The 230,686-nt window shown below is 35.1% G+C and carries 218 protein-coding genes, 2 tRNA genes, 1 other RNA gene, 1 pseudogene and 2 riboswitches (1 of these 224 only partly in view); of the genes and pseudogenes, 48 read left to right on the top strand and 174 right to left on the bottom strand.

The genetic code is table 11. From position 1 onward, the window contains the following. Nucleotides 1-143 precede the first annotated feature (143 nt). From ACRYLU_RS07800 to ACRYLU_RS07835, 8 genes are all read right to left on the bottom strand, one after another. Nucleotides 144-290, bottom strand: coding sequence for a hypothetical protein (locus ACRYLU_RS07800; protein WP_445080836.1), 147 nt, complete (start codon nt 288-290; stop codon nt 144-146). A gap of 44 nt (nt 291-334) precedes the next feature. Beyond that, the gene (locus ACRYLU_RS07805; RefSeq protein ID WP_445080837.1) at nt 335-967 is read right to left on the bottom strand and encodes a metallophosphoesterase; all 633 of its coding nucleotides are present in this window, start codon (nt 965-967) and stop codon (nt 335-337) included. A 246-nt stretch (nt 968-1,213) separates the two neighbouring features. Further along, nucleotides 1,214-1,807 (bottom strand): TMEM175 family protein, encoded by a 594-nt coding sequence (locus ACRYLU_RS07810; RefSeq protein ID WP_260311102.1) that lies wholly within the window; start codon nt 1,805-1,807, stop codon nt 1,214-1,216. Nucleotides 1,808-2,154: 347 nt separating this feature from the next. Beyond that, nucleotides 2,155-3,228, bottom strand: a complete 1,074-nt coding sequence (locus ACRYLU_RS07815; RefSeq protein WP_311865609.1) for a carbamoyl phosphate synthase small subunit — start codon at nt 3,226-3,228, stop codon at nt 2,155-2,157. A 63-nt stretch (nt 3,229-3,291) separates the two neighbouring features. Continuing rightward, nucleotides 3,292-4,224, bottom strand: coding sequence for an aspartate carbamoyltransferase catalytic subunit (locus tag ACRYLU_RS07820; RefSeq protein ID WP_012898214.1), 933 nt, complete (start codon nt 4,222-4,224; stop codon nt 3,292-3,294). Nucleotides 4,225-4,406: 182 nt separating this feature from the next. Further along, complete coding sequence (locus ACRYLU_RS07825) at nt 4,407-5,699, bottom strand: uracil-xanthine permease family protein (protein WP_010906053.1); 1,293 nt, start codon at nt 5,697-5,699, stop codon at nt 4,407-4,409. A 94-nt stretch (nt 5,700-5,793) separates the two neighbouring features. Then, entirely contained in the window at nt 5,794-6,315 is a 522-nt protein-coding gene (pyrR, locus tag ACRYLU_RS07830; protein WP_010906054.1) for a bifunctional pyr operon transcriptional regulator/uracil phosphoribosyltransferase PyrR, read from the bottom strand. Nucleotides 6,316-6,575: 260 nt separating this feature from the next. Further along, on the bottom strand, nt 6,576-7,274 hold the full coding sequence (locus ACRYLU_RS07835; protein WP_260310943.1) for a M50 family metallopeptidase: 699 nt from the start codon (nt 7,272-7,274) through the stop codon (nt 6,576-6,578). A gap of 95 nt (nt 7,275-7,369) precedes the next feature. On the opposite strand from ACRYLU_RS07835, the gene ACRYLU_RS07840 reads away from it, so the two are divergent. Together ACRYLU_RS07840 and ACRYLU_RS07845 are read left to right on the top strand one after the other, a co-directional pair. Next, nucleotides 7,370-7,669, top strand: a complete 300-nt coding sequence (locus tag ACRYLU_RS07840) for an ArsR/SmtB family transcription factor (RefSeq protein WP_003129394.1) — start codon at nt 7,370-7,372, stop codon at nt 7,667-7,669. Beyond that, nucleotides 7,659-8,573, top strand: a complete 915-nt coding sequence (locus tag ACRYLU_RS07845) for a cation diffusion facilitator family transporter (protein ID WP_038601528.1) — start codon at nt 7,659-7,661, stop codon at nt 8,571-8,573. Before ACRYLU_RS07840 ends, ACRYLU_RS07845 begins: the two co-directional genes overlap by 11 nt. Before the next feature lie 82 nt (nt 8,574-8,655). On the opposite strand, the gene ACRYLU_RS07850 is transcribed toward ACRYLU_RS07845, so the two are convergent. Continuing rightward, a complete protein-coding gene (locus tag ACRYLU_RS07850; RefSeq protein WP_098393359.1) occupies nt 8,656-9,897 on the bottom strand; it encodes a glutamate-5-semialdehyde dehydrogenase in 1,242 nt (413 codons plus the stop codon). A gap of 17 nt (nt 9,898-9,914) precedes the next feature. Next, complete coding sequence (gene proB, locus ACRYLU_RS07855) at nt 9,915-10,721, bottom strand: glutamate 5-kinase (RefSeq protein ID WP_260310944.1); 807 nt, start codon at nt 10,719-10,721, stop codon at nt 9,915-9,917. A 228-nt stretch (nt 10,722-10,949) separates the two neighbouring features. Between proB and ACRYLU_RS07860 the strand changes: the two genes are divergently transcribed. Beyond that, nucleotides 10,950-15,299, top strand: coding sequence for a beta strand repeat-containing protein (locus ACRYLU_RS07860; protein WP_445080838.1), 4,350 nt, complete (start codon nt 10,950-10,952; stop codon nt 15,297-15,299). Nucleotides 15,300-15,318: 19 nt separating this feature from the next. Beyond that, complete coding sequence (locus ACRYLU_RS07865; protein ID WP_445080839.1) at nt 15,319-16,353, top strand: Ig-like domain-containing protein; 1,035 nt, start codon at nt 15,319-15,321, stop codon at nt 16,351-16,353. A 56-nt stretch (nt 16,354-16,409) separates the two neighbouring features. On the opposite strand, the gene ACRYLU_RS07870 is transcribed toward ACRYLU_RS07865, so the two are convergent. Both ACRYLU_RS07870 and ACRYLU_RS07875 read right to left on the bottom strand, forming a co-directional pair. Then, nucleotides 16,410-16,736: an AzlD domain-containing protein gene (locus ACRYLU_RS07870; protein WP_038601533.1), complete on the bottom strand. Its 327-nt coding sequence runs from the start codon at nt 16,734-16,736 to the stop codon at nt 16,410-16,412. Continuing rightward, nucleotides 16,723-17,430: an AzlC family ABC transporter permease gene (locus ACRYLU_RS07875; protein ID WP_010906060.1), complete on the bottom strand. Its 708-nt coding sequence runs from the start codon at nt 17,428-17,430 to the stop codon at nt 16,723-16,725. The genes ACRYLU_RS07870 and ACRYLU_RS07875 overlap by 14 nt, the downstream gene beginning before the upstream one ends. Nucleotides 17,431-17,601: 171 nt before the next feature. Between ACRYLU_RS07875 and ACRYLU_RS07880 the strand changes: the two genes are divergently transcribed. Together ACRYLU_RS07880 and ACRYLU_RS07885 are read left to right on the top strand one after the other, a co-directional pair. Further along, nucleotides 17,602-18,177: an NADPH-dependent F420 reductase gene (locus ACRYLU_RS07880; protein ID WP_260310949.1), complete on the top strand. Its 576-nt coding sequence runs from the start codon at nt 17,602-17,604 to the stop codon at nt 18,175-18,177. A gap of 81 nt (nt 18,178-18,258) precedes the next feature. Then, entirely contained in the window at nt 18,259-18,801 is a 543-nt protein-coding gene (locus ACRYLU_RS07885; protein WP_003129407.1) for a GNAT family N-acetyltransferase, read from the top strand. A 26-nt stretch (nt 18,802-18,827) separates the two neighbouring features. Here ACRYLU_RS07885 and ffh read toward each other — a convergent pair whose 3' ends face one another. The 3 genes from ffh to ACRYLU_RS07900 all read right to left on the bottom strand — a co-directional run bounded on the left by ffh (nt 18,828) and on the right by ACRYLU_RS07900 (nt 25,423). Continuing rightward, entirely contained in the window at nt 18,828-20,384 is a 1,557-nt protein-coding gene (ffh, locus tag ACRYLU_RS07890; protein WP_003129408.1) for a signal recognition particle protein, read from the bottom strand. A 78-nt stretch (nt 20,385-20,462) separates the two neighbouring features. Then, nucleotides 20,463-23,663, bottom strand: a complete 3,201-nt coding sequence (locus tag ACRYLU_RS07895) for a leucine-rich repeat domain-containing protein (RefSeq protein ID WP_445080840.1) — start codon at nt 23,661-23,663, stop codon at nt 20,463-20,465. 47 nt (nt 23,664-23,710) lie between these two features. Next, complete coding sequence (locus tag ACRYLU_RS07900; RefSeq protein ID WP_445080841.1) at nt 23,711-25,423, bottom strand: ribonuclease J; 1,713 nt, start codon at nt 25,421-25,423, stop codon at nt 23,711-23,713. Between the two features lie 349 nt (nt 25,424-25,772). Here ACRYLU_RS07900 and ACRYLU_RS07905 point away from each other — a divergent pair, with 349 nt between their 5' ends. Then, nucleotides 25,773-26,444 (top strand): MgtC/SapB family protein, encoded by a 672-nt coding sequence (locus ACRYLU_RS07905; protein ID WP_038601541.1) that lies wholly within the window; start codon nt 25,773-25,775, stop codon nt 26,442-26,444. 39 nt (nt 26,445-26,483) lie between these two features. On the opposite strand, the gene dapA is transcribed toward ACRYLU_RS07905, so the two are convergent. From dapA to ACRYLU_RS07990, 17 genes are all read right to left on the bottom strand, one after another. After that, nucleotides 26,484-27,377: a 4-hydroxy-tetrahydrodipicolinate synthase gene (dapA, locus tag ACRYLU_RS07910; RefSeq protein WP_038601543.1), complete on the bottom strand. Its 894-nt coding sequence runs from the start codon at nt 27,375-27,377 to the stop codon at nt 26,484-26,486. 100 nt (nt 27,378-27,477) lie between these two features. Further along, a riboswitch (Lysine riboswitch) is annotated at nt 27,478-27,653 on the bottom strand. A 67-nt stretch (nt 27,654-27,720) separates the two neighbouring features. After that, on the bottom strand, nt 27,721-28,176 hold the full coding sequence (locus ACRYLU_RS07915) for an NUDIX hydrolase (protein WP_445080842.1): 456 nt from the start codon (nt 28,174-28,176) through the stop codon (nt 27,721-27,723). Nucleotides 28,177-28,186: 10 nt separating this feature from the next. Then, the gene (locus ACRYLU_RS07920; RefSeq protein ID WP_445080843.1) at nt 28,187-29,263 is read right to left on the bottom strand and encodes an aspartate-semialdehyde dehydrogenase; all 1,077 of its coding nucleotides are present in this window, start codon (nt 29,261-29,263) and stop codon (nt 28,187-28,189) included. A 94-nt stretch (nt 29,264-29,357) separates the two neighbouring features. Next, the gene (locus ACRYLU_RS07925; RefSeq protein ID WP_003129417.1) at nt 29,358-30,221 is read right to left on the bottom strand and encodes an MIP/aquaporin family protein; all 864 of its coding nucleotides are present in this window, start codon (nt 30,219-30,221) and stop codon (nt 29,358-29,360) included. A gap of 374 nt (nt 30,222-30,595) precedes the next feature. Then, on the bottom strand, nt 30,596-30,850 hold the full coding sequence (locus ACRYLU_RS07930) for a hypothetical protein (protein WP_038601548.1): 255 nt from the start codon (nt 30,848-30,850) through the stop codon (nt 30,596-30,598). 94 nt (nt 30,851-30,944) lie between these two features. Beyond that, the gene (gene tkt / locus ACRYLU_RS07935) at nt 30,945-32,921 is read right to left on the bottom strand and encodes a transketolase (protein ID WP_260310955.1); all 1,977 of its coding nucleotides are present in this window, start codon (nt 32,919-32,921) and stop codon (nt 30,945-30,947) included. A gap of 181 nt (nt 32,922-33,102) precedes the next feature. Further along, a complete protein-coding gene (locus ACRYLU_RS07940; RefSeq protein WP_038601552.1) occupies nt 33,103-34,488 on the bottom strand; it encodes a PTS ascorbate transporter subunit IIC in 1,386 nt (461 codons plus the stop codon). A 59-nt stretch (nt 34,489-34,547) separates the two neighbouring features. Then, complete coding sequence (locus ACRYLU_RS07945) at nt 34,548-34,847, bottom strand: PTS sugar transporter subunit IIB (RefSeq protein ID WP_012898229.1); 300 nt, start codon at nt 34,845-34,847, stop codon at nt 34,548-34,550. Between the two features lies 1 nt (nt 34,848). After that, a complete protein-coding gene (locus ACRYLU_RS07950; RefSeq protein ID WP_311317485.1) occupies nt 34,849-36,789 on the bottom strand; it encodes a BglG family transcription antiterminator in 1,941 nt (646 codons plus the stop codon). A gap of 173 nt (nt 36,790-36,962) precedes the next feature. After that, the gene (locus tag ACRYLU_RS07955) at nt 36,963-37,604 is read right to left on the bottom strand and encodes a bifunctional 4-hydroxy-2-oxoglutarate aldolase/2-dehydro-3-deoxy-phosphogluconate aldolase (RefSeq protein WP_017864827.1); all 642 of its coding nucleotides are present in this window, start codon (nt 37,602-37,604) and stop codon (nt 36,963-36,965) included. A 2-nt stretch (nt 37,605-37,606) separates the two neighbouring features. Beyond that, entirely contained in the window at nt 37,607-38,557 is a 951-nt protein-coding gene (locus tag ACRYLU_RS07960; RefSeq protein WP_260310957.1) for a sugar kinase, read from the bottom strand. Further along, complete coding sequence (gene uxaC, locus ACRYLU_RS07965; RefSeq protein ID WP_098393349.1) at nt 38,554-39,972, bottom strand: glucuronate isomerase; 1,419 nt, start codon at nt 39,970-39,972, stop codon at nt 38,554-38,556. The genes ACRYLU_RS07960 and uxaC overlap by 4 nt, the downstream gene beginning before the upstream one ends. Continuing rightward, entirely contained in the window at nt 39,969-40,862 is an 894-nt protein-coding gene (locus tag ACRYLU_RS07970; RefSeq protein WP_445080844.1) for an aldose 1-epimerase family protein, read from the bottom strand. The genes uxaC and ACRYLU_RS07970 overlap by 4 nt, the downstream gene beginning before the upstream one ends. 59 nt (nt 40,863-40,921) lie before the next feature. Next, nucleotides 40,922-42,448 carry an MFS transporter gene (locus ACRYLU_RS07975; RefSeq protein ID WP_311865619.1) on the bottom strand — a complete coding sequence of 509 codons (1,527 nt, stop codon included), beginning with the start codon at nt 42,446-42,448 and terminating at the stop codon, nt 40,922-40,924. A gap of 185 nt (nt 42,449-42,633) precedes the next feature. Beyond that, nucleotides 42,634-43,710, bottom strand: coding sequence for a mannonate dehydratase (gene uxuA / locus ACRYLU_RS07980; RefSeq protein WP_260310962.1), 1,077 nt, complete (start codon nt 43,708-43,710; stop codon nt 42,634-42,636). Nucleotides 43,711-43,727: 17 nt separating this feature from the next. Further along, entirely contained in the window at nt 43,728-43,886 is a 159-nt protein-coding gene (locus tag ACRYLU_RS07985) for a hypothetical protein (RefSeq protein WP_260310963.1), read from the bottom strand. Between the two features lie 113 nt (nt 43,887-43,999). Beyond that, nucleotides 44,000-45,634 (bottom strand): mannitol dehydrogenase family protein, encoded by a 1,635-nt coding sequence (locus ACRYLU_RS07990; RefSeq protein ID WP_445080845.1) that lies wholly within the window; start codon nt 45,632-45,634, stop codon nt 44,000-44,002. 166 nt (nt 45,635-45,800) lie between these two features. On the opposite strand from ACRYLU_RS07990, the gene ACRYLU_RS07995 reads away from it, so the two are divergent. Then, nucleotides 45,801-46,484, top strand: a complete 684-nt coding sequence (locus ACRYLU_RS07995) for a GntR family transcriptional regulator (protein ID WP_038601572.1) — start codon at nt 45,801-45,803, stop codon at nt 46,482-46,484. Nucleotides 46,485-46,530: 46 nt separating this feature from the next. Here the strand turns inward: ACRYLU_RS07995 and uriT are convergent, their stop codons facing one another. The 16 genes from uriT to ccpA all read right to left on the bottom strand — a co-directional run bounded on the left by uriT (nt 46,531) and on the right by ccpA (nt 62,531). After that, nucleotides 46,531-47,961, bottom strand: coding sequence for a uridine transporter UriT (gene uriT / locus ACRYLU_RS08000; protein ID WP_260310965.1), 1,431 nt, complete (start codon nt 47,959-47,961; stop codon nt 46,531-46,533). Between the two features lie 200 nt (nt 47,962-48,161). Beyond that, the gene (locus ACRYLU_RS08005; RefSeq protein ID WP_260310966.1) at nt 48,162-49,136 is read right to left on the bottom strand and encodes a substrate-binding domain-containing protein; all 975 of its coding nucleotides are present in this window, start codon (nt 49,134-49,136) and stop codon (nt 48,162-48,164) included. A gap of 11 nt (nt 49,137-49,147) precedes the next feature. Then, on the bottom strand, nt 49,148-50,089 hold the full coding sequence (locus tag ACRYLU_RS08010) for an ABC transporter permease (RefSeq protein ID WP_311317486.1): 942 nt from the start codon (nt 50,087-50,089) through the stop codon (nt 49,148-49,150). Nucleotides 50,090-50,091: 2 nt separating this feature from the next. Beyond that, the gene (locus ACRYLU_RS08015) at nt 50,092-51,570 is read right to left on the bottom strand and encodes a sugar ABC transporter ATP-binding protein (RefSeq protein WP_260310967.1); all 1,479 of its coding nucleotides are present in this window, start codon (nt 51,568-51,570) and stop codon (nt 50,092-50,094) included. 18 nt (nt 51,571-51,588) lie between these two features. Next, nucleotides 51,589-51,987 (bottom strand): D-ribose pyranase, encoded by a 399-nt coding sequence (gene rbsD, locus ACRYLU_RS08020; protein WP_015426834.1) that lies wholly within the window; start codon nt 51,985-51,987, stop codon nt 51,589-51,591. A gap of 21 nt (nt 51,988-52,008) precedes the next feature. Continuing rightward, complete coding sequence (gene rbsK, locus ACRYLU_RS08025) at nt 52,009-52,911, bottom strand: ribokinase (RefSeq protein ID WP_038601583.1); 903 nt, start codon at nt 52,909-52,911, stop codon at nt 52,009-52,011. 10 nt (nt 52,912-52,921) lie between these two features. After that, on the bottom strand, nt 52,922-53,905 hold the full coding sequence (locus tag ACRYLU_RS08030) for a LacI family DNA-binding transcriptional regulator (protein WP_038601585.1): 984 nt from the start codon (nt 53,903-53,905) through the stop codon (nt 52,922-52,924). Nucleotides 53,906-54,038: 133 nt separating this feature from the next. Beyond that, the gene (purB, locus tag ACRYLU_RS08035) at nt 54,039-55,334 is read right to left on the bottom strand and encodes an adenylosuccinate lyase (protein WP_098393343.1); all 1,296 of its coding nucleotides are present in this window, start codon (nt 55,332-55,334) and stop codon (nt 54,039-54,041) included. A gap of 198 nt (nt 55,335-55,532) precedes the next feature. Then, nucleotides 55,533-56,213, bottom strand: coding sequence for a type I 3-dehydroquinate dehydratase (gene aroD, locus ACRYLU_RS08040; RefSeq protein ID WP_311865624.1), 681 nt, complete (start codon nt 56,211-56,213; stop codon nt 55,533-55,535). A 97-nt stretch (nt 56,214-56,310) separates the two neighbouring features. Beyond that, a tRNA-Gln gene (locus ACRYLU_RS08045) sits at nt 56,311-56,382 on the bottom strand. A gap of 94 nt (nt 56,383-56,476) precedes the next feature. Next, a complete protein-coding gene (locus ACRYLU_RS08050; protein ID WP_010906074.1) occupies nt 56,477-56,680 on the bottom strand; it encodes a DUF2969 domain-containing protein in 204 nt (67 codons plus the stop codon). 243 nt (nt 56,681-56,923) lie between these two features. Continuing rightward, on the bottom strand, nt 56,924-57,238 hold the full coding sequence (gene trxA, locus ACRYLU_RS08055; RefSeq protein WP_003129442.1) for a thioredoxin: 315 nt from the start codon (nt 57,236-57,238) through the stop codon (nt 56,924-56,926). A gap of 96 nt (nt 57,239-57,334) precedes the next feature. Continuing rightward, nucleotides 57,335-59,665 (bottom strand): endonuclease MutS2, encoded by a 2,331-nt coding sequence (locus ACRYLU_RS08060; RefSeq protein WP_260310975.1) that lies wholly within the window; start codon nt 59,663-59,665, stop codon nt 57,335-57,337. Nucleotides 59,666-59,709: 44 nt separating this feature from the next. After that, on the bottom strand, nt 59,710-60,270 hold the full coding sequence (locus ACRYLU_RS08065; protein ID WP_003129445.1) for a CvpA family protein: 561 nt from the start codon (nt 60,268-60,270) through the stop codon (nt 59,710-59,712). 159 nt (nt 60,271-60,429) lie between these two features. Then, entirely contained in the window at nt 60,430-61,395 is a 966-nt protein-coding gene (locus tag ACRYLU_RS08070; protein ID WP_445080846.1) for an NAD(P)/FAD-dependent oxidoreductase, read from the bottom strand. 137 nt (nt 61,396-61,532) lie between these two features. Continuing rightward, the gene (gene ccpA, locus ACRYLU_RS08075; protein ID WP_003129447.1) at nt 61,533-62,531 is read right to left on the bottom strand and encodes a catabolite control protein A; all 999 of its coding nucleotides are present in this window, start codon (nt 62,529-62,531) and stop codon (nt 61,533-61,535) included. 214 nt (nt 62,532-62,745) lie between these two features. On the opposite strand from ccpA, the gene ACRYLU_RS08080 reads away from it, so the two are divergent. Then, complete coding sequence (locus ACRYLU_RS08080) at nt 62,746-63,834, top strand: M24 family metallopeptidase (RefSeq protein WP_445080847.1); 1,089 nt, start codon at nt 62,746-62,748, stop codon at nt 63,832-63,834. 269 nt (nt 63,835-64,103) lie between these two features. Here ACRYLU_RS08080 and ACRYLU_RS08085 read toward each other — a convergent pair whose 3' ends face one another. The 7 genes from ACRYLU_RS08085 to ACRYLU_RS08115 form a co-directional block, all read right to left on the bottom strand. After that, nucleotides 64,104-66,107 (bottom strand): cell division site-positioning protein MapZ family protein, encoded by a 2,004-nt coding sequence (locus ACRYLU_RS08085; protein ID WP_445080848.1) that lies wholly within the window; start codon nt 66,105-66,107, stop codon nt 64,104-64,106. 147 nt (nt 66,108-66,254) lie between these two features. Then, a complete protein-coding gene (locus tag ACRYLU_RS08090) occupies nt 66,255-67,409 on the bottom strand; it encodes a THUMP domain-containing class I SAM-dependent RNA methyltransferase (RefSeq protein WP_260311473.1) in 1,155 nt (384 codons plus the stop codon). A 115-nt stretch (nt 67,410-67,524) separates the two neighbouring features. Further along, nucleotides 67,525-67,908, bottom strand: an RNA gene (rnpB, locus tag ACRYLU_RS08095) — RNase P RNA component class B. Nucleotides 67,909-68,042: 134 nt separating this feature from the next. Next, nucleotides 68,043-68,429 (bottom strand): cell division regulator GpsB, encoded by a 387-nt coding sequence (gene gpsB, locus ACRYLU_RS08100; RefSeq protein ID WP_003129453.1) that lies wholly within the window; start codon nt 68,427-68,429, stop codon nt 68,043-68,045. A 53-nt stretch (nt 68,430-68,482) separates the two neighbouring features. Then, nucleotides 68,483-69,487: a DNA polymerase III subunit delta gene (gene holA, locus ACRYLU_RS08105; RefSeq protein WP_445080849.1), complete on the bottom strand. Its 1,005-nt coding sequence runs from the start codon at nt 69,485-69,487 to the stop codon at nt 68,483-68,485. A 6-nt stretch (nt 69,488-69,493) separates the two neighbouring features. Next, entirely contained in the window at nt 69,494-70,069 is a 576-nt protein-coding gene (locus tag ACRYLU_RS08110) for a hypothetical protein (RefSeq protein WP_017864841.1), read from the bottom strand. Next, nucleotides 70,066-72,363: a DNA translocase FtsK gene (locus ACRYLU_RS08115; protein WP_445080850.1), complete on the bottom strand. Its 2,298-nt coding sequence runs from the start codon at nt 72,361-72,363 to the stop codon at nt 70,066-70,068. The genes ACRYLU_RS08110 and ACRYLU_RS08115 overlap by 4 nt, the downstream gene beginning before the upstream one ends. A 159-nt stretch (nt 72,364-72,522) precedes the next feature. Here ACRYLU_RS08115 and ACRYLU_RS08120 point away from each other — a divergent pair, with 159 nt between their 5' ends. Continuing rightward, on the top strand, nt 72,523-73,308 hold the full coding sequence (locus ACRYLU_RS08120; RefSeq protein WP_260311478.1) for a Cof-type HAD-IIB family hydrolase: 786 nt from the start codon (nt 72,523-72,525) through the stop codon (nt 73,306-73,308). A gap of 45 nt (nt 73,309-73,353) precedes the next feature. On the opposite strand, the gene ACRYLU_RS08125 is transcribed toward ACRYLU_RS08120, so the two are convergent. The 3 genes from ACRYLU_RS08125 to udk all read right to left on the bottom strand — a co-directional run bounded on the left by ACRYLU_RS08125 (nt 73,354) and on the right by udk (nt 75,698). Beyond that, entirely contained in the window at nt 73,354-73,746 is a 393-nt protein-coding gene (locus tag ACRYLU_RS08125) for a hypothetical protein (protein WP_003130340.1), read from the bottom strand. A 134-nt stretch (nt 73,747-73,880) separates the two neighbouring features. Then, entirely contained in the window at nt 73,881-74,861 is a 981-nt protein-coding gene (gene pta / locus ACRYLU_RS08130) for a phosphate acetyltransferase (protein WP_021467910.1), read from the bottom strand. A 216-nt stretch (nt 74,862-75,077) separates the two neighbouring features. Continuing rightward, complete coding sequence (gene udk / locus ACRYLU_RS08135; protein ID WP_010906081.1) at nt 75,078-75,698, bottom strand: uridine kinase; 621 nt, start codon at nt 75,696-75,698, stop codon at nt 75,078-75,080. Between the two features lie 297 nt (nt 75,699-75,995). Between udk and ACRYLU_RS08140 the strand changes: the two genes are divergently transcribed. Both ACRYLU_RS08140 and ACRYLU_RS08145 read left to right on the top strand, forming a co-directional pair. After that, the gene (locus ACRYLU_RS08140; protein WP_260311479.1) at nt 75,996-76,976 is read left to right on the top strand and encodes a Gfo/Idh/MocA family protein; all 981 of its coding nucleotides are present in this window, start codon (nt 75,996-75,998) and stop codon (nt 76,974-76,976) included. A 57-nt stretch (nt 76,977-77,033) separates the two neighbouring features. Beyond that, nucleotides 77,034-77,106 (top strand) — tRNA-Arg (locus ACRYLU_RS08145). 136 nt (nt 77,107-77,242) lie between these two features. On the opposite strand, the gene ACRYLU_RS08150 is transcribed toward ACRYLU_RS08145, so the two are convergent. Next, nucleotides 77,243-77,842 carry a transglycosylase gene (locus ACRYLU_RS08150; protein WP_058205406.1) on the bottom strand — a complete coding sequence of 200 codons (600 nt, stop codon included), beginning with the start codon at nt 77,840-77,842 and terminating at the stop codon, nt 77,243-77,245. 656 nt (nt 77,843-78,498) lie between these two features. Here ACRYLU_RS08150 and menA point away from each other — a divergent pair. After that, nucleotides 78,499-79,458 (top strand): 1,4-dihydroxy-2-naphthoate polyprenyltransferase, encoded by a 960-nt coding sequence (gene menA / locus ACRYLU_RS08155; RefSeq protein WP_118263463.1) that lies wholly within the window; start codon nt 78,499-78,501, stop codon nt 79,456-79,458. Between the two features lie 23 nt (nt 79,459-79,481). Here the strand turns inward: menA and ACRYLU_RS08160 are convergent, their stop codons facing one another. The 18 genes and pseudogenes from ACRYLU_RS08160 to ACRYLU_RS08245 form a co-directional block, all read right to left on the bottom strand. Continuing rightward, nucleotides 79,482-81,020 carry a ClC family H(+)/Cl(-) exchange transporter gene (locus ACRYLU_RS08160; protein ID WP_058205407.1) on the bottom strand — a complete coding sequence of 513 codons (1,539 nt, stop codon included), beginning with the start codon at nt 81,018-81,020 and terminating at the stop codon, nt 79,482-79,484. 167 nt (nt 81,021-81,187) lie between these two features. Then, nucleotides 81,188-81,421, bottom strand: coding sequence for a hypothetical protein (locus ACRYLU_RS08165; RefSeq protein ID WP_445080851.1), 234 nt, complete (start codon nt 81,419-81,421; stop codon nt 81,188-81,190). Nucleotides 81,422-81,534: 113 nt separating this feature from the next. Continuing rightward, entirely contained in the window at nt 81,535-81,726 is a 192-nt protein-coding gene (locus ACRYLU_RS08170; RefSeq protein ID WP_445080852.1) for a hypothetical protein, read from the bottom strand. A gap of 518 nt (nt 81,727-82,244) precedes the next feature. Further along, nucleotides 82,245-83,053, bottom strand: a pseudogene (locus ACRYLU_RS08175) (Rgg family transcriptional regulator). 60 nt (nt 83,054-83,113) lie between these two features. Then, on the bottom strand, nt 83,114-83,854 hold the full coding sequence (locus ACRYLU_RS08180) for a demethylmenaquinone methyltransferase (RefSeq protein WP_118263480.1): 741 nt from the start codon (nt 83,852-83,854) through the stop codon (nt 83,114-83,116). A 97-nt stretch (nt 83,855-83,951) separates the two neighbouring features. Continuing rightward, complete coding sequence (locus ACRYLU_RS08185) at nt 83,952-86,657, bottom strand: YhgE/Pip family protein (protein WP_445080853.1); 2,706 nt, start codon at nt 86,655-86,657, stop codon at nt 83,952-83,954. 260 nt (nt 86,658-86,917) lie between these two features. Next, nucleotides 86,918-88,351, bottom strand: coding sequence for a 6-phospho-beta-glucosidase (locus ACRYLU_RS08190; protein WP_010906086.1), 1,434 nt, complete (start codon nt 88,349-88,351; stop codon nt 86,918-86,920). A gap of 120 nt (nt 88,352-88,471) precedes the next feature. Continuing rightward, nucleotides 88,472-88,738, bottom strand: coding sequence for a membrane protein insertion efficiency factor YidD (gene yidD / locus ACRYLU_RS08195; protein ID WP_038601637.1), 267 nt, complete (start codon nt 88,736-88,738; stop codon nt 88,472-88,474). A 116-nt stretch (nt 88,739-88,854) separates the two neighbouring features. Beyond that, the gene (locus tag ACRYLU_RS08200; protein WP_038601639.1) at nt 88,855-90,597 is read right to left on the bottom strand and encodes a 1-deoxy-D-xylulose-5-phosphate synthase; all 1,743 of its coding nucleotides are present in this window, start codon (nt 90,595-90,597) and stop codon (nt 88,855-88,857) included. A gap of 147 nt (nt 90,598-90,744) precedes the next feature. Next, nucleotides 90,745-92,115, bottom strand: a complete 1,371-nt coding sequence (locus tag ACRYLU_RS08205) for a sensor histidine kinase (protein ID WP_098393333.1) — start codon at nt 92,113-92,115, stop codon at nt 90,745-90,747. 93 nt (nt 92,116-92,208) lie between these two features. Then, complete coding sequence (locus ACRYLU_RS08210) at nt 92,209-92,877, bottom strand: response regulator transcription factor (protein WP_021722129.1); 669 nt, start codon at nt 92,875-92,877, stop codon at nt 92,209-92,211. 177 nt (nt 92,878-93,054) lie between these two features. Then, nucleotides 93,055-94,029, bottom strand: coding sequence for a LacI family DNA-binding transcriptional regulator (locus ACRYLU_RS08215; protein ID WP_058205412.1), 975 nt, complete (start codon nt 94,027-94,029; stop codon nt 93,055-93,057). 152 nt (nt 94,030-94,181) lie between these two features. Then, nucleotides 94,182-96,437, bottom strand: a complete 2,256-nt coding sequence (locus ACRYLU_RS08220; RefSeq protein ID WP_445080854.1) for a glycoside hydrolase family 65 protein — start codon at nt 96,435-96,437, stop codon at nt 94,182-94,184. 22 nt (nt 96,438-96,459) lie between these two features. Further along, entirely contained in the window at nt 96,460-98,241 is a 1,782-nt protein-coding gene (locus ACRYLU_RS08225; RefSeq protein ID WP_445080855.1) for an alpha-glucosidase, read from the bottom strand. Between the two features lie 42 nt (nt 98,242-98,283). Then, entirely contained in the window at nt 98,284-99,858 is a 1,575-nt protein-coding gene (locus tag ACRYLU_RS08230; protein WP_445080856.1) for an alpha-amylase family glycosyl hydrolase, read from the bottom strand. Beyond that, nucleotides 99,848-100,453 (bottom strand): sugar O-acetyltransferase, encoded by a 606-nt coding sequence (locus ACRYLU_RS08235; protein WP_058205416.1) that lies wholly within the window; start codon nt 100,451-100,453, stop codon nt 99,848-99,850. Before ACRYLU_RS08235 ends, ACRYLU_RS08230 begins: the two co-directional genes overlap by 11 nt. A gap of 26 nt (nt 100,454-100,479) precedes the next feature. Beyond that, entirely contained in the window at nt 100,480-102,075 is a 1,596-nt protein-coding gene (locus ACRYLU_RS08240; RefSeq protein ID WP_445081383.1) for a glycoside hydrolase family 13 protein, read from the bottom strand. Nucleotides 102,076-102,311: 236 nt separating this feature from the next. Next, nucleotides 102,312-104,066, bottom strand: coding sequence for a glycoside hydrolase family 13 protein (locus tag ACRYLU_RS08245; protein WP_278227724.1), 1,755 nt, complete (start codon nt 104,064-104,066; stop codon nt 102,312-102,314). A gap of 367 nt (nt 104,067-104,433) precedes the next feature. Here ACRYLU_RS08245 and ACRYLU_RS08250 point away from each other — a divergent pair, with 367 nt between their 5' ends. From ACRYLU_RS08250 to ACRYLU_RS08260, 3 genes are all read left to right on the top strand, one after another. Continuing rightward, a complete protein-coding gene (locus tag ACRYLU_RS08250) occupies nt 104,434-105,660 on the top strand; it encodes an extracellular solute-binding protein (protein ID WP_015426869.1) in 1,227 nt (408 codons plus the stop codon). A 77-nt stretch (nt 105,661-105,737) separates the two neighbouring features. Next, nucleotides 105,738-107,120 carry a carbohydrate ABC transporter permease gene (locus ACRYLU_RS08255; protein ID WP_023189703.1) on the top strand — a complete coding sequence of 461 codons (1,383 nt, stop codon included), beginning with the start codon at nt 105,738-105,740 and terminating at the stop codon, nt 107,118-107,120. 5 nt (nt 107,121-107,125) lie between these two features. After that, on the top strand, nt 107,126-107,992 hold the full coding sequence (locus ACRYLU_RS08260; RefSeq protein WP_015426871.1) for a sugar ABC transporter permease: 867 nt from the start codon (nt 107,126-107,128) through the stop codon (nt 107,990-107,992). Between the two features lie 128 nt (nt 107,993-108,120). On the opposite strand, the gene ACRYLU_RS08265 is transcribed toward ACRYLU_RS08260, so the two are convergent. The 5 genes from ACRYLU_RS08265 to ACRYLU_RS08285 all read right to left on the bottom strand — a co-directional run bounded on the left by ACRYLU_RS08265 (nt 108,121) and on the right by ACRYLU_RS08285 (nt 111,844). Further along, nucleotides 108,121-108,774, bottom strand: a complete 654-nt coding sequence (locus ACRYLU_RS08265) for a CPBP family intramembrane glutamic endopeptidase (protein ID WP_235589879.1) — start codon at nt 108,772-108,774, stop codon at nt 108,121-108,123. 147 nt (nt 108,775-108,921) lie between these two features. Continuing rightward, nucleotides 108,922-110,151 carry a hypothetical protein gene (locus ACRYLU_RS08270; protein WP_445080857.1) on the bottom strand — a complete coding sequence of 410 codons (1,230 nt, stop codon included), beginning with the start codon at nt 110,149-110,151 and terminating at the stop codon, nt 108,922-108,924. A 335-nt stretch (nt 110,152-110,486) separates the two neighbouring features. Beyond that, a complete protein-coding gene (locus ACRYLU_RS08275) occupies nt 110,487-110,798 on the bottom strand; it encodes a hypothetical protein (RefSeq protein ID WP_394530059.1) in 312 nt (103 codons plus the stop codon). Between the two features lie 349 nt (nt 110,799-111,147). Next, nucleotides 111,148-111,354 (bottom strand): helix-turn-helix domain-containing protein, encoded by a 207-nt coding sequence (locus ACRYLU_RS08280; RefSeq protein ID WP_038601657.1) that lies wholly within the window; start codon nt 111,352-111,354, stop codon nt 111,148-111,150. Between the two features lie 16 nt (nt 111,355-111,370). Further along, nucleotides 111,371-111,844, bottom strand: coding sequence for a DUF2975 domain-containing protein (locus ACRYLU_RS08285; protein ID WP_038601659.1), 474 nt, complete (start codon nt 111,842-111,844; stop codon nt 111,371-111,373). 444 nt (nt 111,845-112,288) lie between these two features. Here ACRYLU_RS08285 and ACRYLU_RS08290 point away from each other — a divergent pair, with 444 nt between their 5' ends. Genes ACRYLU_RS08290 through ACRYLU_RS08300 form a run of 3 tightly spaced genes read left to right on the top strand, consistent with a single transcriptional unit; the run spans nt 112,289 to nt 113,197 of the window. Beyond that, nucleotides 112,289-112,426: a hypothetical protein gene (locus tag ACRYLU_RS08290; protein WP_230315063.1), complete on the top strand. Its 138-nt coding sequence runs from the start codon at nt 112,289-112,291 to the stop codon at nt 112,424-112,426. 17 nt (nt 112,427-112,443) lie between these two features. Beyond that, entirely contained in the window at nt 112,444-112,638 is a 195-nt protein-coding gene (locus tag ACRYLU_RS08295) for a hypothetical protein (protein ID WP_235589869.1), read from the top strand. Between the two features lies 1 nt (nt 112,639). Continuing rightward, nucleotides 112,640-113,197 (top strand): hypothetical protein, encoded by a 558-nt coding sequence (locus ACRYLU_RS08300; protein WP_058205126.1) that lies wholly within the window; start codon nt 112,640-112,642, stop codon nt 113,195-113,197. Nucleotides 113,198-113,229: 32 nt separating this feature from the next. On the opposite strand, the gene ACRYLU_RS08305 is transcribed toward ACRYLU_RS08300, so the two are convergent. Continuing rightward, nucleotides 113,230-113,766, bottom strand: coding sequence for a YagU family protein (locus tag ACRYLU_RS08305; protein WP_445080858.1), 537 nt, complete (start codon nt 113,764-113,766; stop codon nt 113,230-113,232). 110 nt (nt 113,767-113,876) lie between these two features. Further along, nucleotides 113,877-114,152: a bacteriocin immunity protein gene (locus ACRYLU_RS08310; RefSeq protein ID WP_038601661.1), complete on the bottom strand. Its 276-nt coding sequence runs from the start codon at nt 114,150-114,152 to the stop codon at nt 113,877-113,879. 224 nt (nt 114,153-114,376) lie between these two features. Here ACRYLU_RS08310 and ACRYLU_RS08315 point away from each other — a divergent pair, with 224 nt between their 5' ends. The 6 genes from ACRYLU_RS08315 to ACRYLU_RS08340 all read left to right on the top strand — a co-directional run bounded on the left by ACRYLU_RS08315 (nt 114,377) and on the right by ACRYLU_RS08340 (nt 118,830). Then, the gene (locus ACRYLU_RS08315) at nt 114,377-115,186 is read left to right on the top strand and encodes an LssY C-terminal domain-containing protein (RefSeq protein ID WP_038601664.1); all 810 of its coding nucleotides are present in this window, start codon (nt 114,377-114,379) and stop codon (nt 115,184-115,186) included. A 65-nt stretch (nt 115,187-115,251) separates the two neighbouring features. Then, complete coding sequence (locus tag ACRYLU_RS08320) at nt 115,252-115,554, top strand: ArsR/SmtB family transcription factor (protein ID WP_003130388.1); 303 nt, start codon at nt 115,252-115,254, stop codon at nt 115,552-115,554. Between the two features lie 91 nt (nt 115,555-115,645). Then, nucleotides 115,646-116,821 (top strand): NADH-dependent flavin oxidoreductase, encoded by a 1,176-nt coding sequence (locus ACRYLU_RS08325; protein WP_305774749.1) that lies wholly within the window; start codon nt 115,646-115,648, stop codon nt 116,819-116,821. A 180-nt stretch (nt 116,822-117,001) separates the two neighbouring features. Continuing rightward, nucleotides 117,002-117,541: a YagU family protein gene (locus ACRYLU_RS08330; protein WP_058205130.1), complete on the top strand. Its 540-nt coding sequence runs from the start codon at nt 117,002-117,004 to the stop codon at nt 117,539-117,541. Between the two features lie 270 nt (nt 117,542-117,811). Beyond that, nucleotides 117,812-117,970, top strand: coding sequence for a hypothetical protein (locus ACRYLU_RS08335; protein ID WP_012898283.1), 159 nt, complete (start codon nt 117,812-117,814; stop codon nt 117,968-117,970). A 218-nt stretch (nt 117,971-118,188) separates the two neighbouring features. After that, nucleotides 118,189-118,830, top strand: a complete 642-nt coding sequence (locus ACRYLU_RS08340) for a CPBP family glutamic-type intramembrane protease (RefSeq protein ID WP_235589870.1) — start codon at nt 118,189-118,191, stop codon at nt 118,828-118,830. 89 nt (nt 118,831-118,919) lie between these two features. Here ACRYLU_RS08340 and ACRYLU_RS08345 read toward each other — a convergent pair whose 3' ends face one another. From ACRYLU_RS08345 to ACRYLU_RS08395, 11 genes are all read right to left on the bottom strand, one after another. Beyond that, nucleotides 118,920-120,068 carry an LCP family protein gene (locus ACRYLU_RS08345; RefSeq protein ID WP_058205132.1) on the bottom strand — a complete coding sequence of 383 codons (1,149 nt, stop codon included), beginning with the start codon at nt 120,066-120,068 and terminating at the stop codon, nt 118,920-118,922. 28 nt (nt 120,069-120,096) lie between these two features. Further along, nucleotides 120,097-120,894, bottom strand: coding sequence for an ABC transporter ATP-binding protein (locus tag ACRYLU_RS08350; protein ID WP_445080859.1), 798 nt, complete (start codon nt 120,892-120,894; stop codon nt 120,097-120,099). Nucleotides 120,895-120,911: 17 nt separating this feature from the next. Beyond that, nucleotides 120,912-122,669 carry an ABC transporter permease subunit gene (locus ACRYLU_RS08355; protein WP_445080860.1) on the bottom strand — a complete coding sequence of 586 codons (1,758 nt, stop codon included), beginning with the start codon at nt 122,667-122,669 and terminating at the stop codon, nt 120,912-120,914. Between the two features lie 56 nt (nt 122,670-122,725). Then, nucleotides 122,726-122,895, bottom strand: a riboswitch (M-box (ykoK) riboswitch). A 118-nt stretch (nt 122,896-123,013) separates the two neighbouring features. Further along, nucleotides 123,014-123,967, bottom strand: a complete 954-nt coding sequence (gene arcC / locus ACRYLU_RS08360; RefSeq protein ID WP_445080861.1) for a carbamate kinase — start codon at nt 123,965-123,967, stop codon at nt 123,014-123,016. 24 nt (nt 123,968-123,991) lie between these two features. Further along, nucleotides 123,992-125,092 carry an agmatine deiminase gene (aguA, locus tag ACRYLU_RS08365; protein ID WP_058205135.1) on the bottom strand — a complete coding sequence of 367 codons (1,101 nt, stop codon included), beginning with the start codon at nt 125,090-125,092 and terminating at the stop codon, nt 123,992-123,994. Nucleotides 125,093-125,102: 10 nt separating this feature from the next. Continuing rightward, nucleotides 125,103-126,464: an APC family permease gene (locus ACRYLU_RS08370; protein ID WP_017864872.1), complete on the bottom strand. Its 1,362-nt coding sequence runs from the start codon at nt 126,462-126,464 to the stop codon at nt 125,103-125,105. Between the two features lie 15 nt (nt 126,465-126,479). Beyond that, complete coding sequence (gene ptcA, locus ACRYLU_RS08375; protein WP_017864873.1) at nt 126,480-127,502, bottom strand: putrescine carbamoyltransferase; 1,023 nt, start codon at nt 127,500-127,502, stop codon at nt 126,480-126,482. A gap of 233 nt (nt 127,503-127,735) precedes the next feature. Then, a complete protein-coding gene (locus tag ACRYLU_RS08380; protein WP_445080862.1) occupies nt 127,736-128,566 on the bottom strand; it encodes a LuxR C-terminal-related transcriptional regulator in 831 nt (276 codons plus the stop codon). A gap of 328 nt (nt 128,567-128,894) precedes the next feature. After that, entirely contained in the window at nt 128,895-130,298 is a 1,404-nt protein-coding gene (locus tag ACRYLU_RS08385; RefSeq protein ID WP_098393317.1) for an LCP family protein, read from the bottom strand. A gap of 77 nt (nt 130,299-130,375) precedes the next feature. Continuing rightward, complete coding sequence (gene cmk / locus ACRYLU_RS08390; RefSeq protein WP_445080863.1) at nt 130,376-131,038, bottom strand: (d)CMP kinase; 663 nt, start codon at nt 131,036-131,038, stop codon at nt 130,376-130,378. A gap of 82 nt (nt 131,039-131,120) precedes the next feature. Further along, nucleotides 131,121-131,639, bottom strand: coding sequence for an SAG1386/EF1546 family surface-associated protein (locus ACRYLU_RS08395; RefSeq protein ID WP_445080864.1), 519 nt, complete (start codon nt 131,637-131,639; stop codon nt 131,121-131,123). 46 nt (nt 131,640-131,685) lie between these two features. Between ACRYLU_RS08395 and ACRYLU_RS08400 the strand changes: the two genes are divergently transcribed. From ACRYLU_RS08400 to ACRYLU_RS08420, 5 genes are all read left to right on the top strand, one after another. Continuing rightward, a complete protein-coding gene (locus tag ACRYLU_RS08400) occupies nt 131,686-131,889 on the top strand; it encodes a ferredoxin (RefSeq protein WP_010906103.1) in 204 nt (67 codons plus the stop codon). A 268-nt stretch (nt 131,890-132,157) separates the two neighbouring features. Then, complete coding sequence (locus ACRYLU_RS08405) at nt 132,158-133,147, top strand: PTS sugar transporter subunit IIB (protein WP_003130898.1); 990 nt, start codon at nt 132,158-132,160, stop codon at nt 133,145-133,147. 78 nt (nt 133,148-133,225) lie between these two features. After that, nucleotides 133,226-134,038 carry a PTS mannose/fructose/sorbose transporter subunit IIC gene (locus tag ACRYLU_RS08410; RefSeq protein ID WP_038601699.1) on the top strand — a complete coding sequence of 271 codons (813 nt, stop codon included), beginning with the start codon at nt 133,226-133,228 and terminating at the stop codon, nt 134,036-134,038. Between the two features lie 18 nt (nt 134,039-134,056). Next, complete coding sequence (locus ACRYLU_RS08415) at nt 134,057-134,980, top strand: PTS system mannose/fructose/sorbose family transporter subunit IID (RefSeq protein ID WP_015426887.1); 924 nt, start codon at nt 134,057-134,059, stop codon at nt 134,978-134,980. A gap of 142 nt (nt 134,981-135,122) precedes the next feature. After that, complete coding sequence (locus tag ACRYLU_RS08420; protein WP_003130895.1) at nt 135,123-135,506, top strand: DUF956 family protein; 384 nt, start codon at nt 135,123-135,125, stop codon at nt 135,504-135,506. A gap of 24 nt (nt 135,507-135,530) precedes the next feature. Here ACRYLU_RS08420 and ACRYLU_RS08425 read toward each other — a convergent pair whose 3' ends face one another. Continuing rightward, entirely contained in the window at nt 135,531-136,226 is a 696-nt protein-coding gene (locus tag ACRYLU_RS08425) for a YitT family protein (RefSeq protein WP_104141526.1), read from the bottom strand. Between the two features lie 161 nt (nt 136,227-136,387). Between ACRYLU_RS08425 and ACRYLU_RS08430 the strand changes: the two genes are divergently transcribed. Both ACRYLU_RS08430 and serS read left to right on the top strand, forming a co-directional pair. Continuing rightward, nucleotides 136,388-136,747 (top strand): DUF956 family protein, encoded by a 360-nt coding sequence (locus ACRYLU_RS08430; protein WP_229049554.1) that lies wholly within the window; start codon nt 136,388-136,390, stop codon nt 136,745-136,747. 369 nt (nt 136,748-137,116) lie between these two features. Further along, nucleotides 137,117-138,388 (top strand): serine--tRNA ligase, encoded by a 1,272-nt coding sequence (gene serS / locus ACRYLU_RS08435; protein WP_003130891.1) that lies wholly within the window; start codon nt 137,117-137,119, stop codon nt 138,386-138,388. Nucleotides 138,389-138,472: 84 nt separating this feature from the next. On the opposite strand, the gene ACRYLU_RS08440 is transcribed toward serS, so the two are convergent. The 5 genes from ACRYLU_RS08440 to ACRYLU_RS08460 form a co-directional block, all read right to left on the bottom strand. Next, a complete protein-coding gene (locus ACRYLU_RS08440) occupies nt 138,473-138,739 on the bottom strand; it encodes a GNAT family N-acetyltransferase (RefSeq protein WP_445080865.1) in 267 nt (88 codons plus the stop codon). Further along, a complete protein-coding gene (locus ACRYLU_RS08445; protein ID WP_260311504.1) occupies nt 138,721-139,149 on the bottom strand; it encodes a hypothetical protein in 429 nt (142 codons plus the stop codon). The genes ACRYLU_RS08440 and ACRYLU_RS08445 overlap by 19 nt, the downstream gene beginning before the upstream one ends. Then, entirely contained in the window at nt 139,136-140,320 is a 1,185-nt protein-coding gene (locus ACRYLU_RS08450) for an MFS transporter (RefSeq protein WP_260311505.1), read from the bottom strand. Before ACRYLU_RS08450 ends, ACRYLU_RS08445 begins: the two co-directional genes overlap by 14 nt. Beyond that, nucleotides 140,313-141,473 (bottom strand): radical SAM protein, encoded by a 1,161-nt coding sequence (locus ACRYLU_RS08455; protein WP_445080866.1) that lies wholly within the window; start codon nt 141,471-141,473, stop codon nt 140,313-140,315. The genes ACRYLU_RS08450 and ACRYLU_RS08455 overlap by 8 nt, the downstream gene beginning before the upstream one ends. 140 nt (nt 141,474-141,613) lie before the next feature. After that, a complete protein-coding gene (locus ACRYLU_RS08460) occupies nt 141,614-141,763 on the bottom strand; it encodes a hypothetical protein (RefSeq protein WP_260311507.1) in 150 nt (49 codons plus the stop codon). 417 nt (nt 141,764-142,180) lie between these two features. Between ACRYLU_RS08460 and ACRYLU_RS08465 the strand changes: the two genes are divergently transcribed. Both ACRYLU_RS08465 and ACRYLU_RS08470 read left to right on the top strand, forming a co-directional pair. Then, nucleotides 142,181-143,155, top strand: coding sequence for a S66 family peptidase (locus tag ACRYLU_RS08465; RefSeq protein ID WP_445080867.1), 975 nt, complete (start codon nt 142,181-142,183; stop codon nt 143,153-143,155). Between the two features lie 21 nt (nt 143,156-143,176). Continuing rightward, nucleotides 143,177-143,746 (top strand): histidine phosphatase family protein, encoded by a 570-nt coding sequence (locus ACRYLU_RS08470; RefSeq protein ID WP_038601711.1) that lies wholly within the window; start codon nt 143,177-143,179, stop codon nt 143,744-143,746. A 94-nt stretch (nt 143,747-143,840) separates the two neighbouring features. Here ACRYLU_RS08470 and phoU read toward each other — a convergent pair whose 3' ends face one another. From phoU to ACRYLU_RS08555, 17 genes are all read right to left on the bottom strand, one after another. Then, nucleotides 143,841-144,494: a phosphate signaling complex protein PhoU gene (gene phoU / locus ACRYLU_RS08475; protein WP_003130887.1), complete on the bottom strand. Its 654-nt coding sequence runs from the start codon at nt 144,492-144,494 to the stop codon at nt 143,841-143,843. 156 nt (nt 144,495-144,650) lie between these two features. After that, the gene (pstB, locus tag ACRYLU_RS08480; RefSeq protein ID WP_003130886.1) at nt 144,651-145,412 is read right to left on the bottom strand and encodes a phosphate ABC transporter ATP-binding protein PstB; all 762 of its coding nucleotides are present in this window, start codon (nt 145,410-145,412) and stop codon (nt 144,651-144,653) included. Nucleotides 145,413-145,577: 165 nt separating this feature from the next. Next, nucleotides 145,578-146,387, bottom strand: a complete 810-nt coding sequence (pstB, locus tag ACRYLU_RS08485; RefSeq protein ID WP_445080868.1) for a phosphate ABC transporter ATP-binding protein PstB — start codon at nt 146,385-146,387, stop codon at nt 145,578-145,580. A gap of 33 nt (nt 146,388-146,420) precedes the next feature. Beyond that, the gene (pstA, locus tag ACRYLU_RS08490; protein WP_003130884.1) at nt 146,421-147,314 is read right to left on the bottom strand and encodes a phosphate ABC transporter permease PstA; all 894 of its coding nucleotides are present in this window, start codon (nt 147,312-147,314) and stop codon (nt 146,421-146,423) included. Then, nucleotides 147,314-148,237 (bottom strand): phosphate ABC transporter permease subunit PstC, encoded by a 924-nt coding sequence (gene pstC, locus ACRYLU_RS08495; RefSeq protein ID WP_003130883.1) that lies wholly within the window; start codon nt 148,235-148,237, stop codon nt 147,314-147,316. Before pstC ends, pstA begins: the two co-directional genes overlap by 1 nt. 120 nt (nt 148,238-148,357) lie before the next feature. Continuing rightward, a complete protein-coding gene (locus ACRYLU_RS08500) occupies nt 148,358-149,209 on the bottom strand; it encodes a phosphate ABC transporter substrate-binding protein (RefSeq protein WP_029344245.1) in 852 nt (283 codons plus the stop codon). 346 nt (nt 149,210-149,555) lie between these two features. After that, nucleotides 149,556-150,452, bottom strand: a complete 897-nt coding sequence (locus ACRYLU_RS08505) for a phosphate ABC transporter substrate-binding protein (protein WP_003130880.1) — start codon at nt 150,450-150,452, stop codon at nt 149,556-149,558. 277 nt (nt 150,453-150,729) lie between these two features. Further along, nucleotides 150,730-151,197 carry an SsrA-binding protein SmpB gene (gene smpB / locus ACRYLU_RS08510; RefSeq protein WP_003130878.1) on the bottom strand — a complete coding sequence of 156 codons (468 nt, stop codon included), beginning with the start codon at nt 151,195-151,197 and terminating at the stop codon, nt 150,730-150,732. Nucleotides 151,198-151,228: 31 nt separating this feature from the next. Continuing rightward, on the bottom strand, nt 151,229-151,786 hold the full coding sequence (locus ACRYLU_RS08515) for an SGNH/GDSL hydrolase family protein (RefSeq protein WP_195362528.1): 558 nt from the start codon (nt 151,784-151,786) through the stop codon (nt 151,229-151,231). 105 nt (nt 151,787-151,891) lie between these two features. Continuing rightward, complete coding sequence (gene alaS, locus ACRYLU_RS08520; protein ID WP_445080869.1) at nt 151,892-154,510, bottom strand: alanine--tRNA ligase; 2,619 nt, start codon at nt 154,508-154,510, stop codon at nt 151,892-151,894. A 265-nt stretch (nt 154,511-154,775) separates the two neighbouring features. Next, nucleotides 154,776-155,702 carry a peptidyl-prolyl cis-trans isomerase gene (locus tag ACRYLU_RS08525; RefSeq protein ID WP_058205148.1) on the bottom strand — a complete coding sequence of 309 codons (927 nt, stop codon included), beginning with the start codon at nt 155,700-155,702 and terminating at the stop codon, nt 154,776-154,778. Between the two features lie 153 nt (nt 155,703-155,855). Beyond that, nucleotides 155,856-156,539: an O-methyltransferase gene (locus ACRYLU_RS08530; protein WP_445080870.1), complete on the bottom strand. Its 684-nt coding sequence runs from the start codon at nt 156,537-156,539 to the stop codon at nt 155,856-155,858. Between the two features lie 2 nt (nt 156,540-156,541). Beyond that, nucleotides 156,542-158,347: an oligoendopeptidase F gene (pepF, locus tag ACRYLU_RS08535; RefSeq protein WP_445080871.1), complete on the bottom strand. Its 1,806-nt coding sequence runs from the start codon at nt 158,345-158,347 to the stop codon at nt 156,542-156,544. Between the two features lie 62 nt (nt 158,348-158,409). Beyond that, nucleotides 158,410-159,399: a competence protein CoiA gene (locus ACRYLU_RS08540; protein WP_445080872.1), complete on the bottom strand. Its 990-nt coding sequence runs from the start codon at nt 159,397-159,399 to the stop codon at nt 158,410-158,412. A 73-nt stretch (nt 159,400-159,472) separates the two neighbouring features. After that, entirely contained in the window at nt 159,473-160,558 is a 1,086-nt protein-coding gene (locus tag ACRYLU_RS08545) for a YdcF family protein (RefSeq protein WP_080739875.1), read from the bottom strand. A 149-nt stretch (nt 160,559-160,707) separates the two neighbouring features. After that, the gene (locus ACRYLU_RS08550; RefSeq protein WP_058205152.1) at nt 160,708-161,556 is read right to left on the bottom strand and encodes an alpha/beta hydrolase; all 849 of its coding nucleotides are present in this window, start codon (nt 161,554-161,556) and stop codon (nt 160,708-160,710) included. Between the two features lie 192 nt (nt 161,557-161,748). Beyond that, nucleotides 161,749-163,170 (bottom strand): NCS2 family permease, encoded by a 1,422-nt coding sequence (locus tag ACRYLU_RS08555; RefSeq protein ID WP_012898314.1) that lies wholly within the window; start codon nt 163,168-163,170, stop codon nt 161,749-161,751. A 306-nt stretch (nt 163,171-163,476) separates the two neighbouring features. Between ACRYLU_RS08555 and ACRYLU_RS08560 the strand changes: the two genes are divergently transcribed. The 4 genes from ACRYLU_RS08560 (at nt 163,477) to ACRYLU_RS08575 (ending at nt 167,432) form a co-directional block, all read left to right on the top strand. Further along, on the top strand, nt 163,477-164,313 hold the full coding sequence (locus ACRYLU_RS08560; protein ID WP_038601740.1) for a Cof-type HAD-IIB family hydrolase: 837 nt from the start codon (nt 163,477-163,479) through the stop codon (nt 164,311-164,313). Nucleotides 164,314-164,493: 180 nt separating this feature from the next. Further along, nucleotides 164,494-165,264: a (Fe-S)-binding protein gene (locus ACRYLU_RS08565; protein WP_098393310.1), complete on the top strand. Its 771-nt coding sequence runs from the start codon at nt 164,494-164,496 to the stop codon at nt 165,262-165,264. Nucleotides 165,265-165,273: 9 nt separating this feature from the next. Next, on the top strand, nt 165,274-166,746 hold the full coding sequence (locus ACRYLU_RS08570; protein WP_003130400.1) for a LutB/LldF family L-lactate oxidation iron-sulfur protein: 1,473 nt from the start codon (nt 165,274-165,276) through the stop codon (nt 166,744-166,746). 2 nt (nt 166,747-166,748) lie between these two features. Further along, complete coding sequence (locus ACRYLU_RS08575; protein ID WP_003130398.1) at nt 166,749-167,432, top strand: LutC/YkgG family protein; 684 nt, start codon at nt 166,749-166,751, stop codon at nt 167,430-167,432. Between the two features lie 74 nt (nt 167,433-167,506). On the opposite strand, the gene ACRYLU_RS08580 is transcribed toward ACRYLU_RS08575, so the two are convergent. The 3 genes from ACRYLU_RS08580 to ACRYLU_RS08590 form a co-directional block, all read right to left on the bottom strand. Continuing rightward, nucleotides 167,507-168,220 (bottom strand): Bax inhibitor-1/YccA family protein, encoded by a 714-nt coding sequence (locus ACRYLU_RS08580; RefSeq protein WP_081043194.1) that lies wholly within the window; start codon nt 168,218-168,220, stop codon nt 167,507-167,509. A 116-nt stretch (nt 168,221-168,336) separates the two neighbouring features. Next, the gene (locus tag ACRYLU_RS08585) at nt 168,337-169,248 is read right to left on the bottom strand and encodes a diacylglycerol/lipid kinase family protein (protein WP_104141504.1); all 912 of its coding nucleotides are present in this window, start codon (nt 169,246-169,248) and stop codon (nt 168,337-168,339) included. Nucleotides 169,249-169,404: 156 nt separating this feature from the next. Further along, on the bottom strand, nt 169,405-169,917 hold the full coding sequence (locus ACRYLU_RS08590) for an HD domain-containing protein (protein WP_003132795.1): 513 nt from the start codon (nt 169,915-169,917) through the stop codon (nt 169,405-169,407). Nucleotides 169,918-170,249: 332 nt separating this feature from the next. Here ACRYLU_RS08590 and rpsT point away from each other — a divergent pair, with 332 nt between their 5' ends. Beyond that, nucleotides 170,250-170,483 carry a 30S ribosomal protein S20 gene (gene rpsT, locus ACRYLU_RS08595; protein WP_038601748.1) on the top strand — a complete coding sequence of 78 codons (234 nt, stop codon included), beginning with the start codon at nt 170,250-170,252 and terminating at the stop codon, nt 170,481-170,483. 92 nt (nt 170,484-170,575) lie between these two features. Here the strand turns inward: rpsT and recD2 are convergent, their stop codons facing one another. The 20 genes from recD2 to ACRYLU_RS08695 form a co-directional block, all read right to left on the bottom strand. Beyond that, nucleotides 170,576-173,080 (bottom strand): SF1B family DNA helicase RecD2, encoded by a 2,505-nt coding sequence (gene recD2, locus ACRYLU_RS08600; protein WP_445080873.1) that lies wholly within the window; start codon nt 173,078-173,080, stop codon nt 170,576-170,578. Next, nucleotides 173,077-173,670: a histidine phosphatase family protein gene (locus ACRYLU_RS08605; RefSeq protein ID WP_029344268.1), complete on the bottom strand. Its 594-nt coding sequence runs from the start codon at nt 173,668-173,670 to the stop codon at nt 173,077-173,079. The genes recD2 and ACRYLU_RS08605 overlap by 4 nt, the downstream gene beginning before the upstream one ends. 2 nt (nt 173,671-173,672) lie before the next feature. Further along, nucleotides 173,673-174,512: a prephenate dehydratase gene (gene pheA / locus ACRYLU_RS08610; protein ID WP_260311525.1), complete on the bottom strand. Its 840-nt coding sequence runs from the start codon at nt 174,510-174,512 to the stop codon at nt 173,673-173,675. A 1-nt stretch (nt 174,513) separates the two neighbouring features. Next, nucleotides 174,514-175,002 (bottom strand): shikimate kinase, encoded by a 489-nt coding sequence (locus ACRYLU_RS08615; protein ID WP_038601758.1) that lies wholly within the window; start codon nt 175,000-175,002, stop codon nt 174,514-174,516. A gap of 23 nt (nt 175,003-175,025) precedes the next feature. Continuing rightward, nucleotides 175,026-176,318 (bottom strand): 3-phosphoshikimate 1-carboxyvinyltransferase, encoded by a 1,293-nt coding sequence (gene aroA / locus ACRYLU_RS08620; protein ID WP_260311527.1) that lies wholly within the window; start codon nt 176,316-176,318, stop codon nt 175,026-175,028. A gap of 120 nt (nt 176,319-176,438) precedes the next feature. After that, nucleotides 176,439-177,503 carry a prephenate dehydrogenase gene (locus tag ACRYLU_RS08625; RefSeq protein ID WP_058205175.1) on the bottom strand — a complete coding sequence of 355 codons (1,065 nt, stop codon included), beginning with the start codon at nt 177,501-177,503 and terminating at the stop codon, nt 176,439-176,441. 2 nt (nt 177,504-177,505) lie between these two features. Continuing rightward, a complete protein-coding gene (locus tag ACRYLU_RS08630; protein WP_260311529.1) occupies nt 177,506-178,381 on the bottom strand; it encodes a sensor histidine kinase in 876 nt (291 codons plus the stop codon). Beyond that, a complete protein-coding gene (locus ACRYLU_RS08635) occupies nt 178,368-179,039 on the bottom strand; it encodes a response regulator transcription factor (protein WP_038601769.1) in 672 nt (223 codons plus the stop codon). The genes ACRYLU_RS08630 and ACRYLU_RS08635 overlap by 14 nt, the downstream gene beginning before the upstream one ends. A gap of 2 nt (nt 179,040-179,041) precedes the next feature. Beyond that, nucleotides 179,042-180,106 (bottom strand): VanZ family protein, encoded by a 1,065-nt coding sequence (locus tag ACRYLU_RS08640; RefSeq protein ID WP_038601771.1) that lies wholly within the window; start codon nt 180,104-180,106, stop codon nt 179,042-179,044. A 179-nt stretch (nt 180,107-180,285) separates the two neighbouring features. Next, a complete protein-coding gene (locus tag ACRYLU_RS08645; RefSeq protein WP_038601774.1) occupies nt 180,286-182,289 on the bottom strand; it encodes an FtsX-like permease family protein in 2,004 nt (667 codons plus the stop codon). Beyond that, a complete protein-coding gene (locus ACRYLU_RS08650) occupies nt 182,282-183,061 on the bottom strand; it encodes an ABC transporter ATP-binding protein (RefSeq protein WP_038601776.1) in 780 nt (259 codons plus the stop codon). Before ACRYLU_RS08650 ends, ACRYLU_RS08645 begins: the two co-directional genes overlap by 8 nt. A gap of 188 nt (nt 183,062-183,249) precedes the next feature. Next, complete coding sequence (locus ACRYLU_RS08655) at nt 183,250-183,606, bottom strand: YxeA family protein (RefSeq protein WP_038601778.1); 357 nt, start codon at nt 183,604-183,606, stop codon at nt 183,250-183,252. Between the two features lie 119 nt (nt 183,607-183,725). Next, nucleotides 183,726-184,892 (bottom strand): chorismate synthase, encoded by a 1,167-nt coding sequence (aroC, locus tag ACRYLU_RS08660; protein WP_038601780.1) that lies wholly within the window; start codon nt 184,890-184,892, stop codon nt 183,726-183,728. A gap of 1 nt (nt 184,893) precedes the next feature. After that, a complete protein-coding gene (locus tag ACRYLU_RS08665; RefSeq protein WP_038601782.1) occupies nt 184,894-185,355 on the bottom strand; it encodes an NUDIX domain-containing protein in 462 nt (153 codons plus the stop codon). Beyond that, nucleotides 185,355-185,951, bottom strand: a complete 597-nt coding sequence (locus ACRYLU_RS08670) for an HAD family hydrolase (protein WP_445080874.1) — start codon at nt 185,949-185,951, stop codon at nt 185,355-185,357. The genes ACRYLU_RS08665 and ACRYLU_RS08670 overlap by 1 nt, the downstream gene beginning before the upstream one ends. A 4-nt stretch (nt 185,952-185,955) precedes the next feature. Then, complete coding sequence (locus ACRYLU_RS08675; RefSeq protein ID WP_260311535.1) at nt 185,956-186,555, bottom strand: DUF1054 domain-containing protein; 600 nt, start codon at nt 186,553-186,555, stop codon at nt 185,956-185,958. Nucleotides 186,556-186,666: 111 nt separating this feature from the next. Next, entirely contained in the window at nt 186,667-187,590 is a 924-nt protein-coding gene (locus tag ACRYLU_RS08680; protein WP_003132772.1) for a DMT family transporter, read from the bottom strand. A gap of 110 nt (nt 187,591-187,700) precedes the next feature. After that, on the bottom strand, nt 187,701-188,771 hold the full coding sequence (gene aroB / locus ACRYLU_RS08685) for a 3-dehydroquinate synthase (protein WP_038601790.1): 1,071 nt from the start codon (nt 188,769-188,771) through the stop codon (nt 187,701-187,703). Next, nucleotides 188,768-189,628, bottom strand: a complete 861-nt coding sequence (locus ACRYLU_RS08690; RefSeq protein ID WP_270225751.1) for a shikimate dehydrogenase — start codon at nt 189,626-189,628, stop codon at nt 188,768-188,770. The genes aroB and ACRYLU_RS08690 overlap by 4 nt, the downstream gene beginning before the upstream one ends. Nucleotides 189,629-189,764: 136 nt before the next feature. Further along, nucleotides 189,765-190,421 (bottom strand): VTT domain-containing protein, encoded by a 657-nt coding sequence (locus tag ACRYLU_RS08695; protein ID WP_153241524.1) that lies wholly within the window; start codon nt 190,419-190,421, stop codon nt 189,765-189,767. Between the two features lie 368 nt (nt 190,422-190,789). Here ACRYLU_RS08695 and ACRYLU_RS08700 point away from each other — a divergent pair, with 368 nt between their 5' ends. Then, nucleotides 190,790-192,934, top strand: a complete 2,145-nt coding sequence (locus ACRYLU_RS08700; RefSeq protein WP_017864907.1) for an amino acid ABC transporter substrate-binding protein/permease — start codon at nt 190,790-190,792, stop codon at nt 192,932-192,934. A gap of 15 nt (nt 192,935-192,949) precedes the next feature. Then, nucleotides 192,950-193,693: an amino acid ABC transporter ATP-binding protein gene (locus ACRYLU_RS08705; protein WP_445080875.1), complete on the top strand. Its 744-nt coding sequence runs from the start codon at nt 192,950-192,952 to the stop codon at nt 193,691-193,693. 70 nt (nt 193,694-193,763) lie between these two features. Here ACRYLU_RS08705 and ACRYLU_RS08710 read toward each other — a convergent pair whose 3' ends face one another. The 22 genes from ACRYLU_RS08710 to ACRYLU_RS08815 form a co-directional block, all read right to left on the bottom strand. Then, the gene (locus tag ACRYLU_RS08710) at nt 193,764-195,710 is read right to left on the bottom strand and encodes a hypothetical protein (RefSeq protein WP_445080876.1); all 1,947 of its coding nucleotides are present in this window, start codon (nt 195,708-195,710) and stop codon (nt 193,764-193,766) included. Continuing rightward, nucleotides 195,711-196,358: a hypothetical protein gene (locus ACRYLU_RS08715; RefSeq protein WP_038601802.1), complete on the bottom strand. Its 648-nt coding sequence runs from the start codon at nt 196,356-196,358 to the stop codon at nt 195,711-195,713. A gap of 115 nt (nt 196,359-196,473) precedes the next feature. Further along, nucleotides 196,474-196,899 carry a F0F1 ATP synthase subunit epsilon gene (locus ACRYLU_RS08720; protein WP_004255278.1) on the bottom strand — a complete coding sequence of 142 codons (426 nt, stop codon included), beginning with the start codon at nt 196,897-196,899 and terminating at the stop codon, nt 196,474-196,476. Between the two features lie 183 nt (nt 196,900-197,082). Continuing rightward, nucleotides 197,083-198,492, bottom strand: a complete 1,410-nt coding sequence (atpD, locus tag ACRYLU_RS08725; protein WP_021469102.1) for a F0F1 ATP synthase subunit beta — start codon at nt 198,490-198,492, stop codon at nt 197,083-197,085. Nucleotides 198,493-198,624: 132 nt separating this feature from the next. Continuing rightward, a complete protein-coding gene (locus ACRYLU_RS08730) occupies nt 198,625-199,494 on the bottom strand; it encodes a F0F1 ATP synthase subunit gamma (RefSeq protein WP_004255268.1) in 870 nt (289 codons plus the stop codon). Nucleotides 199,495-199,509: 15 nt separating this feature from the next. Next, nucleotides 199,510-201,012 carry a F0F1 ATP synthase subunit alpha gene (gene atpA / locus ACRYLU_RS08735; RefSeq protein ID WP_004255265.1) on the bottom strand — a complete coding sequence of 501 codons (1,503 nt, stop codon included), beginning with the start codon at nt 201,010-201,012 and terminating at the stop codon, nt 199,510-199,512. A 186-nt stretch (nt 201,013-201,198) separates the two neighbouring features. Continuing rightward, nucleotides 201,199-201,726 carry a F0F1 ATP synthase subunit delta gene (locus tag ACRYLU_RS08740; protein ID WP_029344288.1) on the bottom strand — a complete coding sequence of 176 codons (528 nt, stop codon included), beginning with the start codon at nt 201,724-201,726 and terminating at the stop codon, nt 201,199-201,201. Between the two features lies 1 nt (nt 201,727). Next, nucleotides 201,728-202,234, bottom strand: a complete 507-nt coding sequence (atpF, locus tag ACRYLU_RS08745; protein ID WP_010906128.1) for a F0F1 ATP synthase subunit B — start codon at nt 202,232-202,234, stop codon at nt 201,728-201,730. Nucleotides 202,235-202,248: 14 nt separating this feature from the next. Beyond that, nucleotides 202,249-202,962: a F0F1 ATP synthase subunit A gene (gene atpB / locus ACRYLU_RS08750; RefSeq protein ID WP_260311540.1), complete on the bottom strand. Its 714-nt coding sequence runs from the start codon at nt 202,960-202,962 to the stop codon at nt 202,249-202,251. 44 nt (nt 202,963-203,006) lie between these two features. Next, nucleotides 203,007-203,222 carry a F0F1 ATP synthase subunit C gene (locus ACRYLU_RS08755; RefSeq protein ID WP_004255250.1) on the bottom strand — a complete coding sequence of 72 codons (216 nt, stop codon included), beginning with the start codon at nt 203,220-203,222 and terminating at the stop codon, nt 203,007-203,009. Nucleotides 203,223-203,405: 183 nt separating this feature from the next. Continuing rightward, the gene (locus ACRYLU_RS08760; RefSeq protein ID WP_029344289.1) at nt 203,406-204,182 is read right to left on the bottom strand and encodes an alpha/beta hydrolase; all 777 of its coding nucleotides are present in this window, start codon (nt 204,180-204,182) and stop codon (nt 203,406-203,408) included. Nucleotides 204,183-204,466: 284 nt separating this feature from the next. Then, nucleotides 204,467-206,677 carry a DNA internalization-related competence protein ComEC/Rec2 gene (locus tag ACRYLU_RS08765; protein WP_445080877.1) on the bottom strand — a complete coding sequence of 737 codons (2,211 nt, stop codon included), beginning with the start codon at nt 206,675-206,677 and terminating at the stop codon, nt 204,467-204,469. Further along, nucleotides 206,658-207,305, bottom strand: a complete 648-nt coding sequence (locus tag ACRYLU_RS08770) for a ComEA family DNA-binding protein (protein WP_260311542.1) — start codon at nt 207,303-207,305, stop codon at nt 206,658-206,660. Before ACRYLU_RS08770 ends, ACRYLU_RS08765 begins: the two co-directional genes overlap by 20 nt. A gap of 59 nt (nt 207,306-207,364) precedes the next feature. Next, a complete protein-coding gene (locus tag ACRYLU_RS08775; RefSeq protein WP_311865731.1) occupies nt 207,365-208,726 on the bottom strand; it encodes an ABC transporter permease in 1,362 nt (453 codons plus the stop codon). Beyond that, on the bottom strand, nt 208,723-209,655 hold the full coding sequence (locus tag ACRYLU_RS08780) for an ABC transporter ATP-binding protein (RefSeq protein ID WP_260311544.1): 933 nt from the start codon (nt 209,653-209,655) through the stop codon (nt 208,723-208,725). The genes ACRYLU_RS08775 and ACRYLU_RS08780 overlap by 4 nt, the downstream gene beginning before the upstream one ends. Before the next feature lie 104 nt (nt 209,656-209,759). Next, nucleotides 209,760-210,158, bottom strand: a complete 399-nt coding sequence (locus ACRYLU_RS08785; RefSeq protein WP_260311545.1) for a hypothetical protein — start codon at nt 210,156-210,158, stop codon at nt 209,760-209,762. Nucleotides 210,159-210,261: 103 nt separating this feature from the next. Continuing rightward, nucleotides 210,262-210,825 (bottom strand): GNAT family N-acetyltransferase, encoded by a 564-nt coding sequence (locus ACRYLU_RS08790; RefSeq protein ID WP_104141492.1) that lies wholly within the window; start codon nt 210,823-210,825, stop codon nt 210,262-210,264. A gap of 173 nt (nt 210,826-210,998) precedes the next feature. Beyond that, entirely contained in the window at nt 210,999-212,177 is a 1,179-nt protein-coding gene (locus ACRYLU_RS08795) for an SLC13 family permease (RefSeq protein WP_445080878.1), read from the bottom strand. Between the two features lie 378 nt (nt 212,178-212,555). Beyond that, nucleotides 212,556-213,212, bottom strand: a complete 657-nt coding sequence (gene tenA / locus ACRYLU_RS08800; RefSeq protein WP_445080879.1) for a thiaminase II — start codon at nt 213,210-213,212, stop codon at nt 212,556-212,558. A 35-nt stretch (nt 213,213-213,247) separates the two neighbouring features. Beyond that, nucleotides 213,248-213,553 (bottom strand): CHY zinc finger protein, encoded by a 306-nt coding sequence (locus tag ACRYLU_RS08805; protein WP_445080880.1) that lies wholly within the window; start codon nt 213,551-213,553, stop codon nt 213,248-213,250. 16 nt (nt 213,554-213,569) lie between these two features. Then, a complete protein-coding gene (locus ACRYLU_RS08810; RefSeq protein WP_017864915.1) occupies nt 213,570-214,541 on the bottom strand; it encodes a biotin--[acetyl-CoA-carboxylase] ligase in 972 nt (323 codons plus the stop codon). 5 nt (nt 214,542-214,546) lie between these two features. Further along, nucleotides 214,547-215,116, bottom strand: a complete 570-nt coding sequence (locus tag ACRYLU_RS08815; protein ID WP_098393295.1) for a biotin transporter BioY — start codon at nt 215,114-215,116, stop codon at nt 214,547-214,549. A gap of 144 nt (nt 215,117-215,260) precedes the next feature. Here ACRYLU_RS08815 and ACRYLU_RS08820 point away from each other — a divergent pair, with 144 nt between their 5' ends. Genes ACRYLU_RS08820 through ACRYLU_RS08845 form a run of 6 tightly spaced genes read left to right on the top strand, consistent with a single transcriptional unit; the run spans nt 215,261 to nt 219,866 of the window. Then, the gene (locus ACRYLU_RS08820; protein ID WP_260311548.1) at nt 215,261-216,502 is read left to right on the top strand and encodes an AMP-binding protein; all 1,242 of its coding nucleotides are present in this window, start codon (nt 215,261-215,263) and stop codon (nt 216,500-216,502) included. Continuing rightward, on the top strand, nt 216,492-217,640 hold the full coding sequence (locus ACRYLU_RS08825) for an acetyl-CoA C-acyltransferase (protein ID WP_098393293.1): 1,149 nt from the start codon (nt 216,492-216,494) through the stop codon (nt 217,638-217,640). Before ACRYLU_RS08820 ends, ACRYLU_RS08825 begins: the two co-directional genes overlap by 11 nt. Further along, complete coding sequence (locus ACRYLU_RS08830; RefSeq protein ID WP_179884595.1) at nt 217,637-217,987, top strand: hypothetical protein; 351 nt, start codon at nt 217,637-217,639, stop codon at nt 217,985-217,987. The genes ACRYLU_RS08825 and ACRYLU_RS08830 overlap by 4 nt, the downstream gene beginning before the upstream one ends. Beyond that, nucleotides 217,962-218,255, top strand: a complete 294-nt coding sequence (locus tag ACRYLU_RS08835) for a hypothetical protein (RefSeq protein WP_038601836.1) — start codon at nt 217,962-217,964, stop codon at nt 218,253-218,255. The genes ACRYLU_RS08830 and ACRYLU_RS08835 overlap by 26 nt, the downstream gene beginning before the upstream one ends. Further along, a complete protein-coding gene (locus ACRYLU_RS08840) occupies nt 218,252-218,998 on the top strand; it encodes an SDR family NAD(P)-dependent oxidoreductase (protein ID WP_445080881.1) in 747 nt (248 codons plus the stop codon). Before ACRYLU_RS08835 ends, ACRYLU_RS08840 begins: the two co-directional genes overlap by 4 nt. Nucleotides 218,999-219,020: 22 nt before the next feature. Beyond that, on the top strand, nt 219,021-219,866 hold the full coding sequence (locus ACRYLU_RS08845; protein ID WP_098393289.1) for an NAD(P)H-dependent flavin oxidoreductase: 846 nt from the start codon (nt 219,021-219,023) through the stop codon (nt 219,864-219,866). 139 nt (nt 219,867-220,005) lie between these two features. Here the strand turns inward: ACRYLU_RS08845 and sufB are convergent, their stop codons facing one another. Beyond that, a complete protein-coding gene (gene sufB, locus ACRYLU_RS08850; RefSeq protein WP_004255207.1) occupies nt 220,006-221,418 on the bottom strand; it encodes a Fe-S cluster assembly protein SufB in 1,413 nt (470 codons plus the stop codon). A 12-nt stretch (nt 221,419-221,430) separates the two neighbouring features. On the opposite strand from sufB, the gene ACRYLU_RS08855 reads away from it, so the two are divergent. After that, complete coding sequence (locus ACRYLU_RS08855; protein ID WP_162472715.1) at nt 221,431-221,580, top strand: hypothetical protein; 150 nt, start codon at nt 221,431-221,433, stop codon at nt 221,578-221,580. Here the strand turns inward: ACRYLU_RS08855 and sufU are convergent, their stop codons facing one another. From sufU to ACRYLU_RS08905, 10 genes are all read right to left on the bottom strand, one after another. Continuing rightward, nucleotides 221,581-222,039: a Fe-S cluster assembly sulfur transfer protein SufU gene (sufU, locus tag ACRYLU_RS08860; protein WP_038601844.1), complete on the bottom strand. Its 459-nt coding sequence runs from the start codon at nt 222,037-222,039 to the stop codon at nt 221,581-221,583. Nucleotides 222,040-222,154: 115 nt separating this feature from the next. Then, on the bottom strand, nt 222,155-222,637 hold the full coding sequence (locus tag ACRYLU_RS08865) for a hypothetical protein (protein ID WP_010906139.1): 483 nt from the start codon (nt 222,635-222,637) through the stop codon (nt 222,155-222,157). Nucleotide 222,638: 1 nt separating this feature from the next. After that, nucleotides 222,639-223,856 carry a cysteine desulfurase gene (locus ACRYLU_RS08870; protein ID WP_058205197.1) on the bottom strand — a complete coding sequence of 406 codons (1,218 nt, stop codon included), beginning with the start codon at nt 223,854-223,856 and terminating at the stop codon, nt 222,639-222,641. Then, on the bottom strand, nt 223,856-225,112 hold the full coding sequence (gene sufD, locus ACRYLU_RS08875) for a Fe-S cluster assembly protein SufD (RefSeq protein ID WP_445080882.1): 1,257 nt from the start codon (nt 225,110-225,112) through the stop codon (nt 223,856-223,858). The genes ACRYLU_RS08870 and sufD overlap by 1 nt, the downstream gene beginning before the upstream one ends. Nucleotides 225,113-225,249: 137 nt before the next feature. Further along, nucleotides 225,250-226,020: a Fe-S cluster assembly ATPase SufC gene (gene sufC, locus ACRYLU_RS08880; protein ID WP_445080883.1), complete on the bottom strand. Its 771-nt coding sequence runs from the start codon at nt 226,018-226,020 to the stop codon at nt 225,250-225,252. A 175-nt stretch (nt 226,021-226,195) separates the two neighbouring features. Then, the gene (locus ACRYLU_RS08885) at nt 226,196-227,527 is read right to left on the bottom strand and encodes a glycosyltransferase family 4 protein (protein ID WP_058205200.1); all 1,332 of its coding nucleotides are present in this window, start codon (nt 227,525-227,527) and stop codon (nt 226,196-226,198) included. A gap of 2 nt (nt 227,528-227,529) precedes the next feature. Next, a complete protein-coding gene (locus ACRYLU_RS08890; RefSeq protein ID WP_004255173.1) occupies nt 227,530-228,231 on the bottom strand; it encodes an adaptor protein MecA in 702 nt (233 codons plus the stop codon). Nucleotides 228,232-228,360: 129 nt separating this feature from the next. Then, nucleotides 228,361-229,095, bottom strand: a complete 735-nt coding sequence (locus tag ACRYLU_RS08895) for an amino acid ABC transporter ATP-binding protein (RefSeq protein ID WP_058205201.1) — start codon at nt 229,093-229,095, stop codon at nt 228,361-228,363. Then, nucleotides 229,095-229,781: an amino acid ABC transporter permease gene (locus ACRYLU_RS08900; RefSeq protein ID WP_004255158.1), complete on the bottom strand. Its 687-nt coding sequence runs from the start codon at nt 229,779-229,781 to the stop codon at nt 229,095-229,097. The genes ACRYLU_RS08895 and ACRYLU_RS08900 overlap by 1 nt, the downstream gene beginning before the upstream one ends. Nucleotides 229,782-229,928: 147 nt before the next feature. Next, nucleotides 229,929-230,686: the 3' portion of a diacylglycerol/lipid kinase family protein gene (locus ACRYLU_RS08905; RefSeq protein WP_445080884.1), read on the bottom strand. 151 nt of this gene lie beyond the right edge of the window; 758 of the gene's 909 nt are visible here — the last part of the coding sequence; its start codon lies beyond the right edge, outside the window — the gene reads right to left on this strand; the stop codon is at nt 229,929-229,931.

Genomic DNA, 230,686 nt, shown 5'->3' on the forward strand with positions numbered 1-230,686 from the left:
CCTATTTGAATCAGATATTAATTGTTGATTTCCGATTGTTCAACCGATGAGTTCTAGAAGTAACAATTAATATCTGAAATAAAGATATACCAATTATACCTTGATAACATGTTCTTCTCAAATATTTGATTCTCATTTATGGCCTAAATTCCAATATTGAAAACAGCGATTTCTAGAGCCACTCCAAATCTAGCAGAAACGTGCGTAGTTCCTACACCAGTATTAACATACAGTTTTTCATTTCCACCCAAATTATAAAGTCCACCAGTGTAGTTATCAGAATGGCTCATGAGTGATGTGACTTTTTTCTGAACTTGGGGAATGAACGGAATATTTATTGACCACCATGACTATGACCAGAGAGAATCAGCTCATAGCCTTTATTTCGATAATGCCTAACTTCATCAGGCTCATGAGTTAATAGTATATCATAACTTGTTTCTAACATCTGTGATGATGAGGCAAATTGAGGATTGCCCAAAAGTGCATCATCTAAGCCTGTAAACAAAATCTTCCTTTCGTTAGCCAAAGTAAAAACTTGATTTTCGTTTCTTAAAAGAGAAAAACCGGATTCAATCATGATATTTTCATACTCTCTGACAGCACCTCCACCGTAATCCCTATTTCCCCAAATTGCAATTTTTCCATATTTCGCTTTTAAAGTTTTTAGCTTGGAAATGACTGCCTCATTTTCATTATATTGAGAATAATTATCATATAAGTCTCCTGAAAAAATAATAAAATCAGGATTTTGTTCGTTCGTTTTCTTAATCACTTTATATAAATGGTTAGCATTGAAGTCCTTTTTTATATGTAAATCAGAAAGCTGGACTATCTTTAAATTCGCTTTAGTCTTTGAAACATTTAACTGATGCTCATTAACAACTACACGGTAAGGTTCAACTTTGAAAGCATAAAAGAAAGCACCCAAAAGCGTAAGTATTATTAGAATAATTAACGAAAACACTATTTTTTTATTTTCATATCCTTAAATTATAACATATTATGTAATTTAAGAAATTCAGTTAAAAATAATTATCAAGATTCCTGTAACTCCTTACCTCTGAACCTAATTTTTCTCTCCTCACTTTAGGAGGCAAGCTAATAAAAAACGCCTAGATTAGTAGACGTTTTAGGAGTATTTATGAAAAAGTTTATTTTTGGAATAAAGTTATTATAGAACTTATTTCTTAAATGAATAATAAAAAAATTCCTAATCAACTTCTATTTTATCTGAATCTGCAGGAGAAGAAACTACCCACGTTATGATTTGTAGCGATGCAACAACCAATCCCATAATAGGAACAAAATAAATTCCTATTATACCAACAGCCAATAATAGAATATCGATAAATTGATGAATCTTTCTATGAACTGTATTAAATGATAGTTCTTTAGCTCCATCAAATTGACGATTATCAAGATATAATATCCAATTTAATAAATAATAAGCTGCTGCCCACAATACATAAACCATAAAATAAAAATACTCTGGTGCACGTGCCATCGGAAATTCACTAACCCAAGCTGTAGAAAGCGGAATGAGCGCCATTGTTAAAAGCCATAGGTTATTGGCCCAAAAAGCTCTACGTGAAAACCACTTTGTCTGAGCTAACAAATAATGGTGATGATACCAAGCAGCACAAATAAATATAAAACTTATTATAAATGCTATAAAGTAGGGTGCTTTTTCTATTAAAGCTGAAAATTCACTTGTCCCTTCCGGTACTTTAATTTCCAAAACCATGATTGTTAAAATTATTGCAACAATTGCATCTGTAAAGGCTTCAACTCTGTTTTTTTTCATCTTTCCTCCAGTAAGTTCATTATAGTAATTTTATCCTAAACACAAAACAATTACAATACAAGATGTAATTAAAAAACACCTAATAAATATTGGGCGTTTTGCTACACACTAGAATACTATAAAGAATAGAAAGCTTATAGAATAGTTACTGGTGCATAAATAGTTTAATTTTATGAGGTTTCAAGATACTTTTCAAGCGAAAGGATCATTGTAAGTAAAAAAATAGGCAAGTTATTTATTCACTTTTTCTTAACAAAATTGGGACAAAACCTTGCTACTATTTTGATAACTCTTTCAAAATTTATGTCATTGAATTTTTTTCAAATGTATGCACCTACTCCCATGATTTATTTCTTAAAATTATCCATGAGATCCATGAAATCATCAAAAAGATAGCTGGCATCGTGAGGTCCAGGAGCTGCGTCTGGGTGAAATTGGACTGAAAAAGCTGGGAAGTGTTTGTGACGTACTCCTTCAACTGAGTCGTCATTGATTTCAACATGGGTAATCATTAGGTCTTCAGGTAAATTTTCTGATGAAACGGCATATCCATGATTTTGAGAGGTGAAGTCAATTCGTCCTGTTGCAATTTCACGAACAGCATGGTTAAATCCACGGTGTCCAAATTTCATTTTGTAGGTTTTTGCTCCATTTGCAAGACTGAATAATTGATGACCTAAGCAAATACCGAAAATCGGAATTTTACCTTGAATCTCTTTAATCATTTCAATTGCTTCTGGTACATCTGTTGGGTCCCCAGGACCATTAGTCAACATAACACCATCAGGTTCCATTTCCAAAATTTCTTTAGCACTGGTGTTGTATGGGACAACGGTGAGATTACATTCCCGTTTTGAAAGTTCACGTAGGATACTATGTTTCAAGCCAAAGTCAACAACGACAACTTTTCTGCCTGTATTTGGTGATGGATAAGCGGTCGTTGTACTACTTGTTTCAACTTGATTTGTTGGTAATACTGTCGCTTGAAGTTGGCTCATTTGATGCTCTACTTCATCCCTTGCTTGTACAAGTGAAGCCTTCATAGTGCCGTGTTCTCGAACAATTTTAGTGATCGCTCGAGTATCCACACCTGTAATTCCAGGAATATTTTTTCCTTTTAAAAATTCATCAAAAGACATTTGCATCCGCCAGTTTGAAGGACGGCGCGCCGCTTCATGAACAACTACGGCTTTACAGGTTGGATGAATTGATTCATAATCATCTCGGTTGACGCCATAATTTCCAACAATTGGATAAGTGAAAGTCAAAATTTGTCCGTTATATGATTGGTCAGTGATCGATTCTTGATAGCCTGTCATTCCTGTATTAAAGACGAGTTCACCTGTAACATCCAAGTTTGCACCAAGAGATTCTCCCTCAAAAATGGTTCCGTCTTCTAAAATTAAAAGTCTTTTGCTCATAATAAATATTTCCTTTGAATTTTGCTTTAACAATTATTTTTTTCTTGTTTTCAGCGCTTTGAATTATTTAGCTTTTTTTCCAGCAAGAATTGCTTCAAGAATTGCCATTCGCGTATAAACACCATTGCTCATTTGTTGGACAATCCGACTTTGTGGGCTTTCAACAAGGCTGTCAGCAATTTCAACATCCCGATTGACTGGAGCTGGATGCATGATAATAGCTGTTGGTTTCAACATTTTTGCTCGTTCTTCTGTCAGTCCAAAATGATGATGGTAGCCTTCTTTAGAAAAGCTTTCACCACTATCATGACGTTCGTGTTGAACACGTAAGAGCATATGAACGTCAAGTTCTGGCAAAATTCGGTCTAGGTTGGCATAATGACCGTAATCATCGAATTCTTCACTATACCATGCTGCTGGACCTGTAAAGTAAAGTCTTGCTCCTAGTTTTTGGAGCATCATCATATTAGATTTGGCGACACGTGAATGGGTTAAATCTCCGGAAATTGCGATTTTTAAACCTTCAAATTTTCCAAATTCTTCATAAATGGTCATCAAGTCAAGTAAACATTGACTTGGATGTTGCCCTGAACCGTCTCCACCGTTAACAATCGCACAATGAATATTGTCTGAATTCACTAATTCTTCATAGTAATGTTCTACTCCTGAACGTATAACACAGATATCAACGCCAAGTGCATCAAGTGTTAAGACGGTATCGTAAAGAGTTTCTCCTTTACTAATTGAGCTTGCTTGTGCATCAAATTCAAGAACATCCAAGCCTAATTTACGCTCAGCAATATGGAAACTATGGTGCGTTCTTGTAGAATTTTCAAAGAAAAGATTTGAAGCAAAAGTTTGTTTTTCTAAATCAAATTCTGCTGTTCCTGCTTTGAAAGCTGAGGCTCTTTTGATAAGTCCCATGACTTCATCAACGCTCAATTTTTCCATACTTGTGAGGTTTTCGAGTTGAACTAATCCATTTTTTACTGACATGAGGTCTCCTTTACCCTGACTGTGTGCTCTCTGTCACAACAGTTTTATTGACAATATATCTGATTGTTTTGTCAGTAAACTGACAAAATTTTTATCTACTGATGGAAATCTTGATAGAATTTCTTTCAGTTATAAGTTCACTTTTTTTATTGCTGACGGTTCTGTCAGTAATTTTGAGTCTTTTAAATTTCGCTAGGATCTTTTGGCAAGACAAGGTTTAAAACAATTCCGAGAATTGTTGCAATGGCTACTGATGAAATTTGTAAATTTTGAGTGATATTAATGATCATTCCACCAATCCCGATAACAAGAACAACTGAGCTGATTAGTAAGTTTCGTTTGATATCAAAATTAACTTTATTTTCAACTAAAATTTTCAAACCAGAAGCTGCAATTACTCCAAAAAGGGCAATGGATGCTCCCCCGATGACGGGTGCTGGAATTGATTGCAAGAGTGCTGTAATTTTCCCAATGAATGAGACAACGATAGCGAGAACGGCAGCACCAGCAATAACATAAATCGAATGAATTTTTGTAATAGCCATAACTCCAATATTTTCACCGTAAGAGGTCACCGGCGGTGCACCGATAAATCCGGCGATGATTTGAGCTAGACCGTCACCAGTTAATGTTTTTTCTAATCCTGGTTCTTTAAAGTAATCTTTTTTAGTTAATGAATTCAAAACCATAATGTGGCCAAAATGCTCAGTCATTGTGACAAAAGCAATCGGTGCCATTGTCAAAATTGCTGACGGATAGAAGGCCCACTTGTAATTGGCAAATGGAATTTCCATTGGCGGAATGGTTAGCCATTTAGCATGTGAGATTCCAGTGAATGAAACAATGTTCATCCCTGTAATCTTACCAATAATCATTGCTGCAACATAACCTGTGATGATTCCAAGTAAAATTGGAACAACTGACAGAAATCCTTTGCCGTAGATACTGTAAATGACAATAGATAGCACAGTGATGAGGGCAATAATGATATAAGCTAAACTGTATCCTTTTAGATTTGCAACGTCCGTGTACATGGCATCATTAATTGCTGTTGGAGCAAGTGATAATCCAATGACCATAACGATTGGCCCAACGACGATTGGCGGTAAAACTTTGTCAATCCAGCCTTTACCTGCAAATTTTACAATTAAAGCGACAATCAGATAAACCAATCCACCGGTCATTGCCCCTTGAGCAATGGCTGGCATTCCACCATTTTTCATCAGTAAAGTCATCGCACCAATATAGGCAAAGCTTGAACCCATGTATGCTGGCACTTTAAATTTTGTAACACTCATGTGTGCAAGTGTACCAAGTCCAGAACTCAAGAGGGCAATGGCTGGGTTAATCCCAACTAAAATTGGCACCAAAACCGTTGAGCCAAACATGGCAAACAAATGTTGAAATGAGAGACCAAACCACTGACTTGCAGCTGGTTTCTCATCAACTTTTAAGATAATATCATTATCGTGCACTTTTTTCTCCTAAAACTCTAAGTTGAATATTTTTTAATTCTTTCGTCAGTAACTGACAGCATATTTTTTACTTTAAATTATTGACAGAAATTTTTTAATCTTCACGTTTAATTAAAATACTATCATTGCCATCGTGTTCAGACATTTGAACAATGATTTCTTCATCACGACCTGTTGGAATATTTTTCCCAACGTAGTCTGCACGAATTGGCAATTCACGATGTCCACGGTCAACTAATACAGCCAATTGAACACGAGCTGGACGACCGAGTTTTACAATTCCATCAATTGCCGCACGGATTGTCCGACCTGTGTAGAGCACATCATCGACAAGAATGACATCTTTTCCTGTAATATCGATGTCAATTTCTGTCGTATCTTCTTGAGCTTGTTTGTCATCACGGAATGGACGCGTATCCAACTCACCAAAAGGAATTTCCAAACCTTCTAATTGTTGCAAACGTTCTTGGATTCTTTTTGCTAAATAAACACCGCGTGTTTTAATCCCAATCAAAACCAATTTATCCAGCTCTTTATTACGTTCAATAATCTCGTAAGTGATACGTGTAATTGCACGTTTCATTGTGATTTCGTCAATAATTTCTTTTCTAGCCATTGTGGCTCCTTTCATTCTTGATGATCAATTGGTCAGTAAACTAACCAATCTTTCATTTAGCGATTTAACTTCCATTTCTAAGTTGTCCATTAACATACAAAAAACCTGCACTCAAAAGAGAATGCAGGTAGGTATCAGAAAATGGACAGTATCCATCATATTATTACATTATTAATTTCTGACCTTGCCTGCCTCTCTGGACAATCTTAAAGGTTAGATAGATTATAGCAAAGTTCTCGCCACTTGTCAAAAATTATTTTTTATTTAGAGAATAAAGTCTTGAAAGTGATTATAATCAAAAATAGACAAGATGACATCATTAAAAGAAAAATTAATTTCCAAACAAAAGCAGGGATTATTTGAAATTTCTCATGGAGTAAATCTGCATCAGAAAGCTCCTCATTTTTATGAAAAATTACTTTAAGGTCAATGAATGCCCCTAAAGTCAGAAAACCAATTAAAGCTCCACCAATAAAATTAAAAATCTGAATTTGACCAAAATAAAGCAAAGCCCCTGTCATTAAAATTCCTAGCAAACAAATCAAAAAGCCATACCAATTTTTAACGACAATTAGAACAGAAAGGCTGACTATCAACAGACTTATAAGAATGAATTCTGGATGATTAATAATCAAAAACCAGCTAAAGAGACAGCCAAATAGCAAGGGCGTTGGATAGCCCATCAATAAAACAAAGAAGCTTCTCCCACCACCACTTGTTTGGGTGAGGCCGGAACTATCATGATTAAGATGAATTCTATAAACTTTACCAAAAGTAATTTTTGCCGCCAGAGCATGACCAAATTCATGTAAAAGCGTTACTAAAATTCTTAATAAGGGATAAAGAAAGATAGCTATTAAAAGCCCACAAATCAAGCCTAATAAAATTATTTTTTGCTGGTCACTAAAGTCTGCGATTCTTTCAAAAGCAGAATAAATATATTGGATAAAATCTTGCAAAACTTCTCCTTTCAGTTTATCATAACAAAAATAACTTAAAATAAAATATTTAAAGAAAGCTTGACAAATATATTATAAAATTATAATATAATAATATGATTAACGAAAAAGATATTGCTGAATTTTTTAAACTTTTCTCTAACGACGGACGTTTAAAAATTATTTCCAGCCTAGCCACTGATAACCTAACCGTAAATGAGATTGTTGAAAAAACACAACTTTCTCAATCTCTTGTCAGTCAACAACTAAAACTTTTAAAAAATGCACGAATTTTAACGAATGAAAAAATTGGAAAAACGGTCACTTACAGTATCTATGACCGCCATATTTTACATCTTTTGAAAGATGTTGCAGAACATTTGGATGAACAAGAGGGAGGAAATCATGAGCCTTAAAAATAATCAAATAAAAAGCGAACATGACCATAATCATCTGGATAAACTTGTCTCACAAAACGTCACAATTGTTTTTGCTTTAAACCTCTTCTTTGCGATTTTAGAATTTATTTTTGGGGTGCTCTTTAATTCTACGGCTATTTTATCTGATGCCGTCCATGACACAGGAGATGCCGTTGCTATCGGTTTAGCCTGGTTTTTCCAAAAATTCTCTAAAAAACGAGAAGACAAACACTTCTCTTTTGGTTATCAACGTTTTAGTTTACTCGGCGCCTCACTCACAAGTGTCATTTTAATTACGGGGAGTTTCATTGTGCTTTTCGAAGCCGTTCCTAGATTTTTCAACCCTCAACCTGTAGAAGCAACAGGTATGCTTGGTTTGGCTATTTTTGCAATTGTCGCCAATGGTTTTGGTGCATGGCTTTTGGCTCGGGGTTCCTCACGAAATGAAAGTATTTTAAATCTTCACGCGCTCGAAGACGTTTTAGGTTGGCTGGGAGTTCTCATTGTTTCAATCGTCCTTCATTTTGTAAAATGGTACTGGCTCGACCCACTTCTTTCTATTCTAATTGCTTTGTTCATCTTATCTAAAGCCATTCCAAAATTCTGGGGAACTTTACGTATTCTTCTTGAATCAGTCCCCGAAGATATTGATTACAAAAATCTTCTAAGAGCCCTTGAACAACTTCCTGAAGTACTTGCTGTTACACAACTTATCATTTGGTCAATTGACGGTGAGCAAAATGCAGCAATGATTCACATTGTGATTCCCGAAAATCAAGATTTCTCAGATGCAAAAATCGCTGTTCGTAAGCTTTTAGAAAGTGAGAAAGTTTGTCGCTCAGCCATTGAACTTGATGAAACTACTGACGAACATAAAAAACATGTTCAATATGAAATTTAATTACTGACAGAACTTGTCAATTTATAAAATTACTGATGAATTAAAAGACTCGACTTTTTATAAGCCGAGTCTTTTATTATTTTTAACGAATTTGTCCTGTGCCATCAATCAGATATTTTGTTGAGGTTAGAGCCTCTAAGCCCATTGGTCCTCTGGCATGAAGTTTTTGAGTTGAAATGCCAATTTCAGCACCTAAGCCAAATACAAAACCGTCAGTAAATCTTGTAGACGCATTAACATAAACGGCTGCCGCATCAATTTCATCTTGAAATTTTTGCGCATTGAAATAATCATGAGTGATAATGCTTTCTGAATGACGACTTGAATAAGTATTAATGTGCTCAATTGCTTCATCCAAATTATCAACCGTTTTTACTGACAGAATATAATCTAAAAATTCTGTCCCAAAATCATCGTCAGTTGCAGGAATTCCAGCTGACAGAACATTCAGCGCACGCTCATCAGCACGAAATTCAATTTCATGAACTTTATTGATTTCATTTTCCAACTTTGGTAAAAATTCGTCAGCAATTTTTGCGTGAACCACTAAACTTTCGGCTGCATTGCAAACACTAGGACGCTGTGTTTTAGCATTTATCACAATTTTGGTCGCCATTTCTAAATCAGCAGATTCATCAACAAAAATTGTACAATTACCCACCCCAGTTTCAATGACAGGAACCGTTGCTTTTTCTTTGACACGGTTAATCAATCGCGCTGACCCTCGCGGAATCAGAACATCTAAAAATTTATCTGCCTGCATCATTTTTTCTGCTTCAGCATGACTTGTATCAGACAACAATTCAACTGCTCCGTCAGTAATTTTTGCTGACAACAAATTTTCCTTAATAATTTCAACTAAAACCATATTAGAATAAATCGCATCAGACCCACCGCGTAACAAAACAGAATTTCCTGTTTTAAAACAAAGAGAAAAAGCATCGATAGTCACATTTGGACGACTTTCAAAAATCATTCCAACAGTGCCAAGGGGCACTCTTTTTTGCAAAATCTTAAGTCCATCAAGATTAGTGAAACCTTGCAATACTTGCCCGATTGGGTCAGGAAGTTCCGCAACTTGTCTCAACCCTGTTGCCATATCAGAAATTCTTTGCGCATCTAGACGCAAACGGTCAACCATAATCTCAGAAATTCCATGTTCCAGAGCATTAGCCAAATCTTTTTCATTCTCAGAAATAATTCTGTCAGTATTTTCGATAAGGCTGTCAGCTAATTTTTGCAAAAAAACATTTTTGTCAGCAGTTGATAGCTTTGCTACTTCTTTGCTCGCCTTTTTAACCTTTAATCCAAGTTCTTCAATCATCATTTTATCCTTCTTTCTCAAGATTTTTGATGAAAATAAGTCCCAATCTCACGTCCTTCGATAATTTCTTTAATCTCTCGAATCCGTTCGCCATTGGTCAGAACCATTTCTTGACCATTTTCAAATAAAATCTGTGCAGCCGCCAATTTTGAAGTCATTCCGCCAGTTCCAAAACGTGAACCAGCACCACCAGCCATTTGACGTAATTCATCAGTTATTTCATGAATTTCATTAAAAATTTTCGCATCATCATAAATCGTTGGATTTTTATCAAAAAGTCCATCAATATCTGACAGCATAATCAATAAATCAGCATTCACCAATTTAGAAACAATCGCTCCCAGTTTATCATTATCACCAAATTTTGTTTGATGATCCATTTCATCAACCGCAATAGCATCATTTTCATTAATAATTGGAATAATTCCAAGCCCAAGTAATGCATTTAGTGCATTTTCAGCATTCTCACGACTCGTTGGAAAATCAGTCACATCACGTGTCAAAAGTAACTGAGAAACTTTTTGCGAATAACGACGAAACATTTGCGTATAAAGACTCATCAATTCAACCTGACCGATTGAAGCCAAAGCCTGCTGGTCAGCAATTCCTTTGGGACGTTTATCCAAACCAAGCACATTCAAACCGACACCAATCGCTCCAGAAGTCACCAAAATCACTTCATAACCGTTGTTATTCAAATCAGATAAAACAAAAGCCAACTCGTCAATATTTGATAAATTTATTTTTCCATTTGGCAAAATCAACGAACTCGTTCCAATCTTCACCACGATTCGTTTAACACTCAAAATATTTTTTCTTGTCATAATCACTTATTATAGCAAGATATGTCGACAAATACGAGAGAGAATTACAAATAATTGATAAATTTTTATTAATAAAATCAAATTACTAAAAATATAAATAATTAATTCTTATCTTCTATTTCGTTTTGTGATATAATGAATTCTAAAAGAAACTTAAAAGACATAATTTTAATAATACACCATTTCCTATGTTTATTAAAAAGCATTCACACAAATAAATTTAATTCTATGCCTAAAAAAATTATAAAATCAAAATTAATTCTCAATTTTCTTCTTTTAATATTTTTAATTCTAACTCCAGCAAATTTTTTATTGGAGCTTTTTTCGCCTCTTGAAAAAATCACCAATAATTTTCTTCCTAATCAATTCAAACCTGCAATTTCCAATTTATCAAATTTAAACAAAGTCTATGCTGCCACAGACATTCCCGGACTTATTTTAGCCAATAATAGTTTTGGTTACAGTAAATCAATTTCAGGACAAGTTTCTGGAACGAGCATTTCCATTGTCAGCAATAACGGCACCAAAACTAATTATTCAAGCCTTGCTTCTGCTCTCGATGATACTATTCTTAATCAAGCCAACCCAATTGACTATGTTATTTATTTTGGAGCTGCATATAGCTTAACCAGTACTGACCAAGAAGAATTATCAAAAGTGACCACTGTAAATGCGAAAGGCCTCACTTTTATTTCGGATTCAACCGATAACCTTAATACTTCTACTACCAATCTTGATCCAAATGCTAATCAAATTACCCTTCCATCAATTCTAAATCTTTCCGTTCCAACCGTTTTTCGTAATATTACTCTCGCTGGTTCAAGTAGCATTTATGCCAATGGAAATAATCTTGCCATTCGTTCAGGCGCGTTTTTCACTGGTGCAATCAATCTTTATGGCGGGGCAAAACAAGCAAGCGTAGCAAATACAAGTATTTGGATAGGAGCGACTGGCTCGAGTACTTTTAATATCTATGGCGGTTCTGATGGAGGAACTGTCACTGGAAATACATCCCTGACAGTCACAAACACATCTGGAAACAATCTCAATATCTACGGTGGTGGAAATAATACAAGCACAGTCAACGGAAATACAAACGTTGCCTTCAATACAAACAGCACAAACGGTACTTTTCAAGTTTATGGTGGTGGACAAACAAACACAGATAAAATTACAGGAACTGTCAATGTTGATGTTACCGGAACAAATGGCGGCATTTTAACACTTATGGGAAATTCAGCAACAGGTGGAGCAATTACAGGAGATATCAATGTTGGAATCTCAGGAATTTCAGGAAATACAAGCGTGAACACCATTTATGGAGACGGTCAAGCAAGTCCACCTTCTCTCTCAACAACCCGCATCATCAAAGTGACCGTTAATAGCCCAGATTATACTTTCAGTAATGATATTAACGCAACAGCATATAACTTGGCAACGACCAACGGCTTATTAGCCACAACAATCATGAATATCAATGCCACAGGAGTGAAACAAATTTCAGCTGGTGCAGACGGCAACGATAATTTCACAAATGCAACAACCAGCCAAAATACAGCAACGATAAACCTTGGCTCCAGCTCTGCTTCAAGTTCCAATCAAGTGACACTAGCAACCAATCTTGTTCACAACTTTACCAGCCTAAATATTTTACCTTACAACGAACTTGATTTAAGTGCCACAGGCTACATTTATAATGGTGGCGGAATTCAAACGAATGCAAGCAATTATCAAAATAACTATGCTAATTTTGGAAGTTTAAACATGTATGAAGGTTCAGGGATTGTTGATAAAAGTCAGGGAGGTATTTCAACTACTCCAACTGCTGGCTTACAACCCACAAATATCTTAATTCAAGTCGGTGCATGGAACGTCGCTCCAAATACCTATCTTAAAGACTATTATTTCAGTAACAATTGGTCTTGGGTAAATAATTACGCTCCAATCATTTCATCGAATTTTTCTCAATTAACAAAAGCTACCTATTCCCAAGAAACACAAAACACTAGTGGAAATTACACTAGCCAATCCATTCTAACGTGGCAACCACTTATTAGTCGAGGGCTAAATATCAATGAGAACAATCTTAAATCAACAACGGCCATTTGGGGTTCAACTGGTTCAAATTTTCAACATATGATGCTGATTATTCCAGTTTCAGGTCAAACAGCAACAAAGATTAACCCCGTTGAAATCAATGGTTATGACCAACAAACAGGTCTCTCCTATATCGGAGATTATTCTCCAACCACAATAAACGGTATTTGCGCCAATCAAGTTGTTTGTATTCTTGGTAATATCCGTCAATTCCAAATCAATGGAACAAATACCTCAACAGGTGCTGGACAATGGAATATTAATCCTAGTTTGTCATCAAGCAGTGGCACAAATGGATTTATTGGTTCTAGCTTAGACAAAAATTATGCCTATGCCTCTTATTTTAGTAATAGCGTCAACGGCGCAACTTATAATAATCTTGCAGAGTTAATTTATCCTGCAAGTTCAACATTTGGTTGGACAGTAAATGCTCAAATTTCTCCCGCTTCTTTTCTTACCATTGGCACAGGAAATTATATTCGCCATGCAGAAGTCCGCACACCAACCGTTGGAGCTACATCTTCTTATATTGATTGGGAATGGCCAAATCATACAGCAACAAGTCCAAGCACCAATGCTGTTCTAGCAAGTAATGATTCTCCCATTTATAACAGCAATACGCTCTATACGTCCTATGTTCCTGGCGGAAGTGATGGACCAGCAAGCCAAATTTCAGACTCTAGTCTTTCTTTAAATTATCCGGTTACTTCGTCCATTTCAAGTTGGATGTTTACAAATCAAGCTGGACATAACTGGGGATTTTTCCCAGGAAGTTGGTTTGATGGCTCAGATGGAACAAGTCAATCTGGAAATTTCCTTAATCCAACAAATTGGAACAATCTGATTAGTAATAGTGGACAAACAGGAACTAATTTTCTAATTTATAATGTTAAACCTAATGATTCTGTAACCGATAGTGGTAATACTACACCACCACCACTTGAAACTTCCACAACAAACATTTCAAATCCAAACCTATCAGTCAGCCAACTTACTGCAATTGCTAGTACAAGCGACGTCTACTCGGCTTTAGCTGCTTATCTAAAACCTTCTGCCCAGTATTATGATGGTTCAAATAATATTGTAAAAGCAACTGAAGTAGATATAACAAATGGTACAAACTCAATCACACCAATCGTTTACAACTCACAAAGTCAGTTTGCTGCCGATCTTTCAAACGCCCTTTCCACCACAAGCAATACAATCAATAATGGCATTAACTATCAAAAACTTGGTACTAAAATCACTATCAAATATATTACCGCCGACGGTATTCTTTTCTCAGGCACAATAACAGTCGTTGCTGGAAGTCTTTCTGCCAATAATGTAACCACAGTTACTCAAGTCGTTAATAGTATTGCTAAGGACATGAATACTATCAAAGGACAAAATGCTGCTGACAGTAATTTCGATAATGAAATCGCTAAAGATTTGCTTCAGTTAACAGGAGCTACTGCAACCGATGCAACTAATACTGATCTTTCAAGTAATATAAAAATCAGTGGGTGGGCTGATGCAGGAGCAAGCTACATGCTCTCTGATAACTACACTAACACTCAACTCTACAATCAAATCATTTCAGATTTGTCCGCGACAGTCATCTCTTCAGGAACTACCTTTAATCTTACTTTTTCGGCTCCCGATGGTATGGGAGGAACAAATAGTCAAACAGTACAAATATTAATTATCCCAGGAACAATTTCAGCACAAAATGTCACTTTAACTATGTCTCAAGTTAAAACGATACTAACTAATAATTCTTCAGCAACGGCTCTAGGTACTGACCTAATGAATCCTATCACCTCAACAGGAGCAGCTGGTGCTAATGTTTCAGCATCAATCGCTTCTTCTTCCGCAACAACCTCTCTCTCAAATGCAACCAATGTTTTTAATTGGCTGAAAACCTTGGATGGTTCAGCAACAACAACTCAAACAACCGATCTGACATTCACAACACTTCAATATGGTATTTCAACAACGGTCTCACTCTCCGTTTTACCAGCAGGACTTTTGACAATAAAGTCAGTGCCCGACCTTAACTTTGGAATTTACAGCACAGCAAATCAGCCAGCTGACTGGACAAATATTCCAATGCTAAATTCAAATGGGACACCAGTTACAAGAGAAGACCCCAATATCTACGCACAGATATACGATACCCGCTCAACTCCTGCAACTTGGTCTTTATCACTATCAGATAGTGGAAATTTATTTGGTGGAAACATTACTTTGATAAAAAGTTCTGCAACTTCATCAGCAGGTATTTCAAGTGGGCAGGAAAATACCAATCAAGAACAATTATCAACTACTCCGTCAATTATATTTACCAATACTAATCCGCAAGGTGGAAATACAAATACAGGTTATGAGACCGTTAATATCATGCCCGTCTTCAAACTCTCGTTTGCAAGCCCTCTTTTGACAACTACTAATGGCTGGGCAATAGATAAATTAACTTGGACATTAACATCAGCCCCATAAGAAAGGAAAGATCTACTTCGTGAAAAAAATATTTTTCCTAACTCTTGCTGTGAGTGTTCTGATTACTGGATATTTGAAAATAGAAACTGTAATCGCTGATACAACTTCAAAAGCCAGTTTTATGTATACCCTACAATCTCCAGCTCCACTTTTCAATACCGTCAAAGCTACTGATACTATCGTCTCTGGAACAGGTGTAGCTAGTGCAAGCGTTTCGGTAACTTTTCCGAATGGCAGTATCCAAACAATTACCGTAGAAAATGACGGTACTTGGTCAATAACCCTCCCAATTAATCTTATATTAACGGTTGGCGATCAACTATCTGCAACACAAATTGTTGGAATAGGAGCAAGTGCCGAATCAGTCAGTACAATTTCAACAATAACTGTTATTCCAAATAATTCTGGTACTGCTCAAAGTCCAACTTTCGATACGATTTCACCTAATGCAACAACTATTAATGGAACAGTCCCCTCTTATGTTTCTGGAAGCAGTGTGATTGTCACATTTCCAAATGGAAATAATGTAGGAGGAACAGTTAATTCTGATTCAACTTGGTCAGTAACGGTACCTGGAAATATAAACTTGGTCGCAGGTAACCAGCTCACAGCTATTCAAATTTCTCCTAATTTGGAAAATAGTGCACAAGTAACAACCCCTGTAAATAGCTCACAACTTCAATCTGCCCCACCAACACTCGATACTGTACGTGTTGGTGACTCAACTATTTCTGGAACAGGTATTACTGGAAGTACAATTATCATCACTTTTCCAAATGGAATAAGTTCTCAAACAAGCGTTGATACTAATGGTAAATTTAGTCTATCAATTCCATCAGAAATAAGTCTAAATCCCAAGGATATTATCAGTGCAACTCAAATTGAACCCGATAAAACGATTAGTCAAGCAGTAACTACAAGCGTTCTTTCAAATACAAATTGGACTCTTCCATTTACGGGAAGTGACGGTTATAAACCTCTCCTTCTAATCATCATAGGATTACTTTTGACGATTATATTGCTCAAATTTTCAGATCCAAAAAAACAAAAATGACCAAAGTTCAAAAAGCTCTGGTTATTTTTAGAAGTTATTATTTAAAGATTGATTTTTTACATTAATAATTGAATAAATGCTAGGGAGAGAACTCCTACAATAACAATGACTAATAGGTTTTTTGTCAAAATAGCTGCTAAAACCGTTGGAATTGAAGCAAGTAAATTATTCCAGTTAACCGATGGTAAATGACCTAAATGTTGAATAAAAAGATTTGAAATCCATAAGGCTGACATAATAACAACCGGTACAAAACTTAAATATTCCACAACTATTTGAGGCAAACTCATTTTTTTTAATAAAATAAAAGGTAGAACTCTTGAAATCCAAGTTACAATAGCGCATCCAATAATTGTTAATGATATAAATTCAAAAGAAGACACGTTTTACCCCCACACCTAAAGCACAAGCAATCAAAGTAACAAATAAAACTAACAAGTTACTTGGCAAAAATATCAAACCAAAATAAAATAGAACCAAGGTAATTCCAACCATGACTAACTGTAGCATTAAACCCAAAGTTTTATCACTAATAAGTTGCAAATAAAGTAAGCCAATAAACATTGCGATAACTGCGAATCCCAAACCTAATTTTTCTGGATTTGCTAGTAAATTCCCTAATAGAGCTCCAATAGCACTGGCTAATGCCCAAACTAAATAGGCTAGTAAATTTGATGCGTTAAACCAAGAAAAATTCAATTTACCCTCAGTATAGTTTTGTTTATTCATTCCTAAAGCAAAACTTTCATCGGTCAATAATGTCCCAAGTAAAATATTTTTCAGTAAACTTTCATTTTTAAAATATGAAGCCGTCGTCATGCTCATTAAGATAATTCGTGAATTAACTAAAAATACACTCAATACTATTGACATAATAGGACTATGAGTTGCTAGCATACTAACCATGATAAATTGTGCTGAACCAGCGTAAACAATCAATGAGAGTAATAAGATTACCCAAACGCTAAACCCCTCGCTGTGCCCTATCATCCCAAACGCAATTCCTATCCCAATATATCCAAAAACTGTCGGCATTGTATCTTTCAAGCCTTGTTTAAAAGTTAATTCCGAATTCATATTCCCTCACTCCCTAAAAGATTATATCTAACCATTATCACATAAATATTAACTAACTGTCAATAAAAATTTATTAATCACTTAAGTATTGTAAGGTATATTGTTATAGGTTTCATTTTTTCAATGATATAATCAAATTAATAACAATATCAATCTTAGAGGAGGAAGACTATGGAAACAATTAGTATTTTTGGTAAAGGAAAAATGGGGAAAGCAATCGGTGATAATTTTAGTTCATCTGGTAATAAAGTCAACTATATCTTATCAAACTCAGCTAAAACAGAATTGGGTGAAATTGTTGTTTTGGCTGTTCCTTATGTCGCAATTGCTGGAATCATCCAAGAATATTCGACTGATTTACAAGGAAAAATAATTATCGATATTACAAATCCCGTTGATTTCACAACATTTGATAGTCTATTAGTGCCTTCGGATACTTCTGCCGCGGCTCTCATTGCTAAACAACTCCCAAATTCAATGATTGTTAAGGCTTTTAATACGACTTTTTCCGATGCATTGGCAACAAAAAAAGTAGCAAATGAACATCAAACAACCGTTTTACTCGCTAGTGATAGTCAAAAAGCAAAAGAAACCATTATTAAATCTCTTGAAAATAGTGGTTTGAATCTATTAGACGCTGGTTCACTAAAAAGGGCTCGCGAACTAGAAGCTATTGGTTTTCTGCAAATTACTTTAGCTGCTTCTGAAAAAATTTCTTGGGACGGCGGTTTTGGAATTTTCAAATAGTCGCTTAAAAATTTAAGTCTTGTTATAATTAAATAACAAGGCTTTTTATTTTATAAAGAAATATCATCAAGGAGTAGAATAATGACTACATTAACAAATGAACCAACAATGAAAATCAGAGCATTGGAACGAACAGATTTAAAAAATATTCATATCATCAATAATAAAGCTGAAACAATGCGGCTATGGTTTGAAGAACCTTATGAATCACTAGATGAGTTAACCAGTCTTTATGATAAACATATCCATGATAATACTGAACGTCGCTTTGTAATTGAAGCCAATGATACTTTTATTGGAATTGTGGAACTTATGTCTATTGATTACATTCATCGTACCTGCGAAATTCAAATCATTATCATCTCTGGTTTTTCTGGAAAAGGCTACGCTCAAAAAGCATTGAAGACAGGTGTTGACTATGCTTTCAATACTCTAAATATGCATAAAGTTTATTTATGGGTCGATATTGATAATGCTCCTGCTGTTCATATCTATAAAAAACTAGGTTTCAAAATTGAAGGAACAATTAAGGAACAATTCTTTGCTGGCGGCAGATATCATGATAGCTACTTTATGGGGATTCTTAAATCTGAATACACTCAAAGAGAAAAAGCGGTTAAATAAAAAAACAGGAGTTTTCCTGTTTTTTTTTAGCGTTTTTTCTTACCTTTTTTCATTTTCTTTTGAGCACGTTTCATGGCTTGTTTCATAGCAAACTCAGTTGCTTTACCTTTTAAACCACCACCAAACATAGAACTCATATCGGGCATCCCATTTGCTGAACCATTGCCCATCATCCCTTGTAAATCACCCAAAGATGACATATCGGGCATTCCAGAACCTGCAGGCATATTCGGCATTTGTCCACCGGCTCCACCCATCATTTTTTGCATCATCGCATTCATATCACCATTCATGATTCCTTGCATCATTTCTTTGGACTGATTAAATTGCTTAATGAATTTATTTACTTCAATAAATGAATTTCCAGAACCTGCGGCAATCCGACGACGACGGGCTGGTGACAGTTCAGCCTCTAAATGACGTTCTGCCGGTGTCATTGACAAGACCATTGCTCGTTTTCTGGCAACATCCTTAGGATCAACTTTAACCTTATCTAAACCAGGCATTTGTGACATTCCTGGAATCATTTTCATAATATCTTCCATTGGTCCCATATTTGTCACTTGATCAAGTTGTTCAACAAAGTCCTCATAATCAAAACGATTTTCAGCCATTTTTTCAGCTAGTTTTGCTGATTGTTCTTCGTCATAATTTGCTTGAGCCTTCTCAATTAAGGTGAGCATATCACCCATTCCAAGAATTCGTGAACTCATTCGATCAGGGTAGAAAACTTCAAGGTCTGTTAATTTTTCACCAGTCCCTGTAAATTTAATTGGTTTTCCTGTAATTTCACGAATTGATAATGCCGCACCACCACGTGTATCACCATCAAGTTTAGTGATAATCACACCTGTAATGTCCAATTTTTCATCAAAAGTTTTGGCAACTTGTGCTGCAACTTGACCAGTCATTGCATCAACAACAAGCAAAATTTCAGTTGGTTCAGCAAGTGCTTTAATCTCTTGCAATTCGTTCATTAGAGTGTCGTCAATTTCAAGACGACCTGCAGTATCAATCAAAACATAGTCTTTACGTTCTTCTTGAGCTTTTAAAAGACCATTACGAACAATATTAACTGGTTTTTCAGCAGTTCCTTCATCATAGACAGGAATTTCAAGCTGTTCACCTAAGGTTTTTAATTGGTCAATCGCCGCTGGACGATAAACGTCGGCTGCAATCATCAAAGGGCGAGCATTTTGCTCTTCTTTGAGTTTTTTGGCGAGTTTACCAGCAAAGGTTGTTTTACCTGCCCCTTGCAACCCGACCATCATGATAATTGTTGGAATTTTAGGAGATTTAAGTAATTCAGCTTCGCCGCCACCCAAAATAGCTGTTAATTCTTCATCAACAATTTTAATTACTTGTTGAGCTGGGTTTAATGCTTCTGATACTTCAACACCGACAGCTCGTTCACGGATTGCCTTAATAAACTTCTTGACAACCGGGAGAGCAACGTCGGCTTCAAGGAGAGCAACTCGGATTTCTTTTGTAATTTCTGTGACGTCTGTCTCAGTAATTTTTTTCTTTCCACGTAGATTTTTAAAAACGTTTTGTAAGCGTTCAGTTAAGTTTTCAAATGCCATATTTTATAATCCAATTCTATTTTTTACAATTACTTCATTATAACATTTCTTTAGCTAAAATTGAATACATCAAAAGTTCTAGTCAATATCTTTTTTCACTCTTTTTTTCTTTTTAAATAATATAAATATGAAAATAAAACAAGCTCCTAAAATTGTTATTAGGCCAATGAAAAAATTGTCACTTATCTGGCCATGTTTTTTTATAAGATCAGCTTTCTTTAAAATATTATTATCACTATCAAGTATTTTAGAATTAAATTCAGACCGTTTAAAAAAACCTTTATCTTTATCAATAGTATTCGTTTTATTATTTTGACTCTGGTCACCATTTTCTTTATCAAGAACTTTATCTGCAGCTGATTTAGAATCTTCCATAGTCTCTACTTCTTTGTTAAAAGATAAGTCAAGAGCAGTTATTTGACCAAAATTTTGACTTTCAGCATTTTTTTGAGGGGTTCTGATCAGTTTTTCTTCGCTTATTGTATTTGAATTTTTATTTTTTTCATTCGTCACTTTTAATTTGCTTGGTAAGGTGTAAATTACTGATAGTTTTTGGCTAGTCAAAGAATTCACATGAGTTTTGTTACTTATGGAATTTAATTGATCTAAACTTGACTCTATGTTATTATTTGATTTTACTTCATCAGAAGAATTTGACTGATTATCTTCATTTTGTGGGTGAGAAATTGAGTTTATAATTGATAATGATGAACTTCTCTTATTTGTTGAGCTTTTAGAACTTTCTAAAATTCCTTGTGATTGTAATGAAGACACGTTGTTTTCATTTAAATTTGAAGATGGCAAACTATAAGAAATTTCTGAATGACTGTTTCTTTGTGCCTCATTAGATATATTTAAATATCTTGATTCTGATGATTCTGGATTATTATTTGAATAACTAGTTAGATTAGAGGCAGCGGAATTTTCTGATGAAGAATTATTAAAAGTTATTGGATTGTTGATTCCTACTGTTGTATTCAGTAGATTTGACTGACTCACTTTTGGTTGTGAGCCAGAAATTGTGTTGATAGGTGAACTTATGCTACTTTTTGGGTTCGTAGACATCTCATGGTCTGTTGAGTTTTCTTGAACTGAATTTGAAGAAGAAACTTTCTTAGGGTTTTCTGATATATTATTTACTTCACTTGGTCTGGACGAAATAGTTTGATTCGTTTGCAAATTAGGGCTACTACTAAGGTTTGAAGAATCTGAACCTAAACTATCATTTGAATCACTATTTAAAATATCTGAGGAGTGGGTTGATGAATTATTAGCTACTTCTGTTACTTCAGAAGAATTAGACTGATTAGTTGCTGATTCTGAGTTAGAAGTTAAACTCATACTTGATGATGGTGAATTAATACTGCTCATTGAATTGTTTGAAGCTTCAGAAATTGTTTGATTTGAAGTAGAAACGACTCCTAAAGTAGATATTTCCATGCTATCCTTTGTAAGATTATCAGAACTAGATTGATTGATTTCTAGATTATCAGCTGTGCTTGTACTGGATAAAACTGAACTTAAACTATTGTTTACGGAAGCTAAGGAATTATTAGCTACTTCTGCTCCATTAGAGAAATCAGGCGAATTAGTTGCTGATTCTGAATCAGAAGTCGAACTCATGTTTGAAGGGGATAAACTGATACTACTATTTGAATTGGCCGTAGCTTCAGAGCTTGTTTGATCTGAAGACAAAACAGCTCCTGAAGTACATGTTCCCGAGCTATCTTTGGGGGATGTAAGATTATCAGAACCAGATTGATTTCTTTCTAAATTATCAGCTATGCTCGTACTGGATAAAACTGAACTTGAACTATTGTTTGTAGAAGCTAAGGAAATATTAGCTGTTTCTGATCCATTAGAGAGATCAGGTGAATTAGTTGCTGACTCTGAATCAGAAGTCAAACTCATGTTTGATGAGGATAAGCTGATACTACTATTTGAATTGACCGTAGCTTCAGAACTTGCATGATCTGATACTGAATCACTTTCTGACGGATTTGATGATGATAAAATATTGGTTAATTCTGAACTATCATTTGTTTCGTTGATATTGGAAGAATTAGAATGCTTACTTTCTCCGTTAGAGGACATACTTGAACCTAACGAGGATTGGTTCGAATCATTTTCACTACTTGAATTGGAATTGGTTTGGTTTGAAGAAGACAAAATATTTCGGTTTACTGAATCATAACTGATTTCTGCTGTACTGGAAGCTCCTGACTGACCCTTCTCTGTTTGTGAGCTAGAAATAGAACTGTTTAAAGAAGAGGTTGAATTTAAAGTATTATCTGTAACACTACTCGCTTCAGATATTGGATAAAGTGAAGCCAAATGTGCCTCTTGTGTTGATTCTGAACTGGAAACATCAACTTGCTCTACTGAATTGGAAGAAGGGGAAGTGGCTGTATCCGCTTCTTCTGTCCTCGCAGAAGTCGACTGTGAACTGTCAGACTTTATCCAACTTTTATCCAAAAGCCCACTAGAATTGACAGAAATTATCCGAATTCCATCTGTCGGTAAATCTGATAACTGACCAAATAAAGGACTTATTTTATTGAATACATCATCAGCCAATGTTACTCCAATTCCCAAAGTCAAGCTCTGAACGGGGCTCCCAGAAAAGGCTGCTGAATCTACTATTGTCAATGATTCATCAGCAAATTCTATTGTAGAGATTTGGTTACTTTGAAAGGCTTTGGCCATAATTTCTGTGATATTTGGCCCCAATGAAAGTTCAGTTAAATTATTATTTGCAAACGCTCTTGTCGCAATCTTTAGGACAGAATTTGGAAATTCTATACTACTTATGGCGTTCCCAGCAAAAGCATCTGTTTTTATATTTTGGACTTTTGCTCCTAAAACTACTTCTGTCAGTGATTTCTTATAATAGTCAGGAAAAGCTGCTGTTGTTTGAAAGGCACTCGTATTAATGTCTACAACATTATTTCCGATAATAACCGAATGAATTCCACTATTTGAAAATGCATAAGTTCCAATTGAAGTTATTGCATAGGTTTGACCGTTACTTTCAATGATGTCCGGAATTACAATATCAGCTCCCGCCAAGCCAGCATAGGAGGCAACTTCAGCTGTCAATGAAACTTTATCAAGATTGTAAGTAATTTTTTGCTCATCAGTATATGTAATTTTACTTGTCGTGGCCTCCACCGGCAATTCTGTCAGCAACTGATGATTCAAGAATGTGGGATTAAGAATAGCTGTCAGTAACCCCACTCCAACAGTCATCGTTATTTTTTTTATTGATTTTTGAGACATAAAAACCTCCTAACTTTCTATACGAAAAAATGGAGGTTTTGTAACTTTTATTTTTTATTATGATTTTTTTTAGTATAACGTTTGTTTAAATCTTGAGGTTGACGCGCTTCCATAACTACTGGAAGAATCACTGGTTTACGCTTTGTTTGCTCATATAAAAATTTTCCAAGAGCATCACGGATAGAACCTTTGATTTCTGCCCAATCAAATTCTTTTCCAGAAAGATATTTATCAACAGTTTCGTTGACCAACTCACCAGCTTCACGCATCAAATCACGTGAAGTTTTAACATAAACAAAACCACGAGTGTGAACACGAGATTTGCTGACGATTTTACGTTCAGTCTTAGAAATTGTGATAACGGCAATGAAAATACCATCTTCTGATAGCACTTTACGGTCACGTAAAACAACTGAACCGATATCTCCAACTCCTGAACCGTCAATCATAACATTTTCAGCTTGAATAACACCAGATGGGATCATGTCTCCATTTTCCAAACTGACTGTTTCCCCACGTTTAGCGATAAAGATATGTTCCGGCAAAATATCCATTTCCATTGCTAAATCAGCATGGGCACTAAGTTCACGATACTCACCTTGGATTGGAATCAAATTTTTTGGACGGAAGATATCAAGTAAGAATTGCAAATCACGAGCATTCGCGTGACCAGATATTTTCAAATCTGAAGCCAACATTTTCATGACTCCGCCAGCTTTATAGATTTCATTTTCAATACGAGCAATTGTTGTTTCGTAAGAGACAGATGGACTTGTAACAGCAAGTACTAAATCTCCATCTTTAATTTTAACGTATTTATGACGACGATGAGCCATGTCTCCAAGAGATTTGAGTGGTTCACCCATTCGTCCTGTTTCTAAAATAACTAATTCATTGTCAGCATATTTTTTAATTTCTGCTGGTTTAATAATTGATTTTTTATCAACAATTTGTAATTTGTTAAGACGAGTTGCTGTTTCGATGATTTGGTCCATATCTTCGCCTGTAAAAGCAACACGACGTCCAAGTTTAATGGCAGCATCAATCGTTTGTTGAATTCGACCTAAATTACCCGCGTTACAAGCAATAATGACCCGTCCTTCATTGTCATCAATATAGTCATAAATTTTTTCATAAATTTCATGCTCGCTAGCAGATTGCATTGTTGACAAAGCGTTTGGTGATGACGAAAGTAAAGCAAGGACTACACTATTTCCAATTTCAGCCAATCGACGCATGTTGGTACGATAGCCTTTTGCAACAGCTGGATCAAAACGGAAATCGCCTGTATAAACAATGTTTCCGTCATTTGTAGAAATAACAATTCCTAAGCTTTCTGGAATTGTATGTGTTGTTGAGAAGAATGAAATGACGGCTTTACCAAAATCAATTTCTGTATCTTCAGTTACAACATGAAAATCGTTGAATTTGCGACTGTCAGCATAATTTTTGACATTAATTTTTGCAAGTTCGATTGTTAATTCTGAACCAAAAACAGGAACTTTTAATTCAGAAACGATATAAGGCAAAGCCCCAATTGAATCAGCATGTCCGTGAGTCAAGAAAATTCCTGCGACACGATCCGCATTTTCTAAAAGATATGTAATATCAGGAATAACAAAGTCAACACCAAGTTGATCCATTTCAGCATATTTAAGTCCTGCATCAAGCACAAAAATTTGCTCTTCAACCTCAACTAAATACATGTTCTTACCAAATTCACGCACACCACCTAATGGAGTGATTTTAATATTAGACATAAAAACCTTTCTTGTCAGTGTAATTTATAATTTTTTCGATATAAAAAGAATCTGTAAGTTATTGACAAATTCTGTCAGTAAATTTACAGTCCTGTTTTTAGCAATTTCCTTGCCATATTCACTCTCGAAATCGGTCGAGTGGGACAAGCGATATTGAAAAGATAATTCTACTTAGAATTAAAATAAAAGAGATTGGCATTCCAATCTCTACCGAGAATACACTAATATAAGTTTAACCCAAAGCAAGTAAAAAAGCAAGTCAGTTTCATTTTTTATGGGTCTTACTTTTTTTCTAATCAAAATAGCGATATAATGGAAGGTAAGTTTTAAATGACAAGGAGGAAATTTTATGCAGATTACTTTCTTAACACAACTTGATTGGTTAATTCGATTAATATTAGCTGGGGTATGTGGATATGCCATTGGTTATGAAAGAAATAGCCGTTCCAAAAATGCTGGTACACGTACTCATTTAATTGTTGCTTTGAGTGCTGCTTTAATGATTATTGTCTCAAAATATGGTTTTATGGACATCATCAGTACTCATGGAGTCAATCTTGATCCTTCCAGAATTGCGGCTCAAATTGTAAGTGGTATTGGCTTTTTAGGAGCTGGAATGATTTTTGTTCACAATCAATCCGTTAATGGATTGACTACTGCGGCTGGAATTTGGGCAACTTCTGGTATTGGGATGGCTATCGGTTCTGGATTATATTTTATAGGTATTGTAGCTACTTTACTTATTTTACTTTTTCAAATTATTTTACACCAAAATTATCGATGGATAAAATCAGCGACAAGCGATCATCTTATTCTTCAATTAGAAGATTTTGAAGGGCTTCAACTGTTGCAACAACAGCTGAAAGAGGAAGATGTCAAAATTCTTAGTATAAAAGTTGAAAAAAAATCAAATAATTCTTTAAAAACAGATCTATATTTGAACTTACCAAAAGCTTATGAAGTCGCTTCGTTAATGAGTCTTTTGGAATCGAATGATAAGATTAAATCAATTGAATATTGACCTACTTTTATAAAGAAAAATACCCTAAAAGGGTATTTTTTAATTTCCAATTTTTTCAAGAATTATTTTACTTTCCTCAGTAGTACAAGCTACAAGTGGTAAACGTAAGCCACCAACTTCATATCCTTTTGCATTCAAAACCGTTTTGATTGGAGCCGGACTTGTGAAACTAAAAAGTGCATTTATTTTGGGTAATATTTTTCTTTGAATAGCCGCTGCTTTTTGAATAGAGCCCTGGTCTATTTCTGCAAACATTTCAAAAAATTCTTGACCTAGGATATGACTGGCAACCGAGATTACCCCCTGACCTCCCAAAGCTTTAGCGTGAAAAGCTAGCCCATCTTCTCCAGTATAAACTAAAAAATCTTTGGGTAGCTTTTCAATAAGATAAGCCAGATTATCAGTATTTGTACATTCTTTGATGGCAATTACATTTTCCAGTTCTGCTAAACGTAAGATGGTCTCTACCTGAATTTCAGTGACCACCCTTCCTGGAATATTATACAAAATAATTGGCAAATCACTCGCAGTAGCAATGGCTTTAAAATGTTGATAAATTCCTTCTTGGGAAGGTTTGTTGTAATAAGGAGTCACTGCAAGTCCCGCATCGATATACCCAAGTTCAGCAACTTCTTTGACAAATTCAACCGAATCACGTGTGTCATTAGTTCCAACACCCGCAATCAATGGAATACGGCCAGCCACTATTTTATTAACCGCAGCAAAAATTGCCAATTCTTCATCATGAGTAAGAGTAGGCGATTCGGCCGTTGTTCCAGCTAAGATAAGGCCTTCCGTATGATTAGCAAGTAAATCCTCAATGAGCTTAGGAAATGCTTCAAAATTAATTTGGCCATTTTCTTTAAAAGGGGTCACTAGGGCCGTGATGATACGTGCATTTTGTAATTTTTCAATTGTTTCTTTTGCTGACATAATTTCTCCTTATGTGTGAGCTTACTGACAAGCTCTTGTCAAGAGGTCAAAAAGAACCTCTTTTTATGCAAAAGAGGTTCTCAAAAGTTCGTCAAAAATGATTTTGATTAGCTCCCCTTTCTGTCAGTACTGACAGAAAGACAGTCTGTAGGATTTAACCACACAGCCCAAGAAAAATTTTGTGACAATTTTTCTTTCGGCAAAGAACGCCGCCATCAGCTTCAGTGCGTTCACCGCTCCACTAACTTCTTCGTCTTCGCAACCTCTAATTTTGTTTGACCCATTATAGCATATTTTAGTAAATGAGGTCAAAAATTTTATTTTTATACAATCTAATTTATTATTATCCTTTCGCCATTAATTGGATGAAATCTTCGATAACACGGCGATTTGGCTCATGAATATTTTTTGGAATTTCTTTAAATTTAAACCATTTCAGCTCTTCAACTTCACTCATTTGTGGTCTTAAACTCCCTATGAAATCTTGACAAATATAATAAAGGCCTGGCATATAAACTTGGTCCATATTGGGATAAGTCATAAATCGGTCCTGACCAGAATAAATTCCTAAAAGTTCAAGTTTACCTGCTTTTAGTCCCGTTTCCTCAAATAATTCTCGGCGAGCAGTTTCCTCAAGTTCTTCACCAACTTCTATGCCACCCGCATGTAAAGCCCAAGGCCCATTATCTTTACGTTTTTGTAAGAGAATTTTTTCATCAGAATAGACAATAACGCCTGCTCCCAGATAAATCAAAAGCTCATGACCAATTTTTTCACGAATTTTACTGATATAACTCATTTAACAGACCTTATTTCAGTTCAAACTTTAACTCATGAGTTGGTCTAACTAAGCGACGTTCATGTAGCGTTTCAGCAATTTGAACAGAATTCCAAGCTGCTCCTTTGAGTAAATTGTCAGAAACTACCCAAAGATGAATCCCATTTGCGGCATCCAAATCACGGCGAATACGACCCACAAAAGTTTCACGACGACCAACTGAATTAATGGCTTGTGGATAAATTTGATGAGCAACATCATCTTCTAAAACAGCTCCTGGGAATTCAGAAATCAAACGTTTAACCTCAGCGATGTCTGCTACTTTCTTTGTTTCAACATAAACTGACTCAGAATGACCGTAAAGAACTGGAATTCTGACACAAGTTGCCGAAACCGCAATTGAATCATCTTCCATGATTTTCTTGGTTTCATTTGTCATTTTCATTTCTTCATAAGTATAATCGTTGTCAGTAAATACATCAATTTGTGCAAGTGCATTGTAAGCAATTGGATAATGTTTTTTATCTCCAGCAGACGGTAAAATTTCTGCTGACAATTCTGTCAGTGCTTTTCCATCAAGTGCTTCTTGGAGTTCACGATTTGTTTCATTAATTGCTGACTGACCCGCACCAGAGACCGCTTGATAAGTGCTGACAATCACGCGTTCAAGTCCATAAGTACGACGTATTGGCTCTAAAGCAACCATCATTTGAATCGTTGAGCAATTAGGACAGGCAATTATTCCATTGTGTTTTTCCAAAGCATGTGCATTAACTTCTGGAACAACCAAGGGGACATTAGGGTTTTGACGGAAAAATGAGGTGTTATCTACGACAACAGCTCCAGCTTTTACAGCATAAGGGGCGTATTTTTCTGATACTGAACCTCCAGCTGAAAAAAGAGCAATATCAATGCCTTCAAAACTCTCCTCAGTCAATTCTTCTACAACAAGCTCTTGACCCTTAAATTCAACAATTTTTCCCGCCGAACGTTTACTTGCAAGCGCACGTACGGTTTCTATAGGAAGTGTAGATTCTTCTAATTGTTCAAGCATACATGTACCCACGGCACCAGTAACACCAACGACGGCGATATTATATTGTGTCATAATTGTCTGTCCTTTTCAGTAAATTATAATTATTATAGCGCTTTTAAGTTATAAGGGCAAGAAAAAATCTGCCTTTCGACAGAAATTTTTGTTTTTATTTAAACATAAGTTTAAAGACTGTAGCTGCAATTACTGCACCAACGATTGTGGCAACAACTGGAACCCAAGCGTACCACCATTTAGCGTCTTTATTTTCACCAACAACTGATTGTGGCAAGAAGCTATAAACGATACGAGGACCAAGGTCACGTGCTGGATTCAATGCTGCACCAGTTGGTCCACCAAATGCTGTAACCAAACCAACAAACATCAAACCAATAGCAAGCGCACCAATCATTTTAGATGATGAAGCACCTGAAACAGAAGCCCAAATTTGGCTTACTGTTGCATTTGCTGTAACATCAGCTCCTTGTTGTTGAGCATAGCTTGTCATCCATTTGATTGATTCTGCACCAAAGAAGTTCGTTGTAAAACTGAGAATTCCGAAAACAAATACAAACATTCCGATTACTTCATTGATAAATCCGTTGAAAATTGCTTTTCCACGATTTGAACCATTATCCAAAGCGTTAGTTGTTGAAAAAGCGCCTAAAGAAATTGCTCCGTCATTAGTTTTAGCGAAGTATTCTTTATAAATCGCTACAACAAGTAATTGACCAATAATTGCACCAATAAGTTGTGCCAAAATATATTGTGCAACATGTGCCCAAGGGAAATAGCCAGCTGAAGCGAGTCCAATTGTAATTGCTGGATTAATATGTGCACCTGAAACATTTGCAAAAGCAAGTACAGGAACTAAAATCGCAATTCCATATCCCCATGCAATTGCAAGACCACCCATGCCCTCATTTTTAGAGCCTTTGAGGGTTACCCCAGCAATTGTACCATTACCAAGCAAGACGAGAAGCATAGTTCCCAATCCCTCAGCAATATATTTTGTCATCCATGAAACATCCATGATAATTTCCTTTCTATTTTAAAAAATATTTAAAGATGTTGACACTTCAATTTTATCATATTTTTCTTAACTCTTGCTAATAATAACATTGAAAATATGATTAACTCCTACAATAGATTGTTTATAAGTTTTTGTCAGCATTGTATTCCTCTGATTATAGCAAGATTTTTTTATTAATTATTTTAATCGTTACGTAAAAAAAAAGCCCTCTTTCGAGGGCTTTTAAAGGCACTAAAAGTGTGTCAAAAAGGTTCACACAATTTGACAAATACTCACGCTTCCTGCGCGGAAAACCCAATTTCCCAGTATTCCTTAGCTTCGAAATTCTACAAAGTAGAATTATTCGACTCATCGCATACTTAAATTTTAACATATTATGCTAAATGAAACAAGAATCCAATCAAAATCCCTACCGTTCCCACGAAACTAAGGATACAAATAGTAAATCCTATCGTAAAATAATTCTGACCATAGCCATTATAATGAACCCTTTTAGTTCTTTTCCCACGATAAATAATTAAAGATATTACTGACAGAACCGTCAGTAAATATTGGATTGGTTGATTTTGTCCATACATTAAGTTCAAAATTGAAGCTACTCCCACAACAATTGCAAGTAAAATCCCCATCTTCTTTCCTTTCTATTTTTTAATTAAAATTTACTGACAGACCTGTTTATAATCAAAAGAGCTCTGACAAAAAATCAGAACTCCTTTTTCAATATTAGTCAAGCTCTTTGTATGCTTTAACTACATTTTCAGCAGTAAATCCGTAAGCCGGAAGAACGATATTTGCTGGTGCCGAAGCGCCCCAAGTATCTACTGTAACTGTTGCACCATCAAGTCCAACATATTTACCCCATCCATAACTTGTACCAGCTTCAATCGCTAAACGACGTCTTACAGCTTTTGGTAAAATTTCTTCGCGATAAGCTGCTTCTTGTTCATCAAAAATATTCATTGAAGGCATTGAAACGACACGAATGCCAGAACCCAAAGTCTTCTTGGCTTCAAGAGCTAATGCTACTTCTGAACCAGTGGCAATGATGATTCCTTCAAGTTTTCCTTCCTCTTTTGAAAGAATATAAGCCCCACGATTCAGACCTTCTTCAGCCAATTCATAAGTATCAGGTAAAACTGGAAGATTTTGACGAGTCAAAATAAGTGCGGTTGGACGGCTTTTACTTGATGCAGCACGACGCCATGCAGCCACTACTTCATTTCCATCAGCTGGACGAATTACATCCAAATTAGGAATTGAGCGAACAGAAGCTAATTGTTCAACAGGTTCGTGAGTTGGTCCATCTTCACCAACCGCGATTGAATCATGTGTCCAAACGTAAGTGACTGGCAAGCTTTGTAGAGCAGCCATCCGAACAGAAGGAAGCATGTAGTTTGAGAAGACGAAGAATGTCCCGCCATAGACACGAGTCCCACCATGCAAAGCAATCCCATTCATAATGGCTCCCATTGCAAATTCACGTACACCAAACCAAATATTACGTCCAGCATAGTTATCTGGCATGAAGTCCTCTTCAACTTTAACCATTGTATTATTTGAAGCCGAAAGGTCAGCAGACCCACCCCAAAGATTTGGCATTTGAGCTGATAATTCTTGAATAGCTTCTTGTGAAGTTACACGGCTGGCCTTGCTTGTTTCCATTTCATGCTTGGTCAAAGTAAGATCTGGCGTTTCATTTTCAAAAGCTTTTACGTATTGCTCAGCAAGCTCAGGGTATTTTTCAGAATAATCATCAAAAGTACTGCGCCATACTTGCTCCATTGCTTCACCACGCGCAACTGTCGTTTCTAAAAAGCGTTTTGATACTTCTTCAGGAACTGTAAATTCAGGGTAATTCCAACCATATGCTTTCTTGGCAAATGCAACACCTTCAGCTCCAAGAGGAGCTCCGTGAACTGCTGAAGTTCCTTGTTTTTCGGCACCAAAACCAATGACTGTTTTAACTTCAATGATTGTTGGTTTAGATTTTTCAGCTTTAGCCACTTCAACAGCTGCTGCGATTTCTTCTAAATCATTTCCATCTTTTACCAATAAATGTTGCCAGCCATATGATTCAAAACGTTTTTGAATATCATCAATAAATGACATTGATAAGTCACCATCTAGAGAAATATTATTTGAATCATAGAAAAGAATTAATTTACCAAGTTTCAATTTACCTGCAAGTGAAGCTGCTTCTTGTGAGACACCTTCCATCAAATCACCATCACCATTTAAGGCATAAGTGTAATGATCAACAATATCAAAACCAGGTTTATTGTATTGTGCAGCTAAATGTGCTTCAGCCATTGCCATTCCGACAGCATTGGCAATTCCTTGTCCTAAAGGACCTGTTGTTGCTTCAACACCATCTGTATGATTAACTTCTGGATGTCCTGGTGTTTTTGATTGCCATTGACGGAAACCTTTTAAATCATCAGTCGTTACATTATAACCTGCCAAATGTAACAAACTATATAACATTGCAGAACCATGACCAGCAGACAAGACAAAACGGTCACGATTTGACCATTTACGACTTGTCTTAGGGTTCACATTAAGAAATTTGCTCCAAAGTACATAAGCCATTGGTGCAGAGCCCATTGGAAGTCCAGGATGTCCTGAATTTGCTTTTTGAATCGCATCTAATGATAGAGTACGAATCGTATTTACAGCCAATTGATCAGTAGTATCAAACATAAGATTTCTCCATATTTTTTATTTATACTCACATTATAACACAAGTTAGAAACGGTTTTCATTCTCTGAAATTAAAATCTTTTTCTTTTTTTATGTCTTTATATGAAAATCTTTTTAATTTTGGTAGGAAAGGTTGCGGTTGACCTGTTTTATAAATCTTCAAATAATTTATTTTTTTCAATTATAACTCTTTACTTTTTGAATTAATTTTATCTCTTCTATTCAAAATTAAACTCGTCATTAGTACAATCAATAGAAAAATTAATATAAAGGAAATTAATGCTATTGACCCTGCCTTGCCAATTACCCCAAGCAATCCTCCTGAAACAATATAATCTGAATCTGCAAAGGTCGAAGCAGAATTCGCTCCAAACGAACCTAAGGCAGGCAGAATTAAAAGTGGCCCCCAAGCTAACAGTATTCCATTCGCTGTTGAGCCGATAATCGCCCCACGCAAACCGCCAAAAGCATTGCCATAAACTCCTGCTGCTCCTCCACAAAAGAAGATACCAACAACACCAGGAATAATTACAGTTGTTCCTAAGCCAAGCATGATTAGCATAGAAATAACTCCAACAATAAATGAGACAAAAAATCCAATTAAAACAGCATTGGGCGCATAAGGAAATACTATCGGAACATCTAATGCTGGTTTGGAGTTAGGAACAAGCTTTTTAGCAATCCCTTGAAAGGCTGGAATAATTTCTGACAAAATCATACGAACACCTTGAAGAACAACCACAAACCCTGCTGCAAAAGTCCCTGCTTGAATGACCGCATAGACAATATAATTAGTTCCAGCAGACAAAGCTGGACTTTCAACAAAATGAGGACCTGCAATTAAAGCTAAAATAACATAGACAACCATCATTACTAGAGAAATAGAAACAGTAGAATCTCTCAAAAACCCAAGGTTTTTAGGGATATTTAATTTTTCAGTTGATTTTTCTGGATCCTTATTTCCAAATTTTTCTCCAAGCCAGCCGGCTAGAGCATAGCCCATATTGCCAGTATGGCCCATTGCAACTCCATCGTTACTAGTGATCTTCCGCATATAGCGTTGAGTTAGAGCGGGTGTGATTGTCAGCAATGTTCCTTCAAATATTCCTCCTAACAAGATTGTCAACCAACCATTTCCTAGTCCAGCAGAAATAAGTACAACAGCTGACATTGTTGATACATAGAGCATTGCTTGCCCAGTCAAGAAAATATATTTAAATCTTGTAAAACGTGCAAGTATTACATTGACAATAAAGCCCACAATCATAATTAAGGCTGCGGGTGTTCCATACTTCACTAATGCTAAAGCAACCACCGCTTCATTGGAGGGCACAACTCCCTTAGCATTAAAGACATGTTGAAACATCGTTGCAAAGGGATTCAATGAGGTAACTAATATCCCCGCACCCCCGGTCAAAACCAAAAAACCTGCAAATGTTTTAATTGAACCTTGGATAACTGTACTTGCTGTTTTTTTCTGCAAAATCAATCCCAACATTGCAATTAATCCAACTAAAAGCGCTGGAGTGGTTGCGACTGATACAATAAAGTTTAAAATACCATTCATTTTATTTTTCTCCTCTAGTCTAGAAAAATTTTGTACTTTATAGATTCGATTTATTTTTCTTATTGATGACTTATGTTATTTTCATCAAGCACTTTATAAAGTGCTTCACGCGCAACTTCTTTATCAATAATTGACTGAAGTGGCATAATTTTTTCTGTGGGAATATTAGGAAGAGCAGATACTAATGTTGCCTCAACAAAAAAATAATCCGCTGCATCTGGTGTTGCTGACCCAACATCCATATGCTCCAATTCGAAATTATCAATATTTACTCCTGATTCTTCTAATAATGACTGAATGTTCATTTGAACCATAAAACTCGTTCCTAACCCAGATTGACATACACATGCAAATTTCATATTATTTTTCTCCTTCTTCTTCTAAAAGTATTTGTTCAACTTCTGTTGCATTTGTTGCTGCAAGTAACTGACCCAAGCGTTCTTTATTTGATAATATCTTAGTAAGTGTTGATAAAGCTCTAAGATGGGTCTCATTATCAATAGCTGCTAAAACAATAAAAAGTTTAATTTCATGCTTATCATCGTTCATTAACTTTACTGGATGTTCACATCTTAAAAATGACATTCCTAATTTTTTGACCCCTTCCTCTGGGCGAGCATGAGGAAGGGCAATTCCCAATCCTAAGTCAATATAAGGGCCGAAAGCCTCTACTTTATCAATAATAGCTTTGATATAACGCTCTTCAATTTCATGCTTATCAAGAAGGGGTTGTGCAGCTAATTCAATTGCTTCTTGCCAGGTCAATTTTCTATTGGTAAAATTTATTTTTTCTTTTGTAAGTAAATCTGTTAGCATAACTCCTGATAATTTCCCTTCTTTTCTAGTACGATTTAATTTTTTTTCAATAATTTTTATTAAATCCAGTTTACTTGCTGGTTTTTTTATAATAATATAAGGCTCTATTGAATCTAAAATAGTTTGAGCAGATGGTTTTATAAAACCTGGAAGCTGAAAATCTTGCAAAACTTGATTATAGAGCTTATTTTCTTCACGCTGCTCTGGAAAAGCTGACATAAGATAAACTTTTTTGTCTGACTTTACAGGAACCGTTGAAAAAATAATATCATATGAATTTATAGGTAATTTTTCAAAGTGAGAGACTCGAGCACTCAGAATAAATTCCATTGTCGGGAATAAACTCTCTAGTCTTTTTTGCATAATTAAACTCGAACTAATTCCATTTACACAGAGTACAATTGCTTTTAATGATTTACCTGAGTACTTATTTTTATAAATCTCTCCACCAAATAAAATGACAAAATAAGCTTTCTCAGATTCTGAAATTTCACCGACCTCTTCTTTTAATGGTTGAAGGACGTTATCCATCAGTAAAAACAAGGGGTGGTACTCTTTTTTTATCCGTTCAAGCAGGACATTTTTTAATTCAAAATGATTTTTCAATCGATAGTATGCAGGAGTTAGGTGAGCTAATAGTGCCATAAAGGTCTTTGTGAAATCATCGAATTCAATTGCTGCTAGTTTCATAACATTTTCCATAATGTTAAAGGCCATTCGGTATAAACCATTGTCTTGCTCAATTGTATTTTTTCCATCCGACATCCCAATAATTAATGATTTGAGTAGCTCATTAATATTTTCACTCCCCTTTTCAAAACCTCTACACTTGAGCAGACTTGCAAACATTAATGTCGAAAGATATCGACTATAAACAACCTCAATCTGTAGTTCTTGCATTATCTTTTTCAATAGCTGATTATTCTTAAAAATAGTTAATGGATCCTTATCATTTAAAACTTTTGATAAGATATAAAATCCTGCGTCCTCAGATAAATTTTGCAAATAATACCAAGCCTTCTCCTGTAAAATTTTCTCCTCAAAATTAAGGTAAAATCCTTTTTTTCTTGAATATTCAATCTGAATATTTTTGCGCATAAGCTCCTCTCTAAGTTTTTTTAAATCACTTAAAACCGTATTTTTACTTACTTGAAGATATTTTTGAAAAAGAGCTATTGAGAGGGAAGATTCATTTGTAAAAATAAGTAGATATATCAGGGAACGTCTTTCAACTTCTGATAAAATAAATGTCTTTTGATTGATAGAATAACGAGTTTCTTCAAAATTTTCTATTTTATCACAAATTGCTAAGCATTCATTTTTATATTCCAATTTTTTTAAACCTTGATTTTCTAATTTTTGATTAAATTCCTCCAATATTCGATAAAATTTTTCTTTATCTAGATTAGTGACCTCCAATATTCGCTCTAATTTCCATAATTTATGTTTTGAAAAAAAGAGAATGTCTAAATCATAATTAATCATAAAAACGCTCCCTTGTATTTTTTATTATAACTCAATTATTTTACCAAAATATAGCGCTTACAGTCCAAATTACTTTTACTAAATAAAAATAATTGGACTGAACTTTAGAAAATAAAAAAACTCCAAAAAATGAAGTTTTTTATTATTCAAAAGGGAAAATTAATAGCTAATTTTTATTTCTTAGCTGCCTTAAATGCTGCCATAAATTTCTTGGCATTTTCAGTAACTCCACTATAATTGTTGTTGGCTGCTGGAGCTGTAACCCCACCTCCAGCACTTACAGCTACTGCTCCTGCTGCAAACCATTCAGCAACATTATCAACATTTACTCCTCCCGATGGAAGGATATTAATATAAGGAAATGGACCTTTTAAGTCTTTTATCATTTTGGGACCTGTAATATCACCTGGGAAAAGTTTGATTAACTCTGACCCATACTCTAAAGCTTTTTGAGCTTCAAGTGGAGTTAAAATTCCCGGAACATAGGGAATCTGATAAAGATTACATATCTTTGCGACTTCTTTGTTAAAACTTGGACTGACAATAAATTGAGCCCCTGCAACAATGGCCAAACGAGCAGAGGTCGGATCTAAAACTGTCCCTGCTCCGATCACTACATCTGTTCCTAGATACTTGGCTACCAAATCAGAAATAACTTCGTTAGCTCGCGGGACTGAATAGGTCAATTCGATAGAAGTGATTCCTCCTGAGACGACAGCTTCTACGATTTTTAATGCTTTTTCGCCACTCTCAGCTCGGACGACCGAGACGACTCCTGATTGAATCACTTTATTTAATAATTCTGCTCTTTGCATGACTACATCTCCTTGTAAAATGCTTTTAATTCTTCTTTTGTGGGATAACCTTCACTATCTCCAGAGCTTTGAACTGCTAATGCTCCAACTGCACAGGCGCGCTTGACGGCTTCTTTTATGGTTTTTCCTTCAAGTAAGGCAGACTCAAGACCAACGGCGAATCCGTCTCCTGCTCCAACCGTATCAACAACTTTTGCTACTTTAAATCCAGAAACAAAATATTGTTCACCCTTTTTTAATTTTACAAAAGCACCTTCAGCGCCTAATTTGACAACTACAATCTTTGTGAGAGGGCTTTGCTCAAGGTAAAAATCAGCGATTTTTTCTGGTTCAGATGAACCGGTCAAGATTTCACCTTCATTTATTCCTGGCAGAATGATTTGACTTTGCTTTGCTAAATCATTGATAATTCTTATCATTTTTTCTTGATTATCCCAAAGTACAGGTCTTAAATTTGGATCGAAAATGGTTAAAATATCTGCTTCATTTAATTTTTGATTGAACCCTTGAAAAGTTTTTAAACTAGTTTCTGAAAGGGCTGGAAAAATTCCTGAGAGATGCGCAATTTTTATCCCTGATAAATCTATAGCTTTTAGTTCAGCAATGGATAAATTGGCCGCTGCAGTATTTTTGCGATAATAATCAACTTTTGGGTCGCCCTCACTTACTTTTTGTTTTAAATAAAAGCCTGTTGAATAGTTTTTATCTTTGGTGAGATAGGTCGTTTCAATCTCCGCTTTTTTGACTGATTCAATAATAAAATTCCCAAATGAATCCTCTCCGACTTTAGAAATATAAATTCCTTTATGTCCTAGACGACTCAAACCAATCGCAACATTTAGCTCCGCACCAGCTAAATATTTGCTGAAATGCTCAGCTGCATCTAAACTTATATCTTGATTTTCTGAGGCAAGAACGACTAAAGGTTCGCCAAGTGTTATAAATTCAGTCATTGATTAGAGTCCTCATCTTTGAAAAATCCAAAATAATCATGCACATTATTATAACTAATATCTTCAATCATTTTTCCAACAAGTGCTTCATTATCAGGGATTCTACCATTTTCAATCAACTGTCCAACAAAATTACAGAGGACGCGACGGAAATATTCATGACGTGGATAACTTAAAAAGCTCCGTGAATCTGTCAACATTCCGACAAAATTGGACAATAAACTTTGTGAAGCAAAAATCTCTAATTGGTTTTCCATTCCTTTTTTGGTGTCATTGAACCACCAACCAGCTCCAAGTTGTAATTGTTGCACTCCTTCACCTTGAAAACAGCCAATCAATGTGGCTAATTCAAGCCAATCATTTTGATTAAGGGAGTAGAGAATGGTTTTTGGTATGATTTCAAGTTCTGCTGCTTTGCTAAAGAGTTTGGTTAATTCCTCAGAAATATTAGCTTGAGTTCCCATGCTATCAAATCCAGTATTTTCACCAATTTTACTTAAGGCTGGGCCATTGATAGAACGGTTGACGTTAACATGGAGTTGCATTGTCCATTCAAATTTTTTATTTAATTTCATAATTTCAAGGATTAATGCTGTAATGTATTGATTATATTCTAGGTCTGTTAAAGTTTGACTTTTTTTGGCTTTCTGAAGGATAGAATCTAAATCCACATTTTTAGTTTCTGCAAAAGTATAGGTAGATAAGGAGTGGTCAGACAAACGTCCACCAAGGCTTGTGAAAAATTCAAATCTTTGTTCAAGTGCCTTAATCATCGTCTTAAAGCCTTTTATTTCAATTCCAGAAACTGCTGACAGCTCTGTCAAATAGTCTGCAAAATGTCCGTCAGTAATTGAAATTAAATGGTCTGGTCTTAATGCTGGCAAAACTTTGAAATCTTTCTCCTCTTTGGCTAATAATTCATGATAAGAAAGCATTGAAACAGGGTCATCTGTTGTACAAACAACTTTTACCTGTGAATTTTTAATCAATGCGCGTGGTCTAAAATCATCTGTGGCAAGCATTTGGTTCGCTTCATCCCAAATTTCTTTGGCTGTCTCGCTTGAAATCAACTTATCAATATGGAAAAATCGTTTTAATTCCAGATGAGTCCATTCATAAATTGGATTACCAAATGATTTTTCGAGTGTTTTAGCAAATGCTAAAAACTTTTCATAATCCTCTCCATCTCCAGTAATCAATTTTTCAGGAATGCCGTTCGCACGGAGCAAACGCCATTTATAATGATCCCCACCTAGCCAAATTTGTGTTAAATTTTCATATTTTTTATTTTCATAAATTTCTGCGGGTTCAAGATGGCAATGATAATCAATAATTGGCATTTTTTCTGCATGTTTGTGAAAGAGCATCTTGGCACTTTCATTCGTTAGTAAAAAATCTTCTGATAAAAATTTCATGATTCTCCTTTATTACTATTAAAAGTTAATTCAACTTCATAAGTTTTTGATTCATTTGATTTTAAGCTGATATTTCCTTCTTTTTGCAAGAGTTCTTGTTTTTGATTGAGAATATCAGGCAGTCCTTGGAAGGGTTCAATACAGAGGTAAGAAAGATTTTCGTCTTCTTTTGTCCACAAGCAAAGATAAGGAAAATCCGCCATTTTCATGGTCATTTGATAATCTGTCTCTTGTGAAAAAAGTTTTACCTTCTCGATTTTATTGCCAAAAATGACGAGCCCTTTTTTAAAGAATTCTCTTTCAAGTGGAAAATTACTGACAGCTTTATTAATTTCTATGATTTTTCCCGAACGATAATGAAATGGATTTTTGACAATTTCAAATTGTTTTAAAGTCCTATCTTTAGTTTCAAAGGAAATCTGGTAATCTTCAAAATTTGCTGACAGGTTAAAAGCTGGATGAAATCCTAAGGCAAAAGTCAATTTTTTTACTGACAGATTTTTTATTTCAAATTGAACCTTCAATTTTTTACTGACCAGTTGATAAGTGACTTTTAATTCAAATTGAAAAGGGTAGGATTGATAAGTTTCCTTGTTATCTTTTAATGACAAACTTACCTGGTCTTCTTTCTGGTCAATAATTTCAAAGAAATAATCTGAAGCAAAACCATGTTGTTGCATCGGATAAATCTTCTGGTCCAACAAATATTCATCATCAGTTGAACGTCCAATAGCCGGAAATAAAATTGGGGCATGTTTTGGCCACTCAGAACCATTCCAAATAAAATCAAATTTATTTTTATTCTCAATTACATGAGTTAATTCGGCCCCTTTTGGATTAATTTGAACAGTAAGCTCATTATTTTTTAGTGTTAACAATTGATTTTCCATCGTTTTTCTCCGATAAATTTACTGACAGCGCCTGTCACTAAACTTTTAAGCTTTTGTCATTAAATGTCTGCTTGGTCAGGCCAACATTTTTCATAAGAGTGACCTGTCAGTAATTCAACGACCTGACGTGTTTCAAGACTTACATCAGCTTTTGAACCTCCTGCTTCAAGGCGTTGCAATTCTGCTTTTAAAATATCATGATTGGCTCGATTAAGTTTAAAGGTGCGAGCTGCAATCAATGCGGCTGCTAACAAACCAATTGGAACAAAGATGAAAATCAACATAATTCCGTGTTGAATACCTAATGGTGTATTTGCATGAGTCGTCATTGTTGTGGAATTAAATCCAATTTCTTCAAGAGCCCAACCAGCAATATATGTTGCAAGTGCCCCTGTTGATTTACGAAAGAATGTCATGACAGAAGCATATACGCCCGCTTTATCACCATGTGTAAAAATTCGGTCAACATCGGGTATAAAAGGGAAAACATTCCAAGGAGTAAATTCTAAAATTCCTCGTCCAAGTTGGTAAATAATGGAAACAATCACAAGCATCCACATTGGATTATTAATCCCTGTCAAATAGATAACAAAATAACCTAACATGGCCACAATAATCGCCAAATAACTCAAAGTAAATAAATATTTCGGACCACGAGTGACCATTAATTTTACTGCGGCAATGGTCGATAGAATACCAAATGCTGAGAGTGCTTGGAGAACCCACGGAGCATTGGCAGATGTTCCGGACAATCCAATCACGATAAAAGTTGGGAGCAGTGTAGAATAGAAATCTTTTCCTGTAAATGAGAGGAGATAAACCAATAAATGTTTTCTGAATGATTTATTTTTGAAAGTACCAAAGTAATCTGTCACTGTTTTTTTCATAAATCCACTAAATCCCAGTCGTGGTTGAGCATCTAATTCTGCTAGAAATTCTGGAGTTAAAGGACGTTCCCAGCTTGCTCGCCATGAAGTGAAAATGGCAATGACAAAAATGACTGTCCAAGTAATTCCCGTATAAAGATAAGCATTAGGATTATTAAATGACTTAAGTACAGCTAAGGTAAAGAAGACAATAGCCGTTCCAGTTGCTGAAATAAACATTCGACTCCCTGAAAGAGTGGTCCGTTTTTTATAATCTGGCGTCATTTCCGTAGGCAAGGTTTCCCAAGGAATTAAAATCATGGAAATCGCTACCTCAATCGCAACATAAACCCAAAGATAATATTGCCAACTGCTAGTTGAAATCCAAAACATTGGAAATAAAATCGCAAATAATATTCCGCCAAGTGCAATAAAGAAATGACGTCGTCCATATTTTTGTCCTAATTTTGTTCGATAAAAACGGTCAGTAATTGCCCCAAAAAAGAGGGACCAGATGGCATCAATAATCCGACCAATTCCCAAAACTGCTCCTGTAAAAAGAGGACTAATTCCTTGTGAAAGAACAAAGACAAAGATGACTCCTGAAACAATGTTATTCCAGCCTCCGCCCATTAAATCAGTCAAACCGTAAAGAAGACCACGCCTTGTATTGATTGCTTTTGGGGTATAAACCCATGAAGTTTTTTGTTTTTCTGCCATTTTAAACAGATTCTCCTATTTTTATATTTTTGTCAGTGAAAATTGACAAATTTTTCCATAAACTTTGTTAATTTGTGAACTTTGTGAAACGCTTACTCCAACGTTTTAATTTTAGCGGAGAGTATTCTCCGCACATTTTTTTCACAAAAAGTTCTTTAAAATAGATTTCTTCATATCATTTTTATTTACTGATTCGTTTTCTCAAGCGCCTCCCAAAGCCCATTAAGATAACTTGCTCCAAGTGCTCGGTCATATAAACCGTAGCCTGGGCGTCCTGTTTCTCCCCAAATCATTCGACCATGGTCTGGACGAATATAGCCATCAAAACCATTATCATACATGGCTTTCACTATTTTATACATATCAAGCGAACCATACTCCGACAGATGAGGAGCTTCGTAAAAATCTTTTTCACCACTTGGCAAAAATTTAATATTCCGCACATGTGCAAAAGGAATTCGGTCTCTTTTGACAAATTCAGCCATGATTTCATAGACATTGTTAGCTGGATCTTCAGCAATCGACCCCGTACAAAGCGTAATCGCATTTGACGGACTATCTACAACATTACATATCCAATCTAAATCTTCCCGATTTTTCACCACCCGAGGAAGCCCAAACATAGGATAAGGAGGGTCATCAGGGTGAACCGCCATTTTAATCCCAACTTCTTCACATGTAGGAATGATTGCTTTTAGAAAATAAGCAAAATTTTCACGCAATTTATGCTCATCGACATTTTTGTATGCCTCAAAGAGTCCTCTGACTTCTGATAATCTTTCAGGTTCCCAACCCGGGAGTGAAAAGCCACCATCCGCTGCTTGAACGCGGTCAATTATCTCCTGAGGGTTTGCTGGAATATCTCTAGCAACAAAAGCCATAGTTTGTGAATTATCAGCTAAACGATAATCCAAATCTGATTTTAGCCAGTCAAATACAGGCATAAAATTATAGCAAATCACTTCAATCCCAAACTCAGCAAGATTTCGAATCGTTTCTTTATAATTCTCAATATATTTATCACGAGTTGGCAAACCAATTTTGATATCATCATGAATATTGACAGATTCAATCACTTTTAAACTTAAACCTGCGGCTTCAATTTCTTCTTTAAGTGCTTTGATTCTCTCCTTTGGCCAAATTTCTCCTGCTGGAATATCCATAATCATTCCAACGACTCCTTTAACACCTGGAACTTGGGCAATTTCAGAAAGTTTTATCTTATCTGCATTTGAACCAAACCAACGCATTGTCATTTCCATTTTTTTATTCCTTTATCTTATTTATATAAAATCAAATAGCGTGCTGTAGCTTCCCACCAAGCGGTAAGACCAGCTGAAAGTTGTACGTCAATGATTTCGTAATTTTGATTTTGCAAATCTGCCAAAACTTTATTTAAACCGTGATTAAAAAGTTGGTCAGTTTTTTCTTTTCCCAATTTGGCAGAAATGGAAAACTGATAGCAGTATTTTTACTGACAGCTCAAAATTAAACATTCTGTCAGTAAATTTTCAGATATTTTTTTACTGTCAATTCTAAATAAGTAGTCTGTCAGTAATTTTTTCCGTGTTCCTTTAGGACATTTTGTAGCGTCTTAAGCACTGCTCCTTTGCCTTGAAGCATTTGCTCAAAGTAAATTTCAATCTTTTGAGCTAGCCCTGTTTGGTACATCTCATTTGGAAAAATTTGGTGATTAGATAAGATAGGTTTTAGAATTTCATGAATTTCTTGCTGACTACCATCTAATTTTACCTCAGCAACAAAAGCTTGCAACTCTTCAAGAAGAGGGTCAGGACTTGGAGAAAAACTTTCTAACTCATCATTAATTCCGATTAAATAACGGCACCAAGCAGCAATGACTAATGGAATAAATTCCAATTCTCTAACAGAAAATCTTGGATTGACAATATAGTGTCCAATTGTTACGCCATAGCGAACAGGAATTTTTTGTGACGTATCTGCCGCAATTCGCTGTGGTGTATCTGGAATATTTTTATTTGGTAAACGTTTAGTCAATAACTGGTCAATAAAATCTTTCGGATTGATAATTTTCGGATTCTTAACCACAGGCAAAGCCTCGCCATACCCCAAATTCTTAATAAGTGCTAACAAGTCTGGATTGGCAACTTCTTCCCAAATTGAATGATAATCTAATAAACTTCCAAAAATGGCTAAAGCAGTATGCAAGGGGTTCAAACAAGCTGTAACTTTCATCTGATCAGCATCATTGACTGTTTCACGATCAGTCAAGATTACTCCAGCTTTTTCTAATGCTGGCCTGCCATTTGGAAAAGCATCTTCAATCACTAAATAATGAACTTCTTCCGTATTACCAAAAGGAGCAATATTTGTATGTTTTTGACTATGTAAAATTTCTGTATCCTCAAAACCATCAGCTGTCAGTAATTTTGCAACTTTTTCAGACGGATTGGGTGTAATTCGGTCAATCATTGACCAGGGAAAACTAACTTTTTTAGGATTGATAAGGTAATCATAAAAATCTTGTTCTACGATTTCATTTTCCACCCAAGCTTTAGCAATGGTCAAAATCGCTTCTTGTAACTTCAAACCATTCTCTGAAAAATTATCTGTGCTGACCATGGCAATCGGAAATTTACCAGCTTTAAATCTGGCATAAAGGAGATAAGTAATTGCCCCCATATTGGTTTTAGGCTTGCTTCTTCCTTGAATATCTTCAAGGGCCAAAGGCGTCAATTGGTCTTTTGAATCCCGTAGTGAATAACCTTTTTCTGTAATCGAAAAAGTTGTCAATTGCAAAGACGGATTTTCAAAGACTTTTGTTAAATGAGCCCAACCCTCGGTATTTTCTGCATTAAAATAAAAACTTTCAGCAACACTCGCAATCAATTCTTTGTCAAAAGTTCCATCTGATTTCATTGTCACTGACAGAAAACGATTATTACAGGCCCGATAGATTTTATCAATTACCTCATTATCATAAGTTTCGGCCACAATAAGACCTGAGTTAAGTTCTCCTTGATTGAGTAAGTCTTGGGCGACCACCGCATGGAAACATCTAAAAAGATTTCCTCCACCAAAGTGGACCCAGACTGGATTATCAGCTGTTGACTCTATAACTTTGTCTTGATTAAAGTTAGGAATTTTAATTTTTGCTTTTTTAAATTCCTCACCCTTTATCAAATAATCATCAAGCAATTTCACCATGATTTCTCCTTTAAATCTTAAAAGTGATATATCAGTTTCTCTTCTACGAAAACTAGTATATCACTTTTAAGAAACCGTTGTCAAGAATATATTAAAAAAAAGACATTATTTTAAAAGAATACCTTTATTATTTGACTTTACCGCCCCTCTGCTCTATAATTACAGAATGAATGAATTGAATTTTAATCTACAGAATCAGGCCTATAATCAAATTACAGGCAAAATTCTCAGGAATGAATATCGTCCTGGACAAAAAATTTCACAAAAAAATATCGAAATTGATTTGCAATTAGGCCGAACTCCTGTCAGAGAGGCACTTCTTCGTTTACGTCGTGATGGACTCATTTACAGTATCCCTCAGTCAGGAACCTTCGTCACAAAAATTGATTTAGATGCTGCCATCAATGCTCGATTCATTCGAGAAAATTTAGAAGCCAAAATTGTTTCCGAAGCTGCGGCTTTAAAGAATAATAATCTTTTACTCAACCAAGCGCGTGATGCAATTGAACTTCAAGAACAATATGCTGCTAAAGCAGAATATCACAATTTTTTTAATGCCGATGAAGAATTTCATAAAACTTTTTATTTAATGACTAACCATGCCCAAGTCTGGGACTGGCTTCAAACCATTAATATTCAGTTCAATCGTTTCCGTTGGTTACGTCTTGCGATTTCTGATTTACCATGGAATACCTTGATTGAGCAACACAAGGAAATACTCTGCGCTGTTGAAAATCATGATGGAGAAAAAGCTGTCACTGCAGCTGCCAAACATTTGCACTTGATGTTTGACGAAGAAATGGCAGTTTTACAAGCTTTTCCTGAATACTTTGATAATTTACCCGAATAAAAAACTCTGCCGGAATTCCGACAGAGTTTTTTTATAAGTAACTCATTTATTTTACATTTTTAGAATCTGGAATTAAAAATGAAGTAAAGAAAGCAATAATAACAAGAATCAATCCTGTGACAATTCCAGAAATATAGCCAGAACTACTTCCACCAACACTGGTATGTAAAAGCGTTGGCACTGCGTACAAGATAATGAAACTGATACCAGCTCCTAGATTAAACATTCCTGCATTTAAGCCCGGAAGATAACCTGGATTATCCTCTGGTGAAAGCACGATTCCCAGACCATTTAACATAATATTTGTTATTCCAGCATAGGTAATCCCAATGAAGGTAGACACCAATAAAAAAAGCCAGATTGAAGGTTGTAGCACTCCAACAACGGCTAAACCAATACCGATAATCGTCGTTAAAAGTCCAACCCGAAGGACTTTTGTAAAGCCAAAGCGAGCAGCCAAGAATCCTGAAACAGGTCCAAAGAATAGGCCAGCAAGCGCATAAGGAGTAAGGGTAACAAGAGAAACCATATCTGCCCCAAGTCCCAAACCAAACTTACCATCTTGACCCAAAGCTGGAATAATACCATTCATAATTGCAAAGACACCAGTCATCGTTAGGAGTGTTGTAATTAATAACCCCCAAGTTCTTCTTTGTTTCAAATAATGAATAGGAACCATTGGATGATTCACTCGTTTTTCAACTTGCCAAAATCCAACAAAACAAATCAAACCTAAAAGAGCCAAGAATGAAGCTAAAAGCCAATTAGGAAGTCCAAGATTTCCAAAACTTCCTTGCAAGGCATTCACCGCACTCAAGAGCGCACCCATTGCCACTACTAAAAGAATGACTCCGCTCCAATCCATTTTTGGTGTATCTTTTGCCGTTGACTCTTGCGTTCCAAAACTTACTAAAAGAATAGCAAGTGCCGCAGTAATTCCCATAACAAAAAATACAGAACGAAATCCACCATGACTTACTAGCCAACCACCTGCTAATGCATCAACCCCAGCAATTCCACCATTAATTGAAGTGAGTATGGCCATTAATTTTGCATATCTCTTCTCATCACGCACTTTCACATGCAGAATAATTAAACAAAGCGGAACCACAGGGCCAGCAGCACCTTGTAAAATACGACCAATCATCAAAATCCCCACATTTGTAGCAAATCCTGAGATAAGACAACCAATCATTGTCAAAGTAAGCATTCCAATTAGAACTTTTTTTCGTCCAATCAAATCCGCCAAACGAGGCAAAAATAGAGCAAATAAGGCCGCAGCTGTAAAAAAGATGGTTTGTGTTAGTGCTATAGACGAAGCTGTCGTGTGTAATTGGGTCTGCATGGTAACCAAAGCAGGCGAGAGCATTGAAGCATTGAGCTGAAAAGCAAAGATTGCTACCAATAGGGCTACCATTAAAGCCACTATTGAACCCGCATTATCACTAGATTTTTGAGGAACAGTATTTTCTCCCATTTTTTCTCCTTTTTTTAGAGGATAAACTCTTTTTGGTTTTAAAAACCTAAAAGAGCCCCAGCTATCTATTATATTATAAATTTTACTTTTTGCGAAGTTTAAAAATGTTACTTGGACAAATTTATATTTTTATTCATTATTCATCTTTATTTTTGAAAATAAAAAAACTCTGTCCTATCGACAGAGTTTTTGTTTTTATACTACCATTGGTGCTCATCAACATTATCTTTATCCACAAGATAGATTGGCGAATTTATCATATGTGCTATTTTTTTACCTTGATAATAATCATAGGTAGCTTGCAAAGCCATTTCACCAATTTTAGCTGGTTGTTGAGCAATCGTTGCGGTCATCGTTCCTGCTTTTATGGCATCGTGTGTTTCAGACTCACCGTCAATTCCAAAAATAGCTATTTTTTGTCCGGTGGCTTGTACAGCTTTAGCTGCTCCCAGTGCCATTTCATCATTTTGCGCAAAGATTGCTTGGACGTCTTTATGAGATTGAAGCATATTTTGAGTGGTATTTAAACCAGTTGTTCTGTCAAAATTAGCTGATTGACTGGATAATATATTTAAACCTAAGGTCTTAGCTTCACTATTAAACCCTTTACCACGGTCTATTGTTGCCGAAGCCCCTGGCGTTCCAGAAAGTTCCAGAACTTTTACGTTTTTCCCAACCAATTTATCAACGGCTTGAGCCGCCATTTTCCCAGCGGCCACATTATCAGAGGCAACGGTTGTTAAAACTGTTCCACCATTTGATCCTCTATCCATTGCAATCACTGGAATATGGGCATTATTGGCTGCTTTAATGGCTGGAACAATGGCATCAGAATCTACAGGATTAATTAAAATCGCATCCACATTTTGGCTGATGAAATTTTGAACATTATTTAATTGTGTTGCAGAATCATTTTGGGCATCAGAAACCGTTAATTTTGTATTTTTTTCTTTAGCCATTGATTTAATCGCATTGTTCATTGAAACAAAATAAGGATTGTTTGTTGTCGAAATAGAAACACCAATATTTAATTCATTTGGTTTCTTATGTGTTACCTCTTCTACTTTTTCTTTTCCATCACGGCCTGGAATGCCGGTATAAAGACTACATGCGGTCAAAGTTGAGACTGCTAAAGTAGCTACAAAAACAAAAGTTAATTTTTTTACTAATTTCATGTTCAACTCTCCTATTTCCGTTTGCTACGAATGACATCGATAAGAACTGCAACGAGAATAACTAATCCTTGGATGACTTGTTGCCAAAAGGCTGACACACCAATTATATTTAAACCATTATTTAGAACACCAATGATTAATACCCCAATCATTGTTCCAAACATACGCCCTTTCCCTCCCATTAGAGAGGTTCCCCCAAGGACAACGGCAGCGATTGCATACATTTCATAGCCAGAACCTGCTTGTGGTGTTGCTGATGACAAACGAGAACTGATGATTAAACCAGAAATTGCGGACATTGCTCCAGATAAAGTGTAAATGGCAATTTTTACTTTATTTAGTTTAATTCCTGAAATATAAGCAGCTTTTTCATTACCGCCCAAAGCATAAACTGATTTACCAAAGGCTGTTTTATGAAGCAAAATCCATAGAATAATGAAAACAAAAATCATTAAAATAACAGGGAAAGGAATACCCAGTAAATAACCTTGTCCAATATAGGCTAAGAAATAGCCATCCATGTGTTTAGTAATTGGATTACCATCAGTAAAAACAAGGGTTGCTCCGCGGTAAACCATTTGAGTAGCTAAAGTTACAATGAAAGGGGCCAATTTCCCATAGGCAATAAGTGCACCATTAATCGCTCCAAGAAAAGCACCAATGATTAAAGCACAGACTACTGCTAGCGGTAAAGGCATTCCTTGGGCTATAAAACCTGCGGACACTGCACTTGAAAGAGCTAAAATTGCGCCAACTGACAGGTCAATTCCTGAAGTTAGAATTACGAAGGTCATCCCAAAGGCAATAAATCCATTAGCCGTGACTTGTAAGAGTAAATTTAGCAAATTGTTTGCCGTCATAAAGTTGGGATTGATACATGTAATGATAATCATCAAAACAATCAGAGCAATCATTGTCGTTAAAGAACTGAATTTTTGAGATAGAGCTTTCACACTTATTGTCCTCCTGTTGCGAGCTGCATCACATTTTCTTGTGTTGCTTCATTTTTGGCTAAAATTCCTGCTATTTCTCCTTCATGCATCACAGCAATTCGGTCAGCAACACCAAGAATTTCGGGTAAATCACTTGAAATCATAATAATTGGAACACCACGTTCAGCAAGTTCATTCATTAATTGATAAATTTCACGCTTGGCTCCCACATCGACTCCTCGTGTTGGTTCATCTAAGATTAATACTTTTGGCGCAATGCCAATCCATTTGGCAAGGACAACTTTTTGTTGATTTCCTCCAGATAGAGAGCCAACTATTTGTTCTTCATCTGTTGCTTTAACATTAAGACGCTCGGAGAGTTGCTTAACAAAAGTTGTTGCTGTTTTATCGTCAAAGAGGCCATGATGAATAAAATCCTTTGTACTCGGAAGAGTAATATTGTCTTTTATTGAGAAATCAAGCACAAGTCCTTCATCTTTTCGGTCTTCTGTTAAAAAGCCAATTCCTTCTTTGATTGCTTGTGCCGGGTTATTGATCGTTAGACTCTTTCCATTAATTTTTATCGTGCCTGATTTTAGCTTATCAATTCCAAAAATTGCTCGCATGACCTCAGTTCTACCAGCTCCCATGAGCCCTGCAAATCCGAGAATTTCACCTGAACGAACTGAAAATGAAATCTCTTTAAAAGATTCTGCGGATAAATGGTCGGCTTCAAATACAATTTCTCGTATTTCAGCATTTTTTTGGGGATAGTAATCTGTAATTGACCGACCAACCATTTTTCTAACTAATTCATCAACGTTGGTTTCTTTCGTCTTTTGCGTATCAATGACTAGACCATCACGCATGACAGTTACACAATCTGTGATTTTAAAAATTTCTTCCATTCGATGAGAAATATAAATAATTCCAACCCCTTGATTTTTAAGACCAGCAATAACTGAAAACAATCTTTCTGTTTCTCTTTCGGTCAATGCTGCTGTTGGTTCATCCATAATCAAAATTTTTAAATCAGATAAAAAACTTTTAGCTATTTCAACCATTTGTTGCTGACCAACTGATAAATTACCAATTTCTTTGTCTAAATCAATTTTTACTCCCAGCTGTTCAAAAGCAAAATTTGCTTTTTTTCGCATGGCCTTCGTATCTAAAATACCAAATTTATTTTTTATCTCTCGTCCTAAAAAAAGATTCTCTAAGACTGTTAAATCAGGCCAAGTATTCATTTCCTGATGAATAAAGCTAATTCCAAATCCTTCTGCTTCCTGAGGATTTTTAAAAATTTTCTTTTCACTGTCAATCTCAATTTCCCCACCAGAAGCTGGAAATAGACCCGTTAGAATATTCATCAAAGTAGATTTTCCAGCCCCATTTTCTCCCATTAAGGCATGAACTTCTCCTGAATTAATCGTTAAATCAATTGCTTCAAGAACTTTATTCGTTCCAAATGATTTAGAAATGTTCTTCATTTCTATTTTCAAAATTGACCTCCTCCTTTTTCACAAAGCGACACCTGATTGTAAAATAATATTTGAATAAGGTGTATTTTCTCCTGTTCTCACCACTGCTTTGACCTCATGATTCATTAATTTTAAGGTCTCATGACTGACAAAAACTATTTCAACATCTGCTGATAATTTTGTCAGTAAAATCGCTAACTGTTCAGGATTATTTTCTTTTATTTCCTCAGCAAGATAGACTTTTTCAACTAAAATATTTTCCAAATAGATGTCCAGCACTTCTTGAAAACTGGGTTTTCCTCTTGTCAGGGCTAAATCAATTTTGGGGGTACCTATTGGTACTGGTAGTCCTAAATCTCCTATACAAACTTGGTCAGTATGGCCCAAATCGTCAGCAATTTTTGCTAATTCACTATTAAGTATTCCCTCTTTTTTCATAAATTTAACTCTCTTTCTTTTTTAGTAGAGATTAATTTCAAGTTCTTTTAATTTTGCTTTAACTTCTGATAGCTTTGGCATCCCGCCTTGTGCGCCAAATTTTTGAATAGATAAATGAGAAGCAACGACAGCTAATCTGATGGAATCACTAATTGATAAGTTCTCAGTCAAACCAAAAGCAAAGGCTCCGTTGAATGTATCTCCTGCACCAGTTGTATCTACAACCTTAGCTTTTATGGCAGGAATTTTTTGAAGAGTCTCTCCATCGTGGAAAATGACTCCTTCACTTCCTAAGGTGACAATCAGACGATTTGAATATTTTTTGAGAATTTCTTCAAGTGCTAAATTCGGAAAAAGTTCCTGACATTCGTGTTCATTCGGTGTGATATAATCAACAAAATCAATCATTTCCAAATCTGTTTTTCTTGCTGGAGCTGGATTATAAAGAACTTTTATCACATTTTCTTTACAGAATTTAGCAATCGCTAGATTTGTTTCATGTGGAATTTCATTTTGTAGAATAACAAGTTGGCTTTCTTTAATTTTCTCCCAAAGGTCTGCTAGATAACTTGGTAGAACTTCATTATTAGCACCTGGAATAATAATAATACGATTATCATCATCATAGAGAGTAATTTGAGCAATTCCTGTTGTTTGTGGTACCGTTCCCACATTTTCGAAAAGAACTGCATTTTCTTTGAAGTTTTGCAAAATACTCTCACCAAAAGCATCCTTACCTACTGCTCCAATCATGCTTACTTCATTAGGAGAAAGTCTGGCAAAAGCAACGGCTTGGTTCGCTCCTTTTCCACCGGGAACCATAGCGAAATCTTCACCAAATACGGTTTCTCCAGCATTCGGCACTCGGTTAGTCCTTGTGACTAAATCCATTGAAATACTTCCTATAACACTTACTTTTGTCATTAATTTTTCCTCATTCTTTTCTCTTTTGTCGAATTGTTTCACGCGCTACATAATGAACAGGGAGTTCAATTTTAGACTTATCAATTGCTTGGTCAGTCGCGATTTTATATATAAGTTGAGCAGCTTCAAGCCCCATCTGATAAGCAGATTGATGAATGGTTGAGAGTGCTGGATAAATGAATTGGCTCATTTGAATATCGTCATAACCAATAATTTGAATATCCTCAGGAATTTTCTTATTTAAACGATGAATTTCGTGGATATAAGCCATGGCATGAATATCCGATGGTGCAATGATACTATCAAAGTTTTCTTCATTGGCAAGCACTTCTCTCGCCTCTTTCTGAATTTCTTCAAAATCATAACTTTGACTGTAAAAAGCTTTAAAATCAACTTGTTTTTCTTTTAAATAAGCAATACTTGCTTTAAAACGATTATTGATATTTGTGGCATTCAAAGGACCGCTGACTACAGCGACTTTTTTTGTTCCTGCTGTTACAATCACTTTTGCTGCTATTCGTCCGCCTGACTCATTGTCCGAAAAAACACCATAGTTACTTTTATGGCCTACTCGGTCCACGATTACAGTTGGAATATCCAAATCAGGAAAGTCTTCTTTAAAATCATGGGTTGAAATGATGCCAGCAGCATTACTTTGAATTAAAACTTTCAAATAATCTTGCTCAGATTGATTCTTTTCACCAATATTTCCGAGCATCACACGATAACCTTTTTCTTTTAAAAATTCCTCTGCTCCTTTGGCGAGCATCGGGAAAAAAGGATTGGAAATATCTGGCAATAATAGTCCAACAAGCTGATTCTTTTTAGTTTTTAAAGATTGGGCAGAAAGATTGGGTCTGTAATTTAATTTTTTAATTGCTCGTTCAATTTTTTCTCTGGCTTCATCACTTACATAGCCATTCTGAGCAATAAAACGAGAAACAGTGGACTTTGAAACTCCTGCTTCAAGCGCAACTTGTTTGATGGTTGTCATTACTTCCTCCTTTCACTTGTGGGAACGTTCTCATATTTACATTTATAATTGTATCCGTTTTCATTAAATTTGTCAATCCTTTTTATATTTCGTTTTAATAACAAAAAAACCTACTTTTTAGTAGGCTTTCTTATTAATCAAAGACACGGTCAAAAATTTCATCGACTCTTGTTAAATGATAATTGTAATCAAAAGCTTTATCAATATCTTCATCATTCAAATACCGACGAATTTGTTCATTTTCTTCAAGCAATGGTCTAAACATCACTTGTTCATCCCAAGATTTTGCAGTCAAAGGTTGAACTAAATCGTAAGCTGCTTCACGCGTCATTCCTTTTTCAATCAACATTAACATGACATGTTGGCTGTAAATCAAGCCAAAAGTCGCATCCATATTTCGTTTCATATTTTCTGGGAAAACAGTCAGATTTTTAACGATATTCCCAAAACGGTTGAGCATATAATCCAGTAATTCTGTTGTATCTGGTGCAATGATACGTTCAGCTGAACTGTGTGAAATGTCACGTTCATGCCAAAGACTAACGTCTTCAAGAGCTGTAATTGCATGTCCACGAATGACGCGGGCTAAACCTGTCATATTTTCAGAACCAATTGGGTTACGTTTGTGTGGCATTGCTGATGAGCCTTTTTGACCTTTAGCAAAGAATTCTTCAACTTCACGTTGTTCAGATTTTTGTAATCCACGGATTTCTGTTGCCATGCGTTCAATTGATGTCGCAATGAGCGCCAACGTTTGGAAGTATTCTGCATGTAAATCACGTGGTAAGACTTGTGTTGAAATCTCTTGCGGACGAGTCCCTAATTTTTCACAAACATAGGCTTCAACAAATGGAGGAATATTGGCAAATGTTCCAACAGCACCAGAAATTTTCCCAGCTTCAACAGCTTTCGCAGCATGTTCAAAACGTTCAATGTTTCGTTTCATTTCGCTGTACCAAGTGGCTAATTTCAAGCCAAAAGTTGTGGGTTCAGCGTGAACGCCGTGAGTTCGACCCATCATTACTGTGTATTTATGCTCTAAAGCTTTATTTTTAACAATTTCTGCAAAGTTTTTTAGGTCATTGCGCAAAATATCATTAGCTTGTTTATAAAGATAACCATAAGCTGTATCAACGACATCTGTTGATGTCAGGCCATAATGCACCCATTTGCGTTCTTCACCTAATGATTCACTGACAGAGCGTGTGAAAGCTACCACGTCATGACGTGTTTCTTTTTCAATTTCAAGAATGCGTTCAACATTAAAAGTTGCATTTTCGCGAATTTTTTTCACATCTGCTGCTGGGATTTCCCCAAGCTCTGCCCAAGCTTCATCTGCAAGAATTTCGACTTCAAGCCATGCTTTATACTTGTTTTCTTCTGACCAAATCTCTGCCATTTCTGGACGTGAATAACGGCTAATAACCACTTTTTTCTCCTTTTTTACTGACAGAATAGCTGTCAGTAAATTAATCCTATTTTTTAATTTCTAATGAACAAAGCGTCCTTTTTCATTACCTATTATAACATTTTCACTTATAAAGCTTTTGGTCCATTCTACTTATCCTAATAAAAGTAAAAAAATTGTCTGTCATAACCGAACGATATCTCTGACCAGATCATTTTTCTATTTTTCTAAGATATCCAAAATATACTCTGTTTCTTTGAGAGAAATTTGCCCAGGCGCACTCGAATTTTCTAAACTTGCAAAAGTCCAGCAAGAACCAGTCAAATAGCCAGAAATTCTTGAAAGTCGTCCTAAGTCACCCATTGCCATGCTGATAAAATGATCACCGTATTCTAAAGTCATATCACGAGTGATTTGTAATAAATCAAGAACATCACATTCACGTTCTGGCATCACAGCAACTTTAACAAAAGCAGTTCCTTCTTCGTGCATTTTAATCAAACGATTAGTTAAATCGGTTGGAACTTCATCAAAATTATGATAAGAGAGTACCATTTTATCCCGAAAATCTTTCAAAGCGGCAAATGAAGGACCATGCGTAAAGAATTCGACATCGATATATGCGGGATTGTAAGTCAAAATTTCTTTTAAAATCTGTAAATATTTTTTTTCAGAAACTTGAATATTTCCGCCTTCTCTGACTGTTCTTAAAGTAAATAAAATCTTACTTTCTTTAAATTTTTCAAAGAATTTAGGAGCCATCTCTAAAATTTCATCTGCTGACAAAAAATCGGCACGCCATTCAACAATATCTGCTGTTCGATAATCACTGACAGAAACTTTCTCAAGCTCTGCTAACTCTGTCAGCATGATTGGAACAACAATTTTTGTTTTTCTCATAAACTTCTCCTTACATTTTCATAAATGTTTTACCTTATTCTAGCATATTTTCGCAAAAAGAAAAAAGGAAACAGCGTTTCCTTTTACGTTTTTTTTACTGGGGTAGCTGGATTCGAACCAACGCATGAGGGAGTCAAAGTCCCTTGCCTTACCGCTTGGCTATACCCCAAGATTGCTTTATAACGACAAGAAATATTTTAACAAATTATCTTATTAATTTCAAGTTATAAATTAGAAATTTCAAATCAATCACAAATAAATCTTTAAATCGAAAGATTATAAGCCATAATTGCTTCCTCAAGAGCTGCTTCAAAAGAAGTCACTGTAGCAATTTCTTTACCTGAAAAAACAATGACAAAATTTCCTGATTTTTCTTTAATTTCGGCGATTGTTTTTTTTCCACTTTTAATGACAGCTCCGTCAGCTGTATCAATAATTTCAAGTTCAGTATCTTTTTTCTTTGACATATTAAACTCCTCAAAATTTGAAAAGTCTTTTTGACCTTCCAAATCCCTATTTTCTTTGAAATTTTTCTTTCTCAATCATATCATTTTAAAAGCCTTTTGTCACGCTCATTTTACTGACAGACTTGTCAGTATGTGCCATACTTTCACTCTCTTTTACTGACAGAACTTTTCACTAGAATTGAATATAAAAAAATACTGACAAACTTTATTTCAAGAAGAAAAAAATTCTGTCAGTAATTTTTATTATGATAATTCAGCAATAACAGCTTTAAGTTGTGCTTTTGTTTGAACACCAACAATGCGTTTTACTTCTTCACCATCTTTTTTGAACATCAATGTTGGGATAGACATAATGCCAAACCCTTGAGCTGTTGCTGGGTTTTCATCAACATCCATTTTGCAAATCTTAAGTTCTGATTCGTCAAGTTCTTCTGAAAGTTGTTCCAAAATTGGCGCTTGCATGCGACATGGACCACACCAAGTTGCCCAAAAGTCAATTAAAACAAGCCCTTCTTTTGTTTCTTCATCAAACGTTGCATCAGTAATATTATATTCCATTTTATCTCCTTCATTGAAATAATTTTCTTCAGTAAGACTATTCTAGTGTAATTCCCTTAAAATTTCAAGAAAATAGATTTTGAGAAATTTATTATTTTACTTCAAAATAGCAATCGTTGCTCCAGAGCCACCAGCATTAATTGGTGCATATTCATAAGATTTAATATGACGGTGTTTTTGAAGTTTTTTCTGTACCATTTCTCGAATAACACCCGTTCCAATCCCATGAACAATCGTAATTTGAATCAAATTTGCAAGCAGAGCTTGATCAATATAATTATCCAATTCCAGTTCTGCTTCTTCATAACGCATCCCGCGTAAATCAAGTTGAGCTTTGACTTTAGAAGTCACCTTTTTACTGACATTTTTAGTTTTGGCTTGAATTTGTTCTGGACTTTCAATCACATCAAATTCATCTTCATTTAAACGAGTCGTGATTGAACCCATTTGAACCGTCCAACGTCCATCTTTTTCTAAACGAATCAATTTGCCACGCTGACCATAAGAAGTGACATTAACTTCAGCCCCTTGCTTAAGTCCTCTTTGTGCTTTTGCTTTTTTCAAAACCTTATTTTTAGAAAAATCAATGGTTGGAGCCAAACCTTCAAGTTCTTTTCTAGCAGCAATAACTTCATGTGGTTTCAATGCTGCTTTATCATTGAGATTCTTCAAAATTTCTTGCGCTTCAAGACTCGCTTTTTTAACTACTTCTTGAGCTTCTTTTTGTGCTTTTTCTAATTCAAAATCGCGCTCACGATTAATTTGATGATAGACTTTCGTCAAATCTTTATGTAAACTTTGATTTTCTCGTTCAATTTTTTTAATATTTCTTGAACTTTCAATCACTTCACGCGTTTTTTCTTCCAACTTTTCAATCATCTGATTGACATCATGCTCACTGTCAGAAATTTGTTGACTGGCTACTGAAATAATGGTTTCTGGCAAACCTAATCTTCTAGAAATCTCCAAGGCATTTGAACGTCCAGGTACTCCCAGTTGCAAATGATAAGTGGGTTGCATCTTATCAATGTTAAATTCCATACTTGCATTGATTACTTGTTGCGTTTCGACCCCATAAGCTTTTAACTCAGGATAATGAGTACTTGCCATGGTTTTCACATTTCGTTCACGTAAATTTTCCAGTATGGCAATAGCAAGAGCCGCTCCTTCTTTCGGATCAGTTCCTGCCCCAAGTTCATCAAATAAGACCAAACTATTTTCATCTGCTTGAGCTAAAATGTGAACAATATTAGTCATATGACTTGAGAAAGTTGATAAACTTTGCTCAATGGATTGCTCATCACCGATATCGGCAAAAATATCATCAAAAAGATGAATTCGACTGCCATCAGCTGCTAAAATTGGCAGACCTGATTGAGCCAATATTGTCAACAAACCAACTGTTTTCAAAGTAATGGTCTTCCCACCCGTATTAGGACCGGTAATAACAATCGTATTGAGCCCTGCATCAAATTTAATATCATTTGCCACAACAGTTTTTGCCTCAATCAAAGGATGGCGAGCTGCAAAAAGGGTAATATCTTTATCGGTTGTTAATTCTGGAAGTGTCGCTTTATTCGCTGCTAAATAAAGATACTTGGCACGAACAAAATCAATATGACCAATCAGCCAAGCATTTTGTCTTATATCAAAGCTATAAGGTTTTAATTGACTAGCAAGGTCACGATAAATTCTTGTGATTTCTTGACGTTCTTCAATCCTCTTTTGATTAAGTTTATTATTTAATGAAACAACCGCATTTGGTTCAATATAAAGCGTTTGACCTGAAGCAGACATATCATGAACTACACCTGCAATTTTATTTTTGTTTTCTGCTTTTACAGGAAGCACTTGTCGGTCATTTCGGATAGTGATGACATTTTCACTCAAAGATGAGAGATTTTTGGTCAACATTTCCTGCATGATTTTCCGAATTTCTGATTGATGACTCTTGATAGAAGCACGGATATGCATCAATTCGAGACTGGCATTATCATAAAGACTTCCCGCATTATCAAAAATTTCTAATTTTTTGACTAATGCTGATAAATCAACCAATTTTTCCAAAGTAATAGCTAGTGAAGGTGTTTCAACATTTTCAGCTTCATCAAAAAAGCGTTGAATATTAATCCCTAATTGAATCACTTTTTTTATTTCAACGAATTCCTTGCCTGAAAGACTGGCTTCAAGCTCTAGACGTCTGAGTATTTCTGTTAAATCATTTGTTTTTCCTAAATTTAATAGGCCATTTTCTTGGGTCAATAAGCGAAAATCAGCAACTTCATCAAAAAGGAGCTGAATTTTTTCCTTATCTGTCAAAGGTTTTAAATCTTTTAATTCTTGTTGACCCTGCGCTGTCGTCAAAGCATTCATGAACTGTTCTTTGACTTTATCATATTCCAATATTTGGAGAATTTTTTTATTCATTCTATTTAAATTTCAAGTTGTATCTGTAGATTTCTCCCCTAGCACTATCCTAGAGGATTAATGTGGACAATGTTTTCAATAAAAAGGTTTTGCAAGATTCCTGATGAAATCGGTGTATGTAAAACCATAAAACGAGCTAAAAAACTAGCATCAAGTTGACTTTGAACCGCTGCGATAGGAACCAAACTCAAGACCATCAAGACCATTTGTAAACCAAAATAAGTCGCCGCAAACCCTAAAATTCCAGCAATGATTTTTCCATTTCTTCCCAGAGGACTAAGTGCAAAATGTAAAAATAAACCTATAAGACGGATAATAGCATAAACGACAATAAAAATTGCTAAAAATGAAATGCTCGCATAAAAAGCATCATCGAGTTGAAAAAGAAGCTTATCACTAAAAAGTAAGAGATGTGAGTTTTCTGTGGCATTTGAAAAAGGAACCCAAATACTCAATTTTTGTGCTAACTCTTTGTAATTACTGGCTGCAATGAAGGCCGCAATAATCGTACCAAAACTGTAGATAACTTGTAAAATCAAGCCTCGTGAGTAACCAACCATGAAAGCCCAAACCAAGGCTACTAAAATAATCAAATTTAATATCATCAAACATTCCCAATTTATTTTTATTTTGCTTTTTAAACAAAGCACTCATAAAACTTGGCTCATTTTTATCAATGAAGCTAAGTTCAAGTCATTTTTCTTTCTCTATTATACCGTATTTCATAAAAAAAACGTACCCCTATTTAGAATACGCCTTTTATTTTAAAAAATGGATGAAGAATGTCCCCCTCTAAGTGGGTGGTCAAATTCAAGTCTTTTCGTCATAGCATTAATCGCATGGACTGCTTCACCAAAACCAACGGACATCAAGGGCATTTTCCCAGGATAATCACTTGCGTCTCCTGCGACATAAAGTCCCTCAATATTGGATTGCATCATTGAATCTGCCTTAACACGACCATTACGACTGACTTCTAAGTTCTCAGCTAAAGTCACTTGATTTGTTAAAAAACCATAATTAACCAAAATTTTATCAATCGAAATGTTCAAGTTTTCTTCTGATTTTACTTTTTTTAATTCTAATTCATTTCCAATCAAATTTGAAAAAGTATAAGGCGTATGAACTTGAACATTAGAATTCATCACTCGGTCAACTGTAATTTCATGACCGCGAAAAGCAGTTCTTCTATGAACCAAATGAACATTTGTAGCTACTTTTTCAAGCATTAATGACCAATCTAAAGCCGAATCTCCTCCACCAAAAACCGCGACATTTTTTCCCTCAAACTCTTTTAGAGAAGTGATAAAGTAAGATATTATTCCTTCATTGGCTAAAGTTTCTTCGTTATCAATTCCTAACTTTCGAGGTTTCAAAAGGCCGGCACCAGTCGTCAGCAAAACGCCTTTGGCTCTTCTGGTTGATTTATCAGTCGTTACAGAAAAAATCTCCTCTTCTTTTTCAATTTTTTGAACGCTCTCCCCAAGAAATAATCGATGAGAGATTTGTGCTAGTTGTTCTAAAAGATTTTTTGTCAAATCTGCCCCTGTCACTGCTGGTAGGCCAGCAATATCGTAGATTAATTTTTCAGGGTAGAGATTTTGGGGTTGACCTCCTGGAACTTGCGCTGATTCAATTATTGCAACTGATAAACCGCGCATTCCTGCGTAAAAAGCCGCGTATAGACCAACAGGACCTGCTCCAACAATAATTAAATCTAATTCTTGCATATCAAACTCCTTAACAATTTATTCATTTAATCTATTGAATAAATTCTTTTTATCATCTCTCTATTATTGCGACTTTTCTCTCAAATGTCAAATACTTTTTACTTTAAATAAAAAAAGCCCTCAAAAGGGCTCGATTTTTATTTAGTAGAACGGCGAGAAAAGATTTCATGATCCAAAACTAATTGATTTTGTTCAACATCTTCTTTAAGCATTAATTTTGTCAAAAGGCGCATTGCTACTGCTCCCAAATCGTAAAGGGGTTGGTTAACAGAAGTTAAAGTTGGATATGTATATTGAGTAATTGGTGAATTTGCACCTGAGATAATTTCGAAATCTTCAGGAACTTTCACTCCTTTATCCATCATTGCAGATAAGAGTCCAACGGCTACTGTATCATGTGATACTACTGCAGAAGTTGCTCCTCGCTCAAGTAAACGTTCAGCAAGTGCTTTCCCCTGTTCATAGCTATAATTACCTTCAAAAACGAGGTTTTCATCGAATTCAATATTTGCTTCAAGCAAAGCTTCTTGATAACCAACCATACGTTCTGTATTTTCAACGTCTTTCAATGAACCCATGATATAAGCGATTTTTTTATTTCCACTATCAATCAATTTTTTAGTTGATTGATAAGCAGCCAAATGGTAATCAATATTAACAGATGGAATTTCTTTATCTCCATCGATTGTTCCAACTAAAACAACAGGTGTTCTTGAATTTTTGAGGGAAGTTCTAATTTTTTCATCTAAAGATGAACCCATATAGACGATTCCATCAACTTGTTTTGACAAGAAAGTTTCTAAAACTTTTTCTTCTTTTTCAACATCATTATCACTATTAGCTAAAATCATGTTGTATTTATACATGGAAGCGATATCATCAACCCCGCGAGTAATCGCTGCGAAGTAAGTTGAAGTGATGGTTGGCAAGATAACACCAACTGTTGTTGTACGTTTACTTGCAAGTCCACGCGCAACTGCATTAGGACGATAGTCAAGCTCAGCAATAGCTTCTAAGACCTTCTGGCGCGTCTTTTCCTTTACATTTGCATTTCCATTTACAACACGACTAACAGTTGCCATTGACACTCCGGCGACACGTGCCACATCATAAATTGTTGTTGTTGATTCTACCATAATTGGCTATCCTCTTTCTTTTCTTTTTATTCATAGTATTTATGAAAACCATTTTCATTTACAAATTATATCATTAACTGTAAACCTTTTCAACCTTCAGCTATGTTTTTTTACGTGATTTTTTAATAAAAATAGCGTAGAATAGGGGATATAGTGTTTTTTATTTTCAAGAGAATTTAAGAAACTCATTTTCATAAATATTGGAGGAACCATTTTGAGCAAAATTGAACGTATTTCAGCTTTTCTGAATGACAAGGAAGTCGATATGACTTTCATTACTAATCCGACAACTCTAAATTATCTAACAGGGCTAGCAATTGATCCCCATGAACGAATTGCTGGGCTGATGATTTTTAGAGATTCAACTCCGATGTTATTTACTCCTGCTTTGGAAGTGGAAAAAGCTAAAGAACACACAAGTGGTCTGGATATTTTCGGATATGAAGATTCTCAAAACCCTTGGGAAGTTGTTAAAAATCATGTAAACTCAGATGTTAAATCAATTGCTGTTGAATTTTCAGATATTCCTTTAGCTAAAACTGAAGGGTTGAAAGCACAATTTGGTGATATTAATTTTGTGAATTTGACTCCTTTGATTGAACGGATGCGTTTGATTAAATCAGCAGATGAAATTGAAAAAATGAAAGTTGCTGGTGATTTTGCTGACAAGTGTTTTGAAATTGGTTTTGCCACTTCTGCTGAACGTAATGGTGTGACTGAATCTGATATCGTTGCAAAAATTGAATACGAAATGAAACGTATGGGTGTTCCACAGATGTCATTTGACACGCTTGTTTTATCAGGAGCTCGCGCTGCTAATCCACATGGTGCACCTGAAAATGTTGAAATTCAAGAAAATAAACTTTTGCTCTTTGACTTGGGTGTGATGAGTGGCGGATATGCTTCTGATGCGACACGTACAATCGCTATTGGTCAACCTAATGACTTTGACGCTGAGATCCATAAAATCGTTAAGGAAGCTCAACAAGCAGCCATGGACTTCATTAAACCTGGTGTAACTGCACATGAAATTGATGCTGTTGCTCGTGATTTAATTACTAAAGCAGGATATGGGGAATATTTCAATCACCGACTTGGGCATGGTATCGGAATGGACGTTCACGAATATCCATCTATTGTTGCCGGAAATGACCTCGTAATTCAAGAAGGAATGTGTTTCTCTAACGAACCTGGAATTTATATTCCAGGTAAAGTAGGTGTGCGTATTGAAGACTGTCTTTACGTAACAGAAAATGGTTGTGAGAGCTTCACTCATACTGACCATGACTTATTAATTTTCTAATCGATTAATTGATAAAAGTAAAAAACTTTCGCTGATTTTGGCGAAAGTTTTTTTGTCAGTAAATTTTTGTCAGTAAATTTTTGTCAGTAAATTTTTGTCAGTAAATTTTTGTCAGTAAATTTTTGTCAGTAAATTTTTGTCAGTAAATTTCTGTCAGTAAATTTCTGTCAGTAAATTTCTGTCAGTAAATTTCTGTCAGTAAATTTCTGTCAGTAAATTTCTGTCAGTAAAAAAAAATAATCATCAAAATGATGATTATTTTTTATTTTCTAAGCATCATAATCTAAGTTGTCAGCATGACCAGAACCATTCCCAACAAAGAAACCTGTTTTAGCATTGATTGATACTAAATACCGACCATCTGGTGCATAAAGATTGTAATAACCACTAACAATTCCGGCTGGGAAACCTTGGGAACCATTGGTTGTATGAATCGCTGTTGGAACTAAAATATAATTATCTCCTGTAATATAGCCGCGTTCACGGGCTTTATTCAGAACCATTTCTTTAATTCCAGCTCCCCATGTGAAAGCAGGATCATTCGTGTTGACTCCAGCTTGAGGTTGGACACGTGCTGCTGATACTTCTAAATTAACTCCGTTGCTACTCAAACCATTAGCATTACTACTTGTGCTGGCATTTGTACTTGAACCTGCTGAAGCTGCTGACGAAGGAGTCGTCGTAGAATTGCTTTGACTAGCTGTACTTGATGTAGAACTTTGGCTAGTAGCTCCTTGATTCGCTTTGGCTTCTGCTGCACTTGCAGACGCTTTAGCTGAACTTTCCTTAGCAACTTGGCTCTTAGCTAAATCAATGGCTTGTGTCAGTAATTTATTCAGGGTTTCATTGGTTGTTTTAGGAGTTTCTGGAACTTTTACATTTGCCACTACTTTAGCTGATGAATCAAGTTTTCCGTCAGTAATTGCTGCGCTAGTAAAGAGAACATTCACTTTCTTAATCGCATTAATTTGGTCTTTTAGGCTTTCTGTATCAGAGACTGCATTTGACCATGCCATGGAATTTTTGTGAGCATCAACTAAAGTTTCAAGAGCTGATAACTTGCTAAATTGACTATTTTTCAAAATAGTATGTGATTTGTCAGTGAAAAAAGCATCGTATTGTTTCTGATATTTATCTAAATCACTCTGACTGCTTTGAGAAGTTTGAACCGTTTTCCCTTTTTGATGACTATTATATTGGGCAAATCCAATCGCTCCAGCTGCAATTAAGACAATTGCACATAGACCAATAATGATTGGTTTTTTACGATTTTTTGACTTTTCGTCAGTAATTTTTGCCGCATTTTCTTCTACTTTATCTGCTTTAAAGGATGTTGTTTCAGCTAGTAAGTGAGGTGAAACTGATTCAGCAGTAATAACGTTATCAGGAATATCACTTTTTGTCTCTTTTGGTGAATCTGTCACTTTTTCCTCAGCTCCCGATTCAAGGACTTGATTATTTTCAGTAGAATCTTCTTTTGAATCAGCTTTAATTTCTTCTGCTGGTTCTTCTGTTACTTTTGGTTCAACTTCTGATTTTTCGTCAATTATTGAATCAGTTTTAGTGTCAGCGTCAGTTTCAGAAATTTCTGGTTCACTTGGCTCGTCCATTGGAACTTCGTTTGCTGACATCATAACTGGTGCAGCAACTGCCTTCTCATCTTGTGGACTTTCGGCTTCTTCTTCGTCAGTTGGTTCAGTTTTCTTGGCTTCTTCAACTTGCGGAGCTTCTTTTTGCTCTGGCAAAGTACTGACAGGAGCATCGACCATCACAACAGGATCTAAAACTAAATCATTTTTTGATTTTTTAGTTTCTTCGCTTTCCTTGTCAGCAACTTCTAAGTCTTTATTTTCTGCTGACAAATCAGAATCAGAACTGTCAGTAACTTTTTCAGTTTCAATTTTTGAAGCTGCTAATTCATCATTCTCGTCGATTTCCTCTTTAGAAACTTCTTGAAGTTTTTCTGACTTAGCTTCTTTTTCTTCTTCAACCGGAACTTCTATATTTGTACGTTCTGCCTGAATGAATTCATCCAAATTTTTACTTTTAGCTTCTTCAATTTCTCCACGGTGCTGACGAATATATTTATCTAAAACAGACTCATTTTCTTCATTTTCTTTATCCACACGTTTTGATTCTTCAACAATTTGCCCTACGGTAAAATCTTGTAAATCATGAAGTTTCAAAGTTTTTTCACCAATTTGTTGCTCGTTTTTTGGCTTGTTATTGTTATTTTTGTTTTTGTTTCTATTTTTTTTATTTTTGTTTGACATTTTTCCTCCGAATAAGATTCCCACTATTCCAATAAAATGGTGAATCAGACAACGAGAGTTGCTCAAACTCGTCTGAATTTTTACTGACAGCCGTCATCACTAAAAATTTATTGTTCTAGTAATAGCTTTTTGTTCTGTCAGTAAAATTTATTTCATACGTTTTCCGAAATACATATACAAATCTGTTCTAAGTGTTCCGTTATATAGTTTGCGTTTTTTAGTTGCTTTTGCCCCATAATGCTTTTCAAAAGCGACATCACTCGTCAAAATGTATTTACTCCAAGTTTCTAGTGGCGCAAAAGTTTTACCCATTTCACCATAAAGAGCTGCAACAGCTCCTTCATCTTCCAAACGCACCCCATAAGGCGGGTTAGAGACTAAGACACCGTCAAGCTTATCAGTTCTAAAATCTTGAAGTCGCATTTGTTTATATTTTATCACATCTGAAAGGCCTGCCGCAAGTGCATTATGTTTTGCAATTTCAATCATTTTTCCATCAATATCAAAACCTTGAATATCCAATTCTAAATCTGTACGAACTTGTTTTTTGGCCAAAGCTTTTTCTTGTTTCAAAATTTCTTCATCAAACCAAGGCCATGCAGTAAAAGCAAAAGGACGATTCATTCCTGGTGCCATATTTAAAGCCAGCATTGCTGCTTCAATTGTAAATGTTCCAGAACCACAAGTAGGGTCAACAAAAGCACGACGAGGATTTGCTAACCAATTGGTTAATAAAATAATCGAAGCTGCCATATTTTCTTTCAAAGGAGCTTCTCCTTTTTCTGAACGATAGCCTCGTTTAAATAAAGAATCACCAGTCGTATCAATCAATACAGTTGCCATATCTTTATGTAAAGCAATCTCAATTGAAAATTTAGCTCCATTTTCAGGAATTGGAACACCTTCAGGACGATGATAAGTCGTCTGTAATTTTTTGACAATCGCTTTTTTAGTGATACTTTGAATTGACGGCTCATTATGTAAAGTTGATTTCACCGCTTTAGCTTTGCTGACAGGAAATTGGCTTCCAAAAGGAATAAGCTCTGCCCAGGGAAGCGCATAAACATTTTCAAACAATTCATCAAATGTTCTAGCTTTAAATTCCCCAACTACAATTTTTACACGGTCAGCCGTTCTTAACCAAAGATTCGCCTTAGCAATTGTTGCCAAATTTCCCTCAAAGAAGACACGTGAACGGTCGTCAATTGAAACATTTTCAATTTCCAGATTACGAAGTTCGCGAGCAACTAAACTCTCTAAACCACTTGAAGAAGTTGCTAATAACTTGAATTTCTTTTGCATTTTTTAACTTTCCATTCTCTGCATAAAATGAGCAGAGATAATTCTATCTATTTCAATTAAGCATTATTTATCAAAAAAAGCCGAGGCTAAAAGCCCCAGCCTGTGTCATACAGTTTTCTATAAGCCATGTTTTGTTCCAGTTCAATTCACATTCGTGAATCTCCCCTTCGATAATCATCTGTCTGCCAAAATTCTTAATTTCAGCCTCGACCACGCCTTCATTTTGGCTAGTCAAGTGCCCCGACCATAAGTTTGGGTTGCTCGCTTGAGGGGTTTACCACGTTCCATTCTTAGAGTTTCCTCTAAGACTCGTCTCTATGGCACTTTTACAGGCTACTCACGCATATCAAAAGACTTAGCGTTTTGGCCAGCCGTTAGGCATGACGCTCCTACCTAGGTTTATTGTTTGACCTAGCACAATCACTGCGTGCATCTCAGCAACGCGCGAGCATGGACTTTCCTCACGATTTACAAAAAAATCGCGCGATTATCCGAAAACTGTTTTTATCAAAAATTAAGCAGAACAATAAAGTTCATTTACCAAAATCTTTGCCTTCACATCTTGTGAAGTTTGCAAAAAGGTTCATTGCTAAACCTAATGCAGAACATAAAACATTTCAATTTTATATTTTCTTAGTTGTTTTCACTAGCAATGCCGTTAGGTCCAAATACCGCTTGTTCTAAACGATTAATTCGTTTGAGTAAATCAAAATTACTTGGATTACGCATTTCCACTTTTGGTTTACTTGAACGTGCTTGAAGAATTTGGTTAGGGTCAAAGCGTTGTGTGTCATCAAGATTTGCTTGATTTGGTTTAGAAACTTGCATTTCTAATTCAGCAATCTTTTTCTTCAAAAACTCATTTTCCTCTTGAAGACGCAAGTTTTCAGTCTGATAAGTTTCATAATCAGCAATAACATCATCAAGGAGTTCATCGACTTCTTCTTTATCGTAACCACGCATCTTTGTAGAGAAGTCTGCTTCATAGATATCTTTAGGCGTAAATTTAAATGTCGGCATTTTTACCTCTTCATCATCATTATAAAATGTCCATTATTTATGATAACAGATTTTCAGTTTTTTTTCAAGGTCAACCTGATTAAAGTGATATCAAAAAGATAGGATTTATCAGCTGCACTTGTTTTTATATCAAAATCAAGTTTAATTAAATCAGAAAGTCCATTTTTTAGGGATTTAACGTTTAATTTTCTAACCAATTGATTGGCCAATTTTACAGGATAAGGGTGCATTTTTAAAAAGGCAACTTGTTGATTTTCTTGCCAACCCTTGGCTTGGAAAAGTTTGACTTGTAAATACAAACGATAAGAATTTGTCAAAATAGCTAATATTTTAATTAAATCTTCCCCTTGCAAGGTCAAATCATGCACTAAATCACGCGCCTCATCAATTTTTCCTTTAAAAATTAAATCAGTTAAGGCAAAAATATTATCTTGTAGCGATTTTGGAACGACTTTTTCCACATCATCAAGTGTCACTTCTCGCCCTAGTGCATAAGTTTGAACGAGGTCAATATTTTGCTTCATTACTGAAAAATTATCATTTGATTTGGCGGCAATTAAACTCAAAACTGCCTTTGGTAAAGGACTTATTTGACTAAAATATTGAATTAATTCTTGACTCTTTAATTCTTGTGCTTCAAGCAAAGATGCTTTAGCTTTTATTTTTTTAACAACTTTAAGACGACTGTCCAATTTTCCATAAAGGATTAAAACAAGTTGCGTAGTTTCCGGCGGATCATCTAAAAAATTTTCAAAGCGCTTCAACTGTTTTTCATCTAAAACACTTTTTTTAGCCGTTGTTAAATTAACCAAGTTTTCTAGGATTACCAACCGAGAATCTGAGAAAAAAGGGAGAGATTCCAAATCTTCAAGGGCTAAATCACTATTACTAGGAGTTAAGTCATAATAAGCCTGACTCAAATCCGTTGGCTCGAAATTAACCTCTGTTAAGAGTTGATTTTTCAATTCTCCAACTAGTTCCCTTGACTCACCAAAAATTACTAAAATCTGAGGGAGTCCTTTTCTTTTGATTTCATTAAATTCATCAAATACTGTCATTTTTAACTACCTCGTTACCATTTTTAAAGCAAACCCCAAGAGAACAAGGAGCAGGATGAGCAAAGCAAAACCTAAACAACCAACTTGAAAGAGTTTAGCAAAACTTGATTTTGCATTTCTAACAATTTCATTATCAGGTACGGCTATTCTCTCTTCCATTGATTTATATTTTTCATTAGAGTCAAAAGTGACATAACCCCCACCGATAAAGCCATCATCTTCCGTCATTTTATTTCCATACAAAGCATCATTCCATGTAATCGGTCGATACGCTTCAACTCCTGGAATAAATTTTTGTGAAGAAGTGATATTTTTATCTGCCTTTAATTCTTCATAAAGTGTTCTGACTGGGGCTTTCATGCCGCCTTTTAAAATCTCATCATCAGCAGGCCGATTCCAAAACTCTAAGCGCATATAAAGCTGGCCTAATATTTGTAAAACTGGTTCTTTGCGTTCATTTAAAACCAAAGCATCAGCTAAAACATTTTTTTCCTTAATTGAAAGTTCTTTATTTTGCTCATCTTCTCGTAAGATTTCATAGATTTGTAGAAAATAGTGACGATAATATAGTTCTTCACTCACTCTTCTACTCCTCCAATAAATTCTCCATCTGGACTAACAAGGACTTTACGAGGAGTCGTTCCTTTAGCAGGGCCAACAATTCCCTGCGCTTCCAACTCATTCATCAAGTCAGAGGCGCGATTGAATCCAACTTTTAAAGCGCGTTGCAATTGAGCCGTTGATGCTTTTTGAGCCATAATAACCATATTTCGCGCTTCTTCAAATAAGGGGTCACCAGAACCTGTATTTGAAGCGCCCGTACCAACTTGACTCTCATCTACCTCACCGGGGTCAAAGCTTTCGTCATACTGAGCTTCTGATTGGTCTTTAATAAAGGTCACAACAGATTCGACATCATCGTCAGATAAGAAAGCCCCTTGCAAACGAATCGGATGATTTTCATCAATAGGTTTAAAGAGCATATCCCCACGACCTAGTAATTTTTCAGCCCCATTCGTATCTAAAATTGTTCGTGAATCTGTTCCAGATGAAACAGCAAAGGCAATTCTTGAAGGAACATTTGCTTTAATTAGTCCAGAAATGACATCAACAGATGGACGTTGTGTCGCAAGAATCATATGAATCCCTGCTGCTCGAGCTTTTTGTCCCAAACGAATAATTGCATCTTCCACTTCTTTACTGGCCACCATCATTAAATCGGCTAATTCATCAACAATGACTACAATCAGAGGAAGTTCAAGCATTTTTTCATCTGATTCTGCATTATATCTTTGTACTTTTTCATTATATCCAGCAATGTTACGGACGCCATAACGACTAAAGAGTTCATAGCGTTCTTCCATTTGGTCAACAACTTTTTGAAGGGCACGTGAAGCTTTACGTGGATTTGTTACGACTGGAATCAATAGATGAGGAATATCATTGTAAACAGAAAGTTCGACCATTTTAGGGTCAACCATCAGAAACTTCACTTGACTAGGCAAAGCCTTCATCAAAATTGAAGTAATAATACCATTTACCGCCACTGATTTACCTGAACCAGTTGATCCTGCAACCAATAAGTGAGGCATTCTTGTTAAATCAAATGTGCGAATTCCACCATCTAATGATTTACCAAGAGGAATTTCTAACAATTTGCTTGGATTAGTTTTGCCAGCCTCCCACATTTCGCGGAAACCAACCATTGCAACTTCGGCATTAGGAATTTCGACGCCGACTAAAGATTTTCCAGGAATTGGTGCTTCAATTCGGATATCTTTGGCAGCTAAAGCTAAGGCTAAATCATCTGATAAATTAACAACGCGTGAAACTTTTGTTCCAGTTGCTAATTTGATTTCATATTTTGTAATTGATGGACCGACGACTGCCGATTCAACATTGGCACCAATCCCAAAAGATTTGAAAGTTTCTTCTAAAATACCAATATTTTTACGAACATTCTCACGTTCACCTGATTGATTTTTGACAGGAACTTCTGCCAGTAAATCAATGGTTGGTAATTTATAGTTACCGTTGTAGTTATTAGTATTTGAAAAATTGACAGGTTCATCATCAAGAGGAACTTCTGCTAAAACTGGACTTTCAGCTTCATTTTCAGTTTCTTCAAAAGGCGCTTCCGGAATATTAATTGGAATTTCAGTGGGTACTGAAGTAAACAATGAATTTTCTGCTGCCTCTGGAAGCTCTTCTCTTTCTGCTACTGCTTGTTTTTTTTCTAGCTCAGCAAGTGCTTTCGCTGCTTTTTTAGCTTCTGCTTTTTCGGCATGCTTTTCTTTCCATTTCGCTAAACGTTGATGTAAATCTTCACGCATTTTAGGGAAAAGTCCTGGAATCATGAGATAAATAGCAACTAACCAAAGTACCGCAGCAATAATATAGACACCAACGACTGAAAACAAGGCTTTAGCTGGCTCGGTAATTAATGCTCCAATGACACCTGAGCCGACAAAATGAATGACACGACCAGCCATTAAATCAGACCAGATAAGATGAAAAGTTTCATTAAATCCTTGATGAAGTCGAATTTGAAAGACAAACATTAGGCCGATAAAAGTTAAAATAATGGCTGGAATAATTCTTTTATTTTCTTTTAAAACTTGCTTACGAAAGACGGAAATAATCATTAGTCCAGCAAGCAAGAGAAGAAAAACAATCGCAAGAGAACCAACAAATAAGCGGACAATGTTATAAAGTAAGACTCCAACAATTCCTAGGCGAGCAAGCGCAAATAAGATTAAAAGAAGCCCAACAAAAAAAGCAATCATTTTGCGTGTTGCAGCCTTTTTCTGTTGTTCTTTTTTAGTATTTCTTCTGGTTGTTTTTTTCTTTGCAGGCATTTTTTTACTTTCACTCATTTTTAATAATATTGACAGGCTTGTCAGTAAACGCTATTAATTATATTTATTTTTTTTATAGTTAACTCAAACTGACAGTTCTGCCAGTTATTTAAATTCTTCATAAAAGAATGGATAATTCCACTTACAATTATATCATAAATTTGATACAATAAAATTATGGAAAATATCAATGATTATAAGGCTTTAGCCTTCTTCGATTTAGACGGAACGTTGCTTAACAGTCAAAGTAAACTTGACCAAGAAGTTATTGAAGGAATTCATCGAATTCGCGAAAATGGTGTTTTACCATTCATTGCTACTGGACGGGGACATTTTGAACTTGACGAAATCATGAGTTTAACTGGGATTAGTGGAGCGGTCGCCATGAACGGACAGTATATTGTTTTAGATGGTGAAACAATATTTAAAGAAGAAATTCCGACAAGTAGTGTTGAAAAATTACTTGAGGCAGCAAGTCCTCACTCAGAAGCTCTTTCTTTTTATGATAGTCAAGGATATTGGGTGAGTGAATTAACTGACTTAGCTAAAACCGCTTATGCTTACACTCATATGCCAATGCCACAGGCAGATGCTAGACGTTACCTCTCTCAGGAAGTCAATATGCTTTTGGTTTTGACCAATCAACTCAGTCAAGTGGATTATTATAAAGAACGCGTTCCTGAACTTAACTTTTTCATGAACTCTCCAAGTTCGATTGATGTTACAAACAGCACAACTAACAAAGGGACAGGAATTAATCATGTCAAAGAAGTGCTAAATTTCACTGGTCAAACTTTTGCCTTTGGTGATGGTCGCAATGACTTAGATTTATTCAAAGCAGCTGACCACAGAACGGCAATGGGAAATGCTGTTCCTGAATTAAAAGAGTTAGCCGATTTTATCTCTACAGAAAATACTAACCACGGAATCATCAATGCTTTTAATCATTGGGGCATCATGTAAATTCTAATAAAAAATTACTGACAGAAAGTTTGTCAGTAATTTTTTTTATTTATTTTCAAGCACTTCTCGTCTTCGATAGACATAAGCAAGAATGAAACAGAGGGCAACTGGTAAGGTCAAAATTAAGCCAACACCGTTAAAAACAGATGCTACGCAATAAAAGATACCAACAACTAAGAAATAAATTCCCCAACCTTTTTCTTTTGTCAATCTTGCAAAAGCCACCCAATTTAAAGCTAGTAAAGCGATTAAAATCAGAGCTGCAATCATTGCTGCGGTAGATAATAATTGCTTATCAAATCCTGAATCTTGAAGTTCTGTCATAATTTCTGAATTCTCTGGCATATAAATAATGGCCCAAAAACTAATTAGCCCAACAAGTGCCAAAATTGAAAAAATAATCGACCCTACTAGAGCAAAAATTTTTGATTTTCTCATTTTTTCTCATTTCCTTTTTGATTCTTTAATTATAACATTTTTAGACCAACAAAAAAATCCGCCTCAAATGGCGGATTAATGACAGACTTGTCAGTAATTATTCATTTACAAATTTACTGACAGAATATCATTATTTATTTTAAAGCTTGGGCAGCTGTGATAATTGCAAGTTTATAGACATCTTCTTCGTTACTTCCACGAGAAAGGTCAGAAACAGGTGCGTTCAAACCTTGCAAAATTGGTCCAATCGCTTCAAAATTACCCAATCGTTGAGCAATTTTATATCCAATATTTCCTGATTGAATATCAGGGAAGATAAAGACATTGGCACGACCAGCAACAGTTGAATCTGGTGCTTTTTGACGAGCTACCCCTGGAACAAAAGCAGCGTCAAATTGAAGTTCACCATCAATTTCAATTTCAGGGTAATCTTCTTTAACAAGTTTTGTCGCTTCTACTACTTTATCAACATCTTCTGATTTTCCAGAACCTTTAGTTGAGAATGAAAGCATGGCAACTTTGGGGTCAATATCAAAGAGTGCTGCTGTTTCAGCTGAAGCTACAGCAATATCGGCAAGAGTTGGTGCATCTGGTTTGATGTTAATCGCACAGTCACCAAAAATATATTTTTCATTGTCATCACGACCACGAACCATAATAAAAGCACCAGAAACAGATTTTACTCCTGGTTTCGTTTTAATGATTTGAAGGGCCGGACGAACAGTATCAGCAGTTGAATGAATTGCGCCAGAAACCATTCCGTCAGCAATTTTCATATAAACAAGCATCGTTCCAAAATAATTTGGGTCTTTCAAGAGCTCTTTTGCTTGTTCTTCTGTAACTTTACCTTTACGACGTTCCACAAAAGTTTCCGTCATTGTTTCAAAACGTCCACAATTTTCTGGGTCATAAATCTCAAAGCCTTCAGGATTAATTCCACGTGAAATCAATGTTTCAGTGACTTCTTTTACATTCCCAATAAAGACAGGTGTAATTAGTCCATCAGCGTTAAGACGATTGGCAGCACCTAAAATACGTGCATCAGTTCCTTCAGGAAAGACAATTTTTAAGCCTTTTCCACTAATTTTTTGTTTCAGTGATTCAAAAAGTTCCATTTTGACAAAATCCCTTGGTTACAAATTTCTCATAACCCACCGCTTTAAGTTGCGGATTTCCTTTCTGCAATTGTTACGAATTAAGTATATCATACTTTCACAAAAAAAGTAAGCATTACCATTATTGCTATTTAAGGACAATTAGCCTTTTTATTTTTCCAATTTTTCACGAGATTCACTAGCCAAAAACAAAAAAACTGTCATAGACAGCTTTTTTTAGTCGTTTAAAATGCTAGCGATTTTCGTCGTAATAATATCAACCCCAACAGTATTTGATACCCCTTCAGGAATAATCACATCTGCATATCTCTTTGTGGGTTCAATAAATTGATGATACATTGGCTTAACAGCATCTAAATACTGTGTAATTACTGAATCAAGAGTTCTTCCTCTTTCTTCAATATCTCTGCGAATTCGACGGATAATCCGCACATCGTCATCTGTATCAACAAATATTTTGATATCCATTAAATCACGCAAACGTTCATCTTCTAAAACCAAAATTCCCTCAACGATTAAAACATCAACAGGTTCTTGACGGTAAGTTTCTTGTGAACGCGTATGTTTTGCATAATCATAAATCGGAATATCAACCGCTCGTCCATATTGAAGCTCTTTTAATTGAGCAATTAAATAATCTGTATCAAAGGCTAATGGATGGTCGTAGTTCGTTTTTGTCCGTTCTTCAAAAGTCAAATGCGATTGATCTTTATAGTAACTATCATGTTCAATCATTGCAATTCGTTCATTTGAAAAAGTTTCTAAAATAGCATGTGAAACACTTGTCTTTCCACTTGCTGACCCACCAGTGACACCAATAATCAACGTTTTCTTCAAAATTAATTCTCCAAATTTTCTTCTATATATTCTACCACAATTTTTGAGCTTTTTGTCATCAACTGACAATTTTTTTACTTTTTAAGCGTTCACATCAAAAACTCTTAATTTTACTGACAAAAGCTCTTAATAAGTGACATGGAATCTTTGGAATTCTTATTTTTATAATTTATTTACTGAAAATTCAATAGTAGAGCAATGACCTTTAAGAAAAAATTTGATATAATAGAACAAGCTTTTAACAGAATTTTAGAATCTTCTAACGAATGATTCTGTCCACCTATAAAGGAGAATGTGATGCTAAAACTTGGAGTAATTGGTACGAGCTGGATTGCTCGTTCATTTATTGATGCTGCCCATATGACTGAAAAATTTCAGTTTTCTGCGGTCTATTCCCGTCGACTCGAATCTGCTGATCAGTTTTCTGCCGATTTTAAAGACATCCAAAAATTCGATAATCTTGACGATTTTTTCAAAGCTTCACTTGATATTATCTATATTGCCAGTCCAAATGCCCTCCACTTTGAGCAAGCTAAAGCCGCAATTTTAGCTGGACATAATGTCATTGTTGAAAAACCTGCCTTTTCAAATCCTAAAGAACTGACAGAAATTATTAAGCTTGCTAAAGAAAATGAGGTCTTCTTCTTTGAAGCAGCCAGAAATATTCATGAACATTCATTTTCAATTATCAAAGATTTTCTTGTTGACAAAATAGTCAAAGGGGCAGATTTTACTTATTCAAAATATTCATCAAAAATGCCTGCTCTTTTAAACGGTGAAATCCCTAATAAATTTAATGCAAAATTCTCTGGTGGACTTTTAGCCGATCTTGGCGTATATCTTTTGTATGCTGCAATCTTTTGGTTTGGCAAACCACAAAAAGCAACTTATGATGCAGTTTTACTTCCGTCAGGCGTTGATTTAGCTGGTGTTGGAATTCTTGACTATCAAGATTACAAAGTTTCGATTAAATGCGCAGGAAATGTGAATTCATATCTTCCTAGTGAAATCTATACTACTGATGGAACTTTAATTTTGGATGGTGTTAATGCGATTACTTCTGCCAAATTCATTACTATGGATGGTTCAGAAACTAGAATCGACATTGAAGCTCCAAAACACTCTCTTTATGATGAAGCTGTTGACTTTGCCCAAATCTTAGAAAATAATGATTCTGCTGCAAGTTATGACCTACATCAATTTGCCCAAGAAGTTTCAGAAACTTCATACCAAATGCGTCAAAGTGCTGGCATTGTTTTTGATGCTGACAATAAATAAAACTCATTAAAAGTTACTGACAGAAATATTTTGTAAGTCTGTCAGTAATTTATCTCTGGTCTCTTAGTTAAATTGGATATAACTACTGCCTCCTAAGCAGTGATTGCCAGTTCGATTCTGGCAGGGGCCATCTAATAAAAAAGAACACCGAATTCGGTGTTCTTTTTTATACTCAATCAATCCCAAACGAACTTGAGAGTTGATTGCTATGAGCCACTAAGTTTGATTTATTTATCAAAGATTTTAAGACGAGTTTTTATCAATGCTTAGTTATAAACAACCCAGCTACCAGCAGGAAGTTTACTTGCCATCGCAATTTGTTCTGCCAAAGTCATTCCAGCATATTCACCATGACCTAGCAATTGGAAAGCACCATAAGCACCTGAACTTGAATTCACACTATCAATCCCACCATTTGATTCGTGAGTAATGATATAAGCCCATTCGCTAGCAGAATAGCCCGCTGCATTAGCTGTATTCGATGCCATATAATTAGCAAGAGCTTGGATGTCAACTTGTCCAGAAGTTTGGCTCATATTAAGCCCACCAGAAACACTTTGTGTTGCTTGAGTTGGTGCAACTGATGTAACTTTAGTAGGTTGTTCTTCAGCAGTTTTAGTTGTTGCAGAAACTTGAGTTGTTGTTCCTGTAAGAATGTTATTAACTTCTGTTTGGATTGCTTTCACATCAAAACCTTTACTTTTAAGGTTAGTGACACGAGTATCTCCATTTCCGTAGTTTCCGTTAATTACTTCTATAGCAACTTCATGAGTTGATTTAGGTGTATCCGCATGAGCGATTCCGCCCCCAATAAACATGAATGATGCAACTAATCCCGTTGAAATAGCAACTTTACTTAATTTCATTTAGACCTTTCGATTTCGCCACTAAGAACATTCCATAGGATTCAAACTGAATCCAGTCTATCTTCTATTAACATGGTTACTTCCCATACACATCATAAAGTCCGAACGCTTGTGTAGGATTACCGTAAGCAGTTTAACGTCATTGCACGCTATGGACGTTTCAAAATTCATTTCTCACAACTTATTGTGAGTTAAAAAACGATTTAACATCAGTAGTAAATTTTCTCCACCACTCATGAGAAATGATTATATTATCCATTACTTAACCAAACCTTAAAATAAATGCTAAGAATTCCTCACAAAAGTGATTATAAAGCCTTTTCCTTCAAATCTTATTCTCATATTGTAGTATCTTTAATACGATTATTGGAGGCTTAAACCGTTCCCAAATCAATTAAAATTAGCTTATTTTATATTTATCTTAACAAAGATTACTAAATATAATCTTCAAGTCTATGTTGATTCTTAACCTATAATCAGTTATAATTACAATAGAAATGAAAGCACTTCAGTAAAATGAGTAACATTTGTTAACATTTTTACTTAAACTTTTTTAATATGATTAAAAAATAGAGAATTATTTTCTCAAAAAATAAATAAGTAAAAGCCGTAAAATAACGGCTGTTTTTATTCAAATTATATTTTCAGGAGTAATTATGTCCCTCAAAAATTTTTTAGAACTCGTCGAAATAAAAACTAAAATCGCCAGTATTTTCCCTTACATTATTGGTTTACTTTTTAGTTTAAGCTATTTTAAAATGATAAATATTGGCCTATCTCTCTTATTTTTAATAGCTATGCTCCTTTTTGATATGACCGTAACTGCTATTAATAATTATCAGGATTTCAAAAAAGCCAAAGATGAAGAATATAAAAAGCAAGAAAACATCATTGGCCAAGCCAATCTTTCCACCCGATTGGTAGCTTCTATTATCTTGTTTATGCTTATTTTGAGCCTTTTTTTAGGATTTTTCCTCGCTTATTTTGTTGGCTGGCTTTTCTTTATTCTTGGTGGAATCGTCTTCTTTATTGGCGTTTTCTATACTTATGGTCCTATTCCACTTTCACGTATGCCTTTAGGAGAAATTTTTTCTGGTGGGACAATGGGCTTTGGAATTTTTGCAATGGTCATCTTAATCAACAGCACTCAATCACCTATTTTTAATCTAAATCTTGATTTCACAAACGACTCTTTTAGCTTTACTGGTAGTATTTTTGCAGCCATCGCTATGATTATTGCAAGTTTACCACTCATTTTTACCATTGCAAACATTATGTTGGCCAATAATTTACGTGATTTAGATAGCGATATTAAAAATCATCGCTACACATTAGTTTATTATATCGGTCGTCCAAACGGAATCAAACTTTTTCAACTTTTAATGTATTCTTCCTATTTAGCTATTATTATTGGATTTATCTTTAGAATATTTGAATGGCCAACTTTACTTAGTTTACTCACTTTTCCGATTATCAGAAAGAATCTAAAATCTCATGCTAATCAAGTTCCAAGTCCTCGCAGCTTTGTTTATTCACTGAGAAATATGGTTCTATTTAACAGCGCTTATGCTGTGAGTCTGTTTTTATCAATCCTTTGGCAATATTTAAGCAAATAAAAAAGTGATAGAATATCACTTTTTTATTTTTCATTTAAAACCTGACGAAGCTGTTCTCTAGCAATCACTTCATCTTCTCGTCTAATCAAAAAGGTCAAATAATCTCCTGCTTGTAATTCAGTATTCCCGTGTGGAATAATATCCTTACCTGAACGATGAACCGAAACAAGCAAACATCCTTCTGGTAAATGTATCTCTGACAACTTCTTACGATCCGCAACTGAATCAAATTGAACAATTGTTTCAAACATCATCTGCTTATCCGAATCATCAACATCAATTTCTTTTTCTTTCAACATGTTCTCTAATAAGGAATCATAAATTGGCTCAGATTGTAATAAATCAGCAACGACATAAGCAATTAAAGAGACAAGAGCCAGAGGAAGTAAATGATCAAATGAACCAGTCATTTCCACCAAAAGAAGGATTCCAGTCATCGGTGCTCGAACAATTGCTGTAAAAGTCCCAGCCATCGCTAAAATTACTAGATTGGCAAACAAATGACTTGGAAGATGAAAAATCGAGATGACAATTGTCGCAAAAACAGCTCCAAGACTAGCACCCAAAACTAACAGGGGAAAGAAAATTCCTCCTGGCACACCCGAAGCATAAGAAACCATTGAAATCAGATATTTTCCAATGAGAATCAAACATAGAAAGGTCAAGCCCATTCCCAAACTAAAGGAATCCATTAAATGATGACCACTCCCAATAATATTAGGAAATAATAAACCAGTTGCCCCAACCACTAAAAAAGTAAGTAAAACACGAAGAAATGGACTCTTTATTTTCTTCATCAAATTTTGACTTGTGAGGAGTGTCCAGTTATAAAAAGCACCGAAAAATCCTAAAATAATTCCTAAAATAATAAGTAGCCAATAATTTGAGAGTTCAATTGAACCAACAATTTGGAAATGAAAAACTGGTCCACTCCCAAACATTATTCGTGCAACCATATCAGCAACCATTGCTGAGGTCATACAAGTTAATAAAATCAATGGAGAAAAGTATTTAAATACTTCTTCCAAAGTAAACATGACACCTGACAAAGGTGCATTGAAAGCAGCGGATAAACCAGCAGATGCCCCAGAAGCAATAAGAATTCTTTTATGACGCTCAGTTTCAGCCAACCGGCTAGAGACCATCTGCCCCATTGAAGCTCCAAGTTGAACTGAGGGACCCTCACGCCCCAATGATAGACCTGCAAACATTGCTAAAGTCCCAGCGATAAATTTAGCAAAAGCCGTCGTGAACCAATTATTTTTAAAATAACCCTGTAATTGCCCTTTAACTTGTGGTATCCCAGAACCTGAACTCATCGGATATTTTTTCATAAAGAAAGTAACCACAAAAGCTAAGAAAGTCAAACCCAAAATGAGGAGGGGAATAAAAATAAGGTGTAAGCTAATAAAGCGATAAATGCTTAAGCCCCAAGTTTCAGCTTTTTCCAGTGCCAATCGATAAAGACTGGCCAAAAAACCCGCAGTCAATCCCACGAGTACACTTAGAAAAAGCAGATAAAGATTTTTATTTGTTGATTTCTCTATATCTTTTAATTTCATTACTACTTCCCTACTAACGCTTTTTTAATAAATTTTTAAGCAAGATTATTATACCATAAAATAGATTTCTTATGTTTTGTACTTTTAATAATATACACACCACCTGTATAAATTTACTCAAAAAGGCACTCAATCGAGTACCTTTAATTTTTTAACTACAGATTTACTTAAAGTTTTCTATCTTTCCAAAAAAGAAAGAGCCCGAAAAACATCATCAAATAAAATGGAAGGGTCAATGCAGTAATTTCTAGTCGTATTCTCATAATAAAAACAAGAATAATGAGAGAGAGAGATGAGACTAAACCTCTATACTTAAAAATTGATTTTGGAATTCGTGGCCAAACATAGATTTGTAAAAGAAATCCAATGAAAATCATTACCAACCATAAAACTAAAACCATCACTTTACCTCCCTAAGGAACATAAATTGAATAGACCCCCACCCAGTTTACCTCCATATTAAGATAATCTTTTTGATGGATACTATTCATAGAATCTAAATCACTTTTAACCTTCAAATAATAAGCACCACCCAGAGCAGCAATTGGCGGGCAAATATACCAACAAGACCTGAACCGATAGCCCAATTATCTAAATCATGATCCATTTGATAAACTGCTGCCTTACTTCTAAAGTAGTAACAAGTTCCCCACCAAAAGTTTCCATAGGTGTATCCTGATGATTTAAAGGAAGAAGCCCGACTCACTATTTCTTTACTAACAGGATTTATAATTAACTTATTAGTTTCAATCTGTTGATTAACAGCATTAACTTGCTCTAGTACTTGTTCAAATTCATTTTGATTAACCTGAACATTTTCTGGAAGATTTAAAACATGCTGATTATCCTTAACGGAAACATAGGAATCAAAATGGTCTTTAGTATCAGCAAAACTTGAAGCTTGATTACTAAAAACTTACTCTGTTGTGACATTAGAAGTAACGACATCAGCATTAACAATTAACGGAGTAACCGCTGATAACAAGATTGCTGAAGTCATAAGACTTACATAAATTTGTTTTGGTTTCATAAGAATTTCCTTCTTTCTATTATATTTCTGTATGAATTTGTTCATTCTATTAAATTTTTATATCTTTAAACATATTCCTCCTTTCTTTTTAAATTTCAAGCGCGCTTTCTTTTATCTTTAATTTTATTCTAGCAGGAAAAAAGCCTCCTTTTTAAATCATTGCAAATATCCAACGAAGTAATCTGGAGACTTTTTTATGTTAATAATTTTCCTAAAAGCTTTTGATAGCGTTTTTGATAATAACCTGCTAAATCTTCATATCCAACTTGTCGAAAAATTTCAATGGCATTTTTGATTTGCTTTTCACCGCTTATCTTGTCTTTGAAACAATAGCTATAAAAACCATGTGCCAGATTTCTTAGATTTTCAACATAGAGGTCGTAGAAATCATCTTTAGGGTAACTTTTTTGCAAGATACTTCTAGCTGAGTCACGAGCTCCTTTTGAGGAAAGCAAAACGACCGATCGATACGAAGATTGAAGAACTCTTCTGCGATATTTAAAAACACCATATAAGTGTTTACTCTTCCCCCAGAGTTCTTTCATCAAATACATAATTTCTCGTTCACTGAAACTATCCAAAGTCAGATAAAAATTGAAAGTTCAAAGTAGCCCCATTCTCCAACGTCATAGAGATATTCAACCACATCATCAGCTTCCGTTTGTGTCAGTATTTCATAACGACTTTTAGCACAATAAGCTAGCATTTTTGAATCATATTTCATAGCTTCTAGATAAAGATTATGAAGTTTATCAACGTCATCTGCAATATCCGCAAGAATTATATCTTCTAAAAATTCTTCTTTATAATCCATTGAAAAATTATTGATAAAATGTTCATACTCGGCTAAAGTCACATTCATCTCTTGTAGCGCACTATCCAAACGTTCAAAGCTTATCATGGCTTGAACTAATTCAAATCTTGATAAATTCGCTTTTGAAATACCTATTTCTGAAAAATGAGAAAGCGAAAAATTCTTTTGTTCTCGTAGTTTTTTAAAAATTTCCCCATAACGTTTATAAGGCTTATTTTTTCCTCGAAATTTTTATTTTTTATTGACCGATTACTTTTTACCAATACGAATATTTGATTTAGGTTTTTTGGATTTAGTGGCAAAATGACTTGCGATTGCTCCACCACCATGTTTTTGATAGTCTACGGCAACAAAACCAGCTTTTCTAAAAAGTTCTTCAAGCGTCTTGGCATCTGGAAAATCTTCTGCTGATTTTTGAAGCCATTGATATTCTTTTAAAGATTTTGCAAAAACTTTACCAAAAAAAGGCATGACATTTTTAAAATAAAGTTCAAAAGCTTGTTTATAAATTGGCAATGTAGGGTGTGAAGTTTCGATACAGACTACTTTGCCGCCTGGTTTTAACACACGAAAAATTTCTTTTAATACAGTAAGATAGTCAGGTGTGTTTCTTAGACCATAACCAATCGTAACTACATCAAAACTTTCATTTTCAAAAGGTAAAGCCATCGCATTTCCTTGGAGAAATTCAATGTTTTTCTTCGCTTCTTCTTTGAGTTTAGCCTTAGCAATTTCAAGCATATTTTCTGAAAAATCAAGACCAATTACTTTACCAGAAGGGCCGATACTTTCAGATAAATCAAAAGTCCAGTCCCCAGTTCCACAACACAAATCAAGAATAGATAGACCAGTTAAATCTCCCATTCTTTTCATTGTTTTAGCACGCCATAAATCATGTTGTTTAAAACTGATAATGGCGTTCATTTTATCATAATCTGATGAAATACTATTAAAAATTTCTTGTACACGTTCTTCGTTTACTTTTGTCATAGACATATTATAGCACAAGTTCTCCCTTACTATTTGCTCATTATGATTATAAATAACAGAAAAACTACTGACCAGTCTGTCAGTAGTTTTCTTAACATTAATGGAAGAAATGACTCTTGCTTCCGATTTCGGAAATTTTCTTCGTTTTATCTTCAAAGTGTGGGAAGAGGAAGGCACCTATTGCAACAAACACAATTGATACTGCTACAAGGATAATTATCGCAAACCAAGCATTTGGCCAGTAAATTCCTCCCGCTGATTCTCGTAAAAGGTTGACAGCGTGAGTAAATGGTAAATAAGGATTAATGGCTTGGAAGAATTTTCCAGAAACTTGGATTGGATAGTTCCCACCACCACCAGAAATGGAAAGAACCAGGATGATAATCGCTATTCCTTTACCTACATTGCCAAACAGGGCGACCAGAACATAAACCATTATCATAAAGGCTATGGATATTAGTAAGGCAAAGAGAACACTGTAGAATGGATCTCTTACATCTACTCCTAAGCCAAAATAATTTCCAAGCGTTACGATCAAGGCTTGAGCAAGTCCAATGGCTACGAAACTTCCCATTCGAGCAAAGAATTGCTCACGTTTAGAATAACGTTTTTTATCTTTATCTGATAAGTGAACCTCCGTTGTTGCCAAACTTGAAAGTAAGACTGCACCGACCCACAGACAAAGCGCAGTATAGAAAGGTGTACTTGCTGAACCATTGTTGGCAATCGAATAGATTTGATTTTCTTGGACTTCAACTGGTTGCGTCAGGAAATCACTTTCTTTGGTCGCATCTAATTTTAGGAGTTTGACGATTTCACCTAAGTCAACTTCTTTTTCACCTTTTTGAATGGCTGCGGCTGCTTTTTGAATTCCTGATTTGATTTCAGGCCAATCATTTTGGATTAAATCATTGGCTTGATTCAAAGCAGACTCAACATCAGGCATTTTATCATTTGCCATTGTTAAGGTATCTGTCAAATCTTTACGAACACCAGCATAATCATTTTTAAAGAAATCAGAAGCTGTCCCTAACTTAGTTTTAAGAGTAGGAAACTCATTTTTATAGAGATTAGCTCCTTCATTAATTGCATTAACAATCGTTGTCATATTACCATTTAACATCACATTCGCATCATGAATTTCTTGTTTAATGGCTGGCATTTCGCCTTGATATTTTTCTAAAATGGTAATAGCATTAGAAACTGTTTGACTTGTTGAATTTAGTAAGGCATCAAAGTCAATTTGTTGAGCTTGATTTAATAAACCTTTAGCATTTGTTATGGTATTAATCAAGGTTGTTAGTGCTTGATTAATAGTACTACTAATCTCACTGACATCAATTTTATTAATTAGATCAGAAATATTATTTACTACATCATTGATTTGTGATAGATAAGCTCGAATCTTAGATACATCACCATCTTGCACTAAGTCATTTAGGTGACTCATTCTGGTACTAAGTTCTGACAAGAGCGAATCTAGATTATTTAATTGCTCAATAGTAGAATCTAAATCGTGATTTCCATTGCTTTCTTGCACCTGCTTCATATATTCAACAATATTTTGAATGGCTTCTCTTTGTTTAGCAATGTTACTAGTAAAATTGGTAATTAAGCTATTTATCTGTTCCTTTTCATCATCAGTTAATTGATTATCGGCAATCGCTTGGTCAATAACAGAAATAACAGATGAAGTATTTTTTGAGAACTCTTGAATTGATTGAAGTGTTATTTGAACGCTATTTGTAATGCTAGGCAACGCACTCTGCATTTTTTTCGCCGCATCCAAGGTTATAGTCCCTAAACTATCAGCATCTTGTCCCAATTTTTTAATGTCTGGCATTGATTTTTGGACTTGATTGATAATTTGTAAACCTTGTTTGGCTTCTTGAATGCCTTGAGTCATGGTACTTTCTACCGACGCAAAATCATCATCAATCATTGAGATTTGTTTTCCAGCATTTTGAATCTCAGGTATTTTCTCCTGAAGGGTCAAAACGAGTGAAAAACTTTTATCAATTTCTGGCATTTTATCATTTAATTTAATGACTTTTTGACCTAGAGCATCTACTTCTGGTAAGTAAGTGATAAATTCATTAGCTTTTGCCAGCTTTTCTTTAATTTCTGGCATTTTTCCATGAAGATCAACAACTTGTTGAGTGTATTTATCAATGGTTCCTAAATTATCATTAGTTGATAAAATCGCTGATTTAACCTTCTGAATACTTACCATGTTTTTATCAATGTCGTAACCAATTGTATTGAAGGTTTTTAAAAGGGTACTACTTGCCGTTTTGATAAACTCTTCAGAAATTTGTGATTGTAGAGAAGAGGCTCCTTTTGATGTTATTTTGGGAGCAATGGCATTGATTTTTTCGTTAATTGAATAAACAATTTGTGGTTTTTTAATATCACCCGTGGTGAAACTTAAGAGGTCTTTTGAAAAATCCTTTGGTAAATAGATTCCAGCATAGTATTTACCAGATTTCACACCTTTATCTAAATCTGCTTTGGAATCAACAAATTTCCAGCCTAATTGGTGATTTTTCTTTAAATTTTTCAGTACTTCATCACCAATATTGATGGTTTTATCTTGAAAACTTGCAGATTTATCTGCACTATAGACCGCAATTGGCAGTTGCGAAGTATTGGCATAGGGGTCCCACAGGGCTTTAATATTAAACCAAGCATATAAAGAGGGAATTATCATTAGGGCGACAATTAAAAAAGTCGCCACGGGATTTTTAAATATTCGCTTCCAGTCTAGGGCAAACAACTTCCATGTATTTTTAATACTTTTCACTTCTTATCCTCATCATTCTTATCTCACTTGTAACTTTTTAAATTTCTTAAATATCATCGAGGCTTTTTCATACTTCATGACTGCGGATTTAAAAATTACGCAATACACGATTTTATCATATTTCATAAAAAAGTTCTAGCACTGCTTCCTTTTAATGGACACTTGCTTAACTATTGTAAATTTTTCTTGCTAGATAAAAATCTTAAATCAAAGAAATGTTTTGTTTGATAAAAAAAGGAGGAAAGCCCCCCCCTTTTTAATTATTCATTTGTTAAATCTTCACCGTTGCTTGCAATAACTTTCTTGTACCAGTTAAATGATTTCTTAGGCGTCCGTTTCAAACTTCCTTTACCATAATCGTCTCGGTCAACATAGATGAATCCATAACGTTTGCTCATCTCACCCGTTCCTGCTGATACTAAGTCAATACATCCCCAAGAAGTATAACCTAATAGTTCAACGCCATCAAGTTCAACTGCTTTTTTCATTTCTTTGATGTGTGCAGCCATGTAATCAATTCGATAATCATCAGCTACAAATCCATTTTCATCAGGTTTATCTACTGCTCCTAAACCATTTTCTACAATAAATAATGGTTTTTGATAGCGGTCATAAATAGAATTCATTGTGATTCTTAAACCAAGTGGGTCAATTTGCCAACCCCATTCACTGGCCTCTAAATAGGGATTTTTTACAGATTCAAAGATATTTCCAGCTGATTTATCTGCATCCTCATCCTTGACTTTAGCGACTCGACTTGCATAGTAACTAAATGAAATAAAGTCAACTGTGTTTTCAGCAAGGATTTCTAAGTCGCCTTTTTCAATCGGAAGTGTAATTTCTTCACGCTCTAATCTCTTTAAAAGGTAGTTTGGATATTTTCCACGTGATTGAACATCAATGAAAAAGAGATTATCATGATTTTGTTTTTGAGCTTCAAAAACATTTTCTGGATTACAATCAAATGGATAGTAATCTCCAGCAGCTAACATACAACCTATCTTATTTTCTGGGTCAACTTCATGTCCAATTTTCGTTGCTAAAGCCGATGCTAATAGTTCATGATGAGCGGCTAAGTATTTAGCTTGTTCTTTATTTTCTCCTTCTTCAAAAACAAGTCCTGCTCCCATAAATGGAGCATGGAGGAGCATATTAATTTCATTAAATGTCAACCAATAGCGAACTAATCCTTTATAACGAGTAAAAATTGCTCTGGCTAAATTTTCATAGAAACCAACCATTTTTCTATTACGCCAGCCACCATATTCTTTAATTAGGTGGACAGGACAATCAAAGTGAGTGATGGTTACTAAGGGTTCAATTCCTAAACGTTGGCATTCTCTAAAAATATCTTCATAAAATTGCAAGCCTTCTTCATTTGGCTCTTGTTCATCACCTTTTGGAAAAATTCTTGTCCAAGCAATAGACATTCGATAGGTTTTAAATCCCATTTCAGCAAAAAGTGCGAGGTCTTCTTTCCAATGATGATACATATCAATCGCTTCTTTTGCGGGATAAAAATGCTCTTCATCGAATTCAAGGTGCTTCATTTCCCCTGTAATAATTGGAAAACGGTCTTTCCCATGTGGAACAAGGTCGACATTGGCAAGCCCACGTCCTCCCTGATTATAGCCGCCTTCACATTGATTAGCTGCAGTTGCTCCGCCCCAGAGAAAATCTTTACTAAATGGCATAATAGATGACACTCCTTTTTTTATTCTTTTTTTCATTTTAACATTTTTTTATGACATTTGATAGCGATTTCATCTTTTTTGAAGCGTTTCCTATAATTTTATAAATAGAAAAGACTCAAATTAATTTGAGTCTTCTTCTTTTTCTGGTTCTGCCCAATTTCTTCGCAAACTAAAATGGTCTGGAACTAAATCATATCCTGGCTGGCAAAATGGGTGACAACGTAAAATACGTGCTGTCCCCATTGCCAAACCTTTGGCTGGTCCATGTTTTTCAATGGCCTGAATCATGTAATTGGAGCAGGTAGGATAATAGCGACAAGCTGGTGGAAAGGCTGGAGAAATCCAGCGTTGGTAGCCATGTACTGCTTTTACTAATACTTTTTTCATCTATTTCACTTTATTAAGTAAGAACTTATCATCATTCTTGCTAGTTTTACTGACAGACATTATCAGTTCTTTATTTTTACTGACAGAAATATTTTGGAACATCTGTCAGTAAATTTTTATTTCAAAAGACTAAGAATATCAGCAACCATAAGTTCTGGTGTCAAATGATAACGATTGTAAAGTTCTGTCACTGGAACAGAATCATTAAATTCACGTTTCGCACCAAAGTTCAAAACTTTAACATCATACTTACCAAGGAAGGAAGCAACTTTTTGACCAAATCCTCCGTCAAGAATTCCATCTTCTATCGTCGCAATAACTTGATGATTTTCAACTAAGTTTTCAAGGAAAGCTTGGTCCAAATCGTTGATGAAAAGTGGATTTATTAGGGTTGCATTAATTCCATTTTCAGCCAAAACTTTAGCTACTTTTTCACCATGTGAATAAAGACCACCAAGTGCCAAGAGGGCAACTTTTTCGCCTGATTTTGTCATTTGATATGAAGGGGTTGAATAATCTGTGAGAACAGTCGGACGTGATTCTAAGCCGTGTTCTGGCATTTGAATCACAACTGGTTCTTCATGTTGCTCAAGAGCCCAATCAAGAATTGAAATAAATTCTTCTTCAGAAGTTGGAGCAAGATATTTGATATTTGGAATGTTTGAAATCCAAGTCATGGCTGATGAGCCTTGGTGTGTTTCATCTGAACCTGAAATAACTCCACCTTTAACAATAACAATTGCTGGTTCTTCATTAATTGCTAAGTCATGCCAAAATTGATCATAAGCCCGTTGAACAAAAGTAGAATTGTGGAAAATAATTGGACGAGCACCTGCCGCAGCCATTGCACCTCCAAAAGTAATGGTAAATTGCTCCGCAATTCCTGCATCAATATAACGGTCAGGATATTTAGCTGCAAATTGTTTCAGTCCAAAGATTCCTGGAATTGCTGCATTGATGGCAACAAGAGGAAGCCCTTCTGAAACTTTTTTATCCATGTAATCCAACATAACTGAACTATAAGATTTACCAGAATCAATCACTTTTGATTGACCAGTTTCTAAATCGAAAGGCATGTGCCAGTGAAAAGCTTCTTTATTTTCAAGAGCTGGTTGATAACCGCGCCCTTTTTCAGTATGAATATGGAGGACAATTGGATGGTCGATATCTTTTACTTCTTCAAATAGGTGAATTAAAGATTCAATATCATTTCCATTTGCAAGATATTTATAATCTAAGCCAAAAGTTTTAAAGAAGTTATTTTCGGCTTGACCATTTGTCGCCCGAAGTTCGGCAAGGTTACGGTAAAGTCCTCCATGATTTTCAGCAATTGACATTTGATTATCATTAACTAAAATAATGAGGTTTCCTTTGAAATCTCCGGCATTATTGAGGGCTTCCATAGCAAGTCCCCCAGAAAGTGAACCGTCACCAATGACCGCAACAATGTTGCCTTTGTCATTTGTCAAATCACGCGCTTTGGCATAACCTAAGGCATTAGCAATTGAAGTTGAGGTATGGCCAACTGTGAAAAAGTCGTGTTCTGATTCTCTTTGACTGGTGTAAGGTGTGATGTCATGGAAATGTCCATCAGTAAATCCATTTTTACGTCCAGTTAAAATTTTATGTGGATAAGTTTGGTGAGAAACATCCCAAATAAACTTATCAATTGGTGAATTGAAAACTTTATGAAGGGCAATTGTTAATTCGGTCACACCCAAGTTTGGGCCAACGTGTCCACCGATGTTTGATACTTTATGAAGAACTGCTGTTCTAATTTCTGAAGCTAATTCTTCTAGTTCTTGATTTGATACTTTTTTTAAATCCGCTGGGCTGTCTATTTTTTCTAACACTGACATCTCTGATTTTCTCCTTTTTAGATTTACTTAGTTATTTACTGACAGAAATTGTCTTTAAAAACTAGTAAATCGACTGACAAAATTGTCATAATTTGGATGCTACTATTATCTTATCATAATTTGTCAGTAATTTTTTCCTATCATATTTTACAACTTTTGGAAAATTTTTGCAGGATTTGAAATTGTGCTATCCACACGAATTCTAATAATGAATTTTGTACCTTTAGGTTTATTATCTTCAACTGTAATCTTCCCATTATAAGCTTCAACAATTTGTTTGGCCAGAGAAAGACCCAAACCTAAGCCACCTTTTTGACGCGTTCTTGCTTTATCTACTCGGAAAAAGCGGTCAAAGATTTTTTTCTTATCTTCATCAGAAATTCCTTCACCATTATCGGCGACAGCAAAAACTAAAAATCCCCCATTTTTTTGAACATCTACAGAGATTTCACCCTCATCACCCGTGTATTTAAGGGCATTATCAAATAAGATGGTTAGCAATTGTTTAATCAGGGCTTGGTCCAAATTAACCGTTCCATCTAATTTCAAATGGCCTGAAAACTTTTTACCTGCGTTTTCAGCAAGCATTTCATAGCTATTAAAAATATTCTCAAAATAAGTTGTCGTAGTCGCCTCTGGTTCAATTCTGATTCCAGAATCTCGACGAGCTAAGTTCAGTAAGTTACTTGTTAATAAACGCATATTACGAACTTCTGATAAACTTTCAGAAATATTTTCTGATTCATCAATAATTGTTGCTGTTGGCTTTTGGAAAAGTAATTCTAGACGATTTTGTAAAATTGCCAGAGGTGTTCTCAATTCATGTGAAGCATTTTCAACAAATTCTTTTTGCTTTTCATAAGCAGCCAGGATAGGTCTCAATGTCCAATTTGCAAGATACAAACTAATAATTACTGACAGAAGCCAGAAAGTAATCATTGTTGTCACAATGACCCACATGGCTCGGCTCATGGCATCTTGAATTTGGTCAACGTTTGAAAAAATTTGTGCATAAACCGGTGTTACTGTTCCATCAGTATTTGTAATAATAAATTGTGATGTTGTCAGATAACGATAGTGCCAATTATCTCCATAAGGATTTTTTACAGAAACAGTTTGAATAGTGTTAATTTGATTTTCGTTAAATTTCATTGTTTTTTGCAGAAGGCTCATGCCAAAGTTTGTACTTATATTTGCATTTGAGCCTGCTGAAGGTATGAAACTTTTACCCTCTGAATCATAAAAAATTACACTATTATTGGGGCCGTAATAGCCACTATCTTGCGAATTATTCATTCCTAATTGATTATTCGCCGCTTCTATCAAAAAGACTCGGTTTTGAGCCAAATTGTGTAAATTTTGGTCAGTCGCTCGATACATTCCTAATTGCATGACTTGAATAATAATCACGGCTAAAGCAACAAAAATGACTGTAAAAGCTAGAAAAAAATGAAGGAAATTTTTCCCATCATTTTTTACAATAGCTGAAGATTTAACTTTTTTAATTATTTTCTTCAAAGAGGTCTCATTTCTAGATAGATTTACTGACAGAACTTATTTATTAATTTATAGATGACTTTCACCTCTATACAATAAGCTGTCAGTAAAATTTTATCTCAGGATATAGCCAACATTTCGCAAGGTTGAAAGATTATTGACAAATTCTGTATCTTTCAATTTTTTCCGAATTTTACTCATATAAACTTCAACAACAGTTACTGTTGTATCACTGTCATAGCCCCAAATCCGGTCAAAAATTTGCTCTTTTGGCAAAATAACATTTTGATTTTGCATTAAATAAACGACTAAATCAAATTCTTTTCCGATTAAATCAACAGGTTGATCATCAACTAAAGTTGATTTATTTGATAAATTCAAACGAATATTTCCATAAGTTAAACCGTTTGAATCTTCTAATTTACCTGTCCGTTTCAAAAGTGCTTGAATACGTGCTTTGAGTTCATCTAAATAGAAAGGTTTTGTTAAATAATCATCTGCTCCAATATCGAATCCGTGCATTTTATCATCCAAAGATTCCTTAGCAGTCATGATTAAGACTGGCGTATCTACATTTTGCTCACGTAATTCCTTCAAGACTTCAAAACCATTCTTTTCTGGAAGCATTAAATCAAGCAAAATTAAATCATAGATTCCCAATTCTGCCTCATAGAGTCCTTCAACTCCATCATAAACCTGCTTGACTTGCGCAAATGATTTTAAGAAATCGTAAACAGATTTTGAGAGTGATAAATCATCCTCCACTAATAAAATTTTAATCATTGAATCCATCCCTTTTCACATTTTTTAGGGCTCATAATTTATAAATTATTTTTAGTTAAATTGCTTGGAAAGTCAATAAAACTGCGCCCATCCCTTTCTATTATTTTACACTATTATCATATTTTTGTCTTGTACTAGGCTTAACCTTATCTTAAACAAAACTAAAAAAGCTAGAACTTAAATTCTAGCTTTTGTTGATTCTCTAATAATTAATTCAAAAGGAATAATTGATTTTTCTGGCAAATTTTCTTTCTTATCTCGTAAATCCAAGATTTTCTTAATTGCACTTGCCCCTAATTGCTCAATATGAATGTCAAACGTTGTTAAATAAGGATGAATCATTGCTCCAAAGATAGAGTTGTTGTAAGTAATTAAACTCACATCTTCTGGAACATTTAAACCTTGACTTCTTAGACGTTCCACAACTTTTAAAGATAAGACATCATCCATAACTACAAGAGCTGTTTCGTTTCGCAAGGAAAAATTAGCATCCATAAACAAGAGGTCATGATTGAGCCCAAGTTTCTCGGATTCATCTTTAAAACCTTGATAACGTTCTTCAAAAACTTCTGTTTCTTTCGTATCGGTCACAAATGAAATATTTTGATGATCTAATTGTGCTAAATGACGAACAGCCTCGCGTCCAAGCAGCATATTATCATTATCCACATGGGTAATTTCATTTTTTCCTTCAGCCGGAGTTCCAACTAAAACAAAAGGAACTTTATTTTCTAATAAATAATCGCGAACTTCATCATTTTTTCCAGCGTAAAGCACGATAAATCCATCGACACGCTTTTCTGAATATTGAAGTTCAATCTGCTTTTTCAACTCTTTAGCTGAATGCCCAGTCGCAATAGCGATTGAAACATCGTAGTCACGAGCTGTTTCATTGATTGAGGTCAATATTTTCATAAAGAAAGGTTGGCTCGCTTTGTCAGCAACAGGCGGGAAAACAACACCAATTGTATTTGTTTTTCCCGAAGCTAGAATCTGAGCCGCTGCATTCCTTCGATAACCTAATTCATGCATGGCTTTGCGAACTTTTACTTTTGTTTTATCTGAAATCTCTGAACTATCTTTAATGACCCGACTGACCGTTGAGGCATTAACACCAGCTTTTTTTGCAACATCTTTAATTGTAACTGCCATATTTTCACTTGAGACTAGCTAAACCCAGCTCAACTCAGCGCTCCTTTCTCTTTCTTTTATTTGACACTCTGAAATTTTATTTTGCCAAATTTTCGATTAATTTTCAACTATTTTTTAGATTTTTGATAAAAAAGTCATTTAAAGATATCAAATTACTTTGTTTTTGTAACATAAAAATCTCTTAACTCAATTTTTTCACCATAAATTTCAAGATTCAAGGCTTGGCCACGTAATAATTCAAGTTTCACTTCTTGACCAACAGAAATTTTTAATAAACGTCCGCGATAGTTAATGTGAAAGGCATAACCCGTCCATGCTTGTGGTAAAAATGGAGCGAAACTTAATTGACCATCCCAAGTTTTCATTTGGGCAAAACCATGAACAATCGCCAACCATGAGCCAGTCATTGATGTGATGTGAAGTCCATCTTCTGTATCATTATTATAATTATCTAAGTCAAGACGAGCTGTTCTTTCATACATTTCAACAGCCTTGTCTTCCATGCCAAGCTCTGCTGCTAAAATCGCATGAATGGATGGAGAAAGTGAGCTTTCATGAACAGTTAATGGTTCATAAAAATCAAAATTTCGTTGTTTTTCGGCTAATGAAAACTGATTGCCGAAGAAATAAATTCCTTGAAGCACATCTGCTTGCTTAATATATGGACTACGTAACACTCGATCCCAAGACCAATTTTGGTTCAATGGAAGATTTTTAGGGTCAAGTTGAGCCACTGGAGTCAAATCTTTATCTAAATAACCATCATGTTGAACAAAGATACCCAATTCTTCATCTTCTGGATAATACATTTTATCCACAATTTCTGACCAGTGAGCAGTTTCAGCTCCTTCAATTAAATCTGGGCGTGGATATTTCGCTAAACTTTCAGCAGTATAAGTCAAAACCCAAGCTGCCAATTTATTAGTGTACCAGTTGTTATTGATATTATTTTCATACTCATTTGGGCCTGTGACTCCATGAATCATGTATTTATCATTTCGTTTACTATAATGCACACGGTCTGCCCAAAAACGAGCAATTTCAATCAAAACTTCTAAGCCTTCATGAGCAAGATAAGTTTCATCTCCCGTGTAGTTGCTGTAGTTATAAATCGCATAAGCCATTGCTCCATTACGGTGAATTTCTTCAAATGTAATTTCCCACTCATTATGACATTCAACACCTGTAAAAGTAACCATTGGATACAAAGCACCTTTAAGTCCTTGTTGACGGGCATTATGTTGTGCTTGTGGCAATTGATTATGACGATATTTTAAAAGATTTTTAGCAACTTTTTCATCCGAAAGTGCCAAGTATAATGGAACGGCATAGGCTTCTGTATCCCAATAAGTTGCTCCGCCATATTTTTCTCCAGTAAATCCTTTAGGGCCAATATTTAAACGTTCATCTTCGCCGTAATAGGTAGAGAAAAGTTGGAAAAGATTAAAGCGAATCCCTTGTTGAGCTTCTGCTGAACCGTCAATTTGTACATCAGCAATTTCCCAACGTTTTTTCCAAGCGATTTCTTGTTCTTTATAAAATTCATGATATGTTTTCTTAGAAATTTCAAGGGTCAAATTTGATAGCACCTTTGTTAAATTCGAGGGTTCAATATCACGACTTGTGACAACTAAAACATTTTTGATAAAGGTGAGTGGTGCATTTTCTATTAATTTTGCTTCGTAAACATCTAAAACAGAACTTTCTCTTGTTTCTTGCTTAACTCGAGTAAAATCGCCTGCAAAGCTTTGTTTAGCTGCTACCGTAAATTGTTCAACTCCAAATGGATTAGGAATTGTTTCGGTGACAATAAATGAACCTGTAGCTGTATTATCAAGGTTTTTTACTGTCCAAAATTTTTCATCGTAGTTGGAATCTTCATTACGAACATTTGCATCAATAATTGAGGCTGTACGGATTTGATGAATTTCACCATCTATGCTTTCAAACATGAAAGCAAAAACCGCAAGTTCTTGTTGAGCAATTGAGAAAAATCTTTCGGCAGTCACACGTACTCCATAAGCTACATAAGTATAAGTGAGTATCCCTTTTTCCATATCAAGCGACAGATTAAAATCAGTCACGTGACTTGCGGCTAAATCAACTTCTTTGTCATCAATAAAAACTCTGACAGAAGCAAAATTGAGGGCATTGATTGCTTTACCAAAATATTCAGGATAACCATTTTTCCACCAGCCTACACGTGTTTTATCTGGAAACCAAACCCCTGCAATGTAAGTTCCTTGGTGACTGTCGCCACTATAAGTTTCACTAAAATTTCCGCGCATTCCCATGTAGCCATTTCCAATAGAAGTAAGCGATTCTTGCAAACGACGGTCTTCTTTTTCAATCTGATTTGATGTGATTTTCCAAGGGTCAATGCCCATAATTCTTTTGATTTGTTTCATAGTGTTATCTTGTTCTCACCTTCTATTTTTTATAAACCCGATATTCCCAGGCTGACAGAACCATTTTTTCTTGAAATTTTTGATTTGAACTGCCCAAGACTTGTTGATAATTACTGACAGAACTTCCAGCAGAGCTGTCAGTTCTTTTATCTACCGATTCAGTGGCTTCCTTTGGTCGCACTGAACTGACAGAACTTTCAGCAGAGCTGTCAGTAAAACTGTCAATTTTTGTAAAATCTAAATGAGCTTTTTTGTCAGCCAAATTGACAATAATTAAAAATTCAGCTCGTTCATAAACTAAAACTTGAGGATGTCTTTTAAAATGAAATTTAATTGAACCCTCTGAAATCGCTGGCTCTTGATGCCGTAATTCAATCAATTTTTTATAAAGTTCAATGAGTTCTTGATTAGTTTGACTATTAATAACAGAAAAATTTGGATTCATTTCCATCCAAGCTTGTCCACTTGTAAATCCTGCATTTTTAGAATTGTCCCACTGCATTGGTGTTCTTGAGTGCTCACGACTATTTTGGGTGACTTCTGCTAGTGCTTGATTTGCTGACAGTTCCGTTAGTTCAACGCGACCAACGGAAGCTGTTGAATCGGCAGATTGAGGAACTGACAGCTTTGCTGACAATTCTGTCATTAACATTTCATACTTCTTTTTAATCTCGTCAGCTCGTAATTGCTTTTCATCAGTAAATGGAAAATTAGTCATTCCAAATTCCTGCCCTTGATATATGAAAGGCGTTCCTCTTAAGAGCATATAACTGACAGCCAACGCTTTTGCCGATTCTATTGAACCATCGCCAAAAGTATCAATACTTCTTGGTTGGTCATGATTTTCAATATACAAAGCATTCCAACCTCGTTCAAGCAAATCTTCTTGCCAACGCATAATGACTTTTTTATAGCCATAAATATCTCCTTGGCTGTTGTCAGTTGCTTTTCTAAGATTATGCTCTAATTCAAAAATCATATTGATATAGCCAGCTTCATCAGTCCAATCGGGCGCTTGCTTGGAGCGAACCCCTGAAGCTTCCCCAACAGTCAAAGCACCATATTCATCAAAAATAGCTTTCAAATCTGACATATATGTTTCAATCCCAGCAACATTCATGAAAGGCACCCACGGACCGTCGCCTTTCCAAGATTTAATTTTATAGTTCCATGGCATTTTTTGAATGTGTGAAATCGCATCTAATCTGAAGCCATCTATTCCCAAATCTAACCACCAGCGAATCATGTCATAAATTTCTTGACGAACTTTGGGATTTTTCCAATTTAAATCAGGCTGTTCTTTGGCAAAAACGTGAAAATAAGCTTGTTTTGTTTTTTCATCATAAGCCCAAGTTGAACCACCAAAAAAGGAAATCCAATCATTTGGCATTTGGTTAGGGCTAGCGTCTTCCCACAAATAATAATCACGGTAAGGATTATCTTTTGATTTTTGACTTTCTAAAAACCAAGGATGTTGGTCTGATGTATGATTGACTACCAAATCCATGATGACTTTCAAGCCATTTTCATGCGCTTTATCTAGTAATTTTTTAAAATCTTCAAGTGAGCCAAACATTTCATCAATGACTTGATAATCAGAAATATCATAGCCCCCATCAACTTGTGGACTCTTGTAAATTGGATTTATCCAGATAAAATCAATCCCCAATTCACGTAGATAAGGAATTTTTTCAATGATGCCATTGATGTCGCCAATGCCATCTCCATTGGTATCTTTGAAAGATTTTGGATAAATCTGATAACCTACCATCTTGTGAAAATCATTTGTTTTTATTTTTTTCATAGTTTTACATTTTCATTTTTAAAGTCCCTAAACTGAACTTATTTATTTTTTCAAAATAACGGTGCTGTAAGCTGGAATTGTCAATTTTCCATCAGTTAATTTTGCTTGAGAACTACTGACAGAAAGTTGGTCAGTGATTTTTGTCCCAACAACGCTTTTTGGGAGTTTTATTGTCACATTTTCTGTATCGGAAAAATTATTGATAATAGTCAAATCCTTCCCATAATTAATGACAGACAAGCTCTCTTCACTGACAGAAATATTTTTCAATCTGTCAGTCGCAATTTCAGGATATTTTGCTTTGACCCGCAAGATTTTTTTGTACCAATTGAGCAGTGAATTTGGATTGGCTTCTTGTTGAGCTACTGAACCTCCGTCAGTTGTGGCAATTTCTGTCGCGCCTGGCACAGAAATATCCGCTTTTGGAGAATCTGTCCCAGCAGCATTCCACGGCATTGGCAAACGTTTATTTTGGTCAATGCCAGAACCTGTCAGCCCCAATTCCTCACCGTAGTAAATAAATGGATTTCCCGGCATCAAAAGATAAGTTTGAGTAGCCATTTTCTGCATGGATAAAGAGCTTAAAAGGGTTGCTGACCGGTCTGTGTCATGATTACTCAAGAAAGGAGCGTCAATGGCTTTCGGGTTATCCGCATGAATTTCTTGGTCCCATGCTTCCATTTGTTGACCAAATAAAGAACCTTCACCTAAGACTAAAGCTGAATTAATTGGACTTGAACTCGATTGCAAAGCATTTGGAAAGTCAAATAATGAATCAATGCCTGACTGATAAATATCATCAATTGCCGAAGCCGTTGAAAAAACTTCACCCACTAAATAGGCTTTTGGATTTTGCTTTTTGACTGTGTCTGTCAGCCATTTGGTAAAGGCCGTCGTTTTTTTATCATCATTTGAGAAATAAAAACCGACAGCGTCCAAACGGAAGCCAGAAACACCTTTGTCTAACCAAAATTTCGTGATTTTAGCAATTTCTTTTTTGACCTCAGGATTGGCAAGATTGAGGTCAGGCATGGATTTATCAAACTCTGACTCATAGTATTTGCCATTGCTGGCTAAACTATAACCCTCTTTTGCCGTGTTCGACCAATTATAATAAGCCACATATTTTTTGTCGCCAGCTAGTGCTTTTTGAAACCAAACATTATCAGTCGCCGTGTGGTTAAATGGCATATCTAAAATCACAGCAATTCCTCGTTTTTTAGCTTGAGCAATCAGATTTTCAAAATCAGCCATTGTCCCAAATTTAGGATTAATTTTTTCGTAATTAGTGACATCATAGCCATGATAACTAGGACTAGCAAAAATCGGTGTCATCCAAAGTCCTTGCACTTTCAAATCCGTTGTAGAATTGGATTTTCCAGTATTCAAGTAGTCTAAATGTTGCGTGACCCCATTTAAATCACCTTCGCCATCATGATTTGAATCGGCAAATGAACTCGTAAATATTTCATAAAAATTACGATACAAACTTCTATCAACCTTTTGGCTGACAGCCGCTTTTTTTACTGATGAATCTTTTGAATTTGCTTTTTGACAAGCACTTAAAGCACACGTCGCCAGTAAAGTTACTGACAGAAGTAAAAGCTTATTTTTCATAATATTCGTTCTCTTTTTCTTCCCAGTAAAGTCGGTCAGAATCAGTAATTTCGCGAAGAATTCGTGCTGGATTACCTACTGCAATCACATTTGCTGGCAAATTTTTTGTCACTACCGTTCCCGAACCCACAATTGTATTTTCGCCAATCGTAACGCCCGGATTAACAATTACTCCTGCACCAAGCCAAACTCGGTCACCAATCGTAATTGCTTTTCCATATTCTAGTCCACGCTGTCGAACTCCGGCATCTATTGGATGAGAAGCCGTAATCAGACTGACGCGAGGTCCAAACATCACATCATCGCCAATCGTAATCGGTGCAACATCCAGAAAAATACAGTCCATATTGGCATAAAAGCGCTGACCAATTCTTGTATTTTTACCATAGTCGATGTAAAGCGGTGGATTTACAAATAACGCATCGCCAGTTTGACCAAAAAGTTCTTTTTCAAGTGCCACAATTTTTTCTGTATCAAGCAGATTGAGTTGGTTAATTTCTTGATTTAATGCTCGATTATTATCAGGTTTGTATTCTGGTTCAACTTTACTTGCTTTATAGAGTTCACCAGCAACCATTCTTTTAAATTCGCTCATTTTCACCTCACCCTTTTGCGCTTTAACTATTCCACTTCGCAAGCAAAGGCTTCCCAAGCTTTTAATTTAATCTGAGAAAGTTCAGGCAGGAAATTTTCATTGTGAATCATTAAATCACGACAGACAAATCCTGTTTTAAATTGATTTTCTTCATCAAATAAATTGGCAACGACCAAATATTTCTTGCCCTTATAAGTCCGCAAATATGCAAAAACTTCAGCCTCAGAATCAATCAACTTGAAGTCCCCATAAATGACCCAATCATGTTGTTTACGAAGTTCAATCAACTTTTGATAAGTATAAAAAACAGAATCAGGATCACTCATGGCTTGATCAGCATTAATTTCTTCATGATTAGGATTGACAGCGAGCCAAGGTTTTCCATCAGTAAAACCTGCATTTTCTCCAGCCGTCCATTGCATCGGTGTTCTTGCATTATCACGACCAACACGACGAATTGAATCCATGATTTCATTTTCAGAATGACCAGCAGCTAAGCGTTCAGCAAACATATTCCGTGACTCGATATCATTGACTTCTTCAATTGATTCAAAAGGATAATTCGTCATTCCAAGCTCTTCACCTTGATAAATATAAGGCGTTCCTTTCATCAAATGCAATAAAATCGCAAAAGCTTTAGCTGATTTCAAACGATATTTCCCGTCATTTCCCCAATTTGAGACAATCCGTGGTAAATCATGATTATTCCAAAAAAGTGAATTCCAACCTTTTTCTAAAGCTTGCCATTTGGCTAAAATTTCTTTAAGTTTTGAAACTGAAAATTCCTTTTTATCCCATTTTTCGCCCTCATCAAGATAAGCATTTGTGATGTGCTCAAATTGGAAAACCATTGATAATTCTTGACGTTTAGGGTCAGAATAAAGCTCCGCAATCTCTGGTGTTGCTCCCCAAGTTTCACCCACGGTCAATAGATTTTTCTGACCAAAAGTTGCCTGATTCATTTCATGCAAATACTCATGTAATTTAGGCCCATTTCCTGTGATTTCTTGGTCAATTTCTTTCCCAATCAAATCAATCACATCCATGCGAAAACCGCCGATTCCCTTATCAATCCAGAAATTCATCATGTCATAAACTTCTTGATGAACCTGAGGATTTTCCCAGTTTAAATCTGGCTGACGCTTGCTAAAAAGATGAAGGAAATATTGGCCCGATTCCTCATCAAATTCCCAAGCAGAACCAGAAAAGGTAGATTGCAAACCATTGGGTTCATCAGCCCAAATATAATAATCGCGATAAGCATTATCTTTTGATTTTCTAGCTTCCACAAACCATTTATGTTCATCAGAAGTATGATTAACTACCAAATCCATAACAATTTGAATGTTTCGCTTTTTAGCTTCCTTGAGCAATTCATCCATATCAGCCATCGTTCCAAAAACATCAGCAATTGCTTGATAATCAGAAATATCATAACCATTATCATCCATTGGCGATTGATAAACTGGACTCAACCAAATTGCACCAATCCCAAGTTTTTCAAGATAATCTAATTTAGAGATAATTCCTTGCAAATCACCAATACCATCACCATTAGCATCCATAAAAGAACGCGGATAAATCTGATAAACGACTGTTTTTTGCCACCAATTTTCTTTCATATTAACTCCTCCATTAAGATGTGAGTTCATTCTCCTATTTTCCTAGGATATAGGAGAACAAACTCAATTAAAATTTTACTGACAGCTTTATAAGTTAATCCCGTCAGTAAAATACTCACTAAACCAAAGATTCTGTCAGCAATTTTTACTGACAAAACTATCAGCAAAGCCGATAGTTTCTTTATTTACCGATTCAATGACTCCCTCGGTCGCAGTGAACTGACAGAATCAATTTTCTATTTATAGATTACAAAACCATATTGTAAAATATTATTTTGGTCAACCAAATTAGAGAAAACCACTTCATCAGCTGAAAAATAAGCCGGTTTTTCGCCAATATTGAAAATAGCTTTCAAAGATCCACGTTCAAATTTCACAATGCCATTTTCTGAATCTACGATTTTCCATTCTACTTCTGAATCACTTAAAATTCCTTGATATTGTTTGCGTAAAGCAATCAGATTTTTAAAGAATTCAAACATCTCTAAATCTTGATCTTTTTCTTCCCAAGGCATCACCTTACGACACTCAGGGTCCATTCCACCTGTCACCGCATACTCATCTCCATAATAAATACAAGGCACACCTGGTTGCATGAAGGTGAATGTTTCAACCAATTTCATCAAATTTTTATTATTTTTTGCAACAGTCAAAATTCTGGGTGTATCATGAGAATCTAAAACATTAAACATCATTTGATTCACTTGCTTACGGTATAATGTCAGTTGCGTATTAATATTAGAAACCATTTGTTCCAAAGAAATCTTCTTCGTAATCAAACCATCTTTAATCGCATCAGTATAAGCATAGTTCATAACGGCAGAAAACTCATCGCCAACTAACCAAGGTTGCGCAGAATGCCAAACCTCACCTAAAATATAAAAATCATCTTTTGCCGCGTCACAAGTTGTGCGGAATTTTTTCCAGAAAGTGTGATCCACTTCATCCGCCACATCCAAACGCCAAGCATCAATATCAAACTCAGAAATCCAATAATCAGCTACTTTTAAAAGATAAGCTTCAACCTCTGGGTTAGCCGTATTGAGTTTTGGCATGTGTGGAGTAAAGGCAAAAGTATCATAAGTTGCATTTTCAGCATTTTCAAAATCATCAGTCGGAGTATAAGTTGCTGGCCAACTATTAACATGGAACCAATCCGCAAATTTTGATTTTTCTTGATTTTTCAATACATCTTGCCATTGAGCAGACGTATCTCCGATGTGATTAAAGACCGCATCTAACATGACTTTAATACCACGCGCATGTGCTTCTTTCACCAAAGTTTTAAACAATTCCTTATCCCCAAATTGCTTATCAATTTCCATATAATCTTCTGTATCATATTTATGATTAGAAAAAGCTTGAAAAATAGGAGTAAAGTAAATGCCGTTCACACCGAGTTCAGTCAAATGTTCCAAATGATCAATCACCCCTTGCAAATCTCCCCCATAAAAATCTTGACGGTCAGGAACATCTTGTGGATTCCAAGCTTTTGTTCCCTCAGGATCATTGCTCGTGTCCCCATTAGCAAAACGTTCAGGGAAAATTTGATACCAAACCGTTTCTTTGACCCATTCAGGTGCTTTAAAACGATCACTTTCATGGAAATAAGGCAAACGGAAAGCCCCATATTTTTTAGTCACCAAGCTCTCGTCATAATCAAACATTCCTTGGTCTGTGTAAACTACTTTTTCTCCATCCAAACCTGTAATGACAAATAAGTAATCTACGCGTTTCGTTGCAACAGTAATTTCGGCCTCAAAATAATCGCTAATATTAGTAGAAAGATACTTTTTCATCTCTACTTTTTGACTAGCCCAATACTGTGTTTCAGGGTTATCAAGCCCTTCCCACGAATAAGGATCGCCATAAAATAATTCGACTTTTTCCACATCAGATTTTTGTGTTTGCAGACGAACATGCATCAGATTCTTTGCATAAAGATAAGCAAATTCCGACTCAGGACGATGATAAATTGCAGCTTTGTTCATAATAGAACCTCCAAATTTTTTTGATGGCTGTACTGTCTTAAACTATTTTCAATTAATCTCAAGGACAGCGAAAAGCAGCTTTTCCGTCGCTTTTCGATAGTGTCATTTCCACCACATCTGGAGAAGATAAATCTCACATTAATCATATTTTATCATAACGCTTTCATTGACGCAACCGTTTGCGACAATTTTCGTATATTATTTTTTAAAACATTTATTTTTCATTCTAAAGAATACGCTGAAAAGTCGGTATAAACCAATTTCTAAGTAATCAAAATGTAATATTTTTTTCCTTGACAAAAAGCAAACGGTTGCGTAAAATGAGGAGTGTATAAAATAAACCGTTTTCATTAGGAGGAAACACAAAATGAAATCATGGAAAAAAGTTGCTCTTGGTGGAGCATCTGTACTCGCCCTCGCAACCCTCGCAGCTTGCGGTTCATCAGCAAGTTCTAACAAATCATCATCTTCTAGCTCAGACAGCATTAAAGGAACAGTTCGTGTTTATGTAGACACACAACAAAAAGCAACATATACAGACGTTGCTAAAGGATTGGCTTCAAAATACCCAGACCTTAAAGTTCAAATTATTGCCAATGCATCTGGTTCAGCAAATGCTAAAGTAGATATCGCAAAAGACCCTTCTAAATATGCTGACGTCTTCGCTGTACCAAATGACCAACTTGGTGATATGGCTGATAAAGGTTATATCAATCCAGTTGCTACAAAATTCGCTAACGAAATCAAAAAAGACAACTCTGATGTCACTGTTAATGGTGTAACTTACAAAGACAAGATTTATGCATTCCCTAAATCAACAGAATCTCTTGTCCTCTTCTATAACAAGTCTAAATTGTCAGCTGACGATGTCAAAACTTGGGAAGGAATGACTGCTAAAGCTGGATTTGCTGCTAACTACACCGACCCTTACTACTCTTATCCAGTATTCTTTACAGCTGGCACAACCCTTTTCGGTAAATCAGGCGAAGATGTGAAATCTACTGACGTTGCATCGGCAAATGGTGTTAAAGCACTTGAATGGATTGCTGCACAAAAATCAAATAAAAATGTAATTCAAACAACTAATGCCTTAAATCAACTCCAAGCCGGTAAAGTTGCTGCCATGTTTGACGGTCCTTGGGATACTGCTAACATTAAAAAGATTTTAGGTGATAACTTCGCAGTTGCTCCTTACCCAACAATCAACATTGATGGACAAGCTAAACAACTCCAATCATTCCAAGGTATTAAAGGATTTGCAGTCAATTCAGCTTCTAAGAGTCAAGCTGCTGCTCAAACAGTTGCTCAATATCTCTCAAGTGAATCTGCTCAGTTGAAACTCTTTAATTCTCAAGGAGATGTTCCTACAAACAACGACGCTCAAATGAATGACGCTGTGAAGAATTCAGACGTTACCAAAGCAGTTATTACAATGTCTAAAGAAGGAAATTCTGTAGTAATGCCTAAACTTCCACAAATGGCAACTTTCTGGAATAATGCTGGTCCTTTGATGAACGGTGCTTACACTGGCTCTATCAAACCAGCTGACTATCAAGCTCAATTACAAAAATTCCAAGACAGCATCTCTAAATAAGAGACAATCTAATGGTTATATGTGAATAAGAGGTTGGGCTCCTTCAGCCTAACCTCTTAATTTTTAAAGGAAATATTATGACTAAAAAGAAAAAAAGAAAACTCACTGAAAGCACGATTTCTCCTGAAGAAAAATCAATTAAATTAGGCGAAGTTTTCTCAAAAGGGGACACAGTAACAAAATTAACCTTCTTTGTTATGGGTTTGAACCAAATTAAAAATAAACAATGGGTAAAAGGCTTCACACTTTTAATTCTTGAAATTGCATTTATTGGCTGGCTTCTTTTCTCTGGAATCAGTGCCTTCTCTCTTCTTAGTAGCTTAGGCCCAAATAAAATAAAAAGAACAATTACCGATGCCTCTGGTTTTCCACAAACTTTGCAACCAGATAACTCTGTTTTAATTCTACTTTGGGGACTTATTGCCTGTCTTGTTGTGATTTTATTTATACTGCTTTATTGGTTCAACTACCGCTCAAATAAGCATCTTTATTATTTAAAACGAGAAGGTAAACATATCCCAACAAATAAAGAAGAACTCGCTTCTTTACTTGACGAAAAACTTTATGCAACTTTGATGGCTGTTCCATTGATTGGTGTTCTAGCATTTACCGTTTTACCTACTGTATATATGATTTCAATGGCGTTCACAAACTATGATCGCCTTCATGCTACTGCTTTCTCATGGACTGGATTCCAAGCTTTTGCTAATGTTTTAACCGGTGATTTAGCTGGCACATTCTTCCCAGTTTTGGGATGGACCTTAGTATGGGCAATTGTTGCAACAGCTACAACATTCCTTGGAGGTGTATTACTAGCTCTTCTCATTGAATCTACTGGAATTAAATTTAAAGGATTCTGGAGAACCGTTTTTGTTATCGTATTTGCCGTTCCACAATTTGTAACCTTATTGATGATGGCACAATTTTTGGACCAACAAGGAGCTTTAAATGGAATCTTGATGAATCTTCATCTTATTTCTAATCCAATAAACTTTATTGGTGCAGCTTCTGACCCAATGGTCGCACGGATTACGGTAATTTTTGTTAATATGTGGATTGGTATCCCTGTCTCAATGCTTGTGTCTACTGCAATTATCCAAAATCTCCCCCAAGATCAAATCGAAGCTGCTCGTATTGACGGAGCAAATAGTTTGAACATCTTCCGCTCTATCACTTTCCCTCAGATTCTCTTTGTTATGACTCCTGCATTGATTCAACAGTTTATTGGTAATATCAATAACTTCAACGTTATTTACCTCTTGACTAGTGGTTGGCCAATGAATCCAAATTACCAAGGCGCAGGTTCAACCGACCTTCTTGTTACTTGGCTCTACAACCTCGTATTCGGTCAAACACAACGCTACAACGCAGCCGCAGTTCTTGGTATCTTGATTTTCATTGTTAATGCATCTATTTCATTAGTAGCATACCGTCGTACAAATGCATTTAAGGAGGGCTAATTGAAATGAAATCTTATAAAACGCAACGCCGTATCTCATTAAGTTTGAGATATATTCTACTCGCTCTCTTAGCAATTGTTTGGATTTTCCCTATTATTTGGATTGTCTTAGCCAGTCTGACTCAAAACAATACAGGGTTTGTCTCAACAATCATCCCAAAAACATTTACCTTTGAGAATTATATCCAACTTTTCCAAAATAAAAGTGGTAGTTTCCCCTTCGTTTCATGGATTATTAACACCTTTATCGTAGCCGTTATCTCTGCTACACTTTCTACATTTATTACGATTATCATGTCGTATACACTTTCTCGTTTACGTTTTGCTTTCCGTAAACCATTCTTGCAAATCGCCCTCGTTCTTGGAATGTTCCCTGGATTCATGTCAATGATTGCTCTTTATTATATTTTAAAAGCAATGAACATGTTAAACCTCGGTGGTTTGATATTGGTATATGTTGGTGGAGCTGGATTAGGTTTCTACATCGCTAAAGGCTTCTTTGACACCATCCCACGTTCAATTGATGAAGCTGCAACAATTGATGGAGCAAACAAATGGCAAGTTTTCACGCATATCACCTTGCCTCTCTCTCGCCCAATCATTGTTTATACTGCTTTAATGGCATTCATCGCCCCATGGACAGACTTCATCTTTTCTGGAATCATTTTAGGAAATAACCAAGCCCATCCAGAAACCTTTACAATTGCCTATGGTTTATATAGCATGGTTCACTCGCAAAAAGGAGCTGCCACAGCCTTCTTCACACAATTTATCGCAGGCTGTGTTATCATCGCCATCCCAATCACAATCCTATTTGTCATCATGCAAAAATTCTACGTCAACGGAATCACGGCTGGTGCGGATAAAGGATAAATATCTTCATAAAATATAAAAAAAACAGACTATCATTAGTCTGTTTTTTTATATTCTTTTTTGATCTAAGCATATCTTTAATTAGTTACCAGATGAATCTTTAATCAAAATATTATTATAACCTATCCTTATTTCGGTATCACAAAAGGTAAAACAAATAGAAACACTAAATCAAAGACTAAATGAACAGCATATGAAGTCCAAATACTCGATGTTTTCAAGTAAGCGTAATTGAATATCAATCTCGCCACTCCCTGAACTAATAAGATTTGAATAATTGTTCGCAAAACATTTCCACCATTATAGGTATTAAAATGAATTAATCCAAAGATTACCGAAGTGACTAAAGTCGAAATCATAGTTGATAATCCCCACTTTGTACGAAGTGTTTCCAATATTCCGATTGAAAATAATTCTTCGCCCATAATCATAAACGGGACGAAAAATATCAAGATAAAATCTCCAAATGCTGCATTAGCGTGATTCCCTGAATTACCAAAAATCAGTGCAACAATAGTTCCTCCAAGCATTGACCATATCGTATTAATAATTAAACATGCAATGGCAATTTTTATATATCTTCCCTGTGGTTTCGAAAACCATATCAATGCCTGATTTCCAAAAATCACGGCTACTCCTACAATACTAAAAATCAGAAGTGTAAATTCTTGAACATATCCAATATGTAAATCAATACTTGACATGATATAGAAGCCGACAAACAATAATAAAAGTCCAATTATCGTTCTCAGAATATCCGTTGACTTTATTTTCTGTCCCATCTCTTTTTCCTCTCTCATAATAAATAAACTACGATTCTCACTATATTAATTATACCTACTCCCAAGTATAAATATAAGTCTAAGGTTTGAGAATCTTCAACATAATAGTTTCAACGCAAATTGAAGAAAACCTTCAATAAACCAGAATTATTTACTATGACGTCCATGTTTTTGAAATAACGCAAGGATAACTCCTACAGCACCAAAAAGTATCATTCCTATAAATGTAAGAAAAAGTGAGAGACCCGCATCATCACCTGTTGTTGGTAAACTTGCAGCAAGAGTTTTAACTTCATTTTGATTAGCTGATTTAGTTGCAGACGTTGTGGTAGCTTTTGTTCCCGTAGCTGTTGCTTTTACAGCTTTAGCACTTTCAGGTTGTTCACTATGGATTGATACCGTTCCACTTGAAACGATAGGATTGACTTTAACAGCTTCTTTTCCAGCCACTTTATTAGTTGTTTCTGTAGTTTCTGTAGTTTTTGCACTATCTTTTTTATTTAACTCTTGCAACTTAGTGACGCTCTTACGGTAATCTGTTCCACTAATATTATGTTCTTGTGCTTCTTTTTCAGATGCTTGACGCTTTAGAACTGCTGTTTTATAGTCACTACCTTTGATATTATCTGGGTTTCCGATTGATGCTTCTTGCGCTGATATTTCAGCATCTTTATACGCTGAAGGAGATTGGTTATACTTAGCTGCTTTAAGATTATTAAATTCTGCTCTTAATTCCGTTTGTTGCTCTTCATGTTGTGCTTGAAGCTCTGAGTCTTTATATTCTGAAGGAGATTGATTATACTTAGCTGCTTTAAGATTATTAAATTCTACTCTTAATTCCGTTTGTTGCTCTTCATGTTGTGCTTGAAGCTCTGAGTCTTTATATTCTGAAGGAGATTGGTTATGCTTAGCTGCTTTAAGATTATTAAATTCTGCTCTTAATTCCGTTTGTTGCTCTTCATGTTGTGCTTGAAGCTCTGTAGCTTTATAATCACTTGGATTTTGACCTGCAGTTGCTCTTGTATCAGCCGATCTGTTAGCTGGGTCATTTGATTGTTTCAAAATTTCTATGCGTTGTGCAATATTTTCAGTTTGTTTATATGTACTTGCATTACTAGGAGCTGGATCGTTCTGTGGAGCTATTCCAGTGGTATTTGCTACAACAGGTTCGTTAACTTGCAATCCATTTTGGTACCATACATTACCATCTTTATATACGTCTCCTTGTCCACTCATATGATAGCCAATAATTTGTCCTGTCTGGTCTTGCCATGTACCACTCACTGTTCCCAATGCTGTTGCTGCACTGACTGGCATCGTTACTGTCATCACTAATAAAGCGGCTGCACTTAATGTGATAATTTTACTTTTTTTCATTAGTTCTGTCTTCCTTTTTTCTCAGACTTGTAAGTCTATACTCTGTAAGAATAAAATAACTCTTCCACCCTTACAATGCCTTAACCCCTGTCGCTTAAAAATTGCAACAAGGGTCATCATTTAATGCTAAAGATATCTAAGTTTTACTATGAACATCCAGTTTGTTCTTTAAAAGTGCTCCCTACCGTATTTCTAGCACTTCTTTTCTATACTATATTGTTCTTTTTTTAATTCAAGAGTTATTCTTCTGTCAAGCTCATAATTTACATACACTTTAAAAGTAATCAATGATACGATTAGGGTAAGAAATATGAGACAGATTATTCCACCTTTTCTCATTGTCCTATCTTACTTTCCTTTTCATTAAATTCTTTAGCATCATCTAGAGTTTTCACCAACTTTGTATCCGATAATTTAGAATTTTCATTTTGGGCATTCTCCCATTCAATTGGTACTGATTTATAAAGCAGCATAATCATATTGTATTGACGAGCACGCGCTATATGTTCAACTTTATACTTTTGTATTAACACCTCACACCGTTGTGATTCGTGGATATTAAAGACGATACTTATTACCATAAAACACATTAAAACTATTACAGTACCTTGTATTGGAGAAATTTTGATCCTTTTTTTCTTTTTCATATCATTAATTTCTTTATTTTAGATTTTCTTTCCTTTATTTTGGTCCCTATTATAGTAATAGGAGAACAAGTCTTGTGCTTCTTTACCATAATTTTAAGGTAGCAAAAAAGGACTGATGTCTTCACAAAAGACCTCATTAATTTTGTTATTTTCTCTATAAATGATTTACTCAAATTTTGGTCGATACGAGTAAATCATTTTTTTGATATCAAAATACCACTTTATTTTAGTAAAAAAAATGCTGATTGTCAATACTTTTTTATCGTTTAGCAATATATTTTTATTGTTTATCTTGGTATTTAAAGAAATAAAAAACACCTCTAGGTGTTCATATTTATTATTTTAATAATTAGTCATCTATATATTCAAGTAAATCTCCTGGTTGGCAGTCTAACACTTTACACAATCTTTCTAAAGTGGAGAAACGTACAGCCTTGGCTTTTCCGTTTTTTAATACCGAAATATTAGCCATCGTAATTCCAACCTTTTCTGACAACTCTGTCACAGACATTTGCCGTTCTACCAAAATTCTATCTATATGTACTTTAATAGCCATTAATTTCTCCCTTCTCTTATACTGTTAAATCATTTTCCGATTTTATTTCAATAATTTTTCTGAGGAGTTGTTCAATTACTGCCGTAAATGTACTTAAAATTAAAGGTGAAAAAATAAAAACTAATGAGATTGGAATAGTAACATAGACCTTTGTAATCATCGCTGCATGGTACATCATTGGAAAAATTCCCCATAAGACTACAAAAACAGCATATGTTATCATTTTTATTCTATTAATTATTTTCTGTATTTGTTTAGTAAAGATAGCATCTTTATCCATATATTTCAATATTTTATATACCTGAGAGCATGATACTAAGTTTAATAACAAAGATATGAGAAAAGAAAAATAAAATAAAACCTTTATAAATGAAATTTCAGGTTTATGGAAAATTTCCCATATTCCTATTCCAAATACAACGGACAATATCACTGTTATAAGCATAATGATTGAAACGACAATTTTTAGTGGAATTGTATTAATTTTCATGTTAAGCTCTTTTCTAATTTCTTAAACTATTGTATCATAACCTCTTTAAAATTTATATCAACATAATCAATAACTATTACACAAAACGTCCTCTAAAATACGTATATATTTTCTGAGGTTGTTTCTACTTAATCACTTATATGCTATAATTAAGCCGTAATGTCACCAAAATTGGAGTATATAAATTTATGAAAAAATTTTTTATTATCATCTTTGCTATTTTTTCTATTGGAATTTTAAGCAGTTGTAAAACTTCAAGTAAAAATAGCGTTAAAAATAATACTAATCCTCAAATATTATGAAGATGCTATTGCAGGAAACTGGTCGAATGCCAAAGTTAATTTAAACCATGATTCTCCAGATCCTGATGCCACTATAACCATCTCCACACCTAAATTTTTCTTCTTTGATATTTCCATTACTGGAGGTGCTCGAGACAAAACGATGTCGGTCAACTTTAAAGACAAAAATATCTCTGATGCTGCAATAAAAATTTCATATTACGATTTTGACACTCTTTTAGGTCTTGGATGGAGTGCCTCAGAAAATTTAAACGAAACAAAAGAAAAAATAAAAAATTAACTTTCAGAGATTTATTTATGGATTTGGAAGAAGTGACCTTAGCATATAGCATTCCCGACTCAACATTAAGTCAAGAGATTACTGTTTCTGCCTATAGAGCTACGGTTTCATCAAATCTCACTCAATTTGATGAGTGCACTATCACAATAAGAGACAGCTCGACAGATCACGAATTTAAAGCTTATTTAAGCCCCGTAGAAACCACAAATTAATATGAATTTATTTTACCTAAAACTACTTCTAATTCCTATTCTAGTTTTATCACCATTTGCCCTATTGTTAATTGAAAAATTAACTAAAAAAAAATATATTACCGCTAAAAATATCTCAGAAGACGTGATTAAGACTGATGAGATTGAATCCCTTGTTTTAGCTGTTCTTAGCTCATGGAATCAGTCAAAACTTTATCAGAACAGTCAATTTTACAGTAAAAATTTACTAAAAAAACAGGATAAACATATTGTTCATAATGATATGTATGGAAAAAAAGAATCCATTTTTGATATTCAGATTGAAGGAATAAACAACCTACACCAATTCAAGAATAAAATTACTGTGGAAATTTCCCTTAAAGCGAAATATTCTCTATCTTTTGATGAAAATGATAGCCTTATGTATCTCGTCACCTCAAGATCAATGTCCAGTTATAATGAGATGCTAAAAAATCCTCTACCTGAAAGACAAACATATCAAAAAGATGTACAAAAGTGGGAATTTGTTATTGAAGAAAATCTCTTTAAAGTGAATAAATTCTCATCAAATCTGAAATAAAAAAGACCTCTTTTAAGAAGGCTCTTTTTATTTTAGAAAAGTGAAAGAACATCTGAATAGTGAGTAGCAATCATATAAAAACTCACAGCAGCTATTGACCAAGACCAGACGATATGTCCAAAAAATTCTGAAAAGTGTTCTGAGAAGGGTTGCTCCCATGGTTGTGGTACTGTTTTAGTAATGGGCATTAACAGAATATGCCATAAAAACCAGATAATAATACCGTAAAGGGTCCCCTCACCTAAGCTTATACCACTCCATATTTGTGATAAGACAACAAAAATAAATGAAAAAACAATTGAAAAACTGAAATGAAGAATCAATGCAAACCAATACACTTTTTGGTTTTTAGAATACAAAAAGTAAGCATGAGTGATTTTTTTGGGAAAGCCAATTTGTTGCATAAGTTTTTGAGGAGGATTTGTTTCATCTCGCTCTTTTGTACGAGGAGGAAGAATAGCCTCCCAACCAATTTTTACCATTCCAGAAATTAGTCCAGAAACAATACCAATCCATAAGCAAGGCAATAAAATTCCCAAAAACCAATCCAACGATATATTTTTTACCATTTCAAACTCTCCTTATAATATATTAAATAAAAACTACTCTTATTTTATAAAAAATTTATTATAAAGTGTATTGAATTGTTTGCTCATTCAAAAGGAAAGATTTATTATCATTAAAGCGAAAGCCAACTTCCACGTTGACCTCTTTCAATAAATTGTTGCGACAACTGAAGATAAAACCTCACAACTTCACTAGATAATTCCTTTTTTCTAGCAAGAGGCGCTAGAGAATGTTGGAGATCGTTGATTACCTTCGGAGTATAATTTCCCTTTTCTAAATCATTCTTACTCTTCACTAAAACTTCACGTTCTTTGCTATTCAATGTTTTACTAAGAATTAAATCATAAAGTTCTTCTAAGATTTCTGCTTCACTCGCTTTTTTGACCATTTATTTACTCCTTTAACCTTTCAGATAGCTTATTTTATAATTTTCTGATAATATAGTCAATTCCTTCCGAATCTATTTTATTTCTAAATTTTTAATCAATACTCTCTCTAGTATTTTAGTCATTTTTAAATTAGAATAGATATATAAATAATTTTGTATCAAATAAATCTTCCATACTTTACCAAAAAATATTCATTAACCCATAAATAAGAAAGGCGATATCAATGGACCCAAAAACCAAAGTTATAAATTTCACCGCTCGCACTTTTCGTATTTTAGTAGCAGTTGTCTTTGGATATACCATTTATGATTTATTTTTCAGAGATATATTAACTCGTAAAATTCATATTTTTTTATATATTGTCACCTGGCTAATTTTATCTTATATGATTATTCCCAATATCACAAAAATCATCACAAAAATTTATCTACCGGAATACTTTATTGGAAGGTCCAGAACTTCTGATGGTGTATTAGGTGATTCGGTAAATTTATTAATTGATGGTTCAAAAGAAGATATAGAAGCCGCTTTTTTAAAAATGGGTTGGACAAAATCAGATAAAATTACTTTAAGGTCCTCTCTCAAAATTATAAAATCAAGCTTATTACATCAAAGCTATCCCACTGCACCCGTTAGCTCTCTCTTTTTATTTTCTAAAAAACAAGACCTCGCCTTTGAAAAGGAAATTTCTGGCAGTCCTAAACAAAGGCATCATATCAGATTATGGGAAACTCCACAAGATTATTACCTCCCTGGGGGAGTAAAGTCTGATTGGGTCTGTGCCGCTTCTTTAGATATTGGTATTAGATTTTCTTTATTTACAGGACAAATTACTCATCGTATTGATGAGAATATAGATGAAGAAAGAAATCTTATCGCAGATGAACTCATCGAGCATGGATTAGTTGAAGAAAGGAAGCTATATACTCATTTCACAAATCCTTATCGAAGCAGAAATGGTGGGGGAGATAAAATATCTACAGATGGTTCTTTAGTTTACTTGAAATTAAGAAAAGAACCTAACAAACGATAAGTGTTTAACTCCCCCCAAAAAATCTTTTATATTGACATATCGAATTTTTTCGATATAATAGATTTATGGAAAATGTGGAAACTTTTAAAACTCTATCAAATGAATATCGATTGAAGATTCTTACTTTACTCAAAGAACCCAAAAAACATTTCTACAACGAAACTAAAGTAGATGAGGTTGAAACAGGTGTTTGTGTAGGTGAGATTCAAAAATTACTTAACTTAACTCAGTCTACTACTTCTCATTATTTATCTATGTTAGAAAAAGACAATTTATTAATTGCTACTCGCATTGGTAAATGGACCTATTATCGTCGAAATGAGGAGATGATTTCCGATTTTAAAAATTTCATATTAGAAGAGTTATAATTAACTTTCTTTTTATTTCTTCATATCGATATTTCTCGAATTATAGTTTTAATAATCTACTTTCCAAATATAATAATAACAGGATAAAAATATGCCAAATCAATTAACTGATCATGTTACCTTACGTCATGGGGCAACTTTAAACAACCGTATTGTAATGTCTCCAATGCAAACTCATTCTGGTTTAAAAGGTGGTTTCGCTTCTGATGATACTATTCAATATTACTCTGCCCGTTCACAAGCGGCAGGTATGTTAATTACAGAATTCCATTATGTGAGTGAAAATGGTGGACCAGCATATGTGCCAGGATATCCTGAACAATTAGGAGCTTATTCTGACGCTCATCTTGAAGGACTCCGCAAAACTGCACAGGCTCTAAAAAAAGATGGAAATAAAGCTATTCTTCAAATTCATCATGCTGGGCGAGCCGCTGTAGGACGTCACGTTAATGGGTTAGATGTGGTGGCTCCTTCTGCTGTCGATTTTTCTTTCTTAGATTACCCTGTTCGTGAACTCACACTAACAGAGATTGATGATATTATTCTTGATTTTGGTAAAGCCACAAAACGGGCAATTGATGCCGGCTTTGACGGTGTTGAAATTCATGGTGCCAATCATTATTTAATTCAACAATTTTTCTCAAAACTTTCTAATCTTCGCACAGATAAATGGGGTGGTTCACTGGATAAACGAATGGCCTTTCCGCTAGCTGTTGTTAAAGAAGTCAAAGCAATCGTTGATGAATATGCTCCTAAAGACTTTATCATTGGTTACCGTATTTCTCCTGAAGAACTTCATGGAAAAAATGTTGGCTATGATTATAAAGAAGCTCTAAAACTTATCTCTGAAGTAATTAAATATGAACTTGATTATATTCATCTTTCATTATGGGCGGGATACAATTCTAAACCTGAAAATAGCAAAAAGTCTTATGCTGAACTTTTTAAAGAAATTTTAGATGATAAAACAAAACTTCTAATTGTCGGTGGTATTTTTGAGGAGGATACAGCGACTGATGCCATTGAAAACTATGCTGATTTAATTGCCGTTGCTCGTGGAACTTTGATTGATCCCAACTTTGCTAAAAAAGTTACTGAAGGAAAAGGGGACACAATTCTTCATAAGATTAGTCCAGAAACAGTTGAGTATTCTCACTTAACTCCTGGATTACTTGAAGCCTTTAGCCGTGAAGATTCTCTTGGCTTACCTCCTTTACCCGGAGGCGAATCAATCAGGACTTTGCATACAGGAAAGTACGATATATAATTATTTCCTCACAGAAATTTCTGTGGGGATTTTTAAATATCTAGTAGCAATTTTTTTATTTTTTTACTTCCTTTGTTTACAATTTTTGTAAGATAGCATCAAAAACACTGAATCCTCCGGTATTTTTGAATTACATTTAACTTTTTGTTAGAATAGAGGACATAAGAAAGGAGTATTATTATGTTCTCATTAAGCAAACCAATTGCTTCTCTAAAAGAGATTATTCTCAAAAGCATTTGGTTCGGATTTATTTCAGGTATGATTTCTGGAATGGTTAAAATTGGTTGGGAAGCAATTCTTCCGCCACGAACTATTGCTCGTAATTTAACCAACCCTCCACAACATATGATGGAACAGTTTGGTGTGCCATCTTCTCTCACCCACTCATACATTTTATATTCTCAAGATCAAAAAGTATTTTGGTTCTCTTTGATTCTTCACTTTAGTTTTTCAATTTTCTTTGCTGCATTATTTATTTTTATAGCGCAATACTGGAAAGCTATCACTTTATGGCAAGGGGCTGCTTATGGTATTGTAATATGGATTATCTGGCATATTATCTTAATGCCAGCTATGGGAACAGTTCCTGCTCCTTGGAACCAACCTTTCGACGAACACTTTTCTGAGTTCTTTGGACATATTGTTTGGGCCTGGTCCATTGCAGCGTGCGCCTACTATTTAATAGCTAAAGATAAAAAAGGGCACTTAGAAAATATTTAATATAGTAGAAGGATTATTCCTTCTTTTTTATTTTTTTCAGTTCTTTTTCGGAAAAATATTACCCTGTTTATCTCTAAGAGGATTGGATTAACAGATATTTTATCAAAATATCATAAACCTGATTTTAAATTTCAATCTAAGGGCAAATACTTTATTACCTATTAATTTTCTCGTATATTGCAAATACTTTGTTTTTGTGTTAAACTGAACTTGGAATTTCGTTGTGATTGTTATAGTCCCTTTCGTTAAAAAAAGAAAGGAGAATGTATTATGATGACATACACTAACAAAAATAAATTTTTTGAGTATAGTATTCAACTTGATACTTCAAAAAATGTGTTTCAAGCTTTTTTGGCTAACAAACCTCAAATTTTTGGTATTGGTAATACAATTGAAGAAGCAACACACAATTTAGAAAAAATAGTATAGGAGAATAAGTCAATGGATGAACATCCCTCACCGTAAAAGTATCTACTTTAGGATATAGAGTAGGTGCTTTTTTTGTTGTCAGATTTTTTCAAATACACTTTTAAGCTACCTATTTTTATCCATTGTTTATATTCCTTAAAAAATTTTTATTCATGTTATACTTATTTAAATAGCTTTATTAGGCTTGTCAATCTATCTAAATTTTGGAGGTTTCTCTTTTGAAAAAACTTTTTACCGTACCTATGAGCAAATCAGCAGTTCCTCTATCACTGATTTTACTATTAGCTGGGTTTTTAGCATTATCTTTTGGGCTCCCAATTATTGCTCCTTTTTCCTTAGCTATTGCTGGATTTATCAGCCTTTACATTCTTTTTGGGAAAAAGGGAATTTCTTACACTTTTTCTAAACCTCAAAAAATAGTGAGTTCTTATTTTGCTGGACTTATAGGTGCTTATATTTTTGCTGGAGTTGGCATTATAATTACTAAAATACTGTTAGGAAGTTCTCCAAATTCTAATTCAGTAGCAGATGGAATGACTATTTTTGGACTTCTTAAGACAATTCCTATGCTTTTAGGGGAAGAGTTAATTACTATAATTTTACTTATAATTATCGCAAACTTATTAGGTGGAACACGAAAAGCCATAATTGTTGCAGTTATCATATCTACTTTAATATTCGGATTTCTACATTTACCTACTTACGACTGGAATTTTGCCCAAGTTATTTTTATTATTGCAGCCGCGAGAATTCCCTTTACCCTTGCCTCTTTAAGGAGCGACTCCTTGTATACAGGTTTACTTGTTCATATTACCTATGATTGGATTATTTTTATCCTTGTAATCCTATCACATCACTAATTTATTCTGAGATTGCCCCCTTCTAATTGTAAATATTTTATTAAGTAATTAAGATAAATAGCTCCTACGATAGGGGCTATTTATCTTAATTACTTAATAAAACCATTTGAAGTCTTAATATTAGGCAGAGGACCAGTAGTTGTATTACCACTTGTCCCAATATATGTATTTCCATTCATTGAAGTATCTTCTTGGGCTTCAGCTTCTGGATTCTGGACAGTATAGTCACTTTGATAAAGATAGTCACCATTTGTATGGAAGGAATATCCATTGTTATCAGTCCCATTTTTACGATCTAATTCGAGAGAGACTCTTAATTTATGACTGACAAATTTGATACTATCTTTATAGAGTTCTACCATACTTCTTCCTTGGTTACTGAAAGTTCTCCAATCAAAAGTTAATTGTTGTTTAGAGTATTTACTAAAAGCTAAAGCGTTAGAAATAAGCTCTTTAATATCTTTTGGTGTGATATCAGTTTGAATATTATCATCTAAAGAATCAATAATAGAATATAAATTAGTGAAAGAAGTCATTGATTTTAACTTTTCCTCAACTGCTGAAATTACCTTTTGTTGCCTGAAACCTCTCATAATATCTGTATCTACATGTCTTTCTCTAGCATATGAAAGAGCCTTGGCACCATCTAAGTGTTGCTTACCTGAATTAAACTTTATAGACTCATTACCACTTTCATCAGTACCCATAAATGACTTTTCAACATCAATATCAATTCCACCTATAGCATCAATAAGCTTAATAAATGAATTGAAGTTAAAAACACAATAATGATCAATAGGAATATTAAAAGTTTTTTCTACTGTATTAACTGAAGCCGAAGGTCCTCCATAAGTATAGGCAGCTTCTATCCGTTGCATACCTTTATATGATTTTGAATCAATTTGAACAAAACTATCGCGAGGGATACTACAAAAAGTTGTCGTTTTTGTTTTTTTATTAATTGTAATAATCATCATCGCATCCGTTCGCGTCGTTCCCAAATTCCTCTCTTGAGTATTATCTAAACCCATGATCAAAAATGACTCTGTATCCTTATGTTTCTCAGATTTATAGTTGTTATCAACTTTATGATAACCTTTGTCTAATATATTATTTAAGCGATGATTGGCCATCGCGATATACCCAAATACTCCAACTCCTATTATTATTACTAGAGATATGAGAAATCCGGCTATTTTTTTTATTTTATTATTTCTTTTTCTCCTATGTGGAATCATATTAATTTTTCTTCCTTTCTTTTAACTACTAAAAATTTTTATTAACATTAAGTTCTGTCATGACTACCATCTCATTAGTAATTTCTTCAACAATACTTGAGATACTACTTATAGTTCTATGATTTCTTGGGATATCAATGTTGTAAACTTTCGCAATCCTCCCTGGATTTGAATCTAACAATATAATCCTATCAGACATTTGCACTGCTTGTTCTATATCGTGCGTAATCATTACAATTGATTTTGTGACAATTTGTTGACTTAACCACATACTAATAAGTTGATCTGACAGCTGTTTGGATGTTACAACATCTAAAGCAGAAAAAGGTTCATCAAGTAATAATAATGTAGGTTCTGCGGCTAAAGCTCTAGCAAATCCAACTCTTTGTTTCATTCCGCCAGAAATTTCTCTTGGATATGATTTTTCATTACCCTCTAGACCAATCATTTTTATTAGTTTTTTTACTCTATCGTTAATTTCATTTTTAGATATTTTCAAATTATTATCTATGCCAAATGAAACATTTTTATGAACATTTAACCATGGAAATAGAGCAAAATTCTGAAAAACCATACTAATATTTGGATCCGGTTCTTTAATCTTTTTTCCTTCAAAGATGATTTCTCCATGACTTGGATGAACAAGACCAGCTAAACTTCTCAATAATGTCGATTTCCCTGCTCCTGATTGTCCAATAAGACTTACAAATTCTCCTTCCTTTACGGTAAAGTTTATGTCTTTCAGAACTTGTATATATTTCTTTGATCTTTCTACTCCATAATCTTTGCAGAGTGAAGTTACTTTTATTAAATTTTTCTTTTCCATTCTTATTTCCTCCCTTTTTAATAATGGAATTTTTCTCTAGCATATTTGTAAAGTGGTTGCCAAACGAATATAATACACAATCCTACTACAGCACACATCGCCAAAGTACCAAGTGCTGATTTATCTTTAATTCCATCATTCACAGCAATATATTGCCCTAAGCCAGTAACATTTATTGTTTCTTTACCCCACTGTAGGCTTTCCGCTGATATATCTGCATTCCATGCTGCTCCCGCAGCATTTATGATAGCTGTTATCAAGTACGGAAACATTGATGGAATGAGATAGCGAGTCCACCACTTAAACTTGGATAATGGAAAAATTTTTGTGACTTCTTTTATATCATCTGGTATTGCTAAATACCCAGCAATAACATTGAAAAAGTAATACCATTGACAACCAACCATGATTAGCGGCAAAATCCACCACTCAAGTTGCTTATACCCTAAACTAATAAAAATTACTATGAATGGAGTATATACGTTTGAAGGAATCGATCCAACAACTTGTCCAATTGGTTGGATAAATCTTAAACGTCTTTTGTTACTTGCAACCCAAACCCCAAGAGGTGTAAAAATCGCTGCTGCTATAAGCATTGCTAATACTACCCTCAATGTAGTTAAAAGCATTAAGTGAGGGATTATTGAAAAATCTTCATGAGGTAAGAATCTATAAAGTTTAATAGCAGAGATAACAACCGCATACCCTAAAAGGATATACCAAATGATTGAAATATATTTCTTAACTTTTCCTAGATATTTAAAAATAAGATTTATCCTAAGAATATACCAAACTCTAGGTAACTTAAAAATCCAGAAATCTTTTATTTTTTGAATCCATTTCATTAATATTTTTCCAAAATTAGATGCTTTTACTAAATTGTATACAATTGATTTTGGAGGATTACCTTGAGTTGTTCCTTCATCATAACGATAATAATAAGTAGCTTTAACCAAAGGTTGAAAAACTAAGAAATTTAGTATGACGACATTAATAATTAAAGCAATAACAGCGAAACCACAAGCTTTAAAGTCTGCTCGATCTAATGCAACTTGAATATAAGAGCCAATTCCTGGCAAAATTAAAGTTTCAGACTTAGGGATTGCGACGGTAACCTGTTCACTTGCAACAATAGCAAACCATGCTGCTGACTGAGATATGACAAGATTCCATAGTAGGCCTGGAATTGAATATACAAATTCAAGACGCCAAAATTTTTCCCAAGCACTGTATCGAAATTGCGATGTTACTTCTTTCAAATCTTTGGGAACTACTTCCATTATTTGGTAAAGTGACAACATGATGTTCCATGCTTGCCCAGTAAACACTGCAAAAATGGCAAGCGCTTCTGCTCCCATTACATTACCTGGATATAATCCAAGTAAAAATGCAGTAGTGAATGTCATGAAACCTAATAAAGGAACTGATTCTAAGAAATTGACCATCGGCAAAATAATTCTTCTTGCAGTTTTAAACTTTACTGCCAATACACCACAAATAACAGAGAATAAAATTGACCACATCATTCCTACAATCATGCGAAACATTGTTCGCATTGAAAAATACGCAAGGTTTCCAATAGATAAAAAATCGTGCATTTTCTTGACATCATCCACTGAACTTTGAGATGGTAACGATGAAAGGGGTTGGTTAATAGTTATTTGTGTCACAATAAGAATAAATGCAAACAAACAAATAATACCAATTAAAATAAAATCACCCATAATAGATTTTACTTTTGGTTGTTTTGTATCAAGATATTTTCTTCTTGACATAAAAAGCCTCCTTTTCATATAAAGGGAGGCTCTCAAAATCAATAGATTATTAGTCTATTTAATCACGACATTTGAGTTTTAGCTTTCTGAGACGTAAGAAATGATATTTCTAGTTATCTTGGAAAAGCCTTGATTCGACTAGTCCTGCTTTACCCATTATTGTCTCTCGACAGTTCTGAGCGATAACCTATGTTCTTCAGAGTAACCTCACCTAATATGATTAGTTTTTATTTACTACAAAAAAAGTATAGCACTAGCTATACTTTTTGTCAAATTAAAAGGGATGCCCTACTAAAATTCTTTTTATTTCAAATTTGAAATAAATTATTTTGAAAAATATTTTTTTAAAATAAATCAGGGACAATCCGTGTTCCTGCTCCAGTTTTGACAAAGTTTTTCACATTTTCAAGCGAAGTAATCGTGGCTTGGTTGCCAGTATTTTCGACAAAAGCAACAGCTGCTGCCACTTTTGGTTTCATAGAACCTGCCGCAAAATAACCTTCTTCTAGATATTGACGCATTTCCTTAACTGGTACAATTCCTAGAGCTTTTTGATTGGGTTTACCAAAATTTAAAAAGACATCACCGACAGAGGTAAAAATAACTAGTTCATCAGCATCAACAAGTTCTGCTAATTTTGCTGCGGAAAAATCTTTATCAATTACTGCTTCAACTCCTTGATACCCCTTATTTTTTTCAATAACAGGAATTCCTCCGCCACCAGATACTGTAACCAAAGCTGATGATTCTAACAATGGTTTAATTGCGTTAGCCTCAACAATTTTGAGAGGTAAAGGTGAAGGAACTACTCTTCGGTAACCTCGTCCAGAATCCTCAATCAATTTCCAATCAGGATATTGAGTCTGAATATTTTTAGCCTCTTCTTGGCTATAAAAAGGTCCAATAGGTTTTGTCGGATTTTTAAAAGCCTCATCATTAGCATCAACTACTGTTCTTGTCACTACAGAAACAAATGGAACATCAGACATTCCATTATTAGCAAGAGCTTCTGTAAAAGCTTGTGCCATCCAATAACCGATTTCCCCTTGAGTCATAGCAACAGCTGTATCAAGTGGCATTGCCGGATTTTTAACTGAATTACTTTCAAGTTGTTGCAAAAGTAAATTACCAACTTGCGGTCCATTTCCATGAGTGACAACCATTTCAACATCATTGTCTTTTATTAAAGGCATTAATTGATCGGCAGTCTTATTAAGTGCCGTAGATTGTGCTTGCGCTGTAGGGTCGCTAGTTAAAATAGCATTCCCCCCTAGAGCAACTACAATACGTTTTGCCATTTTCTGTTAAATCCTCTCTACTCCTTATTTGGCTTTAGGTTGTTGTTGAGTAATACAATGGATATTTCCTCCACCATAAACTACTTCAACAGTGTTCACGCCAACTATTTCCCGGTCTGGAAACATCTCTTGAACTTGTTTTAATGCCAGAGCATCATTTTCATCACCGTATTGTGGTACGATAACTCCTTTGTTTGTAATCAAGAAATTCATATATGAAGCTATACAAATATCTCCGTCTTCACGTGGCATTGTTCCTTCAACTGTATCAATTCTAAATTGTTTTTTAATCGTTACATTTTTAGCTGGACAAGTCAATTTATGAACTTTGAGTTGACGTCCTTTAGCATCTGTCATTTGGTTCAAGCGTTTATAGGCATCTTGTGCTGCTTCATAAAATGGTGACTTCTCATCCTCAGTATAAATGCATGCAACTTCCCCTGGCGCTACGAAGCAAGCAACATCATCCACGTGACCATTTGTTTCTTCCGGGTCAATTCCATCCCCAAGCCAAAGAATTTTTTCAGCATTCAAATGTTCTTTAAGTTTATTTTCAATGTCCTCTTTGCTCATGTGAGGATTACGTCCTTCAGATAAAAGGCACATTTCAGTAGTCAAAACTGTTCCTTGACCGTCAACATGGAATGAACCTCCTTCAAGAACAAAATCATCTGTCCGATAAGAGTCAACACGTTCTAATTCACAAACTTTTTGTGCCACTAGATCATCTTGATCCCAAGGAAAATATAGACCATCAACAAGTCCACCCCAAGCGTTAAAAGTCCAGTCATTTGCTCGAAGTTCGCCCTTATCATTAATTACAAAACTTGGCCCACAGTCACGAACCCACGAGTCGTTATTAGAAACTTCAAGCACACGCACGTCAGCGGGTAATTGATATCGAGCATTTTGATATTGGGCTTGTGAAACTAACATTGTTACTGGTGTAAATCTACTAATTGCTTTAGCAACATTAGTAAAGGCAATCTGAACAGGTTTTGCTCCATCACGCCAGTTATCTGGACGTTCGGGCCAGATCATAAAAATTTGATCTTGAGCTTCAAATTCACCAGGCATCCGAAAACCATCTTCTTTTGGTGTTGTACCAATAATACGTTTTGCCATTTTTTCTCTCCTATTTTTTTATTTTTTTAAATTTAATAATTAATTCACCAATCACAATAAAAATAATTGCGCCAATTGTAATCGGTAATTGTTCTGTCAATGACGCCTTATCATATTGCAAAGGTATGGCTGTAAAAATTAATGATATGATAATAATAATCATTGGTAAGGCCATATATACTTTCAAGATTCCGTCACTGCCACTCACTTTAAATGGACGTGGAGTCTCAGGGTCAATCTTGCGCAATTTATAAAAGGCAGGGAAGACCGGAATATAACTCAATAAAAATAGAACTAAATTTAATGAGAAGAATGACCAGAACAAATCTTGATTGGGTAATAATGGAGCAATCACAACAATAAATGTCGCTACAATCCCATTCATCAAAGCTGCACCCCAAGAAATTCCATTAGAAGCACGTCTTTTTGAGAAGAATTTAGGCATGTCGCCATTATCAGCAGCATAACTAGCAATATTATTAACCCCTTGTGACCAAGAAACCATATTACCCACTAAAGTCAGCATAAACAAGAAAGCGATTAAACTAATGAACCAACCTGTCGGTGTACCCAGCATCACTTGGAAACTATCTACCAATCCCGAACTTGTCGATAATTTATCGGTTGGAATAGCAACACCGATCCCAAAGGCCGAAAACATATAAATCGCTGCAATTACGATCCCACCAATGATGATTGATTGTGGGATTTGTTTCTTAGGATTTTCCATACTGTCAGCAAAAGTACAAATGACTTCAAACCCCAGTAAGTTAAAAATGATTACTGAGATAAATGATAGACTATGCAAATCAAAACTTGGAAGTAATGATGCTAAAGTATAATGATTTGCTACTCCCTTAGTCAAAGCTGAATAAACTCCTAAGCCTCCTAATGCTAATGCTAAGAATACCTTAATTACTGCGCCGCCATTTAAAATCCAAACGCTATCACTTACTGGATATAAACTAATCAAAACAATAACCCAGATGAAAATTAATTCAATTAATAGTGAAATACCTGTATTTAATTGAAAGCCAAACATTGTATGCAATAAATCAGGACAAAGTACAGCAAGTGAAGCCATCCATAATGGGAAGTTTACCCAATAAAACCATGAAGCACGCGCTCCCCAACGATGACCAAAGGCTTTTGTAATCCAATCATACAGCCCACCCTCACCAGTATAAGTTGTTCCAAGTTCAGATGTAATTAGACCATAAGGTAAGAGAAAAGCAACGATGAGAACAATCCACCAAAAGAACTGCGAGTTACCAATAGCAGCAACCGGTGCTGCTGCTTCGGCAACAAAAACAACACAAATGACAGAAAGAATAGCACTAAACAGACTAAATTTTTTCTTTCCATTTTCCATAAATGATACACTTTCTTATTTGGCTAAGTAAGCCTCTAACTCAGCCTTAGCTTTGGCTTGTGCTTTCAAATCATAAGGATTTTTTTCAGCATAATCGGACATCAACCAAACAAGGAGGGCACGAATTGAAGTCAAGCGATTTTCGGCTTCGTCAAAACAAATTGAGTTTGGACCATCAATAACCGCATCAACAACTTCTTCACCTCTTGAAGCTGGTAGACAATGCATAAATTTTGTATGTGCTCCTGCTTTTGCCATCATCTCAGGTGTCACTTGATATTTAGGGAAGAAAATCGCTAGACGTTCTTCTTCTGATAGTTCTGCATCATACAAACCGTACCAAACATCTGTATAAAGGAAATCTGCACCGACAATTGATTCTTCATCGTCTGTTACTTCATAAGTACCACCAGAAACCTCACAATTTGCAGCTAATTTTGCTTGATGTTCTTCATTAAGTTGGTAGCCTTTAGGGCCAAAATGAACAAAGTGCATTCCCATTTTAGTTGCGATTAAACCTAATGAGAAACAAACTTGAGTCGCATCACCGACAAAGACAACTTTACAATCTTCTAATTTTTTACCAGCTGGTAAATGTTCAATCATTGTAGTCAAATCACCGACTTCTTGTGTTGGATGATTATAGTCTGACATCCCATTAAGAACTGGAATGGTTGTATGTTTTGCAAGGTTATTAACTGATTCATGACGATCAACACGCGCCATGATGATATCAAGCAATCTAGAAAGAACTGTGCTTGTATCTTCTATTGTTTCATGACCACCGAGTTGAATTTGACCAGGTGCTAAATATTCTGCATGTCCTCCTAATTGAGTCATAGCTGTTTCAAAGGAAACACGAGTACGAGTTGATGTTTGTTGGAAAATCATTCCTAGTGATTTGTTTTTAAGAAGTGGTGGATAGTAGCCATTTTTAATTGCCGCTTTGATTTTTAAGCCCAATGTTACAATATCAAGAATTTCTTCTTTAGTGTACTCTTCTGTTGTGATGAAATCACGTTTGTTTGTTGTTACCATTTCTTTATTCCTCCTGAATAAAATAGTTATTTGACTTCCCTCTTGGGAACGGTTTCAGTATATCAAGAGCAAAAATATAAAACAATCAACTCTAGGATTTAATCTTTTATAAAAGCCGAAAACCCTTTGATAGCAAAGGGTTAAGTAAAAAGGTTTAGTAAGGTTTAGAACTATTTTAACCGCTTTCTTAATCAAAATAAAAATAAACTCCATTAAAAAATGGAGTTTTAGGATTATTGAGTAAGCTCTGATTTTTCAAACGCTTCCCAGACTTCGCAAACTTCTGAACGTTTTTCAACTTGGAGTTTTATAAAAATATTGTGAGTGTGGGTTTTGACCGTTCCTAGAGAAAGATATAATTGATTGGCTATTTCTTGATTGTGTTTACGTTGAAGGAGAAGTTCAAGAATTTCTCCTTCCCGTTGAGTGATTCCATATTTATCCATAAATCTTTCAAAGTAATATTCATCTTCTTCAAAATTACTTACAGAATCATTAGTCTCATTTTTTTCATTTCTAATATCAATGACAGCTACTTCTTCGCTGCCTTTTTGATAATTGGTTAGAAAATATTTAATGGCAATAAGGCAAAGTGAGATATGAAAAATGTCTTCTGAAACATTTCTATTATGGATTTTAAGCATATTTGTATAATAAATATCTCTAAAGTAAATAATAAAAGTATCTTCTACTAATATAGCTAATCCAAAAATTATTGCTAGGCTTCCAATTAATTTTACATATTTTCCTAAACTGCTTTTAGGAATCATTTTTCGATTAAGGATTAATAAATAAATTCCAAGATAGACCGTTAGTAATTGGCTTGGAAAATAATAGAGCCAGACCTTTAGCGCTGAATTTGCCATAAAGGGAACAACAATAAGCCATAAAGCAAAAACAACATAAATACCATATTGATAAGTTTTTATTTTTTCTTCAAATAATTCGGTCACTAATTTTAAGGCAATACCAAAAGTTGCCAAATAATAAATGGTTTCAATGATTGGATTAACCATAAATTGCCGATTATAGTCATTTGCAAATATTTGAAAGGTTTCGGACATGGTCACTATTAAACCGGTTAAAATAAGAAACAAAAAATAAAGACTTACCAATAAATAATTCTTTTTTCGCTCTTTTAGATACAAGCTTAGAGAAAGTGACATCACGACTGTGTATAAAATTGTCAAAAAAGTAGTATAAATATAATTAAACATCATTGGATTAGACCTACTTATCTTATTATGATACTCATATCATATCATAAAAATACAAATTTCTAATTTATTTATAAGCCATTAATCAATAACTAAAGAAAAAAATTGTCATCATTTTTTTCATATGAATATTTAAAATTAAAAATCACTAACAAAACTGTTAGTAATTTTTAATTTATTGACCAAGAAGTTCTTGGGCTTTCGCTTTGTATTTTGTCATATCAATTGAAAGTCCTAGACCTCCATACATATCATAGGCATTCTCCCAGTCATTGTTAGCTGGAATTGTTGTTGATTTTATACCATTTTTCATATCCAAAAGAGCTGTAATTCCTTTAGTTAAGAAAAATGAATTTGGAATATTCGTCATTGTAACTGCTCTTGTTGTTCCCAACGCACTTGAAGCAGTAAACAATGAGAGGGGATTTTTCATTTTAGACATTACTGTTTCTAAAACTTGTTGTTGACGTTTTACTCGTCCATAATCTCCCTCATCATCATGACGGAATCGGGCATAATTCAAGAGCATTCGTCCATCCATTTTTTGAGTCCCCGGTTTAATCATCATAAATGTACCACCACCATCAGGATAACCTAAAGCGGCTGCTTCTTCAGCTGTCAAGTCTTTGTCACTTGAAACTTTTCCTTCTGTTGCAGCTAAATCATCGGGAACAGGTACGGCAGAAAGATTCTCACCATTCACAGTCGAAAATTTTGCATCAATTTTTAGGCCAGTTGGGAACAAAGAATCAATAATCGTTGCAAAACTTGAAAAATCGACGACTGCATAATATTGACAATTAATGCCAAAGTTATTTTTCAGTGTCTCACTCATCAAATTCACACCCTGTTTATTGTATTGTTCTCCAATTGTAAAGGCAGAATTTATTTTTGAGTCTGGAGTATTACTTGAGCCGACATCAGGAATATTGACAAGGGTATCACGCATAAAGCTCACGATTTGTGTCTGATGATTCTTACCATTGACATGTAAAACCATAATAGTATCGGTATGAGCAACACCTGATGATTGCCATGGTCTTTGGTCTGCTCCTAACAAAAGAATATTTACAGAACCGTCCGAATTTTTTAAACTTGTGAACTTTTCTTGTTTAGCGACGCTTCCCTCATGTTTAACGCCCCTTTGATATCCATAAACAAAGAAACCAATCATGACTGCAATAATCACAACAATAATTGTTAATATTGTTCTTAACCAGTGACGTTTTTTCTTCTTGCCAGATTTAGCTTTTTTAGAAGATTTGCTTTCTTTTTTTGATGGTTTATTTCTGTTGTTTTTTTGATTTGAAAAACTTTCTCGCGTATTTCTTCGACTAGCATTTCTACCATTAGAAGAGGAAGTATTTTTTTGAAAGCTTTCTGGTTCATAATCGGAATATTCATATTCTGGCTCGACGTATTCTTCAAATTCCTCGAATTCTTCGGGTTCAGATTGATTTCCAGCTTTTTTTAGTTCATTGAGTAAGTCATAGTACTCTTGACGCTCTCGGATTGTGAGATAATTGATGTTATGTCTCAAATATTCTAAGCGTTTATACTTTTTTTCATTCATTGTCATATTATTATATCAAAGTTTGATAATTCCTGCAAAATCTTACCAATCTTTAGACTATCTAATAATTAAAAAGAACTCATTTACATGAGTTCTCTAGCTTTATCTTCAATAAATTGAACAATTTCATTAATTGTTTTTCCAGTACTATCAAGCAATATCGCATCTTCTGCTTGTTTCAAAGGAGAAATTGCTCGTGTGCTATCTTTTCGGTCTCTTTCCGAAATTTCAATTTTCAAACGCTCAAGATTGGTTGGAATTCCCTTAGACAGATTTTCTTTATAACGTCGTTCAGCCCGTTCATCAACTGAAGCAACGAGGAAAATTTTTAAATCTGCCTTCGGTAAAACAACTGTTCCAATATCACGTCCATCCATGATAATTCCACCATTTTTAGCAATTCTTTGTTGTTCTGCAACCATGAATTCACGAATTTCGGTCATAGCTGAGATTTTAGAAACAGTATTTGTAACTTCATTTGTTCTAATCACTTCTGTAACATTCTCTGAGCCCATTAAAACTTCTTGACCTTTTTGACCATTCATAAAAGAAATTGGATTTTTTTCAATAAATTCAATGATTTCTTTTGCATCATCTGTTTCCTTTTGCAAGGCAACAAACGTAGCTACTCGATACATAGCGCCCGTATCCAAATAAATTAAGTCAAGATTTCGTGCAATAATTTTAGCAACAGTTGATTTTCCACTTGACGCTGGACCGTCAATTGCAATTTGAATCTTTTTCATAGAATCTCTTTATTTACCTTATTTCCTATTTTAGTTCAATTTTTACTGACAGAATTATGTAAAAAAGTCTATCAGTGATTTTTTATTTTAATTTTAAAACTTGTCCAGCATGTATAGCTGATCCATCAGCATTATATCCATCCTCTGTAATTCCATTCAAACTAGCAATCGTTGCCCAAGGAATTCCTGTCTTAGCTGCAATCGTACTTGGATAATCTCCGGTAGCAATTGTATAAGTTGTTCCAGACTCAACGCTACTGCTAGATGATGAGGCAACTGTGCTGCTGCTACTAGCAGGTGGAGTCGCTTCTGTTGAGGAAGAGGCCGTGGCTTGACTGGTTGATTCTTCGGTTTTAGCTACTGATGAAGATTGGTGAAAACTTTTTGCGATACTAGCTGTATTTCGTACTTGATTATTCCATAAAATAAAACCAATAGCTAGCCCAACAAGAATAAACATGAGGATAACGAGAAAAGTCAAAAAACGCGTCGTTAACGGACGTTTACTTTCATCTCTACCTCTATCATGTCTTTTCATTTCAGTCGATTCTTCTTTCATCGCACGATAAATTTCATTATTCCAGGGTTCTTTTGTTGACACGACCTTTTCCTTTCAATTTTACTATTTTTTTATTATCATTTCCTATATGAAGATAAAAATAATTCCCGATAAATGTATCGCATGTGGTTTATGTAATCTCCATGCGCCAGAAGTTTTTGATTATCACGATAATGGAATCGTCAAATTTTATGATACGGAGGAAGTTCAAAAAGAATTTTCCGATGATAATTCACTTCTTTTAGCTATAAAATCCTGTCCTACAGGAGCACTTAAAATCGAGAGAGATTAGTGTATTATTTTATCAACTACTATTCTACCATAAGTTTTTCGATTCCTGTTACTTTTCAAAAAGATTTATCTTACTTTGATAATCTTTTTTTATTTACGACCCAAAAAACGCTTTATAAAGCTATCTATACAAATTATTTATAAAGGGTTTCCATTCCTTAAAAAACAAGTGTAATATTTTTATGAAAACATTTGCAAATATTGATTTGAAGTAGTATAATAACTAAGTAATAATTTTTATTATAATCTTATATAGGAGGTTACTCACATTGAGTATCGGAATTGTTATTGCGAGCCATGGTGAATTCGCCGCAGGCATCAAACAATCTGGTTCTATGATTTTCGGAGAGCAAGAAAAAGTACAAGTTGTTACTTTTATGCCTAGCGAAGGACCAACTGATTTGCATGCTAAAATCGAAGCTGCCATCGCAACATTTGATGCTGAAGATGAAGTACTTGTCCTTGCTGACTTATGGAGCGGTTCTCCATTTAATCAAGCAAGTGCAGTGATGGGTGAAAATCCAGAGCGCAAGATTGCTATCATCACAGGCCTCAACCTGCCTATGCTTATCCAAGCCTACACAGAACGCATGATGGATGCGTCTGCCGGGGTGGATAAAGTCGTAGCAAATATTATGAAAGAAGCCAAAGGCGGTATTAAAGTACTTCCTGAAGAACTTCAACCTGCTGAAGAAACTGCTGTTGCAGCTGCTCCAGCTGCTGTTCAAGGTGCGATTCCTGAAGGAACAGTCATCGGTGATGGTAAAATTAAAATTAACCTCGCTCGTATTGACTCACGTTTGCTTCACGGACAAGTTGCAACTGCTTGGACTCCAGACTCAAGAGCAAACCGCATCATCGTCGTTTCTGACACCGTTTCTAAAGATGAACTTCGTAAGAAACTCATTGAACAAGCGGCTCCAACTGGTGTAAAAGCTAACGTTATACCAATTAAGAAAATGATTGAAGTTGCTAAAGACCCACGTTTTGGTGACACTAAAGCCCTTCTTCTTTTCGAAACTCCACAAGACGCTCTTGCAACAATCGAAGGTGGCGTACCAATTGAAACATTGAACGTTGGTTCTATGGCTCACTCAACTGGTAAAACAATGCTCAACAAAGTTCTTTCTATGGACAAAGATGACGTTGCTACTTTTGAAAAATTGCGTGACCTCGGAGTTAAATTCGACGTACGTAAAGTTCCAGCTGACTCTAAATCTGACCTCTTTGGTTTGATTAACAAAGCTGACGTACAATAATCAGAATATGCTCGTCTGATATTCTGATTACTAAAATTGAATATTAGGCAGCCAAATAATTAAGGAGATATAAAAAACATGGAATACGGTGTTTTATCTGTAATCTTGGTCATTGTTGTTGCCTTCCTTGCTGGTCTTGAAGGTATCCTTGACCAATGGCAATTCCACCAACCAATTATCGCCTGCTCGCTCATCGGTATCGTTACCGGTCATGCTTCTGCAGGGATTATCCTCGGTGGTTCACTTCAATTGATCGCTCTTGGTTGGGCTAACGTTGGTGCCGCTGTCGCACCCGATGCTGCCCTTGCCTCTATCGCATCATCTATCTTGATGGTTCAATCAAATAACTTTGATTTGACTCACATCATGGGTACTATCGTTCCTGCTGCTATCTTGCTTGCAACTGCTGGTCTTGTATTGACTACTCTTGTACGTATGCTTTCAGTTGTGCTCGTTCACCAAGCTGACCGTGCTGCTGAAAAAGGTTCATACTCAGGTGTTGAAATGTGGCACTTCATCGCGCTTATCTGTCAAGGTTTGCGTATTGCTATCCCTGCTGGACTTCTTTTGGTTATCTCACCAGATGCTATCCAAAAAGCACTTGCTGCTATTCCTCCAGTTATCTCTGGCGGTCTTGCTGTCGGTGGTGGGATGGTTGTTGCCGTTGGTTATGCAATGGTTATCAACCTTATGGCTACTCGTGAAGTATGGCCATTCTTCTTCCTTGGTTTCGCTCTCGCACCAATCTCTGAATTAACATTGATTGCAACTGGTGTCCTCGGTGTTGTTATTGCTATCGTTTACCTTAACCTCCAAGCTTCTGGTGGTTCTGGAAATGGTACTGCATCTTCATCAGGTGACCCAATTGGCGACATCTTGAACGACTACTAAGAAAGGAGGATCTAAAAAATGTCTGAAAATAAAGTAACTCTTGATAAGAAAATCCGTCGTAGCGTTATGTGGCGTTCAATGTTCCTCCAAGGTTCTTGGAACTACGAACGTATGCAAAATGGTGGTTGGGCTTACTCGCTCATCCCAGCATTGAAAAAACTCTACCCTTCTGGCGAAGAAGCTAAAGAAGCTTTGAAACGTCACTTGGAATTCTTTAATACTCACCCATACGTTGCCGCTCCTATCATCGGGGTAACTCTTGCCCTTGAAGAAGAACGTGCTAACGGTGCTGATATCGATGATGCCGCTATTCAAGGGGTTAAAGTTGGTATGATGGGTCCTCTTGCCGGTATCGGTGACCCTGTCTTCTGGTTTACAGTACGTCCTATCGTTGGTGCAATTGCAGCTTCATTGGCTACTGGTGGATCAATTATCGCTCCACTCTTCTTCTTCATCGTGTGGAACGCTATCCGTATCGCTTTCTTGTGGTACACTCAAGAATTTGGTTATAAATCAGGTTCTGCAATCACTAAAGACCTTGGTGGAGGACTTCTCCAAACTGTTACTAAAGGTGCATCTATCCTTGGTATGTTCGTCCTTGGTGTATTGATTCAACGTTGGGTAACAATTAACTTTAATGGTCCTAACGCCGTTGTTTCAAAAATTCCTTTACAAAAAGGTGCTTACGTAGAATTCCCTAAAGGTTCTGTATCTGGTACACAACTTCATGATATTCTTGGTCAAGTAGGTAACAAACTTTCTCTTGATCCTACAAAAGTAACTTACCTTCAAGATAACTTGAATCAATTGATTCCTGGTCTTGCTGGTTTGCTTATCACATTCCTTTGCATGTGGTTGCTTAAGAAAAAAGTTTCTCCAATCGTTATTATCTTTGGTCTCTTCGTCGTGGGTATCCTCGGTCGTTGGGCTCAAATCATGTAATCGATTTGGTATAAAAAAATCAATCTTTGGATTGGTTTTTTTATTTTATTTTTCTCTAACAAATTGAAGTATTTAAGGCAAGTAAAGCGTTTTTATGGTATAATGGTTTTTAGATTATTAATCTAGGAAATGGAGAGAATCTGTGGCTCAATCACTAAATACTAAGGCTGATTATTCAACAGAAGGAATTGCTTATTTAGGTTTTGCTGAATATGGAAAAATTCTGATTGGTGATGTTGCTTTTGAATTTTATAATGACCGAAATGTTGAAAAAAATATGACTTTTCCTTGGACGGCAGTGGCTCGTGTTGAGGGTGATGTTTCAAAATCCCTCAAAGGTGAAGTTAAAGTTGGTCGACAATTTTCAATCGTTTTACAAAATGGCTCTAAGGTTCGATTCTCATCGAAAAACTCAGGAACTGTTTTAAAATGGATTCGTCATTATTTAGGAAACGATAAAGTGGTTAAATCCCCTAGTTTCCTCGGAACTTTTAAAAATGCTTTTAAGAGAAAGAAGAAAAAATAAAAATCCCAATCTGGGATTTTTTTGTTAGTTAGAGCAAGAACATTCATTAGTTGTACAAGAACAACTTGACTCATTTTTTATTAATCCAACTTTTTGTAAAATTTGTTGGCGGTATGAGGGTCGTCCGATGAAACGTGTGACTTTACTGAAGATGTAACAAGATAAGAGTGTGACAAAAAAATTTGGAAGGGCAAGATAAGTCACGACTGCTAATAGCATAACTACAATATCAATACCAAAGAGCGTTTTATCTATTGGCACTTTCCACTTGTTTTCAAAAAGTCGCGCAAGTAGAATAGAGCCGCCAAATGTTCCTTGTGATAGAACAACTAAACCTGCACCAATTCCTGAGAGGATTCCGTCTATAATTCCCACAGTAACCAATGAGTCCATTTGAAAGCCAGTAATTCCTATGGCTTCATAAATCATCATCCATCCGCTCATGGCCAGCGCTCCAGGAATGGTCAGTAACAATTCCCGCTGCTCAAGTAGTTTCCAACTCAAAAGAAAGAGTGGAATATTGACTGCAAAAAAAGTCAAAGCTGGATTCATTCCGAAAACAAAGTGAATAAATACTGAAAATCCTGCGATTCCATTGCTGGCCATCGCGTTAGGAACGACAAAAAGTTGAATAGAGAGAATATAAAGGCCTACACCAACTAGTAGTATGAATAGATCTCTGAGAAATAGTCTATCAATTTTTACTCCGATTAAAGTCATTTTACCTCCTTTATTAGTTTTTTCTTATAATCTAATGATAACATTTTTATATTTATTCTTTAAACCATATCCCTCGTTGGGCCCATATTTATTAGCTTCTTTAGTTCTTGATATAATTTAGATATGTTATAATACAGGTATAAACGGAAATGAGGACGATTTTGGCAACTAATAATTCTGAAATTTTTTATGAAACAAAAGGAACAGCCTATTTAGGTGTGGTTGAAAATGGAAAAATTATCTTGGGTGATACTGGTTTTGAATTTGAATATAAAAATCCACGTCGAGGACAAAATATTTTCTTTACTTGGTCAAGTATTAAAAGCGCCGAAGTTGATGTTTCAATCAGTGGAAAACTTGGTCAGCAGTTTTCTTTGATTTTAGATACGCAAGCTAAGGTAAGATTTTCTTCTAAGGATTCCGGTTCTATTTTGAAAAAAGTTTCTGAATATGTTGGCAAAGAAAATATTGTCAGAGCTCCTAGTTTGCTTGACCCTTTCCGTCGTGCTTTCAAAAAGTAATGATTGATTTTAAAAATTTTTGACAAAGTAATTCACAAAATGGTAAAATAAATCTAGAAATGGGTCTTATTAAATTTTTTTAGAGAGCTTGTGGTGCTGAAAACAAGTAAAATAAAATAATGACTTTCTACTTCTGTTAATTTTCTCATGAAAATGAGAACGTCTGCTTACGTTACAAGTGACTTGAGTTCTATTTTTACTGACAGCTTGAATATCAGTTTTCGTCAGTAAATAAATAGATAATTTAGGTGGAACCGTGCGATTACCGCGCCCTAATTCTTTTTGAATTTGGGCGCTTTTTTTCTACTGACAGAACGTTTTCTAAAATATTCTTGTCAGTAAGTTTTATATAAAAATAAAGGAGAGCTTATGCTTGATATTAAAAAAATTCGTGCTGATTTTGACGGTGTTGCTGCAAAATTAGCCACTCGTGGTGTTGAAAAAGAGAAACTTGAAAAACTTCATGACTTAGATATTAAACGTCGTGAACTCATTGTAAAATCTGAGGCTTTGAAAGCTGAACGTAACAGCGTTTCTGATGAAATTTCTCAAGTAAAACGTGCAAAAGGCGATGCCAGCGCACAAATTGCTGCAATGCAAAAAGTTTCTGCTGAAATCAAAGCCATTGATGCTGAACTTGCTGAAATCGAAGAAAACTTGAATGAAATCATTATCATGTTGCCAAATCTTCCTCATGAAAGTACACCAATTGGTGCTGATGAAGATGATAATGTTGAGGTTCGTCGTGTTGGTCAAACTCCAACTTTCAATTTTGAACCTAAAGCTCACTGGGATTTGGGTGAAGATTTAGGAATTTTGGATTGGGAACGGGGTGGTAAAGTCACTGGTTCACGCTTCCTATTCTACAAAGGTGCTGGTGCAAGACTTGAACGTGCACTCTATAACTTCATGCTTGATGAGCACGGTAAAGAAGGTTATACTGAAATGATTACTCCTTATATGGTTAATCAAGAATCAATGTTTGGAACGGGTCAATATCCTAAATTTAAAGAAGACACTTTTGAATTGAAAGATGACCGTGGTTTTGTTTTAATTCCAACTGCTGAAGTTCCTTTGACTAACTACTATCGTGGGGAAATTTTGGATGGCGCAGAATTGCCAATCAAATTCACAGCAATGAGTCCTTCTTTCCGTTCTGAAGCTGGTTCTGCTGGTCGTGATACTCGTGGTTTGATTCGTTTGCACCAATTCCATAAAGTTGAAATGGTTAAATTTGCTAAACCTGATCAATCTTATGATGAACTTGAAAAAATGACAGCAAACGCTGAAAATATTCTGCAAAAATTGGGTCTTGCATACCGTGTTGTGGCTTTGTCAACTGGTGACATGGGATTCTCTGCTGCTAAAACTTATGATTTAGAAGTTTGGATTCCTGCGCAAAATACTTACCGTGAAATTTCTTCATGTTCAAACTGTGAAGATTTCCAAGCCCGTCGTGCCCAAATTCGTTATCGTGACGAAGAGGGTAAAGTTCAACTCCTTCACACTTTGAATGGTTCTGGACTTGCTGTTGGACGTACTGTGGCTGCTATTCTTGAAAATTATCAAAATGAAGATGGCTCAATCACTGTTCCTGAAGTCCTTCGTCCTTATATGGGTGGACTTGAAGTGATTAAATAATTTAAAAATCTACTGACAGAAATTTTTTGGACTTGTCAGTAGATTTTTTTCTTTAAGAATACTGACAGAATTTCTGTCAGTAAATTAGAAATTTTTAAGTTTGAAATAGTAGTAATTATCGAAAACTTTGAAAGCTTGAGAAAGATATAAAGTATTGGCGGAAATGTTTTCGCGCCAAGTTTGAATAAAAACTTTTTGTTTCTCGCTATTCTTATTCCTATCTAATAACAACAGAAAAAACTGCTTGGCATATCCCATATTTCTAAATGGAGGATAGATTTCAAAATCATAAATTCCAATGGTTTCCCCTAAAAATACTAGACAAACTTTTCCTACAATATCATTACCCAAATAGATATTGTACGGAATAATATTTTTTGAGAATAATCTTTCTTGTGGAAATATGGCAACCCACTTTTTTTCTGATGATAGATATAAGCCATCACTTTTTTCCTTAAAAAATCCAATGCTTTTTTATTATAATTTGCGACATAATTAATATCTGTTGTAGAGAGTTTAATAAAATTTACATAGACTTGATCGATATTCTCAGTAACTTTTAAAAATTGTAAATGATGATTTTTCATTATCCGAATTAATTTTCTTTCATCAATTATTTTTTTCAAAAATAAGAAATTAAAATCTTCTGTATTAATTGTTTTATTTTTCACTATAATATAAGAATCATTTTCAATAATTTCACACCTTATAGAAGCTAGCCAGATTAGTTCATTTCTTAAGAAATCTTCATTTGAATTCATTATTTGCCTCTAAGTCAATATTTCGATAAATTTTTGTCTGAACTAATATCAGGTATGTCAGTAAAAATACAGTCGCTATTGCGACTCCAAGTGGAATCAAACCGAAATGGCTAACTGTATTTCCAAGAATCATTCCAATAGGGGCTGCAATATAGACGACACAATCAATGACCCCAATAATTCGCCCACGAACCGAAGAATCAATAGAACTTACAAAATAGCTAAATAAGGGTTGAGTAAAGGTATCAAAAAATCCATAAAAAAGGAGGACGAGAAAGGTAACAAATATAAACTTATTAATCATTGGCAAAAAAATAAAACAAAAAGCTGAACCTAAAAGACCAATTTTAGTCATTTGTGAGACTTTTTTACTAAAGCGAATAATGACGATAGATGACAAACTTTCGCCTATATTAGTGGAAGACTTTAATAATGATAAAAACAGAGGAGAAAGACTTTTTGTACTTTGCAACATGAAGAACGGTAGGATATTTGGAATATATCCATAATCTAAATTTAAGAAAAATAGAAGAATCATGAAAATGATTATTTTCTTATCTGACAAAATTTTTTCTTTAACAAACGAAAGAGGAAAAGTATTTTCTTTTTTCTTTATCTCCTGCTTTTTTTCATTAGGAATAAAGAAATAAGTCACAAAGAAGGACAAAATAAATAGCAAGAACACTAAAAGATAAATATAATTGAGTCCAAGAAAAGTAATAATAAGACCTGCTAAAATATTATTTAAAACTGCTGTAACCTGTGTGAATAGAACGCTGATGGAGTCATATTTTATATATTCATTTGTTGATAAGACTGAGGCAACGAGGGTAATGATTCCACGCTGAAATAAGGTACTAATTGCCGTAAATAGGAGATAAAAAATAATTCGAGCATTATCAAATTTTATGAAATAAACTCCAATAACAACCAAAATAAAACTGACAATACTTATCAATAATAATCTCTTTTTGGGATAGGAGTCAGCAATTACACCAGCTACAAGTGAAAAAATGGCTTGAAGAATAAAAGATGAACTTAAAATAAGAACAATGGCCTGAAGTTGCTCATGATTGGTAAAAATTCGCCAAAGAATATTCATCTGAAACAAAGTGCCAGCAAATGATACTAGAAGATTTATTCCAAGAAATAAAGACATTTTTTTATACATTGGTATGCTCCATGAAATATTCTAAGTTAGTTTTTTGTAAGTCACACTGAGAATATTTATTTTCACGATGAATGCTTTGATAATACTCTTCTGCTCTGCAAGCTCCCCCACAGATATATTTAATATTACAACTTTGACACTTATCCAAATTATCCACTAATTCTTCAGTAATTACTCTTTTTCTATTCATCAGTATTTCATCTCCCGAATTTTCTTTTGATAAATTCGTGATAAGAAATGATGAATGGTGTAATTTAACGCAAGGATAGACATTCCCAAGTGGATCTATACTTAACATCGTTATTCCTGCACCACAATGTGTTATTGGAAAACCTGTTTTATCAAATTGCATTTGGTCGGAAGACTTCGCACAATCAAAAACTTTTTGTACTTCTCCATATTTTTTTAATAAAAAATCGTATAAATTAACAATACTTTTTAAGGTGGGTCTTTCTTTATCAGTTGCCTGTTTTACAAGAAAAAATCCGTGTGCTATTCCCATATTTGAAAAATAATCAGAAAACTCTTTTGAAAATTTTATTGTTTCTTTTGTTAAAACTTGCATTACCGCATAATTTACACTATTATCTTGTAAAATCTTTAGGTTTGATAGTACTTTTTTTAAACTACCCTTACCTCTGGTTGGGGAATTTAATTCTTCCGTGTGTCCGTCAACTGATACTTGTATATCTATCTTATATTCTATAATTTTTTCAAGAACTTCCTTTTTTAAGATAGTGCCATTTGTAATGATTGAAATTGAACGTATACCTGCCTTATAGATATCATCAATCAGTTTATCTAAATAGGGGTGCATCATCGGTTCTCCACCGATAAGAACAATATTTTGAGTATTTAATTTCACCAGTTTATTTAAAAATAATCTATTATTTTCTAAAGAAATGTAATTTTTATTTTTGGGTGCATAACAGTAAGGACAATGTAAATTACATGAGTAAGTAACATTATAGTAGACAGTACTTAAAGTATCAATTTGGTTAATGTATGCATTATACGAATTATAATTATTAAATATTCTAGGTTGAGAATCAAGTTTTTCCTCCCCCCTTGAAACATCTGAACAAGAAACATAGTTTCTTGTGAATTCATCTACTAAAACTATTTTTCCGTCTTTTCTATTATATCTATACATACCTACTCCTTAAAATCTAACAAGAAAATGTGAAAATAAAGTTATTTTTGCTCTTAGCGTTACAATAGAACTCAGAATATTAATCAACCTTTTTATTCAAAAGTAAAAATATCTCTTTTTACATTTTCTTGTTTTATTATTTAGGCGCCAATTTCTTCTTTCTTAACAACGGCCATAGGTAAATTTTGCACACTTTTTTTAGCCGCCGAACAGGCAAAGACTTCAAGAATTTTGTCTGTTTGCGTTAATTCCCCATTTTTTTGATTTTGATTTGTTTTTTTACTATTCATTTTATTACCTTCTTTTTATGATAGTTGATTAATATTAAATTTATCTCCAGTTTTTAACTGGCAACTTCATTATAGCACTCTGAAAATTCTGTGAAAAAGTTTTGGAATATATGCCAAAAGATAATTTTCTTGCTGGAAATCCTTGGATTATAACGCCTTCTTAATTTTTTTATTTTCTTATATTATCGTCAGTTCTTACCTAATCTTCTTAGTTACTGATTTAATAAAATAATAAATTTATTTTTCTTTTGTCATATATTCCAAAAGTTAATCGAATATAAAAAATACTGACAGAATTTCTGTCAGTAACTTTCAAAATATATTCCTAAATTAAAATCTTTAAATATTTTTGATGACAATGCTGTCAGTAAATGCTATAATTAGTTCAATTTACTGACGGAGGGCTTGGGTGAATGAATGAATAAAATATTTCCTAAAAAATTACAAAAAGGGGATGAAATCCGTGTGATTTCACCTAGTTCTTCTTTGACTCGGACTGGAAAATTTGAAGATAAATTAAAAGCAAAAGCTCGTCTTGAAGCACTTGGTTATCAGGTTACTTTTGGTCAGCATATTTTAGAAAATGATTTGCTTGAATCAAGTTCGATTAATTCACGACTTGCAGATTTCCATGCAGCATTTTCAGACCCTAATGTCAAAGCTGTTTTATGTACCATTGGTGGCTTTAACTCTAATGAACTTCTTCCTTATATTGATTGGAACATTGTAAAAAATAATCCTAAAATTTTCTGTGGATTTTCTGATATCACTGTTCTTCACCAAGCGATTTTCGCTAAAACTGGCTTGGTCACTTACTATGGTCCAGGTTATATTGCCTTTTTAATGGATGAATTACAAGACTTCCAAACTAATTCTTGGCAAAATGCAGTCGCTGGTCAGTCAAATTATTCTTTAAATGCCAGCGATTTTTACACGAGTGATGCTTGGTATGACCCCACTCAAGCTCGTCATCTTCAGCCTGCTGCCTGGAAAATATATAACCATGGCAAAGCGACAGGGGAAATTATTGGCGGAAATCTAAATACTTTGATGCTTGTGACGGGAACCAGTGCTCAGGTCAAATCCGATCAACCAATTGCTTTTTTAGAAAATGCTGAAGGTGAAGATTTTTATGATTGGGACCGAGAATTAGCTCATTTTTTACAAGTTTATCCTAACATTTCTGCTTTAGTCATTGGTCGTTTTCCTAAGGAAGAGAGGATGACCGAGGAAATTTTACACTTTATTTTAGATAAATATCCTCATTTAAAAACAATTCCAGTCGTCTATGATGTCGATTTTGGACATACTCAACCGATTTTTACTTTTCCTCTGGGAGGGCAAGCAGAAATTTCCACACTGCCTTTAAAAATTGAAATCTTAGAAGGCTAGAACATGAAAAAGGAGAGTCAAATGACTGAAGTTTATTTTATTCGACATTCACTTAGAGATAATGCAGCCTATGACGATATGGATGTTCCGCTGACTGCCGAGGGTGAAAAACGTGCACTCATCTTGGCTGATGCTTTTGCAAATGTATCAATCGAGCAAATTTTTTCCAGTCCATTTCAACGTTCTGTTCGTACCCTGAATCCTCTTGCTCACTCTAAAAATCTTGAAATTCAACTCATTTCTGATTTGAGAGAAAGAAATGTTGGCCATGAAATAGCTGATTTTTGGCCCTTTGCTAAGCGACAATGGAATGATTTTGATTATAAGTTTTCTGACGGAGAATCCTTACGTGAAGTTCAAAATCGTAATATTTCAGCCCTTGAACAGATTTTAGCAACTTCTAAAAATCAAAAAGTTGCAATCGGAACACATGGTACTTCTCTTTCTACCATTTTAAATTTTTATCAACCAGACTTTCAGTTTCAAGATTTTCAATCTTTAGCTGGAAAGATGCCCTATGTCATCAAAATGGACTTTGCTGAAAATAAATATCTGACCCACCAAGTCATTGAAATTGATTATGAGCAATAAAAAAAGTTACTGACAGAACTGCCAGGATATTCGTAATGTACTAAAGTACAAACGACTATCCTATGACAGCAATTCTTGTCAGTAACTTTTTATTTTACAGTTCAATAATGTTTCCAGAATTCAAGTAAACAATCCACTCACAGAGATTGACCGCATAACCGGTAATTCGTTCTAAGTAAACCAGTGTCAACAAGTATTCTTTACCTGTTGTTACTGTTTCAGAGTTTTCTTTCATTCCGTCAAGAATTTTTTCTTGAATTTCATGACTCATACTTTTGATGACATATTGTTGTTCAGCAATTTCATGAGCCCGTTTATCATTGCCTTGAATGTAGGCATTGAGTGAAGCATCAACGATAGATTTAACTTTTTCACCGAGTAAGCTAATATCTTCTTCAACCACGTGAATTCTTTCTTCACCTTTAAGTGAAATGGTTGCCTTAGCAATAGATGCAACGTGGTCACCCATTCTCTCAAGGTCAGATGATGCTTTTAGAACGGTGATGATTGTTCTTAAATCGCTAGAAACCGGTTGTTGAAGTGCAATCATTTCTAATGATTGATTTTCAAGACTTTTTTCTTGGTCATTAATGGCATGGTCGCCTTCAATGACTTGTTCAGCCAAATCACGATCATGGCTAACAAAGGCACGAACGGCCTTATTCAATTGAGCAGAAACTTGCGTGCCCATTGAGTAAAATTGATTATGAAGTTTATTAAGATCTTCTTCAAATTGTGTACGCAACATAATTACCCCTCTTTGTTTTTATAGTAATGTTATTATGATACATTCATTAAATCAACGCTATTTTCTTTAATGAATGCTAATAAAATATCTCGCTTCACCTTTTGGCTAGACGGTCCATTTCATTTTAAAGTCAGCATCAAAAGCTGTCAGTAAAATTTATCCAAATTTACCAGAAATATAATCAGAAGTTTCTTGTTTTTCTGGATTTAAGAAAATACTTTTCGTATCATTATACTCAATCAGATTTCCGTCTAACATAAAGGCGGTACGGTCTGAAATTCGTGATGCTTGTTGCATACTATGTGTAACAATCGCGATTGTATAATCTTTTTTAAGTTCAAGCATGGTTTCTTCGACACGAGCCGCTGAAATTGGGTCAAGGGCTGATGTGGGTTCGTCCATTAGGATAATTTCAGGATTGACAGCAAGGACACGTGCGATACAAACCCTTTGTTGTTGCCCACCTGAAAGTCCAAGTGCTGAACTGTGCAAAATATCCTTGACTTCATCCCAAATATTGGCTGCTTTGAGTGAATTTTCCACCACTTCATCAAGAAGTGCTTTATCTTTCACTCCTTTTAAGCGCAATCCATAAACCACATTTTCATAAATTGAAAATGGAAAGGGATTGGGTTGTTGGAAAACCATGCCAATTTCTTTACGTAAATCAACAGTATCAACTTTAGGACTGTAAATATTTTTACCTTTATAATCAATGGCTCCAGTAATTGTTACTGTCGGAATCAAATCATTCATTCGATTGATTGAACGTAAAAGCGTTGATTTTCCACATCCTGATGGACCAATGAGCGCTGTAATTTCATTCTTATAGAATGTCATGTTTATCGTATTCAACGCTTTTTTCTTGCTGTAATAAAGCGATAAGTCGCTGACGGTTAAAACTGCTTCTTTTTCCATATTTTACCTTTTTATAAGTTACTGATAGAACTACTAGCACATTCCTAATGTACTAAAGTACAAACGACTGTCCTATGACGGACAAGTTTTTCGACAAATCAAGAATCCGTCAGTAGTTTTTTTACTGACAAAAATTCCGTCAGTAATTTTAAACTTTATTTTCTCTTAACCAAAGTGACCAGAAACATAATCTTCTGTTGATTGCAAACTAGGTTGAGTAAAAATTGTGCTTGTTTTATCATACTCAATCAAATCTCCTGAATAGAAGAAAGCTGTATTGTCAGAGGCCCGAGAAGCCTGAGCCATATTGTGAGTCACAATGATAATCGTATAATTTTCTTTAAGTTCCATCATTGTTTCTTCAATTTGCATTGTTGAAATTGGGTCAAGAGCTGACGCTGGTTCATCCATCAAAATAATTTCTGGTTTTACTGACAATGCTCTTGCAATACATAAGCGCTGTGCTTGTCCACCGGACATGGCAAGTGCTGATTGATTAAGATTATCTTTTACTTGATCCCACAAAGCAGCTTGCTTCAATGAAGTTTCAACAATCTCATCCAGTTTTTTCCTGTCTCTCACGCCATCACGACGATGAATGAAGGCAATATTTTCATAAATTGATTTTGGAAATGGATTAGGTCTTTGGAAAACCATCCCAATTTGCTTACGAACTTCAAAAACATTCACTTTATTTTCGTTAATATTGACCCCTTCATAATTGATTTCGCCAGTCACCCGAGCGCCATCAATCGTGTCATTCATGCGATTCAAAGCACGTAAATAGGTTGATTTACCAGAACCTGAAGGGCCAATAAGTGCTGTGACTTCATTTTTAGGAAAAGACATTGTCACGCCATGGATTGCTTCTTTTGTTCCGTTATAGAAAACACGCAAATCATTTGTTGATAATGCAATTTCTTCTTTCTCAGGCACCATAATTTTGCGCTGAGACCAGTCATATGTTGTTGCCATAATTATTCTTTCTCTATAAAATCTTTGATTTTCTTAGTTAGAAGATGTTAACTTCTTGTGAATTCGATTTCCAAGGAAACGTGCCCCCAAGTTAAAGAGGAGAACAAAGATAATCAATACTGCTGAAGCTCCTGCAGAAATTTGTTGTGCTGTTGAAATCGTTCCTTCGGTATTAAGTGCCCAGATATGAACAGCCAAAGTTTCAGCTGGTCTGAAAAGTGAGAGTGGCGAAGTCAAGCTCATCGGATTCCAGTTTGCCCAGTTGATTGGTAGGTTCGTTTGTCCAGCAGTGTAAATCAAAGCCGCAGCTTCACCAAAAACACGTCCTGAAGATAAGATAACCCCAGTAATGATTCCGGGCACAGCAGCTGGTAAAATGACTTGTGTTGCCGTTTCCCAACGGGACATTCCGAGTGCCAAACCACCTTCACGTTGTGAAGTTGGAATTGCTCGAAGTGATTCTTCAACATTCCGAGTCATCAATGGTAAGTTGAAAACAGTCAGTGCCAAGGCACCTGATAGAACTGAGAAACCAAGACCAAATTGTAATACGAAAATTAACATCCCGAAAAGTCCAACAACGATTGAAGGAAGTGAAGATAAAACTTCAATAGCTGAGCGAACAACACCAGTTAACCAATGTTTTTGATTCGCATACTCAGACAGATAAATTCCTGCGCCAAGTGATAAAGGAACAGAAATAATCAAAGTGACAATCAAAAGATAAACAGAGTTAAAAAGTTGGACTGCAATCCCACCACCTGTCAATGGATTTGACGCGGTGATGATAAATTTAGGATCTTTAAAGATAACTGGCAAACCTTTAATTAAAATATAAGCCAGTAAAAAAGCGAGGATAAGAACAATGATGCCAGAAAGGACATAAAGGACACCAGTGGCAATCTTGTCAGAGCGTTTAGCGTTCATTATTTAAGACTTCCTTTCTTAGCAATAGCACGCATTGCGAGGTTGAAAAAGAGTGACATAATCAAAAGGAGTAAGGCAAGTGACCAAAGTGCATTCAATTGAATACCAGGTGTTGCATTTGGAATTCCTGATGTCAAGATTGAAGTCAAGGTTGAAGCTGGTGAAATCAAATCTTTTGGCATCATTACAGCATTACCTACCACCATTTGAATAGCAAGAGCTTCACCAAAAGCACGCGCCATTCCAAAGATAACAGCGGTCAAAATCCCTGGTGTTGCGGCTCTTAGAAGAACACGCCAAATTGTTTGCCAACGCGTTGCACCAAGTCCGAGTGACGCTTCTTTATAATAAGAAGGGACAGCTTTCATAGCATCCACAGTCATTGAAGTTACGGTTGGTAAAATCATGACAAAGAGTACAAACACACCTGACAAGAGACCCAAACCAGTTCCACCAAAAACATTACGAATGGCTGGAACAACAACAGTCAAACCAATGAAACCATAAACAACTGATGGAATACCAACAAGGAGTTCAATGACAGGTTGCAAAATTTTCTTACCATATTTTGGTGAAATTTCTGTCATATAAATTCCCGCACCAATCGCAAATGGAGTGGCAACAAGGGCTGAAAGTACAGTAACAATCAATGATCCCGTGAACATTGGCAATGCGCCAACTGCAGGTTTACCGTCAGGGCCGAGATTACCTGGTGACCAATTTGTTCCAAAAAGGAAACGGAAAGGATTAACACCATCTGAATAGAAAGTTGACAGACCTTTTTGAGCAACAAAGACAAGAATTGCACCTACAACGAAGACAATAAGGGCAATACATAAGAAAGTTAAACTCTTACCAAATTTTTCAAGTCTTGAATTTTTATTGCTTGAAAGCAATTTTTCTTTGATTTTTGAATTTTCCATAGGGACCTAACTATTTTTGTTAATTTGCATCTATCTGATTAATGCAAATGAAGTTATTGATTAAACTTATTTTGACTAATTTTTTTACTGACGGAGGATAAGTTTAATTTCCATCAGTAATTATTTAATTTTTTCAACATTTCCTTTAGCATCACGGTCAACCTTCATTTCAGAAACACGGATATAACCAAGCTGCTCTAGGGTTTTCTTATCATTTTGAACATATTTGATAAATTTATTTTCGATTGTGTTTTTACGAGATTTGTTGGTGTACATATGCTCATATGACCAAATTTTCCATGCATTAGTTTTTACATTGTCATAAGTTGGCGCAACACCATCAACATTAACCGCCTTTACACCGGGTTTATTAGTGTAACTGAAAGCAACATATGAAATAGCCCCTGGCGTTTGCCCAACTAATTGGACAACAGAACCTGAAGCATCTTGAGTTGGACCATTCACTTCTGTGGCACCATTCAAAGCATATTTATCAAAATTTACTCGCGTTCCTGAACCAGCAGTACGACCAATGACCGTAATTTTTTGGTCTTGACCTCCTACTTCTTTCCAGTTGGTAATTTTACCAGTGAAAATATCAATCAGTTCTTGTTGAGTCAAATTTGAAACTTTTAACTTTTTGTTGATAATTGGTGCAAAACCAATGACAGCAACTTTATGATCAATAATTTTATCAACTGCTATTCCTGATTTTTCTTCAGCGAAAATATCAGAATTCCCAATCTGGAAAGAACCAGCCGCAACTTGAGCCAATCCGACACCAGAACCACCACCTTGAACCATAATAATTTCATCAGGATTTTGCTTCATATATGCCATAGAAGCATGTTCAACCATGGGTTGCAAGGCAGTTGACCCACCTGCTGTGACCTGTTTATTTCCAGAACCACAAGCTGCCAATGCAAATAAACTCACACTGGCCATCAAAGCAATAAAAATTTTCTTCTTCATAGCTTAATTATACCATAATGGCCTATCAATGAGCGGTTGATGATAGCGTTCTTATGTAAATGTTTTGTAAATAATACGGGAAAATGCCCAACTCTGAAAAAGAGTGAGCAATTTCCTGTCTTTTAGGGAAAGAATTATGAAGAAAAATTTAAAGATCGTCTCTCATCAGTTCATCCTGTTTATGTTCACTGATAAAATTTTTATAAAAAAGGAGTCAAAATTTAAAATTTTAATTTATGAAGAAGAAAATTTTTATTGCTTTGAATCCTGTGGTTATAAACTAATTTATTAATTGTTAAATTTACTGACAGACATTGATTATTCTGAAATTGACTTACTGTCAGTATTATTTTTTAGTGATATTTCCGTCAGCATCACGTTCAACTTTCATGTCACTGATTGGAATGTATCCCAATTTTTTGATGTCTTTGTTGTTTTCTGCCACATATTTAATGAAAGCTTTATCTGCTGCAGTTTCTTTCTTAGTATTGGTGTACATATGTTCGTAAGACCAAACTTTGTAGTCATTAGTTACAACATTTGCTTCTGTTGGCTCAACACCATCAATTGAAATATCTTTGATGTCTTTACTTGTATCAACATAAGAAAGTGCCACATATGAAATCGCTCCTGGTGTTTGACCTACCATTTGAACAACTGAACCTGAAGCATCTTGTGTTGGACCTTTAACCTCTGTTGCTCCACCAAGTGCAAATTTATCAAAGTTTACGCGAGTTCCAGAACCCTCAGTCCGTCCGATAACCGTAATTTTTTGGTCTGAACCGCCCACATCTTTCCAGTTTGTCACCTTACCTGTGAAGACATCTTGCAATTGTTGAGAAGTTAAGTTTTTAACATCAATTTTTGCGTTAACAATCGGTGCAAAACCAACAACCGCTACTTTATGGTCAGTAATTGCAGAAGCATCAATTCCTGATTTTTCTTCAGCGAAAATATCAGAGTTCCCAATTTGGAAAGAACCAGCTGCAACTTGTGTCAAACCAACACCAGAACCACCACCTTGCACAGTCACTTGAACACCAGTATTTTTTGCCATAAATTCTGTTGATGATTGTTGTGCTAATGGTTGAAGAGCAGTTGAACCTCCAGCAATAATTTTTCCTGACAGAGCTTTATCAGAAGAACTTGAGCTACTAGATGATGAGCCGTTTGATGAACCACAAGCTGCCAAAGTTAACAATGCACCAGCAGTAATAAGACCAACAAGAATTTTCTTTTTCATGAGAAGTTTCTCCAATTAATTTCTAAATAAGTTGTTAAGCGTTTTTGCTTACAAAACTATTTTATCATCGAAAGAAGGCACTAGGTGTAAACACTTAGTAAATACAAGGTAAATGGATTGTAAACGATATTTTTATCTTGAAAACTTTTTTACTGACGGTAAATCTGTCAATAAAATATGACAAAAAAGGCATATTTTAGCTGTAAATAAAAGAATTATTAGCAAGCTGACAATTCTGTCAGTAAAAAAATCACTGACAGATTTATCAGTGATTTCTTTAACGGTTGTAAGCTTTAATTTGTCTTGCAATATCCCGATTTTGTTCTTTACGTTTGAGCGTTTCACGTTTATCGTAATCTTTCTTACCACGGGCAAGCCCCATCAAAACCTTAGCAAAGCCATTTTTCAAATAAACTTTTAAAGGAATAAAAGTAATTCCTGTCCCTGATAATTCCTTATCAATCTTAGCAATTTCCTTTTTATTTAGTAATAGTTTTCGCGTACGTAATTCTTCAACATTAAAAATATTGCCCTGCTCAAAAGGAGCAATATGAACATTTGATAACCAAACTTCTCCATTACGAACTCTGGCAAATCCATCTTTTAATTGAATTTTTGCCTGACGAACAGACTTAATCTCCGTTCCTGTCAGCACAATTCCTGCTTCAAAAGTTTCGTAAATTTCATAATCATGCCGAGCCTTTTTGTTCTGAGCTAAAGGCTTATCTTCTGTATTTTTTACCATGCCCTCATTTTACCACAAAAAGAACATTTATTTAAGGATTTTTAATGACAGATAAAATCTCTCTGACCAACAACTCATAAGCCCTTGATGTAAAATGTAAACCATCAGCTCTCAACAAATTTTTAGGATTTTCAGAACCCTTCATTATCTGAAAAATATCAATCACCTTAAGCGATTTTTCTTTGCCTAAATTTAATGTGACTTCTCTAAAAAGTTCAACCTCGGAAAGCTTACTATAATGTGTCGGTTCATCATCATTATAAAAAGGAGGAGTAATTAGAACCGTTCTTTCTACACCTAACTGCAAAATCATTTTTAATAAATTTTCGCGAAATTCTGCCGGTCGAATCAAATGATAAGGTGAAGCATCATTTGCCCCAAAGAAAATAAAATTTAAGTCCGCTTCTTCCTCTAGAACATATTTTAGACGTAGAAGTCCACCATAAGTATCATCACCATTAATTCCATGGAGTAACACTTCCAACTTAGGCTCTTTTTCCTCGATTAATCTTGCAATAATATTTGACGAACCCCCTTCATCCATTCCAAAACCATTGGTAATTGAATCCCCAAAAATTGTAATCTTCATCTTAGACATCTCTTTCAAGTATTTTCATCATTTTACCATAAATATTTATTGACTCGTATCCAGAAAATAAAAAAATATCGTAGAAAATCTACGATATTTATCTTTTTAAGCTAATTTTTCAGCAACTGCGGCCAAAAGTTCAGGAATTCCTGCTGCTTTTGAACCACCAGCCATGGCCATATCTGGTTTTCCACCACCACGACCCTCAACAAAAGGTGCTAATTCTTTAACTAAATTACCTGCTTTTACATCTGATGACTTAGAAGCCACTAAAAGACTTACTTTTTCACCAATTTTAGCAACTAAAACAAGAACATCTGAAAGCTCTTTTTGTTTCCAAATATCTGCCAAATTACGCAAACCATTAGCGTCAGGAACAGTTACTTCACTGGCGATAAAGTTGAGAGAACCAGCTGTTTGCACATTTTTGAAAATTTCATCTGATTGACTTGCTGCAAGTTTTCCAGCCAAAGCATCATTTTCTTTTTGAGCTGTTTTAAGCTCATCTTGTAAGCTAGTAACTTTTGCTAAAACTTGTGAAGTTTGCGGCGCTTTAACCATTGTTGCTACTTCATTCAAAGTATTTTCAGCATCTTTAAAGGCTTCATAAGCTTTTTGCCCTGTCACAGCAATAATCCGACGAACACCAGAACCAATTCCTTCTTCTTTAACAATCTTGAATAAACCAATTTCAGAAGTGGTTTGTGTATGTGTTCCACCACAAAGTTCGATAGAGTAGTCACCAATTTTTACAACGCGAACGTTTTTCCCATATTTCTCACCAAAGAGGGCCATCGCTCCCATTTCTTTGGCTGTAGCAATATCAGTTTCAACTGTTTCAACTTTTAATGATTGCCAAATTACTTCATTAACTTGACGTTCAATCTCAGCCAATTCCTCTTTAGTCACTTGTGCAAAGTGCGTAAAGTCAAAACGTAAGAATTCAACCTCATTAAGTGAACCCGCTTGTAGTGCGTGATTCCCAACAATATTATGCAAAGCAGCATGAAGTAAGTGAGTTGCTGTGTGATTTTTCACAACAGCAGCTCGGCGTTCTTTGTCAATCTCTAAAGTATAGCTTTCGCCAACTTTAAGTGGTGAAAGAGTTTCAACAGAATGAAGATTTTGACCATGAGGCGCATGTTGTACATCTAATACATTAGCCACAACTTTACCCTCAGCATCTTTAATTACTCCATGGTCAGCCACTTGACCACCCATTTCAGCATAAAAAGGAGTCACATCAAAAACAAGTTGAGCTTTCCCAGAAACTTCATCAACAATTTCATCGTCTTGTATCGCTACCAGTAATTTTCCTTGAGCAGTCTTATCTTCATAAAGGAATTCTGATTCTACTTCGATAGATGACAAGGTTTCATTTTGAGCGCCCATTGAACCACCTTTGACAACAGCAGCACGTGCACGCTCTTGTTGAGCTTTCATGGCTACTTTGAATCCTTCGTGGTCAATTTTGAACCCTTCATCTTCTGCCAATTCTTCTGTCAATTCCACAGGGAAACCATAAGTATCGTAGAGGCGGAAAATATCTGCCCCTTCAAGTCTATCTTTTCCTTCAGCTTTAAGATTTACCAAAAGTTCATCAATCAATTTTTGACCGGCATCAATCGTGCGGTTGAAAGTTTCTTCTTCACGATCAATAATTTGCATGATGAAATCTTGTTTTTCAAGCACTTCTGGATAATAGGATTGCATGATTTTCCCAACAGTCGGAACGAGTGAAGCTAAGAATTTCCCTTGAATTCCCAATTTTTTACCATGCATAACTGCGCGACGAAGTAAGCGACGTAAAACATAACCACGTCCTTCATTCCCTGGCAAAGCACCATCACCAATAGCAAATGAGAGTGAGCGAATATGGTCAGCAATCACTTTGAAACTCATATTTTCGCTGTCTGGGCTGTATTTTTTCCCAGATAGTTTTTCAATTTCACGAATGATTGGTAAGAATAAGTCTGTATCAAAGTTTGTTTTTCCGCCTTGAATAATGCAAACCATTCGTTCAAGTCCCATCCCCGTATCAATGTTTTTTTGTGGCAATTCAGGATATTCTGAACGAGGGATTGATGGATCGGCATTAAATTGTGAAAGAACAATGTTCCAGATTTCAATATAACGGTCATTTTCAATATCATCTGCCAACAATTTTAAGCCCACATGTTCTGGATCATAAACTTCTCCGCGGTCAAAGAAAATTTCTGTATCTGGACCAGAAGGACCAGCACCAATTTCCCAAAAGTTGTCTTCAATTGGCACAAGATGTGTTGGATCTACCCCAACTTCAACCCAACGATTATAAGTATCCTTATCAGCGGGGTAATAAGTGATGTAAAGTTTTTCCGCTGGGAATTCAAACCATTCAGAACTTGTCAATAATTCCCAAGCAAAAGCAATCGCTTCTTTACGGAAATAATCACCAATTGAAAAGTTACCAAGCATTTCAAACATCGTATGGTGACGTGCTGTTTTACCAACATTCTCAATATCATTTGTCCGGATAGCCTTTTGAGCATTAGTCAATCTAGGATTTTCTGGCACTACTGAACCATCAAAATATTTTTTTAGTGTTGCTACTCCCGAATTTATCCAAAGCAAAGTTGGGTCATTTACAGGAACAAGACTTTGAGAAGGTTCAATAGTGTGACCTTTTGATTTGAAAAAGTCGAGGAACATTTGGCGAACTTCTGCGGAAGTCATGGTTTTCATTATTTTCTCCTTTTATATAAAGTTTAAAGTCTAACAATAAACTTATTTCATATACTTTGTTAATATTTTCACAATAAAACAATAAAATTCTACCGTAAACAAAGGGGCGTATACAGTTATACCGCGGTACCACCCTTATTCACGATAGAATTTCTATCATCTTAGTTCGGTTGTTAAAGCAGTTATCGCTGCTATAAGCACTTTTTTTAACTTGCTCATTCTCACCATTTAGAGCTCTCTTTAAAGTTAATTTCTATCATTTAAATTATTTAGATGATGAAGAACTTGATGTTTGTGTAAATTGTGAGAAGAGTGATGCAAATGCAGATTCTTTCACAGTTACATTATTCTTTTTGAGGTATTTAGCAATAACACCACTTACAAATGTTGTATCTTGTTCTTTTTCAGTTTTAATGACATTTTGAAGTTCTTTTTTGTACTTGTTCATGTCAGTTCCTTTTTCAGATGTTTTTACCATTTCGACAATATAGTAAGAAGTAGCACCTGTTGATGAACTTGTAGATTCAATAACATCTGAAAACTCACCATTTTTCAATTTGAACGCAGCTGTTTGAACTTCTGTTGGGACACTTGTTGAAGTTGAATTAAATGTTACTTTGCTTTCAGCATTTGTTTTTTCAAAGCTTGCTTTACCAGCATCATCTTTTTTAGCGGCATCCAACGCTTTTGTTGCTGCATCTTTTGATGTTTCAGAAACAACATAAGCCGTTACATCTGGATGATAAGATTCCCAAGCTTTTTTAAGGTTAGCATCCGTATATTGAGTTTCTTTGATTTCATGGTCAATCGCTGCTTGTTCAAGCATTTGTGTACGCATGTATGGTGTGAAACTTGCTTCAGTCAAGCCTTGTTGTTGCAAAGCAGATGAAAATTGGCTACCATATTGGTCTTTGATTGACTTAACTTTTTTACTTACATCTTTATCAGTTACTTCTTTTCCAAAGTCTTTAGCAAAAATTTTATCAAAAGTTAAATTTTGAAGTAATGTATTTGTCGGTTGTGATGGAAATTGTTTGGCTTCCTTGTATAAATCAGAAACGCGAATGGTATCACCTTTCATTGTGATGATATCCTTGCTTGCTGAATCGCTACTTGAGCAACCAGATAAGGTTACCAATGCGGCTCCGGCAAAGACAGTAGTCATAACTAATCCGAGTTTTTTGAATTTCAAGATATTCTCCTTCGCATGATTCGATGTTTGTATTTAATATGTACCACAACACCCTTTTATTTTTAACTTGTTGCAATTATATCATAAAAAATTAAATAAAGCTTTAAATACACCAAAAAATGAATCAGCGAATTGACAACCTAAAAGTTTAATTTATGCTTTCTTTATCATCAATAAGCCATCTCCAAGCGGAAGAATACTTGTTAAATATCTAGGGTTATCTAAGACCTCATCAAAAAGCTTGCGTAATCCACGCTCTAGCGCCCGCTGATTTCTTTTGATTTCCATAATTGGGGTCAATATTTCTCCACCTTGAAAAATATCATCCATTAAAATCACTCCGTTTTCAGACAGTAAATCTAGAGCAATTGGTAGGAATTCGATATATTTTGATTTAGCTGAGTCCATAAAGATTACATCAAATGGGCCTGATAACTCTCTCAAAATATCTGCAGCATCGCCCTCTTTAAGAATAATTTGGCTTCGATGGTCATACTTGCCCAGATTTTTTTTGGCTAAATCAATCATTTCAGGATTACGGTCAATTGTTACAATCTCCGCATTTGGAACCTCTTGGGCCATAACGAGAGCTGAAAAACCAATTGCTGTTCCAATTTCGAGAATTCTTTTTGGTTTCAACAAGCTTAATAGCATTTGAAAATAAAGAACTGTCTCGTGTGGAATAACTGGAATATTATTTTCTTTAGCAAACTTCAGTACTTCTGCAAGTTCTCCGGTTATTTGTGTTTGACTTGAACGCATCCATTCTACTAACTCTGCTTTGACAACTGGTCGATTCATCATGGGGTTACTTGTACGTTTATATGTTTCAACCATTTTTAAAGATGGACTCCTTTTTCAACTAATTTTTCTAATTCACTCAATCGATTTTCAAAAAGCTCAAAGGCGGCGTCTAAGTAATCACTAGATTCCATATCAACTCCAGCTTTGGCAATTACTTCTAAAGGAAAAGCTGAGGAACCTGCCTTCAAATATTCAAGATATTTTTGACGATCCTCATCTGAACCATGAACAACTTTTTCAGCTAAGAAAGTTGCCGCAGCAAAACCTGTTGCGTATTGAAAAACATAGAAATTATAATAAAAATGCGGAATTCTAGCCCATTCATACTGAATTTCCGGATTTTCTTTGGCTGCTAAATTGTAGTATTTTTCATTTATTTCGCCATAAAGTGAGTTTAAGTATTCACTTGTTAAAACCTCTCCAGTAGCATCTGCTTCATGGATTTTTTGTTCAAATTCGGCAAATTGACTCTGACGGAAAACAGTTCCACGGAAACTATCAAGCCAGTGGTTCAAAAGGGCGAAGCGCTCTTTATCATCTTTACTTTCCTTTAATAAAGTTTCAGTTAAAATATTTTCATTTGTAGTTGAGGCAATTTCAGCTAAAAAGATTGGATAATCCCCATAAACATAAGGTTGATTTTCACGCGTGAAAGCACTATGCATTGAGTGCCCCATTTCATGAACTAAAGTAAAAAGATCATCTAACGTTTCTTGCCAATTGAGAAGCATAAAAGCATTGGTATCATAAGATCCACCTGAATAAGCACCCGAACGTTTTCCGATATTTTCTTCGACATCAATCCATCTTTGTTCAAAAGCTACTTTAACTTTTTCTTTATATTCTTTACCAAATATCGCTAAAACTTCTTCTGCTTTTTTCACTCCATCTTCATAGTTAAATTTATAATCTAAATTAGATAATGGAGTATAGATATCATACATCTTGAAATCAGAAATTCCTAAAATTTTCTTACGTAGTTTAATATAACGATGTAAAAGTGGTAAATGTTGATGAATGGCCTCCATCAAAACATCGTAAACTTTTTCTGGAACAAAATTATTATCCAAAGCAGCTTGACGGGCTGAGTCATAAGAACGGATTTGGGCATTAAGATTATGGACTTTTACATTGGTCTGTAAGGTCTTTGCATAAGTATGCTGATATTGTTCATAATTACTATAAAGTGCTTGGTAGGCTGCTTTTCGTACTTCTCTATTCTTACTTTCCATTAATGAAGAGTAATTTCCATGTGTGAGTTGTACCATCTCATCAGATTCATTTTTGACCATAGGTAACTTAATATCTGCATTATCAAAAATCTCAAAAGTTTCTGAAGGACTTTCAAAAATTTCACCAGCCGCAGCCAATAGCTTTTCCTCTTTTTGACTAAGAGTATGCGCTTTTTTAGCAAAAAGTCGCTCAAACATATGGTCATAGTTTTTTAATTTTTGAAGCTCCCCCAACCATTTGTTATAGACTTCTTTTGAAATTTTTAAAAATTCAGGTTCATAGAAGGCATAGACCTCTCCGAATTTCACATAAAGGGCTGTTGCTTTTGACTGATACTCCTGATACTTGGCCTCTCTGGTATCTTGGTCATTTTTCATTGAAGCATAAACATATAGTTTTTCAACTTGTTGAGAAGTGGAAAGCATTTTTTCGGTAATTGTCAGAAGACTTTCAGCTGAATCAAGTAAATGACCAGGGTCTGTCTCTTCAACGAGTGAAAGTTTGCTTTTTATTCTAGTTAGCTCTGCTTCCCATTCTCTATCTGTTTTATAAATTGTTGTCAAATCCCAAGTTAATTTTTCAGGAATTTCATTTCTATTCATAGCCATGAAGATCACTCCTTTTTACTCAAAATAATTTTTATTCATATTAAAAACTTATTAGCAGATTTTCATTTATTCACATCCTTCTTCTGCTTTTTCATTATAGCATAGAAACGGGGAGGATAGACTGCTTTAAAGCTATTTTGCTGAAAATTTATTAAAAAGTTTTCATAATAGAGTTTAATATTCTGCTTAATTTGAGTAAATTTATGTAAAGGAATTTTATCATCAAAAACTTCAAGTAAGTTCAATCCTAAAGGAGCAACGAAAGAACGTTCAAAAGTCAAATTCAACAAATTTTCACCTCTTTGGTAATATTTTTCCTGAAGTTTCAACCATTTTGGTGAACAATAATAAAGTTGCCGACGAATAAATTCTGCTAGTTTAAGATCAACAATAAGTGGTATTGTCAGTAACTTTTGTGATAAAAAAGGCAGTCGTAATTGCTCAATAAGTCGTCCTTGCCCAAAAGGAATTTCTTCTTGTAAATAAATAATTTTCCCACGCAAATCTTCATGAATCAGTGACTTCAATCTCAGCTTCTGAGCTTTGAAATCTAACTCCCAATAATAGAAACCTCTATTTTCTGAAAAATAGACTAGATTTTTTTGAAGTTCTGTTATTTGGTCTTTTAACCATAAATCTTGTCCCATAAGCCAAAGCACCGTAAAACCGTGTACTTGATAATTTTCTGTCCGTTCTTTTAAACGTTTCATAGAAAAATGAGAACATTGAATTTCAATAGCTATTTTATCATTTACCAATAAATCTGGTCTCTGCTTAAGTTCAGGAAGATAAGCCTCAATTTCCACCTTATCAGTTTTTTTAAACCATTGATAGAGTTCTTTTTTTAACCCTAAATGTTGTTCAGATTCATTTTCAAGCCATAAATCGCAAGCACTGAGAGATTTATGAGCAAAGTGGGGCATCTTTATTTCACCATTTTTTATAAATAATTCTGATTTACAAGAAGGGCAAAAATATTTTCCTGTCAGTTCTTTTACTTCTATTTCTAATAAGTTTACTACTTGTCTATTTTCATCAATTGCTGTCAACATATTATACTATACGAAAAAAGTGATTATTTGTAACCAAAAAAGTTACTGACAGAAAGTTGTCAGTAACTTTTTATTATCTTTGATTCCAAAAATAGCCAATTTGTGAAACAATAGCAATACTCAAAAAGATAGCCACAATGATTCCTACTCGTATTATATGTTTTTTCTTTTCGTAATTTAAAACAGCAATAAATTCACGAATAAAAGCTGGAACCCGATAATACATAGCAGTCTTTCCACCTCTCCCACCTTGGGCATCAATTTTTAGAGTTGCTGCAAAAAGGGCCGCTCGAAAAACATGATAATCAGAAGTGAAGAAAATAAATTTTTCCTTAATCAATCGAGAAGAAAAAACTAAATTTTCATATGTTGTTCTTGACTGGTCTTCAAGCATTGTTCGCTCAATCGGAAAGCCAAGAACTTCAACCGCATACCGTTGCATAGCTCTAGCTTCAGAAACTTTCTCATCAGGACCTTGTCCCCCCGAAAAAACTAAAATTGTTTCATTATCGCGGACAGCTTTGACCGCTGCTAATATTCGATTTCCTAATAATTTCCCCACATGTTCTCCCTGGATTAGTCCGGCACCCAGCACAACATGATAAGCTGCTCTTTGTTTTCTAACTCGTCGTCCATATACCCAACTAGATAGAAAGAAAATTCCAAATTGCCAGGCAAGATAAAGTGACAAGATTGGGTAAACCAATCCCAAAACTTTTAACCAAATCCAACTATCCGGTAATCTGCCCATTGACAGATGAATCCAGTCAACCACTAAAAAGGTCAACACAACAATAGGCAACAAAAGATTTCCGATTGATTTTGATTCCCTGCGCCACATTTTTATTGTCAATACAACAATACTTATCGGTACAACAATCCCAATTGTCATCGGTAAAATCAAAAAAATCAAAACCGCTTCTGCAATGAGAAGTAACATGAGCACCTTTTGATGTAAGTCGGTTAGCGCTAAACCTGAACCAATAATTCCATTAATAGTCACCCATAAAAAAAGTAAAGCAAAAAATGACAAACGCCCTAATCGTAAAGTTCTTAAATCTTTCAGTTTTCTGATTTTCCACCAAAAAATCAAGGTCAATCCTGCAAAAAATATTGTTAAAATTGCGCCAATAATAAATACACCATTTTTCATATCCATGTTGCTATTATACCTTGAGTTAAAGCTAACTGTCAATCAATTGCGCCAAGTCTTCTTTTGAATGAATTTTACTAGCTAAAATAGGGATTTATAATAAAAAAATGACCTTTAGGAAAGCCATTTTAACTTAAAATTTTAATAATTTCTTTCTACTCATAAAAGAACACTTTAATATAATTGATTGCTTGTTGATTATGAGGCATTTCAGCATGTGATGTATCTTTACCTTTAATAAGGTAATGCACAACAGAATTTCCATTTTTCATCAGTAAGGGATAAATTGAAAAACTATCCGCCCAAGGAACTGTACCATCAGTTTGCTTTTCGCTATCGTAATCTCCTGCAAGCAACACCACTTGAATGCTTTTATCAACGCGTTCATAATTTTGCAACCAATAATCGTAATATTTCGTCTTAACTTTAGGACCATTAGTCAAAACTTGGGCTAGTGTTTGATCTGGTTGCGAGGTGCTTGCATTAAATTGACCATCAAGAGAGACCCATTTTTTTATTGGCGGAAGGCTACGGTCATATCCATATTCAATTAAATAACGGTAAACCCCTGAACCTCCAGCAGAATATCCTAAAACATTCGCATAAGGAATATTATAATGCTTACCAAGATAAGACATAATCGCTTTTAAAGCCCCCTCATACTTCAAAGAATTATTGGTTCCTTTGACCATCCCCACTTCTATTGTTGGATATGTATTACGCTTATCAATCTTACCAGTCACTTTAAGCGAATAATTATTATCTGTATCAACGACGATTGTCAGTCCCTTTCTAGCCCGCGTATCTCGATCTGAAGTTACATCATTAACCATAGTATTCATAGTTGATGCTTTGCCATCAGAACCTGTAATATAAATGGTAGGATATACCGGTCGATTATCATCCGCTAAAGGAGGGTGTGGAGCTAAAACAAACCGCCCAATAATAACACCAATAATAAATACACCAATAAAAGCCACAATAAGAGAAATAATTTTTTTCATACTTCGCTTCTCACATATTTCTTTAGATTACTCACATTTTTTACATTCAATACTCTTCTATTTGATTCTAGCATAAATTGGCCAAAGCAGTAAATTTTTTATTTTTAGATATGCATTATATTAGTTTCATTGGCTTGTGACTATACCTGTCAGTAAAAAAAGACCCGTCATTTACTGACGAATCTTAATTTTTTAAAGTACTGCCAAAACAGCGAAGTTAATCAAGAATAAAAGTGCAACAACCCAAATAACAGGTTTTACTTCTTTCACTTTTCCTGTGAACAGTTTGACCAGAATATAAGTGATGAAACCAGCTGCAATCCCATAAGAGATTGAGTAAGCAAGTCCCATAAATACTGAGGCAAAGAAAGCAGGAATTGCTTCAGTCAAATCACCCCATTTAATTTCTTTAAATGAACCAAGCATCATCATCCCGACAATAATCAAGATTGGTGCTGTTGCTTGTGTTGGAACAATTGCAAGAAGTGGTAAGAATAAACTTGAGATAGCAAACATAATTGCTGTTACAACAGATGCAAGACCAGTACGTCCCCCTGCACCAATTCCGGCTGCAGATTCAACATAAACAGTTGTATTTGATGTTCCAAAAATTGCTCCGATTGGAGTGGCAATCATGTCAGCAAACAAGGCTTTATCCATTTTAGAAGAAAAACCATGACTTGTTTCCATATCTTTCAAATCTTCATCTGTAAAGATTCCTGTTGCGCGACCTGTTCCGATAAAGGTACCAATTGGGTCAAAGATAGATGTCAATGAGAAAGCAAGAACCGTCATCAAAACTTCAATGTAACGTGATGAGTCTGAGAATAAAGAACCAAAACCTTTTGGACCAAAAGCAGCACCAAAGGTTGTTCCCATTTGATTGATGGCTGTTCCTAAGTTATTTTCAGCAAATAAAGTATTCACATCAACTTTAACTACACCAGTCAAAAGAGCTAAGATAGTTGTTACTAAGATTGAAAGTAAAATTCCTGCACGCCATTTACGAATAACAAAGAACATTGTCACTACAATCCCAACAAGTGCGACTAATACGCCTGGGTTATTAAAAGTTACAAGTTCTGGAACAATTGATGAATTTGCTGTAATAGTTCCATGGTTGTTCACATAAGTTCCTGGGTCAGCGATAAAACGTAAAATCCCTGCATTCTTAATCCCAATATAAGCAATAAAAATCCCAATACCACCACCAATTGCGTGTTGTAAACTTTCAGGAATTCCAAGAATAATTGCTTTACGAATGGAAGTGAAAGTAATAATAATATTGATAATCCCACAAATGAAGACCATTGCCAGAGCTTCTTGCCAAGTATAACCAAGCGATAATACAACAGTGTAGGCAAAGAATGCATTTAGGCCCATTCCAGGTGCCAAAGCGTAGGGAACATTAGCGATTAAGGCAATTGCAAGTGTCCCAACAATAGAGGCCAAAATAGTTGCTAAGAAAACAGCTTGGACAGGCATTCCTGTTGTACCCAAAACTTGTGGGTTAACAAAGAGGATATAACTCATAGCAAAGAATGTAGTCAATCCAGCCATTATTTCACGGCCAACTGTTGTGCCGTTTTCTTCAAGTTTAAAGAACTTGTTCACGAATAATTTCTCCTTTTAGGGTCTGTGATTAAAATTTCAACCCTTTGATAAAAAGTTGTCTTTGCTTTTTAAGCAAACACGTCATAAAATAAAAAACATTATATTATTATTCTAATCAGTTTTAGTTAAGGAAACAAGAAATTTAGCATAAAAACTACTCTAAATCTTTCGATTGTTCGGTAATAACGAACAAGTTTTTCAAAAAGTAATATCTTGTTCGTAGAACATGATAGAGTTCCGCTCCTGCTTCTAACTATGATATAATGAATGAATTGACAAATAAATTTTAGAATAAGGGGAGTTTGAATGGAGAACTACAAAGAACGTAAACTGATTGCAATTGATTTAGATGGTACTACTTTGCAGTCTGATGGACGTTCAATCAGCCGTTATACCAAATATATTTTTAAACAGATAGAATCACTCGGACATATTATCTGTATCACAACCGGACGCCCTTTTAGAATGTCTTTAGATGTCTATCGTGAGCTTGAGTTGACAAGTCCAGTCATTAATTTTAACGGGGCTTTGATTTCAATGCCAAATGATAAAAACTGGGAACATACAAAATCTTATTATATTGATCGCTCCTTTATTTTTGACCTTTTGAGGCACCAACAAAACTTTAATCTCCATTTCTTTGCCGTTGAATATCGTCGAAAGTTCTTCCTAAACACTTTCCGTAATGTCGAGCCCAAGCTCTTTGGTGTAGAAAAATTTCAACCCTATAATCGGCTTCGTGCAGATCGAGTTACTGAAAATCCTCACGCAGTACTCCTCTCCACTCGGCAAAAAGATAAATTAGCATTGGCAGAGGAAATGAAACGTCATTATAATGGCAAGATAGATGTTGGCGTTTGGGGTGGACCGAACGGAATATTAGAAGTTGTTCCTAAAGGAATTTCCAAAGCCTCTGGTCTTAATCATTTGCTTAAAGTTCTTGATATTCCTTTAGAGAATCTTATTGCTTTTGGAGATGAACATAATGATATTGAAATGTTTAAATTAGCTCCCAATGCTTATGCTATGAAAAATGCCTCTGCTAGACTCACTCCTTATGCCAGTGAAATTCTTCCTTGGACAAATGATGAGGATGGTGTAGCTAGACAGCTTGAAAAACTTTTTTTAACCCCGAATAAATAAATACCGATTATCGATTGGTATTTTTATTTTTACAAAATAATTTTTAAACGACAGTCTGTCAAATTCTTTTGACAGCTCCTTTTTTTGAAAATGTAAATAAATCGGCTTATAATGAAAGAGCATACATCTCTATGAGATGTCTAATTTTTAACAAAGATTTCAAAATACTAAGGAGCGCTTATGAAAGTTTCAATATTCTCCACTTGTGTGATGGACCTGATGTTTCCACAAGTTGGAATTGCCATGGTTGAAGTCCTTGAACGTCTGGGGATTGAAACAGATTTGCCAGAGGAACAAATTTGTTGTGGTCAACCTACTTATAATTCAGGATTAGTTAAAGAATCTATGCCAACAATCAAAAATCAGATTGATGCTTTTGAATCTTCTGATTATGTCGTTGGGATTGCTGGTTCTTGCTCAGGGATGTTTACAGAATATCCCCATATGTTCGACGAAGGTGACCCTTATAAGCAAAAAGCAATTGATTTAGCAAATAAATCCTATGAATTCACCCAATTTCTTTATCGGGTTTTAGGTCTTGAAGATCTTGGTGCCACATTTGATGGCGAAAAAGCAACTTATCACCGTTCTTGCCACATGACTAGAATTCTAGGTGAACGAGAAGCTCCATTCATTTTATTGGATAAAGTCAAAGGGCTTGAAGTTCTTCCTCTTCCTCATTTGGAAAATTGTTGTGGCTTTGGCGGAACTTTTTCAGTTAAATCTCCTGAGATTTCAGAGATGATGGTCACTGAAAAAACAAACGATATTCTATCAACTGGTGCTGAAATCTTAATTTCTGCTGACTTAGGCTGCTTGATGAATATTGGCGGAAAATTGAATCGTGAAGGTAAAAAAATAAGAGTGATGCATATTGCTGAAATTTTAAACACAAATGTCGATTTAGAAAGAATAGATGCTGTGAAAAACCCAGCATTTATCAAAGCATAGGGGGAGAAAATGGGACTTTCTACAAGTACAAAAACGTTCGCTGAACGTTTAGAAGAGAGTAAAAAAGACCAGTTTGCTAAAGCTGCGGTAGCCAAAGCGCAGGATGCCCAATGGGAGAAAAGAGAATCTGCGCGTGATGAGCTTGGAAATTGGCAAGAATGGCGTGATATTGCGGAATCCATTCGCCAACATACTTTAAAATATTTACCCCATTATCTGACAGAGTTTTCAGATAATGTTGCGGCCCGTGGCGGTCATGTCTTCTTTGCGGCTGATGCTAAAGAAGCCAATGATTATGTTAAACGGATTGTTCTTGAAAAAAACGCGAAAAAGATTGTCAAATCAAAATCAATGGTGACCACGGAAGTTGACATTGACCCAATGCTCGTTTCGCTTTCTGATGATATGGATATTTTGGAAACAGACTTGGCTGAATTTATTTTGCAAGTTGCTGATTGGGATGAGCCTTCACATATTGTTTTTCCAGCTTTGCACAAAAATCGTGATCAAATTCGTGAAATATTTGCTAAAAAATTAGGCTATGAGGGGGATAATAATCCAGTTAATTTGGCTCGCTGTGCTAGGGATACCATGCGTAAGCTTTTCTTAAAATCTGAAGTCGGAATTACCGGTTGTAACTTTGCCATTGCCAACACTGGTGACATTAATTTATCGACCAATGAAGGAAATGCTGATTTAACGATTTCAATTCCTAAGACACAAATTGTTCTGATGGGAATGGAACGGATTGTTCCATCAATCAAAGAAGCTGAAATTTTAGATAATATGCTTGCTCGTTCTGCCGTTGGTCAAAAACTGACAACTTATGTCACTTTTGCCGGTCAACAGGCCGACGACGAATCCGATGGTCCTGAGGATTTTCATGTTGTCATTGTTGATAATGGACGCTCAAATGCGATTGGAACTGCTTTTGAAGCTGTTTTACAATGTATTCGTTGTGGTGCTTGTCTGAATGTTTGCCCAGTTTATCGTCAAATTGGTGGACATGCTTATGGTTCGATTTATCCTGGACCAATCGGTTCAGTTCTCTCTCCCGTTTTAGGAGGTTATGAACAATATGGTGATTTACCTTATGCTTCAACCTTATGTGGTGCATGTACTGAAACTTGTCCGGTAAAAATTCCTTTGCATGAACTTTTAATTGAACATCGCAAAGTGATGGAAGATGATCTTTCAATGCATCATGATGGCTCTTTTGTCAATTTTGAAATGAATACGATTGGGAAAGGAACAAGTAGCCCAGCACTATTTGGGATGGCAATAAATATGGCTCACACGGGTCTTAATATGTTACCCAAAGCTAAGGAGGTCAGCGTTGAGGGTTCTTTATTTAACTATGGCGCCGTTAGAAAAGCTCCTGCTCTAGCTAAAGGTTGGACAGATGTCCGAGATTTGCCAATTGCTCCGCCACATAAAGAACAATTTCGTCAGTGGTATAAAAAACATAAGGCAGGTAAATAAATATGACAGGAACTATTGAAAATCGAAGTAAATTTTTAGAAACTTTATTTGAAAAACGTGGGGGTGTAGAACTTCCATTTGAACCTTATGTTCCAATTTCAGATTTGCCTGAGACACATTTGGCTCATTTAACTACTGAGGAATTATTGGATATTGCTAAGGAGCAAGCCAGCCGAGTTTCTGCTAATTTAATTGAAACCTCTTCTTTTGAAATGAATGAAGTGATTCGCCAATTAATTGAAAAATCTGGTGGCGGACAAGTCATGATTCCTTCAACAGATGAATTTGAAAAATTAGGAGTGAATGTTATTTCAGACCAATTGGTGAAGTGGAAAATTGGTAAAGAAAATCGTGATGAAAATATTAATGCCGCTCAAAATTCTAATGTTGTCGTGGCTGTTCCTAAATTTTTCCTCGCTGAATCAGCAACGATTGTAGTCGAATCAGAGGCTGGCCAAGGGCGTTCTTTACACTTCTTACCCACTCATTATATTTCCGTAATTCCACTAAGTCGTATGGTTCCTCGTTCTACCCAAGCTGCGGCTTGGTTTGATGAACATAAGAAGCCTGGGTCAACCCTTCATTTTATTTCTGGCCCCTCAAATTCTGGTGATATTGAGATGCAACTTGTGGTTGGACTTCATGGTCCTTTGGAAATTAATTATGTGATTGTCAAAGATTTATGAAAGGAAAAAACTCTGCTGACAGCAGAGTTTTTTATTATTATTTTACTGACAGATGTGTTGTCAGTAATTTTTGCTTAATCGCGATTTCCACCAGCGATACCGAAGATACGGAGCAAGAAGAGGAATAAGTTTAAGAAATCTAAGTAAAGTGACAAAGCCATTGAGATTGCCCAACCGTCATTTACTTGACCGTTATTTGCATTATAGACATTAACGATTTTTTGATTATCCCAAGCAATCAATCCAGAGAAGATAACAACACCGGCAATACTTGTAAGGAACATCAAGCCTGTGCTTGCAAAGAACCAGTTAAGAAACATTGCTACAATCAAGCCCCAAACAGCAACTCCCATTACTTTACCCATTGCAGAGAGATTACGTTTTGTCACTCGACCATAAATTGCTAGTCCTAAGAACATCGCTGCTGCTGTAACAAAAGCAAGAGTGATATTAGTTGCCGTATACATAATCAATGTAAAGCTAAGCAAGAATCCAAAGAATGCTGCAAAGCCAATAAAGAGCGGTAACGCTGCCGGAGAATTTTTGAGTGCTGCTCGTTGCATTGGAAATACTAAGAACAATGGAACCAACCATAAGAGTAAGAATCCAAAGCCTCCTCTGTCTAACATTGCTACCATATTATCTGCGAAAAATGTAATCATTATCCAAGAAACAACTGCAGAAATCAATACTCCTGCTCCCATCAACGCATAAATTTTACTGAAGAATGCATTCAATCCATCGCTTCTTTGGTCAAAGATAACATTATTATCATTCATATTTTTCATTATATTTGGCCTCCCTTTTTAATTTAATTCTAAGACTATTTTACCAAAAATTGGGCTTTTTGTCATCAGTCTTAAGTCTGATTTTTTATTTCTATTATTTACTGACAGCCTTTTATTCACTTTTTAGGAACAAGGGTTGTCAGTGCTTTTCGATAAACTTTGATGTCTAATGGAAGCGGATCACTCTTATCCCCATCAATTCTTGAATATGGATTATCTTTCTTTTTCTTTGAATGTGTGAGAATCTCCAAATGGTCAGTATCAAAATGAGTCATTTCAAGAAAATCATCAAATTTTCCTCGACGAAGTTTATTCAAATGAAAAAGGATATTAAATAAATTGATTTCTTTTAATGAATAAACACGGATAAGTCCGTCATCAACTTTAGCTTTTGGGGACAAAGCTTGCATTCCGCCAATTGTATCTGTCATTGTAATTAATAGTAGTTTTGTTCTTAATGACTTGGTTTTACCATTATATTTTACTTTAATTCGATAGGTTTTATTATAGCGGATAACTTTATAAGCATCTTTTAGATAAGCTAAGGGTCCAAATTTTTTCTTCTCAGAGCCGCTGACATTTTGGGCAATATCTGCTAAAATCCCTAATGTTAAACTTGATGTCATATAATCATTATTGACTTTGGCAATATCAAATTTTTGAATTTCGCCTTGACTTAAATTATTAAGTGCTTCTTCTAATTTTTGCGGAATATGAAGTGATTTTGATAAATTATTAACCGTACCATTAGGAACAATACCTAGAATCGGTTTTGCACCTCCTTCAAATACTCCTCCGCAAATTTTATTAATGGTTCCATCGCCACCTAAAGCAACCACAAGATCCGTTTGGTCTTGACTGGCTTTTTTAGCAAGACGGATTGCATCCTCTGGGCTTTCTGGATTGATAAATTCAAGTTTAGAGGCTGAATTTTCTGGTCTTGCAAAAAAGTCCTTAATTGTTTTCAAAACTTTGTCTTCATCATTATTACCAGATTTTTCATTATAAAATACTTTTACATTTTTCATAAAATACCTCCTTATTTTAGTGCAATGGAATCTATTGCTTACATACTAATTTTATCATATTATGAAAAATCTCTGACAAGACTTGCTTTATTTTACTGATAGACTTATTTCTAAATAAAAAAACCTATCAATGGATAGGTTTTATTTTTTACTTTTTTAATCAATACTGAAATAAGGTAAACGTTTAAAATGCTTACGGCGATTCCATTTGTACTTGAGGTTAACTGACCCTTCAAGGGTAGCTACATATTTATCAACAGCAGTAACAATCCAACTTTCTTTATAGCGTGGTGGATTGATTGTCGCACCGAACATATGTTTGATGATTATGTCTTTTTCAAGAGCTGACAAGGTTGTCAGTTTGCGTGCATTACGGTAGGCGATATGAGGATGCACATAGGCATGGCTCTTTGCAAATTTTGTATTGCGCCAATCATAATAGAAAAGGTCATGCAAAAGTCCAGCTCTAGCTGTAGCTTTAGCATTGAGGCCACGTTTTTTCGCAATGAGATAGCTGACATAACTTACTCTTAAGCAATGTTGTAAGCGTGTTGAAGTATAGTGATGTGTAATCCCATCAAGCTTTTTAAGCTCATCCATTTCTAATAGATGACCGACATAACTCATATATTCTGCGTCGTTAAACCACGGCTTTTCTTCTAAATTCATGACTTGATTATAACACGATAATTCTCTTTGTCAATACGATTTACTTAGTTTTTAGATTAAATTTTTCTTTTTAAATGCTTAGAAATTTATTTTTAATGCTTGTAAAATTTTGAAAATTTGCTATTTTACTTGATTTCCATTTTTATTTATTTATTATTTTAGTAAAAAATATTTTTTCTATTTTTTCTAAAAAAGCAAGGCCGATAGTTTACAAAAACTCAAATTTCCTGTATAATTGATAGGTATTAGAAAAATCTTGGAGGGTGTAGTGTGCCCACCTGGGACATCACATCAACCGCTTTTCTATGAAAAGTAATAAAAGGAGACAAAAAATGGCAAACATTAAATCTGCAATCAAACGTGCTGAATTGAATAAAGTAGCAAACGAACGCAACGCACAACAAAAATCTGCAATGCGTACTCTTATCAAAAAATTTGAAGCTGCACCTACTGAAGAACTTTACAGAGCTGCTTCTTCATCAATTGATAAAGCTGCTTCAAAAGGCCTTATCCATGTTAACAAAGCATCACGTGATAAAGCACGTCTTGCTGCTAAACTTGGCTAATTAAAAATGTCTGTCTCTTTGGCAGATTTTTTTATATCAAAAAGTACTGATAGAAACAAAAAAATACTGACAGCAATTTCTGTCAGTATTTTTTATTTATTAAAGATTGCAAAGTCTTGTTGAGTTAAACCAATTAAAGGGTCAAAATTTCCTGACAAAATAAGTGCTTCTGTCAAGCTTCCCTGATCAAGTGTTTCAATTTCTTCATCTTCAAATAAAGAAATTTCTTCTACTTTTGCTGGCATTTTTTTACTGACAGAATGATTTTGCCCTTGTAATTCTACTGGCGTTGCAAGCTTCTTCTCTTTGTTAGATCTTTCTTTTTTGTCAGTAACTTTTTCACTCACAATTTCTACTGACAGATTTTTAGCCGCTGGGTTTTCTCCCATAAATCGCTCAATCAGATAGGTCTTTCGATTCGACCCTTCACGCGCCACCGCTTGTGCAAAAGCTCGTTCTTCACCAAGTAAAATCAGACTTTGTTTAGCCCTTGTAATTGCCGTATAAAGCAAATTTCGCTCTAACATGCGTGAATACGAAGAAACCATCGGCACAATAACTGTGGAAAACTCCGAACCTTGAGATTTATGAATGGACATAGCATAAGCCAGAGTAATTTTATACCACTCCGCTCTTGGATAAGTCAATTCTTGACCATCAAAATCCATCACCAACTCATCTTGTTTACTGTCAGTATATTTTGCTGCAATCAATTCTACGATTTGTCCCAAATCTCCGTTAAATACATTGGCCTCAGCATCATTTACTAAATGAAGAACTTTATCTCCTTCACGAAATTTCATATCACCCAAAGCGAATTCAAGTCGGTCATTAAGTGGGTTAAAGAGATTTTGTAAAAGAACATTCATTGCATTAATTCCGGCCATTCCTTTATACATAGGCGCTAAGATTTGTAATTCAAAAGGATTATTCCCTCTTTTTTTCCATGCACTTGCGATTTGTTCAACCATCTGAGGAACAAAATTAGCACTGACCTCAAAATATGAACGGTCAGGCTTTTTCGCCGTGAAATCACTTGGCAATTGCCCATCTTTGATATGGTGAGCTAAATCAGTAATGGTAGAATCATCCCCTTGACGAAAAATTTTATCCAATTTTACTGACGGAATTTCTGGAATTTTTAGTAAATCCGCAAAAATTTGTCCTGGCCCCACAGAAGGAAGCTGGTCAGCATCTCCAACAAGGAGAACTTTCATTGAACCAGGAATCGCTTGAAAAAGTTTATTAGCTAACCAAGTATCAACCATAGAAAATTCGTCAACAATCAAAAGAGCACCAGACAATTCATTTCCAAGAGCATCTTCTGCTTCATCTTGTCCCAAACCCAAATGGCGGTGAATCGTTGCTGCTGGAAGACCAGTCAACTCATTCATCCGTCTTGAAGCCCGACCAGTCGGTGCTGCCAGTAATATAGGAAAGATATCATCATTATAATGGTCTGGGTCCAAATCTAGCTGGTGAAGACGGGCATAAGTTTCAATAAAACCATTAATAATTGTTGTTTTACCAGTTCCTGGTCCACCAGTCAAAATGAAAAATTGCTGATTCATTGCACCAATAATGGCTTGCTTTTGCAAATCATCATAAGTAATTTCTAAATCTTTTTCAACTTCAGCCAAAACTGTCAGTAACTTTTCATCAGCAAAATCTTTACCAGAACGATTAGTTAATGCTGTCAGTGATTTCCGAATCCCGTCCTCAGCAAAGTACAAAGAATTCTCAAATATTTTTGTTCCTTCTTGTTGCACTTTTCCATCAACAATTAAACCATTAATTTCCTCCGCAACAGCAGACGGATTGACCTCGACATTACGAGCTTCTTCAAGTAAATCTATCGTCATCTCAAGTAAATTTTTGGCTTCAATGTAAGTATCACCTGTTGATTGCGAATGCGTATTGACCTCATGCATCAATGCCGCTCGAAATCGATTAGGGCTATCTGCTTCAATTCCTAAACTACTTGCAATCTTATCAGCTGTTTTAAAACCAACTCCCTTAACATCTTCCACAAGTTGATAAGGATTTTCCTCAATTTTTTCAATCGTTTCTTCTTTATAAAGTTCATAAATTTGAAAAGTGATTTTGCTTGGTAAGCCGTATTCTGCAAGCTTGGTCAGCACTTTTTCCATTCCATAGTTCTCACGTAATCGTTTGATAAATGAATTTTTTCTGGCTAGGGTCAATAGACCATCCAATTTTTCCGGCGCTTCTAAAATTGAACCTACCGTATTTTCAGGAAAAGTTTCAACAATTTTTTCTGCCGTTTTCTTACCAATTCCAGGAAATTTATCTGAAGAAAAATATTTAACTAAACCAGCACCAGAAGTCGGCACTGCTTTTTCATATTGACTGACCTGTAATTGTTCCCCATACTTAGGATGCTGCGTCAATTGACCATAAAATGTATAAGAATCTCCTTCAACCACATCTCCAATTGTTCCGTTAACCACAATTTCAAAATCATCATATTCAGCATTAGTTTCATCAATTTCAATGAGTAGAACTTTATAAAAATTACTGGGATTGGAGAAAAATATTGCCTCAATCGAACCAGTAAAATAAGTTTTTTCAATCATAGCTGTTTATCCCAAATTTTTAAGTCAAAATGGCCAGCATTTGATTCTAAAACAGTGACCGTATTATTGGCTAAACCACCAACTGAACGTAATTCAGCAATTGGAAAGCCAGCTAAATGACGCATTCCAGCCGTTCCAGAAGCCCCGTGACCAACTAAAAGTACATTGTCCATTTTAGAATTCAACAAATCCTGAGCCAAAGAATCAAAGCGATTCAAGACAGAACTCACAGATTCAGCTCCAAAAGCACTTCCATCAAATTGATCTAACTCAAAGCGTGAATCATGCATTTCTTTAGGATATTTAGCAATTGCATCGCTAATGAACCAACCCTCTAATTCCCCAAAATTCCATTCTGACAATCGTTTATCAGTACTCACACTTTGATTTGTCAGTAAATCTGCCGTAATCAAAGCTCTTTTTTGTGGACTCGACAAAACTTTGTCAAATTCAATTGGTTCTAAAAACTTATGAACTCGTTCAATCGCTTCATAAGATTCTGGCAATAAAGGTGAATCTCCTTTTTGTCCTTGCAAACGTCGCGCCAAGTTCCACTCCGTCTTACCATGTCGTACAAAATAAATTCTCACCTTTACACCTCTCCCAATGAATAGACTGCATAATTTCCTAATAAACGAACCTTTACTCCCAAACCTGATAGTTCTTCAAGAGCATAAGGAATTTTTAAACTATTTTTCTCATTATTTACTAAATCAATATTAAAAAAGTACTGACCTAGTCTTGTTCTTAAAGGACGTGATTCAATTTTTGTCATATCAATATCACGCCAAGCAAAAACAGAAATCGCTTTATGAAGCGCTCCTGGCAGGTTATCAGGTAGAGTCAAAGCCAAACTCACCTTCTCGCCTGTTTTTAGTAATTCAAATGATTTTTTCTCTTTTCCCAATAACCAAAACCGAGTAGAATTTCCTGCTAAATCCTGAATATTTTGGGTAACGATTTCTAAATCATACATTTTAGCTGCGTAAGAATTAGCAACAGCTGCAATTGGCAAATCTGGATGATTTTTCACAAATTCAGCTGCTGCTGAAGTAGAATCAGTAATTTCAACCTTTGCCTGTGGATAATGCTCTCGTAAATAATTCCGAGTTTGTGCAAGCGCTTGAGGGTGGGAATAAATATGTTCAATTTTCCCCTCTTTTGAAAGAGCCAGCAAATTTTGTGAAATTGGCAAAACAAATTCAGCCACAACTGTCGCCTTAGAATCATGAAAAATTTTATCAATACTCATATTCACAGTTCCTTCAGTCGAATTTTCAATAGGAACAAGAGCAAAATCACATTTCCCTTCATCATAAGCTTCGATAACATCCAGAATACTATCATAAGCAAATAATTCTTCTGATACAAATGCTGTCTCAGCCACCACCGAACAAAAAGAGCCACGAGGTCCTAAATACGCAATTTTCATCTTAATTTATCCCCCATTTTTCACGAATCTCTTCTACAATTTGCTCAGGGCTCTTATCAGTAACATCAATCGTTAAATCGGCCACTTTTGCATAGTGTTTTTTTCTTTTCTCAAATAAAAGTTGAGCGGCATTTTTATCCTGTGCTAGAGGACGAACATTCTGCAAATCCATCGAAATTCGTTCCCAAAGCGTTTCAAAATCAGCAGTCAAAAAGACAACTCCAGTTTCTCTATCAAGAGCCTCTAAATTCTTTGGATTTTCAATTATTCCACCGCCCGTTGCAATAATTATATTCTTTTGAAGCGCAAGCTCAAAAACCTCATTTTCAATTTTACGAAAATCAGCTTCCCCAAATAATTCAAAAAATTCAGCAATTGGCATCTCAATTTCTTCTTCAATTAATTGATCCAAATCAGTAAAATTTTCTGTTAAAAGTTTTGCTACTGTGGACTTTCCCGCACCCATAAATCCAATTAAAATGATACTCATTTTTTACTTCCAATCACTTAAGTTCAAATATTTTCCGACAATTGTTCTAAATCGTCAAAGAAACTTGGATAACTTGTTTGAATTGCTTCGGCACGTTCAAGCTCAATTTCCCCATTTTCAACCAAAAGTGCTGCAATTGCAGCCATCATTCCAATTCTGTGGTCGCCTAAAGTATTAATTGAATTTTCTGGAGCATGGAGTTTCGTTCCACCTTGAATAATCATTCCATCATCTGTTGGTTGAATTTTGGCCCCCATGCTATTAAGCACATCCGCGACAACAGCAATTCGGTCAGTTTCTTTTACTTTAAGCTCAGCCGCATCTCGAATAATTGTTTGACCTTGAGCTTGTGTTGCTAAGAGAGCAATGATGGGCAATTCATCAATTAATCTAGGAATTAAATCACCTGAAATTTCAGTTCCTTTCAATTGACTAGCTTTTACTTTTAGAGTTGCAGCCTTTGCCGCATTATCTTGCTCTAAAATTTCCAACTGTCCACCCATTGATTGAATGACTTCGATAATTCCAGTTCTTGTTTCATTAACTCCAACGTTTTCTAAAATAAGTTCTGAATTTTCAACCACCAAGGCCGCAACCAACCAAAAAGCTGCCGAACTAATATCTCCAGGAACTACTACTTTTTGACCCACAAGTTTTTGTCCGCCAGGTACAAGAATTATTTTATCAGAAACCATTAGTTCCCCACCAAATTGAACTAACATTTCTTCCGTATGTGAGCGTGTTTTTTCCTTTTCAACAACTTTCGTCAGTCCTTCTGCCTGCAAAGCAGCAAAAATTACAGCTGATTTTACCTGAGCCGAAGCCACCGGAAGAACATAGTCAATTGCCTTCAAATGCGTGCTTCCTTTAATTGTCATCGGTAATTTAACCTTATCGGTTTGACCAGTAATTTCTGCCCCCATCAATTGCAAAGGAGTTGCTACACGGTCCATTGGTCTTTTTGATAAACTGTCATCCCCAAACAAAGTAGTTTCAAAAGGAAGGCCTGCTAAAATTCCCGATAAAAGACGAGTTGAAGTTCCGGAATTTCCCATATCCAGTGCTTTTTCAGGAGCCTTAAGTTCTGAAATTCCTTTACCGTGGACAGTAATCACCTCGCCCTTATCTTCAATTTCAACTCCCATCGCACGGAAAGCTTCAATAGTAGATAAGACATCTTCTCCACGTAAAATATCATAAATAACAGTTTTTCCTTTAGCAATAGAGCCAAACATAATACTACGATGTGAGATTGATTTATCTCCTGGAACTTTTAAATGTCCTTTTAAACCTTGCGAATTTATCTTTAATTTCATTATATTATCCTAAACATTTTTTAGTATTTATTATAGCATAAAAGGGCGCTCTGAGCCCTTTTATTTTCAACAATTTTTCCTAAGATTTTAAGACTAAGAAAGTCCTATCTTTAATCTTTATCAAACAACTGTAAAATCAGTTGCTTTTTCAATAATTTCTCGTGCTTCTTTTAAATCTTCCGCTCTCTTAAATGAAATTTGAAGTTGACCATGAATATCTTCACGGTTTTCTTCATTAATTTTTACATTTGTTATTGAGAAATTTTCTAGTAAGCCTAAAACCCTTAAAACAACTCCTTTTTCATCGGGAACCGAAATGAATAAATCATAAAAGTTTGGCAAAGCCCCTTTATGAATTTCCATAGCTTGACGAATTTTTTTACCTTGTTCAAAAAAGTGTTCTATAGCTGCAGAATCCTTATTAGCAATTTTTAAAGCAATTTCATCTAATTGTTTTTTGAAATTTTCTATTCTATCAATCGTAATTTCTGGATTTGATAATAAGACACTTGTCCACATCAAACTGTCAGCCTCGGCAATTCTAGTTAAGTCTCTAAAACCACCAGCTGCTAAATGTTTCACTAAAGGATGTTCTTTTGAAAAATCATCTGATTGCCAAACAAGGGCCGAAGCCAAAATATGCGGGAAATGAGAAACCTGCCCAGTGACTCGGTCGTGCTCTTCTGCATCTAAAATAATAAATTTGGCATGAAGTCCTCTAAGTAAATCACGTAATTCTTGATTTTCTTGGGTCAAAACATAATAAGCATTTTCAAATAAATTTATATCTGCCGCCATTACTCCTGATTTATGAGAGCCAGCCATCGGATGTCCACCAATAAATCTTACTTTATCTTCATCAAAAAGTTGATTTGCGAGTTCAACAATTTCACTCTTAGTTGAACCTGTATCTGTAATCAAAAGACCATTTTTTAAATTCAAAGTTGCTAGCTTTTTTAAAAGCTCCAAAGTGGTTATAATTGGAACAGCCAAAATAATAATATCTGCTTTTTGAGCTCCTTCAACTAAGCTAACTTTAGAATCAATAATTCCGCGCTTTTGAGCAATTTCTTGAATGTTCTCACGATCAGAGCCAAGAATTTCAAAATCAGGATGAGCTCTTTTTATTCCTAAGGCAATTGAACTTCCAATGAGACCAAGCCCAATGATTAATATTTTTTTCATTTTTATTCTTTCGTTATTGCCACAGACGTCCCATTTCCAATTTCAGAGTTAATTGAAATTTCAAATTCTAATTTATCTAAAATTAATTTAGATAAATAAAGTCCAAGACCTGTTGACTTTTGTTGAATCCGACCATTATATCCAGTAAATCCATGTTCAAAAAGACGTGGAAGGTCTTCTTTTAATATCCCAATTCCACTATCTTGAATGATTAATTCACCGGTTTTAATTTTAATTAGAATCCCACCTTCTTTGGTGTACTTTACAGCATTATTCAGTAATTGCTCAACAGCAAGACTCAACCATCTTTGATCACTATTGACCAACCATTCTCCTTCAATTTGGATTGAAAGATTTTTCTGAATAAAAAAGCTACTGTATTTTTTGACTAATTCTTTCACGAGCGAAGCCATGCTTACTTTTTCAAATCTGAAATCGGTAGCTAAATTATTAATTCTTTGATATTCCAGAAGAATTTTTAGATAATTTTCTAAAGAAAAAACCTGATTCTTCAACTCCTCACTATTAACTTGAGTTTGAGTCATCAAATCAATAGCTGCTAAAGGGACTTTCATCTGGTGCGACCAGACTCTGATAACATCTTCCATTTCACGCTCAGCAAGATTTTGTTGTTCTAACTTTTTTTGCAACTCTTTATTGTCTTTCACTACTCTGTCAATAGCCTCACAGTTTGCTTTCCAACGAAAATAGGATGAGATAAGGTAAATAATAAAAATAATGACAGCAAATAAAGTACTGTTAGCAAATGCCATCATTGGTAGATGCCAAAGCCAAAATGTCACAATATAAATAGCTGACATAAGCAAAAAGACACCAATTTGTGGAATTTTAGACTTAAAAAATTTAAACCAGAGCATAACCACTTCCTCTTTTTGTCATAATATGCTTATCAAAGCCAATTTCACCAAGTTTTTTGCGTAAACGAGTCATTTTTACATTTAAAGTATTTGCATCAATAAATTCATCTGTTTGCCACAACTCTTGTAGAATTTTTTCCTTGGTCACCACTTCACCATTTCCGCGAAAAAGAAGAGTTAAAATTTTATTTTCAGAACTTGTTAGCTCAACTTCTTCGTGTTCAACTTCTTGAGTTGAAATCAAAGTATTTTCAGACAAAACATACCCAGCAAATTCTAATTTTTCAATCCCTGAAAAAGAATAACTTCTTCGCAGTAAAGCTTTTATTTTTGCATTTAAAATTTCTAATGAAAATGGCTTGGTTACAAAATCATCAGCTCCTTGATTCATGGCGGTTACTTGATTCATGTCATCCGAGGCCGAAGAAATAAAGATAATAGGAATTTGTGAAAGTTTTCTCAGCTCATTTGTCCAATAAAAACCACTATAAAAGGGCAAACCAATATCCATTAATACTAAATCTGCTTCAAATTCCATAATTTCTTGTTTTACTGCTCGAAAATTGGAAACACTTCTGACTTGAAATTCTTTTTCTAGGGCAATCTTAATTGCTTTCACAATAATTTCATCATCTTCTACAATAAATATTTTAGTCATATTCACTCCTCATTTGTTTTCAATTTTGCTATTATTTCTGTATCACTCACTCTTTCATACCAAAGTTTTCTTGTTTTCGAGAGAAAAGCAATTAAAACATCCAGCAGGGGTAAAAGACTCAATCCTAAAAAGAGTAAAATAAGTAAAAAGTTTTGTCCCAATTGATTCTGAGGTATTGTACCTGAACGTTGAAGAAAATATTCTGCTGCAATAATCAAAGCAAAGTTTCCAAAAGATAAAAATTGGCGCAAAGCAATTCTAAAACGATTTTTAGCTTTTATTTGAATTCTCAATAATAATTGACCTGGTGTTGCTTTGAGAACTAGCGGGACAAGTCCTAAAATTATTAATTCTGAATAATAGCCTGTTGGAAGAAACAGACTTCCAATGATAGAGACAAGAATCATATCTACTAAAAAGGCAATGAAACGTCTTGAAAGACTAACTCTTGAACTTTCAACCTTAGTTGCATCCAAATCTGGTAAAAATCGACTAAAAATAACCGCAATTCCAAATCCAATTAAACTTCCAAGCGTATTAATCATTAAATCATCAACATCAAACAAACGATAAGGTCGAGGATATAATCCAAAAAGAGCTGACCTTTGGATAAGTTCAAATGATAAAGTTAATAAAAAACTTAAAATAAAAGTTTGTTTAAATGAGCGTTTAAATAAATATCTTAAATAAAGGCCAAAAGGCAAGGTTAAAAGTAGATTAAAAAATGGTTGGATAAATGTTGAATCTTTTAGAGCTGCAAGCCAAGTTGAAGGTTCATTTATATTAAAAGGACTATATAAAATAAATTGACGAACAAACTCAAATGGAACTAAGTTTTGCTTTGGACCTGTCATTTTTGCTACTTCACTCACAGGAGGAAGAGGGAAAATTGTCATGGCATAAGCACAAATGAGATAAAGAATAAATGAAAAATTGACAAAAAAGCGCCAAAAATTAATCCGACCATACCGACGATATTGTACAATCAAATATGGAATTAGTGATATAAATAAAAATATAAAAAAGAGAAGAACTCCAATTTGAATCGAATGAAGATAGATCGTCATATTTTCCTTTCCCTAAAGGTAACTATTTTTCTCTAACAAAAGATACATTTAGTACCGAGAAAACCATTGTTTTGTTCTTTTTATTATATCAAAAGTAGCTCTCTTTTGTAGCTTTTTTCTTCCCTTCTTTCTTCTACATAAATTTAAATAAAAAAAGAGGCATATTTATGCCTTCTTTTTTATCTTTCAACAATTTTGTAGTAAACACGACTTGTTGCCTTATAGATGAGGTAGTAAATAATTGCAAGGATTGCAATTGTTGCTAAAGAAATAGTAAAGATAACTGAGCGGTCATTAATCTCAAACAACATTATTATTTTTTCAATCATAAGATATGCACCAGCAAAATGGGCGATAGTGATCACTAATGGTAGGAAGAATATCAAACGAACTTGTGATTTGATTGTTTTTTGGACTTCTTCTTTTGAAAGTCCCACTTCCTGTAGAATTTTGAATGAGCGTTTATCTTGTGCTCCTTCTGAGAGTTGCTTGTAGTAGATAATTAATGCAGCTCCAAGAATGAAACTAATTCCTAAAACAAATCCAACAAATACAAGTCCACCAATTTGAGCGCGTTGATCTTGCAAAGCTTCACTTCTATATGAAATCGATAAATCTTTATTATCTTTAAACTCTTCTTTGAAAGCTTTAGTAAATCGTTTTTCATCAACAGGTTTGATATCAAAGATGATTGATGTTGATGCAAGATTTGAAAATCCTTGATCACCACTAATTGTTTTATTTAAATTAGCGAGTCCTTTATCAAAGGCTTGATTATTAGCAAAGACAATCATCATAACTTTAGAAGAAACCGTTACAACACTGCTTGATGGAAAATTTTTAACAGAGTTTAGCGTGTCAGCAACTTGATAAGTCTCTCCATACCATTGAATTGATTTAATCTTACTATCAAATGACGTTTTATTTTTCGATATATCCACAAGTAAGACTTGATTGTCTTTTAAAGAAGGAATATCTTTATTTCCTAAAGATTTGAGTGTTTGAGCAGTTGTTAGGGTTGCAAAATATGAATTTTTATCAAACATCACTCCTTGCTTATTTGAAGTAATAAATTGATCTTTAGACGACTTGACTCTATCGGCTTGTAAATCTTGAGCATAGTACATATCAGATATATTTTTGATTTCAATATTTTTGCTAGCTGCGGCACTTTTAATTCGTTCAATGTCTTGTTTTACATCCGTATTATTTGCAACCGAATAAGTCTTTGCTTCTCGGGTATAGTAGGTTTTTACTGAGTTCTCAGTTCCAAGAAAAACACCTAAACTGACAACTACGGTCACGATTGTCATAGATAACAAAATAGTGATATTTCCTAGACCAACTGCATTCGCTTTCATTCGATAAAGCATAGAACTTGTTGTGATGAAATTATTTGGTTTATAGTAACTTGGACGTTTCTTTTTCAATTTAAGGTACCAAACGGTGAAACTAATATAGAAAAGATAAGTACCAAATATAACCAGTAAAACAGCGATAAAGAATTTCATTATTGCTGCCATTGGATCTTCAACTGTTAAAGCGATATAGTAACCAGCTCCTAAAAGAATGACTGCGGCAATGGCGAAAAATAAATTTGATTTTGGTTCTTTTTCACCTTTTGACTCTTCTCTTAGAAGATCAAGACTTGAAGAACGCCAGATAATCCAAACACCGATCATCATTAAAACTAAAAAGAAAACAAAGAAGAGAATGGCAAGTAATAAAATTGCTGTGGGACTAATGACTAGATTAAAATAATTTCCTCCAATCATATTTACAAACACTAAGAAGAGAAATTTTGAAAAAGCAATCCCACAAATCGTCCCAACAACAAACGTAATGATATAGCTTAAGAGTAATTCTAAAAATGCGACTCCTACAATTCTCGTTTTACCAAAGCCAAGAATGTCATAAAGTCCAAATTCTTTAGAACGTTGGGTTTGCAAAAAGCGATAACTGTAAATTAGTATAAGAACTGCAAAAATGGACAACACAATTAATGCAAAACTCATAATTTGTGAAAGAGAACTTCCTCCTCTTAATTTATGAATTGAGGGGGATAAGGCGATTGATGCAGTAACAAAAAGCATTACGAACATCGTAACTGAGGCCATTAAAAAAGGAGCAAAACTTTTAAATCCTTTTTTGATGTTATTGGCCGCAAGTTTTAAACTAAGCATTTAAGGACACCTCCTCATCCTCTGATGCTCCCAAGAAAGCAGTCATTGAAAGAGTGATTTCTTTTGCAAATTCAGTTGAGCTTTTTTCTCCACGATAAAGTTGGTGGTAAAGGACACCGTCTTTTATAAAAAGAACACGTTTCGCATGGCTTGCAGCTAAACTTGAGTGAGTAACCATGATAATGGTTTGACCACTATCATTAATTTCTTCAAAAAGATTGAGTAAGTCTTCTGAGTTTTTAAAGTCCAAAGCAGCTGTGGGTTCATCGGCAAGAACTAAATCAGGTTGGCTAATCAAGGCACGTGCTACAGCAACCCGCTGTTTTTGTCCTCCTGAAAGTTCAAAAGGTTGTTTTTCTAAGAGATTTTCAATGTTTAGTTTAGGTGCGAGAATTTGTAGTCTACTCTTCATTAATTCTACGCTTGATTTTGATAAAACGAGTGGAAGATAAATATTGTCTCTGACATTAAGGGTATCAAGTAAATTGAAATCTTGAAAGACAAAACCGAGGTGATCACGTCTAAACGCAGAAATTTCTTTATCTTTAATAGCTGTGATGTCTTCTTTATTTAAGAGTACTTGTCCAGAAGTTGGTTTTTCAAGAGTTGATAGAATATTCAACAAGGTTGTTTTTCCTGAACCAGATTCCCCCATAATAGCAATATATTCACCTTCTTCTACACCAAAATCAATGTCAACTAGAGCTGTGGTTTCTTCTTTTGAAAATCTTGTTTTAAAAATTTTCTTGAGATGTTTTACTTCGAGTAACATGTTTTTCTCCTATCTTATCTTTCGACTTCGTTCTTTTTATTTATTTTATCTAAACGTGTTCGCATTGTCTTCATGGAATAAAAGAGGCAAGCGCCCATTAGTGAAGCCAAAATAACTGTAATAGTCATTAGCATAATATTAATTTGCAAAAATGTCATGTTCTTTCCTCTTTCTTTCTGAGACTATTCTTATGAGTTATTATTTAATTTCTTAAGTGCTTCTTTAGGAACCTCTGCTTTTTTTACTTCTTCCCAAGAGGTTACGCCTTTAACAGAATTAACTGTTAATTTCAGGTAAGCTTCTTTACGGAGGTTGTGGCCTGCTGTAAATTCAACTTTCTTTTCTTTACCGTCTTTTTGATAAGAATCTATGTTATATGTAAATCTTGAAAATTTTTGACCATTTGCTGTTTCTTGTTTTTCTTTTCCATCTTTAGTGATTTGAACGTAGTAAGTTCCTCCACCATAAGTTACTTTGTACCATGCAAATCCCGATCCACCGATGAGGATGATAAGTGCTATTATTCCAAAAAGTATTTTTTTCATTTTGATCTCCTTAGCTTTTCTTGATAAGTTCATTGTAACAAGAAATATTCGTCTGAAAACTTACAAATTCGTAAGTTATTTATTATATAAAAAAAAGCCAGAGACTGGCTTTTTTTTTCTTAGTATTCTGATAAACGTTTTTTGTAGTTATCCACAGCAATTTTCAGTTCATTCATTGTATCTGAATTAAATTTATCACAGATTTCTTGAGCGACTACCGTTGCTACTACATTTTCCATCACAACTCCTGCAGCTGGAAGAGCAGTTGGGTCAGAACGTTCTACACTTGCTTTGTAGGGTTCATGACTTTCGGTATCAATAGACATCAAAGGTTTATACAATGTTGGAATAGGTTTCATGACTCCACGGACGATGACTTGTTCTCCGTTTGTCATTCCTCCCTCAAAACCGCCTAACTGGTTACTTGAACGAGTGTAGCCTTTATCCTCAGACCAGATGATTTCATCCATCACTTGACTTCCTGGTCGTTTTCCTGCTTCAAATCCAAGACCAAATTCAACTCCTTTGAAGGCATTGATAGAAACAACCGCAGCAGCAATTTTTGCATCCAGCTTTCTATCATATTGGACATAAGAACCAAGACCTGCCGGAACTCCTTCTACTCTGGTTTCAATTATTCCACCAATTGTATCACCAGCTTTTTTTATTTGGTCGATGTAAGTGCGTAATTCTTCTGCTTGACTCTCATCAAAAATAGACAAATCACTAAGGCCAGCTGTCTGACGAATCTCTTGAACACTTAAATTTTCTGGACTTGTAATTTCTCGTCCGCCAAAATTTACGACATGATTGGCTATTTCAATCTCTAATTCGTGAAGTAGTTTTTTTGCCACAGCTCCAACCGCAACACGCATTGTTGTTTCACGCGCTGACGAACGTTCTAAAACATTTCGTAAATCTTCAAATTCATATTTCATTCCGCCAACTAAATCGGCATGTCCTGGGCGTGGTTTGGTCAAACGACGTTGTTTTTTAATTTTATCTTCAACATCTTGGGCTGCCATAATCTGTTCCCAATTCTTGAAATCACGGTTTGTAACATTAAGTGTAATCGGGCTACCAATTGTTTTTCCGTGTCGAACGCCTGATGTAATTTCAACTTGGTCAGACTCAATTTTCATCCGTCCACCACGACCATAGCCACCTTGACGACGTTTAAGTTCAATATTAATATCTTCTGCTGACAATGAGAGTCCAGCTGGTACTCCTTCAATAATTGCTGTAAGTCTTGGACCGTGGGATTCTCCTGCTGTAAAATAACGCATTTTATACCTCCATTTTTAGATAGTCATTGATTGCCTGCTGCATTTTTGGATTGAACAGAGGCTTATTATCTGTTTTTAAATTTACCCAAGCGAGCGCTTTTGTCTCTTCGTCTTGGTATTCTAAATCAATTAATTTTTTAGATATTTTGCAGGCGTAGCAAATATCTATTGGTTGAACTTTATCCCCATTGGGATAGGAAAAGTCTCCCCAATTATAGGTAGCAAATTGTTTGAGAATTTCAAAATCATTACTTCCCGTTTCTTCATAAACTTCACGACGTAAAGCTTCTTCAAGCGTCTCACCCAGTTCCAAACACCCCCCAGGTAAATCCCAAAGTCCTGAATCCATTCTTTTTTGAAGCAGGACTTCACCATTTTCATTTTCAAGAAAGGCAACAAGCGCAACGGTTATGATTTGTTGGTGTCCAACTTTACTACGTAACCACTTAATATAATCTGCCATTAATTTTCCTCAAATATTTGAATAATATCTGTTAATTTATTGATTTGCTGTGAATTTTTTGCTGACAGAAAATTGATTGAATGAATACCACTATTATGGGATGCTTCAATATCAAGGATTCGGTCACCAATATAATAGGTTTCTTCAGGCTTTAATTTATACTTTTCAAGTAAATAATTGATTGCTTCAGGATGAGGTTTTCTTTTAAATCCATTTTCAGAAGTGACTATTTCTAAAAAATAGGGGGAAATTTCCAGCTGATTAAGCAAATCATAAGCATTTTTCCCTTTGTGAGTATAAATGAAATTTTGAATATTTTCTTTTTGAGTCCAATCTAAAACGGCTTTTGCACCAACCATTAATTTAATTTTGTCATTTTTAGCTGTCGAATTTGCCGTGAAATCTTCTTTTATTTCTTGAAAAGGAACGGGTTGTTCTTTTAGTAAAGCATTGACTGACTGACCCTTTATAAAATTATATACTGTTTCTCGGTCAAATGGTCGATTAAAGTTTGCAAATGATTCGGACAAGGCTTCTAAAAACACCTCATAGCTATCAATGAGTGTTCCATCTAAATCCCAAATAAATGTCGTCATTAGATTAGGCCTCCATTAATTTTTGATAAATCGGTAGGAGTTGGTCAATTGTTTCTATCATTTCCGCTAGAATTATTGAGTCCTCTTTGCCGTTAAATCTTTCTTTAGGCCAAAGATGCCCAATTTCCAATTCAGATTTTTTTACTTTTCCTAAGCGTTCAGCAGCTTCTCTAAATGCTGACAGGGGATAAGTTTCAGTTTTTGTATGGTCCTTTGAGATTACGTAATCTTCTGTCAGTAACTTTTCTACTGACAGATTTGTCAGTAAGTTGGCGTATTCTTTTTGCTTTTTAGGCTGGTCTATCATTGATAAATAAATAAAAACGTAATCTTCCCAAATTCCTAATTGAAAATGGACTTCCATTTTATAACCACGGGCTTTTGTGGAAATTGCTGACCAAGTATTTTCAGGCGCATTTGCTGTTCTTCTGCGATGTTGAGCGATGTGAAGGTAAAATTCTTGATTTGGAATTTTTACTGACAGCTCTGTCAGTAACTTTTGACCAATTTCAGAAAAAACAGGTTGAATTTCAGAACGAATCTCGGTCATTCTTGGTTCTAAACCTTCTATTTTAAAAATTTCAAATGATTTTTGAGTAAACATTTTAGAGTGATTATCCTCAATTTTCTAAGTTCTTTTATAAGTATTACTGCTTAGTGAACGCGGAGACGGAAGGTAGTGAGCGTGGAACCCTGTTCCATATTACTTGCTACATTATAAAAATTTAATGAATATTATTCCGGTCAGCATAATTAGAATCCCAACAATTTGCCAAATTTGAATGCCATATTTACTTGAGCGCCACCAACCAAATTGTTGAACCAACATACTGCCTAAAATTTGTCCAATCAATCCCATCATAATTGTCAGCCCTGCACCAATTTGCGGAACAGCAACGACTGTTGCAAAAACGAATGAGGCTCCTAAAAATCCACCAATTCCATTCCAAGGTTTTGCTTTTTTTAATTCTGAAATTTTTGGCAAACGGTGGTCAATAAAAAGAGACACGATAAAAATAGCTAAAAATCCAATGAAGAACGAAACAAAGGCTGCTTGTGCAGTATTTTCAAGTAAAACTCCCAATCGGCCATTAATTGCTTGTTGAGCAGCCGACATTGCCCCAACGATGACCGCCCAAATTCGCCAGCCTAGTAAGTTAGTTTGGTGCGTTTCTGCTTCTTTTTCTTTTAAATTAGGAAGAACAACCGCGACAATAACACCAGCTAAAGTAATAATAATTCCCAAAAAGCGCATCAGAGTCATCGGAAGTTGCATGGCATGAAACCAGCCAAATGAATCAATAAGTGTCCCCATCAATATTTGACCCAAAATAGGTAAAATCACCGTTTGGACAGCTCCTAATCTTGGAAAAAGTAAAACATTAGATGTTAGGAAAATCCCACCAAGAACCCCACCAATCCATATCCATGCTGGGTGTGAGCCAACAAATTGAAAACTAGGAAAAAGTGTTTGACTGGTCACTAAAGTGATGATTCCTAAAAAAATCGAACCAACAAAGTTGGAAATTCCAGAGGCTAAAAATGGTGAGCCAACAATTTTTCGTAAATCCGCGTTGATTGGATTTTGATTAGCAAGTAAAAAACCGCCAACTAAAGCAAAAGCTAGGTAAATATACATCGTTTCTCCTTTAAATAAGTGTTTTTACAGCTTTTATAAAAGCTGGGAGTTTTTTAATGCTACCACATTTTTATAATTTTTAGATAGGGTTCCTCTCCGAATAACTCAAGTTATTTTTTGAGATAGTCTTTCATTTCTTCAAAAGTCACTTCATTAATTTTAGCGGTGCCAATTTCAGGAACAATAACGGTTTTGATGATTCTACCTCGTGCTTTTTTATCATGAGTTAAGGCTTTAAATAAAAGCTCTTCATCCCAAGGTTGATATTCGTCAGGTAAACCATATTTTTTGACCATCTTTCGGATTTGGTCAGTAATTCCTTTGGGCATAAGACCTTTGAGTTCAGCAATTTTACTGATTTGAACCATTCCAATAGCAACTGCTTCACCATGCATCACTTTGCCATAGCCTGCAGTATTTTCAACAGCGTGTCCAATCGTATGACCAAAGTTCAAATAGAGCCGTACACCATTGTCTAATTCATCATCAACAACCACTTTTCGTTTTACTTCACAAGACCGATAGATAATTTCTTCAATCTTATCAAGCTTTTCTACCAAATCATCCGCTGACAAGTCTGTCAGTAAATTCCAGAGATCTTTGTCAGCAATTAGGGCGCACTTGATGACTTCTCCCAGCCCTTCACGGAATTCTCTTTGACCGAGCGTTTGCAGAACTTCTGGGTCAATTAGCACGCCGTCAGGCTGTGTAAAAGTCCCAATCATATTTTTAGCCATTTTGGAATTAATTCCTGTTTTTCCACCAATAGAACTATCCACTTGGGCGGTCAAACTTGTTGGAATTTGTAAGAAATGGATGCCACGCATGTAAGTAGAGGCTACAAAACCAGCTAAATCACCTGTTACTCCACCACCGAGTGCAATAATTCCGTCAGAACGAGTCAATCCAAATTCGGCACAAAAGTTCCAAGCATTTTCGGCTGTCAGTAAATTTTTACTGGCTTCTCCTTCTGGAAATTCAAAAGTTGCCACTTCAAAACCTACTTTTTCAAGTTGGTCAACAACTTTTTGACCATAAAGTCCGTTGACATGATTATCAGAAATCAAAACAATTTTTTGCTTCTTCCACAATGAAGAAACCCAAGTTCCAATATTAGCCAAGGCCCCATTTTCGATGATGACATCATAGGGATATTCTGGTAAATTCACATTTAATTTCATGCTTCTTTCTCCATTTCTAATGTAATTTCTGCAACAGGCATTTTTTTACCTGTCCATAAATAAAAGCTTTCCGCCGCCTGTCCAATGAGCATGCCAAGTCCATTTTCAGTTTGCGCTCCTTGCCCTTTTGCCCATCGTAAAAAAGGTGTTTCTCTTACTTTATAAATAGCATCTACCACCAAAAGTTGTTCAGGAAGAACTAAGCTCTTTTCCAGCGGCAAAGATTCCCCATCCATTCCGACTGAGGTTGCATTTACTAATAAATTGGTCTGTTTCAGCTCTTTTTGTAATCTATCAGCTTCAGATAAGTCTGTCAGTAAAATTTCAATCCCTGTTTTTACTGACAGCTTTTCCAATTTCTCTTTTAGCGGAATATATGAGGCTGATTTTCTTGCTGCGACTACAATTTTTTTAGCTCCAGACAAAGCCGCCTGAGCAATAATTGCAATTGCTGCACCCCCTCCACCAAGAATAAGCATTTGTTTATTTTGGATATTGAAATGATATTTTTCTAAACTATTGAAAAATCCTATACCATCTGTATTGTGTCCAATTAATTTCCCTGATTGATTGACAACTGTATTAACAGCTCCAATTAATTCTGCTGCCGGACTCAATTCATCCATAAATGGAATAATTTCTGTTTTATAAGGCATTGAAATATTAAGTCCATACATGTCTAAAGTACGAACATTTTCCACAATAGCTGGTAATTTTTCAGCCTCAACTTCCCATGCTAAATAAACACCATTTTCATCCGTTAAATCAAAAGCCAGATTATGAATAAAAGGTGACAAGCTGTGTTTAATTGGGTTTGCTACAACAGCAGCCATACGAGTGTAACCATTAATTTCCATAAAAATTCTCCAAAATTACTGACAGAAATCTTATCATCAGATAAGTTACTATTCTGTCAGTAAATTTCATTATCATTGACCTATCAATCGATAAAAAAAGGACTGACAGTTTTGTAAGTCCTATTTTATCATAAAGTTAAGCTTCCTTGCGACTTCCAAGAACGCGTTTCAAAATGCCAATAATCGCTGGTAATAATGAAACAAAGACAATGGCAATCATGATGATTTCAAAATGTTTTTTAACAAAAGGAATTCCACCAAATAAATAACCTGCACCTAAGGCAACAATAACCCAAGCAAAACCACCAATGAAGTTAAAGAAAATAAACTTTTTATGTGGCATTTTACCAGCACCAGCTGTAAATGGAACAATTGTCCGAATGATTGGCATGAATCGCCCTAAGAAAATGGCCCAAGAACCCCATTTTTCAAAAAATTGATGAGCTTCTTCCATATATTCTGGTTTCAAGAAGCGAGAAAGCCATTTATGTTTTGGAATGACATCTCCAAATCTTCGACCAATTTCATAATTTAATAGATTAGCAATAAAAGCAATAATCCCCATCACCAAAATCAATAAGCCAATGGATAATTTTCCATTTGACATTGCTGCCAAAGAACCAACAAAAAATAAAATGGAATCCCCAGGCAAGAAGGGGAAAATCACTAATCCTGTTTCAATAAAAATAATCACCCCTAAAACAACATATATCCAAATATGACCATTAGGCATCTGGGCAAAATTAGCCATCCAATCATTAAAGAAACCAAAAATCGAAAGTTGTACAAACATAATATTCCTTTTCAAAAGTTAAAAATTCTTACAATAGTTCTATTTACTTAAATAGAATACATGAAGAATTCATTCAAGCACTCGTTCAATTTTACAATAAAAAGCCCTTTTTGACAATAACAACTTTCTTATATTTTATCAGGGTAATCTCAAATTCAATGGTCAAACAATGTCAGAAAACCTTACATCAGCTTGCTTATAAGCTACTTTTGTGGTATAATTTTCCCAGAATAAAATAAACTGAGCTTAGCTCCTAATATAGGAAACTAAAAGAATGTTATTCCAATACTTATTTAGAAGAACATTTTTTTAATTTTCATTTTTTTATATTAAAGGATAAGTTCAAATCTCATATTCGAGGAGACAAAATGAAGAAATTATTTTTCGCTCTGGCAATGATGCTTGCCACTGTTACAGCTTTCCTAGTCGCACCTTCGGTTAAGGCCGAGACAACTGTAAAAATTGCATCCGATAGCTCATACGCTCCATTTGAATTTCAAAATGGTCAGAAAAAATGGGTAGGGATTGATGTTGATATCATGCAAGAAGTTGCTAAAATCAATGACTGGAAATTAGAAATGTCATATCCAGGATTTGATGCAGCTCTCCAAAACCTTAAAGCTGGACAAGTAGATGGTGTAATTGCAGGAATGACAATCACTGACGAACGTAAAGAAACTTTTGATTTTTCAAATCCTTACTATACATCAGCTTTAACCATTGCGACAACTAAAGACTCTAAACTTTCTGATTACAGCGATCTTAAAGGTAAAGCAGTTGGAGCAAAAAATGGGACTGCTGCACAAACATGGCTTCAAGAAAATCAAAAGAAATATGGTTACACAATCAAAACCTATTCTGACGGTGTTCATATGTTTGCCGCTCTAAGCTCTGGTAATATTGCTGGAGCAATGGACGAAGTTCCAGTTATTTCTTACGCTATGAAACAAGGGCAAGATTTAGCAATGAACTTCCCATCAATCTCCCTTCCAGGCGGCTATGGTTTTGCCGTAATGAAAGGCAAAAATTCAACACTCGTTGATGGTTTCAATAAAGCACTCGCTGAAATGAAATCAAACGGAGATTATGATAAAATCCTCAAAAAATATGGGATTACTGCCACTAAAAAAGCAACACCTAAAAAAGATGTTTACACCATTGCTTCAGATAATAGCTTCGCTCCATTTGAATTCCAAAATGATGATAAACAATTCACTGGTATCGACGTTGACTTGCTTAACGCTATTGCTAAAAACCAAGGTTTCAAACTAAAATGGAATTTCATTGGTTTCCAAGCAGCTGTTGACTCTGTTCAATCTGGACATGCTGACGGAATGATGTCAGGAATGTCAATCACTGATGCTCGTAAACAAGTTTTCGATTATGGTAGTCCTTACTATTCTTCAAACTTAACTATTGCCACCTCAAGTACAGATGACTCTATCAAGTCATGGAAAGACCTTAAAGGTAAAACACTTGGTGCTAAAAACGGAACTGCCTCTTTTGATTATCTTAATGCCCATGCAAAAGAATATGGCTACACCGTAAAAACTTTCACTGATGCAACAACCATGTATTCATCATTGAATAACGGTTCTATCAATGCTCTAATGGATGACGAACCCGTCATTAAATACGCCATTAAACAAGGGCAAAAATTTGCCACACCAATTAAGCCAATTCCTGACGGACAATATGGATTCGCTGTTAAAAAAGGAAGCAACCCAGAGTTGATTGAAATGTTTAACAATGGTTTAGCAAATCTCCGTGCCAATGGTGAATATGATAAAATCATTGATAAATATTTAGCGAGTGATGCTAAAACAATCCAATCAAGTGCAAAAGAAAATACTTTCTTTGGTATTTTACAAAATAACTGGGAACAAATTGGCCGTGGTTTACTCGTTACTCTTGAACTTGCCATTCTCTCATTTATCTTAGCAATGATCGTCGGAATTATCTTTGGACTCTTCTCAGTAGCTCCAAGCAAGATTCTTCGTACAATTGCACGCATTTATGTTGACCTTAACCGTTCAATTCCGCTTTTAGTGTTAACAATCTTTATCTTCTACGGAATTCCTAACCTGTTACAAATCATTACGGGTCATCAATCACCACTTAATGAATTTACAGCGGGTGTTATCGCCCTTACTTTGAACTCTTCTGCTTATATTGCAGAAATCGTTCGTTCTGGTGTTCAAGCTGTACCTTCTGGACAAATGGAAGCCAGTCGTTCACTCGGTGTGACTTACCTGACATCAATGCGCAAAGTTATCTTACCTCAAGCCATTAAAATTACAATCCCTAGTTTGATTAACCAATTCATCATCACATTGAAAGATACAACATTAGTTTCAGTTATCGGACTTGTTGAATTGCTCCAAACAGGTCAAATTATTGTGGCACGTAACTTCCAAGCCTTCCGTGTTTATGGATTAATTGGTTTAGTTTACATGATTGTCCTCCTCTTCTTGATGTGGATTGGACGTCGTGTAGAAAAAAGAATGAAATAAGGAGAACATACTAATATGGGAATCAATACTCAAATCGAAGTCACTGATCTTCACAAATCTTTTGGAAAAAATGAAGTTCTAAAAGGAATTACAACAAAATTTGAAAAAGGTGATGTAGTCTGCATCATTGGCCCTTCAGGTTCTGGAAAATCAACTTTCCTTAGAGCTTTAAATGGGCTTGAAACAGCTACTTCTGGCGATATTATTATTGACGGATTTAACCTTACTGATAAAAATACAAATCTTAATCTTGTTCGTCAAAACGTTGGAATGGTTTTCCAACATTTCAATCTTTTCCCAAATATGACTGTGATGCAAAATATTACTTATGCTCCAGTTGAACTGAAAAAGATGTCAAAAGATGATGCAGATAAAAAAGCACTTCAACTTCTTGAAACAGTTGGCTTGTTAGATAAGAAAGATGCAATGCCTGAAATGCTTTCAGGAGGTCAAAAACAACGTGTTGCTATCGCCCGTGCCCTCGCAATGAATCCTGACGTTATGCTCTTTGACGAGCCAACCTCAGCACTTGACCCTGAAATGGTTGGTGACGTTCTAGCTGTTATGCAAAAATTGGCCGAAGAAGGAATGACAATGCTAATTGTTACTCACGAAATGGGATTTGCACGTAAAGTTGCTAACCGCGTAATCTTTACGGATGGTGGAGTTATCTTAGAAGATGGTACACCAGAAGAACTCTTTGATACCCCCAAACATCCCCGTTTACAAGATTTCTTATCAAAAGTTTTGAATGCATAAATAAAAAAAGCACCTCAGGGTGCTTTTTTTATATTCAATTTAGTTTAGTAAGATGAAATTTACTCATTTACTAAAATTTACCTAGCTTACCAAAATGTTGAATCATCATTTTTAAAGCTCGTAAAATCCCATAAGCTGAGACAGTACCAGTAGCAAGTCCAGCCGCACCTGCAATTCTCATTTTCAGAATGTGTGCTTCTTGGTCGATTTCACTTGTAACTGATGGGCTAGCTATCACTTTTTCCGACGAAGAAAATGATGGAGTTGGTGGTGCTAAGGGAACTTTTATTTCTTTTTTAGGTATGACTTTATTTTCTGAATGAACTTGTTTGACTTCTTTTTTCTTATCTACTGAGTTTTCTTTACTTGCAGGTGGAGGAGTGGTAGTTGAAGAAACTATTTTATCTTCATTATTTTTTTCAGTATCCCTTTTATCCGCAGTTTTTTCTGAAGATTGAGTTGACGAGCTACTATTATCTCCACCATCAGAAGGAGGAATTGGCACTATTCCTTTTTCCTCATAAGAGACATCGATTGAAATGACTGAACTATCATATTTTCCAACTAAAATATCTTCTTTTAATAAAGACGCAATTTCATCAGGACTCTGGGCAAGCCTAATACTAGTGCCCATCCGCCAATCTCTTTTAGTAATTGTGATGATAGCATGATAAATTTTTCCATTAAAAATCAAGTTTTTCTCAATTGGAAGCTGATAAGTTGCCCCATAAAGTCCAGAGAAATTCTCTATTTTAATTTCACCATTTGGCTCACGAACAGTTAATTTTAAACTGCTTTTATTTGCTGAAACAATTACTCTAAAAGTTTTTGCCTCACTGCCATTTTGGCTCTCAAGTGCCTCTCCAATACTTGGATAAGACTCACTTTCATCATCTACATTTACAACTTCTGAAATTGAATAACCGTAGGGAAGATTAGATGAAATTGAATCCCCCTTTTCAACTATTTGCGACGGAGGAAGCGCCTCAGATTGATCTGGTGTATCTTTTGCATATTCATAATTAAAAGTATATTTGGCAGGAAGAGGGTCAGCATTATAGTAGAGATTAACCACATTTTCTTCTGGATTTTCTTTTACTTTAATTGGTGTTCCATGGTCAAAGGAATAGCCTGTAATCGGGGGAGCAACACACCAATAAATTCCCATTTTGAACTGTTCTGTACTTTTATTAGCAAAAGAAATAAACCAAACATAATCGCCAACATTGACGTCTATATTTTTAGAAGGACTAATCGATTTACCACTATCAGAATCAAGGTAATTTATTGTTACTTGACTCTTATCCCTTTTATAATAAAGATTTATGACATTATTTGCTGGATTATCAGTGACGAGCAAGGCTGTTGATTGACTACTGGACTGATAAGTATAATTAGCAATTTGGGGAATTTGGTAGATATGATAGACATTACTTAACGACTGATTCGCCATTGCAGCAAAATCGACCGCCCATACATATTCACCAACATTAACGGTCATTGTTTCTGAATCTTGAACTTTAGAGGACTGATTTTCTGAATTAAAGAAATTAATCGTTACCTGACTCTGTTGTTTATCATTCTTATAATAAAGATTTATAACATTATTTGCTGGATTATCAGTGACAAGTAAGGGCGATGATTGACTACTGGACTGATAAGTATAATTAGCAATTTGGGGAATTTGGTAGATATGATAGACATTTTTTAATGATTGGTCTGCTGTATCACCCAAATTAACGGGCCAAACATACTCACCAACATTAACGGTCATTGTTTCTGAACTTTGGACTTTAGAGTTGCGACTCACTGAATCATAAAAATTAATTGTTACTTTTCCTTGTTCAGCAACATTAGTTATCGTATCCGCAGTAACTCTATTTTCAATTTTTACATTTCCATGACTTAGAGAGTCAGAGTTAAATTTTATATTCGGAAAAAATCCAACAATAAAAATTACTAAAAGTAGTCCAAAAATTACATTTTTTTCTCTAATTATTAATTTAATTTTTTTCATTTAACTCCTTTCTTCTTTGTCATTTCTAATCAAGGTCCATGCTCTTGTGATAGTATTATTTTCAGTCTTAATTAAAGAATGGACATGTGAATCTCGCGATTCCAATTCTAATAAATCAATGGCTTCTTTTAAGGTACTGACTTCCCCTGCTTCCAAACAATCTATAATGTAATTAAGACTTTTTGTATTCATATAATCGCTGGACAGTTTTGAATCTTTTATCATTTCACGGTCCAAAACTTTTTGAATCTGGTCAACTATCTCTTTTTGTTTTCTTAAATATTTCTTTTTAAATAAACGTCCAATATCTTTTCTTCCAGCCGGTAAAAAATTCCGTTGCCAAAGCCAAGTCAATCCTAATCTGGCTCCATAACCCAAAACTAAAGAGAGAAAAGTAATTGCAGACATTCTAAAAAACAGTTCAACGGGTCCTGTTCCCGGAACCAGATTACTAAAAAATACTGTTTTATCTGGCATGAAATAAACAATCATTCCAATTGAAACTAAAATATCTAAAATCGATGCCTGACGCGCTATCTGGTCTGTTATTTTTTGCTGATAATCTTCTCTTAATTCTTCTGAACTTTTTAAAAGTCTTTCTAAATTTTCTAGGATATCAAACAGATCTCGACAATAATCAAGAATCACATTCTCCCTCACTTATTTCTTAGATTCTCAAATCATTACTGTTTATAATTTTAACATTAATGTCTTTTTTTCGCAACATTTAAATCTGAGATAAAAAAACACCCGTAGGTGCTTTTTATCTATGAGACGAAACATTTAATCGGTTGAGCGCTCGATGGAGTGCTACTTCCGCTCTATTTATTTCATCTGATTTCTTCTCAGCTTTAGCAACTTCAAGTGCTTTTTCAGCACGAATTTTTGCACGTTCCGCACGTGATACATCAATATCACGATTACGTTCTGCAGAGTCTGCAACAATTGTTACAAGACTATCTTTTATTTCGATAATTCCACCATTTACTGCAATATAATCAACATGTGTTTCATCATCTGGACGACGAACTTTGAGTTCATCAATTTCAAGTCCAGCAATAGTTGAAATCATATTTGGTAAAATACCAATTTCACCATTCGTAGTTCGAGCAGTAATGTAATTTGCATGGTGATCGTAGATCATACCAGCAGGGGTAATTACTTGAAGTGTCATGACATTTTCAGACATTCGATTCCTCCAATTTTTTCTATGAAAATTTAAATTACAAAGATAAAAAATACTTTTCTAAAAACAAAACTCTAACAGTCACTCAAATTTTACAATTCAATCAACTTTTACTGACAGATTTTTTTGTCAGTAATTTCTTAGTCAATAGAGTATTTTTACTTTCTCAATTCATCAGAAATCGAATTAATAACCCATTGATTTTGCTTTTTCGAGTACATCTTCAATTGGACCTACACCACGGAAAGCATCTTCAGGAATTTCGTCATATTTACCTTCCAAAATTTCTTTGAAGTCATGAACAGTTTTATCAATTGGTACATATGAACCAGGTTGACCAGTAAATTGTTCCGCAACGTGGAAGTTTTGTGAAAGGAAGAATTGGATACGACGTGCACGTCCAACCAGAATTTTTTCATCGTCAGACAATTCATCCATACCAAGAATGGCAATAATATCTTGCAATTCTTTATAACGTTGAAGAACACGTTGAACTTCCATTGCCACTTCATAGTGTTCTTCACCAACAATTTCAGGTGTAAGCGCACGTGATGATGAAGCAAGTGGGTCAACGGCTGGATAAATACCCATTTGTGTCAAACGACGTTCCAAGTTAGTTGTTGCATCCAAGTGAGCGAAGGCTGTTGCTGGCGCTGGGTCAGTATAGTCATCGGCAGGGACATAAATCGCTTGGATAGATGTAACAGAACCCTTCTTAGTAGAAGTGATACGTTCTTGCAATTGCCCCATTTCAGTAGCAAGTGTTGGTTGGTAACCAACGGCAGAAGGCATACGTCCCAAAAGGGCAGAAACTTCTGAACCAGCTTGTGTGAAACGGAAGATGTTGTCAATGAAAAGCAATACGTCTTGACCTTGAACATCACGGAAATATTCCGCAATTGTCAAACCAGTAAGGGCAACACGCATACGTGCTCCTGGTGGTTCATTCATTTGACCAAAGACCATGGCAGTTTTTTCAATAACGCCTGATTCTTTCATTTCCCAATAAAGGTCATTCCCTTCACGAGTACGTTCCCCAACACCAGTAAACACAGAAATACCTCCGTGTTCTTGGGCGATGTTGTGAATCAATTCTTGAATAAGGACGGTTTTACCAACTCCGGCACCACCGAAAAGTCCAACTTTACCACCTTTAAGGTAAGGTGCAAGCAAATCGACAACTTTAATCCCAGTTACAAGAACTTCATTTGCAGTTGACAATTCGTCAAATGTTGGAGCTTTTTTATGGATAGGATTACGTTCTGCATCAGCAGCAAATTCTTCCCCACCGTCAATAACATCACCAAGGACGTTAAAAACACGACCAAGAGTAGCTTCCCCAACAGGAACGCTGACTGCTTTACCTGTATCAAGGACTTCAAGTCCACGAGTCAAGCCATCAGTAGATTCCATAGCGATTGTACGAACTGCACCATCACCAAGTTCCAAAGCAACTTCAAGAGTAATTTTTGTTTTTAGGCCATTGACATCTTTGTAGACAATCAAGGCATTGTTAATCTCAGGCAATTTGGCATCAGAACCAAATTCCACGTCAACGACGGGACCGATAACCTGAGTAATTTTACCAGAACTCAATGTTTTTCCTCCTGTTTTTATTTTCTGTCAAAGAACAGAATTTCTATTCATTTTTATGTTTGTCAGTAAAAATTTTACTGACAAAAACAATTAAGATTCAAAGCCATCACTGACACAATTTCTATCAGTAAATTAAAGAGCTGAAGCTCCTGCAACGATTTCCGTAATTTCTTGCGTAATCGATGCTTGACGAGCACGGTTGTATTGAATCGTCAAATCATTGATAACAGAGTGAGCATTATCAGTTGCAGTACGCATTGCTGTCATACCTGCAGCATGTTCTGCTGTCTTAGCATCAACGATTGAACCATAAATCATACTTTCAGCGTATTGTGGCAACAATTGGTTTAAGATTGTTTCACGATCTGGTTCTAATTCAAATGTTTCAAGAGATGGTTTTTGTTGGCCTGATTCTTCAAAAGAAATAGGCAACATTTTTTCCATACGTGCATCACTTACCAATGAGTTCACATGGTGATTATAGCAAACATAGAGTTCATCGAATTCTTCTGCTTGATATTCAGTTACCGCTTCTGTAACAATCGCTCTAACTTCTTCAAAAGTTGGTTGGTCTGAAAGACCACGAAGGACATAAGAAACTTTAACATTGCGCGCTTTGAAGAAATCTGCTCCAGTACCGCCAAGTGCAAGAATAGTGTATTCACTTTCGTTAGCATGACGTTTACGGATAGTATTCATGACAGATTTCAAAATATTTGAATTATAGCCACCGACAAGTCCACGATCAGATGTAATTACAAGATAGCCAGTTTTTTTGACTTCTCTTTTTATCATCATTGGATTCTTTGCTGGCTCTTTGTCTGAGGAAACTAAATCAGTTGTAATTTTACGAACTTTTTCAGCATAAATTTGAAATGCTTTGGCATGAGATTCAGCTTTTTGAAGTTTCGCAGCGGAAACCATTTGCATGGCTCCAGTTATTTGACTCGTTTTCTTCGTTGAGGCAATCTTAGTTTTTATTTCATTAAGTGAAGCTCCCATTAGTTAGCCTCCTTATTAATAATTCGTTGTATTTTTGAATGCTTTAATTGCTTCGTCGAGTTTTGCTTCTTCTGGCAAATCTTTAGTTTCAGTAATCACGTTCAAGAGTTCTGCATAATTTGCATCGAAGAAATCGAACATTTTTGTTTCAAAATCAAGAACATCATCAACTGGAACATCATCAAGATGACCATGAGTCAATGCATAAAGAATTAAAACTTGTTTTTCAACAGCCAATGGTTTGTGCAATGGTTGTTTCAAAACTTCAACGGTACGACGACCACGATTCAATTTTGCTTGAGTCGCTTCATCAAGATCAGAACCAAATTGAGTAAAGGCTTCAAGTTCACGGAATGACGCAAGGTCAAGACGCAAAGTACCAGCAACTTTCTTCATGGCTTTGATTTGTGCAGCACCACCAACCCGAGAAACTGAAGAACCAGCATCGATGGCAGGACGTACACCTGAATAGAATAAGTCATTTTCAAGGAAAATTTGACCGTCAGTAATAGAAATAACGTTTGTTGCAATATAAGCTGAGATATCTCCGGCTTGTGTTTCAATGAATGGCAATGCAGTCATTGAACCACCACCAAGATCGTCAGATAATTTGGCAGCACGTTCCAAAAGACGTGAATGTAAGTAGAATACGTCACCTGGATATGCTTCACGACCTGGTGGACGGCGAAGCAAGAGTGAAAGTTCACGATAAGCAACCGCTTGTTTTGATAAATCATCATAAACAACTAAAACGTGTTTACCGTTGTACATGAATTCTTCACCCATTGCAGCTCCAGCATAAGGAGCGATGTAAAGAAGTGGTGAAGGTTGAGAAGCTGACGCAGTTACGACGATTGTATAATCCATCGCACCGAGTTTGCGGAGCGTTTCAACTTGTGTACGAACAGTTGATTCTTTTTGTCCAATCGCAACGTAGATACAGATCATATCTTGACCCTTTTGGTTCAAGATTGCATCAATAGCGACTGACGTTTTACCTGTTTGACGGTCTCCGATAATCAATTCACGTTGTCCGCGTCCAATTGGGACGAGGGCATCAATCGCTTTAAGACCAGTTTGCAATGGTTCAGAGACTGATTTACGTTGCATAACACCAGGAGCTTTTGCTTCAACAGGACGAGTTTTACCAGTATTAAGTTCTCCAAGTCCATCAACAGGTTGTCCAAGTGGATTTACAACACGTCCGATGAGTTCTTCACCAACTTGGATTTCCATGATTTTACCTGTACGTTTTACAGTGTCACCTTCACGAATTGAGAGGAAATCACCAAGTACGATAATACCAACGTCTGTCGCATCCAAGTTTTGCGCCATACCAAGGACACCATTTGAAAACTCAACAAGCTCACCGCTCATCGCATTTTCAAGGCCGTAGGCACGGGCGATACCGTCACCAACATAGGTAACGACACCAGTTTCAGCAACTTCAAAATCTGGTGTGAAATTTTCAATTTGTTTTTTAATCAGTGAGCTGATTTCATTAGCTTTAATTGCCAAAAATATGCTCCCTTCTAGAAATTTTTACTAGTTCAAGGCTATTTAGCTTTAAACTGCAGTTATACTGTTTGAGCATGATAGGTAAGATTTGAAATTACCTTTACATGTTCTCAAAAGTTTAACAGTATGAGTTTGAAAAATTTTTTACTGAGTTTTGAACAGAGAAAGAAAATTTTTCTATCCTGATTAGAGGATTTCAGCGGCGATTTTAGCCAATTGTGTTTTTAGTGAGGCGTCAATAATTTTTCCACGAGAATTCACAATGAATCCACCGAGAATTTTTTCATTGACTGTGTTAATTACTGTTACTTCATTTAGGTCAAATTTTGCTTTCGCCATAGCTGTAAATTTTTCAATCTGAGCATTTGTCAAAGCAATGCTTGAAACCACCTCAACGTCAGCAATCTTAAACATATCATCTGCTGCATTTTTAGTTTCATCAAGTATTTCACCCAAATCTCCTAAACGACCATTTGAACGAACGGTATTAAGGAAATTTGACATTACTTCTGAAGAAGTTTGAAGTAAAGTATCAATCAATTCAGATTTCGCAGAGAATGAATAAACTTCACTACTTAAAAAAGCAGCCAAGTTATCTTCTTTGAAAAGTTGAATCATTTCGCTAACTTCAGCAAGAATTGCTTCAAGTTGTCCTTTTTCTTGGGCAACTTCTAGTAAAGCTTTACTGTATTTTTGTGAATTTACTTTTGTCATCTTATTCTCCTAACTTAGCGAGATAAGAGTCGATTAATTCCTGTTGTGCAGAAGCATCTAATGATTGTCCAATAAGCTTTTCAGCAATTTGAACTGAGATGTCCGCAACATCGCCTTTAACTGTGTTAAGAGCTTCTTTGCGTTCTTGCTCGATATCTTCTTGCGCACGTTTTTTCAAACTAGTTGCTTCTTCATTTGCTGTTGCAAGTACTTTCGCACGGTTTTGTGAGGCAGTATCGTTTGCAACTTGAATGATGTTAGCAGCTTCTTCTTTTGAACCTGCAAGTTCTGCTTGACGTTGTTTAACCAAGTCAGCAGCTTGTTTGTTGTTCGCTTCTGCTGCATCGATATCATCAGATATTTTTTTCGCACGACTTGCAAAAACACTAGTAATTGCATTCCATGCAAAGAGGCGCAACAATACCAATAAGATAATAAATGCACCAGATACAACGATGATGTTACCGAGAACGGTATTCGGAGCAGCTTCTAATAATAATGTTGACAATTTCTACTCCTTTCTTAATGTTCTGCTATAATTTTGTGGCTAATGTACAAGTTTGTCAAAAGGACAAAGACATAAGCTTGGAGGGCTGAAATGAAAAGTGAAAAGCCAATCCATGCAACTTCAAGAATCCACGCAACTGGAAGTATCCACATGGTTGATTGAATCATACCGGCGATAAGACCAAGCATGATTTCACCCGCGAAGATATTCCCATAAAGCCGTAAACCAAGTGAAAGTGCATTTGTAAATTCTTCCAGAATATTCATTGGAAGAAGACCTTTCGGATCTTTCCAGAAGGCAACTTCGAGGTAGCCTTTAAAACCGAATTTTTGTACACCCAGTGTATTTGACATTACAACAACAAGTAGTGCAAGTGTCAAATCGACTGTTGGATTTGCAGTTGGTGATTTCCAAAGGGAAACATCACCTGGCGTACTAATTTTAGTTACTAGCCCAATGCAGTTGGCAATAAGAAGGAAAGAAAAGAGGGTAAAGTTCATGAGCGAAAAGCGTGGTGCTTCATGAGGGCCGACGTTATCTTTGGAAACTCCATTGACAAAATCAACAACCCACTCAAGAACATTTTGTTTACCTTTGGGTTTGAGCTGCATATTGCGGCTCGCCCAGAATACCAGACCGAACACAATGAGGACAGTCACAAAAGTCATTACTGTGATTGTTCCATCAAATGGAATTGGCCCAATATTAAAGGTCCATGTTGATTCCATACCTGTTCTTCCTTTCTGTTTTTAAAATTTTGTTGAGAAAAATTTTAACGGAAAAGGAATGCCATAGCAAGGGCGATGAAGAATGTACCTTCGACGAAGGCGATACCCATGAACATTGAACCACGAAGTTTTCCTTCAAGTTCTGGTTGGCGTGCAACGGCTTGGAGGAAGTTTGAAACGATAAGTCCATCACCGATAGCGGCTCCGAGTGCTGCAAGACCGATAGCAATTGCTCCAAGAGCGGCAAGTGTAATTGTCATTATAGACCTCTTTCTATATTGCGATTTCGCAAATTTATTTTACTAAGAAATTCTACTACTATTCGTAGTTTTTGTCAAAGACAAGCATGAGAATTTCATCATTTCTCTCATTTTTGTCTTTGTAAGCGTTTGATAGACAAAATTTTTAAATTTTGTACTGAATAAACAGAGAAAATTTTTAGATTAGCTCAAGCGTTCTTCTTGTTTATAATTTATTGGGAGCCATTTTAATACAGATTCGATTTTTTTAGTCCAATAATACCATTCATGAACGCCATCTGAGCTTTCATAAGTAATATCGAAACCTAGTTTTTTCAACTCGGCTGTCGCGTATTCATTTCCTGGAAAAAGAAAATCTTGTTTCCCACACCAAGCGTAAAGTTTGGGTTTGTTTTCTTGTTTTCTATCTGCCAAAGATAAAATTTCATTATCTGACCCTTTAAAAGTTTCCCAATTTCCAAAAATTCCTCCCCAGTAAGCTGGATTTTCTTTGAAATTTTCTTCCATTCCATCAAAAGTCAAAACGCCAGACAAACTAGCCGCATAACTAAAATGGTCAGTTCCTAATGCGAGACGATAAGCTCCATATCCTCCCATTGATAAACCAGCGATAAAGTTTTTTTCTCTTTTTGTGGATAGATTTGGGAAAAAATTGTTAATTACTTTGGGAAGTTCATGAGCAATCGCATCAAAATAATTCATACCATACGTGGTGTTCACATAAAAACCAAGATCCGTTGAGGGCATGACAATTGCTAAATTAGTATGCCGAATCAATCGTTCAATTCCTGAACGAATTATCCAAGAATTCTCGTTTCCGCTCATTCCATGCAAAAGATAAAGCACCGGAATATCTGTTTGGGTAAAATCTTCCACTTTACTTGATTCAGGATAAATAACATTAACTTTTCGATTCATCCCAAGAACTTCTGAGTAGTATTCGATATTAATTACTGCCATAAAATATCTCCTTAATAAATTTATGTTGTTATCATTTGTTGACAACTCTCTACCTATTAAAAGTGGATTTTCTTCAATCCCTTAATTTTTGAAATTTCCTTTCTCTTTTATTCTGACCTTCTTTCACTTTTTTCAAAGTGTGCGCTGTGAAGTCATTACTCCATTTTATTTTTGGGGTACATTAGAAATCAAATAATGGTAGTATTTTTACGTTTCTACAGGCCTTCAACGTCTTCTTTATTGTAACATTTTATAGATGTCTTTTGCTCACTTTTTCCTTTCATTTATCTAACTGTTTGGATTGGCCACTGTTGATTGATTTGCATTAGTTTAAGCGCTCCCTTTTGATCGGTTCTAAGTATTCTGATTTGGTATTTTTTTAATGTTTCTAGAGTTTCTTGGTTGGGATGTCCATATCGATTTTCCTTGCCAACCGAAATGAGGGCAAGTTTGGGATTAATTTCTTTAATAAAGTCAGGGTTTGAACTTGTTTTACTGCCATGATGACCTACTTTTAAGACATCAACTTTCAATTTAAAATAATTCTTGAGCAGTTCTTTTTCTCCTTCTTGTTCTAAATCCCCTGTAAATAGAAATTTTATATGATAAAAATTTCCATAAGTCACGATAGAATCATTATTATCCCCTTTTCCTGTATAACCATTTGATAAAACTTGTAAAGCACTATCAAAGATTGGAATTTTATCTCCAACTTTACTGATGTGAATCGCAATATTTGCTTTCTTCAATTTTTGTACAAAATGATTATTTGTCAATTCACCGGGGCTAACCCAAATTTCTTTTATTTTTATTTTATCAGCTAAATTCAAAAAATCTCCAACATGGTCAGCGTCCGTATGCGTCAAAATGAGCTGGTCGATTTGACTTACTCCAACAGATTCAAGATATGGAATGAGTGTTTTTTCGGCATTTGTTTGACTTTGAGGTTTTTGCCAACTTTCTTGCGGAAGGGCTAATCGTCCGCCTGTATCAATCAAAATTGTTTCTTTATTAAATTTATCTTGCAAAAAAATACTATCCCCTTGGCCAATATCAACTGCTGTGATACTGGGGTAAATTGGATTTTTACAAATAAAAAAACTACAAACAATTAGGCCAGCAAAAATTATTTGTCTTCTTTTCTTAAAAAGATTATCAATTAACAAACCAATTAGTAAAAATAAGATTAATAATTCAATTGGCCTGGGATTCCCTAAAATCAAAGGATAATGTAAGGGTAAATCAACCTCATGAATTAGCCATTCAAGAATTTGAAAAATAAGATTTATATTAAAACTATAGCCAATTAGAGACAAGAGAAAAGTTCCTAATAGTAAAGGCAATAAGATTACATCAAATAAAAAGCCAAAGCCAATCGTCAGTAAAATTGAAAAAGGTTGAAAAATATGAAAATCCAAAATGAGTAAAGGTAAAACACTCAAAGAAATCACTGATGATTCTGTCAGTAATTTTCTTATTCCTTTTAGTTCTGAAAATTTATGACTAATCATTGAAATAACAAAAGCATAAAATAAAGTGAGTTGTCCTCCTGTTGTCAGTAAAAATTTAGGACTGACAATCATCAGAAGAAGGGTTGTCACCGCTAGATTATCTAAAGGATTTTGACGAATATTTTTTTGAAATAAAGCTCGTAATACTGAAACCGAAAATCCTGTCATAAATGCATAAAAGATTGAAAAGGGAATTTGCCAAATATTTAATTTTTCTCTCGTTATTCCTAGTCGAAGAATAATTCTACGAAACCAATCAATGAAAAAATTAACTTGCATTCCCGATAAGGCAAAAAGATGAATAATTCCTAATGAACTATAAATGTCTCCCATTTGATTAAAATCTTTACTTAAAAAGCCAAAAAGTAAGCCAGTCATATAATCATTCATTGGCTTTGGAAAATGAGTTTGTGACCAGACAATTGCTTTTCGTCTTAAAACATGGAGGTCAAAAGTGTCATTTAAAACTATTTTATTAGTTTTATCAATCATAATTTGCCGATAAATATTCTGACTCTCTAAATACTTTTGGTTATCGAATCCATTAAAATTTCTTTGTTTTTCTGGAATTTGAAGGTTTCCTGTGAAACTCAGCTGACAATTTTGACTTAGATTTTGATAAAATTTCTGTTCTTTTTTGCTTTTTAGAGTCTCGTAAACTTGATAATTTTGTCCTCTTTCTTTTCCTAGAAAACTTAATAAATCACCATTAACTTGGATCGTGTCGGGGATCATTGTAATTTTGGACAGAGTGGTTGGCTGATTTTCACTATTCTTAATCGTATCCATTTTTACTACTAAGAAAAAACTTCCCATAACTAATATAAGTGGGATGACTAAATAATATTTTCTATATAAGGCAAGTAAACTTGAAAAAATGAACAAAATGAGACAAAGTAAATTAAAATTGAAGATTAAAAAATACAAGATAACAGAAAGATAAGCTAAAAATATCAAAGGAATTTTATTCAAAACACAACTCATCTTTCAATTTTTCTAGTGTTTTATCTCCAAAACCAGAAACTTTTCCCAAGTCTTCAAGTGATTTGAAATCACCATTTTTCGTCCGAAAATCGATGATGTCTTGAGCTTTTTTCTGACCAACACCTGTTAATTTTTGTAGTTCAGTCACATCTGCTTGATTGATATTTATTTTTGCAGTGGTTGTTGAGACTTGACTAGTGACCGAATTAGCAGAGCTATCAGTATTTTCTGTGCTTGAATTTTCACCAATTTTTGGGACATAAATTACTTCTTCATCTTTTAATTTTGCTGACAGATTAATTGATTTCTGGTCAGCTTGGTCAGTAAAACCACCAGCTTCCTTAATTAAATCAACTAGACGTTCATCTGACGAAATTTGATAGACATTAGGTTTTGTTACCGCACCTTTTAAATCAACCATAATTTTACTGACAGATTTTTCATTAGGTTCACTAAATTTAATGACAGAGCTTTGCCTGCTGACAGAACTTAAATTTTCTACTGACAGATTTGTAGTTGGCTTTTGACCGTTGGTTAAAACGTAAAAAATCCCACCAGCAATAAGCCCACAAACAACTAAAACAATCATTTTCCAGTATTCTTTTACTTTTTCTAAAATCTTATCCATACTTTTATATACGAAAAAACTCTTGGAAAGTTTCCAAGAGTTGAATTATAAAATATTTTTTATTTAAAGATGAATCGATAAGCCAAAATTATTAGAATGATAATGATGACAAGAGCCAGACGCAATGGAGAATTTCTCCGCCACGGATTTTTCTTTTCACCATTTTCACTGACCTGTCTGTCAGTTGTTTTTTTCTTCGAATTTCGACCTGTCAGTCCTTTAAAAAGTTGACTCATAATTTTTTCATCGCTGTAAGAAAGAACATTTCGCGCATAAATTTTCTCACCCGCTTTTGCTATGGCAAGCGTTGCTAAAAGTTGTAATCCAAGAGCAATCCAGGCTTCTGTCGTTGTTGAATATTGAATAGCCAGTCGGCTAGTCATCAATGTTGGACTGATAAATGGAATAAAACTAAGAACTTTCAAAACAATATTCCCCGGAACAGTCGAGCCAGCAATTCCCCCAATATAACCAATCATCGCTAAAAAGGCAATTGGCTGAGTAGCTTGTTGCACCTGAGCTTGTTCATTAACCAGAGATGCCACAATTGACGCAAGAATTAAATAACCTAAAATCCCAATTAAAGACATGGCTACCAAATAAATTCCGAAACCGAAGGTAATCCCAGAAAGCATGGCACCAATTGCTTTAATCTGATCTAAATTTTTGATAAAAGGATAAGCAATTCCAAAACCAAGCACATAAATTCCAAGCTGAGTCGCTAATAGTAGAATTACACCAATAATTTTCCCATAATACTGCACGTTTGAGCTAGTGGCCGCGAGCAAGGTCTCCATAATACGACTAGATTTTTCGTTACCAATTTCCTGTCCGATGATTCCCACATACATCATCATTAATGTGAAAATTAAAATCGAGGCAATGGAGCCAATTGCAATATTCGCGCCAGTCTGTCCATCACCTGTTGACTTTTGTCCAGAACTTGTTTGTGTTTTCATTGTAAACTTAGCTGGACTAAGAAGCTCTTGAACATCGGCGGCTGACAGATTGAGACGTTGTGCTGTTTTTGAAATATTAACTTGAGTCAGCGCAGTTTGAAAACTTGATTGGTCAAATTTGACACTTGATTTATTATCAGTGACAATGGTATAAGATCCATTATCTTCGGTTAAAAATCCATCAATTTTTCCGGAAGAAAGGTCTTTTTTAGCGTCCTCTAAAGAAGACTCGTTACGAATGTCTGCTTTTAAAGTGTCATTTTTAGAAAGAATCTGAGTTAGAGCAGGATTATCGACTACAGCCATTTTTGGGCTTTGATTAGCTCCACTACTGATGACTAAACCGATAATTAAATAAATTGCTCCTAGCAAAAATGGTGAAAGGACGAGTGCCCAAAAGCCCACCCCTTTGACACGACTTCGGTAAATATTTTTTGCAACAAGCCAAGTTTGATTTTTCATTTTATTTCCTCACTTCTTGCACTTAAATTTTCTTGATTATTCTCAGCTGCTTCCATTCGGAAAATTTCATCTAGCGACGGTGGAGACTGAATAAATGCTTGAACATAGCCATCTTTAGCCACTTTTTGGAAAATTTCACGTCCAACTTCTGCCTCAGATATTTTTATTGAACGACCACTTCCTCTTTTTTCAATTGATTCAACTCCTCTAATTACAGAAAGTTCTTCATTTGGCAAATCAGACTCCAAATAAATACGGGTACGGCCATAAGAAGCTCGAATGGCTTCTACCGTTCCATTTAAAATTGTTTGACCACCTTTTAGCATTAATAAATGGTCAGATAAAAGCTCAACATCACTCATATTATGATTAGAGAAAATAACTGCCGCTCCCTTATCACGACTCCGTTTAATCTCATTTCGCAATAGTTCTGTATTCACTGGGTCAAGCCCTGTAAATGGCTCATCCAAAATCAAAAATTCAGGCTCATGAATCAAAGTGGCAATGAATTGAATTTTTTGGGCATTCCCTTTAGAGAGGGTTTGAACTTTGTCAGTTGGTTTACCAACGACCTCCAAGCGTTTCATCCAGTCTTGTAGCTTTAGCCGGGCATCTGCTCGTTTCATTCCATGAAGTTCCGCAAAATAAAGAATTTGGTCTTCAACTGTCATCTTTTGATAAAGACCACGTTCTTCAGGTAAGAAACCAATTTTTTGCTTGATTTCTTGCGTAATCGGTCCATCTTGCCAAGTAATTTTCCCTTGGTCAGCTGATATAAAATTAAGAATCATCCGAAAAGTCGTTGTTTTCCCAGCACCATTTTGACCAATTAAGCCCATAACTTCACCTGGTTTAACAACCATATTGAGATTATCAACAGCGATTTTATCGCCAAAGCTTTTTCGAACTTTGTCAATCTTTAATGTCATAATTTTCCTTACTCTTCCTTTTTTTCTAATTATATCATTTTATTTTCACTTTTAACCTCCTTTTCCCTCTTAGGTAAGACAAAAAATGTCTTAATTTTGTCATTTTAATTTTCTTTCTTCATTTGACCTCTAAATCCTAAAAAACTTAGGCTCAAAAGGAGCATGCTTGCAAAAAAAGCAGGTCCAGCAGAACTAAAACTACTCATCCCCCACAGCCATCCTTGCCCCTGAGCTAAATAAACTCCTGTGTTGATTAAGTCAACTAGAAAAACTAAACTCAGGATGAGCCATAAAACTTTTAAGCTTTTCATTTTTCGAGATTTTATCCCTAGATGCCAAATCCAAAAAGCAGCAAAAGTAAAGATTAAACTTCCAAAAAGATAAATGAGCTCGACGGATTGAAGCCAGTAAAAATGCTGACTCTCAAGGGTAAAACCAATAACTGTCAATAGTCCTGTAAAAATCAGGATGGGGATAAAAATGGACCAGATAAATTTGTTCATTTTTTCTTCCTTTCTACTTTTAATTTATTTAATTTTATTTTAATATTTTTCTTACCGAATGCAAAATGTTTTACTTTTTCAATAAAATAATAAAAAATCTTGACTAATTAGCCAAGATTTTTTCTAGCTCATTCTCTGACAAATCTGTCAGTAATTTTATCGCAGTAACTTTATCAGTAGTTTGGAGAGGGCGTTCTAACCAAACAATACCATACCATTGTTCAAACTTATAACCCGCTTTTGGAAAAAGTCCAATTTGTTCAAAACCAAATTTTTTATGAAATGCAACACTTGCTGGATTTGGATAGGTAATACAAGCATAAGCACGCTGATAATTAAGTGCCGATAAAGCTGTCAGTAACTTTTGATAAAGGGCACTACCAGCGCCATGTTGCCTTTCATTTTCATCTAAATAAATTGATAATTCAACCACCCAATCATAGGCCGCCCGTTCTCTATAAGCACCAGCGTATGCATAACCAATGATTTTGTCATTTTCAATCGCCACAATATAAGGATAGCGACTTCCTATTTTTTCAATTCGTTTTTCAAATTCTGCAATCGTTGGAACTTCATACTCAAAAGTAATGGCAGTTTTTTCAACATAAGGTTTATAAATTTCTAAAAGCCTTTCAGCATCAGACTTTTTCGCTAATCTAAACTCCATTTCCCTCTCCTTTACATTTTTAACTATTATACACCATTTATTAATTACTGACAGAAATTTCTACACATTTTTATTTAACAATTTTTTTTATCAGAGATAAATAAAAAATTACTGACAGCCCTGTCAGTAAAAAATTTCCATAATAAAAAGCTGGATGCTCCAACTTTTACACCTTAACCAACAATTGTCACAATGACTAAACCAATCAAAGTTAGAATCACAACAAATCCTGCATTTACAATTGTAAAATATTTTACAAATCCTCGCGTTTCACCACGCGCATTCATTCTAATAACTTTGTAAGCAATCAGCGTTGCCATTGACGAAACAATTGTACCAATTCCCCCAATATCAGCTCCAAGCACCAAAGAAACAGCATGAGGAGTGAACGGAGAAATCAAAATTGGGGCCGCGATATTAGAAATAAATTGACTCATAATCACAGTTCCCAAAAAAGAAGCCTGCGGTCCAACTAAAGTATTGCTGATAAAATCAGTCAACACACTGATATTAGCAATATTTCCTACAATCAAAAAGAAAAAGATGAATGTAAATAAAAGATGATAATCAATTCCTTTAAAAAGTCTCGGACGATAAATCAACACAACTAAAGCAACAATTGCTCCAGCAAGATAAAAATTCACATAGCCAAAAACAGAAGCTGCCATCAATAACATCAAAACAACAAAAATAGAAGTTTCAACTTTATTAAATTGCGTCACTTTAGTTTCAATCACCAAAGGCTCATTATCAATGAATTGACAAGCAATCATCAAAATCAATAAACCCAAAATCCATAAAGCGCCTGTTCCTTTAAAAAAGTCCAAATTAGTTAAAGCGACACCACCATGATGTGCAGCCACTTTATAAAACGAATACAAATAAAGATTATGCGGATTACCTTGCGGAAGTAAGGCGGACCCAATGTGACAGGCTGGAACAATCAATGCTGCTCCAATATAAACTGACTTTCGATTTTTAATTTCTTTCGTAATCGCTAAATAGAGCGGTAAAACCGTCAAAATTGTTAAATCATTTGTAAAAAAAACGGCTAAAAAGAAGGTAAGTAGCGTCGTAAATCGAACGAGCTGACGCGTTGTTGTACTTCTTTTGACTAAGGATTGTCCCAAATACTGTAACAAACCTGTTTCTTTAAAACCACCAATTACAAGCATCAAACCTGAAACTGTAACGATGACATGATAATTAAAGAAACGCGTTGTCACTCCACCCAAACTAATGGCAATAATTGCAATAATAAACGAAATCAGAAAAACCTTGTCCACTAGAAACCAATTTTTAATGGCTATCCATACTTTTTGGGATTCGCGCTGAGTAGCTGAATGTTCCACTACTTCTCCTAACTAGCATATAAAATTTTGCACCACAATAAATTATAACATCTAAAGATGGCAGTGACAAGCTTTTTCTCATATAAAAGTAAATTAATTTCAAAGGGCCCTTTTCAAGTAGAATATGCATTTATTATCTATACATCCATATAAAATTTCATTAAAAAATCCCCCTGACTAGGAGGGATTCGAAAGAAATTAAGCTACTCGCTATAGCTTATTTACGTAACCATGACTTTTAGGTAAACGCTTTCCTATAAGGATAAATACATTTTATCATTTTATGTATCCGTTTGCAAGAATTAACTGAAATAGAATTAATCTTTTTTTATTTTAGAAGTCATATAAGACTTTTTAACTTTTACAGAAAAATTTCAACTACCATTTTTCTAAGACCATAGCCATTTCCCAAAAATCAGCCTCCATTTTACTACTAATAAGAAATGCCTCAAGCATCTGTTCTTGCTCTTGTTCATCACTTTCTTGATAAAGCCGATTAATAATATCACACTCTTTTGCGATTTGGACGGTAGCTTCTTTACTCGCATAGGTTTCAATCCATTTTTGATACAAAGGGTTAGGCGACCCCCCTTCAATTAATCGTAAACCAATTTCATGATAAAGCCAAGCACAAGGCAACATTCCTGCAATTGCACTATTAACAGTGCCATCAATAAGCTGACGATACATATGAGAAACATAATCATAAGCAGTGGGAGCAACCGGCGTTTCTAAAATTTCTTGTTCACCAATCTCTAATTCTTTAAAAAATCCCTCGCGAACAAAAATCTCTCCATTTTTTAGTTCTTCTGCATTTAATCTTAAATGTGCTTGAATCTCTTCACTAGCAGATTTCTCGGCAATAAGAAAATATAACTTACTAAAATGTTCGAGATAATAACGGTCTTGCAACAAATAATAGCGAAAAACCTCCGGAGCTAATTCTCCACTCACTAATCCTTGAATAAAAGGATGCTCAAAACTTCTTTCCCAAAATATTGATGATTTTCCTCTTGCTAATTCAGTAAATAACATTTCATTTCTTCCTTCATAATATTAAAAGCATACGCCTATTCATTAAAATAAACTTGCCAATGTCGATGACAATTTGGATTAAAAGCGGAGCTGCACTTGATACACTCTCCTCGCGAATAATCATTAAAATTTAATTTTGTTCCACAATGGCCACAAAGTACTGGAAAGTCTTCTTTATTAGTAGCCCTAAATACATGATTCTCTAATTCATCGTGACAATGATAACAAGAAAAATACTTTTCACAGTCTGAACATTTTAGGGCGACAATATCATTTTCTTGATGATAATGAGTACACCTGCCTTCCTCATCTATCACTTTCCCCCAGATTTTTTCTCGCAATAAAATCCACCTTTCATTACCAATCAACTTTCACAACTTCGCCACTTTTAAAAGTTTGTAATTCTCCTGATTTTGCTTTTAAAATCAAGCTTCCGTCATCAGAAATTCCTTCTACTTGTCCATTAACAGCTTTTGTTCCCAATTTTAAAGTCACATTTTTACCAAACAACAATGACCTCTTGCGATATTCATCAATTAAATCTGGCTGTCTATAATTTGCAAAATTATTTATCACTTCTTTAGCCATTTCTGCTAAAAGCTGATTTCTGTCTATCTTAAACTCAGGATTTATTCCCTGAGCCTTTTCGGATAAATCTGCTGGAAAATCTTTTGTTGACAGATTTAAGCCAATTCCCATAATGAAATTTCCAGCAGAGCTTGATTCTAAATCTAAAGCAGCTTCAGTGATAATTCCGCCAACTTTATAGGTCCCCAAATAAATATCATTAACCCATTTGAGTTGAAAGTTTTTATCTTTATAAAATTGTTCAAGGACCTTGACAACGGCCACAGCCGTACTTGTCGTCAATAATCCTATTTTCAAAATATCATGACTGGGGTTGGGTAAAATAAGACTAAAATATAATCCAGTATCACTTGGAGAATAGAAATTTCGGCCACGCCGACCGTGTCCCTCCGTTTGATTATTTGCAACAAAAATAAGAGGTTGTTTGACCTCATGTGAAGACAAATATTGCTTCGCTAACTCTTGCGTAGAAGTCACCTCATCAAAAACAAAAATTTTATCTTCAAATTTCATTCCACTATAAAAATTTATCGTATCTTCATCTAATGAATCATTTCCAACATACTTATAGCCCAAGTTTTTACGACTTTCGATTTGATTGCCCTTGCGCTTTAAAGTATTAATTGCTTTCCAGATACTTTCTCGACTAAGCTTTAGCTCCTCAGCTAATTCATCACCCGAAACCCAGTTTCCTTTTTGTTGAAGAAGTTTTAACAAGACAAATTGTTTTGTTGTTCGCATAATTATCACTTTCTAAAATACATTTCAAAGCCTCCTTCTTTTCTAAGACGTCGCACGATAAGAACAGTCAAAATGGCTTTGATACAATCACCAGGAATAAAAACTAAATTAGAAATCAACGAAGTAATTAATGGAATATTAGATTGAATAGATAGCCAGATTGCTCCGACTAGATCAACAAAAATAACTCCAAACACTAAAACAATGATTAATTCTCCAATCCAATTCTTTGAATCTGTAATTTGCAATTTCTTAATAAATATACCTATTAAAAATGGTGTAAAAAGCCAAGCTATTCGGTAGCCTCCCGAAGGTCCTAAAAAGCTCGCTGCTCCGCCATTTCCACCTGTTAAAACAGGTAAGCCAATTAAAGCTAAAGTAAGAAATGCTCCTACCGAAATTGTACCATATTTGGGGCCAAGAAGTCCCCCAGCCATCATTATTCCCATATTTTGCAAGATAATTGGGACAGGAATAAAACCAATTGGTATTCCTGGTAAAAATCCTAGAATAATAATAAATGCAGTCATAAAGGCTGAATACGTTAATGTTTTGACTTTTTGATTCTTAGTCATATTTGCTACTCCTGATTTTATATTTTACAATAAAAGAATTTTTTATTATACTGTTATCATATCAAATAGTAACCCTAAAATCAAATTTAGGTTAACTATTAATTTTATTGTTTGCTTTTTTATTCACACAAAGGAAAATTTTAGATGGAAAAAAATAAATTTAATTTTTCAAAACTGGTCGCACTTTTTACTGATTATCCGGCTCTTAAAATAGACGAAATTTCATATAGCTACCAACAAATCGATGCTTTAATACAAAAAAAATTAACAGATTATAGTCACTCCTCCAAAACTGTTATTACTCTAATAAATGATAGCCCCTTGAATTTTATTATTGAGTTTCTCGCAATTATCGAAAGTGGAAATTATCCACTTGTCGTGGATAAATCTTTTAAGAAAAACTCTCTTGACTTCGGACTTATCCCTGAGGATACGCTGTTTTTAGCAAGTACATCTGGGACAACTGGACGGCCCAAAATCTATTATCGTAACTGGGAATCTTGGAAAATTGGGTTTGAAGTTTGTGATGATTTATTTCATTTGAGCAACTCACAAGCTCTTGCAACTACTAGCTCACTCACTACTTCATTAGGACTTCATACACTCATGTGTGCTTTATATTTAGGAAAAACCTTCCTAACAATTACAAATCCTTCACAATTTATAAATATTAAGGAAAGCTATGTTCTCTTTACCGTCCCAACCTATCTCTTAAATAACCTCAATGAATTATTTGCTTTAACTTCTCCAGAGATTATTTTTTTAGGTGGAGGAACACTGAGTCCAGAGGCGATTAATAAAGTAAGAAAAAAACTTCCGCAAACTCAAATGATTGAGTTTTATGGAAGCTCTGAAACAAGTTTTATTTCATGGCAAGCAGTTACTAATGGTAAAAAAACATCATCTGTAGGAAAACTCTTTCCATACGTAGAGCTTACCCTAGGACCAAAATATCGTCTTACAGTTCAAAGTCCTTATTTATTTTCTGGCTATCTTAATCAACCTTATTCACAATCATGGACAACTGATGATTTAGGAACCTTAAAAAATAATCATCTTTATTTATTTGGACGTCGGTCTGACATTATCGAACATGGTGCAAATAAAATTTTTCCAGAAGAAATTGAGCGTATGGCAAAAGATTTATGCGAAGACTGCATCGCTTTTGGAGTTTTTGATGAAAGATATAGTCAAAAAATTGCTCTACTACTCTTAAATCCTATCGAAAAAGATAAATTAATCAAAATACTAGCTCAAAGACTTCCTAAATACAAACTTCCTCAAATCTATTTAGAAACTCCTACTCTTAATTTTACTAAAAATCAAAAAATATCCAGAAAAGAATTAGAAAAAGAATATTTTAGAGGTGTCTATCATGAGCTTTAAAAATCCCGTCGGTATTATAACAGCAAACCGTTTACCTATAGGAAAAATCAATGGTTTTTATAAAAAAATTTCTCCTGAAACTTTATATCAAAATCTAATTAAACAACAATTTAATAAAAATCCCCTTCTCAAAAAAGCTGATATTGACTATATTATTTTGGGAAATGTGACTAATCAAGGAGGAAATTTAGCTCGACGTTGCGCTTTAAAAGCAGGATTCTCGAGCAACATCCCAGCTTTTACAATTGACCAGCAGTGCGGTTCTGGACTGACAGCTATGATTAGCTCTGCAAATTACATTATTTCTGGTGAAGCTTCCATTATTTGTACAGGAGGGGTAGAAAGCACATCTCAAGCCAATATCGTACTTGATTCAGAGAGTCATCAGCCGATTAACCGATTTAAAATGGCTCCTGACCCCTATGAAGATTTTGACATGGGAACAATTGCCGATATGTCAGCCCTAAAATACAATATTTCTCGTAGTATTCAAGACCTTTACGCTCTAAATAGTCATAAAAAAGCGACTCAAGCCATTGAAGGAAAACTTTTAGAAAATGAAATTTTTCCCTATCAAGATGAAGAATTTACAATAAGTAGTGATCAAACTGTTCGCCCTAAATCCTCAATAGAAGCTTTGAGCAAATTAACCCCTGCTTTTACCACTAACGGAACAGCCACTGCTGGAAACTCTTGTCCAATAAACGACGGTGCTTCTTCAATCATATTGTCATCCACTAATAACCCTTTTGATTTTCAAGGCTATTATTTAGGACAAACAACTGTTGCTTTATCTCCATCAGATTTCTTATTAGGCCCAATAAAAGCAACTGAAAAACTTTTACAGAAATTTTCCCTTAAACTTAATGATATTGAGGCTATCGAATTAAATGAAGCATTTGCCAGTCAAGCCATTTTATTCCAAAATTATTTTAAACTTGATGATATAAAATTAAATGCTTATGGTGGTGCTCTTGCATTTGGTCATCCTTACGGTGCAACTGGTGGCATTCTAATTTCTCGACTCTTAAATCGCCTAAACCAAGTGCAAAAGCCATGTCTTGGCATCGCAACTTTGTGCGTAGCTGGAGGTATGGGAATCAGTGTACTGATAGGTAATCACTGGTATCAAAAATGATTTTAATCGCTCAAAAAACTCTTCCAAGACATTTTAAATTAGAAGGGCAAAAAAATTTTCTCTCTTTACTTCCACAATTGTGGCAAGAATTAGAAGGAATTCCCCACAGTCTTAAAAATGGAGAAAATTGGTTACTATCCGAAGAAATTATTCGCTATCCATCTTCTAATTATTCATTTGATAAACTGAAACTTTATTTACTAAGTGAACACATCACTCGTCATTCAAAAAAATATATAATCAATCTAAGTCTTGAAATAACTAGCAATAAAAAGCTATTGGCAAAAATTAACCTAAGTCTATTATCTGAGGATTCCTGGAATGAAATTATACAAAAAAATCAATGAGGCTGATTTAATTGATTATCTTCAATCAGTTAAAGATACCAATTCTTTACACTACGGTAAAAATCCCATTATACCTGGAAATTTTTTATTATTTATTTTAGAAGAAATGCATCAAGAGTTCTATTCTGTGCCTTTATCATACTTAAAAGCAAATTTCTGCTCACCAGGCTATTTGAATGAACGCTTTTGTTTTATATTTAATCAAAACGCTTTTCAAATTACTGACAGAAATCAAACATTGATCCTAAAAGGAGAATGGAAGCAATGAACAAACGAACAATTTTGATTACCGGTGCAACAAGGGGAATTGGCTGGGCAATTGCTCAGAAAGCTGCTCAAGCCAATCACAAAGTCATTTTAACTGGCCGTGACCCACTTAGTTTAAAAAGTAGAGCTGAAGAATTGCAAAAAAAATTTCCCAAAACAGAAATCCAAGCTATTCCACTAGATGTTTCCAATCGCTCTAGCATTGCTAATGCAGCCAAATTAATAAAGGAGATTGATATTCTAATTAATAATGCTGGGATTGCTGCTGATAGTACTTTTAAGAAAATGAGTCCGGAAATTTGGGATGAAGTGATTTCTGTCAATTTGACTGGTGTATTTAATAGTACTCACGCTTTGCTTGATAAAATCAATCAAGGCGGACAAATCATTACACTAACTTCAAAATCAGCTTTATTTGGTAACTTTGGGCAAGCAAACTACGCGGCGTCCAAAGCCGGCATCATTGTTTTTACGAAAACACTAGCTAAAGAATTGCAAAAAAGTTTGATACGAGTAAATTCTGTTTCTCCTGCTGCCATAACTGATATGACTCTGCCAGTATTAAAAAGTTTAAAAGAAACTTATGGTCAGAATATCCCTGATGAATGGAAAATGGGTTCAAGCTCCGATGTCGCTAATTTTATTATTAATGATTTAATTGAGACAGAAATGACAGGCAAAATTTTTTCCGTTAATGGCTCTGAGATTGGCTATTGGCAAGAACCTACATTTCATAAACTTTAATAAAATATAGAAAGAGAATTAAATGACTTGGTATCGTGAATTAGGAATAAAACGTCCTCTTTTTCAAGGTGGAATGGCTTGGGCTTCTAATGCTGAATTAGTAGCCGCTGTTTCAAACAATGGAGCTTTGGGAATTATTGGTAGTGGTGGACGGACAGCAAATGAACTGAGAAGAATGATAAGAAAAACAAAAACTCTCACTTCACAGCCTTTTGGCGTTAATTTAATGTTACTTGATAAAAATATCAAGCAACTTTTAGAAGTGATTTGTGAAGAAAAAATATCAGTAGTGACAACTGGTGCAGGGAGTCCTAAAGAAATTATTGATACTATAATTGGTAATAATATCAAACTTTTCCCTGTGGTTCCCAATAAAGAAATTGCCCTAAAAATGTTTAAACTTCCTATCTCCGGAATTATTGTAGAAGGAAATGAAGCAGGAGGTCACGTGGGTAGCCAAAACTTGGCCTCACTTCTCAAAGAAATTGCTCCAATCTGTCCCTTACCGCTCATCGCTGCTGGTGGAATTTATGATCATCATACTGCTTCTTTGGCTAATATTTTAGGTGCAAATGGAGTACAAGTTGGCACCGCCTTTTTATTGGCAAAAGAATGTCAAATTTCACCAGTTTACCAAGAATTAATCTGCAAAAGTGAAGAAAATGGAACAAGTTTAATCTCAGATAAGAATGGCCATCCGACCAGACTATTAAATATCTCGTCACAACATTCTTCTAATAAATCATTGAAAGCCGCAGTAGAAACAGGTGATTTAATCAATGGTGCATTTATGGCTGGTAGCGCTTCTGCTTATCTTGAAAAAATTGAGTCTGTTGAAACTATTATTCAACGAATTATGAAAAAATAAAATTTAGATTAATCCTCTTTATTATTTAAAGTGATTCTATCTGAGTTTTCATTGTACCTATTTTCTCTAATACACAAACTAAGTAAGATATAAATCATAAAAAAATACTCCCCAAAATCAAGGGAGCAGATTTTTTATTTTACCCAATAGAACCCTCCATTGAATAAGAAATCAAGCGATTTAATTCAACAGCGTATTCCATTGGCAATTCCTTAGTAAAGGGTTCAATGAAGCCCATGACAATCATGTCAGTTGCTTCTTTTTCTGTAAGTCCACGACTCATCAAATAATAGAGTTGTTCTTCTGAAATTTTTGACACTTTCGCCTCGTGTTCCAAGGCAACTTGTGAATTATGAATTTCATTGAATGGTACGGTATCTGATTTTGATAAATCATCCATCAAAATTGTGTCACATTCAATATGAGAAGCAGATTTTTTAGAATTTTTTCCAAAAGTAACTTGTCCACGGTAATTGACTGCTCCACCATTTTTGGCAATAGACTTAGAAATGATTGAACTTGAAGTATTTGGTGCGTTATGAATCATTTTAGCACCTGTGTCTTGATTTTGGTTTGCTCCAGCAAAAGCGATTGAAAGCATTGTTCCACGCGCTCCTGGTCCATTCAAATGAACGGCTGGGTATTTCATGGATACTTTTGAACCTAAGTTTCCGTCAATCCATTCAACCGTCGCATTTTTTTCTGCAGCAGCACGCTTGGTAACCAGATTATAGACGTTATCTGACCAGTTTTGAATAGTAGAGTAGCGCATATAGCCACCCTCTTCAACAAAGATTTCAACCACTGCTGCATGAAGTGAACTTGCGGAGTAAGTTGGTGCAGTACATCCTTCAACGTACTGAATTGACGCCCCTTCTTCAACAATAATCAATGTCCGCTCAAACTGTCCTGATTTTTCGTTGTTAATACGGAAATAGGCTTGAATCGGAATCTCACATTTGACTCCTTTAGGAACATAGACAAATGACCCTCCAGACCAAACGGCAGAATTTAAGGCTGCCAATTTGTTATCCGTTGGTGGAACGAGTTTGCTGAAATATTTTTTAAAAATTTCTGGATAGTCACGTAATCCTGAATCAGTGTCAGTGAAAATAATTCCTAATTTTTCAAATTCGTCTTTCATATTATGGTAAACAACTTCTGATTCATATTGAGCAGAAGCTCCTGCCAAATATGAACGTTCCGCTTCTGGAATACCAATTTTTTCAAAAGTGTCTTTGATTTCTTGAGGAACGTCTTCCCAAGAACGCGCAGCTTTTGCTGATGGTTTTTGATAATAAACAATATCATTAAAATCAATACCAGAAAGATCTGGGCCCCATTTTGGCATGTCCAATTTTTTAAAAGCTTCAAAAGATTTCAGACGAAATTCTAACATCCACTCAGGTTCATTTTTTGTTTCAGAAATTTCGCGAATGACTTCTTCGGTCAAACCTAAACCTGTTGTGAATTCAAGTTCTGCATTATCGTGAAATCCAAATTTATATTCTTCGAGGTCTTTGACGACTTCTTGTGTACTATTTTCTGTCATTTTTCTTCCTCTTTGGCATATTTATTACTGACAGACTTGTCAGCTTTGCTGACAAATCCTTCATCCATTGATAAAAAGCTCTTTTCAGTCGCTACTGACAGGCTCCTCAGTTTTACTGACGAGTTTTTATTTACTGATAAAAAATCTGTCAGTAACTTTTAGCTATTCGCCATGAATTACTGTTTCTTGTGCTTCACCAACATCAATGGCTTTTTTTAGAGCATTCCAAGCCAGAGTGGAACATTTTACTCGAGCTGGAAATTTGCTAACCCCTGCAAGAAACTGAGCATCTCCGAGTTCTTCTTGTCGTTCGTCAGTTTCACCGGTCACCATTTCTGAAAAAATAGTTGCCAACTCTTTTGCTTCTTCTTTTGTTTTTCCAAGAACAGCAACGGTCATCATTGAAGCTGAAGCTGTTGAGATTGTGCAGCCATGACCGCTAAAAGCAATGTTTGAAATGACATCATTTTCAAATTCAACAGTCAGGCGAATCACATCACCACAGGTTGGATTGTTGAGGTCAACCATACATCCTGTCTGTAATTCTCCAGCATGACGTGGATTTGATGAGTGGTCAAGAATTACTGCACGATATAGATTATCTAATTTAGATAAAGCCACATTTTCACACTTTCTTTATTTTAATATTGATAAAAATAAATTCTGAAAGTTACTGACAGCCTTCTTTAACGACTTATAAAATTTCTGTCAGTAACTTTTTGATTATTCTTGTTCTCTAATCATCCGTTTTTATTCCATTTTTACGAATATAACGAAGGACGAGGTTTGCTGCAATTACCACAGCTAAAATGATGATGATAAATAGAATAAGTAAGCCAATCGAACCCTGAACAAGTGAACGAAATAGGCTTAGTCCTCCTGAGGCATAGATAAATCCCCAAGCTAAGTAACCTGGAATCGCAGCCAATGTGTATTTATACCAAGACCAATTTGTTAGGCCAGCGCCAAATTGAACAGCAGTTTGAAAACCAACTGTTAAAAAAGACAGAGGAATAATTGGCCAACCCATTTTTTGAATGGCTAAAATTCCAGCGGAAGTTTCTGAATTTTTCTCAAGCTTTTTGCCCCACTTCGTTTTCAAAATTCCATGATAACTCAATTTTCCTAACCAAAAAGTACATTGAGCTCTAAAGAAAACAACAACAAATAAAAATGTGGTTGCCAACCAAAGTGGGAGGGAGGCGACCCAATTAAGCATATTAATCAAGGTTGAAAAACTCCTTTGTTTTTTTTAGTGCTTCAACTAATTTATCACAATCTGCTTTTGTATTATAAAGATAAAAGCTTGCTCTAGCAGTTGCTGGAGTTTCGAGATAATTCAATAAAGGTTGAGCACAATGGTGACCAGCTCTTACAGCTACTCCCTCCATATCAAGGGCAGTTGCAACATCATGTGGATGAAGTCCTTCAATATTAAAAGCAATTAGACCGCCTCTTTTTACATTATCTTTCGGTCCATAAATCTTTAAGCCTTCAATTTCTTGAAGTTTAGGCATTAGGTAATCAATCAATTCAATTTCGTGCTGATGAATTTGGTCAATTCCAAGCTCTTGAATATAATCAATCGCAGCTCCTAAAGCAATAGCACCCGCAATATTAGGTGTGCCAGCTTCAAATTTCCAAGGAAGTTCTGTCCATGTTGAATGACTTTCATAAACAAAATCAATCATTTCTCCCCCAAATTCGACAGGTTCAAATTGATTTAGAAGTTCTTCTTTGCCATAAAGCACGCCAATTCCGGTTGGTCCCATCATTTTATGACCTGAGAAAGCAAAGAAATCGACATCCATTTTTTGAAGGTCAATCGCCATATGTGGTGTAGATTGTGCACCATCAACCACCATGTAAGCACCGTGTTCATGAGCAATTTTGGTAATTTCTTCTACTGGATTAATTGTCCCTAATACATTAGAAACATGAGCAATCGATACAAATTTAGTTTGATTAGTGATTTTTTTACGTAAATTATCCATATCTAGCTGACCATCTTTAAGATAGACAAACTTTAAGATTGCTCCGGTTTTCTTAGCAACTTCTTGCCAGGGAACAATATTAGAATGGTGTTCCATAATCGAAATGACAATTTCATCCCCTGTTTTTAAGATTTGCCCGGCAAATTGAGCAACCCAGTTGATTGAAGTCGTTGTTCCTCTAGTAAACAAAACCTCTTTTGTTGATTTAGCATTGATGAACTGACGGACTTTTTCACGCGCCGCTTCGTATTTTTCAGTTGCTCGTTCTGCCAACGTATGAACACCGCGGTGGACATTAGCATTATCATTTTCATAATAATCTTTTATCGCAGCCAAAACTTTCAAAGGTTTTTGAGTCGTTGCCGCATTGTCCAAATAGACCAAAGGTTCATCATTAACAATTTGATTCAATACTGGAAAATCTTTTTTGATGCCTTCAAGCATTACATGCCCAGCTTTCTTTCAATAGTTTCAATAAATTCTGCTTGGACTGATTTGACAGGAATTTCACTGACAACTGAACCGAGAAATCCTCGAATAACAAGTCGTTTAGCAGTTTCTTCATCAAGTCCACGAGATTGAAGATAGAATAAATCTTCCTCATCTACCTGACCAACAGAAGCTGCGTGACCCGCAGTTACTTCATTTTCATCAATCAAGAGAATTGGATTTGCATCTCCTCGTCCTTTATCAGAAAGCATTAAAACATGAGAAGATTGTTGGGCATCTGCATTTTTCGCCCCTTTGATAATATGACCAATGGCATTAAATGTCAAAGTTCCTTTATCAAGAATTACACCATTTTGCAAGATATGACCAACCGAATTTAGACCAAAATTAGTCACTCTTGTATCAATTCCTTGCGTTTGATGACCTGTTGAAATCCCAACCACTTTAATTTGTGAATGAGAACCATTCCCTTTGAGGTCACTATCAAAGTCAGCAACAACATTTCCGTCATTCATGACACCAACGGACCAGTCAACTGTTGCATTATCACCAATCAATCCGCGACGAACAACTGAAGCTGTAACATTTTCTCCTAAACGGTCAATGGCTGCAAATTTGACTTGAGCCCCTGCTTTTGCAATCACTTCAACGACAATATTTGCTTTTGCTTTTGAGCTTTGCTCACCACTTGTTTCCAAACGTTCAAGGTAGTCAACTTTGGCATTTTTTCCAACAATAATTAAAATTCGTTTATTAAAAGGAACTTCTGATGAACCCTCTTGCATCAAAATTGATTCAATGGGTTCAAGAACTTCCACACCATCTGGAACATAAAGAACTAATCCAGAATTAAAGGTCGCAGTATTTGCTGCTGTTAAAGAACTTTCATTAAATGGAACCACAGAACCAAAATTTTCCTCAAGTAGTTCAGGAATTTCGGTTAAAGCTGAATTGAAATCTGTGAAAATTACGCCTTGTTCAGCCAAATTTGGTGTCATTTGTTCCATAACTGTTTGACTTCCGACTTGAACAAGCAAAGGATGATTTGGAATTTCTGTAAAAGTAGGAACAGATCCGATTTCTTCGTTTTCAGAAATTGTTAAATGGTCTAAGCCCCAACGATTAATTTTTACTCGTTCAATATTAGGTAATTCTAGATTTTCAAATTCAAGTGCAGCTTTTTGACGTAAATCTGATAACCAAGCTGGTTCAGCATACATTTGTGAAAAGTTTAAGATTTCTTGATTCATAATTAATATTAGCAAGTTTGCATTTTCTTAACTGAATTCACTAATTTACTGACAAATCATTCTATCAGTAAATTAATGAACTTTAGACTTACTGACAGCTCTGTCAGTAAACAAAAATAACTTACTATCTCCTTTCCTTAAACTTCTTCTTTATATTCTAATCCAAGTTCCTCAGCGATATTGACATATCCTTCAGTTTCCAGACGTTTAGCTAGTTCTGCGCCGCCTGTTTTCACCACACGACCATCCATCATAATGTGGACAACATCTGGTGTAATATAATCAAGCAAACGTTGATAGTGCGTAATGATCAATGCCCCAAATTTTTCACCACGCATTGAATTAACACCTTTAGCAACAACTTTTAAAGCATCAATATCAAGTCCTGAGTCAATTTCATCAAGAATGGCAAAAGTTGGTTCTAACATCAAAAGTTGAAGGATTTCATTACGTTTCTTTTCACCACCAGAAAAGCCTTCATTGAGATAGCGCTCAGCCATTTCTTCTTTCATGCTCAAAACTTCCATATTTTTATCCAATTTTTTGATAAATTCCATAACAGAAACTTTGTCATCCTCAGCAAGTTTAGCATTCATTGCTGCTCGCAAAAATTCTGCATTCGTAATTCCTGGAATTTCAGATGGATATTGCATGGCAAGGAAAAGTCCAAGACGAGCTCTCTCATCAACGCTCATTTCTAAAACGTTTTGACCGTCAAAAAGAACCTCTCCTTGTGTCACGCTATAATTAGGATTTCCCATAATTGCAGCAGATAATGTTGATTTACCAGTCCCATTAGGTCCCATAATCGCATGGATTTCATTGGTGTTGATGACTAGATTGACTCCTTTGAGAATCTCTTTATCTTCAATCGCCACATGAAGATTTTTAATTTCAAGTGTAGCCATTTTTTCGCTCCTTTGAATTGTCAATTGTATTTGACATTTATAGTCTCTATTCTAACAAAAAATTGACAAAATTTGTTATTTTCGCATACATTATTTTTATTAATCGCAATATAAATAATAAATGACTAGAGGCATTTTTAGATATCAAAAAAACCTCTAAAATTAGAGGTTTTTCTTATTTTTTATTTCGACTTCTACGATAATTTTGAATTGGGAATTCTTGTGTTGGTTCATCAATTTCCTCATCTATCATTGAATGATTTTCAATATCTTCTTCATTTTCATCTGTATCTGCATCTTCATCAGAATGGAGAACTTTATCACGATAACTAGAATTTCCAACAAATTTCAGTGCTTTTAAGACTGGCTGCCGATTTTCGCCTAAAATTCCAACAAGTTCAATAAATATTTCCAATCCAAAGAGACAAGCAATCACTAAGAGAATCCCACCGATACGACTTGAAAATTGTAAAAGAATGGAGATAAATGCAAATATCGATGCAATTCCATAAATGACTAGAACAGCTCCACGATGAGTAAAACCAAGTGCCATTAGGCGATGGTGAAGATGTCGTTTATCAGCCGTTGCAATTGATTGACGATTAAGTTTACGACGAACCATTGCCATAATTGTATCCGTAATTGGTACTCCTAAAATTAGTAAAGGAGTCAAAACGGCTACAGCCGTTGCATTTTTCAATCCTTGCAAAGAAGCAACCGAGATGATAAAACCAAGGAACAGGGCTCCCGTATCCCCCAGATAAATAATCGCTGGATGATAATTATAAGGAAAGAATCCCATAATTGCAGCCACCATTATAAAAATAGTAATCGGTAAAAATACATTTGGACTTGGTAAGAAAAAGTAAGAAACAATTCCCATTGTTGTCAGTGAAATAATTGATACTCCACTGGCTAGTCCATCCAATCCGTCAATTAAATTTATTGCATTAGTAATCGCAAGTATCCAAAAAACGGTAAAAATAAAGGATAACCAAGCAGGGAAGATTAGTAAAGGTCCCCCGAAAGGAATTTTTAAATTATCAAAGCGGGCATTGGTAAAGAACCAGATAAAACTCGCCGCAACTGTCAATCCTAAAAGTTTCATTTTAGGTGAAATTTCTTTTATATCATCAATCAAACCAGTCAAAACAACAATTCCAGCACCAACAATAAAGGGCCAAATGTAGCTAAAATAGCTGACTAGCTGAATTGGCTGATGACTTGCGCCATGTACTGGAGGTTGCGAATGAATGGGAGGCTGATTATGAACAATATGTGGCAGAATAAACAAGGTTGCAATCGCAAAAGCAATGAAAATGACCAGACCTCCAGCAGAGGGCATTGGTTTTTTATTCACACGACGCTCGTTAGGCTTGTCCACCGCACCAATTGCTTTGGACACAAAAGTCATAATTGGCGTTAAAATCACAGAGATACCAAAAGTGATAATAATAACAATTAGGAACTTAAGTGCAAAGGGGATTTCTTTTAATGTATCAACCATATTTAGATTTTTCTAAGAACATCTAAAGCACGTGTCGCAATAAGACATTCACCATACTCCTGCAAAAATTCTCGACTCATTTTTGTTGCTTCCCCATATTCCATCATTCGTGAACGGGTACTTTCAACATGCATCTTGCCTTTTTCTTTTTGATTATCCAAAACAACAAGATAAAAATTGCCATCATAACGATAAAACTCTGATTCTTCATCAGCAAACTTCACATTTTTTATTCCTGTTAAGACAGACATAATATCTTCATAACGAATAGAGTAATAAATAAAATCTGGCTCTTGTTCAGCTTCGTCTTTTTTTGTTCCTGGTAAACCAAGCCCAGGTTTAAAATCAGTAATTCCTCGCTCGCGCGCCATATCTGCCCCTATTTCATTTAATTTATTATAAAAACCAGTCATCAATTCTTCAAACTCTTCTGGGTCATCTGGAATTTCTCCACCTTCACCTAGCATCGCTTCTTCATGAACAATCATATGAACACCTTGAGGAAAAGGTTGGATTTGGAAAGTTAACATTCCCACATTTCCAAAGCGATTTTCTAAACCAAGCTCATCAACCAATTCATAGAAAAATTGTTCAATGACTTCTTGATTTCCGAAAAAGTCTGATAATTTGATGTCATAATCTGTCAAATCATCAAAAGACAAGGTGATTTTTATAGTATTTTCGTTTATATCCTCATATTTCATTTTGTTTTCTCTTTTCTATAATTTGTCTTCTATCACTTTACCAGTCTTATTAGTATTATACCACAGACCAGAAAAAAAACAGCAGACATGCCGTTTTTTTGATATTCTCTTTAACTATAAGCTTTTAAATTATAGGACCTTTGCTAAAAAGTCTTGTGTTCTTTTTTCTTTTGGAGAATCAAAAACTTGTGCCGGTTTTCCTTGCTCAACAATTGTTCCATCAGCCATGAACAAAACTCTGTCAGCAACTGTTTTAGCAAATCCCATTTCATGAGTTACAACAACCATTGTCATGCCTTCTTTGGCAAGTTCTTGCATCACGGCTAAAACTTCACCAACCATTTCAGGGTCAAGTGCTGATGTTGGTTCATCAAAAAGCATCACATCTGGGTTCATGGCTAAAGCACGAGCAATAGCTACCCTTTGTTGTTGCCCACCTGACAATGCTTGTGGATAAGCCTCTGCTTTATCTGAGAGTCCAACTCTTTGAAGTAAATTTTCCGCCGTTTTTTTAGCTTCTTCTTTGGTCATTTTACCCGTTTTAACTGGAGCTAAACATAGATTTTCAAGGACTGTCATATTAGGAAATAGATTAAATTGTTGAAAAACCATCCCCATTTTTTCTCGGTGTTTGAAGACATCCACTGATTTATCAGCAATATTAACTCCTTCAAAATAGACTTGACCATCTGTTGGTTTTTCTAATAAGTTCATCGTCCTTAAAAAAGTTGATTTCCCAGAACCAGAGGGTCCAATCATCACAACGACTTCACCTTTTTTTATTTGGATATCAAGTCCTTTTAAGACTTCATTTTTTCCAAAATATTTATGCAGATTTTTTATTTCGATTAAATATTCATTCATTATTTTGCATATCCTTTCCCGAGTTTCTTTTCAAATAAAACAAGTAAGCGACTGACAACAAAAGTAACTACAAAATAGTAGAGAGCTACAAATAGCATCGGGCTAATGGTTTGATAAGTCAAATTTGCTACTGTTTGTGCACCGTTGAAAACTTCCATTACTCCAATTGTATAAAGAAGCGAGCTATCCTTGATAATTGTCACAAATTCATTGCCGACGGCTGGTAGAATGTTTCTCAAAGCCTGAGGTAAAATAACGGTTGCCATCGCTTGTCTTGGGCGAATTCCTAATGAATAGGCTGCTTCTTTTTGACCAAGAGGAACAGCTTCAATTCCAGCCCGAACAATTTCCGCCATATAAGCCCCCGAATTCAATGAGATTACAATAATCCCTGGAATCAAGCGCCCCAAATCTTGTTGTAAAATCCCAACTTGAAAAGTTGGTAAAGATAGACTTCCCATTAAGCCAAAACCAAGCATAATTTGAACGAGCATTGGTGTTCCACGGAAAATTTCAATATAGATATTTGCCAACCAGCGCAAAGGAGCAATTTTAGAAATCTTGGCAAGGGCTGTGACAATCCCTAAGAGTGTTCCAATCAAAACCACGAAAGCTGAAATCAAAATTGTGACAATCATCCCGTCATTAAAATAGGGCAGATATTTCGGTAAAAAATCAAAGTTCATATTTTCTCTTTTCTGTTTTATAATTTCTATTTTTATAAAAAAACAATAGCATAATTATAATATAAAAAGTATAAAAATACAACAATTAATGTATAATAATTAATTAAAAATAAATAAAAACTCCATAATTGGAGTTTTTTTATTCTGTCAGTAAATAATCATTCTTCTTTCAGTACTGATTGAAAGTCTGTCAGCAGCAACTAACTCATGAAATTCTCCATCAATTTGGACTGGTTGACTTTCTGCTAATTCTACGGAAAACTGAGGACTCACTCGGTGTAAAAATAAGGGATGTTTTAAATGCATTCCGCGAAGAACACTTGGAATTAATGAAAAAGTCCGTAATAAATGATGTTTATTATATTCAACAAGATGTATATCTGCATTTTCATTGGTGGCCTCAGGAGAAATTTTTACTCCACCTCCAAAGTATGGATGTTTGGTAAAAGTCATCAGAAAGGCATTTTCTAGTGAAATTTCTTGATTTTCTACTTCAATTAAAGCTGGAAATGGCTTTTTAGTTATCAAAACGTGCAAGGCTGTCAAAATATATGAAAAACTCCCTAATTTCAATTTGTTAAGTACTTGTTTAAGTTTTCCTTCATTGGCAGATTTCACGATAGTTGCATCTAAACCAATTCCAATATTATTTAGAGCATAGCCACTCAATCCTTTAGATTGATAATTCATGATAAAAATCTCATGATTAATTCCTCTACGAGCAGCTTCAAAAGATTCAATTGGGTCAAGTTTCAACTTTAAACTTCTGGCGAAATCATTGCCAGAACCTGAAGGAATATAAGAAAAGGCCTCTTCTTCTGGAAGTTCATTAATGACAAGTGAAATGGTACCATCCCCACCAATAATTACTAAGTGGTCATCCGGATTTTTAAGGTCTAATATTT

This window comes from Lactococcus sp. KTH0-1S (genome assembly GCF_052544945.1).

Bases quoted from the DNA above. Each gene is read 5' to 3' on its own strand.
- uxaC (WP_098393349.1), bottom strand. From the start codon at position 39,972: ATGAAATTTTTATCAGAAGATTTTTTACTAACGAATGAAAGTGCCAAG.
- ACRYLU_RS08335 (WP_012898283.1), top strand. From the start codon at position 117,812: ATGATGACATACACTAACAAAAATAAATTTTTTGAGTATAGTATTCAA.
- ACRYLU_RS08120 (WP_260311478.1), top strand. From the start codon at position 72,523: ATGGAAAATATCAATGATTATAAGGCTTTAGCCTTCTTCGATTTAGAC.
- ACRYLU_RS08675 (WP_260311535.1), bottom strand. From the start codon at position 186,555: ATGTTTACTCAAAAATCATTTGAAATTTTTAAAATAGAAGGTTTAGAA.
- sufC (WP_445080883.1), bottom strand. From the start codon at position 226,020: ATGGCTACACTTGAAATTAAAAATCTTCATGTGGCGATTGAAGATAAA.
- ACRYLU_RS08665 (WP_038601782.1), bottom strand. From the start codon at position 185,355: ATGGCAGATTATATTAAGTGGTTACGTAGTAAAGTTGGACACCAACAA.
- ACRYLU_RS08545 (WP_080739875.1), bottom strand. From the start codon at position 160,558: ATGGATATGAAAAATGGTGTATTTATTATTGGCGCAATTTTAACAATA.
- ACRYLU_RS08840 (WP_445080881.1), top strand. From the start codon at position 218,252: ATGAACAAACGAACAATTTTGATTACCGGTGCAACAAGGGGAATTGGC.
- ACRYLU_RS08345 (WP_058205132.1), bottom strand. From the start codon at position 120,068: ATGATTCCACATAGGAGAAAAAGAAATAATAAAATAAAAAAAATAGCC.
- pyrR (WP_010906054.1), bottom strand. From the start codon at position 6,315: ATGGCTAGAAAAGAAATTATTGACGAAATCACAATGAAACGTGCAATT.
- ACRYLU_RS08580 (WP_081043194.1), bottom strand. From the start codon at position 168,220: ATGAAAAATATGAATGATAATAATGTTATCTTTGACCAAAGAAGCGAT.
- ACRYLU_RS08090 (WP_260311473.1), bottom strand. From the start codon at position 67,409: ATGCAAAAGAAATTCAAGTTATTAGCAACTTCTTCAAGTGGTTTAGAG.
- pta (WP_021467910.1), bottom strand. From the start codon at position 74,861: ATGGAACTTTTTGAATCACTGAAACAAAAAATTAGTGGAAAAGGCTTA.
- ACRYLU_RS08315 (WP_038601664.1), top strand. From the start codon at position 114,377: ATGGACCCAAAAACCAAAGTTATAAATTTCACCGCTCGCACTTTTCGT.
- ACRYLU_RS08830 (WP_179884595.1), top strand. From the start codon at position 217,637: ATGATTTTAATCGCTCAAAAAACTCTTCCAAGACATTTTAAATTAGAA.
- phoU (WP_003130887.1), bottom strand. From the start codon at position 144,494: ATGTTGCGTACACAATTTGAAGAAGATCTTAATAAACTTCATAATCAA.
- ACRYLU_RS08845 (WP_098393289.1), top strand. From the start codon at position 219,021: ATGACTTGGTATCGTGAATTAGGAATAAAACGTCCTCTTTTTCAAGGT.
- ACRYLU_RS08065 (WP_003129445.1), bottom strand. From the start codon at position 60,270: ATGATATTAAATTTGATTATTTTAGTAGCCTTGGTTTGGGCTTTCATG.
- ACRYLU_RS08635 (WP_038601769.1), bottom strand. From the start codon at position 179,039: ATGACTAAAATATTTATTGTAGAAGATGATGAAATTATTGTGAAAGCA.
- ACRYLU_RS08085 (WP_445080848.1), bottom strand. From the start codon at position 66,107: ATGTCAAACAAAAATAAAAAAAATAGAAACAAAAACAAAAATAACAAT.
- ACRYLU_RS08295 (WP_235589869.1), top strand. From the start codon at position 112,444: ATGGATTTGGAAGAAGTGACCTTAGCATATAGCATTCCCGACTCAACA.
- ACRYLU_RS07905 (WP_038601541.1), top strand. From the start codon at position 25,773: ATGCAGATTACTTTCTTAACACAACTTGATTGGTTAATTCGATTAATA.
- ACRYLU_RS08270 (WP_445080857.1), bottom strand. From the start codon at position 110,151: ATGAAAAAAAGTAAAATTATCACATTAAGTGCAGCCGCTTTATTAGTG.
- ACRYLU_RS08030 (WP_038601585.1), bottom strand. From the start codon at position 53,905: ATGACAACCATCAAACAAGTTGCGCTTGAAGCAGGAGTTTCAAAGTCC.
- holA (WP_445080849.1), bottom strand. From the start codon at position 69,487: ATGACAGTATTTGATGAATTTAATGAAATCAAAAGAAAAGGACTCCCT.
- ACRYLU_RS08765 (WP_445080877.1), bottom strand. From the start codon at position 206,677: ATGAGTTGTGTTTTGAATAAAATTCCTTTGATATTTTTAGCTTATCTT.
- ACRYLU_RS08540 (WP_445080872.1), bottom strand. From the start codon at position 159,399: ATGTTGACAGCAATTGATGAAAATAGACAAGTAGTAAACTTATTAGAA.
- ACRYLU_RS08730 (WP_004255268.1), bottom strand. From the start codon at position 199,494: ATGGGAGCTTCACTTAATGAAATAAAAACTAAGATTGCCTCAACGAAG.
- alaS (WP_445080869.1), bottom strand. From the start codon at position 154,510: ATGAAAACCATGACTTCCGCAGAAGTTCGCCAAATGTTCCTCGACTTT.
- sufB (WP_004255207.1), bottom strand. From the start codon at position 221,418: ATGACAGAAAATAGTACACAAGAAGTCGTCAAAGACCTCGAAGAATAT.
- ACRYLU_RS07975 (WP_311865619.1), bottom strand. From the start codon at position 42,448: ATGGCAGAAAAACAAAAAACTTCATGGGTTTATACCCCAAAAGCAATC.
- ACRYLU_RS07800 (WP_445080836.1), bottom strand. From the start codon at position 290: ATGAGCCATTCTGATAACTACACTGGTGGACTTTATAATTTGGGTGGA.
- ACRYLU_RS08900 (WP_004255158.1), bottom strand. From the start codon at position 229,781: ATGAACTTTGATTTTTTACCGAAATATCTGCCCTATTTTAATGACGGG.
- ACRYLU_RS07925 (WP_003129417.1), bottom strand. From the start codon at position 30,221: ATGGATGTTTCATGGATGACAAAATATATTGCTGAGGGATTGGGAACT.
- ACRYLU_RS08410 (WP_038601699.1), top strand. From the start codon at position 133,226: ATGGAATACGGTGTTTTATCTGTAATCTTGGTCATTGTTGTTGCCTTC.
- ACRYLU_RS08550 (WP_058205152.1), bottom strand. From the start codon at position 161,556: ATGAAAAAAATTATTTCTCTTATTGTGGCTTTTATTGGTGTATTTATT.
- ACRYLU_RS08255 (WP_023189703.1), top strand. From the start codon at position 105,738: ATGACTAAAAAGAAAAAAAGAAAACTCACTGAAAGCACGATTTCTCCT.
- ACRYLU_RS08310 (WP_038601661.1), bottom strand. From the start codon at position 114,152: ATGGTCAAAAAAGCGAGTGAAGCAGAAATCTTAGAAGAACTTTATGAT.
- ACRYLU_RS08720 (WP_004255278.1), bottom strand. From the start codon at position 196,899: ATGTCTGAAAATGTCATGACACTTCAAGTAATTACCCCTGCTGGTATG.
- ACRYLU_RS08575 (WP_003130398.1), top strand. From the start codon at position 166,749: ATGACAGGAACTATTGAAAATCGAAGTAAATTTTTAGAAACTTTATTT.
- ACRYLU_RS08445 (WP_260311504.1), bottom strand. From the start codon at position 139,149: ATGAATTCAAATGAAGATTTCTTAAGAAATGAACTAATCTGGCTAGCT.
- ACRYLU_RS08280 (WP_038601657.1), bottom strand. From the start codon at position 111,354: ATGGCTATTAAAGTACATATAGATAGAATTTTGGTAGAACGGCAAATG.
- ACRYLU_RS08710 (WP_445080876.1), bottom strand. From the start codon at position 195,710: ATGAAAAAAATTAAATTAATAATTAGAGAAAAAAATGTAATTTTTGGA.
- aroC (WP_038601780.1), bottom strand. From the start codon at position 184,892: ATGCGTTATTTTACAGCAGGAGAATCCCACGGTCCAAGACTTACAGCA.
- ACRYLU_RS08775 (WP_311865731.1), bottom strand. From the start codon at position 208,726: ATGAAAAATCAAACTTGGCTTGTTGCAAAAAATATTTACCGAAGTCGT.
- ACRYLU_RS08565 (WP_098393310.1), top strand. From the start codon at position 164,494: ATGAAAGTTTCAATATTCTCCACTTGTGTGATGGACCTGATGTTTCCA.
- dapA (WP_038601543.1), bottom strand. From the start codon at position 27,377: ATGTCAGCAAAAGAAACAATTGAAAAATTACAAAATGCACGTATCATC.
- aroB (WP_038601790.1), bottom strand. From the start codon at position 188,771: ATGAAATTAAATGTGAATTTACCAGAATATCCCTATGATGTCATCATC.
- aguA (WP_058205135.1), bottom strand. From the start codon at position 125,092: ATGGCAAAACGTATTATTGGTACAACACCAAAAGAAGATGGTTTTCGG.
- ACRYLU_RS08190 (WP_010906086.1), bottom strand. From the start codon at position 88,351: ATGCCATTTAGTAAAGATTTTCTCTGGGGCGGAGCAACTGCAGCTAAT.
- ACRYLU_RS08380 (WP_445080862.1), bottom strand. From the start codon at position 128,566: ATGTCCGAAACCTTTCAAATATTTGCAAATGACTATAATCGGCAATTT.
- ACRYLU_RS07845 (WP_038601528.1), top strand. From the start codon at position 7,659: ATGAGCCTTAAAAATAATCAAATAAAAAGCGAACATGACCATAATCAT.
- cmk (WP_445080863.1), bottom strand. From the start codon at position 131,038: ATGAAAAAGATTCAAATTGCAATTGACGGTCCAGCGTCAAGTGGAAAA.
- ptcA (WP_017864873.1), bottom strand. From the start codon at position 127,502: ATGGTAACAACAAACAAACGTGATTTCATCACAACAGAAGAGTACACT.
- uriT (WP_260310965.1), bottom strand. From the start codon at position 47,961: ATGGGAGAAAATACTGTTCCTCAAAAATCTAGTGATAATGCGGGTTCA.
- ACRYLU_RS08140 (WP_260311479.1), top strand. From the start codon at position 75,996: ATGCTAAAACTTGGAGTAATTGGTACGAGCTGGATTGCTCGTTCATTT.
- ACRYLU_RS08465 (WP_445080867.1), top strand. From the start codon at position 142,181: ATGAATAAAATATTTCCTAAAAAATTACAAAAAGGGGATGAAATCCGT.
- ACRYLU_RS08275 (WP_394530059.1), bottom strand. From the start codon at position 110,798: ATGAAAAAGAAAAAAAGGATCAAAATTTCTCCAATACAAGGTACTGTA.
- ACRYLU_RS08305 (WP_445080858.1), bottom strand. From the start codon at position 113,766: ATGGTAAAAAATATATCGTTGGATTGGTTTTTGGGAATTTTATTGCCT.
- ACRYLU_RS08690 (WP_270225751.1), bottom strand. From the start codon at position 189,628: ATGGAAATTAATGGTTACACTCGTATGGCTGCTGTTGTAGCAAACCCA.
- trxA (WP_003129442.1), bottom strand. From the start codon at position 57,238: ATGGAATATAATATTACTGATGCAACGTTTGATGAAGAAACAAAAGAA.
- ACRYLU_RS08290 (WP_230315063.1), top strand. From the start codon at position 112,289: ATGTCGGTCAACTTTAAAGACAAAAATATCTCTGATGCTGCAATAAAA.
- ACRYLU_RS08200 (WP_038601639.1), bottom strand. From the start codon at position 90,597: ATGTCAGTGTTAGAAAAAATAGACAGCCCAGCGGATTTAAAAAAAGTA.
- aroD (WP_311865624.1), bottom strand. From the start codon at position 56,213: ATGAGAAAAACAAAAATTGTTGTTCCAATCATGCTGACAGAGTTAGCA.
- menA (WP_118263463.1), top strand. From the start codon at position 78,499: ATGTCCCTCAAAAATTTTTTAGAACTCGTCGAAATAAAAACTAAAATC.
- ACRYLU_RS08585 (WP_104141504.1), bottom strand. From the start codon at position 169,248: ATGAAAAATGTAAAAGTATTTTATAATGAAAAATCTGGTAATAATGAT.
- ACRYLU_RS08865 (WP_010906139.1), bottom strand. From the start codon at position 222,637: ATGCTTAATTGGGTCGCCTCCCTCCCACTTTGGTTGGCAACCACATTT.
- ACRYLU_RS07885 (WP_003129407.1), top strand. From the start codon at position 18,259: ATGACTACATTAACAAATGAACCAACAATGAAAATCAGAGCATTGGAA.
- ACRYLU_RS08230 (WP_445080856.1), bottom strand. From the start codon at position 99,858: ATGAAAAATAAGCTTTTACTTCTGTCAGTAACTTTACTGGCGACGTGT.
- ACRYLU_RS07990 (WP_445080845.1), bottom strand. From the start codon at position 45,634: ATGGTGAAATTGCTTGATGATTATTTGATAAAGGGTGAGGAATTTAAA.
- ACRYLU_RS08125 (WP_003130340.1), bottom strand. From the start codon at position 73,746: ATGAGAAAATCAAAAATTTTTGCTCTAGTAGGGTCGATTATTTTTTCA.
- ACRYLU_RS08060 (WP_260310975.1), bottom strand. From the start codon at position 59,665: ATGAATAAAAAAATTCTCCAAATATTGGAATATGATAAAGTCAAAGAA.
- yidD (WP_038601637.1), bottom strand. From the start codon at position 88,738: ATGAAAAAAGTATTAGTAAAAGCAGTACATGGCTACCAACGCTGGATT.
- ACRYLU_RS08640 (WP_038601771.1), bottom strand. From the start codon at position 180,106: ATGACGATCTATCTTCATTCGATTCAAATTGGAGTTCTTCTCTTTTTT.
- serS (WP_003130891.1), top strand. From the start codon at position 137,117: ATGCTTGATATTAAAAAAATTCGTGCTGATTTTGACGGTGTTGCTGCA.
- ACRYLU_RS08165 (WP_445080851.1), bottom strand. From the start codon at position 81,421: ATGGTTTTAGTTTTATGGTTGGTAATGATTTTCATTGGATTTCTTTTA.
- ACRYLU_RS08070 (WP_445080846.1), bottom strand. From the start codon at position 61,395: ATGCAAGAATTAGATTTAATTATTGTTGGAGCAGGTCCTGTTGGTCTA.
- ACRYLU_RS08835 (WP_038601836.1), top strand. From the start codon at position 217,962: ATGAAATTATACAAAAAAATCAATGAGGCTGATTTAATTGATTATCTT.
- ACRYLU_RS08680 (WP_003132772.1), bottom strand. From the start codon at position 187,590: ATGTATATTTACCTAGCTTTTGCTTTAGTTGGCGGTTTTTTACTTGCT.
- ACRYLU_RS08300 (WP_058205126.1), top strand. From the start codon at position 112,640: ATGAATTTATTTTACCTAAAACTACTTCTAATTCCTATTCTAGTTTTA.
- ACRYLU_RS08325 (WP_305774749.1), top strand. From the start codon at position 115,646: ATGCCAAATCAATTAACTGATCATGTTACCTTACGTCATGGGGCAACT.
- ACRYLU_RS08250 (WP_015426869.1), top strand. From the start codon at position 104,434: ATGAAATCATGGAAAAAAGTTGCTCTTGGTGGAGCATCTGTACTCGCC.
- ACRYLU_RS08890 (WP_004255173.1), bottom strand. From the start codon at position 228,231: ATGAAATATGAGGATATAAACGAAAATACTATAAAAATCACCTTGTCT.
- ffh (WP_003129408.1), bottom strand. From the start codon at position 20,384: ATGGCATTTGAAAACTTAACTGAACGCTTACAAAACGTTTTTAAAAAT.
- ACRYLU_RS08180 (WP_118263480.1), bottom strand. From the start codon at position 83,854: ATGACAAAAGTAAACGAAGAACGTGTACAAGAAATTTTTAATAGTATT.
- ACRYLU_RS08500 (WP_029344245.1), bottom strand. From the start codon at position 149,209: ATGAAGAAGAAAATTTTTATTGCTTTGATGGCCAGTGTGAGTTTATTT.
- ACRYLU_RS07895 (WP_445080840.1), bottom strand. From the start codon at position 23,663: ATGTCTCAAAAATCAATAAAAAAAATAACGATGACTGTTGGAGTGGGG.
- uxuA (WP_260310962.1), bottom strand. From the start codon at position 43,710: ATGGAAATGACAATGCGTTGGTTTGGTTCAAATGCAGATAAGATAAAA.
- ACRYLU_RS07930 (WP_038601548.1), bottom strand. From the start codon at position 30,850: ATGGGGATTTTACTTGCAATTGTTGTGGGAGTAGCTTCAATTTTGAAC.
- smpB (WP_003130878.1), bottom strand. From the start codon at position 151,197: ATGGTAAAAAATACAGAAGATAAGCCTTTAGCTCAGAACAAAAAGGCT.
- ACRYLU_RS08385 (WP_098393317.1), bottom strand. From the start codon at position 130,298: ATGACAATGAATGAAAAAAAGTATAAACGCTTAGAATATTTGAGACAT.
- ACRYLU_RS07915 (WP_445080842.1), bottom strand. From the start codon at position 28,176: ATGAGTTATATCAGTAAAATTCGTGAAAAAATTGGTCATGAGCTTTTG.
- ACRYLU_RS07960 (WP_260310957.1), bottom strand. From the start codon at position 38,557: ATGACTGAATTTATAACACTTGGCGAACCTTTAGTCGTTCTTGCCTCA.
- ACRYLU_RS08895 (WP_058205201.1), bottom strand. From the start codon at position 229,095: ATGAATGAATATTTAATCGAAATAAAAAATCTGCATAAATATTTTGGA.
- ACRYLU_RS08650 (WP_038601776.1), bottom strand. From the start codon at position 183,061: ATGTTACTCGAAGTAAAACATCTCAAGAAAATTTTTAAAACAAGATTT.
- ACRYLU_RS08760 (WP_029344289.1), bottom strand. From the start codon at position 204,182: ATGGCAGTAATTAATATCGAATACTACTCAGAAGTTCTTGGGATGAAT.
- ACRYLU_RS07850 (WP_098393359.1), bottom strand. From the start codon at position 9,897: ATGATTGAAGAACTTGGATTAAAGGTTAAAAAGGCGAGCAAAGAAGTA.
- ACRYLU_RS07815 (WP_311865609.1), bottom strand. From the start codon at position 3,228: ATGAGCAAAAGACTTTTAATTTTAGAAGACGGAACCATTTTTGAGGGA.
- ACRYLU_RS07955 (WP_017864827.1), bottom strand. From the start codon at position 37,604: ATGCAAAGAGCAGAATTATTAAATAAAGTGATTCAATCAGGAGTCGTC.
- ACRYLU_RS08225 (WP_445080855.1), bottom strand. From the start codon at position 98,241: ATGAAAAAAATAAAAACAAATGATTTTCACAAGATGGTAGGTTATCAG.
- ACRYLU_RS08785 (WP_260311545.1), bottom strand. From the start codon at position 210,158: ATGAACAAATTTATCTGGTCCATTTTTATCCCCATCCTGATTTTTACA.
- ACRYLU_RS08400 (WP_010906103.1), top strand. From the start codon at position 131,686: ATGAAGATAAAAATAATTCCCGATAAATGTATCGCATGTGGTTTATGT.
- atpB (WP_260311540.1), bottom strand. From the start codon at position 202,962: ATGGAATCAACATGGACCTTTAATATTGGGCCAATTCCATTTGATGGA.
- ACRYLU_RS07970 (WP_445080844.1), bottom strand. From the start codon at position 40,862: ATGGAAAATCAATTGTTAACACTAAAAAATAATGAGCTTACTGTTCAA.
- ACRYLU_RS08240 (WP_445081383.1), bottom strand. From the start codon at position 102,075: ATGAAAGAAAATTGGTGGCAAAAAACAGTCGTTTATCAGATTTATCCG.
- ACRYLU_RS08705 (WP_445080875.1), top strand. From the start codon at position 192,950: ATGGGAATCAATACTCAAATCGAAGTCACTGATCTTCACAAATCTTTT.
- sufD (WP_445080882.1), bottom strand. From the start codon at position 225,112: ATGAATCAAGAAATCTTAAACTTTTCACAAATGTATGCTGAACCAGCT.
- ACRYLU_RS08530 (WP_445080870.1), bottom strand. From the start codon at position 156,539: ATGGTTGAAACATATAAACGTACAAGTAACCCCATGATGAATCGACCA.
- ACRYLU_RS08320 (WP_003130388.1), top strand. From the start codon at position 115,252: ATGGAAAATGTGGAAACTTTTAAAACTCTATCAAATGAATATCGATTG.
- ACRYLU_RS08005 (WP_260310966.1), bottom strand. From the start codon at position 49,136: ATGAAATTAGTAAAAAAATTAACTTTTGTTTTTGTAGCTACTTTAGCA.
- ACRYLU_RS08695 (WP_153241524.1), bottom strand. From the start codon at position 190,421: ATGTTTGTACAACTTTCGATTTTTGGTTTCTTTAATGATTGGATGGCT.
- ACRYLU_RS08425 (WP_104141526.1), bottom strand. From the start codon at position 136,226: ATGACTTTAATCGGAGTAAAAATTGATAGACTATTTCTCAGAGATCTA.
- ACRYLU_RS08210 (WP_021722129.1), bottom strand. From the start codon at position 92,877: ATGATTAAAATTTTATTAGTGGAGGATGATTTATCACTCTCAAAATCT.
- ACRYLU_RS08630 (WP_260311529.1), bottom strand. From the start codon at position 178,381: ATGCTCTGGTTTAAATTTTTTAAGTCTAAAATTCCACAAATTGGTGTC.
- ACRYLU_RS08825 (WP_098393293.1), top strand. From the start codon at position 216,492: ATGAGCTTTAAAAATCCCGTCGGTATTATAACAGCAAACCGTTTACCT.
- ACRYLU_RS08810 (WP_017864915.1), bottom strand. From the start codon at position 214,541: ATGCGAACAACAAAACAATTTGTCTTGTTAAAACTTCTTCAACAAAAA.
- ACRYLU_RS08655 (WP_038601778.1), bottom strand. From the start codon at position 183,606: ATGAAAAAAATACTTTTTGGAATAATAGCACTTATCATCCTCATCGGT.
- ACRYLU_RS07880 (WP_260310949.1), top strand. From the start codon at position 17,602: ATGGAAACAATTAGTATTTTTGGTAAAGGAAAAATGGGGAAAGCAATC.
- ACRYLU_RS08740 (WP_029344288.1), bottom strand. From the start codon at position 201,726: ATGACAAAAGTAAATTCACAAAAATACAGTAAAGCTTTACTAGAAGTT.
- ACRYLU_RS07945 (WP_012898229.1), bottom strand. From the start codon at position 34,847: ATGAAATTTGCATGTGTATGTCAATCTGGGTTAGGAACGAGTTTTATG.
- tkt (WP_260310955.1), bottom strand. From the start codon at position 32,921: ATGTTTGATACTACTGATCAATTGGCTGTAAATACGATTCGTACTCTA.
- pheA (WP_260311525.1), bottom strand. From the start codon at position 174,512: ATGAAAATTGCGTATTTAGGACCTCGTGGCTCTTTTTGTTCGGTGGTG.
- ACRYLU_RS08885 (WP_058205200.1), bottom strand. From the start codon at position 227,527: ATGGTTGATACATTAAAAGAAATCCCCTTTGCACTTAAGTTCCTAATT.
- tenA (WP_445080879.1), bottom strand. From the start codon at position 213,212: ATGTTATTTACTGAATTAGCAAGAGGAAAATCATCAATATTTTGGGAA.
- ACRYLU_RS08160 (WP_058205407.1), bottom strand. From the start codon at position 81,020: ATGAAATTAAAAGATATAGAGAAATCAACAAATAAAAATCTTTATCTG.
- rbsD (WP_015426834.1), bottom strand. From the start codon at position 51,987: ATGAAAAAAGAGGGAATACTTAATAGTGAATTAGCAAAAATTGCTGAC.
- aroA (WP_260311527.1), bottom strand. From the start codon at position 176,318: ATGAAATTAAAGATAAATTCGCAAGGTTTAAAAGGACATTTAAAAGTT.
- ACRYLU_RS08820 (WP_260311548.1), top strand. From the start codon at position 215,261: ATGGAAAAAAATAAATTTAATTTTTCAAAACTGGTCGCACTTTTTACT.
- ACRYLU_RS08570 (WP_003130400.1), top strand. From the start codon at position 165,274: ATGGGACTTTCTACAAGTACAAAAACGTTCGCTGAACGTTTAGAAGAG.
- ACRYLU_RS07810 (WP_260311102.1), bottom strand. From the start codon at position 1,807: ATGAAAAAAAACAGAGTTGAAGCCTTTACAGATGCAATTGTTGCAATA.
- ACRYLU_RS07940 (WP_038601552.1), bottom strand. From the start codon at position 34,488: ATGAATGGTATTTTAAACTTTATTGTATCAGTCGCAACCACTCCAGCG.
- ACRYLU_RS08285 (WP_038601659.1), bottom strand. From the start codon at position 111,844: ATGAAAATTAATACAATTCCACTAAAAATTGTCGTTTCAATCATTATG.
- ACRYLU_RS08235 (WP_058205416.1), bottom strand. From the start codon at position 100,453: ATGAGCGAATTTAAAAGAATGGTTGCTGGTGAACTCTATAAAGCAAGT.
- arcC (WP_445080861.1), bottom strand. From the start codon at position 123,967: ATGGCAAAACGTATTGTAGTTGCTCTAGGGGGGAATGCTATTTTAACT.
- ACRYLU_RS08515 (WP_195362528.1), bottom strand. From the start codon at position 151,786: ATGAAGATTACAATTTTTGGGGATTCAATTACCAATGGTTTTGGAATG.
- recD2 (WP_445080873.1), bottom strand. From the start codon at position 173,080: ATGATTGAAAAAACTTATTTTACTGGTTCGATTGAGGCAATATTTTTC.
- ACRYLU_RS08050 (WP_010906074.1), bottom strand. From the start codon at position 56,680: ATGTCAAAGAAAAAAGATACTGAACTTGAAATTATTGATACAGCTGAC.
- ACRYLU_RS07840 (WP_003129394.1), top strand. From the start codon at position 7,370: ATGATTAACGAAAAAGATATTGCTGAATTTTTTAAACTTTTCTCTAAC.
- ACRYLU_RS08260 (WP_015426871.1), top strand. From the start codon at position 107,126: ATGAAATCTTATAAAACGCAACGCCGTATCTCATTAAGTTTGAGATAT.
- ACRYLU_RS08220 (WP_445080854.1), bottom strand. From the start codon at position 96,437: ATGAAACAAATCAAAAGAATTATGGGCATTGACCCTTGGAAAATCACA.
- ACRYLU_RS08265 (WP_235589879.1), bottom strand. From the start codon at position 108,774: ATGGGACAGAAAATAAAGTCAACGGATATTCTGAGAACGATAATTGGA.
- gpsB (WP_003129453.1), bottom strand. From the start codon at position 68,429: ATGCCGACATTTAAATTTACGCCTAAAGATATCTATGAAGCAGACTTC.
- ACRYLU_RS08700 (WP_017864907.1), top strand. From the start codon at position 190,790: ATGAAGAAATTATTTTTCGCTCTGGCAATGATGCTTGCCACTGTTACA.
- ACRYLU_RS08415 (WP_015426887.1), top strand. From the start codon at position 134,057: ATGTCTGAAAATAAAGTAACTCTTGATAAGAAAATCCGTCGTAGCGTT.
- ACRYLU_RS08460 (WP_260311507.1), bottom strand. From the start codon at position 141,763: ATGAATAGTAAAAAAACAAATCAAAATCAAAAAAATGGGGAATTAACG.
- ACRYLU_RS08450 (WP_260311505.1), bottom strand. From the start codon at position 140,320: ATGTATAAAAAAATGTCTTTATTTCTTGGAATAAATCTTCTAGTATCA.
- ACRYLU_RS08150 (WP_058205406.1), bottom strand. From the start codon at position 77,842: ATGAAATTAAGTAAAGTTGCTATTTCAACGGGATTAGTTGCATCATTC.
- ACRYLU_RS08330 (WP_058205130.1), top strand. From the start codon at position 117,002: ATGTTCTCATTAAGCAAACCAATTGCTTCTCTAAAAGAGATTATTCTC.
- ACRYLU_RS07860 (WP_445080838.1), top strand. From the start codon at position 10,950: ATGCCTAAAAAAATTATAAAATCAAAATTAATTCTCAATTTTCTTCTT.
- ACRYLU_RS08615 (WP_038601758.1), bottom strand. From the start codon at position 175,002: ATGAGTATCATTTTAATTGGATTTATGGGTGCGGGAAAGTCCACAGTA.
- ACRYLU_RS07875 (WP_010906060.1), bottom strand. From the start codon at position 17,430: ATGAATTCGGAATTAACTTTTAAACAAGGCTTGAAAGATACAATGCCG.
- pstB (WP_003130886.1), bottom strand. From the start codon at position 145,412: ATGGAAAAAGAAGCAGTTTTAACCGTCAGCGACTTATCGCTTTATTAC.
- pstA (WP_003130884.1), bottom strand. From the start codon at position 147,314: ATGAACGCTAAACGCTCTGACAAGATTGCCACTGGTGTCCTTTATGTC.
- proB (WP_260310944.1), bottom strand. From the start codon at position 10,721: ATGACAAGAAAAAATATTTTGAGTGTTAAACGAATCGTGGTGAAGATT.
- rbsK (WP_038601583.1), bottom strand. From the start codon at position 52,911: ATGACAAAAGTAAGTGTTATAGGAAGTATTTCAATGGATTTAGTCACA.
- ACRYLU_RS07820 (WP_012898214.1), bottom strand. From the start codon at position 4,224: ATGTCAGTAAAAAATGGATTAGTTCAACTCGAAAACCTCACAAGTATG.
- ACRYLU_RS08245 (WP_278227724.1), bottom strand. From the start codon at position 104,066: ATGAACAAAGCTGCAATTTATCATCGTCCTGAGTCGGAATTTGCTTAT.
- pstB (WP_445080868.1), bottom strand. From the start codon at position 146,387: ATGGCAACAACATATGACTGGTCTCAGCGCAAAATTATGGTGCCTGAG.
- ACRYLU_RS07900 (WP_445080841.1), bottom strand. From the start codon at position 25,423: ATGTCTAATATTAAAATCACTCCATTAGGTGGTGTGCGTGAATTTGGT.
- ccpA (WP_003129447.1), bottom strand. From the start codon at position 62,531: ATGGTAGAATCAACAACAACAATTTATGATGTGGCACGTGTCGCCGGA.
- ACRYLU_RS07920 (WP_445080843.1), bottom strand. From the start codon at position 29,263: ATGACACAATATAATATCGCCGTCGTTGGTGTTACTGGTGCCGTGGGT.
- ACRYLU_RS08670 (WP_445080874.1), bottom strand. From the start codon at position 185,951: ATGACGACATTTATTTGGGATTTAGATGGAACACTCATTGATAGCTAT.
- ACRYLU_RS08770 (WP_260311542.1), bottom strand. From the start codon at position 207,305: ATGGATAAGATTTTAGAAAAAGTAAAAGAATACTGGAAAATGATTGTT.
- ACRYLU_RS08560 (WP_038601740.1), top strand. From the start codon at position 163,477: ATGGAGAACTACAAAGAACGTAAACTGATTGCAATTGATTTAGATGGT.
- ACRYLU_RS08755 (WP_004255250.1), bottom strand. From the start codon at position 203,222: ATGACAATTACACTTGCCGCTCTTGGAGCAATTGCTATCGGTCTTGCA.
- ACRYLU_RS08790 (WP_104141492.1), bottom strand. From the start codon at position 210,825: ATGGAGTTTAGATTAGCGAAAAAGTCTGATGCTGAAAGGCTTTTAGAA.
- ACRYLU_RS08215 (WP_058205412.1), bottom strand. From the start codon at position 94,029: ATGGCAGTTACAATTAAAGATGTTGCAAAAAAAGCTGGTGTTAATGCC.
- ACRYLU_RS08815 (WP_098393295.1), bottom strand. From the start codon at position 215,116: ATGACTAAGAATCAAAAAGTCAAAACATTAACGTATTCAGCCTTTATG.
- ACRYLU_RS08350 (WP_445080859.1), bottom strand. From the start codon at position 120,894: ATGGAAAAGAAAAATTTAATAAAAGTAACTTCACTCTGCAAAGATTAT.
- ACRYLU_RS08645 (WP_038601774.1), bottom strand. From the start codon at position 182,289: ATGCTTAGTTTAAAACTTGCGGCCAATAACATCAAAAAAGGATTTAAA.
- pepF (WP_445080871.1), bottom strand. From the start codon at position 158,347: ATGGCTATGAATAGAAATGAAATTCCTGAAAAATTAACTTGGGATTTG.
- ACRYLU_RS08355 (WP_445080860.1), bottom strand. From the start codon at position 122,669: ATGTCAAGAAGAAAATATCTTGATACAAAACAACCAAAAGTAAAATCT.
- rpsT (WP_038601748.1), top strand. From the start codon at position 170,250: ATGGCAAACATTAAATCTGCAATCAAACGTGCTGAATTGAATAAAGTA.
- pstC (WP_003130883.1), bottom strand. From the start codon at position 148,237: ATGGAAAATTCAAAAATCAAAGAAAAATTGCTTTCAAGCAATAAAAAT.
- ACRYLU_RS08455 (WP_445080866.1), bottom strand. From the start codon at position 141,473: ATGTATAGATATAATAGAAAAGACGGAAAAATAGTTTTAGTAGATGAA.
- ACRYLU_RS08470 (WP_038601711.1), top strand. From the start codon at position 143,177: ATGACTGAAGTTTATTTTATTCGACATTCACTTAGAGATAATGCAGCC.
- ACRYLU_RS08780 (WP_260311544.1), bottom strand. From the start codon at position 209,655: ATGACATTAAAGATTGACAAAGTTCGAAAAAGCTTTGGCGATAAAATC.
- ACRYLU_RS07950 (WP_311317485.1), bottom strand. From the start codon at position 36,789: ATGATTAATTATGATTTAGACATTCTCTTTTTTTCAAAACATAAATTA.
- ACRYLU_RS08505 (WP_003130880.1), bottom strand. From the start codon at position 150,452: ATGAAAAAGAAAATTCTTGTTGGTCTTATTACTGCTGGTGCATTGTTA.
- ACRYLU_RS07995 (WP_038601572.1), top strand. From the start codon at position 45,801: ATGAATGAATTGAATTTTAATCTACAGAATCAGGCCTATAATCAAATT.
- ACRYLU_RS08870 (WP_058205197.1), bottom strand. From the start codon at position 223,856: ATGCTTGAAGGCATCAAAAAAGATTTTCCAGTATTGAATCAAATTGTT.
- ACRYLU_RS08370 (WP_017864872.1), bottom strand. From the start codon at position 126,464: ATGGAAAATGGAAAGAAAAAATTTAGTCTGTTTAGTGCTATTCTTTCT.
- ACRYLU_RS08590 (WP_003132795.1), bottom strand. From the start codon at position 169,917: ATGAATTTAGAAGAAAAGCCGTGGTTTAACGACGCAGAATATATGAGT.
- ACRYLU_RS08625 (WP_058205175.1), bottom strand. From the start codon at position 177,503: ATGAAAAAAATATTAATCATTGGGCTTGGTCTCATTGGAAGTTCAATT.
- ACRYLU_RS08115 (WP_445080850.1), bottom strand. From the start codon at position 72,363: ATGAGTGAAAGTAAAAAAATGCCTGCAAAGAAAAAAACAACCAGAAGA.